The sequence below is a fragment of the Streptomyces sp. NPDC001852 genome (genome assembly GCF_042891825.1).
In the GTDB taxonomy this organism is placed as follows: Bacteria; Actinomycetota; Actinomycetes; order Streptomycetales; family Streptomycetaceae; genus Streptomyces.
Genome location: NZ_JBIATN010000010.1, coordinates 57,672 through 282,808, shown reverse-complemented (window position 1 = coordinate 282,808; position 225,137 = coordinate 57,672). Strand labels below are relative to the sequence as shown.

208 protein-coding genes, 4 tRNA genes and 5 pseudogenes (2 of these 217 cut by a window edge) are annotated in these 225,137 nt (G+C 71.3%); 109 read left to right on the top strand and 108 right to left on the bottom strand.

Annotation, left to right across the window (positions count from 1 at the left end; genetic code table 11):
• The 3 genes and pseudogenes from ACFYZB_RS19860 to ACFYZB_RS19850 all read right to left on the bottom strand — a co-directional run.
• Nucleotides 1-339, bottom strand: a pseudogene (locus ACFYZB_RS19860) (protein spdB) (its annotated part extends 349 nt beyond the left edge of the window); the annotation flags it as partial.
• Nucleotides 336-785, bottom strand: a complete 450-nt coding sequence (locus ACFYZB_RS19855; protein WP_388760057.1) for a Pycsar system effector family protein — start codon at nt 783-785, stop codon at nt 336-338. The gene ACFYZB_RS19855 and the pseudogene ACFYZB_RS19860, both read right to left, overlap by 4 nt.
• Complete coding sequence (locus ACFYZB_RS19850; RefSeq protein WP_388760054.1) at nt 782-1,051, bottom strand: DUF6284 family protein; 270 nt, start codon at nt 1,049-1,051, stop codon at nt 782-784. The genes ACFYZB_RS19855 and ACFYZB_RS19850 overlap by 4 nt, the downstream gene beginning before the upstream one ends.
• A 559-nt stretch (nt 1,052-1,610) precedes the next feature.
• On the opposite strand from ACFYZB_RS19850, the gene ACFYZB_RS19845 reads away from it, so the two are divergent.
• Entirely contained in the window at nt 1,611-2,327 is a 717-nt protein-coding gene (locus ACFYZB_RS19845; RefSeq protein ID WP_388760052.1) for a helix-turn-helix domain-containing protein, read from the top strand.
• Between the two features lie 2 nt (nt 2,328-2,329).
• The gene (locus ACFYZB_RS19840) at nt 2,330-2,803 is read left to right on the top strand and encodes an NUDIX domain-containing protein (protein ID WP_388760050.1); all 474 of its coding nucleotides are present in this window, start codon (nt 2,330-2,332) and stop codon (nt 2,801-2,803) included.
• Here ACFYZB_RS19840 and ACFYZB_RS19835 read toward each other — a convergent pair.
• The 3 genes from ACFYZB_RS19835 to ACFYZB_RS19825 form a co-directional block, all read right to left on the bottom strand.
• Nucleotides 2,791-3,357 (bottom strand): HD domain-containing protein, encoded by a 567-nt coding sequence (locus ACFYZB_RS19835; protein WP_388760048.1) that lies wholly within the window; start codon nt 3,355-3,357, stop codon nt 2,791-2,793. The two genes, ACFYZB_RS19840 and ACFYZB_RS19835, sit on opposite strands and share 13 nt — an antisense overlap.
• Before the next feature lies 1 nt (nt 3,358).
• Nucleotides 3,359-3,820 carry a GntR family transcriptional regulator gene (locus tag ACFYZB_RS19830; RefSeq protein WP_388760045.1) on the bottom strand — a complete coding sequence of 154 codons (462 nt, stop codon included), beginning with the start codon at nt 3,818-3,820 and terminating at the stop codon, nt 3,359-3,361.
• A 369-nt stretch (nt 3,821-4,189) separates the two neighbouring features.
• A complete protein-coding gene (locus ACFYZB_RS19825) occupies nt 4,190-5,347 on the bottom strand; it encodes a pentapeptide repeat-containing protein (RefSeq protein WP_388760042.1) in 1,158 nt (385 codons plus the stop codon).
• Between the two features lie 321 nt (nt 5,348-5,668).
• Between ACFYZB_RS19825 and ACFYZB_RS19820 the strand changes: the two genes are divergently transcribed.
• On the top strand, nt 5,669-6,691 hold the full coding sequence (locus ACFYZB_RS19820) for an MBL fold metallo-hydrolase (RefSeq protein ID WP_388760039.1): 1,023 nt from the start codon (nt 5,669-5,671) through the stop codon (nt 6,689-6,691).
• A 68-nt stretch (nt 6,692-6,759) separates the two neighbouring features.
• The gene (locus ACFYZB_RS19815; protein WP_388760036.1) at nt 6,760-7,242 is read left to right on the top strand and encodes a nuclear transport factor 2 family protein; all 483 of its coding nucleotides are present in this window, start codon (nt 6,760-6,762) and stop codon (nt 7,240-7,242) included.
• Here ACFYZB_RS19815 and ACFYZB_RS19810 read toward each other — a convergent pair.
• Nucleotides 7,220-7,888: a phosphotransferase gene (locus ACFYZB_RS19810; RefSeq protein ID WP_388760033.1), complete on the bottom strand. Its 669-nt coding sequence runs from the start codon at nt 7,886-7,888 to the stop codon at nt 7,220-7,222. The genes ACFYZB_RS19815 and ACFYZB_RS19810 overlap by 23 nt on opposite strands.
• Nucleotides 7,889-8,228: 340 nt before the next feature.
• On the opposite strand from ACFYZB_RS19810, the gene ACFYZB_RS19805 reads away from it, so the two are divergent.
• From ACFYZB_RS19805 to ACFYZB_RS19775, 7 genes are all read left to right on the top strand, one after another.
• Nucleotides 8,229-9,464, top strand: coding sequence for a prenyltransferase/squalene oxidase repeat-containing protein (locus tag ACFYZB_RS19805; RefSeq protein ID WP_388760030.1), 1,236 nt, complete (start codon nt 8,229-8,231; stop codon nt 9,462-9,464).
• On the top strand, nt 9,461-10,108 hold the full coding sequence (locus ACFYZB_RS19800) for an SCO2322 family protein (RefSeq protein ID WP_388760027.1): 648 nt from the start codon (nt 9,461-9,463) through the stop codon (nt 10,106-10,108). Before ACFYZB_RS19805 ends, ACFYZB_RS19800 begins: the two co-directional genes overlap by 4 nt.
• Nucleotides 10,095-11,249, top strand: a complete 1,155-nt coding sequence (locus ACFYZB_RS19795) for a CbiQ family ECF transporter T component (RefSeq protein WP_388760024.1) — start codon at nt 10,095-10,097, stop codon at nt 11,247-11,249. The genes ACFYZB_RS19800 and ACFYZB_RS19795 overlap by 14 nt, the downstream gene beginning before the upstream one ends.
• Nucleotides 11,246-12,973 (top strand): ABC transporter ATP-binding protein, encoded by a 1,728-nt coding sequence (locus ACFYZB_RS19790; RefSeq protein ID WP_388760021.1) that lies wholly within the window; start codon nt 11,246-11,248, stop codon nt 12,971-12,973. The genes ACFYZB_RS19795 and ACFYZB_RS19790 overlap by 4 nt, the downstream gene beginning before the upstream one ends.
• On the top strand, nt 12,970-13,800 hold the full coding sequence (locus tag ACFYZB_RS19785) for an ECF transporter S component (protein ID WP_388760018.1): 831 nt from the start codon (nt 12,970-12,972) through the stop codon (nt 13,798-13,800). The genes ACFYZB_RS19790 and ACFYZB_RS19785 overlap by 4 nt, the downstream gene beginning before the upstream one ends.
• 363 nt (nt 13,801-14,163) lie before the next feature.
• A complete protein-coding gene (locus ACFYZB_RS19780; RefSeq protein WP_351203445.1) occupies nt 14,164-14,577 on the top strand; it encodes a transglycosylase SLT domain-containing protein in 414 nt (137 codons plus the stop codon).
• A gap of 100 nt (nt 14,578-14,677) precedes the next feature.
• The gene (locus ACFYZB_RS19775; protein WP_388760015.1) at nt 14,678-15,376 is read left to right on the top strand and encodes a YoaK family protein; all 699 of its coding nucleotides are present in this window, start codon (nt 14,678-14,680) and stop codon (nt 15,374-15,376) included.
• An 83-nt stretch (nt 15,377-15,459) separates the two neighbouring features.
• Here ACFYZB_RS19775 and ACFYZB_RS19770 read toward each other — a convergent pair whose 3' ends face one another.
• Entirely contained in the window at nt 15,460-16,695 is a 1,236-nt protein-coding gene (locus ACFYZB_RS19770) for a cytochrome P450 (RefSeq protein ID WP_388760013.1), read from the bottom strand.
• 270 nt (nt 16,696-16,965) lie between these two features.
• Here ACFYZB_RS19770 and ACFYZB_RS19765 point away from each other — a divergent pair, with 270 nt between their 5' ends.
• Nucleotides 16,966-18,135, top strand: a complete 1,170-nt coding sequence (locus tag ACFYZB_RS19765; RefSeq protein WP_388760010.1) for a steroid 3-ketoacyl-CoA thiolase — start codon at nt 16,966-16,968, stop codon at nt 18,133-18,135.
• On the opposite strand, the gene ACFYZB_RS19760 is transcribed toward ACFYZB_RS19765, so the two are convergent.
• Complete coding sequence (locus tag ACFYZB_RS19760) at nt 18,119-18,307, bottom strand: DUF397 domain-containing protein (RefSeq protein WP_388760008.1); 189 nt, start codon at nt 18,305-18,307, stop codon at nt 18,119-18,121. The genes ACFYZB_RS19765 and ACFYZB_RS19760 overlap by 17 nt on opposite strands.
• Nucleotides 18,288-19,115 (bottom strand): helix-turn-helix transcriptional regulator, encoded by an 828-nt coding sequence (locus tag ACFYZB_RS19755; protein WP_388760005.1) that lies wholly within the window; start codon nt 19,113-19,115, stop codon nt 18,288-18,290. The genes ACFYZB_RS19760 and ACFYZB_RS19755 overlap by 20 nt, the downstream gene beginning before the upstream one ends.
• Nucleotides 19,116-19,223: 108 nt before the next feature.
• On the opposite strand from ACFYZB_RS19755, the gene ACFYZB_RS19750 reads away from it, so the two are divergent.
• A complete protein-coding gene (locus tag ACFYZB_RS19750; protein WP_388760149.1) occupies nt 19,224-19,592 on the top strand; it encodes an ATP-binding protein in 369 nt (122 codons plus the stop codon).
• Here the strand turns inward: ACFYZB_RS19750 and ACFYZB_RS19745 are convergent.
• On the bottom strand, nt 19,589-19,951 hold the full coding sequence (locus ACFYZB_RS19745; protein ID WP_388760003.1) for a hypothetical protein: 363 nt from the start codon (nt 19,949-19,951) through the stop codon (nt 19,589-19,591). The genes ACFYZB_RS19750 and ACFYZB_RS19745 overlap by 4 nt on opposite strands.
• Nucleotides 19,948-21,990: a bifunctional glycosyltransferase 87/phosphatase PAP2 family protein gene (locus ACFYZB_RS19740; RefSeq protein WP_388760000.1), complete on the bottom strand. Its 2,043-nt coding sequence runs from the start codon at nt 21,988-21,990 to the stop codon at nt 19,948-19,950. The genes ACFYZB_RS19745 and ACFYZB_RS19740 overlap by 4 nt, the downstream gene beginning before the upstream one ends.
• 391 nt (nt 21,991-22,381) lie before the next feature.
• Here ACFYZB_RS19740 and proP point away from each other — a divergent pair, with 391 nt between their 5' ends.
• The 3 genes from proP (at nt 22,382) to ACFYZB_RS19725 (ending at nt 25,702) form a co-directional block, all read left to right on the top strand.
• Nucleotides 22,382-23,758 carry a glycine betaine/L-proline transporter ProP gene (gene proP / locus ACFYZB_RS19735; protein WP_388759997.1) on the top strand — a complete coding sequence of 459 codons (1,377 nt, stop codon included), beginning with the start codon at nt 22,382-22,384 and terminating at the stop codon, nt 23,756-23,758.
• 124 nt (nt 23,759-23,882) lie between these two features.
• Nucleotides 23,883-24,983: a DUF2330 domain-containing protein gene (locus ACFYZB_RS19730; RefSeq protein WP_388759994.1), complete on the top strand. Its 1,101-nt coding sequence runs from the start codon at nt 23,883-23,885 to the stop codon at nt 24,981-24,983.
• A 47-nt stretch (nt 24,984-25,030) separates the two neighbouring features.
• Entirely contained in the window at nt 25,031-25,702 is a 672-nt protein-coding gene (locus tag ACFYZB_RS19725) for an O-methyltransferase (protein ID WP_388759992.1), read from the top strand.
• 25 nt (nt 25,703-25,727) lie between these two features.
• Here the strand turns inward: ACFYZB_RS19725 and ACFYZB_RS19720 are convergent, their stop codons facing one another.
• Entirely contained in the window at nt 25,728-26,120 is a 393-nt protein-coding gene (locus tag ACFYZB_RS19720; RefSeq protein WP_388760146.1) for a hypothetical protein, read from the bottom strand.
• Between the two features lie 115 nt (nt 26,121-26,235).
• On the opposite strand from ACFYZB_RS19720, the gene ACFYZB_RS19715 reads away from it, so the two are divergent.
• A complete protein-coding gene (locus ACFYZB_RS19715) occupies nt 26,236-26,658 on the top strand; it encodes a DUF1992 domain-containing protein (protein ID WP_388759989.1) in 423 nt (140 codons plus the stop codon).
• Here the strand turns inward: ACFYZB_RS19715 and ACFYZB_RS19710 are convergent.
• The 4 genes from ACFYZB_RS19710 to ACFYZB_RS19695 form a co-directional block, all read right to left on the bottom strand.
• The gene (locus ACFYZB_RS19710) at nt 26,647-27,624 is read right to left on the bottom strand and encodes a hypothetical protein (RefSeq protein ID WP_388759986.1); all 978 of its coding nucleotides are present in this window, start codon (nt 27,622-27,624) and stop codon (nt 26,647-26,649) included. The two genes, ACFYZB_RS19715 and ACFYZB_RS19710, sit on opposite strands and share 12 nt — an antisense overlap.
• A gap of 5 nt (nt 27,625-27,629) precedes the next feature.
• A complete protein-coding gene (locus ACFYZB_RS19705; protein WP_388759983.1) occupies nt 27,630-28,244 on the bottom strand; it encodes a hypothetical protein in 615 nt (204 codons plus the stop codon).
• Between the two features lie 76 nt (nt 28,245-28,320).
• A complete protein-coding gene (locus ACFYZB_RS19700; protein WP_388759980.1) occupies nt 28,321-28,731 on the bottom strand; it encodes a nuclear transport factor 2 family protein in 411 nt (136 codons plus the stop codon).
• 59 nt (nt 28,732-28,790) lie between these two features.
• Nucleotides 28,791-29,513: a helix-turn-helix transcriptional regulator gene (locus ACFYZB_RS19695; RefSeq protein WP_388759977.1), complete on the bottom strand. Its 723-nt coding sequence runs from the start codon at nt 29,511-29,513 to the stop codon at nt 28,791-28,793.
• Nucleotides 29,514-29,564: 51 nt separating this feature from the next.
• Between ACFYZB_RS19695 and ACFYZB_RS19690 the strand changes: the two genes are divergently transcribed.
• Entirely contained in the window at nt 29,565-30,071 is a 507-nt protein-coding gene (locus ACFYZB_RS19690; protein ID WP_388759974.1) for a GNAT family N-acetyltransferase, read from the top strand.
• On the opposite strand, the gene ACFYZB_RS19685 is transcribed toward ACFYZB_RS19690, so the two are convergent.
• Nucleotides 30,064-32,103 carry a DHA2 family efflux MFS transporter permease subunit gene (locus ACFYZB_RS19685; protein WP_388759971.1) on the bottom strand — a complete coding sequence of 680 codons (2,040 nt, stop codon included), beginning with the start codon at nt 32,101-32,103 and terminating at the stop codon, nt 30,064-30,066. The genes ACFYZB_RS19690 and ACFYZB_RS19685 overlap by 8 nt on opposite strands.
• Before the next feature lie 616 nt (nt 32,104-32,719).
• On the bottom strand, nt 32,720-32,974 hold the full coding sequence (locus tag ACFYZB_RS19680) for a hypothetical protein (RefSeq protein ID WP_388759968.1): 255 nt from the start codon (nt 32,972-32,974) through the stop codon (nt 32,720-32,722).
• 46 nt (nt 32,975-33,020) lie between these two features.
• On the opposite strand from ACFYZB_RS19680, the gene ACFYZB_RS19675 reads away from it, so the two are divergent.
• Nucleotides 33,021-33,209: a peptidoglycan-binding protein gene (locus ACFYZB_RS19675; protein ID WP_388759965.1), complete on the top strand. Its 189-nt coding sequence runs from the start codon at nt 33,021-33,023 to the stop codon at nt 33,207-33,209.
• A 68-nt stretch (nt 33,210-33,277) separates the two neighbouring features.
• On the opposite strand, the gene ACFYZB_RS19670 is transcribed toward ACFYZB_RS19675, so the two are convergent.
• The 3 genes from ACFYZB_RS19670 to ACFYZB_RS19660 form a co-directional block, all read right to left on the bottom strand.
• The gene (locus ACFYZB_RS19670) at nt 33,278-33,946 is read right to left on the bottom strand and encodes an HAD family hydrolase (protein ID WP_388759962.1); all 669 of its coding nucleotides are present in this window, start codon (nt 33,944-33,946) and stop codon (nt 33,278-33,280) included.
• A 179-nt stretch (nt 33,947-34,125) separates the two neighbouring features.
• Nucleotides 34,126-34,707, bottom strand: coding sequence for a TMEM165/GDT1 family protein (locus tag ACFYZB_RS19665; RefSeq protein WP_351203408.1), 582 nt, complete (start codon nt 34,705-34,707; stop codon nt 34,126-34,128).
• A 403-nt stretch (nt 34,708-35,110) separates the two neighbouring features.
• On the bottom strand, nt 35,111-35,722 hold the full coding sequence (locus tag ACFYZB_RS19660) for a VTT domain-containing protein (RefSeq protein WP_351203921.1): 612 nt from the start codon (nt 35,720-35,722) through the stop codon (nt 35,111-35,113).
• Between the two features lie 247 nt (nt 35,723-35,969).
• Between ACFYZB_RS19660 and ACFYZB_RS19655 the strand changes: the two genes are divergently transcribed.
• Nucleotides 35,970-36,503 (top strand): superoxide dismutase family protein, encoded by a 534-nt coding sequence (locus tag ACFYZB_RS19655; protein WP_388759958.1) that lies wholly within the window; start codon nt 35,970-35,972, stop codon nt 36,501-36,503.
• Between the two features lie 69 nt (nt 36,504-36,572).
• Here ACFYZB_RS19655 and ACFYZB_RS19650 read toward each other — a convergent pair whose 3' ends face one another.
• Nucleotides 36,573-37,028 (bottom strand): DoxX family protein, encoded by a 456-nt coding sequence (locus tag ACFYZB_RS19650; protein ID WP_388759956.1) that lies wholly within the window; start codon nt 37,026-37,028, stop codon nt 36,573-36,575.
• A 394-nt stretch (nt 37,029-37,422) separates the two neighbouring features.
• Nucleotides 37,423-37,668 carry a DUF2277 domain-containing protein gene (locus ACFYZB_RS19645; RefSeq protein ID WP_351203402.1) on the bottom strand — a complete coding sequence of 82 codons (246 nt, stop codon included), beginning with the start codon at nt 37,666-37,668 and terminating at the stop codon, nt 37,423-37,425.
• 93 nt (nt 37,669-37,761) lie between these two features.
• Between ACFYZB_RS19645 and ACFYZB_RS19640 the strand changes: the two genes are divergently transcribed.
• Both ACFYZB_RS19640 and ACFYZB_RS19635 read left to right on the top strand, forming a co-directional pair.
• Nucleotides 37,762-38,673, top strand: a complete 912-nt coding sequence (locus ACFYZB_RS19640) for a ketopantoate reductase family protein (protein ID WP_388759953.1) — start codon at nt 37,762-37,764, stop codon at nt 38,671-38,673.
• A 178-nt stretch (nt 38,674-38,851) separates the two neighbouring features.
• Nucleotides 38,852-39,193, top strand: a complete 342-nt coding sequence (locus ACFYZB_RS19635) for a hypothetical protein (protein ID WP_388759950.1) — start codon at nt 38,852-38,854, stop codon at nt 39,191-39,193.
• A 36-nt stretch (nt 39,194-39,229) separates the two neighbouring features.
• Here the strand turns inward: ACFYZB_RS19635 and ACFYZB_RS19630 are convergent.
• A tRNA-Val gene (locus ACFYZB_RS19630) sits at nt 39,230-39,301 on the bottom strand.
• A 224-nt stretch (nt 39,302-39,525) separates the two neighbouring features.
• Here ACFYZB_RS19630 and ACFYZB_RS19625 point away from each other — a divergent pair.
• The 4 genes from ACFYZB_RS19625 to ACFYZB_RS19610 all read left to right on the top strand — a co-directional run bounded on the left by ACFYZB_RS19625 (nt 39,526) and on the right by ACFYZB_RS19610 (nt 42,691).
• A complete protein-coding gene (locus ACFYZB_RS19625) occupies nt 39,526-40,296 on the top strand; it encodes a DUF4097 family beta strand repeat-containing protein (protein WP_388759947.1) in 771 nt (256 codons plus the stop codon).
• Nucleotides 40,297-40,370: 74 nt separating this feature from the next.
• Nucleotides 40,371-41,765, top strand: a complete 1,395-nt coding sequence (locus ACFYZB_RS19620) for a hypothetical protein (protein WP_388759944.1) — start codon at nt 40,371-40,373, stop codon at nt 41,763-41,765.
• A gap of 98 nt (nt 41,766-41,863) precedes the next feature.
• A complete protein-coding gene (locus tag ACFYZB_RS19615) occupies nt 41,864-42,460 on the top strand; it encodes a DUF4383 domain-containing protein (protein WP_388759941.1) in 597 nt (198 codons plus the stop codon).
• Nucleotides 42,461-42,469: 9 nt separating this feature from the next.
• Nucleotides 42,470-42,691 (top strand): zinc ribbon domain-containing protein, encoded by a 222-nt coding sequence (locus ACFYZB_RS19610; RefSeq protein WP_351203390.1) that lies wholly within the window; start codon nt 42,470-42,472, stop codon nt 42,689-42,691.
• On the opposite strand, the gene ACFYZB_RS19605 is transcribed toward ACFYZB_RS19610, so the two are convergent.
• Genes ACFYZB_RS19605 through ACFYZB_RS19595 form a run of 3 tightly spaced genes read right to left on the bottom strand, consistent with a single transcriptional unit; the run spans nt 42,688 to nt 47,161 of the window.
• Nucleotides 42,688-43,512: an HAD family hydrolase gene (locus ACFYZB_RS19605; protein ID WP_388759937.1), complete on the bottom strand. Its 825-nt coding sequence runs from the start codon at nt 43,510-43,512 to the stop codon at nt 42,688-42,690. The two genes, ACFYZB_RS19610 and ACFYZB_RS19605, sit on opposite strands and share 4 nt — an antisense overlap.
• Complete coding sequence (locus ACFYZB_RS19600) at nt 43,512-45,950, bottom strand: phosphoribosyltransferase (RefSeq protein WP_388759934.1); 2,439 nt, start codon at nt 45,948-45,950, stop codon at nt 43,512-43,514. The genes ACFYZB_RS19605 and ACFYZB_RS19600 overlap by 1 nt, the downstream gene beginning before the upstream one ends.
• A 44-nt stretch (nt 45,951-45,994) precedes the next feature.
• Entirely contained in the window at nt 45,995-47,161 is a 1,167-nt protein-coding gene (locus ACFYZB_RS19595; protein ID WP_388759931.1) for an HpcH/HpaI aldolase/citrate lyase family protein, read from the bottom strand.
• A 185-nt stretch (nt 47,162-47,346) separates the two neighbouring features.
• On the opposite strand from ACFYZB_RS19595, the gene ACFYZB_RS19590 reads away from it, so the two are divergent.
• Nucleotides 47,347-48,078 carry a TerD family protein gene (locus tag ACFYZB_RS19590; RefSeq protein WP_388759929.1) on the top strand — a complete coding sequence of 244 codons (732 nt, stop codon included), beginning with the start codon at nt 47,347-47,349 and terminating at the stop codon, nt 48,076-48,078.
• A 15-nt stretch (nt 48,079-48,093) separates the two neighbouring features.
• On the opposite strand, the gene ACFYZB_RS19585 is transcribed toward ACFYZB_RS19590, so the two are convergent.
• The 6 genes from ACFYZB_RS19585 to ACFYZB_RS19560 all read right to left on the bottom strand — a co-directional run bounded on the left by ACFYZB_RS19585 (nt 48,094) and on the right by ACFYZB_RS19560 (nt 52,693).
• Nucleotides 48,094-48,828 (bottom strand): Tellurium resistance, encoded by a 735-nt coding sequence (locus ACFYZB_RS19585; RefSeq protein WP_351203380.1) that lies wholly within the window; start codon nt 48,826-48,828, stop codon nt 48,094-48,096.
• A 142-nt stretch (nt 48,829-48,970) separates the two neighbouring features.
• Nucleotides 48,971-50,110: a DUF475 domain-containing protein gene (locus ACFYZB_RS19580; protein WP_388759926.1), complete on the bottom strand. Its 1,140-nt coding sequence runs from the start codon at nt 50,108-50,110 to the stop codon at nt 48,971-48,973.
• A 153-nt stretch (nt 50,111-50,263) separates the two neighbouring features.
• A complete protein-coding gene (locus ACFYZB_RS19575; RefSeq protein ID WP_228620119.1) occupies nt 50,264-50,842 on the bottom strand; it encodes a TerD family protein in 579 nt (192 codons plus the stop codon).
• Between the two features lie 106 nt (nt 50,843-50,948).
• On the bottom strand, nt 50,949-51,524 hold the full coding sequence (locus tag ACFYZB_RS19570) for a calcium homeostasis/redox stress adaptation protein (RefSeq protein ID WP_388759923.1): 576 nt from the start codon (nt 51,522-51,524) through the stop codon (nt 50,949-50,951).
• Between the two features lie 138 nt (nt 51,525-51,662).
• A complete protein-coding gene (locus ACFYZB_RS19565) occupies nt 51,663-52,121 on the bottom strand; it encodes a peroxiredoxin (protein ID WP_351203374.1) in 459 nt (152 codons plus the stop codon).
• 134 nt (nt 52,122-52,255) lie between these two features.
• The gene (locus ACFYZB_RS19560; RefSeq protein WP_351203372.1) at nt 52,256-52,693 is read right to left on the bottom strand and encodes a DUF3052 domain-containing protein; all 438 of its coding nucleotides are present in this window, start codon (nt 52,691-52,693) and stop codon (nt 52,256-52,258) included.
• A 416-nt stretch (nt 52,694-53,109) separates the two neighbouring features.
• Between ACFYZB_RS19560 and aceE the strand changes: the two genes are divergently transcribed.
• Nucleotides 53,110-55,857 (top strand): pyruvate dehydrogenase (acetyl-transferring), homodimeric type, encoded by a 2,748-nt coding sequence (gene aceE / locus ACFYZB_RS19555; RefSeq protein WP_388759919.1) that lies wholly within the window; start codon nt 53,110-53,112, stop codon nt 55,855-55,857.
• Nucleotides 55,858-55,939: 82 nt separating this feature from the next.
• Nucleotides 55,940-56,683, top strand: coding sequence for a potassium channel family protein (locus ACFYZB_RS19550; protein ID WP_388759916.1), 744 nt, complete (start codon nt 55,940-55,942; stop codon nt 56,681-56,683).
• A 399-nt stretch (nt 56,684-57,082) separates the two neighbouring features.
• Here the strand turns inward: ACFYZB_RS19550 and ACFYZB_RS19545 are convergent, their stop codons facing one another.
• Nucleotides 57,083-58,702, bottom strand: a complete 1,620-nt coding sequence (locus ACFYZB_RS19545) for an MFS transporter (protein ID WP_388759913.1) — start codon at nt 58,700-58,702, stop codon at nt 57,083-57,085.
• A 66-nt stretch (nt 58,703-58,768) separates the two neighbouring features.
• Between ACFYZB_RS19545 and ACFYZB_RS19540 the strand changes: the two genes are divergently transcribed.
• From ACFYZB_RS19540 to ACFYZB_RS19530, 3 genes are all read left to right on the top strand, one after another.
• The gene (locus ACFYZB_RS19540) at nt 58,769-59,404 is read left to right on the top strand and encodes a TetR/AcrR family transcriptional regulator (RefSeq protein WP_388759910.1); all 636 of its coding nucleotides are present in this window, start codon (nt 58,769-58,771) and stop codon (nt 59,402-59,404) included.
• Nucleotides 59,405-59,487: 83 nt separating this feature from the next.
• Nucleotides 59,488-60,705: an alpha/beta hydrolase gene (locus ACFYZB_RS19535; protein ID WP_388759908.1), complete on the top strand. Its 1,218-nt coding sequence runs from the start codon at nt 59,488-59,490 to the stop codon at nt 60,703-60,705.
• A 66-nt stretch (nt 60,706-60,771) separates the two neighbouring features.
• Nucleotides 60,772-61,617 (top strand): DUF4429 domain-containing protein, encoded by an 846-nt coding sequence (locus ACFYZB_RS19530; protein WP_388759905.1) that lies wholly within the window; start codon nt 60,772-60,774, stop codon nt 61,615-61,617.
• A gap of 1 nt (nt 61,618) precedes the next feature.
• Here the strand turns inward: ACFYZB_RS19530 and ACFYZB_RS19525 are convergent, their stop codons facing one another.
• A complete protein-coding gene (locus ACFYZB_RS19525; protein WP_388759903.1) occupies nt 61,619-62,635 on the bottom strand; it encodes an aldo/keto reductase in 1,017 nt (338 codons plus the stop codon).
• Nucleotides 62,632-63,096 (bottom strand): MerR family transcriptional regulator, encoded by a 465-nt coding sequence (locus ACFYZB_RS19520; protein ID WP_351203356.1) that lies wholly within the window; start codon nt 63,094-63,096, stop codon nt 62,632-62,634. Before ACFYZB_RS19520 ends, ACFYZB_RS19525 begins: the two co-directional genes overlap by 4 nt.
• Nucleotides 63,097-63,192: 96 nt before the next feature.
• On the opposite strand from ACFYZB_RS19520, the gene ACFYZB_RS19515 reads away from it, so the two are divergent.
• A complete protein-coding gene (locus ACFYZB_RS19515) occupies nt 63,193-63,666 on the top strand; it encodes a GNAT family N-acetyltransferase (RefSeq protein ID WP_388759900.1) in 474 nt (157 codons plus the stop codon).
• Between the two features lie 19 nt (nt 63,667-63,685).
• Nucleotides 63,686-64,516: a serine hydrolase domain-containing protein gene (locus ACFYZB_RS19510; RefSeq protein WP_388759897.1), complete on the top strand. Its 831-nt coding sequence runs from the start codon at nt 63,686-63,688 to the stop codon at nt 64,514-64,516.
• Between the two features lie 14 nt (nt 64,517-64,530).
• Here ACFYZB_RS19510 and ACFYZB_RS19505 read toward each other — a convergent pair whose 3' ends face one another.
• Nucleotides 64,531-65,181 (bottom strand): pirin family protein, encoded by a 651-nt coding sequence (locus ACFYZB_RS19505; protein WP_388760144.1) that lies wholly within the window; start codon nt 65,179-65,181, stop codon nt 64,531-64,533.
• A gap of 267 nt (nt 65,182-65,448) precedes the next feature.
• Between ACFYZB_RS19505 and fasR the strand changes: the two genes are divergently transcribed.
• The 5 genes from fasR to fabF all read left to right on the top strand — a co-directional run bounded on the left by fasR (nt 65,449) and on the right by fabF (nt 70,394).
• Entirely contained in the window at nt 65,449-66,666 is a 1,218-nt protein-coding gene (gene fasR / locus ACFYZB_RS19500; protein ID WP_351203350.1) for a fatty acid biosynthesis transcriptional regulator FasR, read from the top strand.
• A gap of 88 nt (nt 66,667-66,754) precedes the next feature.
• Nucleotides 66,755-67,672, top strand: a complete 918-nt coding sequence (locus ACFYZB_RS19495) for an ACP S-malonyltransferase (protein WP_351203348.1) — start codon at nt 66,755-66,757, stop codon at nt 67,670-67,672.
• 11 nt (nt 67,673-67,683) lie between these two features.
• Entirely contained in the window at nt 67,684-68,715 is a 1,032-nt protein-coding gene (locus ACFYZB_RS19490) for a ketoacyl-ACP synthase III (RefSeq protein WP_351203346.1), read from the top strand.
• Between the two features lie 81 nt (nt 68,716-68,796).
• Entirely contained in the window at nt 68,797-69,045 is a 249-nt protein-coding gene (locus ACFYZB_RS19485) for an acyl carrier protein (RefSeq protein WP_018545314.1), read from the top strand.
• A gap of 86 nt (nt 69,046-69,131) precedes the next feature.
• Nucleotides 69,132-70,394: a beta-ketoacyl-ACP synthase II gene (gene fabF / locus ACFYZB_RS19480; RefSeq protein ID WP_351203344.1), complete on the top strand. Its 1,263-nt coding sequence runs from the start codon at nt 69,132-69,134 to the stop codon at nt 70,392-70,394.
• A 76-nt stretch (nt 70,395-70,470) separates the two neighbouring features.
• Here fabF and ACFYZB_RS19475 read toward each other — a convergent pair whose 3' ends face one another.
• The gene (locus ACFYZB_RS19475; RefSeq protein ID WP_388759891.1) at nt 70,471-70,965 is read right to left on the bottom strand and encodes a DUF3145 domain-containing protein; all 495 of its coding nucleotides are present in this window, start codon (nt 70,963-70,965) and stop codon (nt 70,471-70,473) included.
• A 276-nt stretch (nt 70,966-71,241) separates the two neighbouring features.
• Here ACFYZB_RS19475 and ACFYZB_RS19470 point away from each other — a divergent pair, with 276 nt between their 5' ends.
• A complete protein-coding gene (locus ACFYZB_RS19470) occupies nt 71,242-72,135 on the top strand; it encodes an SGNH/GDSL hydrolase family protein (RefSeq protein WP_388759888.1) in 894 nt (297 codons plus the stop codon).
• Between the two features lie 25 nt (nt 72,136-72,160).
• Nucleotides 72,161-73,132 carry an aldose epimerase family protein gene (locus ACFYZB_RS19465; RefSeq protein ID WP_388759885.1) on the top strand — a complete coding sequence of 324 codons (972 nt, stop codon included), beginning with the start codon at nt 72,161-72,163 and terminating at the stop codon, nt 73,130-73,132.
• Here ACFYZB_RS19465 and ACFYZB_RS19460 read toward each other — a convergent pair.
• The 4 genes from ACFYZB_RS19460 to ACFYZB_RS19445 all read right to left on the bottom strand — a co-directional run bounded on the left by ACFYZB_RS19460 (nt 73,129) and on the right by ACFYZB_RS19445 (nt 75,738).
• Nucleotides 73,129-74,034: a hypothetical protein gene (locus ACFYZB_RS19460; RefSeq protein WP_388759882.1), complete on the bottom strand. Its 906-nt coding sequence runs from the start codon at nt 74,032-74,034 to the stop codon at nt 73,129-73,131. The two genes, ACFYZB_RS19465 and ACFYZB_RS19460, sit on opposite strands and share 4 nt — an antisense overlap.
• Before the next feature lie 141 nt (nt 74,035-74,175).
• A complete protein-coding gene (locus tag ACFYZB_RS19455; RefSeq protein ID WP_388759879.1) occupies nt 74,176-74,316 on the bottom strand; it encodes a fibronectin type III-like domain-contianing protein in 141 nt (46 codons plus the stop codon).
• 149 nt (nt 74,317-74,465) lie between these two features.
• Complete coding sequence (locus ACFYZB_RS19450) at nt 74,466-75,257, bottom strand: EI24 domain-containing protein (protein WP_351203334.1); 792 nt, start codon at nt 75,255-75,257, stop codon at nt 74,466-74,468.
• Between the two features lie 43 nt (nt 75,258-75,300).
• Complete coding sequence (locus ACFYZB_RS19445; RefSeq protein WP_388759877.1) at nt 75,301-75,738, bottom strand: MarR family winged helix-turn-helix transcriptional regulator; 438 nt, start codon at nt 75,736-75,738, stop codon at nt 75,301-75,303.
• Nucleotides 75,739-75,826: 88 nt separating this feature from the next.
• Between ACFYZB_RS19445 and ACFYZB_RS19440 the strand changes: the two genes are divergently transcribed.
• Together ACFYZB_RS19440 and ACFYZB_RS19435 are read left to right on the top strand one after the other, a co-directional pair.
• Nucleotides 75,827-76,825, top strand: coding sequence for an NADP-dependent oxidoreductase (locus tag ACFYZB_RS19440; protein WP_388759874.1), 999 nt, complete (start codon nt 75,827-75,829; stop codon nt 76,823-76,825).
• A gap of 108 nt (nt 76,826-76,933) precedes the next feature.
• Nucleotides 76,934-77,353 (top strand): organic hydroperoxide resistance protein, encoded by a 420-nt coding sequence (locus ACFYZB_RS19435; protein ID WP_351203328.1) that lies wholly within the window; start codon nt 76,934-76,936, stop codon nt 77,351-77,353.
• 107 nt (nt 77,354-77,460) lie between these two features.
• On the opposite strand, the gene ACFYZB_RS19430 is transcribed toward ACFYZB_RS19435, so the two are convergent.
• Entirely contained in the window at nt 77,461-78,615 is a 1,155-nt protein-coding gene (locus tag ACFYZB_RS19430; RefSeq protein WP_388759871.1) for a serine hydrolase domain-containing protein, read from the bottom strand.
• Between the two features lie 368 nt (nt 78,616-78,983).
• Nucleotides 78,984-79,958, bottom strand: a complete 975-nt coding sequence (locus ACFYZB_RS19425) for a hypothetical protein (RefSeq protein ID WP_388759869.1) — start codon at nt 79,956-79,958, stop codon at nt 78,984-78,986.
• Between the two features lie 200 nt (nt 79,959-80,158).
• On the opposite strand from ACFYZB_RS19425, the gene ACFYZB_RS19420 reads away from it, so the two are divergent.
• From ACFYZB_RS19420 to ACFYZB_RS19385, 8 genes are all read left to right on the top strand, one after another.
• Nucleotides 80,159-81,316 (top strand): mandelate racemase/muconate lactonizing enzyme family protein, encoded by a 1,158-nt coding sequence (locus tag ACFYZB_RS19420; protein WP_388759866.1) that lies wholly within the window; start codon nt 80,159-80,161, stop codon nt 81,314-81,316.
• Nucleotides 81,313-82,317, top strand: coding sequence for a zinc-binding dehydrogenase (locus tag ACFYZB_RS19415; protein ID WP_388759864.1), 1,005 nt, complete (start codon nt 81,313-81,315; stop codon nt 82,315-82,317). Before ACFYZB_RS19420 ends, ACFYZB_RS19415 begins: the two co-directional genes overlap by 4 nt.
• A gap of 142 nt (nt 82,318-82,459) precedes the next feature.
• Nucleotides 82,460-83,431, top strand: coding sequence for a hypothetical protein (locus ACFYZB_RS19410; protein WP_388759861.1), 972 nt, complete (start codon nt 82,460-82,462; stop codon nt 83,429-83,431).
• A gap of 37 nt (nt 83,432-83,468) precedes the next feature.
• On the top strand, nt 83,469-84,578 hold the full coding sequence (gene chvE / locus ACFYZB_RS19405; protein ID WP_388759858.1) for a multiple monosaccharide ABC transporter substrate-binding protein: 1,110 nt from the start codon (nt 83,469-83,471) through the stop codon (nt 84,576-84,578).
• A 32-nt stretch (nt 84,579-84,610) separates the two neighbouring features.
• The gene (gene mmsA / locus ACFYZB_RS19400) at nt 84,611-86,161 is read left to right on the top strand and encodes a multiple monosaccharide ABC transporter ATP-binding protein (protein WP_388759856.1); all 1,551 of its coding nucleotides are present in this window, start codon (nt 84,611-84,613) and stop codon (nt 86,159-86,161) included.
• A complete protein-coding gene (gene mmsB, locus ACFYZB_RS19395; protein WP_388759853.1) occupies nt 86,158-87,402 on the top strand; it encodes a multiple monosaccharide ABC transporter permease in 1,245 nt (414 codons plus the stop codon). Before mmsA ends, mmsB begins: the two co-directional genes overlap by 4 nt.
• Before the next feature lie 57 nt (nt 87,403-87,459).
• The gene (locus ACFYZB_RS19390) at nt 87,460-88,623 is read left to right on the top strand and encodes an aldose epimerase family protein (protein ID WP_388759851.1); all 1,164 of its coding nucleotides are present in this window, start codon (nt 87,460-87,462) and stop codon (nt 88,621-88,623) included.
• 101 nt (nt 88,624-88,724) lie between these two features.
• A complete protein-coding gene (locus tag ACFYZB_RS19385; RefSeq protein WP_351203300.1) occupies nt 88,725-90,347 on the top strand; it encodes a histidinol-phosphate transaminase in 1,623 nt (540 codons plus the stop codon).
• Between the two features lie 108 nt (nt 90,348-90,455).
• On the opposite strand, the gene ACFYZB_RS19380 is transcribed toward ACFYZB_RS19385, so the two are convergent.
• The 5 genes from ACFYZB_RS19380 to ACFYZB_RS19360 all read right to left on the bottom strand — a co-directional run bounded on the left by ACFYZB_RS19380 (nt 90,456) and on the right by ACFYZB_RS19360 (nt 96,112).
• Nucleotides 90,456-91,802 carry an FAD-dependent oxidoreductase gene (locus ACFYZB_RS19380; RefSeq protein ID WP_388759847.1) on the bottom strand — a complete coding sequence of 449 codons (1,347 nt, stop codon included), beginning with the start codon at nt 91,800-91,802 and terminating at the stop codon, nt 90,456-90,458.
• A 65-nt stretch (nt 91,803-91,867) separates the two neighbouring features.
• Nucleotides 91,868-92,743 (bottom strand): geranyl diphosphate 2-C-methyltransferase, encoded by an 876-nt coding sequence (locus tag ACFYZB_RS19375; protein ID WP_351203296.1) that lies wholly within the window; start codon nt 92,741-92,743, stop codon nt 91,868-91,870.
• Between the two features lie 418 nt (nt 92,744-93,161).
• A complete protein-coding gene (locus ACFYZB_RS19370; protein ID WP_388759843.1) occupies nt 93,162-94,595 on the bottom strand; it encodes a family 2B encapsulin nanocompartment shell protein in 1,434 nt (477 codons plus the stop codon).
• Nucleotides 94,596-94,870: 275 nt separating this feature from the next.
• Nucleotides 94,871-95,524 carry a DUF4360 domain-containing protein gene (locus ACFYZB_RS19365; RefSeq protein ID WP_388759840.1) on the bottom strand — a complete coding sequence of 218 codons (654 nt, stop codon included), beginning with the start codon at nt 95,522-95,524 and terminating at the stop codon, nt 94,871-94,873.
• A 129-nt stretch (nt 95,525-95,653) separates the two neighbouring features.
• Nucleotides 95,654-96,112, bottom strand: a complete 459-nt coding sequence (locus tag ACFYZB_RS19360) for an Rrf2 family transcriptional regulator (RefSeq protein WP_351203290.1) — start codon at nt 96,110-96,112, stop codon at nt 95,654-95,656.
• Nucleotides 96,113-96,189: 77 nt separating this feature from the next.
• Here ACFYZB_RS19360 and ACFYZB_RS19355 point away from each other — a divergent pair, with 77 nt between their 5' ends.
• The gene (locus tag ACFYZB_RS19355; protein ID WP_388759837.1) at nt 96,190-99,144 is read left to right on the top strand and encodes a beta-galactosidase; all 2,955 of its coding nucleotides are present in this window, start codon (nt 96,190-96,192) and stop codon (nt 99,142-99,144) included.
• Here ACFYZB_RS19355 and ACFYZB_RS19350 read toward each other — a convergent pair whose 3' ends face one another.
• A complete protein-coding gene (locus ACFYZB_RS19350) occupies nt 99,145-100,665 on the bottom strand; it encodes an alpha-N-arabinofuranosidase (RefSeq protein WP_388759834.1) in 1,521 nt (506 codons plus the stop codon).
• A 231-nt stretch (nt 100,666-100,896) separates the two neighbouring features.
• On the opposite strand from ACFYZB_RS19350, the gene ACFYZB_RS19345 reads away from it, so the two are divergent.
• The 6 genes from ACFYZB_RS19345 (at nt 100,897) to ACFYZB_RS19320 (ending at nt 107,227) form a co-directional block, all read left to right on the top strand.
• Entirely contained in the window at nt 100,897-101,505 is a 609-nt protein-coding gene (locus tag ACFYZB_RS19345; RefSeq protein WP_388759832.1) for a toxin-antitoxin system, toxin component family protein, read from the top strand.
• A gap of 50 nt (nt 101,506-101,555) precedes the next feature.
• A complete protein-coding gene (locus tag ACFYZB_RS19340; protein ID WP_388760141.1) occupies nt 101,556-102,755 on the top strand; it encodes an MAB_1171c family putative transporter in 1,200 nt (399 codons plus the stop codon).
• A 133-nt stretch (nt 102,756-102,888) separates the two neighbouring features.
• Nucleotides 102,889-103,353, top strand: a complete 465-nt coding sequence (locus tag ACFYZB_RS19335; protein WP_351203915.1) for a toxin — start codon at nt 102,889-102,891, stop codon at nt 103,351-103,353.
• A complete protein-coding gene (locus ACFYZB_RS19330; protein ID WP_388759829.1) occupies nt 103,350-104,531 on the top strand; it encodes an MAB_1171c family putative transporter in 1,182 nt (393 codons plus the stop codon). Before ACFYZB_RS19335 ends, ACFYZB_RS19330 begins: the two co-directional genes overlap by 4 nt.
• A gap of 64 nt (nt 104,532-104,595) precedes the next feature.
• On the top strand, nt 104,596-105,771 hold the full coding sequence (locus ACFYZB_RS19325; protein ID WP_351203280.1) for an MAB_1171c family putative transporter: 1,176 nt from the start codon (nt 104,596-104,598) through the stop codon (nt 105,769-105,771).
• A gap of 58 nt (nt 105,772-105,829) precedes the next feature.
• Complete coding sequence (locus ACFYZB_RS19320; protein WP_388759826.1) at nt 105,830-107,227, top strand: NAD(P)/FAD-dependent oxidoreductase; 1,398 nt, start codon at nt 105,830-105,832, stop codon at nt 107,225-107,227.
• Nucleotides 107,228-107,231: 4 nt separating this feature from the next.
• Here ACFYZB_RS19320 and ACFYZB_RS19315 read toward each other — a convergent pair whose 3' ends face one another.
• A complete protein-coding gene (locus tag ACFYZB_RS19315; protein WP_388759824.1) occupies nt 107,232-108,080 on the bottom strand; it encodes an SMP-30/gluconolactonase/LRE family protein in 849 nt (282 codons plus the stop codon).
• Nucleotides 108,077-108,850, bottom strand: coding sequence for an IclR family transcriptional regulator (locus ACFYZB_RS19310; RefSeq protein ID WP_388759822.1), 774 nt, complete (start codon nt 108,848-108,850; stop codon nt 108,077-108,079). The genes ACFYZB_RS19315 and ACFYZB_RS19310 overlap by 4 nt, the downstream gene beginning before the upstream one ends.
• 127 nt (nt 108,851-108,977) lie before the next feature.
• Here ACFYZB_RS19310 and ACFYZB_RS19305 point away from each other — a divergent pair, with 127 nt between their 5' ends.
• Nucleotides 108,978-109,535 (top strand): hypothetical protein, encoded by a 558-nt coding sequence (locus ACFYZB_RS19305; RefSeq protein WP_388759819.1) that lies wholly within the window; start codon nt 108,978-108,980, stop codon nt 109,533-109,535.
• Nucleotides 109,536-109,556: 21 nt separating this feature from the next.
• Here ACFYZB_RS19305 and ACFYZB_RS19300 read toward each other — a convergent pair whose 3' ends face one another.
• Nucleotides 109,557-110,387: an oxidoreductase gene (locus ACFYZB_RS19300; protein ID WP_388759816.1), complete on the bottom strand. Its 831-nt coding sequence runs from the start codon at nt 110,385-110,387 to the stop codon at nt 109,557-109,559.
• Between the two features lie 93 nt (nt 110,388-110,480).
• Between ACFYZB_RS19300 and ACFYZB_RS19295 the strand changes: the two genes are divergently transcribed.
• Nucleotides 110,481-111,392, top strand: coding sequence for a LysR family transcriptional regulator (locus ACFYZB_RS19295; protein WP_388759813.1), 912 nt, complete (start codon nt 110,481-110,483; stop codon nt 111,390-111,392).
• Here the strand turns inward: ACFYZB_RS19295 and ACFYZB_RS19290 are convergent.
• On the bottom strand, nt 111,347-112,258 hold the full coding sequence (locus tag ACFYZB_RS19290; protein WP_388759811.1) for a RimK family alpha-L-glutamate ligase: 912 nt from the start codon (nt 112,256-112,258) through the stop codon (nt 111,347-111,349). The genes ACFYZB_RS19295 and ACFYZB_RS19290 overlap by 46 nt on opposite strands.
• Before the next feature lie 137 nt (nt 112,259-112,395).
• On the opposite strand from ACFYZB_RS19290, the gene ACFYZB_RS19285 reads away from it, so the two are divergent.
• The 6 genes from ACFYZB_RS19285 (at nt 112,396) to ACFYZB_RS19260 (ending at nt 119,188) form a co-directional block, all read left to right on the top strand.
• Nucleotides 112,396-113,400 (top strand): MerR family transcriptional regulator, encoded by a 1,005-nt coding sequence (locus ACFYZB_RS19285; protein WP_388760139.1) that lies wholly within the window; start codon nt 112,396-112,398, stop codon nt 113,398-113,400.
• Nucleotides 113,401-113,892: 492 nt separating this feature from the next.
• Nucleotides 113,893-115,380 (top strand): acyl-CoA synthetase, encoded by a 1,488-nt coding sequence (locus tag ACFYZB_RS19280; RefSeq protein WP_388759808.1) that lies wholly within the window; start codon nt 113,893-113,895, stop codon nt 115,378-115,380.
• Entirely contained in the window at nt 115,373-116,716 is a 1,344-nt protein-coding gene (locus tag ACFYZB_RS19275) for a carboxyl transferase domain-containing protein (protein WP_388759805.1), read from the top strand. The genes ACFYZB_RS19280 and ACFYZB_RS19275 overlap by 8 nt, the downstream gene beginning before the upstream one ends.
• A gap of 300 nt (nt 116,717-117,016) precedes the next feature.
• On the top strand, nt 117,017-117,409 hold the full coding sequence (locus ACFYZB_RS19270) for a CU044_2847 family protein (RefSeq protein ID WP_388760137.1): 393 nt from the start codon (nt 117,017-117,019) through the stop codon (nt 117,407-117,409).
• A 7-nt stretch (nt 117,410-117,416) separates the two neighbouring features.
• Nucleotides 117,417-117,986, top strand: a complete 570-nt coding sequence (locus ACFYZB_RS19265; protein ID WP_388759803.1) for a hypothetical protein — start codon at nt 117,417-117,419, stop codon at nt 117,984-117,986.
• A gap of 164 nt (nt 117,987-118,150) precedes the next feature.
• A complete protein-coding gene (locus ACFYZB_RS19260; protein ID WP_351203251.1) occupies nt 118,151-119,188 on the top strand; it encodes a rod shape-determining protein in 1,038 nt (345 codons plus the stop codon).
• A gap of 243 nt (nt 119,189-119,431) precedes the next feature.
• Here the strand turns inward: ACFYZB_RS19260 and ACFYZB_RS19255 are convergent, their stop codons facing one another.
• The gene (locus ACFYZB_RS19255) at nt 119,432-120,814 is read right to left on the bottom strand and encodes an MFS transporter (RefSeq protein WP_388759800.1); all 1,383 of its coding nucleotides are present in this window, start codon (nt 120,812-120,814) and stop codon (nt 119,432-119,434) included.
• 92 nt (nt 120,815-120,906) lie between these two features.
• Here ACFYZB_RS19255 and ACFYZB_RS19250 point away from each other — a divergent pair, with 92 nt between their 5' ends.
• A complete protein-coding gene (locus ACFYZB_RS19250) occupies nt 120,907-121,827 on the top strand; it encodes a LysR family transcriptional regulator (protein ID WP_388759798.1) in 921 nt (306 codons plus the stop codon).
• Nucleotides 121,828-122,112: 285 nt separating this feature from the next.
• On the opposite strand, the gene ACFYZB_RS19245 is transcribed toward ACFYZB_RS19250, so the two are convergent.
• Both ACFYZB_RS19245 and ACFYZB_RS19240 read right to left on the bottom strand, forming a co-directional pair.
• A complete protein-coding gene (locus ACFYZB_RS19245; protein ID WP_388759795.1) occupies nt 122,113-123,324 on the bottom strand; it encodes a serine/threonine-protein kinase in 1,212 nt (403 codons plus the stop codon).
• A 54-nt stretch (nt 123,325-123,378) separates the two neighbouring features.
• Entirely contained in the window at nt 123,379-124,773 is a 1,395-nt protein-coding gene (locus tag ACFYZB_RS19240) for a WD40 repeat domain-containing protein (RefSeq protein WP_388759793.1), read from the bottom strand.
• A 26-nt stretch (nt 124,774-124,799) separates the two neighbouring features.
• Between ACFYZB_RS19240 and ACFYZB_RS19235 the strand changes: the two are divergent.
• A pseudogene (locus ACFYZB_RS19235) lies at nt 124,800-124,952 on the top strand (PIN domain-containing protein); the annotation flags it as partial.
• A 47-nt stretch (nt 124,953-124,999) separates the two neighbouring features.
• Here ACFYZB_RS19235 and ACFYZB_RS19230 read toward each other — a convergent pair.
• The 4 genes from ACFYZB_RS19230 to ACFYZB_RS19215 all read right to left on the bottom strand — a co-directional run bounded on the left by ACFYZB_RS19230 (nt 125,000) and on the right by ACFYZB_RS19215 (nt 127,446).
• Nucleotides 125,000-126,682, bottom strand: a complete 1,683-nt coding sequence (locus ACFYZB_RS19230) for an SWIM zinc finger domain-containing protein (RefSeq protein WP_388759791.1) — start codon at nt 126,680-126,682, stop codon at nt 125,000-125,002.
• Nucleotides 126,683-127,040: 358 nt separating this feature from the next.
• Nucleotides 127,041-127,117: transfer RNA gene (locus ACFYZB_RS19225), tRNA-Ile, on the bottom strand.
• A 177-nt stretch (nt 127,118-127,294) separates the two neighbouring features.
• A tRNA-Asn gene (locus ACFYZB_RS19220) sits at nt 127,295-127,367 on the bottom strand.
• 6 nt (nt 127,368-127,373) lie between these two features.
• Nucleotides 127,374-127,446, bottom strand: a tRNA-Asn gene (locus ACFYZB_RS19215).
• A gap of 159 nt (nt 127,447-127,605) precedes the next feature.
• Here ACFYZB_RS19215 and ACFYZB_RS19210 point away from each other — a divergent pair.
• From ACFYZB_RS19210 to ACFYZB_RS19195, 4 genes are all read left to right on the top strand, one after another.
• Nucleotides 127,606-127,911: a YtxH domain-containing protein gene (locus ACFYZB_RS19210; RefSeq protein WP_351203223.1), complete on the top strand. Its 306-nt coding sequence runs from the start codon at nt 127,606-127,608 to the stop codon at nt 127,909-127,911.
• Between the two features lie 61 nt (nt 127,912-127,972).
• On the top strand, nt 127,973-129,412 hold the full coding sequence (locus ACFYZB_RS19205) for an FGGY family carbohydrate kinase (RefSeq protein ID WP_388759789.1): 1,440 nt from the start codon (nt 127,973-127,975) through the stop codon (nt 129,410-129,412).
• 114 nt (nt 129,413-129,526) lie between these two features.
• Nucleotides 129,527-131,260, top strand: a complete 1,734-nt coding sequence (locus ACFYZB_RS19200; protein WP_388759786.1) for an ABC transporter ATP-binding protein — start codon at nt 129,527-129,529, stop codon at nt 131,258-131,260.
• Nucleotides 131,260-133,185, top strand: coding sequence for an ABC transporter ATP-binding protein (locus tag ACFYZB_RS19195; protein ID WP_388759783.1), 1,926 nt, complete (start codon nt 131,260-131,262; stop codon nt 133,183-133,185). Before ACFYZB_RS19200 ends, ACFYZB_RS19195 begins: the two co-directional genes overlap by 1 nt.
• 32 nt (nt 133,186-133,217) lie before the next feature.
• Here ACFYZB_RS19195 and ACFYZB_RS19190 read toward each other — a convergent pair.
• Nucleotides 133,218-134,517, bottom strand: a pseudogene (locus ACFYZB_RS19190) (sigma-70 family RNA polymerase sigma factor).
• Between the two features lie 129 nt (nt 134,518-134,646).
• Here ACFYZB_RS19190 and ACFYZB_RS19185 point away from each other — a divergent pair.
• Nucleotides 134,647-134,874, top strand: coding sequence for a hypothetical protein (locus ACFYZB_RS19185; protein ID WP_388759781.1), 228 nt, complete (start codon nt 134,647-134,649; stop codon nt 134,872-134,874).
• Between the two features lie 19 nt (nt 134,875-134,893).
• Here ACFYZB_RS19185 and dnaG read toward each other — a convergent pair whose 3' ends face one another.
• The 4 genes from dnaG to ACFYZB_RS19165 all read right to left on the bottom strand — a co-directional run bounded on the left by dnaG (nt 134,894) and on the right by ACFYZB_RS19165 (nt 140,435).
• Complete coding sequence (gene dnaG / locus ACFYZB_RS19180) at nt 134,894-136,798, bottom strand: DNA primase (RefSeq protein WP_388759778.1); 1,905 nt, start codon at nt 136,796-136,798, stop codon at nt 134,894-134,896.
• A 38-nt stretch (nt 136,799-136,836) separates the two neighbouring features.
• Nucleotides 136,837-138,102 (bottom strand): NAD(P)/FAD-dependent oxidoreductase, encoded by a 1,266-nt coding sequence (locus ACFYZB_RS19175; RefSeq protein ID WP_388759776.1) that lies wholly within the window; start codon nt 138,100-138,102, stop codon nt 136,837-136,839.
• A gap of 104 nt (nt 138,103-138,206) precedes the next feature.
• Complete coding sequence (locus ACFYZB_RS19170) at nt 138,207-139,481, bottom strand: deoxyguanosinetriphosphate triphosphohydrolase (RefSeq protein WP_388759773.1); 1,275 nt, start codon at nt 139,479-139,481, stop codon at nt 138,207-138,209.
• Nucleotides 139,482-139,574: 93 nt separating this feature from the next.
• The gene (locus ACFYZB_RS19165) at nt 139,575-140,435 is read right to left on the bottom strand and encodes a sirohydrochlorin chelatase (protein ID WP_388759770.1); all 861 of its coding nucleotides are present in this window, start codon (nt 140,433-140,435) and stop codon (nt 139,575-139,577) included.
• 162 nt (nt 140,436-140,597) lie between these two features.
• On the opposite strand from ACFYZB_RS19165, the gene ACFYZB_RS19160 reads away from it, so the two are divergent.
• The 4 genes and pseudogenes from ACFYZB_RS19160 (at nt 140,598) to ACFYZB_RS19145 (ending at nt 146,333) form a co-directional block, all read left to right on the top strand.
• Complete coding sequence (locus tag ACFYZB_RS19160; RefSeq protein WP_388759768.1) at nt 140,598-141,278, top strand: vancomycin high temperature exclusion protein; 681 nt, start codon at nt 140,598-140,600, stop codon at nt 141,276-141,278.
• A gap of 2 nt (nt 141,279-141,280) precedes the next feature.
• Nucleotides 141,281-142,750, top strand: a pseudogene (locus ACFYZB_RS19155) (membrane-associated oxidoreductase).
• A 98-nt stretch (nt 142,751-142,848) separates the two neighbouring features.
• Nucleotides 142,849-144,936, top strand: a complete 2,088-nt coding sequence (locus ACFYZB_RS19150; RefSeq protein WP_388759766.1) for a molybdopterin oxidoreductase family protein — start codon at nt 142,849-142,851, stop codon at nt 144,934-144,936.
• A 107-nt stretch (nt 144,937-145,043) separates the two neighbouring features.
• A complete protein-coding gene (locus ACFYZB_RS19145; RefSeq protein WP_388759764.1) occupies nt 145,044-146,333 on the top strand; it encodes an RNA-guided endonuclease InsQ/TnpB family protein in 1,290 nt (429 codons plus the stop codon).
• 70 nt (nt 146,334-146,403) lie between these two features.
• On the opposite strand, the gene ACFYZB_RS19140 is transcribed toward ACFYZB_RS19145, so the two are convergent.
• Complete coding sequence (locus tag ACFYZB_RS19140; RefSeq protein ID WP_388759762.1) at nt 146,404-146,841, bottom strand: gamma-glutamylcyclotransferase family protein; 438 nt, start codon at nt 146,839-146,841, stop codon at nt 146,404-146,406.
• A 139-nt stretch (nt 146,842-146,980) separates the two neighbouring features.
• Between ACFYZB_RS19140 and ACFYZB_RS19135 the strand changes: the two genes are divergently transcribed.
• Nucleotides 146,981-148,633, top strand: a complete 1,653-nt coding sequence (locus tag ACFYZB_RS19135; RefSeq protein ID WP_388759759.1) for a M4 family metallopeptidase — start codon at nt 146,981-146,983, stop codon at nt 148,631-148,633.
• Nucleotides 148,634-148,725: 92 nt separating this feature from the next.
• Here ACFYZB_RS19135 and ACFYZB_RS19130 read toward each other — a convergent pair whose 3' ends face one another.
• The gene (locus ACFYZB_RS19130; protein ID WP_388759757.1) at nt 148,726-149,253 is read right to left on the bottom strand and encodes a hypothetical protein; all 528 of its coding nucleotides are present in this window, start codon (nt 149,251-149,253) and stop codon (nt 148,726-148,728) included.
• A 325-nt stretch (nt 149,254-149,578) separates the two neighbouring features.
• Here ACFYZB_RS19130 and ACFYZB_RS19125 point away from each other — a divergent pair, with 325 nt between their 5' ends.
• The 5 genes from ACFYZB_RS19125 (at nt 149,579) to nirD (ending at nt 155,574) form a co-directional block, all read left to right on the top strand.
• Nucleotides 149,579-150,085, top strand: a complete 507-nt coding sequence (locus ACFYZB_RS19125) for a hypothetical protein (protein WP_388759755.1) — start codon at nt 149,579-149,581, stop codon at nt 150,083-150,085.
• A 524-nt stretch (nt 150,086-150,609) separates the two neighbouring features.
• Nucleotides 150,610-151,260 carry a class F sortase gene (locus tag ACFYZB_RS19120; protein ID WP_388759752.1) on the top strand — a complete coding sequence of 217 codons (651 nt, stop codon included), beginning with the start codon at nt 150,610-150,612 and terminating at the stop codon, nt 151,258-151,260.
• Nucleotides 151,261-151,400: 140 nt separating this feature from the next.
• Nucleotides 151,401-152,618: an NAD(P)/FAD-dependent oxidoreductase gene (locus tag ACFYZB_RS19115; protein ID WP_388759750.1), complete on the top strand. Its 1,218-nt coding sequence runs from the start codon at nt 151,401-151,403 to the stop codon at nt 152,616-152,618.
• Complete coding sequence (gene nirB / locus ACFYZB_RS19110; RefSeq protein ID WP_388759748.1) at nt 152,618-155,224, top strand: nitrite reductase large subunit NirB; 2,607 nt, start codon at nt 152,618-152,620, stop codon at nt 155,222-155,224. Before ACFYZB_RS19115 ends, nirB begins: the two co-directional genes overlap by 1 nt.
• Nucleotides 155,221-155,574 carry a nitrite reductase small subunit NirD gene (gene nirD / locus ACFYZB_RS19105; RefSeq protein WP_388759745.1) on the top strand — a complete coding sequence of 118 codons (354 nt, stop codon included), beginning with the start codon at nt 155,221-155,223 and terminating at the stop codon, nt 155,572-155,574. Before nirB ends, nirD begins: the two co-directional genes overlap by 4 nt.
• 68 nt (nt 155,575-155,642) lie before the next feature.
• Here nirD and ACFYZB_RS19100 read toward each other — a convergent pair whose 3' ends face one another.
• The 3 genes from ACFYZB_RS19100 to ACFYZB_RS19090 are packed head-to-tail and all read right to left on the bottom strand — an operon-like array spanning nt 155,643 to nt 158,624.
• Nucleotides 155,643-156,476 carry a carbohydrate ABC transporter permease gene (locus tag ACFYZB_RS19100; RefSeq protein WP_388759741.1) on the bottom strand — a complete coding sequence of 278 codons (834 nt, stop codon included), beginning with the start codon at nt 156,474-156,476 and terminating at the stop codon, nt 155,643-155,645.
• Nucleotides 156,469-157,371, bottom strand: a complete 903-nt coding sequence (locus ACFYZB_RS19095) for a carbohydrate ABC transporter permease (protein WP_388759739.1) — start codon at nt 157,369-157,371, stop codon at nt 156,469-156,471. The genes ACFYZB_RS19100 and ACFYZB_RS19095 overlap by 8 nt, the downstream gene beginning before the upstream one ends.
• Nucleotides 157,368-158,624: an ABC transporter substrate-binding protein gene (locus ACFYZB_RS19090; protein WP_388759735.1), complete on the bottom strand. Its 1,257-nt coding sequence runs from the start codon at nt 158,622-158,624 to the stop codon at nt 157,368-157,370. The genes ACFYZB_RS19095 and ACFYZB_RS19090 overlap by 4 nt, the downstream gene beginning before the upstream one ends.
• Nucleotides 158,625-159,009: 385 nt before the next feature.
• Here ACFYZB_RS19090 and ACFYZB_RS19085 point away from each other — a divergent pair, with 385 nt between their 5' ends.
• On the top strand, nt 159,010-159,399 hold the full coding sequence (locus ACFYZB_RS19085; protein WP_388759734.1) for a DUF4232 domain-containing protein: 390 nt from the start codon (nt 159,010-159,012) through the stop codon (nt 159,397-159,399).
• Between the two features lie 61 nt (nt 159,400-159,460).
• Here ACFYZB_RS19085 and ACFYZB_RS19080 read toward each other — a convergent pair whose 3' ends face one another.
• From ACFYZB_RS19080 to ACFYZB_RS19060, 5 genes are all read right to left on the bottom strand, one after another.
• Nucleotides 159,461-161,752 (bottom strand): FtsX-like permease family protein, encoded by a 2,292-nt coding sequence (locus ACFYZB_RS19080; RefSeq protein ID WP_388759731.1) that lies wholly within the window; start codon nt 161,750-161,752, stop codon nt 159,461-159,463.
• The gene (locus ACFYZB_RS19075; protein WP_388759728.1) at nt 161,749-162,372 is read right to left on the bottom strand and encodes an ABC transporter ATP-binding protein; all 624 of its coding nucleotides are present in this window, start codon (nt 162,370-162,372) and stop codon (nt 161,749-161,751) included. Before ACFYZB_RS19075 ends, ACFYZB_RS19080 begins: the two co-directional genes overlap by 4 nt.
• Nucleotides 162,373-162,504: 132 nt before the next feature.
• A complete protein-coding gene (locus tag ACFYZB_RS19070) occupies nt 162,505-162,918 on the bottom strand; it encodes a hypothetical protein (protein ID WP_388759725.1) in 414 nt (137 codons plus the stop codon).
• A gap of 316 nt (nt 162,919-163,234) precedes the next feature.
• A complete protein-coding gene (ppdK, locus tag ACFYZB_RS19065; protein ID WP_351203167.1) occupies nt 163,235-165,955 on the bottom strand; it encodes a pyruvate, phosphate dikinase in 2,721 nt (906 codons plus the stop codon).
• Nucleotides 165,956-166,409: 454 nt separating this feature from the next.
• The gene (locus tag ACFYZB_RS19060) at nt 166,410-167,630 is read right to left on the bottom strand and encodes an ROK family protein (RefSeq protein WP_388759721.1); all 1,221 of its coding nucleotides are present in this window, start codon (nt 167,628-167,630) and stop codon (nt 166,410-166,412) included.
• A gap of 131 nt (nt 167,631-167,761) precedes the next feature.
• Between ACFYZB_RS19060 and ACFYZB_RS19055 the strand changes: the two genes are divergently transcribed.
• The 3 genes from ACFYZB_RS19055 (at nt 167,762) to ACFYZB_RS19045 (ending at nt 173,199) form a co-directional block, all read left to right on the top strand.
• Nucleotides 167,762-169,378, top strand: a complete 1,617-nt coding sequence (locus tag ACFYZB_RS19055; protein WP_388759718.1) for a hypothetical protein — start codon at nt 167,762-167,764, stop codon at nt 169,376-169,378.
• Complete coding sequence (locus ACFYZB_RS19050) at nt 169,375-171,312, top strand: glycogen debranching N-terminal domain-containing protein (protein WP_388759716.1); 1,938 nt, start codon at nt 169,375-169,377, stop codon at nt 171,310-171,312. Before ACFYZB_RS19055 ends, ACFYZB_RS19050 begins: the two co-directional genes overlap by 4 nt.
• A 111-nt stretch (nt 171,313-171,423) precedes the next feature.
• Nucleotides 171,424-173,199 (top strand): CDP-alcohol phosphatidyltransferase, encoded by a 1,776-nt coding sequence (locus tag ACFYZB_RS19045; protein WP_388759713.1) that lies wholly within the window; start codon nt 171,424-171,426, stop codon nt 173,197-173,199.
• Here the strand turns inward: ACFYZB_RS19045 and dusB are convergent, their stop codons facing one another.
• On the bottom strand, nt 173,200-174,330 hold the full coding sequence (gene dusB, locus ACFYZB_RS19040) for a tRNA dihydrouridine synthase DusB (RefSeq protein ID WP_388759711.1): 1,131 nt from the start codon (nt 174,328-174,330) through the stop codon (nt 173,200-173,202).
• Between the two features lie 50 nt (nt 174,331-174,380).
• A pseudogene (locus ACFYZB_RS19035) lies at nt 174,381-175,255 on the bottom strand (helix-turn-helix transcriptional regulator).
• A gap of 255 nt (nt 175,256-175,510) precedes the next feature.
• Here ACFYZB_RS19035 and ACFYZB_RS19030 point away from each other — a divergent pair.
• On the top strand, nt 175,511-176,962 hold the full coding sequence (locus ACFYZB_RS19030; RefSeq protein ID WP_351203159.1) for an MFS transporter: 1,452 nt from the start codon (nt 175,511-175,513) through the stop codon (nt 176,960-176,962).
• Between the two features lie 5 nt (nt 176,963-176,967).
• Here the strand turns inward: ACFYZB_RS19030 and ACFYZB_RS19025 are convergent, their stop codons facing one another.
• Nucleotides 176,968-177,867, bottom strand: coding sequence for a helix-turn-helix transcriptional regulator (locus tag ACFYZB_RS19025; protein ID WP_351203157.1), 900 nt, complete (start codon nt 177,865-177,867; stop codon nt 176,968-176,970).
• Nucleotides 177,868-177,968: 101 nt separating this feature from the next.
• On the opposite strand from ACFYZB_RS19025, the gene ACFYZB_RS19020 reads away from it, so the two are divergent.
• From ACFYZB_RS19020 to ACFYZB_RS19010, 3 genes are all read left to right on the top strand, one after another.
• Nucleotides 177,969-179,396, top strand: a complete 1,428-nt coding sequence (locus ACFYZB_RS19020) for an MFS transporter (RefSeq protein ID WP_351203155.1) — start codon at nt 177,969-177,971, stop codon at nt 179,394-179,396.
• Nucleotides 179,397-179,521: 125 nt separating this feature from the next.
• Nucleotides 179,522-179,746, top strand: coding sequence for a hypothetical protein (locus tag ACFYZB_RS19015; RefSeq protein ID WP_388759708.1), 225 nt, complete (start codon nt 179,522-179,524; stop codon nt 179,744-179,746).
• A 150-nt stretch (nt 179,747-179,896) separates the two neighbouring features.
• Nucleotides 179,897-180,415 carry a hypothetical protein gene (locus ACFYZB_RS19010; protein WP_388759705.1) on the top strand — a complete coding sequence of 173 codons (519 nt, stop codon included), beginning with the start codon at nt 179,897-179,899 and terminating at the stop codon, nt 180,413-180,415.
• Here the strand turns inward: ACFYZB_RS19010 and ACFYZB_RS19005 are convergent.
• Both ACFYZB_RS19005 and ACFYZB_RS19000 read right to left on the bottom strand, forming a co-directional pair.
• Entirely contained in the window at nt 180,396-180,992 is a 597-nt protein-coding gene (locus ACFYZB_RS19005) for a TetR family transcriptional regulator (RefSeq protein ID WP_388759703.1), read from the bottom strand. The genes ACFYZB_RS19010 and ACFYZB_RS19005 overlap by 20 nt on opposite strands.
• 26 nt (nt 180,993-181,018) lie before the next feature.
• Entirely contained in the window at nt 181,019-182,029 is a 1,011-nt protein-coding gene (locus ACFYZB_RS19000; RefSeq protein WP_388759700.1) for an aldo/keto reductase, read from the bottom strand.
• Nucleotides 182,030-182,176: 147 nt separating this feature from the next.
• On the opposite strand from ACFYZB_RS19000, the gene ACFYZB_RS18995 reads away from it, so the two are divergent.
• A complete protein-coding gene (locus ACFYZB_RS18995) occupies nt 182,177-183,220 on the top strand; it encodes a chitinase (protein WP_388759698.1) in 1,044 nt (347 codons plus the stop codon).
• 12 nt (nt 183,221-183,232) lie between these two features.
• On the opposite strand, the gene ACFYZB_RS18990 is transcribed toward ACFYZB_RS18995, so the two are convergent.
• Nucleotides 183,233-183,799 carry a TetR family transcriptional regulator gene (locus ACFYZB_RS18990; RefSeq protein WP_388759696.1) on the bottom strand — a complete coding sequence of 189 codons (567 nt, stop codon included), beginning with the start codon at nt 183,797-183,799 and terminating at the stop codon, nt 183,233-183,235.
• 84 nt (nt 183,800-183,883) lie between these two features.
• Here ACFYZB_RS18990 and ACFYZB_RS18985 point away from each other — a divergent pair, with 84 nt between their 5' ends.
• Nucleotides 183,884-184,309: a nuclear transport factor 2 family protein gene (locus tag ACFYZB_RS18985; protein WP_388759693.1), complete on the top strand. Its 426-nt coding sequence runs from the start codon at nt 183,884-183,886 to the stop codon at nt 184,307-184,309.
• A gap of 117 nt (nt 184,310-184,426) precedes the next feature.
• On the opposite strand, the gene ACFYZB_RS18980 is transcribed toward ACFYZB_RS18985, so the two are convergent.
• Entirely contained in the window at nt 184,427-185,809 is a 1,383-nt protein-coding gene (locus ACFYZB_RS18980; RefSeq protein WP_351203141.1) for a glycine--tRNA ligase, read from the bottom strand.
• 184 nt (nt 185,810-185,993) lie between these two features.
• On the opposite strand from ACFYZB_RS18980, the gene ACFYZB_RS18975 reads away from it, so the two are divergent.
• From ACFYZB_RS18975 to ACFYZB_RS18960, 4 genes are all read left to right on the top strand, one after another.
• Nucleotides 185,994-186,953 (top strand): metal ABC transporter substrate-binding protein, encoded by a 960-nt coding sequence (locus ACFYZB_RS18975; protein WP_388759690.1) that lies wholly within the window; start codon nt 185,994-185,996, stop codon nt 186,951-186,953.
• An 11-nt stretch (nt 186,954-186,964) separates the two neighbouring features.
• On the top strand, nt 186,965-187,735 hold the full coding sequence (locus ACFYZB_RS18970) for a metal ABC transporter ATP-binding protein (protein WP_388759687.1): 771 nt from the start codon (nt 186,965-186,967) through the stop codon (nt 187,733-187,735).
• Nucleotides 187,735-188,637, top strand: a complete 903-nt coding sequence (locus tag ACFYZB_RS18965) for a metal ABC transporter permease (RefSeq protein WP_388759683.1) — start codon at nt 187,735-187,737, stop codon at nt 188,635-188,637. The genes ACFYZB_RS18970 and ACFYZB_RS18965 overlap by 1 nt, the downstream gene beginning before the upstream one ends.
• 63 nt (nt 188,638-188,700) lie before the next feature.
• Nucleotides 188,701-189,117 (top strand): Fur family transcriptional regulator, encoded by a 417-nt coding sequence (locus ACFYZB_RS18960; RefSeq protein ID WP_388759680.1) that lies wholly within the window; start codon nt 188,701-188,703, stop codon nt 189,115-189,117.
• Between the two features lie 5 nt (nt 189,118-189,122).
• On the opposite strand, the gene ACFYZB_RS18955 is transcribed toward ACFYZB_RS18960, so the two are convergent.
• The 6 genes from ACFYZB_RS18955 to ACFYZB_RS18930 all read right to left on the bottom strand — a co-directional run bounded on the left by ACFYZB_RS18955 (nt 189,123) and on the right by ACFYZB_RS18930 (nt 192,350).
• On the bottom strand, nt 189,123-189,656 hold the full coding sequence (locus tag ACFYZB_RS18955; RefSeq protein ID WP_388759678.1) for a YcxB family protein: 534 nt from the start codon (nt 189,654-189,656) through the stop codon (nt 189,123-189,125).
• Between the two features lie 195 nt (nt 189,657-189,851).
• A complete protein-coding gene (locus ACFYZB_RS18950) occupies nt 189,852-190,145 on the bottom strand; it encodes a histidine-type phosphatase (RefSeq protein WP_388760134.1) in 294 nt (97 codons plus the stop codon).
• Between the two features lie 102 nt (nt 190,146-190,247).
• Nucleotides 190,248-190,388, bottom strand: a complete 141-nt coding sequence (locus ACFYZB_RS18945; protein WP_388759675.1) for a hypothetical protein — start codon at nt 190,386-190,388, stop codon at nt 190,248-190,250.
• Nucleotides 190,389-190,427: 39 nt separating this feature from the next.
• Entirely contained in the window at nt 190,428-191,276 is an 849-nt protein-coding gene (locus ACFYZB_RS18940) for an isoprenyl transferase (RefSeq protein WP_351203127.1), read from the bottom strand.
• Nucleotides 191,277-191,294: 18 nt separating this feature from the next.
• On the bottom strand, nt 191,295-192,041 hold the full coding sequence (gene recO / locus ACFYZB_RS18935) for a DNA repair protein RecO (protein WP_351203125.1): 747 nt from the start codon (nt 192,039-192,041) through the stop codon (nt 191,295-191,297).
• Nucleotides 192,042-192,161: 120 nt separating this feature from the next.
• Entirely contained in the window at nt 192,162-192,350 is a 189-nt protein-coding gene (locus ACFYZB_RS18930; protein ID WP_351203123.1) for a hypothetical protein, read from the bottom strand.
• Nucleotides 192,351-192,739: 389 nt separating this feature from the next.
• Here ACFYZB_RS18930 and ACFYZB_RS18925 point away from each other — a divergent pair, with 389 nt between their 5' ends.
• The 5 genes from ACFYZB_RS18925 to ACFYZB_RS18905 are packed head-to-tail and all read left to right on the top strand — an operon-like array spanning nt 192,740 to nt 199,252.
• Nucleotides 192,740-194,380 (top strand): ABC transporter substrate-binding protein, encoded by a 1,641-nt coding sequence (locus ACFYZB_RS18925; RefSeq protein WP_388759672.1) that lies wholly within the window; start codon nt 192,740-192,742, stop codon nt 194,378-194,380.
• A gap of 4 nt (nt 194,381-194,384) precedes the next feature.
• The gene (locus ACFYZB_RS18920; RefSeq protein WP_388759670.1) at nt 194,385-195,341 is read left to right on the top strand and encodes an ABC transporter permease; all 957 of its coding nucleotides are present in this window, start codon (nt 194,385-194,387) and stop codon (nt 195,339-195,341) included.
• Nucleotides 195,341-197,305, top strand: coding sequence for a dipeptide/oligopeptide/nickel ABC transporter permease/ATP-binding protein (locus ACFYZB_RS18915; RefSeq protein WP_388759668.1), 1,965 nt, complete (start codon nt 195,341-195,343; stop codon nt 197,303-197,305). Before ACFYZB_RS18920 ends, ACFYZB_RS18915 begins: the two co-directional genes overlap by 1 nt.
• A complete protein-coding gene (locus tag ACFYZB_RS18910) occupies nt 197,302-198,324 on the top strand; it encodes an oligopeptide/dipeptide ABC transporter ATP-binding protein (protein WP_388759665.1) in 1,023 nt (340 codons plus the stop codon). The genes ACFYZB_RS18915 and ACFYZB_RS18910 overlap by 4 nt, the downstream gene beginning before the upstream one ends.
• 1 nt (nt 198,325) lies before the next feature.
• Nucleotides 198,326-199,252, top strand: coding sequence for a dihydrodipicolinate synthase family protein (locus ACFYZB_RS18905; RefSeq protein WP_388759662.1), 927 nt, complete (start codon nt 198,326-198,328; stop codon nt 199,250-199,252).
• 225 nt (nt 199,253-199,477) lie between these two features.
• On the opposite strand, the gene ACFYZB_RS18900 is transcribed toward ACFYZB_RS18905, so the two are convergent.
• The 6 genes from ACFYZB_RS18900 to leuA all read right to left on the bottom strand — a co-directional run bounded on the left by ACFYZB_RS18900 (nt 199,478) and on the right by leuA (nt 207,377).
• A complete protein-coding gene (locus ACFYZB_RS18900) occupies nt 199,478-200,656 on the bottom strand; it encodes an exo-alpha-sialidase (RefSeq protein ID WP_388759659.1) in 1,179 nt (392 codons plus the stop codon).
• Nucleotides 200,653-201,318: a response regulator transcription factor gene (locus ACFYZB_RS18895; protein WP_351203109.1), complete on the bottom strand. Its 666-nt coding sequence runs from the start codon at nt 201,316-201,318 to the stop codon at nt 200,653-200,655. The genes ACFYZB_RS18900 and ACFYZB_RS18895 overlap by 4 nt, the downstream gene beginning before the upstream one ends.
• Nucleotides 201,315-202,538 (bottom strand): sensor histidine kinase, encoded by a 1,224-nt coding sequence (locus ACFYZB_RS18890; protein ID WP_388759655.1) that lies wholly within the window; start codon nt 202,536-202,538, stop codon nt 201,315-201,317. Before ACFYZB_RS18890 ends, ACFYZB_RS18895 begins: the two co-directional genes overlap by 4 nt.
• 15 nt (nt 202,539-202,553) lie before the next feature.
• Nucleotides 202,554-204,632 (bottom strand): MMPL family transporter, encoded by a 2,079-nt coding sequence (locus ACFYZB_RS18885; RefSeq protein ID WP_388759652.1) that lies wholly within the window; start codon nt 204,630-204,632, stop codon nt 202,554-202,556.
• 142 nt (nt 204,633-204,774) lie between these two features.
• Nucleotides 204,775-205,470: a TerB family tellurite resistance protein gene (locus tag ACFYZB_RS18880; protein ID WP_351203105.1), complete on the bottom strand. Its 696-nt coding sequence runs from the start codon at nt 205,468-205,470 to the stop codon at nt 204,775-204,777.
• A 185-nt stretch (nt 205,471-205,655) separates the two neighbouring features.
• Nucleotides 205,656-207,377, bottom strand: coding sequence for a 2-isopropylmalate synthase (leuA, locus tag ACFYZB_RS18875; RefSeq protein ID WP_351203103.1), 1,722 nt, complete (start codon nt 207,375-207,377; stop codon nt 205,656-205,658).
• A gap of 355 nt (nt 207,378-207,732) precedes the next feature.
• Between leuA and ACFYZB_RS18870 the strand changes: the two genes are divergently transcribed.
• Genes ACFYZB_RS18870 through ACFYZB_RS18855 form a run of 4 tightly spaced genes read left to right on the top strand, consistent with a single transcriptional unit; the run spans nt 207,733 to nt 211,726 of the window.
• Nucleotides 207,733-208,803, top strand: a complete 1,071-nt coding sequence (locus ACFYZB_RS18870) for a M4 family metallopeptidase (protein WP_388759648.1) — start codon at nt 207,733-207,735, stop codon at nt 208,801-208,803.
• A gap of 20 nt (nt 208,804-208,823) precedes the next feature.
• Entirely contained in the window at nt 208,824-209,090 is a 267-nt protein-coding gene (locus tag ACFYZB_RS18865) for a protealysin inhibitor emfourin (protein WP_388759645.1), read from the top strand.
• A gap of 57 nt (nt 209,091-209,147) precedes the next feature.
• Nucleotides 209,148-210,473: a GH1 family beta-glucosidase gene (locus ACFYZB_RS18860; RefSeq protein WP_388759643.1), complete on the top strand. Its 1,326-nt coding sequence runs from the start codon at nt 209,148-209,150 to the stop codon at nt 210,471-210,473.
• The gene (locus ACFYZB_RS18855) at nt 210,470-211,726 is read left to right on the top strand and encodes an MFS transporter (RefSeq protein WP_388759640.1); all 1,257 of its coding nucleotides are present in this window, start codon (nt 210,470-210,472) and stop codon (nt 211,724-211,726) included. Before ACFYZB_RS18860 ends, ACFYZB_RS18855 begins: the two co-directional genes overlap by 4 nt.
• An 18-nt stretch (nt 211,727-211,744) precedes the next feature.
• Here ACFYZB_RS18855 and era read toward each other — a convergent pair whose 3' ends face one another.
• A complete protein-coding gene (era, locus tag ACFYZB_RS18850) occupies nt 211,745-212,698 on the bottom strand; it encodes a GTPase Era (RefSeq protein ID WP_351203093.1) in 954 nt (317 codons plus the stop codon).
• 152 nt (nt 212,699-212,850) lie between these two features.
• Here era and ACFYZB_RS18845 point away from each other — a divergent pair, with 152 nt between their 5' ends.
• Together ACFYZB_RS18845 and ACFYZB_RS18840 are read left to right on the top strand one after the other, a co-directional pair.
• The gene (locus ACFYZB_RS18845) at nt 212,851-214,167 is read left to right on the top strand and encodes an ammonium transporter (protein WP_388759636.1); all 1,317 of its coding nucleotides are present in this window, start codon (nt 212,851-212,853) and stop codon (nt 214,165-214,167) included.
• Nucleotides 214,164-214,502 carry a P-II family nitrogen regulator gene (locus tag ACFYZB_RS18840; protein WP_228620382.1) on the top strand — a complete coding sequence of 113 codons (339 nt, stop codon included), beginning with the start codon at nt 214,164-214,166 and terminating at the stop codon, nt 214,500-214,502. The genes ACFYZB_RS18845 and ACFYZB_RS18840 overlap by 4 nt, the downstream gene beginning before the upstream one ends.
• Here ACFYZB_RS18840 and ACFYZB_RS18835 read toward each other — a convergent pair.
• The 5 genes from ACFYZB_RS18835 to ACFYZB_RS18815 form a co-directional block, all read right to left on the bottom strand.
• On the bottom strand, nt 214,396-215,406 hold the full coding sequence (locus ACFYZB_RS18835) for a WxL protein peptidoglycan domain-containing protein (RefSeq protein ID WP_388759633.1): 1,011 nt from the start codon (nt 215,404-215,406) through the stop codon (nt 214,396-214,398). The two genes, ACFYZB_RS18840 and ACFYZB_RS18835, sit on opposite strands and share 107 nt — an antisense overlap.
• Nucleotides 215,407-215,474: 68 nt before the next feature.
• Entirely contained in the window at nt 215,475-216,812 is a 1,338-nt protein-coding gene (locus ACFYZB_RS18830) for a beta-xylosidase (protein WP_388759631.1), read from the bottom strand.
• A 175-nt stretch (nt 216,813-216,987) separates the two neighbouring features.
• Nucleotides 216,988-217,464 carry a hypothetical protein gene (locus ACFYZB_RS18825; RefSeq protein ID WP_388759628.1) on the bottom strand — a complete coding sequence of 159 codons (477 nt, stop codon included), beginning with the start codon at nt 217,462-217,464 and terminating at the stop codon, nt 216,988-216,990.
• Between the two features lie 176 nt (nt 217,465-217,640).
• Nucleotides 217,641-217,994 (bottom strand): cytidine deaminase, encoded by a 354-nt coding sequence (locus ACFYZB_RS18820; RefSeq protein ID WP_388759625.1) that lies wholly within the window; start codon nt 217,992-217,994, stop codon nt 217,641-217,643.
• A gap of 51 nt (nt 217,995-218,045) precedes the next feature.
• Nucleotides 218,046-218,867: a helix-turn-helix transcriptional regulator gene (locus ACFYZB_RS18815; protein WP_351203901.1), complete on the bottom strand. Its 822-nt coding sequence runs from the start codon at nt 218,865-218,867 to the stop codon at nt 218,046-218,048.
• A gap of 160 nt (nt 218,868-219,027) precedes the next feature.
• Between ACFYZB_RS18815 and ACFYZB_RS18810 the strand changes: the two genes are divergently transcribed.
• Nucleotides 219,028-220,458, top strand: coding sequence for an MFS transporter (locus ACFYZB_RS18810; protein WP_388759622.1), 1,431 nt, complete (start codon nt 219,028-219,030; stop codon nt 220,456-220,458).
• On the opposite strand, the gene ACFYZB_RS18805 is transcribed toward ACFYZB_RS18810, so the two are convergent.
• The 6 genes from ACFYZB_RS18805 to ACFYZB_RS18780 all read right to left on the bottom strand — a co-directional run.
• Nucleotides 220,443-221,462 (bottom strand): S66 peptidase family protein, encoded by a 1,020-nt coding sequence (locus ACFYZB_RS18805; RefSeq protein ID WP_388759619.1) that lies wholly within the window; start codon nt 221,460-221,462, stop codon nt 220,443-220,445. The genes ACFYZB_RS18810 and ACFYZB_RS18805 overlap by 16 nt on opposite strands.
• Before the next feature lie 42 nt (nt 221,463-221,504).
• On the bottom strand, nt 221,505-221,864 hold the full coding sequence (locus tag ACFYZB_RS18800; protein WP_351203075.1) for an MmcQ/YjbR family DNA-binding protein: 360 nt from the start codon (nt 221,862-221,864) through the stop codon (nt 221,505-221,507).
• A complete protein-coding gene (locus ACFYZB_RS18795; RefSeq protein ID WP_388759617.1) occupies nt 221,861-223,162 on the bottom strand; it encodes a hemolysin family protein in 1,302 nt (433 codons plus the stop codon). Before ACFYZB_RS18795 ends, ACFYZB_RS18800 begins: the two co-directional genes overlap by 4 nt.
• Nucleotides 223,163-223,171: 9 nt before the next feature.
• Nucleotides 223,172-223,669: an rRNA maturation RNase YbeY gene (gene ybeY / locus ACFYZB_RS18790; protein ID WP_030657030.1), complete on the bottom strand. Its 498-nt coding sequence runs from the start codon at nt 223,667-223,669 to the stop codon at nt 223,172-223,174.
• A gap of 12 nt (nt 223,670-223,681) precedes the next feature.
• Nucleotides 223,682-224,764, bottom strand: coding sequence for a PhoH family protein (locus ACFYZB_RS18785; protein WP_388759614.1), 1,083 nt, complete (start codon nt 224,762-224,764; stop codon nt 223,682-223,684).
• 184 nt (nt 224,765-224,948) lie between these two features.
• Nucleotides 224,949-225,137 carry the 3' end of a carbohydrate kinase family protein gene (locus ACFYZB_RS18780; RefSeq protein WP_388759611.1) on the bottom strand. 969 nt of this gene lie beyond the right edge of the window, so only the last 189 of its 1,158 coding nucleotides appear in the window; its start codon lies beyond the right edge, outside the window; the stop codon is at nt 224,949-224,951.

The following is a 225,137-nucleotide window of genomic DNA, read 5'->3' as shown; positions in this document are numbered from 1 at the left end:
CAGCCACAGCGCCTTCGCCGCAACGGGCAGCCAGGCCACAGCCAGCCACGCGGCCGTAGAGCCGTCGGCGATCAGCAGCGCGTGCGCCACCAGGACGCCGGCCGCGATGAGACCAAAGGCCCAGCCGACACCGGTCACGACGTTGCTGTGGTCGCCCTGCGCGGCCAGACGGCGCTCATAGGCGAGGGTGGCCAGCCAGCCGCCGTCGATCCCGAGACCGACGACCAGCGCGACCAGCCACGGCACCAACTGCCCGAGCCACATCACGACCACGGCCAGAGTGAGGACCATGGACACCGCCGTCATCGCAACGGCGGGCAACGCGGTCTTGGCCCTCATGCCGCACCCCCGAACGCCAGCACAGCGGCCAGGACCAGCAGGGCGCCGCCGGTCAGAGTCAGGTCGACAGCGCGGCGCAGGCAGGTGAACTTGGCGACCGCCAGACGGGACAGCCCTGCTATGTCGGCAGCCAGATCCTGCGAGAGAGCATCGGTGATCTGCTGCGGGGTGAGGGTGGCCCACAGCGGGAAGCCGTGCCGGCCACCCAGGTTCGGCCGGACCGACCGCAGCAGCAGCCCGGCCGCCACCAGCAGCAGCCACATGCCGGCGCCGCCGACGATGAGGGCGGGGCGGGTGAGCGTCATGCCGTGGCCGACGCTCCACGCACCGGCCAACACCGCACCGACGAACGCCAGCAGAAGACTCGTCTTGCTGTCGGTCCGCGCGATCTCCGCCTTCACCTCGGCGTGCGCGGCCGTCAGGCTCTGTCCGGTAGTAGTGCTCATGCCGCACCGCCCGGCAGGCTCACCGTGGCCGTGCGGTTCGCCAGCGCCGCCCGCTCCGCCAGCACCCGGCGGCGGGCCCGCCGGATCCGGCGAGCGTCCAGCTCACTCGGCGTGCGGTCCAAGGTGATGATCTGCGCATCCAACAGGTCAACGTCCGCGAGGATCAGCGGCATCTCCTGCTCGATCGCGTCCAGCTCCGCATCCGTCGGCTCCATGAAGTCGGCGAACGCGGTAACAGCGTCCTGAACAGTGACGATGTGCTCCATTGGGTCGTGTTCCTCTCAGGGTGAGCGGCCCGAATGCACCCCCGGAGTTGCCCCTCCGGGGGTGCGTGCCGTTACGGGAGAAAGTCACGCGTCATGCGTGGTGCGGCCCTTGTACTCAGCGGGCCGTAGCGCCCCGGACCGGACTTGAACCGGTCGGGTTGCCGTACGGGGCACGCCGGTCTTCTCCGCCTTGTTTCCGACCCCTTCGGGCAGGCGGACCACGGGTTACCGGCAGTTCCCTGTGTGAAGTTCTCAAAGATCACTCGCTTCCTTCGAGCCCGTTTCGCGGGGCCCTCCGGGCGTCATGCAGTACCTGTTTTACAGGTACTGCATGGGGGTCCGTCAAGTACCGGCACGGACCGTCTTGGCTTTGGCGCCGGGGCTTCTTGGCGCACCATCAGTCGCCGCAGGTCAGGGGAGTTGGTCACCCCCTACGTGGACAGCGCAGGGAGTTGTGGTTACCGTCAAGAGCTCCCTGCTGCCGTCAAGAGCTCCCTAGATGTCCCTTGGGGGATGGATGCCCAACGAGCGTTTGCGGTCCGCCATGTTGGCCCGGAACATGACTGTTCAGGACTTGGCAGAGGCCATCCAGGTCAACCCGAAGACGGTCGAGCGCTGGATCACACAGGGGAAGGTGCCGTACCGGCGCCATCAGTACGCGACTGCCTCCGTACTGAAGGTCGATGTCACGGCGCTGTGGGACGACGGCCGCAATGTCGACAGCGCAACGGACATGACGAAAGCCGAGATAGTCGCTGTCTATCCCCACCGGCACACCGTGCCGCCGGGTCTCTGGCGTGAGCTGTACGAGAGGGCGGAAAGGAACCTCGATGTTCTCGTCTACTCGGGGCTCTTCCTGTCCGAAGACCCCTTGTTCCTGGACCTCGTGAAGAAGAAGGTCGAGGGATCCACCCAGGTGCGGATCCTGCTCGGGGATCCGGACTGTGAGGCCGTCCGGCAGCGTGGCATCGATGAGGGACACCGGATCATGGACGGCAAGATTCGGAACGCGCTGGTGAACTACCGGCCTCTCATGGAGAGTCACCCCGAAGTCGGGTTCCGGCTTCACGCGACGACGCTCTACAACTCGATCTACCGGTCCGATGACGAGATGCTCGTGAACCCACACGTCTACGGCATCGGCGCCTACATGGCACCGGTCTTCCACCTGCGACGCATGCCGGGCGGCGGTCTGTTCGACACCTACGCGAATAGCATCGAACAGACCTGGGGAGGCGCTCGCCAGGTCACGGACCAAGACATCACGGGAGCCTGAGCATGGGACGCATTGACTACCTTCACGACCCCGACGCCCCGCCGGCCAACTCGGTCGTACCGTCGGTCGTTGCGTTCGTGCAGAACGATGCGGGACAGGTGCTCATGATTCAGCGCTCCGACAACGGGCGTTGGGCACTGCCGGGCGGTGGCCACGACGTCGGGGAGTCCATCAGTGACACCGTGGTGCGTGAGGTCTGGGAAGAGACCGGCATCAAGGCCGAGGTCATCGGCATGTCCGGGATCTACACCGACCCCGGCCACGTCATGAAGTACGACGACGGGGAAGTGCGCCAGCAGTTCAGCATCTGCTTCCGCGCGCGGCCGGTCGGCGGTGAGCTGCGTACGAGCAACGAGACGACTCAGGTCCGCTGGGTAGACCCGGCGGACCTGCGTGACCTGGACGTCCACCCCACCATGCGACTCCGCATCGAGCACGCCATGGACCGGACGCGTACGACCCCCTACATCGGCTGACGCTTGGCGGCGGCGACACGTTCGAGCACGCGCGATGTGCTCGCAAGAATCTCCGGTTCCGCACGGCGGATGAACGTGCCGATGAGGCTGTCCGGGCCGTAGCGCCCTGCGATCTCGTTGACTCGGTCGATCGGGTTCGTGGGCGTTCCATCCGGCGTGGTGTTCATGTCGCAGTAGCAGAGCGCGTCGTTCAAGTGCGCGCTCTCACGAGGGAACTCACCCACCAGCTCGTCATGCAGGCCGCGGGCTTCTGCCTCCATCCACGCGCACGAGTGGTGGGCTACGAGGTTCACGACCCGTTCGTCGGCATCGGCGATGTCGCGAAGGTAGCGAGCGCCGTCGAGCGGGTGAAAGCCGGTCTTGGCAAGGTTGGGGGCGTACCCGATGTCGTGGAGGACTGCCGCCGCTTCAAGCAGATCGGCATCCTCACCCAGGACGGGAGCGATCGTACGGGCCCGCTCGGCGACCCCCAAGCAGTGTTGCCAGCGCCGGGGCAGCGGCTCGGCAAGCAGCGACTCGGCGAGGGGGTAGGCCCACTCCGTCAGCTTCGACAAGCTACGAACGCTCCTCTCGAATCGGCGCGGCGCGGACCGTCCGCACCCTGCCTTGCCCACCACCGGCCAGCACGCCGGCCGCCTCCAACTTGTCGAGAGCCTTGGTCACGGTGGGCCGTGACACCCCGAACCGGGCGGCCAGGACGGAAGCGCTGGGGAAGGCTGCCCCCGCTTCGAGCCCTTCATCCGTGATGATCGCCGCGATCCGTTCGTCCAACGGGCGCCGGTCGGCCGACTCGCCCGCTCGCACGACACGCCACCGCCCACCGGGCACCGATTCAGCGACGCCATCGCGCTGGAGTACGCCGAAGGCGCGCAGGGCGACTCCCCGCGAGATCTTGTAGTCGCGCACGAGATCAGCAGCAGACGGGAGCTCCGTCATGCCCGGGTCTGCCTCGATGCGGGCCTTCAGCGCATCGGCGATCTTCAGGTAGGTACCCCGGGGGCTGGCCTGTTCTGCCACGCGCTCTCCCTCTCGGTCAGCCAATCGTCCTACCCCAGCTTCCCATGGTGCCCCGTCAGCTTGATGGGACCTTCTCCGCCTCATCAAGGCCCGCGCACGGCGCGGGCGCGCGCCGCCTTGTCGGCGGGGCCGCCGCCCTGTCTTCGCCAGCGGCGTCCGCCCGGCGGCGCGCTGCGTGCATGCGGGCGAAGGTAGGAAAACCCCCGCTGTGGCTGGGGCGGTCGGCTCCACGGCTAGGCAGGGGTCCGTTGCGACCTCCAGCAAACAAGACCATCGTGCCAGCGAGCGCATACCGCTTCGCCGCTCTGACATCGGCCGGACCTGTAGGAACCCGAGACCCCCTCACGGATCTTTTGCACATCGGCCGCATCACTCAGGCTTGGCGGCTTTCGCGCGATCCGCTTCGCATTTCTCAATGACCTCTTGCACGCGCGGATCAGAGGCCAGATGTGCCGGAAGTTCTGTGCTGCGATAGACAAATGCGTCGGCAAGTTGCTCTACAGTCAACCCGTGCGCTTCGGGGAGGTCCTTGTCTTTGGCGGTGTCCGACGAGGGTGTCCAGTACCCAAACCGCTCGTGCGTGAAGTCTGCGGCTGTGAGATCGGCGAACATAAGATTCGCTCCCGTCAGACCAGCTCCTAGGAACGTAGCGTTTTTGAGATCAGCACCAGAGAGATTTGCTCCCGTCAGGTTGGCTCCTGTGAAGTCGGCATCAGCCAGAAGGGCTGTACTCAAGTTCGCGCCTTGCAGATTAGCCCTTCTGAAGCTGACTTTGGCGCATTTCGCGCCCAACAGTTCAATGCCTCGCAAATCTGCTTCGTTGAAATTGGCAAGCGTTAGGTTCGCATATGAGAGGCGTGCGCCGCTCAAGTGTGCTCCGGCTAGCTCCACCCTGTGTAGCATCGCTCCGTGAAAACGATTGTTAAGGACTCGGCGCACATCTAGATTGAGAATTGATCCCTTATCGAAGTGTGGACGGCGTCCGAGAACTGAAATGGCAGCTTGAACGTCCTCGCTGAGGTAGGGCACGGGCTTGCTAAAAATATTGTCCTCTGTGGGCTCTGACCTCTGTCGAATGAAAGCTGCCAGCACCTCCACAACTGTCGAGTGATCCTTCTCACTATCCCGCATGATGCGTTCAAGCGAGTAGATTCCTCCAAGTCGTTCCGTCAGGCTTTCAGAACCGAGGAGCTTAATAGCCTGCACGTATCTCTCTGTGACTTGACCCTCTCGGGCTATTTCCGACTGCTCCCTATCTTTCGCTCGCGTATGCTGAAACATCATTTCGGTGTGTCGGTGATTCTTGTGCGTGTAGTAAAGGCCGCACGCTGCCACGGCACCTGCCCCGAGCGCGACCAGCATCGTGCGAAATCCTGTAATGACGACGCCGTCTGCTGGTTCGAGATTCTTCCGGCGAAGATGCGAACCATCGATCCACCATGGACCGTGCCAGAGGAGCAGCCCGTAGCCCACCACCAACAGGGTGAGGCAGCCTGTGAGCGCGATGCGCTTGGTCTTCGGCGTCATGCTCAGCAGCATGTCCTCGGGTTGGTCGCCGGAAGGGCTGGTAGCCGCTTTGCAGAGCAAGATTTGAGGCTCCGAATAGTCAGCTGCCCCGCCCTGAGACGAGCCCCGAACCGTTGCTTCTAGGGTGCCAGTTCGCGCGGCTCGGGCCGTCTCTGGGCCGTCCGGCAGTGACCAACGTCGACAAGCAACGACAGGTAGCACGCACATCAGTGCAGGTCAGCCCAACGGCCAACCGCGTCAGATGACGTGGACACCCATTGAAACCAGTTCTAGTTATAGTGGGCAATGGCCACAGGCCGGCGGGTGGAGGGGTGGAGGGTGATGGTGAGGACGTTCGAGCACGGTGGGGGCGTATGGTCCGTGGCGGTGCCCATTCCGGACAACCCCCTCGGTCACACGCTGGTCTACGTCGTGGCGACCGACCGCGGCCCGGTGCTGGTCGACACCGGGTGGGACGACCCGGCGTCCTGGGACACGCTCGTGGCGGGACTGGCCGCGTGCGGTACGGCGGTGGCGGAGGTGTACGGCGTCGTCGTCACGCATCACCACCCGGACCACCACGGCCTGTCGGCCAGGGTGCGCGAGGCCTCCGGCGCCTGGGTCGCGATGCACGCCGCCGACACCGCGGTCGTGCGGCGCACCCAGGAGGCCCGGCCGGAGCGCTGGTTCACCTACATGAGCGCCAAACTCGCGGCCGCGGGCGCCCCGGAGGAGCACCTGGCGCCGCTGCGCAGCCCCCGCGCCCTGCCCGGCCTCTCCCCCGCCCTCCCGGACCGGGAGATCGTCCCCGGCGAGCTCCTCGACCTGCCCGGACGCAGACTGCGCGCGATCTGGACCCCGGGCCACACACCCGGCCACGTCTGCCTGCACCTGGAGGAGCAGCACCCCGACCGGCAACTTCCCGGTCATGGGCGGCTGTTCAGCGGCGACCACCTCCTCCCGCGGATCACCCCGCACATCGGCCTGTACGAGGACCCCGACGACGCGACGGTCACCGACCCGCTCGGCGACTACCTCGACTCCCTGGAGCGGATCGGCCGCCTCGCACCCGCCGAGGTGCTCCCCGCACACCAGCACGCCTTCACCGACGCTCCGGGCCGGGTACGGGAGTTGCTCGCCCACCACGAGGAGCGGCTGGCCGGCCTGCTCGCGCTGCTCGCCGAGCCGCTCACGCCGTGGCAGCTGGCCGAGCGCATGGAGTGGAACCGCCCTTGGGCCGAGATCCCCTACGGCTCCCGGAACATCGCCGTCTCGGAGGCCGAGTCCCATCTGCGCCGCCTGGTGAAGCAGGGCCGGGCGGAGCCGGTGGCGGGGAGCGAGCCGGTGGCCTACGTGGCGGTGTGAAGCGGTCCAGCGGTGTGAAGCGGTCCGAACGAGTCGCCTTGTGCGCAGCGCCTCTGTTACACAGACTCATGGACCTCGTCGAGGCACTTCTCGCCCAGCACGCCTGTGAACACGTCATCCTGCACTTCGTCCGCCGCCTCGACCTCGGTGAACCGGCCGACGTGGCCGACCTGTTCACCGAGGACGGCGTCTGGGAGTGGCCTCCGCCGGGGGACGGGCGCCGGATCGAGGGCCGGGAGGCGCTGCGCGCGTACTTCGGCTCCCGCCCCGCCGACCGGCTCTCCCGCCGTCTGATGTCCAATGTGCTGGTCACCGTCACCGGCCCGGACTCGGCGAGCGCCACCTCGTACTTCACGACGTACCGCGTCGACGGGTACGAGGGAGGCGGCGCCCCCGTTCCCGCCGGACCGCCCGTCCAGGTGGGGCACTACGAGGACACCTTCCGCCGGGTCGACGGCACGTGGCTGATCGCCTCCCGCACCCTGCACCTGCCCTTCGGCGGCCCGACCCCGACGGCCGGCGGCGGACTCAACGGAAGGCCAGCTTCCTGATCAACTCCTCCGCCGGGCCCAGCAGTTCGATCTCCCGCCGGCTCATCGTCGGGTTGGCCGCCCGGCGCCTGCGGGCCTCGGCCAGGCCGGACTCGGTCAGTTCGCAGGGGTCGGCCAGCAGCGCGGAGAGCAGGGCGTGGGCCGGACCGGCGAGGGGCGCGTCATCCACGGCGACCTGGGCGAGGATCACCGCCGACATGCCCCAGTCCAGCCCGGGATGGCCGTCCTCGGTGTTGGACCAGTCGATCACCCTGGGCCCGTCCGGGGTCAGCATCACGTTGTCCGGATGCAGATCCAGGTGCAGCACCCGGTCCTCCGGCCGCGCCGCGTCCCGGCCGGGCACGGCGTGCAGCCGGCGCAGCAGGTCGGCGAGCAGAGCGCCCGCCTCCTGCACGCCGACCCGCCCGTCCCCGAGGGCGCCGAGCAGGGTGGGCCCGGACAGCCGCTCCAGCACCAGCTCGGTGCGTGAGCCGGTGGGCCGTACCCGGGGTGCCGGATAGCCGTGCTGCCGGACGTACGCCATCACGGCGCCCTCGGCGGCCGCGTCCCCCCAGCCGTCCCGGTCCCGGCGCAACACCCAGGCGTCGTCGATCTCGTACACGTCGGCCGAGCGGCCGGAGCCCAGCAGTCTCCCCGTCTCTGTCATGATCGTGACCCTAGTCACCGCAACCGCGTGTGCACATCCACTCCTCAGGCCGCTCAGGGCGGCCGGTAAAGTGGCGGGGTCGTCATCACACCCGTACGGGGGGAAGCCGGTGCAATTCCGGCGCCGACCCTCCCCCAACTCTCGGCTTCGCTCGAGCCGGGGGACCCCCATCCGTAAACCGCCTTGCTGCGGTGAGCCGGACTGCCCCGCACGGGACGTTGACCGGCTCGCGTGCGTCGGCGGTCCGCCGCGCACGGCACCGTCGAGGTTTACGGAACCGAGCCGCCCGGGGTGTCTCCCGTGCGCTGCCGGTTCCCCGCAGGAGAGGCAGTCGCCGACCATGAACGTCCGCCGCAGTGCCGCGGCTCTCGCCGCCGTAGGCGTGCTGGCCGCCGCCGCGCCCGCCACGGCCGCCGGCCAGTCCCCGTCCCCCTCGCCGAAGGTCGCGATCCCGTCCGGGCTGTACGGCACCTCCGACCCGACCTACGACGGCGTGTGGCGCCAGTCGCTGACGCTCATCGCCCAGCGGACCCTCGGCTACCGGCCGGCGGCGAAGGCCGTGGACTGGCTCGCCGGCCAGCAGTGCGCGAACGGCGCCTTCGCCGCGTTCCGCGCCGTCCCCGCCAAGGCCTGCGACGGCAAGGTGATGGTGGACACCAACAGCACCGCGGCCGCGGTGCAGGCCCTGAAGGCGGCCGGCGGGCACGACGACGCCGTCGAAAAGGCGGTGACCTGGCTGAAGTCCGTGCAGAACAAGGACGGCGGCTGGGGATACTCGCCCGGTGGGGCGAGCGACACCAACTCCACCTCGGTCGTCATCGGCGCGCTGACGGCGGTGGGCACGGACCCCGCGTCCGTGCGGAAGGCGGGCAAGTCCCCCTACGACCTGCTGGCCGCCCTGTCCCTCCCCTGCGGCCAGGACGGCGGCGGTGCCCTCGCCTACCAGCCGGACAAGAAGGGCACGTTGGCCGCCAACGCGGACGCCACGGCGGCCGGGGTGCTCGGCGCCCTCGGCAAGGGGTTCGTGGCCGAGGCCGGCCAGGCGCCCGCCAAGGACACGTGCACCAGGGCCGACCGTCCGGCGCAGGTCGCGGACAACGCCGGGGCCTACCTCGCGGCAGCCGTCGGCAGGACCGGGCACCTGCAGTCCGCGCTGCCCGGCGCCAAGGACCAGCCGGACTTCGGCAACACCGCCGACACGGTGGTCGCGCTGGCCGCGGACGGCCGGACCGAGCAGGCGAAGAAGGCGTACGGCTGGCTGGAGAAGAACGCCGGGCACTGGGCGGCGCAGAGCGGTCCTGCGGCGTACGCCCAGCTGATCCTCGCCGCGCACGCGGTCGGCGCCGAGCCCGGCGACTTCGGCGGCACCAGCCTGGTCCGGTCCCTCAACGAGCTCGGCCCGGCGCCGGCCATGGACTCCTCCGCGCACGAGAGCACGAAGGCCGCGACGCCCGAGAAGTCCGAGAAGTCCGAGAGTGGTTCGGTCTTCGGCGTCTGGTGGTTCGTCGGGGTCTGCCTCGTCGCGGGCATCGGCGTCGGCTTCCTGCTCAGCGGCCGGAAGAAGCGCCGGCCGTGAGGGCCGTCCGCCGCACCGCGGGCCTGCTGTGCGCCGCGCTCGTCCTGCTGGCCGGGGCGGGCCAGGCGCAGGCCGCCGGGTATCGCTACTGGTCCTTCTGGGAGCGGTCGGGCGGGCGCTGGACGTACGCCACGCAGGGCCCGTCGACCGCCCGTCCCGGCGACGGCGCGGTGGAGGGCTTCCGCTTCGCGGTGAGCGAGGACTCGGCGGACGCGAGCCGGCCGCGCGGGGCGGCGGACTTCGGCACGATCTGTTCGGGCACGCCCGCCAGGTCCGGTACCGAGCGGGTGGCCGTCGTCCTCGACTTCGGCACCCCCGCGGACGCGCCGTCCGGCGAGACGCCGCCGGCCCGCCGCACGGCCTGCGCGCGGATCCCGGCCGGCGCGACGACCGCCGACGCCCTGGCGGCCGTCGCCCCACCTCTGCGCTACGACACCAACGCCCTGCTGTGCGCGATCGCCGGGTATCCGAAGCAGGGGTGCGGGGAGCAGGTTTCGGGGTCTGCGCCCAGGAAATCGCCGGGAAAGAGCGGTAGTTCGGGGAGCGGACCATCCCTGGACCTGCCGATCGGCGCGGGAGTGGTGGCCGTGCTGGCGGGCGCGGCGGTGTGGCAGTCCCGACGGCGACGCAATGAATCCGTCTGACGCCGCGCCCGCTGCGGGCAGTCGTGCCGCTGGGGGCCCCGCCCAGCCCCGGCGCCGGGCCACTGTTCACCCCGGTGCCTGGTGGCTCTGGGCCTTGAGCCTCGGCACCGCCGCCACCCGCACCACCAACCCCCTCCTCCTCGCCCTCCTCATATCGGCCTCCGCCTACGTCGTGGCGACGCACCGCACCGACACCCCCACCGCCCGCGCCTACCCCGCCTTCGCCAGGCTCGCCCTCGCCGTCCTCCTCATCCGCCTCCTCTTCGCGGTGGCGCTGGGCTCCCCCATCCCCGGCACCCACGCCCTCCTCACGCTCCCCGAGGTCCCCCTCCCCCACTGGGCGCAGGGCATCCGCCTGGGCGGAAAGGTCACGGCGGAGGCGCTCGTCTTCGCCGTCTACGACGGGCTCAAGCTGGCCACCCTCCTGATCTGTGTCGGCGCGGCCAACGCGCTCGCGGCCCCCACCCGCCTCCTCAAGTCCCTCCCCGGCGCCCTGTACGAGACCGGTGTCGCCGTGGTCGTCGCGCTCACCTTCGCGCCGCACCTGATCGCCGACGTCCAGCGGCTGCGCGCCGCCCGCCGGCTGCGCGGCCGCCCGGACCGGGGCCTGCGGGGCCTGCTGCAGGTCGGACTGCCGGTGCTGGAGGGTGCGCTGGAGCGCTCGGTCGCGCTCGCCGCCGCGATGGAGGCCCGTGGCTACGGCCGCACCGTCGAGGTTCCCGACCGCATCCGCCGTACGACGGCCGCGCTCACCCTCGGCGGCCTGCTCGGCGTGTGCGCGGGAACGTACGGGCTGCTCACCGCGGAGGGCGGCACCTACGGCATCCCGCTGCTGCTCGCCGGTGTCGTCGCCGCCGTCGCGGGGCTGCGCCTCGGCGGCCGGCGTTCGCTGCGCACCCGGTACCGGCCGGACCGGTGGGACGTACGGGCCTGGCTGGTCACCGGCTCCGGCGCCGCGGTCGCCGCGCTGCTCGGTCTGGCCTCTGCCCACGACCCGGACGGGCTGCACCCGGGCGTCGTCCCCCTCGTCGCCCCCACCCTCCCCCTGTGGCCCGCCGCGGCGATCCTCCTCGCCCTCCTGCCCGCCTTCGTCGTCCCCAAGGACCCCAAGGACCCCATGGACCCCAAGGAGCCGTCGTGATCCGCTTCGAGGATGTCAGCGTGACGTACGACGGTGCGGCCGAACCGGCCGTCCAGGGCGTCGACTTCGAGGTGCCGGAGGGTGAACTCGTGCTGCTCGTCGGCCCGTCCGGGGTCGGCAAGTCCACCGTGCTCGGCGCGGTGAGCGGTCTCGTGCCGCACTTCACCGGCGGCACCCTGCGCGGCCGTGTCACGGTGGATGGCCGGGACACCCGCACCCACAAGCCGCGCGAACTCGCCGACGTGGTCGGCACGGTGGGCCAGGATCCGCTCGCCCACTTCGTGACCGACACCGTGGAGGACGAACTCGCCTACGGCATGGAGTCGTTGGGGCTTCCGCCGGAGGTGATGCGGCGCCGGGTCGAGGAGACCCTCGACCTGCTGGGCCTGGCAGGACTGCGCGACCGTCCGATCGCCACGCTCTCCGGTGGCCAGCGGCAGCGGGTCGCGATCGGCTCGGTCCTCACCCCGCACCCGCGGGTACTGGTCCTGGACGAGCCGACCTCGGCCCTGGACCCGGCCGCGGCGGAGGAGGTCCTGGCGGTGCTCCAGCGCCTGGTGCACGACCTCGGCACGACGATCCTGATGGCCGAGCACCGTCTGGAACGCGTGATCCACTACGCCGACCGCATGGTCCTGCTGCCCGGCCCCGCCGCACTCCCGGTCGTCGGCACCCCGCCCGAGGTGATGGCGGTGTCCCCCGTCCACCCTCCGGTGGTCGCCCTGGGCCGCCTGGCCGGCTGGTCCCCTCTTCCCCTGACGGTACGAGACGCCCGCCGCACGGCAGGCGACCTGCGAGAACGCCTGGCCGCCGCAGCTGCGGGCAGTCGTGCCACCGGGGCGGCACGGGCGGACGCAGCAGCGCCCGGCCGGCGCCGGCAAGCGGCCCGGCCCCCCGCCGACACCGGCACCGGGCGCCGTCTCCGGTTCCGTCGCCGTTCCTCCGCCACCCACCACACGCAAGCCCCGCAACCGCACATCGCCGAAGTCCACTCCCTCTCCGTCCGCCGCGACCGCGTCACCGCCCTGCGCCACATGGACCTGACCGTCACCCCCGGCGAGACCATCGCCCTCATGGGCCGCAACGGCGCCGGGAAGTCCACCCTGCTCGGCTCCCTGGTCGGACTGGTGACCCCCACCACAGGAACCGTCACCGTCGGCGGAGTCGAACCCCACCGCACCGCACCCCCCGGCCTCGTGCGCCGCGTCGGCCTCGTCCCCCAGGAACCGCGGGACCTCCTCTACGCCGACACGGTCGCCGACGAGTGCGCGGCGGCCGACCGGGACGCGGGAGCCGAGCCGGGGACCTGCCGGGCGCTGGTCTCCGAGCTGTTGCCGGGGATCACGGACGACACCCACCCCCGTGACCTGTCCGAGGGGCAGTGTCTGGCGCTCGCCCTGGCCGTCGTACTGACCGCCCGGCCACCCCTGCTGTTGCTGGACGAGCCGACGCGCGGCCTGGACTACGCGGCCAAGGCCCGCCTGGTGACCGTGCTGCGCGGCCTCGCCGCGGAGGGGCACGCGATCGTGCTGGCCACGCATGACGTGGAGCTGGCGGCCGAGATCGCGCACCGCGTGGTGCTGCTGGCCGAGGGGGAGGTCATCGCCGACGGGCCGACCGCGCACGTCGTCGTCTCCTCGCCGTCCTTCGCGCCGCAGGTGACGAAGATCCTCGCCCCGCAGCAGTGGCTCACCGTCGCCCAGGTGCGCGAGGCCCTCGCATGAGGCCCCCGAGCGCCGCCCGGCTGCACGCCGTCCGGCTCGGCCCCCGCTCGCTCGCCGCGCTGGCCCTGGCCGGCGCGGTCGGTGTCGTCGCCTTCGGCTGGCCCTTCCTCGCTCCGCCCGCCTCCCAGCTGAGCGCTCACGCCCAGGACGCGCCCTGGCTCTTCGCGGGCCTGCTCGTCCTCCTGGTCGCGGTCGTGGCGGCGACGATCTCGGAGTCCGACCTCGGCCCGAAGGCCGTGGCCATGCTGGGCGTGCTCGCCGCGACGGGGGCCGCGCTGCGTCCGATCGGCGCGGGCACGGCGGGGATCGAGCCGATGTTCTTCCTGATGGTGCTCAGCGGGCGGGTGCTGGGCCCCGGCTTCGGCTTCGCCCTGGGCTCGGTGACGATGTTCGCCTCCGCCCTGCTCACGGGCGGGGTGGGGCCGTGGCTGCCGTTCCAGATGCTGTCGATGGGCTGGTTCACGATGGGCGCCGGGCTGCTCCCGGGCCCGGTCCGGCTGCGCGGCCGGACCGAACTGCTGCTCCTCGCGGTCTACGGCTTCCTCGCCGCCTTCGCCTACGGCACGGTCATGAACCTGGCCGGCTGGCCGTTCATGGGAGCCGCCGCCTCGAACATCTCCTTCGACGCCCATGCCTCCGTCCCCGCCAACCTGGCCCGTTTCGTCGCCTACTGCCTGGCGACCTCGCTGGGCTGGGACCTCGGCCGGGCGCTGTGCACGGTGGTGCTGACCCTCTTCCTCGGCCCTGCCGTGCTGCGCGCGCTGCGCCGGGCCACGCGGCGGGCCGCTTTCGAGACCGCGGTCACATTCGACGACCCCGCCACGTGACGGGCGGCACAGCGAACGGTCCCGCTGGGTGAGGTGTCGTATCCGGTACGTGAGCGGGACGGTGAAGCACCCCACATGACGCAGGTCACCTACGACGCGAGACCGTAGTGCGAAATGTCCGATACGCCCTTAAGTGCACTCACGCTGACCTGCGGTTTGCGACCCAGGTCACAGAGTCGGCGAATCCCGCGCATCCGGCCACAACTAGTAAAAGGGGTCATTGCGGACGGCTTTCCGGGCTGCTTCTCTGGACGACGTCGCCAGGCACCACGAGCCCCCGGGCCGCGGTGCCGACGCATGAGGCCACAGCGCGTGGCCCGTCCCATGCGGGCGATCCCCTGTCCCCGACGCAAGAGGTACTCCGTGTCCGTCTCCTTCATCCGCCGCATCGCTTCCCCGAAGAAGGCCCTCACCACCGCCGCCGTGGCCGCCGCCACCGCCGGCCTGGCCCTGACCGCGGCGCCCGCCCAGGCCGCCCCCGCGTCGGCCTCCTCCGCTCAGGCGATCGCGCACAAGATGATCCCGGACGCCGCGCAGTTCAACGCGTTCAGCAAGATCGTCTCCCACGAGAGTGGCTGGAACCCGTCCGCCACCAACAGCTCCACCGGCGCCTATGGCCTGGTCCAGGCCCTGCCGGCCTCCAAGATGGCCTCCGCCGGTGGCGACTGGAAGACCAACCCCGCCACCCAGATCAAGTGGGGCCTGGACTACATGAAGTCCCGCTACGGCAGCCCGGCGAAGGCCTGGACCTTCTGGCAGGCCAACGGCTGGTACTGAGCCGTCCGCACCGCGCCCCGAAGCCGCTGAAGGCGGCGGCCCCCGATCCCCGGGCCGCCGCCTTCGGCGTTCCCTTCTCCCCACGTGGTCCACTGGGGCGGTGAGCGCAGCGGAAGAGGCATCGGCGCAGGAGACGTACGACCGCGAGGCGCGCGGGCTGCGGCTGGTGGTCGTGCTGCTGGCCCTGACGGTGGTCAGCGGGCTGATCGACGCCGTCAGCTATCTGGGCCTCGGCCGCGTCTTCACCGCGAACATGACCGGCAACGTGGTCGTCCTCGGCTTCGCGGCGGCCGGCGCGCCCGGTTTCTCCGTGCCGCACACGGCGACCTCTCTGGGGTGTTTCCTGCTGGGCGCGGTGACCGGCGGCCGGCTGGCGGCCCGCGTCGGCAAGGGCTCGCGCCGCACCTGGACCCGCCTCACCCTGACCGCCGAAGCGGCCTTGGTGGCCCTGTCGGCCGCGATCGCCTTCGCCTGGCCGCACGCCACCGGCACGGTCTACGCCCTGATCGCCCTCACCGGGTATGCGATGGGCCTGCGCAACGCGACGGTCCGCAAGCTGGGCGTGGCCGACCTGACGACCACCGTGCTGACCATGACCCTGACCGGCCTGGCCTCCGAGTCCCGCCTCGGCGACGCCACCGGCCACCGCTCACCGCGCCGTACGGCCTCGGTGATCGCCATGCTCGTCGGCGCCTGTCTGGGCGCGTGGCTGGTCCTGCACCACGGGCTGGGCATCCCGCTGCTGATCGCGGCGGTGACGTCGGGCGTGCTGGCGGCCCTGACATCCGGCCGCGAGTAAGGGGCATGACCTCGGGGGAGGCAGGAACGGGGCGTTGGGGTAGGGGTGCTCCTGCCTCCCTCGGGGTGGGCCGACCCGCCGGGTCAGCCGGTGGTGACCTGGAGTTCCTTGACCCCGTTGATCCAGGCCGAGCGCAGCCGCCGGGGGGCCTCGGCCAGCCGCAGCTCCGGCATCGCGTCGGCGAGCGCGTTGAAGATCAGGTCGATCTCCAGGATCGCCAGGGACTTGCCGAGGCAGTAGTGCGGCCCGCCACCGCCGAAGCCGAGGTGGGGGTTGGGGTCGCGGGTGATGTCGAAGGCGTCGGGGTCGGTGAAGACCTCGGGGTCGTGGTTGGCGGAGGCGTAGAACAGCCCGACGCGATCGCCCTTCCTGATCCGGGCCCCGCCCAGTTCCGTGTCCCGGGTGGCCGTCCGCTGGAAGGCGTTGACCGGGGTCGCCCAGCGCACGATCTCCTCGGCCGTCGTCCCCGGCCGCTCCCGCTTGAACAGCTCCCACTGCCCGGGGTGGGTGAGGAACGCGTGCATGCCGTGGGTGATGGCATTACGGGTGGTCTCGTTCCCGGCGACCGCCAGCATCAGCACGAAGAAGCCGAACTCGTCGGAGTTCAGGTTGCCCTCGTCCTCCGCCGCGACGAGCGTGGTGACGATGTCGTGGGCGGGGCACTGTTTCCGCTCGGCGGCCATGTTCATCGCGTAGGCGATGATCTCGGCGGCCGACTCGGCACCCACCTCCTCGGTGATGGCGTACTCGGGATCGTCGTAGGCGATCATCCTGTTGGACCAGTCGAAGATCTTGGCCCGGTCCTCCTGCGGGACGCCGATCAGCTCGGCTACGGCCTGCAGGGGCAGTTCGCAGGCGACCTCGGTGACGAAGTCGAACGCACCCGAGCGGGCCCTGGCTCCCGCGACGATCGCCTCGGCGCGCGCCCGGAGCCGCTCCTCCAGGGCGCGGATGGAACGTGGCGTGAAGCCGCGCTGCACGATCTGCCGCACCCGCGTATGTTCCGGAGGATCCATGTTGAGCAGGATCAGCCGCTGTGCGTCGATCGCGTCGCGCTCGATGTGCTCGTTGAAGCGGATGATCGCGGTGTTGAGGGTGGAGGAGAAGAGTTCCGGGTGCGTGGAGACGTACCTGACGTCCGCGTGCCGGGTCACGGCCCAGTAGCCGGTGTCGGCGAAACCCGCGAGGCCGTGCGGCTGCGGGATCCAGCGGACCGGCTCGGTGCGGCGCAGCTCGGCGAACTCCGGGAGGGGTACACGGTGGTGCAGCAAGTCGGGGTCGGTGAAGTCGAACCCGTCGGGCAGCGCGGGGCAGTGCATCGGAGAGCTCCCGTCGTCCGTTCTGCGTCCGTTCCTGAGTCGGTTCTGAGTCCGTCCTGACGGCCCATCAGCGAGTGCCGTGAACGTAGTAACGGGTTCTACAAGTCGCAAGAGGTACGGCACCCCCAATCCGTGCGGAATTCGTGCAGATCGCGACTCAGGCACCTGCAAGACTCTTGCGGTGATGGACATCACGTCAGCAGACTGCTGGGCAGAACTAGAACGCGTACTAGTTCTGGAGGAGAGCCCTCTCGGAGAGGACCCGCACCCATGGCCGCCGAACCCGTGATCGTCGAAGCCGTACGGACCCCCATCGGCAAGCGCGGCGGCGCGCTAGCCAATCTGCACCCCGCCTACCTCCTGGGCGAGACCTACCGTGAACTCCTGGGCCGCACCGGCATCCCCGCCGACGCGGTCGAGCAGATCGTCGGCGGCACGGTCACCCACGCCGGCGAACAGTCCATGAACCCCGCGCGCACGGCCTGGCTGACCATGGGGCTGCCGTACGAGACGGCGGCCACGACCGTCGACTGCCAGTGCGGCTCCTCCCAGCAGGCCTCGCACATGGTGGCCAACATGGTCGCCGGGGGCGTGATCGACGTCGGGATCAGCTGCGGCGTCGAGGCGATGAGCCGGGTCCCGCTGGGCTCGGGGTCGAAGCACGGACCGGGCAAGCCGTTCCCCGACGAGTGGAACGTCGACCTGCCGAACCAGTTCGAGGCCGCGGAGCGGATCGCCCGGCACCGGGGGCTGACGAGGGAGGACGTGGACGCACTGGGGCTGCGCTCGCAGGAACGGGCGGCGCTGGCCTGGGCGGAGGAACGTTTCAAGCGCGAGACCTTCGCGGTCCAGGTCCCGACCACCGAGGAGGAGCAGTACGCCGGTCAGGGCATGTGGCGGCTGGTCGACAAGGACGAGGGCCTGCGGGACACGTCCATGGAGGCCCTGGCGGGGCTGAAGCCGGTGATGCCGACGGCGGTCCATACGGCGGGCAACTCGTCCCAGATCTCGGACGGGGCCGCGGCGATCATGTGGGCGTCGAAGCGGATGGCGCGGGCGCTGAAACTGAAGCCCCGGGCGCGGATCGTCGCCCAGGCGCTGGTGGGCGCCGACCCGCACTACCACCTGGACGGCCCGATCGACGCGACCCGCGCGGTGCTGGGCAAGGCGGGGATGTCCCTGAAGGACATCGACCTCGTGGAGATCAACGAGGCCTTCGCGTCCGTGGTGCTGAGCTGGGCCCAGGTCTTCGAACAGGACCTGGACAAGGTCAACGTGAACGGTGGTGGGATTGCGCTGGGTCACCCGGTGGGGGCGACCGGCGCCCGCCTGATCACCACCGCCCTGCACGAACTGGAGCGCGTGGACAAGGAGTTCGCGCTGATCACCATGTGCGCGGGCGGTGGGCTGGCCACGGGGACCATCATTCAGCGGCTTTAGCCGACGTCCAGTTCACAAAGGTGGTGAAGGCGGCGGGATCGACGGTGAGGATCGGTCCCGCAGGGGTCTTTGAGTCGCGGATGGCGACAGTGGCTTCCGCCAGTTCTGCGACCTCGACACATTCGCCGCCCTGGTCTCCGCTGTAGCTGGACTTACGCCAGTTGCGCTCCATAGCGGTCCTCCATCACCCGTCGGATCAGCCCCGCCGAGTCCTTGATAGAGAGCGCGGCGGCTCGAAGATGATCGTAACGGAGCGAGCAGTCCTTGACGGTGTCCGGGTTGGCGGTCGTTTGCCCGCAGCCGTACCCCTCGGTGTAGACGATGCTCGGGTCGCCGACGAAGCGGAAGACGGTGAACGAGCCTTGGAGTCCGGGGTGCTCCCCGACCGAATACGGCAGGATCTGTACGTTGATCCGGGGGTCGTCCTCGAAAGTCAGCAGGTGGGCCAGTTGCTCGCGCATGACCTCCTGACGGCCGATCTCCTGGTGCAGCGCGGCCTCGCTGAGAACCATCCAGAAGACCGGCGGCTCCTCCTTTTCGAAAATGCGCTGGCGAGCGAGCCGAACGGCTGCCCGATCCGCGAGTTTGTCCCGATCCAGCACTCCGAGCACCGCGCGTACATAGGACGGAGACTGAAGCAGACCGTGAATCAGGTGGATCTGAAACGTACAGATCTCCGCCGCCCGCACCTCCAACTCCGCCACCTGCTGAAACCACGCCGGAAGCTGACTCCGCATCACCAGCGGATGCAGCCGTGTCAGTAACCCGCCCGTGCACAGCGCCGCGTCCGCCCGCTGGCTGAAGTCGAGCGTCGGCAGCTTCCGTGCCGTCTCCACCTGGCCCACCATCGACCCCGTGTAGTTGATGATGTCCCCGAGCTGCTTCTGCGTGAGTCCCGCCGCCTCCCGGTACCGGCGCAACTCGAAGCCGTAGTAGTCGAGCGGTGAGGCGCTCGGGTCGAGGGTGTTGATGTTCACCACGGCAAGTCCCCTCTCGGACCTGTTGTGTTCAACCTGTAGCCGAGCGTAGTGATCCGAGGTCAGCCTCGTCCTGTGAACCTCAACTTTCCCCACACCCCCCAGTACCGCATGAACCTCACCGTCGGAGAGCACTCGGTCCGCCACATCCGCCGTATCGTCCGCTCGCTGCTCCAGGAATGGGAGCTGCCGGAGCTGATGTTCGCCGTGGAGCTGGGCATGAGCGAGCTGGTCACCAATGTCGTACGGCACGTACCGGATCGTCGTTGCACCGTGCTGCTCGCCCGGCAGACGGTCGGCGTACGGGCCGAGGTGACCGACGGCTTCGCGCAACTCCCCTCGGCTGGGGACGGCTTGGACCACGAGTCGGAGAGCGGACGCGGCCTCGCGCTGCTGGACGCCGTGGTCGACAAGTGGGGCGTCTCGTCGGCCGGACGCGGAGGCAAGACGGTCTGGTTCGAGTGCGGGGTCACCGCCTAGGCGGGTGCCGCGCGCAGCGCGATGCTTCTGCCGGCCATCTGCGCGAGCGACTTCGCGCGGGCGACGAAGAGGTCGGGGTCGTCCATCCGAGCGGTCACCGCGGGGGGATAGATCTCGGCGTCGACATGGCGGGGAAAGGCGTCGCGTAGGGCGGTCAGGACGTTCGTCCGATCGGGTTCGGGAAGGTCCCCGACGAACACGTAGCCCGATACCGCGCCCGCGGTGACATCGCGCCGGGCCTGATCGTCCGTCACGTGACGGAGGATGAACGCGGCCACGTCGTCGAAGAGGGCCGACGTCGCGAACCAGGCGAGGTTCTCGCCCGACCCGCCGGAGGGCAGGGACACCAGCTTGGTCACAGCTGCCCCTCCGGCACGGCGAGCGGGGCGGGGGACTCCTGGCGTGCCGCCGTCGTCGTCACGAGCCGGGCTCGCGGGCCCTGGAAGACGTACGACAGGCCGAAGCCGGCGCTCACCACCACTGCGCCGCCCACCGCGTCCAGCACCCAGTGGTTGCCGGTGGCGATGATGGCCGAGACGGTGAAGAGGGGGTGCAGGAGGCCCAGTGCCTTCATCCACCACCTCGGGGCGATGACCGCGATGACCAGGCCGCACCACAGGGCCCAGCCGAAGTGCAGCGACGGCATCGCCGCGTACTGGTTGGTGAGCGCGGTCAGGGTGCCGTAGTCCGGCTTGGAGAAGTCCTGGACGCCGTGGACGGTGTCGATCATGCCCAGCCCCGGCATCAGGCGCGGCGGGGCCAGCGGGAAGAGCCAGAAGCCGATCAGGGCGAGGAAGGTGGCGAAGCCGAGGGAGGCGCGCGCCCAGCGGTAGTCGACGGGGCGGCGCCAGTAGAGGACGGCGAGGACCGTCAGGGGCACCACGAAGTGGAAGGACTCGTAGTAGAAGTCGAAGAAGTGCCGGAGCCAGCCGGTCTTCGCCACCGTGTGGTTGGCCCAGTGCTCGATGTCGATGTGCAGGAAGCGTTCGATGTCGAGGACGGTGTGGCCGTGGCGCTCGGCGCGGGCCCGGCCGCCGGAGGCGGTGCCGCCGGTCGCGGCGAGCCGCACCTGCGAGTAGGCGGCGTAGACGACCCGGATGAGCAGCAGTTCCAGGAGGAGGTTCGGGCGGGTGAGGACGCGGCGGAGGAAGGGGAGCAGGGGGACCCGGCGGAAGCGGGCGGGGACCGGCTGCGCGTACTCCGCCGGGATCGGGGTCTGGTAGTGGAGGGAGGTGCGGGACAGGAAGGGGACGGCCGTGGCGGCGGCCAGCGCCGCGAGCAGGACGAGGTTGTCGCGCAGCGGGTGCATCACCGTCATGTTCGGCAGCATCATCTTCGCCGGCAGGGCGGTCACCAGGATCATCGCGACCGGCCAGACGTACCGGTCGGAGGCCCGCCTGCCGACCCGGCCGACCATGGCGAGCAGCACCCACAGCAGCTGGTGCTGCCAGGCGGTGGGAGAGACGGCGACGACGGCGCAGCCGGTGATGGCCACGGCGAGCAGCAGCTGGCCGTCGTGGGCGTAGCGGACGGCGCGGCGCAGGGCGAGCGCGGCGACGCCGGCGCTCAGCAGAAGGAAGAGGGTGATCTCCAGTGGGCCGGTCAGGCCCAGCCGGAGCAGGCCGCCGTGCAGGGACTGGTTGCCGAGGGCATCGGCCTTGCCGCCGAGGCCGACCCCGGCCATGTGGTGCACCCAGTAGGTGTACGAGTCGTGCGGCAGCGCCGCCCAGGCGAGCGCGGTGCAGGCGGCGAAGGTGCCGGCCGTGGCGGCGGCGGCCCGGCGGCGGCCGGTGAACCACAGCAGCGGGGCGAACAGCAGCATGGTCGGCTGCAGCGCGGCAGCCAGGCCTATGCACAGGCCGCTGCCCCGCTGTCCGCGTACGGCGAAGCAGCCGAGCAGGACGAGCAGGACCGGGATGATGCTGGTCTGGCCGAGCCACAGGGCGTTGCGGACCGGCAGCGACAGCATGAGCAGGCTGATCGCGACCGGCGCGGCCAGCAGGGAGGTGCGGCGGCCGACCGGCTGGGGCAGCGCGCGGGCGGCCACCAGGCCGAGGGCGACGACCAGCAGCAGGGTGCCGAAGGTCCAGCCCCAGCCGAGGGCGGCCTGTGCGGACTTGGTGAGCGGTTTGAGGACCAGGCCGGCGAAGGGGGTGCCGGTGAACCGGGTGGAGTCGTAGAGCGAGCCCTTCACGTGCAGCACGCCGTGGGGGCCGACCCAGGTCTCCAGGTCGGTCAGCCGCTCACCGCTCGGCGTGCTGAGGACGACGGTCAGCTGCCGTACCGCGAGGATCGCGGCCACCGCCCACAGGGCGAGCCGCGCCGCGCGCAGCCGGGTCCCGGCCGGGGCCGTGCCGAGTGTGTCCGCCGCTCCCCCGCTGTGCTCCACGTTCGCCACGCCTCGTCGGCCTCCCGCCCCGTCCGGCCCCGGCGCCGGTCACGCCGGATTCCCCTGAGAACCCTATGAGGGTCCCAGCCCCCCGAAGAAGGACGCGGGAAACCCCGGATTCACCTGCCGTCCGCTCTCCTTTTGTCCGGAAGACGACAGTCGGCGGCAGGGCCGGTTGCCCGGTGCAGGCGCGAGAAGGATCACAGCGCGGGACCGGAATGGCTGGTCATGAGTGGGCAGACGTACCTGCGTACCCAGCCTTTGGCTGCACTGTGCAGTTGAGTGCGTGCGTGACGTAAGGGGCCGAAGTCCCCCTATGGTCGGTTTTCGGCCCGTTCCCCGGCAGCGCCGCCGTACGGACCGCGTCCCTGTCCCCGTCGAAAGGTAGGCGAGCCCCGTTTTGGCGACCGCCGCAGCCGTCTCCCCGTCCCTCCCGAAGACCCGGCGGGCCACCCAGGCCCATGACGTCACCGTCACCGACCCCGCGCTCGTCAAGCGCGCCGTGAAGGCGGCCGCGCTCGGCAACGCGATGGAGTGGTTCGACTTCGGTGTCTACAGCTACATCGCGGTCACCCTGGGCAAGGTCTTCTTCCCGTCCGGCAACCCGACCGCGCAGCTGCTGTCGACCTTCGGCGCCTTCGCGGCGGCCTTCCTGGTCCGGCCGCTCGGTGGCATGGTCTTCGGTCCGCTGGGCGACCGCGTGGGCCGCCAGAAGGTCCTCGCCCTCACGATGATCATGATGGCAGCGGGCACGTTCGCGATCGGCCTGATCCCGTCGTACGCGTCGATCGGCGTGGGCGCGCCGCTTCTGCTGCTGGCCGCCCGGCTGGTGCAGGGCTTCTCGACCGGTGGTGAGTACGCCGGCGCGTCCACCTTCATCGCCGAGTACGCCCCCGACAAGAGGCGCGGCTTCTTCGGCAGCTGGCTGGAGTTCGGCACGCTGGCGGGCTACATCGGCGGCGCGGGTCTCGTCACCCTGATGACCGCGCTGCTGTCCTCGGCGGACCTGGTGTCCTGGGGCTGGCGCGTGCCGTTCCTGATCGCGGGCCCGATGGGCATCATCGGCCTGTACCTGCGGATGCGGCTGGAGGAGACCCCGGCGTTCGCCGCGGAGGTGGAGAAGGCGGAGGCCGCCCGGCCCAAGGTGCCCCTGCGCGAGATGGTCGCGGGCCAGTGGAGGGCGCTGCTGCTGTGCATGGGCCTGGTGCTGGTCTTCAACGTCACCGACTACATGCTGCTGTCGTACATGCCGAGCTACCTCACGAGTGAGCTGAAGTACGACGAGACGCACGGGCTGCTGGTCGTGCTCGGCGTGATGGCCCTGATGATGATCGTCCAGCCGTTCGCGGGCGCGCTGACCGACCGTGTCGGCCGCCGCCCGGTGATCGCGGCGGGCTGCGCGGGCTTCCTGTTCCTCTCCGTCCCGGCCGTGCTGCTGATCCGGCAGGGCAGCCTGCTCGCGGTGGGGCTGGGCATGGGTGCGCTGGGCCTTCTCCTGGTCTGCTTCACGGCGGCCATGCCGGCCGCGCTGCCCGCTCTCTTCCCGACGCGGGTGCGGTACGGGTCCCTGTCCATCGGCTTCAACGTCTCGGTGTCCCTGTTCGGCGGGACGACGCCGCTGGTCGTGACCGCGCTGATCGGGGCGACGGGGAACATGATGATGCCCGCGTACTACATGATGGCGGCGGCTGTCGTGGGCGGGTTCGCGGTGTGGCGGATGTCCGAGTGCGCGGGGCGGCCGTTGCCGGGTTCCGCCCCGGCGGTGGAAGGCCGCTGAGCGCCGCAGGGGTACGGGTCGCCGAAGTGCCGCCGACCGCACGGCACCTCCCGGCGGGCAGCGCCCCGACGTGACCGGCACCGGCGCCGGAACCGTTCACGGATCCGGCGCCGTCTGTTGCCCCGTGAAACGCAGCCGCATACTCACCCTGGTCCTCGCCCTGCTCGGTATTCAGCTGAGCTGGCTCGTCGCCCCCGCCTACGCCTGTGGGTGCGGGGCGATGGTGCCGGATCCGGCGACGGAGATCGCCGTCGCCCAGGAGCAGTCCGTGCTGCGCTGGGACGGCCGCGAGGAGCAGATCGTGATGCGGCTGACGGTGAACGGCGACGCGCGACACGCCGCCTGGATCATGCCCGTCCCGCACCGGGCGACCGTCCGCCTCGGCGACCCGGCCCTCTTCGACCAGCTCGCCGAGGCCATCCAGCCCGTCCACCGCACCCGGTACTACTTCTGGCCGAAGAACGGCGACTGGCCCTTCGACAACGGCGATGCGGAAGACGCCGCCGCACCCCCCGGGGCCGTCGGCGGCGTGGGCGTGGTCGGCCGCCAGCGGCTCGGCCCCTTCGACGTGGCCCGGCTGACCGCCACCGACCCCGCGGCCCTCGGCGACTGGCTGCACGCCCACGGCTTCTCCCTGACCGCCCGCCTGCGGACGGCCCTGCAGCCGTACGTCGACCGGCGCTGGGAGTACGTGGCCGTCCGCCTCGCCCCAAACGCCCCGGGCAGCGCCCTGCACGGCGCGCTGGACCCCCTCCACCTCACCTTCTCCGCCGACCGCCCGGTGTACCCGATGCGGCTCTCCCGCCTGGCCCGCACCCCGCAGTCGCTCGGCCTGTACGTCCTGGCCGCGCACCGCATGCAGACCCGCACCGACATCGGTGGCCTGCGGCCCAGCGTGGTCTTCGCGGGCCGTCTCCGCACGCACGCCGGCACCCTCGGCACGCTGGCCGCCGGCACGCCGTACCTGACCGCGCTCACCCAGCAGTTCCCCGAGCCCGCCCGCATCTCCGGCGACCACGAGCTGCGCCGGGCCGCCGCCGACACCCCGGTCCAGCAGGTGGTCTACGACTACCGGATGCGTGCGGTCGCCGGGGTCCCGGCCTGGCTGCTCACCGCGGGCGGAGCACTCCTGCTGGTCGCGGCCGCCGTCGCCGTGATCGTCGTACGGTACTGCCGGCGGCCGGTGAATCCATCGATGATCACGCCGTCGGCGCCCGTCGGCTGAGACGATGTCGGCGGGAAGGGCAGGCACTCGGGAAAGGCAGCAGGAGCATGAGCGACTCCCAGCTCTGGGACGACGTCGACGACTACTTCACCAGCCGGCTCGCCTCCGATGACGAGGCGTTGCGGGCGGCCCTGCGGGAGAACGACGCAGCCGGGTTGCCGCAGATCGCCGTCACGGCGGCGCAGGGCAAGTTCCTCCAGTTGCTCGCCCAGGTGCAGGGCGCGCGGCACATCCTGGAGATCGGCACACTCGGCGGTTACAGCACGATCTGGCTGGCGCGGGCCCTGCCCGAGGACGGCAGGCTGGTGTCGCTGGAGTACAACGCCCGGCACGCGGAGGTGGCCACCCGGAACCTCGCCCGGGCCGGCCTGGACCGGGTCGCGGAGGTGCGGGTGGGCCCGGCCCTGGAGTCGCTGCCCAAGCTCGCCGACGAGAACCCGGCCCCGTTCGACCTGGTGTTCATCGACGCCGACAAGGCCAACAACGCGCACTACGTGGAGTGGGCGCTGCGGCTCACCCGCACCGGCAGCCTGATCGTCGTGGACAACGTGGTGCGCGGCGGCCGGGTCGTCGACGCGAGGAGCACCGAGCCGGACGTCGTGGGCACGCGCGCCGCGATCGAGCTGATCGCCACCCATCCGAGGCTGACCGGCACGGCGATCCAGACGGTCGGCAGCAAGGGATACGACGGCTTCGCGCTGGCCCGGGTACTGGACTGAGCCGGTCCGGCGCCCCGTCGGGAGCTCACACCTCGTGGTAGAAGCCGACGTTGACGCTGCGCGGCGCGGTGCGGTCCTGGACGACGATCTCGCCGGACCCGCCGCGCGGCAGCGGTACGGTCGCGCCGTAGCCGACGGGCTGTGCGTACTCCCCGACCAGCAGCCGCACTTCGGCCGACGGCTCGGCCTGTGAGCCGCGCAGCCAGGTGAGTTGCCAGCCACCGTCGGGGCCGCACAGGAACTCCAGATGGACCCGGGAGACGAACAGCCAGTCGTCGGGGGTGACCAGCCGGCACAGGGAGGCGTCCCGGCCGACCCGGAGCACGGCGCCCGGCTCGCTCGGCGCGTCGGCCATCGTCATGCCGGCCGTGGCACCCGCGTCGGCCCCGGAGACGGTGGCCATGGTGAGTTCGAGCACGCGCGTTTCCCCCTGTACGACCAGCTGCACGACCATCGTTGCACGGCGGCCGGATTGCGGTGCCGCCGCCGCATGATAAAACGCCCGGCGGAGCCGCGTCCGGCACAATGGGTTCATGACCGAGCGAAAGCCACCGGGTGTGCCGTTCGAGTCCTGGGTCGACAAGCAGATCCGCGACGCGCAGGGACGGGGTGAGTTCGAGCGGCTGCCGGGCGCGGGTGAGCCGCTGCCCGCCGAGGTCGACTCCACCTACGACGAACTGTGGTGGGTCAAGCGGAAGATGGCGCGCGAGGGCCTGTCCGTGCTGCCGCCCGCCCTCGCCCTGCGCAAGGAGGCCGAGGACGCGCTCGCGGCGGCCTACGCGGCGCCCTCCGAACGGATCGCGCGAAAGATCATCGAGGACGTCAAGATCAAGGACATGATGTTCAAGCCGCCGCCCGGTCCTCCGCTGGGCAGGAAGCCGTACGACGTCGAGGAGGTCGTACGCGAGTGGCGGCAGCGCAGGGCTGCCGCCGGACCTGGTCCCTCACAGGTGTAGCAGGCGCCCGGCCAGCTCCTGGTAGTCACGCAGAGCCAGCCGGAGCTGCTCGGTGTCGGTGTCCGAGCCCGGTCCGCGGTCCTCGGACGCCTCCCAGGAGCGCCGCAGCGTACGCCGCCGCCGCTCCACGGCCTCTTCGAACCGCCCCGCGATCTCCTCCAGCACGTGATCGGCCTGCTCGACCGCGCCCCGGGGCTCGTCCACGAACCCGGCGGCCAGCTGCCGCATCGCCTGCTCCCAGTGGTCGGTCTCCTCGTGGGGCAGCAGCGGGGCACCGGCGCCGGAGGGCGCGGGAGCCGCCTCGCCGACGGCGGAGTCACCGCGGGAGACACCGGCGGCCGGTCCGGCTCCGGCTGCGGTCGCGGGCCCGTGCGTGCCGGTGCCGGCCGGCGCCGCCGGCCACGCGTCCGGCTCCCTGGAGTCGGTGGTGTGCGCGTCGCGCGCGCTCACATCACCGGGGGACGGAACCCCCAGCCCGTCGTCCGGCATCGGACTCTCATACCCGCCACCCCCCTCACCGGACATCCGGCCCGCGCGCCCCGCCCCGGGCTCGCCCGGCAACCCGCCCCCGGCGGGCATCCGCCCCTCGCCCACGGGCATACCCCGCGGGCCCCCGTACGGCATCCCGGGTTCGATCGGCATCCCGGGTTCGATCGGCATCCCGCCCTCGCCGGGGGTCAGGGCCTCGGTGGGAGGTCGGTCGGTCGTGGGGTCCGGTCGGTGTATGGGGGTGTCCTCCGGGGTGAGGTCGTCGGCGGTCAGGCCGTTTCTGCCGGGGCCGATCGAGCCGGGGAGGTGGTACGTGGCGCCTGGCGGGGGTTCGCCGGGGAGGCGCTCCTCGGGCAGGGGGTCTCTTGGAGTGTGCCGGCCCACGGGCATGTCCTCGGGGGTCCAGTCCTCGTCCGGCGGCCGGCGGAAGCGGCCGGTGGAACGCTCGTCGCCGGTGCCGCCCGTCCTGTCCGACATGATGCTCAACTCCCCTTCGAGTGGCTCGCGTGGGTCGCACGGTGGCGGCCGTGTTCCCGGGAGGGGTGGGTCAGGTCGTCGAAGAGGGCGCGGGCGCCGACGAGCGCCGTACGCATCTCCTCGGTCCCGGAGCCGGCCTCGGTCAGCCCGTCGCGCGCACCGGCACGGGCCACCCGGTGCACCTGCCGGTAGCCGTCGACGTGGTCGGCGTGGTGCACGGACAGCGCGGCGAACTGCTCGTCGTAGCGCCCGCCGTCCGGGTAGCCGCGCGCGGCCGCGAGGTCCGCGAGCAGCCGGTCGGCCTCGGCCACCGCCTGCCGCGGCGACTGCACGAAGTGTTCCTGTACGGCCGTCCAGCGGGCCGCGTAGTGCTCCGGCCCGGCCGGGTCCAGCGGCCGTTCCCGCAGGTCGCCGTGGCGTTCGACGCGCTCGGCCAGCTCCCGTTCGGCGGCCGTGGTGTCCCCGTCGTACAGGGCGACGGTCCGCTCGTACTCGGGGCCGAAGCGCCGCTTCAGGCGGGGCCCGCCGTACCGTCCGCGCCCGCGCAGGATCGGAGCGGTGGCGGCGGCGATGATCACGACCGCCACGATCACGGTCAACACGATCATGCCTGTGGACATGGCTGCCTCCGGTCGGACCGGCCCCACTGGCCGGCTCCCCCTCCGGGTGACCCGGAAGGGGAGCGGCAAACGGTGGTCAGTCCGCGAAGCGGCGCAGTCCGGTCACCGACCACACGGCCGAGATGCGCCCGTCCACCACCTCCAGCAGATCGATCCCGCTCTTCTGGGTGCCGTCCGCCAGGGTCACGTACCAGGAGCAGGCGACCCGGCCCAGCTCGCCGTCCACCGTCGGCGGGCCGTCGACGGTGAAGCTCAGCCCGGGCCGCTCCTCGCGGAAGGCGGAGACCAGGCCGACCATCCCGGCGGGGCCGTGCACCTCGTCGGTGACGGCACCCCGGTCGGGGTCGTTCGCGAAGCGGATGCGGAAGCCGGGTGCGAGGAAGGCCTCCGGGTCGCCGAAGTCGCCGTTCCACAGCGCGGTCCAGCGGTCACAGAGGGCGGTACCGGCGGCAGGGGTGAGGGCGCTTGTCTGCTGTGTCGTTGTCATGGGCATCAGCCTCCGCCTCCTCCGCGACACCCCCCTGTCGGTGATTGCCGTCACATCCGTCAGACCACCGCCGCCGCGTCGAGCGGTACGACGTCGGAGCCGAGCGTGTCGAGGGCGGCGAGGTCGACGGTGCGCTGCGGGGCCCGTTCGTCCAGGGCCGTGGCCGCGCGGACCCGGTCCAGCCGGAAGCCGCGCGGGGCGTCGCGCAGCCGGCACCACCCCGCCAGATACCAGTGCTCCTCCCCACCGAGGAAGCCGAGCGGTTCCACGTCCCGGGCGGTGACCCGGCCGGCGGCGTCGGCGTACTCCAGCCGCAGCACCCGGCCCGCGGTCAGCGCCTCCCGCAGCGGGCCGGGCACCACGGGGCCGGCGGGCCGCTCCGGGCGGGCGGCCGGCACGAGCAGCCGTACCCGCTCGGTCAGCTCGGCCGCGGCCCTGCGCTCCCGTTCCGGCATCACGGCCAGCACCTTGTGCAGCGCGCTGCGCGCGTCCGCCGCGAACGGCGTCCCGGCCAGGGCGTGCAGCCCGACGGCGAGGGCGGTCGCCTCGGCCGGGGTGATGGTCAGCGGCGGCAGCGTCCGCTCCTTGTCGAGCACGTACCCGCCGCTGCGGCCCGGCTCGGCGTGGATGGGCACACCGGACTGCTGCAACGCGGCCAGGTCCCGCTCGACGGTGCGGACGCTGACCTCGAAGCGCCGGGCGAGCGCACGGGCGCTGCGGGGCCGGGGAGCGGCGGCGCGCAGCTCCTCGACGAGGGCGTAGAGGCGGTCGGTGCGGTTCACGCACCCAGTCTCGGGGAAATTCGCTCGGGGGTGTGGCGCCGGCCGCCGACAATGGCCGGCATGACGTGGACGATCACCCCGGAACCGTACGACTCCCCGGTCGCCGCCGCGCTGTGGCGGGCGTACTACACGGAGGTCAGCGACCGCTGGTACCTGCTGCACGAGGGCCGTCGTACCGACCCGGACGAACTGGAGCGGGAGATCACCGCCGGCAGCGGGGCCGAACTCGTGCCTCCCACCGGCCAGTTGCTCGTCGGGCGGTACGACGGCGAACCGGCCGGTTCGGCGGGGGTACGGCTGCTGGAGCCGGACACGGCGGAACTGACCCGGGTGTTCGTGTACGAGCACCTGCGGGGCAGGGGCGGGGCCCCGTTGCTGGTGGCCGCCGCCGAGCGGGCAGCCCGCGGCCTGGGCGCCCGGCGGCTGGTCCTGGACACCCGCAGCGACCTGGTGGAGGCCCGCGCCCTGTACGCCCGCCTCGGCTACACGGAGACCGACCCGCACAACGACGACGTCTACGCCGAGCACTGGTTCCGCAAGGAGCTGGTGGTCAACTGACCTTGGCACCGGTCGCGTTGTGCGGTCGTTCGCGATCGGTTCCGCACAGTTCGCCGGTGAGTTCCCTGACGAGCTGGGTCAGGTCGGTGGAACGGCCGGGCTCCCACCAGTCGCCGAGGAGCTCGGCGAGCGACTCCTCGCGTGCCTTGGCGAGCCGTTCGGCGACCTGGCGGCCGGACTCGGTCAAGTACAGGTCCAGGCCCTGGCGTTCGGCCAGACGCCGTTCCTCGACCTGGCGGGCGGCGGCGAGGACGGCCTCCAGCGGGACGGGGCTGCGCTCGGCGAGCACGCCCGGCTCGACGGAGCCGTACTTGCGGATGCGCAGCAGCATCCAGCTGGCGGCGGGCAGCAGGTCGTACCCGGCACGTTCGGTGATCTTCCGGTAGACCTCGCGGCGGCCCTCGCGGGTGCCGAGCAGGGACAGGGCCCGGCTGCACTCGTCGTAGGAGGACCTCTCGACCGGGTTGGGCGGGATGGTCTCGGAGGCGTCCGGCGCGGTGACCGAGCCGCGCAGCGGGTCCTCCTTCAGGAACCAGGCCAGCAGGAAGCCGAGGAGGGCGACGGGGGCGGCGTAGAGGAAGACGTCGGTGATGGCGGACGCGTACGCGTGCAGGGCCGCCGGGCGCAGGGCGGGCGGCAGGCCGGCGATGCCGCGCGGGTCGGACTTGAGGGCGTTCGCGGACATGCCCGGCGGCAGGCTCACGCCCCGGAGGGCGGCGGCGAGCTTGTCGCCGAGGCGGCTCGCGAAGACCGTGCCGAAGATCGCCACGCCGAAGGAGGCGCCGATGGAGCGGAAGAAGGTCGCGCCGGAGGTGGCGACGCCCAGGTCCTCGTACGACACGGCGTTCTGCACGATGAGGACGAGCACCTGCATGACCAGGCCGAGTCCGAGGCCGAAGACGAAGAAGTAGACGCTCATCACGGCGGTGGAGCTGTGCTCGTCGAGCCGGTGCAGCAGGAGCAGGCCGATGGTGGTGACGGCGGTGCCGGCGAGCGGGAAGACCTTCCAGCGGCCGGTGCGGCTGACGATCTGCCCGGAGATCGTGGACGACAGCAGCAGACCGACGACCATGGGCAGCATGTGCACGCCGGACAGGGTCGGCGAAATGCCGTGCACGACCTGGAGGAAGGTCGGCAGATAGGTCATCGCCCCGAACATGGCGAAGCCGACGATGAAGCTGATGACGGCGGCCAGGGTGAAGGTGCGAATGCCGAACAGCTTCAGCGGCAGCACGGGTTCGGCGGCCCGGCGCTCGACGGCCACGAACGCCACGGCCAGCAGCACGCCCAGCCCGGCGAGCCCGGTGATCGGCGTCGACCCCCAGGCCCAGGTCGTACCGCCGAGGGAGGCGACGAGGACCAGGCAGGTGGCGACGGAGGCGATGAGGACCGTGCCCAGGTAGTCGATGACGTGGTGGGCGGTGCGGCGCGGGATCTGCAGGGCGGTGGCGATCACGGCGAGCGCGACGACACCGACGGGCAGGTTGACGTAGAACACCCAGCGCCAGCTCAACTGCTCGGTGAGCAGCCCGCCGAGCAGCGGGCCCAGCACGCTGGTCGCCCCGAACACGGCCCCGAACAAACCCTGGTAGCGCCCGCGTTCACGCGGCGGCACGATGTCGCCGACGATCGCCATGGACAGCACCATCAGCCCGCCGCCGCCGAGGCCCTGCAGCGCGCGGAAACCGATCAGCTCGGGCATGTTCTGCGCCATGCCGCACAGCGCGGAGCCGACGAGGAAGATGACGATGGCGGCCTGGAAGAGCCGCTTGCGGCCGTACTGGTCGCCGAGCTTGCCCCACAGCGGGGTCGCGGCGGTCGAGGCCAGCAGGTAGGCGGTGACCACCCACGACAGGTGCTCGAGACCCCCGAGATCGCTGACGATGGTGGGCAGCGCGGTCGCCACGATCGTCTGGTCGAGCGCGGCGAGCAGCAGTCCGAGGAGCAGGGCGCCGATCGAGACGAACACGTTGCCGGAGACGTGCTCGGCGGCCTTGATCTCCTTCTCCGTGCCGTGCGTGTCCAGGGCCATGGAGACCTCCCGGGGCTCGGATGCGCTTCTTCCATCGTGGTCGGTGTCACCGTTTATGGCCTGTCGAGTCCCGCGTTTTCGGCGGCGGATGCGAAGAAGATGCGCATAGGGTCTGTAGTTCGTGGGGGGAGGGCGAACACGTGAGTGAATCCGATGGACCCGAGGGCCGCGGCTGCCCGGAGTGCGGCGCGCCGAGGGGCCCGGACCTGAGCCCGTCCTGCGACTGCACCGAGCGCGCGGCCGAGGCCCTGCACGAGACCCGCACGGCCGAGGCGGCAGCGGCGGAGGACTTCGATCCGCTGCGGATACGACCGTATGTGCAGGTCGAGCCGGCCGAGACGACGCTGCCGTCACAGCGCCCCGCAGGGGGGCGGGGCCGTGTTCGACATGCGGCTACCGCCGCGATGGGGGTCCCCCCGGGTTCGAGCGAAGCCGAGAACCTGGGGGAGCGACCGGCCCCAACGGCGCCGCAGCCGAAAGACGAACCGTCACGGCCGTACGACGACCCGCCACAGCCGAACCGGCGAAGCGCCCGCCGCGCCCTCCTGTTGTCCGTCATGGCCGCCGGCATGGCGACCGTGGGGGCGGCCGGGTTCGCGGGCGGGCTGCTCTCGTATCACACGCCGTCGCGGGACAGGGCGGCCCAGGAGGTCAGACCGAGCGTCCCGGAGGTGAGCACACCCGGACCGACGGCACCGGCGTCCTCCCCCACCCCGCCCCGCTCGCCCCTGCCCTCGCCTCGCGTTCCGGCGAGCCGTCCGAGCCGGTCGGCCACGCCGTCCACGTCCCCCGACCCGACCCCGTCCGCCACGCCGTCCCGTCCGGCCTCCCCCAGCGCCTCCACGGCGACCTTCGCCGCCCCGCGGAACACCCCGGCCGTCGCTCCGGTGCTGCAACGCGGCGACCAGGGTCCGCAGGTGACCGAACTCCAGGAGCGGTTGCGGCAGTTGAATCTCTACGGCGACGAGATCGACGGCGTCTTCACCCGCCCGGTCGAGGACGCCGTGCGCAACTACCAACTGGCCCGGGGCATCCAGGGCGACGCCCTGGGGGTGTACGGGCCGGCGACGAGGAAGAGCCTGGAGGCGGAGACGGCCGAGCCATGAGGGCGGGCGACGCGATGCGGCGGCCGGCCACGATGGCCGTCGGCCGACGTGCAGCCGCGGCCCCCGCCTCAGCCGATGTGCAGCCGGACCGATCCGTCGCCCGTCGCCTCGACCCGCACGCGCGTCAGGTCGGGCACGGTCACGTCGGGGCCGTGCAGACCCGCACGCGGCCCGACCCCCACCACCGTCATTCCCGCGGAGCGCCCCGCCGCGATCCCCGCGCCGGAGTCCTCGAAGACGACGCAGTCCGCCGGGTCCACGCCGAGTTCGGCGGCGCCCTTCAGAAACCCCTCCGGATCGGGCTTGCTCGCGCCCACCGACTCGGCGGTGACGCGGACCTCCGGCAGCGGCAGCCCGGCGGCGTTCATGCGCGCGGTGGACAGCGGCACGTCGGCGGAGGTCACCAGCGCGTGCGGAAGACCGCGCAGGGAGGCGAGGAAGGCCGAAGCGCCGGGGATCTCGACCACACCGTCGATGTCGGCGGTCTCCTCGGCCAGCATGCGCGCGTTGTCGGCGAGGTTCTGCTCCATGGGCCGGTCGGGCAGCAGTACGGCCATGGAGGCGTGCCCCTGGCGGCCGTGGACGACCTTCATCACCTCGTCGCCGTCCAGCCCGTGCCGCTCGGCCCAGCGGCGCCAGATGCGCTCGACGACGGCGTCCGAGTTGACGAGGGTGCCGTCCATGTCGAGCAGGAGGGCGCGGGCGGTCAGGACGGTGGGCGCGGTGGTGGCCGTCATCGGCAGCTCCAGGAGGCTCCGGGAAGGAAAATCCCCCGAGGAAAGCCCTCAGGGGAGGGACAAGGCGGCCCCGCCCGCCGGTCAGGGAAAACGGGCGGGAGCCACTTTGTTTCTCCACGGTACAAAACCCGGGGCGGATCCCGCCACCACCCCGGGCGAGGGTTCACCCACCGTTCAGCTCAGCCGGCCACGGCTTCGTACAGACTGAACACGCCGAGCGCGAGCATCAGCAGCGCCGCGATCTGCGTGATCAGCCGCAGCGGCACCCTCTTCATCAGGGCCTTTCCGCCGACGATGCCGAGTGCGGCAACGGCCCACAGGCCGAGCACGGCACCGAGGCCGACGGAGACCGGGTCGTCGTAGCGGGCGGCGAGGTTGGCGGTCATGATCTGGGTGAGATCGCCGAACTCGGCGACGAGGATCAGCATGAAGCCCGTACCCGCGACCCTCCAGAAGGACTGGTCGGCGGGCTTCTTGATCTCCTCTTCGTCCTCGTCCTTCTTCAGCAGCAGCATCGCGGCACCGCCGAGGAAGAGGACGCCGGTGAGGGCGTGCACGATCTGCTGGGGCAGCAGGGTCAGCACACTGCCGGCCGCGACGGCCAGCACGACGTGTAGCAGGAAGGCGGCGGCGACGCCCGCGAAGACGTAGCTCGCGCGGTAGCGGGTGCCGAGGACGAGGCCGGCGAGCGCGGTCTTGTCCGGCAGTTCGGCGAGGAAGATGACGCCGAAGACGAGCGCCGTCACGGTGATGCTGATCAAGGGTCCTCAATCGGTCGGGGCTGCCCCACCGAGAGTGCGGTACGTCATGCGATGACACCTCGGCACGGCAGCACACTCGGCGTCCGTGCCACGGGGACACGGACGTGCACTGCTTGCCGAAGGTCTCGCTGGCGGTCCTCGAAAACCCGAGGGCCCGCCTCCGGGCGCCGGCTCAGGCTAGCTGAGCAGTATGTCGACGGTCCGGCGAAGAGCTACTCCCCTTCTGCGCTCCCCATCGTAAGGGATGTGAAGGTTGCACGGGAAAACTTGTTGTGACATGCCCCTGCTCGACTCCCCCAGCGCCTCCGACGTCGACATCGACCAGACTCCAGCGAGGAGACCGCACTGACGAACCACCTGGCCGGCTGCTGACCGACCCGGTCGACCGCGAAGCGGCCCGGGCCTACACCGCCCGGCGTCGCATGAGATAGCCCGCCGCCGCGCCCGCGGCGAAAAGTGCCGCGAAGGAGACGGCCGTGGCCAGCCAGGTCGCGCCGAGCCACTGGGCGCCGTAGTAGCCGAGGGCGACGCTGTACGCGGCCCAGGAGAGGCCGGCCAGCGCGGACCAGGGAACGAAGTCGCGGGCCCGGCGGTGGGCGGCGCCGGCGCACAGGGAGACGACCGAGCGGCCCGCCGGGGCGAACCGGGCGAGCACGACCAGCGCGCCGCCGCCCCGGGCCAGGGCATCGCCGAGACGTTCCTGCGCGGTGGTCAGCCGCCGGGAGCGGGCGATCGCCCGGTCCAGCCGCGCACCGCCCCGCCAGGCCAGGCGGTACGCCACCAGATCGCCGAGGACCGAGGCGGTCGCCGCGGAGAGGATCAGGACCAGGAGGTCCGGCACGTCGTGCGGGACCCGGCCGGCCGCCGCGCCCGAGCCCGCCGCCGCTGCCGTACCCGCCGTGATGACGAGCACGCCGCTCGGCAGCACTGGCACGAACACGTCAAGCAGAACGGACACGGCCACCGCGGCATAGATCCACGGTCCGGCGGCCAGTGACCCCACATCCTCGAACACCACGACTCCCGTTGCTCCCCCGTCGACAGCCACACAGCGTACGCCCGGGGTGTGACAGAAGGGGCCTCGGGGGCGAACGAGGACTCAGGCGGGTGTGACGGACTTCCGGCGCGCCCCCGCTCACCCGAACAGCGCACGCTGTGCGGCGGAGCTCTTCCGCGTCCGTAGCAATGGAGACAGGCCTGTCCCGAACATCAGGCACACATCCGAACGAAACGGCGCGTAAGCGCAGAAAAAGGTGCACATCATGGTGGCAGCCATATACGCGGGCACCCTAGCCGCAGCCCTGTTCGCGACCGGGAGCGGAAGTACCGCCCATGGCTCCTGGCTGGAGACCTCGGGCGTGTTCTCCGTGCCGTCCACGTCCAGCACGTCGAAGGCGGTGGCGTACGACCGGGACCTCGTCCCGGCGGGCGCCCGGATCAAGGTCCGCCAGTTCACCAGCGCGAACGGTGCCACGACCGTCGAGCTGCGGGTGACCGGCGTCAAACCCAACCATCTCTTCGGGGTCCACGTCCATCAGAAGGCCTGCGCCGCCGACCCCAAGGCCGCCGGCATGCACTACCAGAACGCGCCCGGCACGGACGCCGCCCACACCACCAAGGACAACGAGATCTGGCTGGACTTCAAGTCCAGCGCGCGCGGCACGGGCAGCTCCGTCGCCAAGCACAGCTGGGCCTTCCGCAAGGGTGAGGCGGGCTCGGTGGTGATCCACAGCGAGCCCGGCACCAAGGGGGCCCGGGTGGCCTGCTTCACCGTGCCGTTCCGCGGAACGTCGTAAGCAGGGCCCGGCAGGAGACGGAACGGCGCCCTTCCCTCCCTCGTGGCGGGGGAAGGGCGCCGTCCCGGGTCAGGCGGCTATCGGGGTCTGTCCCGTGGCGGCCCTGTCGTTCGCGGCGGTGCGGCGGACGAACAGCCGGTCGAGGCCGAAGGCGCCGGACCCGGTGAAGACCAGCAGGAAGAAGGACCAGCAGAACAGGACCGACAGCTCGCCGCCGTTCTGTATGGGCCACAGGGCGGCCTGCTGGTGCACGTCGAAGTAGGCGTACGCCATCGAGCCCGAGGCGATCAGCGCGGCCCCGCGGGTGCCGAGGCCGAGGAGCACCAGGGCGCCGGCGACCAGCTGGATCACGGCCGCGTACCAGCCGGGCCAGGTGCCGGCCGGGATCGTGCCGCCCTGGGTGCCGGCGGCACCGCCGAGGACGCCGAAGAGCGACGCGGCGCCGTGCACGGCGAAGAGCAGGCCCACGACGATGCGGAAGAGCCCGAGGACATAGGGCTGAGCGGAGTTGAGACGTGCGGTCATGAGGGGGGTTCTCCTCTTCGGTGTCGGTCGGACCGGCTGGGGACGTCCAGGTGGCCGGTCATGGGGGCGGCGGTACCGAATCGAGGACCCAGGTTAGGGCTGCCTAATCAGTGCTTGCAAGTTCAACATTTGGCCATCGCTCCGGCCCCGGCAACGGCTCGGCCCGGAAAAGGCCGCAAGCAGGGCGGCCCGCGCGACCGCACCGGCGTCCGCAAACGTGACCGAATCCACACCCGGCCCGGCCCCCGCCGCGGTCACCCGGCGCATCCCTTCCGCAGGCACCGGGGAGACGAACTTCCTTGCGTGGACGGCTCTCTGACGGCCCATCAGGTGGTCGTCGGAGGGCGCGCTTCGTCATCGCCGCGCTGCCCAACCCCGTTGCCAGGCAGCCCAGTCATCCGTCATGCCGGACCGCGGCGGGCCGTACCGACTGCCCCCGCACCTCCAACCCCCCGAGCAGCTCCGCCGTGGCCTCGGCGATCGCGGCCACCGCGCGGTCGAAGACCTCGCGGTTGTGCGCGGCGGGGGCCCGGAACCCCGAGACCTTCCGCACGTACTGCAGCGCGGCGGCGTGGATGTCCTCCTCCGTGGCCTCACTGGGCAGCACGGGCGGACGCAGTGTCTTGATACTCCGGCACATGAACCCAGTCTCACGCACACCGCGTTCCGGTGGGATGATCGCGGCGAAGGCGGCCACCGACTCCCGGGGCCGACCGTCGAAAGGAACAGCCTCATGGCGAACCCCTTGGCGAAGAGGAACACCGTGGCCGTGCTCGGCCCCGGCGGCACCGGCGGGCTCCTCGCCGCCCTGCTCTCCCGCTCCGGCCACCGCGTCGTCTGCCTGGCCCAGGACCGCACGGCCGACACCCTGCGCCGTACCGGAATCACGGTCCGCAGCGCGCAGTTCGGCGAGTTCACCGCCCCCGTCGAGGCGGACACCGAGCTGCGCGAACCGGTGGACGCCTGCCTGGTCGCCGTCAAACACACCGCGCTGGACGCCGCCCTCACCCGGGTGCCGCCGGAGGCTCTGGGTGACGCCCTCGTCGTACCGCTCCTGAACGGCGTCGAACACCCCGGCCGGCTCCGCGCCCGCTACCGCCCCGACCGCGTCGCCCCGGCGGTGATCCGTGTGGAGTCCACCCGGGTCGCCCCCGGCGTGATCGAACACGGCAGCCCGTTCACGGAGCTCGACCTGGCAGGGGACGCCGTACCCCGCCCCCGGCTCGACGACCTGGCGGCCGCCCTCTTGTCGGCCGGCACGACAGCCCGGGTGGTCGAGGACGAGACGGCCGCCCTGTGGGCCAAGATGGCGTTCCTCGCCCCGTTCGCCCTGCTCACCACCCGGTACGGCCTTCCGCTCGGCGAGGCCCGCACCCGGCACCGCGAGGAGCTGCAGTCGCTGGTCGCCGAGACCGCCGAGGTCAGCCGCGCCTGCGGGGCCCCCGCCGACCCGGCCCAGGCCCTCGCCCGGTACGACGCCTTTCCGCCCGGCGCCAAGTCGTCCATGCAGCGCGACGCCGAGGCGGGCCGCCCGCTCGAACTCGACGCCATCGGTGGCGCGCTGCTCCGCGCGGCGGACCGGCACGGCGTCCCGGTGCCGGTGACGGCGCGCCTGGTCGGCGAACTGCGGTCCGCCGGCCACTGAGCCATGCGTTCCTGACGGGCCGCGTTCCTGACGGCCGCGTTCCTGAGGGGCCGTGTTCCTGGCGGGCCGGCTGGTGCACCATGCGCTCCGGGCCGGCCCGCCACCCGTTCGGCTGAACCTCCCCCGAACCCCAGGAACGAACTCGCCACTCAAAATCGAACAGGCGTAGCATTGCCGTGTGGCAACGACCTATGAATTCCCCAGTGACCTCCGCGCCGGTCAGGAGGAGCTGCATCAGGTCCGGGCCGAGTTGTCGGCCCTGCTCAAGCGCCTGCCCTGGTCGGTCGAGCCGATGGACGGCTTCAGTGACGACACCGGCTGGCGGAAGGTTGAGCGGCCCGCGTCCCCGGGCTGGACGGCGGACGAGCAGGCCGAGGTGGAGAAGCTGCGCCGCCGCGAGCACGAACTCGCGGTGTTCGTGAGCACCCACCGGTTCTGGGCCGAGGTCGCGGCGGCGGACCGCATGGACGCCCGCACCAGGCTGAAGCACGCGCACGAGCAGGGCAGCGAGGAGGAATGACAGAGCCCCCGGCCGCACGGGCCGGGGGCTCGACTGTGGGCGCGGACGGTTTCGAACCGCCGACATCCTGCTTGTAAGGCAGGCGCTCTACCCCTGAGCTACGCACCCGGACACCCGGGCTGCGCGCCCAGGACGAGTCGACAGCCTACCTTGCCCGGACCGGTCCACCGCAAACCCGTAACGCCGGGCCACGGGCCGTTCACGGGGGTTAACCCCACCCCTGGTTCGGGAGCCTTCCCGATTACCGGCCGGAGCTTGATCACTTACGGTCGTCGTACACCGACACACTCCGGCCGCCGCACCCGGCGAACCGGTACAGGGGGAGATTCCGCATGGCCCGTTCCGTTGCTGTCCGCGCCGCCGCCATGGCCGCCGTCACGGCAGTGCTCGTCGCGGGGGTGAGCGCCTGCGGCGCCTCCGCCGGTGACGACAAGCACCCCGACCACCGGTCCTTCGCGCTGCACGGCCACACGCTCACCGTCGACTCCGACGACGCGGCACTGGAGATCGTCGCGGCGCAGGGCGACAAGGCGGGAACGGTCCAGGTCACCCGGTGGTTCAAGGGAAGGGTCGTCGTGGGTGGCGACCCCAAGGTGAGCTGGTCCTTCCAGGACGACCGGCTGAAGCTGCGCATGCACTGCGACGGGTTCATCGCCGACTGCTCGGCCAAGTACCGGATCGAGGTCCCGCGCGGGATCGGGGTCACCGTCGACGACGGGAACGGCAGCGTGCAGGCGCGCGGGTTCGCCGATCCGCTCCGCCTCCGCACCAGCAACGGCTCCGTGCACGTCACCGACTCCACCGGACCGCTGGACCTGCGCTCCGACAACGGCCCGCTCCGCGCGGAGGCCTCCGCACCCCGGGTGCACGCCGAGACCAGCAACGGCTCGGTGGACCTCACCCTCGGCCGGGTGCCGGACCACGTCGACGTCACCTCCGACAACGGCCCGGTGACGGTCGCACTGCCGCGCGCCGCCTACCACGTGACGGCGGAGTCGGACAACGGAGGGGTGTCGGTGTCCGCGCCCCGGGACGACAGCAGCCCGCACACCGTGTCCGCGCACTCCGCGAACGGGAAGGTCACGGTCCGTACCGCGAACTGACCGGCCCGTGTGTTCGTCTTCTACGGGTGGGAGAATGACACCACCCACGGCGGACCACAACACGGGAGAGGGATGTGACGGCGACACCGGGCACGCCAGCGACGCGGTCGCACCCTCCGTCGACCCCACGGGCCCGGTCCGGGTCCACGGCCCTGCGCGACACCCTCACCCTGCTGAGCCTGCCGGTGCTGGTCGCGCTCGCCATGCCGGCCGCGTTCGCCGGCGGCGGCACCCGGCGCTGGTTCGGCGGCCGGGCGGAGAGCCAGCGGGCCGAGGCGCAGGCCGCGAAGGACGCCGCGGCGGCCGCGTTCTACGAACTCGACACGGCCCAGCGCGACCTGCGGATATCCATCGAGACGATCACGGCCGTGGACGACTCCCCCGCCGCCCGGCGTGCCGTCGGCGACTTCGCGGCGCTCGGGCAGCGGATCGACGAGGCCAGCCAGCGCTACATCCAGGCCGTGGACGCCCATGACCTGGACCGGGACGATCTGGAGGCCGCCGCGGCCTCCCGGGCGCGTGCGGAGCTGACGTCCGCCAAGGACGAACTGGTCCGGGTCAAGCAGGAGCTGGACCGTTTCGGCAGCTCGCTCGGCCCGCTGCTCGGCAAGGCCGAGACCCAGCTGGCCCGGCTGGCGCCCGCCGTGGAGCGGGCCCGGCAGGCACTGCTGGGCGCGAGCAACGCCCTGGACGCCGTGCGGGAGAAGGGCCTGCGGGCCGATGACCTCGCCGGGCGGCTCGCCGCCCTCTCCCCCGAGCTGACCAAGCTGAACCAGGGCGCCGGGCAGCACGGGGTGCAGCAGACCGTGGAGCGGGCCGAGCGGGTGCAGCGGGAGGCCGGGGCGATCCGGGCCGAGGCCGAGCGGCTGCCGGAGAAGGCCGCCGAGATCGACCACCGGCTGGTCAGCCTGCGCACCCGGGCCCAGGCGCTGACCACCAGGGCCGGGCAGGTGGACCCGGTGCTGAGCGAGCTGCGGCGCCGGTTCGCCGCCGCCTGCTGGCAGGACCTGCAGCAGGTCCCCGCGCAGGCCGCGGAGAACGTGCGGCAGGCCGAGCTCAAGCTCCGCGAGGCCCAGGCGGCCCGGGACGCCCAGCGCTGGCCGGACGCCACCTCTCTGCTGTCGACGGTACGGGCCCTGCTGAACACCACCGACGAGGCCGTGTCGGCCGCGGGTGAGCGGCTGCGGCGACTGAACGAGGTGCAGAAGGATCCGCAGGCGGAGATCGAGCGGACGCGCTTCGCGATCCGGGACGCCCAGCGGCTGGCCATGACGGGCCGTTCGACCCCCGACCCCCGGCACGCCCGGCCGCTGGACGACGCGGTGGGGCGGCTGGAGCGGGCGATCGCTTCGCTGGAGGGCGGGCGGCATCCTGACTTCTGGCACTTCCTGACCGAAACGGATGCGGTACGGCTGGCCGCCGCTCGGGTGGTGGCTCAGATCCGCGAGGAGCGGGGCGGGGGCCACTGAGCTTCGCCGCCTTGCCGTCCCGTCGGTTGCAGGGCGCCCCGCGGTCGGCGGATATTGGATGGACGGATGGCCTCCGCTAGCGCCCGAGGGAGGCGGACATGGCCACACACGCAGTGCACACGAGGCCGCGGCGGCGGATCGAGTTCGACAAGCATCTGCCCGTCGACCACCGGCTGAACACGATCTACCGGATCGGAGCGGGTCTGATCGGCCTGTTCCTCATCGCCTTCGGCATCCTCGGTGTGATCGACCAGATCGGCTTCTTCAACACCGGTGGTGACACGGTCGCCGGGCTGAACACCAACGGCGCGCTGAGCGTGCTGTCGATCGTCGTCGGCGGGATCCTGCTGGTCGGCATGGTGATCGGCGGGAACGTGGCGTCCACGCTGAACATGGTGTTCGGGGTGCTGTTCCTGCTGAACGGCTTCCTGAACCTCGGTCTGCTGGACACCGAGTACAACTTCCTGGCGTTCCGGATCCAGAACGTGTTCTTCAGCTTCATCGTGGGCCTGCTGCTGATGACCTTCGGGATGTACGGCCGGGTCGGCTCGACCCTGCCGCACGACAACCCGTACTGGCGGGCACGGCACCCCGATCCGGGCACCGAGCCTCCGGGGCGCGAGCACGAGACCGGGATGCCGCCGGTGACGATGCCGACGCCCGGCGAGGAGAAGGGGCCGGGCGGCGCCCGTTAATCTGTGCCCATGCCTCGCTACGAGTACCGGTGCCGCACCTGCGGTGACACCTTCGAACTGAGCCGCCCGATGGCCGAGTCCGCCGCCCCTGCGAGCTGCCCCGCGGGGCACGAGGACACGGTGAAGCTGTTGTCGACGGTGGCGGTGGGCGGGAAGGCCGGGGCGTCGTCCGCCCCGGCGCCCGCTGCGGGCGGGGGCGGCGGTTGTTGCGGTGGGGGCTGCTGCGGTTAGCCGCCCAGAGGGGCTGCCGTGCGGGTCTCCTCCAAGAACTCCCGCACGATCCTCTCCCCCGCCAGCACCCCCCGCTCCGGCAGCGCGCCGACGTGTGGCGCCGCCCAGCCCGTGTCGGCCAGTTCGCCATGTCCCGGGCGCCAGCCCCGGTCGGCCGCGAGGAGCAGGTCGGCGTCCAGCAGGGAGTCACCCGCCGCCAGTGTCAGCTCCGCGCCGGTGCGGCGGGCGATCTCCCGTACCGCCGCGCTCTTGGTGAGCGGCTTGGGGACGGCGTAGATCTTGCGGCCCTGCAGCGAGACGGTCCAGCCGCGGTTCTCCGCCCACACCGCAAGCTCCTTCACCCAGTCCTCGGGCAGCAGCTCGCGCTCGACGACGAGGTAGGCGAACAGGTCCTCGGCGATGCGGTGCTTGCGGACCCAGACGGGGTCGGCGGAGCACCGCAGATGCTCGCTGACCTCGGCCAGGGGCGCGCATTCGTCGGCGAGACGGGCCTGCACGCCCGCGTGCCAGTCGGTGTCCGTCGCCCCGTCGACCAGCAGATGGCCGCCGTTGGCGCAGATCGCGTACTTCGGGGGCGGGCCGGGGAGGTTGATCCGCTGGTACTGCTTGCGCGTCCGGGTCGTCGTCGGCACGAAGACGGCCGTGTCGCCGAGGCGGGTCAGCAGCTGGGCCGCCGTCTCGGTCATGTAGGAGAGCGGTCTGCTCTCGTGGACCTCGACGCACAGCAGCCGGGGCGCCCGCGCGTCCGGCATGGTCAGCGCGAGGGCCGCCGAGGAGTAGATCAGCGTACGGTCGAGGTCGCTCGCCACCAGCACCGGCATCAGGCGTTCACCGCCCTGCCGTCGGCGCCCGTCGCACCGCGCGTGTACTGGGGGTGGATCAACCCCACGCAGGTGTACGGCAGTTCACCGACCTCCTCGACGGGGACGCCCCGCTGTTCTGCGAGCAGGCGTACGTGGTCGAGGTCCGCGCCCGCTCCTTCGCGGGCCAGGATCTTCCAGGGCACCCGGCGCAGCAGCACCCGGGTGGTCTCGCCGACGCCGGGCTTGACGAGGTTGACGTCGTGGATGCCGTACTCCTCGCTGATCCGCTCGACGGCCCGCCAGCCGGCCCAGGTCGGGGCGCGGTCCTCGGCCATCAGCTCCTTGACCGCGGTGTCGACGGCGTCGGCGACCTCCGGGAAGCGGGCGGCGACGGCGTCCAGGAAGGCCACCGAGACGTCGGCGCCGGCAAGTTCGCGGTAGAACTTCGCGCCGTGGAAGTCGTCCGGACCGACCAGGTCCGCGCGCAGCACCGTACGGGAGATCAGGCCGGAGACGGTGGAGTTGAGGCACGCCGAGGGTATGAGGAAGTCCTCGCGGGTGCCGTAGGTGCGCACGCAGGATCCCGGGTCGGCGAGCACGGCGATCTCCGGTTCGAAACCGGTGATGCCCTCCTTCGCCTCGAACACCTCAATGGCCTGGGCGAGTTCACGGGTGATGGCGCCCTTGCCGGTCCAGCCGTCGACGAACACGACGTCCCGCGGGTCGTGGTGGGCGGCGAGCCAGCGCAGCGCGTTGGCGTCGATGCCCCGGCCGCGCACGATCGACACCGCGTAGTGCGGCAGGTCGAGGCCGTGGCGGAACCGGGCCCAGCGGCGCATCAGGATGCCGACCGGGGTGCCCGCACGGGCCAGCGAGACCAGCACCGGCCGAGGTGACCGTTCGGCGATGACGGCCTCGGTCACCGCGCCGACCGCCTGGGCGATCCGGGCGGCGGAGGCGTCGAGCGCCGCGTGGAACAGCTCCTGGTACTGCTCGCTCGGCTGGTACTCCACCGGCAGCGACTCGGCGTAGTGCGCGCCGCCGCTCTGGATGGCCTCCTCCCGCTCCTCGGTGGGCGCCTCCAGCGTGACGTCGGAGAGGTCCTGGAGCAGCCAGCCGACCTCGTCCGGGGCGTACGAGGAGAATGCGGGGCCGCGGAGGGGCTCGGGCAGCATGGCCGGCCTTTCGGAAGCGTGCGGGACGTACGACGGGACGACCGCGAGCAGGACGCGGGGGGTGTGGGCGGCGAGGCGGGCCAGCAGGCCGTCGGGGGCGTGCAGGGCGGGGGTGTCGGCGACCGAGTCGACCACGGCGACGACGGCGTCGAAGCCGCCGCCCGCGACGTTGTAGGCGTACCTCTCGCCGGGGCCGTCGGCCGGGTCGTCGTGGGCGGGGAAGACCAGGCGGGTACGGATCGCGTACCCGGGGTCGTCCAGCGCGAGGACGGGCGAGCGGGTGGTGGTGGAGAACCGCACCTCGACGCCCGTGACCTGCTCCAGCTCCCGGGCGAGCCGCAGCGGGGCGTACATCAGCTCCTCGAAGCCGAGGACGAGGACGCGACGGGCGCCGGCGGGCAGGGCGTCGCCCACTCGGGCCGCCATCCCGGGAAGCGCGGCCTCCAGCCGGGCTCGGTGGGCGGGCGTGAAGCCGTGCCGGCCACCGTCGGGAAGGCCGGGGGGCCAGTGGAGCCCTACGCGGGTGATACGGCCGTACGACGGTTCGGGCGAGCGTGGCGGCCGGTCGTGCTCGGCGACCAGCCTCTGTCCCTTCTCCAGCACGCCCCTCGGCAGCCGTACGGTCCCGGAGGCGGTGGCGATCAAGTCCACGCGGGCGCCGATCTCGATGGCGAATCGTTCCATCCGGTCGGCGTCCTCAGGCGAGCGCATGTCGACCAGAGCGACCACGACGTAGCGCTTGCGCGGACAGCGTTCGTGCAGCTCACGGATGGTGTTCAGGACCGTGTTCCCGGTGGAGAACTCGTCGTCGACCAGGACCAGCGGACCGTCCCCGGTCAGCAGGCCGGGATCCTCGGGCAGCAGCAGGTGAGAGGTGGCGTGGGAGTGGCTCTCCTCGAAACCGCCCGCCCGGGCGACCCCGGCCACCGGCCGACGCGTGGAGTGCAGGTACGGCGCCGCACCGAGGCCGTCGGCGACGGCGTGGCCCAGCCCGGTCGCGGTCTCCGCGTATCCCAGGACCAGCGCATTCCGCGCCTCGGCCTCGGAGAGCAGCTCGGCGACCCGGCGACCGAGCCGGAAGCCATGGCCGTACACCACCGCCGGCGACTGCGGAACGTGCTTGCCGAGCACGTTCGAGACCAGCAGATGCGCCCGCTTGGGATTGCGGCGCAGGGCGAGGCCGAGCAGGGCCCGCAGGCCGTCGTCCCCCACGAGTTCGACCCCGAGCCGCTCGGCGACCCAGCTGCCGGACCAGACCCCGTCGTTCACTGCGTTCTTCATGCGTTCCTTGGACGATATGGGAAGGATCAGCCGGACATCCCGGCTCAGCCGGGTACCCCGGCGGCGAGCAGCTCCACGAAGCCGACGTCCTCGTGGGCCACGCCGAAGGCCTCGGCGCGCAGCAGGGTCCGCTCGGCCCAGGCGCGGTGCGGCTTCACCTCGTTCATCTTGTTCGTGTAGGCCGACCGGAGTACACCCCCGCCGCCGCGTTCCGGCCGCAGGATGTCCTGGGCGTCGCTGTACTCCTCGTGGCTGACCACGGACAGCGCGTGGACGGGCAGCACGTGGGAGGGGTGGATGCAGGTCTTGCCGAGCAGGCCGTTGGCCTGGTCGAGGGAGATCTCCCGCAGCAGTCCGTCCATGGCGTGCTCGATCAGCCTCTCGCGCAGTTCGACGGCCTGCACCTCCAGGAAGGGGCTCTGCCTCAGCTGCGGCTTGAACATGCGCTCGGAGACCCGGAAGTACTCCCACACGGGCCCGGTCACGGTGAATCCGGTGCCGTCGGCCCGGCCCAGCATGTTCACGACGTCGGCGATCACCGAGGCGACGACCTGGACGTCGTAGGCGGTCATGTCGGGGGCGCGGCGCAGGCCGTAGGAGGAGCAGAAGTCGGTCACGCCGAGGCGCAGGGCGAGGACCCGGTCGCGGTACTTGTCGACCGCGCGGGCGATGCCCTCCAGGGTCTCCACGCGGGACTCGCGGTAGAGCAGCTCGGGGGACTCCAGGACGGGCATGGCGAACAGCCGGCGGCCGCTGACCGCCTCGGCGGCCGTCAGGGCCTCCAGGAAGGGGATGCCGCGCTCCTCGGTGAACTTCGGCAGCACGAATCCGGACAGCAGCCGCACGGACGGGCCGAGGCGCCGTACCAGGTCGGGTATCTGCTCGGGGGCCCGCACCCGGACGAAGAGCAGCGGCGGCTCGACGCCGGGCCGCGCGGCCAGGTCGGCGAACTGGCGGACCAGGTTCTCCTCGCCGGCCACCACGTCCGCGTCGTCGATCGAGTCCTCCAGGCACAGCACCATCGAGACCACGCCGTTTCCGGTCTGCTTGACGATGTCGTCGGCGAGCCGCGGCCGGGTGGCCGGGCTGTACAGGGTGGCGCCGAGGGCGGCGGCGAGCAGCCGGGCCGGAGAGTCGGCGGTGAACGCGCACGGCTCCCGGTGGAAGAGGCGCTGCCGCACCTCGGGGGCGATGTGCCCGAAATGACGCATAGGACTCCCTCAGGGCGCGGGCCCGAGTCTCAGTGTTCGGTAAAGGGTGGCCGGTAATAGTACGTAGGGATCCATGTCAGGGGTTCCCTGCGGGCATGAATTTCCGGTAACTCGCCCGTGTCGGCGCGCACGGGGACACCACCCCCGCATTGTCGTGGCCAGGACCGAGAAGGCAGGATGACCGCATGACGCACGCGATGCTGAAGGGGTCCAACGTCCCGCTGGAAGCCGACACGGTCCGCGCCGTGCTGCGCTGGGCGCCCGGGCAGGAGGTCCCGGACGTGGACGCCTCGGCGCTGCTGCTGGGTCCCGACGGCCGTGTGCGCTCCGACGAGGACTTCGTCTTCTACAACCAGCCCCGGCACCCCTCGGGAAAGGTGTGGCGGCTGGGCAAGAAGCGCGTCACCGAGGGGCTGACCGACACGATCCAGACGGACCTGCCCGGTGTCGAGCCGGACGTCGGCCGGATCCTGCTGGTCGCGTCCGCGGACGGGGTGACCTTCGACCGGGTGCCGGGACTGTGCATCCTGCTGTACGACGCCGCGGTCGCCGACGCCGAGCCGCTGGCCCGGTTCGAGATCAAGCCGGAGACGGGTGCGGAGACGGCGCTGATCTGCGGTGAGCTGTACCGGCGCGGGGAGGTCTGGAAGTTCCGCGCGCTGGGCGAGGGGTATTCGAACGGGCTGAAGGGGCTCGCCACGGACTTCGGGATCTCGGTGGACGAGGGGGAGCCTCCGGCGGCCGCGCCCGAGCAGCCGACGCCCGCCGTGCCGCAGCAGCCGCCCGCGTACGGCTATCCGCAGCCGGCCTCGGCGCCGCCGGCGTACGGGTATCCGCAGCCGGTGCCGGTGGCTGTGGGGCCGGTGGACCCGAACTTCCGGTTGCCTCCGCAGGGGCCGCAGTTCATCGGGCGGTGAGCGCGGCTTCCCGCCTCACCTGTCGACCTTGGTCTTGTAGCCCCGCCCCCACTGCAGTCCCCACCCGTACAGCCGGTCCAGCTCCCCCTGGAAGCCGTAGACGAACTTGACCTCGCGGCGGACGACCAGTTCGCCCTTGACGTTCTCGATCAGCACCACCGCGCAGGAGCGGGCCTGGGGATGGCGTTCGTCGAGGCCTATCTCGATGCGGGGGCCGTTGCTGGGGTACAGGGTGACGATGGCGTGGGTGCGGTCGAAGGCCGGGGTCTGGTCGTAGATGTAGACGAAGACCAGCAGGCGCTTGATGGCGTCGCGGTGGTCGAGGTTGATGTACATCGTCTCGCCGGACGCGGAGCCGAACCGGTCGTCGCCGCTGAGCTTGATGTACGGCGGTGCGTTGACGTCGCCGAGGTAGTTGCCGAGCGGCTGGACGACGCCCTTGGTGCCGTCGGTCAGTTCGTAGAGGCAGCCCAGGTCGAGGTCGACGTTGACCATGCTCTGGCCGTGGCCGAGGACCTCCGGTGGCCTGAGGGCCTTGAAGGGGTGCCTCAGGAGGCTCGTGCGCTGGTTGCCGTCGAAGTCGGAGGTGCGCATCCGCCAGGTGAGGTTGATGCGCAGGTGGCCGGTGGCCGCGTCCTGCTTGTTCAGGGACACCGTCTGGTGCCGCCTGGTGAGTTCGATGGTGTTCGTCGAGTTGCCCGCGTCGAAGTCGGCCGCGTTGGCGCCCCGCAGTCCGTCGAAGAATCCCATTCCCGCCCCCAGGTGCTCACGTACTCGTCCACAACGCCGTCGGGGCGGCCGACCGCGTCGGCCGCCCCGGTTCAGAGCGTTCCTCGCCGGGCGGGGTGTCACACCCCGTCACGACCCCGATCTGTCCCGTAGGGGACCGGAGCTACACCCCTGAGGAGACCTCGGCCCTCTCGTCGGTGCCCTCGCCCTCGGCCGCGAGGGCGCGGTTGCGGCGGACGGAGGACCAGAAGGACAGGGCGATCAGGACGACGCCGACGAGGCCGGTGATGACCTCGTTGATCTCGTACTGGATGGTGACCATGAGGATCACGGCCAGCGCGCCGATGGCGTAGTGGGCGCCGTGCTCCAGGAAGACGTAGTCGTCGAGGGTGCCCTGGCGGACCAGGTAGACCGTGAGCGAGCGGACGTACATGGCGCCGATACCGAGACCGAGGGCCATCATCACGATGTCGTTGGTGATGGCGAAGGCGCCGATCACGCCGTCGAAGGAGAAGGACGCGTCCAGGACCTCCAGGTAGAGGAACATGAAGAACGCGGCCTGGCCGGCCAGCAGCACCGCCGACTTCTTCTTGCCGGTGCGGGCGGCCTCTTCCTCCTCCTCGTGCTCGCGCTCCTCCTCTTCCTCCAGCCGGTCCTCGAAGTAGCCGGACAGGCCGCCGACGATCATGTAGGTGATCAGGCCGGCGATGCCGGCGATCAGGACCGTCTGGGCCTTGTCGACATGGGCGCCGCCGTGCTGGTGGGCGTGGGTGGCGAAGGTGAAGGAGGTGATCAGCAGGACGATCAGGGCGATGCAGACCGCCAGCATGTCGACCTTGCCGAGCTTGGCCAGCGGCCGCTCGATCCAGCGCAGCCACTGGATGTCCCGGTCCTCGAAGATGAAGTCCAGGAAGATCATCAGAAGGAACATTCCGCCGAACGCGGCGATCGCCGGGTGGGCGTCGGTGACCAGCTGCTGGTAGCGGTCCTTGTCGGCGAAGGCCAGGTGGACCGCGTCGACGGGGCTGAGCTTGGCGGTGAGGGCGACGATCACGACGGGGAAGACCAGCCGCATGCCGAACACCGCGATGAGAACGCCGACCGTGAGGAAGATCTTCTGCCAGAAGGCGTTCATCTTCTTCAGGATGCCGGCGTTGACCACCGCGTTGTCGAACGACAGCGAGATCTCGAGGATGGCCAGGATCGCCACGACGCCGAAGGCCTCCCACCCCCCGTAGAAGACCGCGGCGACCAGGCCGAGCGCGGTGACCGCGAACGACCAGCCGAAGGTTTTCAGAAGCACTGGCTACCCAATCGTGTCAGTACGGGGCTCCCCCGCGCCGTACTCGGCTTTGCTAAACGTTGACCCAGTGTAGAGGGACACGCGGTCGGCGGTACCGTCGAGGGCGACCCTCACCGAAAAGCCACAGCACAGGCCTGGCGGGAAAACGCCTCGCTACGAGACGTTCACGCCGAAGTCGAGGGCGATGCCGCGCAGGCCCGACGCATAGCCCTGCCCGACGGCGCGGAACTTCCATTCGCCCTGGTAGCGGTACAGCTCGCCGAAGATCATGGCCGTCTCGGTGGAGGCGTCCTCGCTCAGGTCGTAGCGGGCCAGTTCCTGTCCGTCGGCCTGGTTCACGACCCGGATGAAGGCGTTGGAGACCTGGCCGAAGGTCTGGCCGCGCTCGTCGGCCATGTGGATGGAGACCGGGAAGACGATCTTCTCGCAGTGCGCCGGCACCTTGCCCAGGTCCACCAGGATCGACTCGTCGTCTCCCTCGCCCTCACCGGTGAGGTTGTCGCCGGTGTGCTCGACCGAGCCGTCGGGGCTCTTGAGCTGGTTGTAGAAGACGAACCACTCGTCGCCCAGGACGCGGTTGCCGGCACCGCACAGCAGCGCGCTGGCGTCCAGGTCGAAGGGGGCGCCGGTGGTGGACCGCGCGTCCCAGCCGAGCCCGATCATGACGTTCGTGAGGTTCGGTGCGGCCTTGGAGAGGGAGACGTTGCCTCCCTTGGCGAGCGTGACGCCCATGATGCTGGTCCTCCCCTAGTGGTGCTTTCCCTGGTGTCCTGCGCGTCCGGCGCCGCCCGTAAACGGTGCGGCGCCGGACGGTGCAGGTGTCGTGACCCTGCCGGGATCAGACGTTGACGCCGAAGTCCTGCGCGATGCCGCGCAGACCCGAGGCGTAGCCCTGGCCGATGGCGCGGAACTTCCACTCCGCGCCGTGCCGGTACAGCTCGCCGAAGACCATGGCGGTCTCGGTGGAGGCGTCCTCGCTCAGGTCGTAGCGGGCGATCTCCTGCTCGCCCGCCTGGTTCACGACGCGGATGAACGCGTTGCGGACCTGGCCGAAGGACTGCTGGCGGTTCTCGGCGTCGTAGATCGACACCGGGAAGACGATCTTCTCGATGTCGGCCGGGACGGCGGCCAGGTTGATCTTGATCTGTTCGTCGTCGCCCTCGCCCTCACCGGTGATGTTGTCACCGGTGTGCTCGACCGAGCCGTCGGGGCTCTTGAGGTTGTTGAAGAAGACGAAGTGCTGGTCGCTGGCGACCTTGCCGGTGTTGTTCAGCAGCAGTGCGCTCGCGTCGAGGTCGAAGTCGGTGCCGGTCGTGGTGCGCACGTCCCACCCCAGACCGACGATGACCGCGGTCAGGCCCGGGGCCTCCTTCGTCAGCGATACGTTGCCGCCCTTGCTGAGGCTGACTCCCACGGGTCCTCCATGTGGTGTCCAGGGGCGGGGAGCCCCGTCGTGCTTCGGATATGGGATCAACGAACCGATCCTAGTGACGGGTTCCCGCCCCCCGCAGACCCTGGAGCCGGAGAATCCCAGGTGTCGGCCACCATCGGCCTACAGGGTGTCGAGCGCCTTCACGTAGTCGTTCAGGTCGCGCGCGTCCGGCAGGCCGTTGACCACGGTCCACCGCACGACGCCCTCCTTGTCGATGACGAAGGTGCCCCGGACGGCGCATCCCTTGTCCTCGTCGAAGACGCCGTACGCGCGCGAGACGTTGCCGTGCGGCCAGAAGTCGCTGAGCAGCGGGTACTCCAGGCCCTCCTGCTCGGCGAAGACGCGCAGGGTGTGGATGGAGTCGTTGGAGACGGCGAGCAGCTGGGTGTCGCGGCCTTCGAACTTCGGCAGGTTGTCACGCAGCTCGCACAGCTCGCCGGTGCACACGCCGGTGAAGGCGAAGGGGTAGAAGAGCAGGACCACGTTCTTCTCGCCGCGGAAGTCCGAGAGCTTCACGGTCCGGCCGTGGTTGTCCTTGAGCTCGAAGTCGGGCGCTTTGTCGCCGACCTGGATCGCCATCGTCGTGCATCCCTTCGGTGGGCCGTTCGGGTCGAGCGCACAGCACAGCGCTCGGATCCACCCTACGCAGCGATCACCGGAGGCTTCCGGACGGGCCGGGGCGAAGCCGGCCCGTCCGGTGGACGACCCTCAGGTCACTTCTTGGACTTGGCCGCCTTCGGCGTGGCCAGCCGGCTGCCGCTCCAGTCCTTGCCCACACTGACGCTCTTCGACGCCGTCAGGCCGGCCGTCGTGGCGGCGTCCTGGATGTCGCTCGGCTCCACGTACCCCGAACGGCCGGTCTTCGGCGTCAGGAGCAGGATCGCGCCGCCCTCTTCGATGTACGTGGTGGCATCCACCAGCGCATCCGTCAGGTCGCCGTCGTCGTCACGGAACCACAGCACAACGGCGTCGGCCACGTCGTCGTAGTCCTCGTCCATGAGGTCGCCTTCGATGGTTTCCTCGATGGCCTCGCGGAGCTCCTGATCGACGTCGTCGTCGTAGCCGATCTCCTGGACCACCTGCCCGGGCTGGAACCCCAGCCTGGCGGCAGGGTTCGTCCGCTCCTCCGCGTGGTCCGCGGTCGCGCTCACGGGTTGCCTCCTGATCATGTCTTGGTGAATATCTCAGCCACGCGCGTGCGCGAAGCATTGGCCGTAGTCCACACGGGCGGGACGGATCGCGCAAGTACCCGGCCGTCCGGACCGCCGAAACGGTGACGATCCGGGCCGTGTCGCCGCAACTCCTGGCACCGTATCCCGATTCCGAGTGACCCACATCACACCGATGTGCCCGGTTTGCGCCGTTCGAAATCATCTCAGAATCATCCGGTGATACGCCCCTCGAACGCCTTTGCCAAGCACGTCACACCCCGGGCGTATCGTTGCGTTTTGACCGATGGAGACCGAGCGGAGACAGCGAGGAGATGACGTACACCGTCCCGAGGTACACGATGGGGGGCGGTGCAGGCACGTGCAGAAAATCGGCCCTATGACAGGTAAGGAACAGCGTGGCTTCCGGATCCGATCGCAATCCGATCATCATTGGCGGCCTTCCGAGTCAGGTTCCTGACTTCGATCCCGAGGAAACCCAGGAGTGGCTCGACTCCCTCGACGCCGCCGTGGACGAGCGCGGCCGGGAGCGGGCCCGCTACCTCATGCTCCGGCTGATCGAGCGGGCCCGCGAGCGGCGCGTGGCCGTGCCCGAGATGCGCAGCACGGACTACGTCAACACGATCCCGACCAAGAGTGAGCCGTTCTTCCCCGGCAACGAGGAGATCGAGCGCAGGATCCTCAACGCCACCCGCTGGAACGCGGCCGTGATGGTCTCGCGCGCGCAGCGCCCCGGCATCGGCGTCGGCGGCCACATCGCCACCTTCGCCTCCTCCGCCTCGCTGTACGACGTCGGCTTCAACCACTTCTTCCGCGGCAAGGACGAGGGCGACGGCGGCGACCAGGTCTTCTTCCAGGGCCACGCCTCCCCCGGCATCTACGCGCGCGCGTACCTCCTCGACCGGCTCACCGCGGACCAGCTGGACGGCTTCCGCCAGGAGAAGTCGAAGTACCCGAGCGGCCTGTCCAGCTACCCGCACCCGCGCTCGATGCCGGACTTCTGGGAGTTCCCGACGGTCTCCATGGGCCTCGGCCCGCTCGGCGCGATCTACCAGGCGCGGATGAACCGCTACATGGAGGCGCGCGGCATCGCCGACACCTCCAGGTCGCACGTGTGGGCGTTCCTCGGCGACGGCGAGATGGACGAGCCGGAGTCGCTCGGCCAGCTGTCCATCGCGGCCCGGGAGGGCCTGGACAACCTGACCTTCGTCGTCAACTGCAACCTGCAGCGGCTCGACGGCCCGGTGCGCGGCAACGGCAAGATCATCCAGGAGCTGGAGTCGATCTTCCGGGGCGCCGGCTGGAACGTGATCAAGCTGATCTGGGACCGCTCCTGGGACCCGCTGCTCGCGCAGGACCGGGACGGTGTCCTGGTCAACAAGATGAACACGACCCCGGACGGGCAGTTCCAGACCTACGCGACCGAGTCCGGTTCCTACATCCGCGAGCACTTCTTCGGCGACGACCAACGGCTGCGCGCGATGGTCGAGAACATGACCGACCACCAGATCCTGATGCTGGGCCGCGGCGGTCACGACCACCGGAAGATCTACGCGGCGTACAAGGCGGCCCTGGAGCACAAGGGCCAGCCGACGGTCATCCTGGCCAAGACCGTCAAGGGCTGGACTCTGGGCCCGAACTTCGAGGGCCGCAACGCCACGCACCAGATGAAGAAGCTGACGGTCGACGACCTCAAGCGCTTCCGGGACCGGCTGCACCTGCCGATCTCCGACAAGGAGCTGGAGTCCGGCCTGCCGCCGTACTACCACCCGGGCCGGAACACGGACGAGATCCAGTACATGCACGACATGCGCAAGCAGTGCGGCGGGTACGTCCCGACGCGCGTCGTGCGCTCCCAGCCGCTGCCGCTGCCGGACGACAAGGCGTACGCGACGGTGAAGAAGGGCACGGGCCAGCAGTCCATCGCCACGACGATGGCCTTCGTCCGTCTCCTGAAGGACCTGATGCGGGACAAGGAGATCGGCAAGCGGTTCGTGCTGATCGCGCCGGACGAGTACCGCACGTTCGGCATGGACTCCTTCTTCCCGAGTGCGAAGATCTACAACCCGCTGGGCCAGCAGTACGAGTCGGTGGACCGGGAGCTGCTCCTGGCCTACAAGGAGTCGCCGACCGGCCAGATGCTGCACGACGGCATCTCCGAGGCGGGCTGTACGGCCTCCCTGATCGCGGCGGGCTCGGCCTACGCCACGCACGGCGAGCCGCTGATCCCGGTCTACGTCTTCTACTCGATGTTCGGCTTCCAGCGCACCGGCGACCAGTTCTGGCAGATGGCCGACCAGCTGGCGCGCGGATTCGTACTGGGTGCGACCGCCGGCCGTACGACCCTGACCGGTGAGGGCCTGCAGCACGCGGACGGCCACTCGCAGCTGCTCGCCTCGACGAACCCGGCGTGCGTGGCCTACGACCCGGCGTACGCCTACGAGATCGCGCACATCGTCCAGGACGGCCTGCGCCGCATGTACGGCGCCGACGCGGACCACCCCCACGGGGAGGACGTCTTCTACTACCTGACCGTCTACAACGAGCCCATCCAGCACCCGGCCGAGCCGGCGAACGTGGACGTCGAGGGCATCCTCAAGGGCATCCACAGGCTCAGCGAGGGGACGAACGGATCGATCCCGGCGCAGATCATGGCGTCGGGCGTGGCGGTCCCGTGGGCGCTGGAGGCACAGCAGATCCTCGCCCGGGACTGGAACGTGAAGGCGGACGTCTGGTCGGCCACCTCCTGGAACGAGCTGCGCCGCGAGGCGGTGGCGTGCGAGGAGCACAATCTGCTGCACCCGGAGGAGGAGCAGCGGGTGCCGTATGTGACGCGCAAGCTCAGCGGCGCGGAGGGTCCGTTCGTGGCTGTGTCCGACTGGATGCGATCGGTTCCGGACCAGATCGCGCGGTGGGTGCCGGGCACGTACCAGTCGCTGGGCGCGGACGGCTTCGGCTTCGCCGACACCCGGGGTGCGGCGCGGCGCTTCTTCCACATCGACGCCCAGTCGGTCGTCGTCGCGGTGCTGACCGAACTGGCCCGGGAGGGCAAGGTGGACCGGTCGGTGCTGAAGCAGGCCATCGACCGGTACCAGCTGCTGGACGTGTCGGCGGCGCATCCGGGGGCGGCGGGTGGTGACGCGTAGGCGTTGCCCGACCCACTGAACGGGGGCGGCGCCCGGAGTGCCCGGGCGCCGCCCTCGTTGCTTCTTCTTTACCATTGCGGGCATGAACGATCAGTCGGCACAGGCGCGTTGGGAACGGCATACCCAACGGCCCCTGCTGGCGCTTGCGGTGGCGTTCGCCGTCGCCTATGCCGTGCCGATCGTGGACAACCCCGCGAGCCGGCCCCTGACGACCGTCTGCACCACGACCGAGTGGGTGGTGTGGGCGGCCTTCGCGGTGGACTACCTGATACGGCTGGCGCTCACCCCGCGGCGCCGGGAGTTCGTCCGGACGCACTGGATGGACCTGTGTGCGGTGGTGCTGCCGCTGCTGCAGCCGCTGCGCCTGCTGCGGATGGTGTCGACGCTGCTGCTGGTGGGGCGGCGGGCGCGGATGGCCTCGCAGATCCGGCTCACCACGTATGTCGGCGGGGCGGTGATCGGGCTGCTGATGTTCGGGTCGCTGGCGGTGCTGTCCGTGGAGCGGGACTCGCCGAACGGGAACATCCGGACGCTGGGTGACGCGGTGTGGTGGTCGTTCACGACGATGACGACCGTGGGGTACGGGGACCACGCGCCGACGACCGGGCTGGGGCGGATGATCGCCGTCGGGCTGATGCTCTCCGGGATCGCGTTGCTCGGTGTGGTGACCGCGAACATCGCGGCGTGGTTCATCGCGCGGTTCGAGATGGACGACGTGGAGGAACGGCGCCAGACGGAGGCTATCGCCGATCTGGCCGAGGAGGTTCGCCGGCTGCGGGCGGAGGTGGCTCGGTTGGTGGACGAGCGCTCGGAGCAACGGAGTTGACGGGCGCCCGGCGCTGCGGCTGAGCGGAGGTCGGGTCGCTCACTGACGCCGGCAGGGCGCCGTCACAGCGGGCGGCACCGCAACTCCCCAGGGGCGCGGGGCTGTATCGATGTGCGGCTCCGCCGCGTGGGCGCGACCGGCCACGACGGACCCGCACCCGGCAATGGCGAGAAGACCCGCCCCGGTTGCCGGAACCGCCAAGGCGCCGCAGGCTCTCGCGCCGCAGGCCAGAGCGCGCACCGCCCCCTCCACGGTGCGCGCCCCGCGGCCCGGCGTCCTCCCATGCCCTGCGGAGGACTTGACCCACTGTGACCCGCGAGGCGCGCCCGGTGCGAGCGATCTTTAGCGAAGTCATCCTGATAGGGGAAATCCGCCCGGAAGACGCCCGGGCGGAGAGCCTCAGATGTGGCCCACGCCCGCACCCGACTCCGCGTTCGCGCCCCGCTTGGTGAGCAGCGCGACGAGGACGGCGACCGCCGCCACGCCCGCGGCGACCAGGGAGGCGAGGCTCATGCCGGAGATGAAGGTGTGGTGGGCGACCTCGGTGATCTTCGCGGCGACCTGGTCCGGCACGCCCTTCGGCACCGGGGCGACACCGACCTGCACCGCCTCCGAGGCCTTGCCGAGCTGATCCGGGGTCAGCTGCGGCAGTCCGGCGCCGGTCCAGTTGCCCGGCAGGTCGCCGTCGACCTTGGAGGCCATCACGGCGCCCAGCACGGCCGTACCGAGGCTGCCGCCGATCTGCATGGCAGCCTGCTGGAGGCCGCCCGCCACGCCCGAGAGCTCCATCGGGGCGTTGCCGACGATGACCTCCGTCGCGCCGACCATGACCGGCGCGAGGCCCAGGCCGAGCAGCGCGAACCACACCGACATCGCACCACTGCCGGTGTCGGCCTTGAGCGTCGACATGCCGTACATGGCGATCGCGGTCGCGGCCATGCCGCCGGCCAGCGGGATGCGCGGGCCGAGCTTGGTGATCGCGGCACCGGCGAGCGGCGAGCCGACGATCATCATGCCGGTGAGCGGCAGCAGGTGCAGGCCCGCGTCGATCGGCTTCATCCCATGGACGTTCTGGAGGTAGAACGTCACGAAGAAGAGCCCGCCCATGAACGCGATGGCCATGAGGACCATCAGGACGACGCCGGCCGAGAGCGGTATCGAGCGGAAGAGGCCGAGCGGGATCAGCGGCTCCGCGACCCTCGTCTCCCAGACGGAGAACAGGGCGAAGAGCACCACGGACGCGGCGATGAAGAGCCACGTCCGGCCGTCGCCCCAGCCCCAGCTCGGCGCCTTGATCAGGGCCCAGACCAGGCAGAACATCGCGCCGGAGAGCAGGGCGATGCCGAGGACGTCGAAGGAGCGCGGGGCGTTCTCGGCACGGTGGTCGCGCAGGATCAGCGTGCCCAGGACCAGGGCGAGCGCGCCGACGGGCACGTTGATGAAGAACACCGACTGCCAGCTGACGTGTTCGACGAGGACTCCGCCGAGGATCGGGCCGCCCGCGGTGGACGCGCCGATGACCATGCCCCAGATGCCGATGGCCATGTTGAGCTTCTCGGCCGGGAAGGTGGCCCGCAGCAGGCCGAGGGCGGCCGGCATGAGCAGTGCGCCGAACAGGCCCTGGAAGACACGGAAGGTGACGACCGCGGCGATGCTGTGGGACAGGCCGATGGCGCCGGAGGCGGCGGCGAAGCCGGTCACGCCGATGAGGAAGGTCTGCCGGTGGCCGAAGCGGTCACCGAGCTTGCCGGCGGTGATCAGGGAGACCGCGAGGGCGAGGAAGTAGCCGTTGGTGATCCACTGCACCTGGGCGAAGGTGGCCCCCAGGTCCTTCTGGATCGCCGGGTTGGCGATCGCCACGATGGTGCCGTCGAGGGCCACCATCATGACGCCCACGGCGACGGTGATGAGGGTGAGCCAGGGATGGCCGCGCAGCCCCGCGGCCGGAGCCGACTCGAGCGGGGCGTCCGGTGCTGTGTCCCCCGGCCCCGTCGCGTCGATGGTGGTCTGACTAGTCATGCGTTCGAGCCTAGTGACAGCCTCTGACAATTGACAAACAGTTTCATCAGTCAGTAACTGACACATATGGAAACACTGCGCGAACGCAAGAAACAGCGCACCCGGGAGGCGCTGCTACGGGCCGCTCTGGAGCTGTTCACGACCCAGGGGTACGAGCACACGACCGTCGACGAGATCGCCGAGGCCGTCGACGTCTCGCAGCGCACCTTCTTCCGTTACTTCGGGGGCAAGGAGGACGTGGCCTTCGCGGTCCAGGCGATGACGGAGGAGCGCTTCGTGGAGGCCGTACGCGCGCGTCCGCCGCACGAGGCGCCGCTGAAGGCGCTGCGGCAGGCGGTGCTGGAGGGCTGGGACGGGATACGGGAGACCGTCGAGACGGCCGTCCCGGTGGAGCTGTACCTGCGCATGTACCGGACGATCGAGTCGACGCCCGCGCTGCTCGCCGCCCATCTGCGCCGCTCGGCGACCACGGAGGAGACGATCGCGCGGCTGCTGGCCGAGCGCGAGGGCGTGGACGTGGAGGCCGACCCCAGGCCGCGGCTGGCCGTGGCCGTCTTCGGCGGAGTGATAAGGGTCACCGAACGGCAGTGGTGCACCGGCGACGACTTCAGCCTGGAGGCCATCCGTCAACTCACCGCCTCCTACCTCGATCTGGTGGATTCGGCACTCATCGGGAACTGGCGCTCAAATCAAGATCGTTGACACCGCGTTCGACGCCTGACGAAACGTGATACCTGTCACTCGGTTACCCCGAGACCCTCCCGTTCTCCTAGTGTGTCCTCCCAGTGACTTCCTTCGACACCTCCCCGCAACTGAACGTCTGGCGCGCCCTGCTGGCGCTGGCCGTGGTCTTCGTGATGCTCGCGACCACCGGTTGGACCGCCCTGCACAGCCACAGGGAGGCGACCGCGCTGCAGGCCTCGCTCGCCAAGTGGCGGCGCGGCAGCATCCGCGGCCTCCATCTGCCGGACCCCCAGGCCGCCCCGGCCCGGCTCGGCCGTTTCCTCGCCGCCCTCTCGCCCGAGGACCAGGACCGTCTCGCCCGCCGCTACCCGCTCGCGGTCGGCAACATGAACGGCGCCCCGGTCTCCCTGCGCTACCGCGCCAACCACATCGCCATGGAGCAGCAGCGCGAGGTCGAGAAGGAGCGCATGCACGACAGCCGGCTCAGCGCGGCCGGACAGCAGGACGCGGGCCGTCGTATGCACCGCTACGAGGACCTGTTGAGCCCCGGCCGGCAGATCCTGGCCTTCGACCCCGAGGGCTCGGGCCGTATCGCCGAGGTGTTCGGGGATCTGGACAAGGCGCAGCGGATCTCGGTCATCGTCCCCGGTGTCGACACCGATCTGCTCACCTTCCAGCGGACCAGCCGCGAGTACACCGCGCCGGTCGGCATGGCCAAGGCGCTGTACGCGGCGGAGCGCGCGCAGAGCCCCGCGACCCGTACGGCCGTGATCGCCTGGGCCGACTACACCGCCCCCGACGGACTCGGCGTGGACGCGGCCACGGGGCTGCGCGCGGAGGAGGGCGCCCTGCGGCTGAACGCGCTGCTGGACGGCCTGCCCGGCCGCGCCCCGGTGGCGATGGTCTGCCACAGCTACGGCTCCGTGGTCTGCGGGGTGGCCGCGCACGCCATGCCGCGCCGGGTGACCGACATAGCGGTGGCCGCGAGCCCCGGCATGCGGGTCTCCAGCTCCTCCCACCTGGACACCGCGGCCCGGGTGTGGGCCATGCGGGACGCCACCGACTGGATCCAGGACGTGCCGTATCTGGAGCTCGGCGGGCTCGGGCACGGAGCGGATCCGGTGTCCTCGGCGTTCGGTGCGCGGGTGCTGTCCGCCCGGGACGCGCAGGGTCACGCCGGCTATTTCCAGCCGGGCACGGACAGTCTGCGCAACCTCGCCGACGTCGGCGTCGGGGCGTACGACGAGGTGACGTGCGCTCGCGAGAACGACCTGTGCCAGGCCGGTGTGTCCGGCACTACCACGGCCGGACGCGCGTAGAAACAGCAGGAAGTGCGGTCTGCGCGGGTGGCGACGGAGGAGCACGTGCCGCATACGATGAGCCGCATGGGTGACGTACTGGCGGGATTTCATGCCGTCTGGGAGTTCGAGTCCGACTCCGTGCTCATCCGTTACGAACGGGGGATTCGGACACCGAAGCTGTTCCAGGCACTCGGGGAACGGCGGATTCCGCTGTCCGCGGTCGAGGGCGTGACGCTCTCCCCGGGCAGGCGCGGCACCGTCGTCCTGCGGCTGCTGCCGCGCGCCGGTGCGGATCCGCTGCTGGAGGCGGCGGCCGGGCAGCTGAAGGAGGGCTCCGATCCGTACCGGCTGGTGCTGCCGGCCGAGCGGGAGACGCTCGCCGAGTACTACGCCGACGAACTGAAGGGCCTGTTGACCGAGTCCGGGTCCACCGACCGCCATCTGGTGCCGGCGCCCGGGGCGCCGCTGTCGTTCAAGGCGTACGACGGGAAGGCGAGCTTCGACGGCACGGCCGTGCAGTTCCGCTGGTCCTGGACGGGGGCGTCCTCGGCGAAGTGGAAGGCCGGCGACCAGAGCTTTCCGGTCACGGAGCTGAGCGGGGTGGAGTGGCGGTCGCCGGAGGTGTTCGAGGGACACCTGCGGCTGGTGCGGCGCTCGGCCGAGTCGGCCGCCGTACCGCCCGATCAGGACCCGGGGGCCGTGGTCTTCGGGCTGGGGTACGGCCCGGTGCACGAGTCGCTGCCGTTCGCCGCGGCCGTCCTGGCCGCCGTACGCACGCGGGGGCCGGTGCCCGTGGCACCGGCCCCCTCCCGGCGCGACCCCGCCGACATCGCCGAACGGATCCGCCATCTCGGGGAGTTGCACCAGGCCGGGTTGGTCACCGACGAGGAGTTCTCCTCCAAGAAGGCGGAGTTGCTGGCGGAACTCTGAGTCATTCCCTCCCGGCGGAAGTGAACGTCATGTCCGCGTAGCGCTCTCCGGCCACCTTGGCCGCGATCGGCTCCAGCCGGGCGAGCTCCTCGTCCGACAGGACGATGGCCGTCGCCGCCGCGTTCTCCTCCACCCGGTGCGGCTTGCGGGTGCCCGGGATCGGGACGACGGGGAGGGCGTCGAGCGTGGCGCGCTGCTGCACCCAGGCCAGGGCGATCTGGCCGGGGGTGGCGTCGTGGGCCTCGGCAATGGCACGGACCGGCTCCAGCAGAGCCGCGTTGGCGCTCGCGTTGGCGCCGGTGAAGCGGGGCTGCTGCCGGCGGAAGTCGTCGGCCGTGAGCTCCTGTTCGGCGTTGGTGAAGGAACCGGTGAGGAAGCCGCGGCCGAGCGGCGAGTACGGCACCAGGGCCACGCCCAGGTCCCGCGCGGCCGGTACGACCTTCGCCTCGATGTCCCGGCTGAACAGGGACCACTCCGACTGCACGGCCGCGATCGGGTGCACGGCGTGTGCGGCGCGCAGCTCGTCGGCGGTGACCTCGCTCAGCCCGAGGTGCTTGACCTTGCCCTCGCGGACCAGCTCCGCCATCGTGCCGACGGTCTCCTCGATGGGGACGTTCACATCGCGGCGGTGCATGTAGTACAGGTCGATCACGTCGACGCCGAGCCGGTTCAGGCTGGCCTCGACGGCCTCGCGGATGTACGGCGCGTCGTTGCGGATGATCCGCCTGGTCGGGTCGTCCTTCGGGATCGACAGGGCGAACTTGGTGGCGATGACCACCTCGTCGCGGTGCGCCGCGAAGAACGGGGACAGGAACCGCTCGTTCTCCCCGGCGCCGTACGCGTCCGCCGTGTCGTACAGCGTCACGCCGAGCTCCAGCGCCCGCTCCAGCGCGGCGCGCGCCTGGCCGGCGTCGGTGGGGCCGTACGCGAAGCTCATGCCCATGCAGCCGAGGCCCTGGACGCCGACCTCCGGTCCGCCCTCGCCCAGCCGTACCGTCGGAATCCTGGCGTCGCTCATCGCGTGGTCCCCTCCATCGCGTAGAAACTGATCTTGCGGTCGAGTACGGCGAGCGTGTCCCGCAGCTCGGCGATCCTGTTCAGGACGTCCCGGCGGGTCGACTCCAGCAGCTCCCGCCGTTCCCCGTAGGTGCTCTCGCCCTCCCGGACCAGCTCCGCGTAGCGGACCATGTCCGCCACCGGCATGCCGGTCAGCCGCAGCTTGGTCACGAAGTCCAGCCAGTCCAGGTCGCGGTTGCTGTAGCGCCGCTGGCCGGTGTGCGAGCGGTCCACGTGCGGCATCAGGCCGATCCGCTCGTACCAGCGCAGGGTGTGCGCGGTCAGGCCGGTGAACGCGACGACCTCGCTGATCGTGTAGCGGTCCTGGCCGTCCGGGCGCGGATGGCGTCTGGGCGGGGCGGCACAGATGTCTGCGGGGGCCGTGCTCGCGGTGTCCGCCGGCGTGGTCTGCATCACCGTCATGGCCACAACGCTATGGGGTTGGAGTGCACTCCAAGCAAGTGGATTCGGTAAGAAATCGGCGGACGCGGACCGGCGCTCCTGGTTACCGTGCGGGGCATGAGTCCTGTACGCCGGGCCGTGCCCGAGGATGCCCCAGAGGTGCTGCGACTGCGCCAGGTGATGATCGACTCTCTGCGCGCGGGAGGCGGCCGCCCGACGGACTGGCACGCCGAGTCGCTGCCGACGCTGCGCGGGCGACTGGCCGAGCCGGACGGTGACTTCGCCGCCTTCGTCGTGGACCATCCGGACCGGCCGGGGGCGCTCGCCGCGCTGGTGGTGGGGACGCTGGAGTACCGCATCGGCAAGCCCGGCAACCCGCACGGGCGGGTGGGGTACGTGTTCAGCGTGGCGACCGACCCGGACGCCCGCCGCCGCGGGTACGCGCGCGCGTGCATGGAGGAGCTGCTGGCCTGGTTCCGGGAGCGGGGCGCGGGACACGTGCTGCTGACCGCCTCCGCGGAGGCCGAGCCGCTGTACGCCTCCCTCGGCTTCGCACGGGACCCGGACCCGTCCATGCGGCTGCTGCTGTGAGCCGCATAGGCTCGGACCCATGTCGTTGAACAGCTTGCGGAGCCTCGCGTCGATCGAGAAGTGGCCCGTCCCCACCGCCGCGGCGGGTGTCGTACGGGCAGACGGGACCGTCCTCGGGACGCACGGCCCGGTCGGCCACCGCCTTCCGCTCGCCTCGGTCACCAAGCCGTTGGCCGCGTACGCGGCGCTGGTCGCGTACGAGGAGGGCGCGATCGAGCTGGACGAGCCGGCCGGGCCGCCCGGCTCGACCGTCCGCCACCTCCTCGCGCACACCTCCGGGCTGGCCTTCGACGAGCACCGGGTGACGGCGCCTCCCGGTGAGCGGCGCCTCTACTCCAACGCCGGGTTCGAGCAGCTCGGGGACCACATCGCCAAGGCGACGGAGATTCCGTTCGCCGAGTATCTGCGGCAGGCGGTGCTGGAGCCGCTGGGCATGACGTCCACCTCCCTGGAGGGCTCCCCGGCGAAGGACGGCGTGTCCACGGTGACCGACCTCCTGCGGTTCGCGGCGGAGGTGCAGGCGCCGCGGCTGCTGGATCCGCGGACGGTGGCGGAGGCGATGAGCGTGCAGTACCCGGGGACGAAGGGGGTGCTGCCGGGGTACGGCCACCAGAACCCGAACGACTGGGGGCTGGGCTTCGAGATCCGCGACTCCAAGTCGCCCCACTGGACGGGGAGTTCCTCGTCGCCGCGCACTTTTGGGCATTTCGGGCAGTCCGGTACGTTCCTGTGGATCGACCCGGACGCGGGAGTGGCGTGCGCCGCACTGACCGACAGGGCGTTCGGGCCCTGGGCGATCGAGGTGTGGCCGGTCTTCACGGATGCGGTGCTCGGGGAGCTGCGGGGCTGAGGCACCTCCCGCGGCTACGACATCTCCCACATCAGCAGTTCCGCCGAGCTCGCCCCCACCGCCTCCAGGCCCCTCGCGTCGGTGATCCGCGCCGAGTCGCCCGCGCCCAGTTCCTCCTCCCCCAGCCGGACGGCACCCCGTACCACATGCACGTACACGAACGCCCCGTCCGGCACCGCCGTCCGCTCCCCCGGTGACAGGCGGCGTATGTGAAGCATCGCGCCGGCCTCCGGGACGGCGTAGGGCGTGGAGTCGGCGATGCCCGGGATGATCTCGTACGACGGCTCACCGCCCGGCTCCCGTGGGGCCAGCCACATCTGGATGAAGGTGAGCGGCGACGAGCCGTCGTTGCGTTCCACGTGCCGGACGCCCGCCGCCGCGCTGAGGTGCTGGACGTCGCCGGGGCGGACCTTCGTCTCGCGGCCGGTGGAGTCGCGGTGGGTCAGCTCGCCCTCGACGACCCAGGTGACGATCTCGGTGTGGCTGTGCGGGTGTTCACCGAAGCCGGCACCGGGCGCGAGCCGCTCCTCGTTGCAGGCGATGACCGCGCCGAAGCGGAGGTTGCCGGGGTCGTAGTGGGGGCCGAAGGAAAAGGCGTGCCAGGACTCGATCCCGGCCTCCGGCTCGCCCCCCGGGTAGCGCTCGTCGGCGCGCCGTACGTCCATCACGGGCACCACGGTAGCCCTGCCGGGCACGTGGCAAGCGCCGACCGCAACACGGCAGGGGCCCACCGAGGCCCACTGTCCCTACGACCCCGGCCGCGAGGGAGCCGGAGGGGGCGCGCCGGTGTCGAGGGGGCGAACGCGCGGAGGCGCGAAGCGCTGAGCACGATCGCCGCCTCGACACCGGCTGAGGCGTCCCCGGAGGCGACCGAGCCATCAAGCACAGCCCCGGCGGCACACGGTCCCGTCCCGATAAGGCAGTCTTGTCCCGTGCCCGAACCCGAATCCCGCAGCCACGAACCTCACGCCGATCACCGCGCACTCGACGTCCACCCGCACGCCGCGACCCTGAAGCGGCTGGAGAAGTCCTCCGGGTCTCTCGCCGCGCAGGCCATCGCGCGGATGGACGAGACCCTGCCGTGGTACCGGGCCATGCCCCCGGAGAACCGTTCCTGGATCGGGCTCGTGGCCCAGGCGGGCATCGCGGCCTTCACCGAGTGGTTCCGGCACCCGGACGCCCCCCAGGCGATCTCGACCGATGTCTTCGGTACCGCGCCGCGCGAGCTGACCCGGGCCATCACGCTGCGGCAGACCGTGGAGATGGTGCGGACCACCATCGAGGTCATGGAGTCGGCGATCGACGAGGTGGCCGCGCCGGGCGACGAGAGCGTGCTGCGGGAGGCGCTGCTCGTGTACGCCCGGGAGATCGCTTTCGCCACCGCGCAGGTCTACGCCCAGGCCGCCGAGGCACGCGGTGCCTGGGACGCGCGGCTGGAGTCGCTGGTCGTCAACGCCGTGCTGAGCGGGGAGGCCGACGAGGGGGCGGTGAGCCGGGCCGCCGCGCTCGGCTGGAACTCGCCGGAGCACGTGTGTGTCGTGCTGGGAACGGCGCCGGACGGAGACAGTGAGCTGACCGTCGAGGCCATCCGGCGGGCTGCCCGGCATGCCAAGCTCCAGGTGCTCACGGGGGTGCTCGGGGATCGGCTCGTCGTCATCGCCGGAGGCAGCAGCAACCCGCTCGCCGTCGCCAAGTCGCTGATCGGGCCCTTTGCCGCCGGACCGGTGGTCGCGGGGCCCGTCGTACCCGATCTGCTGGCCGCCACGCGGTCCGCGCAGGCCGCCGCCGCGGGCCTGAAGGCGTGTTCGGCCTGGCAGGACGCGCCGCGGCCGGTGCTGGCGGACGATCTGCTGCCGGAGCGCGCGATCGCGGGCGATCCGAGCGCCCGAGAGCAGTTGGTGGAGGAGATCTACAGACCTCTCGAAGAGGCCGGTTCGGCGCTGCTGGAGACTCTGAGTGTGTATCTGGAGCAGGCGAGCAGCCTGGAGGGCGCGGCCCGGATGCTCTTCGTTCACCCGAACACCGTGCGCTACCGGCTCAGACGTGTGACTGACGTCACCGGCTGGTCGCCATCGGATGTACGATCCGCGTTCACGCTGCGGATCGCGCTCATCCTCGGGCGTCTGGCCGACGGCGAGACTCCGGCATAAGTTTTGTCGGGGGCCCACAAAAGCCCTTCGTGTTCTTCGTCCCTGTCCCCACGGGCGGCCGTGGCCGTCCCCAAGAGAGAGTGTGAGAGTGCTCGTACTCGTCGCTCCCGGCCAGGGCGCCCAGACGCCCGGCTTCCTGACTCCCTGGCTCGAACTGCCCGGCGCCGCCGACCGCGTGGCCGCCTGGTCGGACGCCATCGGACTGGACCTGGTGCACTACGGCACCCAGGCCGACGCCGACGCCATCCGTGACACCGCGGTGGCCCAGCCGCTGCTGGTCGCCGCCGGGATCCTGTCCGCCGCGGCACTGGGTGACAGTGCCCCGGACACCGTCGCCGGCCACAGTGTGGGCGAGATCACCGCCGCCGTCTTCGCGGGCGTCCTGGACGAGACCTCCGCGCTGGGCCTGGTCCGCAAGCGGGGCCTGGCGATGGCGGACGCCGCCGCGGTCACCGAGACGGGCATGTCGGCGCTGCTCGGCGGCGACCCCGAGACCTCCGTCGCCCACCTGGAGAAGCTGGGACTGACCCCGGCGAACGTCAACGGGGCGGGCCAGATCGTCGCCGCGGGCACGCTGGAGCAGCTGGCGGCGCTGAACGAGGACAAGCCCGAGGGCGTCCGCAAGGTCGTCCCGCTGAAGGTCGCCGGCGCCTTCCACACCCACCACATGGCACCCGCCGTCGAGACGCTGGCCAAGGCCGCCGCGGAGCTGATCCCGGCCGACCCGAAGGTCCGTTACGTCTCCAACAAGGACGGCCGGGCCGTCACGACCGGCGCCGAGGTGCTGGAGCGGCTGGTCGGCCAGGTCGCCAACCCCGTGCGCTGGGACCTGTGCATGGAGACCTTCAAGGAGCTGGGCGTCACCGCGCTCATCGAGGTGTGCCCGGGCGGCACACTGACCGGCCTGGCCAAGCGGGCGCTGCCCGGCGTCACGACGCTGGCCCTGAAGACCCCCGACGATCTCGACGCGGCTCGCGCGCTCATCGCTGAGCACGCCGGCGCCTAAGGAGCCCGTACATGGCGAAGATCAAGCCCAGCAAGGGCGCCCCGTATGCGCGCATCCTCGGGGTCGGCGGCTACCGGCCGACGCGGGTGGTGCCCAACGAGGTGATCCTCGAGAAGATCGACTCCTCCGACGAGTGGATCCGCTCGCGCTCCGGCATCGAGACCCGGCACTGGGCCGGCCCCGAGGAGACCGTGGCCGCGATGTCGATCGAGGCGGCCGGCAAGGCGATCGCGGACGCCGGCATCGGCGCGGAGCAGATCGGTGCCGTGGTCGTCTCGACCGTCTCGCACTTCAGCCAGACCCCGGCCGTCGCCACCGAGATCGCCGACAAGCTGGGCACGAACAAGGCCGCCGCCTTCGACATCTCGGCCGGCTGCGCGGGCTTCGGCTACGGCCTGACCCTCGCCAAGGGCATGGTGGCGGAAGGTTCCGCCGAGTACGTGCTCGTCATCGGCGTGGAGCGGCTCAGCGACCTGACCGACCTGGAGGACCGGGCCACGGCCTTCCTGTTCGGCGACGGCGCCGGCGCGGTCGTCGTCGGCCCCTCGCAGGAGCCGGCGATCGGCCCGACCGTGTGGGGCTCCGAGGGCGACAAGGCCGAGACCATCAAGCAGACCGTCCCCTGGGACCGGTTCCGGCTCGGCGACCTGTCCGAGCTGCCGCTCGACAGCGACGGCAACGTCAAGTTCCCCGCCATCACGCAGGAGGGCCAGGCGGTCTTCCGCTGGGCCGTGTTCGAGATGGCGAAGGTCGCCCAGCAGGCGCTGGACGCGGCCGGCATCAGCCCGGAAGAGCTGGACGTCTTCATCCCGCACCAGGCCAACGTGCGGATCATCGACTCGATGGTGAAGACCCTCAAACTGCCGGAGCATGTCACGGTCGCCCGTGACATCCGCACCACCGGCAACACCTCGGCCGCCTCGATTCCGCTCGCGATGGAGCGGCTCCTGGCGACCGGGGAGGCGAAGAGCGGCGACACCGCGCTCGTCATCGGCTTCGGGGCGGGTCTCGTCTACGCCGCCACGGTCGTTACTCTCCCCTAGGCACTCCGTGCCGGATCGTGCGTCCGGCAAGGGGACCAACTGCCACAAACCGTCTGGAACATCGAAGAAGGAGCGCCTGACATGGCCGCCACTCAGGAAGAGATCGTCGCCGGTCTCGCCGAGATCGTGAACGAGATCGCCGGGATCCCCACCGAGGACGTCCAGCTGGACAAGTCCTTCACCGACGACCTGGACGTCGACTCGCTGTCCATGGTCGAGGTCGTCGTCGCCGCCGAGGAGCGCTTCGACGTGAAGATCCCGGACGAGGACGTCAAGAACCTCAAGACGGTCGGTGACGCGACCGACTACATCCTCAAGCACCAGGCCTGAGTCACCTTTTAGGCCCTGAGGCTGCAAGGCCCCGCCACCCGGCGGTGGCGCCGTCGAATCCCGCATCCGTTGGAGAAAGAATTCCCGTGAGCCCGACCAATCGCACCGTGGTCGTCACCGGTATCGGCGCAACCACACCGCTGGGTGGCGACGCAGCTTCGTTCTGGGAGGCACTCGTCGCCGGCACGTCCGGTGTCAGCCTTCTGGAGCAGGAGTGGGCGGCCGACCTGCCGGTCCGCATCGCAGCGCAGATCGCCGTCGAGCCCGGCGAGATCATCCCCCGGCCGCAGGCCCGCAAGCTGGACCGCTCGGCGCAGTTCGCGCTGATCGCCGCTCAGGAGGCCTGGAAGGACGCCGGTTTCACCGCGAGGGCCGGTGAGGACTCGTCCGTGAACCCGGACCGTCTCGGTGCGGTCATCGCCTCCGGCATCGGTGGCGTGACGACGCTCCTGGACCAGTACGACGTCCTCAAGGAGAAGGGCGTACGCCGTGTCTCCCCGCACACCGTGCCGATGCTGATGCCCAACTCCCCGGCGGCCAACGTCGGCATCGAGCTGGGTGCCCGCGCCGGTGTGCACACCCCGGTCTCGGCCTGCGCCTCGGGCGCGGAGGCCATCGGGTACGCGATCGAGATGATCCGCACCGGGCGTGCGGACGTGGTCGTGGCCGGTGGTACCGAGGCCGCCATCCACCCGCTGCCGATCGCCGCGTTCGGCAACATGATGGCGATGTCCAAGAACAACGACGACCCGCAGGGCGCCTCCCGTCCCTACGACGCCGGCCGTGACGGCTTCGTGCTCGGTGAGGGCGCCGGCGTGATCGTCCTGGAGTCCGAGGAGCACGCCAAGGCCCGCGGCGCCCGGATCTACGTCGAGGCCGTCGGCCAGGGCGTCTCCGCCGACGCCCACCACATCACGCAGCCCGAGCCGTCCGGCGACGGCATCGCGCACGCGCTGCAGAACCTGCTGGACAACACGGATCTGAAGCCGGCCGAGGTCGTGCACGTGAACGCGCACGCCACGTCCACGCCGCAGGGTGACGTGGCCGAGATCAAGGCGCTGCGCAAGGTGTTCGGCGACGAGGTCGACCACATGGCGATCTCCGCGACGAAGTCGATGACCGGTCACCTGCTGGGCGGTGCCGGTGGCATCGAGACCGTGGCGTCGGTCCTGGCGCTGGTCAACCGCACGGCTCCGCCGACCATCAACCTCGACGACGTCGACCCCGAGGTCAACGCGGACATCGTGCGGGGCGAGGCCCGTCAGCTGCCCGAGGGCCGCATCGCCGCGCTGAACGACTCGTTCGGGTTCGGCGGGCACAACGTGGTCCTGGCGTTCCGGACGCTCTGAGGTACGTGACCGAAGGGGCCCCCACCGGCTGGTGGGGGCCCCTTTCGTGCGCCTGTCCGGATTTCGTGCGGCCTGCTCAGACCACCTGGTGCAGCCAGCGGACCGGTGCTCCCTCTCCCGCGTACCTGAACGGCTCCAGTTCGTCGTCCCACGGCTTGCCCAGGAGCTTGGCGATCTCGGCCTCCAGGTCGGTCTCTCCCCGCCGGGACCGCGTCAGCGCCGCGCGCAGGCGGTCCTCGGGGATGAGGATGTCGCCGTGGAGACCGGTGACGGCGTGGAAGATGCCGAGGTCGGGGGTGCAGCTGTAGCGCTCGCCCTCGGCGGTCGGGCAGGGCTCGGCGGTCACCTCGAAGCGGAGCAGGTGCCAGCCGCGCAGGGCCGAGGCCAGCTTGGAGGCCGTGCCCGCCTCGCCCTGCCAGGAGAACTCCGAGCGCCAGGTGCCGGGGGCCGCGGGCTGCCGGATCCAGTCGAGGTTGACGCGCGTGCCGAGCACCCCGGCGACGGCCCACTCGACGTGCGGGCACAGCGCGCGCGGCGCGGAGTGCACGTACAGAACTCCACGTGTCGTCACCGGAACCTCCGGGCAGAGCGGGACATCTTGCGGACTGGCTGGCGGCAGTGGCACGACGGCCGCGTTGATGGCGAGGCTACCCTGCGTCGGTGCAAGGAGTGTGACGTACCGTCGGTCCCGGTGCCAGGAAACCTCCGCCATTCACCCAGGGGGACGCTTGTACGGGGGTGCTCCGTTCCCGGGCGCCCGGTCGGGAACCCTCGCGCGTTGTTATGAGAGGGAGCACATACGAAGACCCGGTGGTACCGGGTTCGACGACGAGGGGATCAGCAGGGGATGCGGAAGCCGAGCAGCCGTACGCGAGCCGCGCTCAGCCTCGTGGCGGCCGTGGTGCTGGGCGTCGCCGGGTGTGACGCGGGCGGCGGGAACGCACCCGCGCCGAAGGGCACCGGGGCGCGTACGGCCAGACCGGCGCGGGTGTGGAACCGCAGCCCCGACTCGATCGCCGCGGTCGGCGACTCCATCACCCGCGGCTTCGACGCGTGCACGGTGCTGTCGGACTGCCCCGAGGTGTCCTGGGCGACCGGCAGTGACACGCAGGTGGACAGCCTGGCGGTGCGGCTGCTCGGGGCCGCGGGCGCGGCGGAGCGCAGCTGGAACTACGCGGTGACCGGCGCCCGCATGGCGGACCTGCCCGCGCAGATGGACCAGGCGGCGGCGCACACCCCGGGGCTGGTGACGGTGATGGTGGGCGCGAACGACGCCTGCCGGTCCTCGGCGCGGGCGATGACCTCGGTGGCCGCCTTCCGCACGGACTTCGAGGAGGCGCTGCGCACCCTGCGCGAGGCGTCGCCGAAGACCCAGGTCTACGTGGCCAGCGTGCCGAACCTGAAGCGGCTGTGGTCCGAGGGGCGGGCCGATCCGCTGGGCAAGGAGGTGTGGAAGCTCGGCATCTGCCCGTCGATGCTGTCCGGCGCGGACGATCTGACCAGCGCGGCCGTGCTGCGCCGGGACCGCGTGCAGCAGCGGGTGGTGGAGTACAACAAGGTGCTGAAGGAGGTCTGTGCCAAGGACAGCCGCTGCCGCTTCGACAACGACGCGGTCTACGACTACCGCTTCGGGACCGACCAGCTCAGCCACTGGGACTGGTTCCACCCCAGCAGGGACGGGCAGGCGCGGCTCGCGGCGATCGCGTACCGGACGATCACCGCGGACAATCCGGTTGCCTAGGACACTCATCGCCTACTGTTTTCACATGAGCGAACTTTTCGGCACACTTTCCGACGGCACCGAGGTCCACCGCTGGACGCTGGAGCGCGCCGGGACACGCGTGGAGGTCCTGACGTACGGCGGTGTCGTGCGGTCGGTCCAGGTGCCGGACCGGGAGGGCCGGGCGGCGAACGTGGTGCTGGGCTTCGCGGACCTGGACGGTTACCTCGCGCATCCGGAGCCGTACTTCGGCGCCCTGATCGGACGGTACGCCAACCGGATCGCGCACGCACGCTTCCCGCTGGACGGCGTGGTCTACGCCCTGGAGCCGAACAACGCCCCGAACTCCCTGCACGGCGGTGCCGCCGGCTTCGACAAGCGGGTGTGGGCCGCGCAGCCCGTGGCGGACGGGGTGCGGCTGAGCCGGGTGAGCCCGCACGGCGAGGAGGGCTTCCCGGGCCGTCTGGAGGTGTCGGCGACCTACACCCTGGACGCGTCCGGCGCGCTGCGGATCGCCTACGAGGCGGTCACGGACGCGGCGACCGTGATCAACCTCACCAACCACAGCTACTTCAACCTGGCCGGCTCGGGCCACGCGGGCGGGCACGAACTGCGGCTCGCCGCAGCCCGTTTCACCCCGGTCGACGCGGACCTGATCCCGACGGGCGCCCTCGAGGACGTCACCGGCTCCCGGTTCGACTTCCGTTCCCCCCGCAAGGTCGGCTCGGGCTACGACCACAACTTCGTCCTGGACAAGGGGGTGACCGACGTCCCGGAGGAGGTCGCCGAGCTGCACGACCCGGCCTCCGGGCGCACCCTGACCGTGGCGACGACCGAGCCGGGCCTCCAGCTGTACACCGCCGACCACCTGGGCGAACCCTTCGCCCCGGGAGACGGCATCGCGCTGGAGACCCAGCACTTCCCGGACTCCCCGAACCGGGGGGAGTTCCCGAGCACGGTGCTGCGGCCAGGGCGGGTGTTCCGTTCGGAAACGGTGTACGGGTTCGGGGTCCGCTAGTCGGTCTCGCCCCGCATCCGTTTGGCCGCCTTGCCCAGCAGGGACATCGCGCCGCCGCAGATCAGCAGGGTCACGCCGCCGGCCACGACCGCGCCGACGTCGTGGCCCTTGATGCCCTCGCCGGTCACCGTCGTGGCCAGCACGAAGATGATCGAGTACAGGCTCCGGCCGACCTTCGCGCCGGCCGGGATCACCTGGAGCAACTGCGGAACGGTGGTCGCGGCGGCCAGCGCCAGCCCGAAGGGCAGGGCGGCGGCGGTCATCAGGGCGCCGAAGCCGAGGGAGTTGCCGTACGCGCCCCAGCCGGCGCCCTTGTAGAGCAGGTAGCCGGTCGCGGCGAGGGACAGCAGGACCAGCAGGCCGTTGAGATAGGCGGCCTGTGTGGCGGCCTTGCGGGCGCCGGGCAGATGCGCGGCCGGGGAACGCCAGGCGTCCGCCGTGATGAGCCGCAGCTGCCGCTTGAGGGCCTGCATCTGCATCAGCGAGAAGACACCGAAGGCCAGCAGGCCCAGTCCGGCGAGCGCCGCGACGAATCCGAGGGGCTTCTGCGTGATGCCGTAGTGGAGCCCGCCGAAGGTGAGCGGGATGCCGAGCACCATGCCGTAGGCCATGGGCTTGGACTTCTCCTGGATCTTCAGCGCCAGGTCCCGCTGGGCCGGGGTGAGGTTGGGATCCAGCCGCATCCGCCCCTCGCCGACGTGCTGGGCGGGCGGTTGGGCGGACTGCTGGGGCGGGTACGGCTGCTGAACCTGGTACGGCTGCTGCGGGTAGCCCTGTGGCGGATACGGCTGCTGCGGCGCGTAGGGCTGCTGCGGATACGGCTGTTGGTACTGCTGCGGCTGCCCGTACGGCCCCGTCGGCTGCTGCTGGCCGTACGGCCCCGGCTGCTGGCCTGGATACACGATGTCTGTCTCTCCCCCGTGCCGTGCCCGGTGTCTTCCGGTGTTCGCGGGCCGGGAGTCTATACGCACCCGGAGGCACCGAGCCCCGGTCCGGAGGTCAGGTCCCGGACCGGGGCTGCTCGTGAGGGGACTTGTCCCGGATCAGACGTTAATCGGCGCGGTGAGCCTGCGGTCCGCGATCGAGCGTCCGGCGGCGATCTCGTACGAACCCTTCACACACGCCCACGCCTTCGCCGTCTCGTCCCAGCTCTCGAAGGCGCGGCGCGGCAGCGCGACGGTCACCTCGACGCTCTCGCCGGGACCGGCCTCGGCGGAGGCGAAGCCGGCGGGCCGGGCGCCCGGGATCGGGCTCGGCGGGACGGACGTGGACCCGGGAGCGTTCCGGGACTTCCTGCGGCTGCTGGGCGAGCCGGTGGCCCGAGGGCGCCCGCTCAGCCGGGCGAGCCGCAGTCGACGTCGGCCGAGGAGTCCCGCTCGCTCTCCTCCCCCAGCAGCTCCCGCGCGAGCAGCGTCGCGCCCGCGACCGCGCCCGGCATCAGGAACACCGCGGCGAACGGGACCAGGAAGGCCAGGCCGAGGGGTGTGCCGAAGCCCCACACCAGGGTCTTGCGGGAGCGGAGCAGGGCGAGCCGGGCGCGCAGGTCCACGCCCCGCCGCTGCAGGGCGACGGCGGTGAGTTCCTCGGTGAGGAAGAAGCCGGTGACGAAGAAGCCGAGCACCGGGACGGCCGTCTGGCCGACGAACGGCAGGAGGCCGAGGGCGAAGAGCAGCACGCCCCACAGCGCGGCCCGCACCAGGACACGCAGGCTGTCGCGGGCCGAGATCCACAGTTCGCGCCAGAGCGGCAGGTCCGGCCGCGGGGCGGTGCCGTCGGGCGAGACGTCGGCGTCGACCTGCTCCGACAGGTTCTCGTAGAAGGGCTGGCCGACCAGCAGGGTGACGGCCGTGAACGTCAGCACGGCCAGCAGCAGTCCGAGCGCGAACAGGACGGCGGTGAGGAAGCCGCGGAACAGGCCCTGCCAGGGGCTGGACCAGTGGTCGGCGAACGGCGTCGCCCAGGTGACCGCGTCCTCGCCCCACGCCGCGAGCGCGACCAGCGCCGCGGTGTAGAGCACCAGGGTGATCAGCCCGGGCAGCAGCCCGAAGCCGTAACTCCGGCCGTGCCGGGCCATCCAGCGCTGGCCCTTCAGCAGATGACCGAACCCCACCCCGAGATCGCGCATGGCGGAGACTCTACCGATTCCCCGGCGGCCGGCACGGGCCCTCTCAGCCGTCCAGCATCCGGCGCAGCAGATCGCGCAGGGAGCGGCGCTCCTCCTCCGACAGCCCGGCGAGGGGCTCGCGGGCGAAGCGGAGGCCCTCCCGCAGGTCCTTGGCCATGCGCATGCCCTCGTCCGTGGCGACGGCCAGCTTCACGCGGCGGTCGGCGGGGTCCGGGCGGCGCTCGACCAGCCCCCGGGACTCCAGGCGGTCCACGATCCCGGTCACGTTGGACGGCTCGCACTTCAGCTTCTGCGCCAGCTTGCGCATGGGCAGCGGCTCCAGCGAGAGCAGGCTGAGCAGCCGGGCCTGCGGTCCGGTCAGCGTGTGCTCGCCCGCCGCCTTCTCGTAGTCCGCGTAGAAGCGGGCGACGACGTCACCGATCAGTTCGACGACCTCCATGGTCAGGGCGTCGGGGCGGCGGGTCTTCGATGGGGTGGACATGGGCTCCAGGATAGCCGGTTACTTGACATCCTGAAATATTCAGGAGCATGGTTGTTTCAGGTTCTGAAGTATTTGAGAAAGGCCCGTCATGATCAACCGTGAGTGGCACCTGGTCAGCCGTCCCGTCGGCTGGCCGAAGCCCGAGGACTTCGCCCTCGTGGAGGCGCCCGTACCCACCCCCGGCGAGGGCCAGGTGCTGGTGCGGAACAAGTACCTCTCCGTGGACCCGTACATGCGCGGCCGAATGAGTGCCGCGAAGTCGTACGCCGCCCCGTTCGAGCTGGGCAAGGTCATGCAGGGCGGCGCGGTCGGCGAGGTGATCGCCTCCAACGCCGAGGGCATCGCGACCGGCGACCACGTCCTGCACTTCTTCGGCTGGCGCGAGTACGCGGTCATGGACGCGCAGCACGCCGTCAAGGTCGACCCCGCGGCCGCGCCCCTGTCGACGTACCTCGGCGTGCTCGGCATGACCGGCCTGACCGCCTACGCCGGCCTGCTGCGCACCGCCTCCTTCAAGGAGGGCGACATCGTCTTCGTGTCCGGCGCGGCGGGCGCCGTCGGCAGCCAGGTGGGCCAGCTCGCCAAGCTCATGGGCGCCTCGCGGGTCATCGGCTCCGCCGGGTCCGACGACAAGGTCAAGCTGCTGGTCGAGGAGTACGGCTTCGACGCGGCGTTCAACTACAAGAACGGCCCGGTCGCCGAGCAGCTGCGCGAGGCCGCGCCGGACGGCATCGACGTGTACTTCGACAACGTCGGCGGAGAGCACCTGGAAGCCGCGATCGGTTCGCTGAACCAGGGTGGCCGCATCGCCGTCTGCGGCATGATCTCCGTCTACAACAACACCGAGCCCGCGCCGGGTCCGAGGAACCTCGCCCGTCTCATCCAGACCCGGGGCCGCATCGAGGGCTTCCTGGTCGGCGACCACTACGACCTGCAGCCGGAGTTCGTCCAGAAGGTCGGGCCCTGGGTCGCCTCGGGCGAGCTGAAGTACCGCGAGACGGTCGTCGAGGGCATCGAGAACAACCTGGAGGCGTTCCTCGGGGTGCTGCGCGGCGACAACGTCGGCAAGATGATCGTCAAGCTCTGAGACCTCGCCCGGCCTTCCCCACAGTTTCCGGCATGCGGTAAATTCTTTCCGAAATCCGCCGTCGATCGTGGGCGCGAGTCGCGGCGGACCGAGGAGGAGGACAACCGCATGCCCATCACGCAGTCCGATGTCCTGTACACCGCCGTCGCCACCGCCGAGAACGGGCGGGACGGCCGGGTCGCCACGGACGACGGCCGACTCGACGTCGTCGTCAACCCGCCCAAGGAGATGGGCGGCAGCGGCGCCGGGACCAACCCGGAGCAGTTGTTCGCCGCGGGATACTCCGCCTGCTTCCAGGGGGCACTGGGCGTCGTCGCCCGGGCCGAGGGGGCCGATGTCTCCGGGTCGACCGTCACCGCGAAGGTCGGCATCGGCAAGAACGACGACGGGTTCGGGATCATCGTGGAGATCTCGGCGAGCATTCCCAACGTTTCCGCCGAGGCGGCCCGGGAACTGGTCGAGAAGGCCCACCAGGTGTGCCCGTACTCGAAGGCGACTCGGGGGAACATCACCGTGACGCTGGCCTGAGGACCGTCGTTTCAGACAGCGGAGGCCGCACCCTTGGACGTGGGGTGCGGCCTCTTTTCCGGCGGGGGCGTCTGCCGGGTGCGCCGCCCCTTTTCGAGCAGCGGCCGTCAGACACCCTTCAACGCCGCCCGGTGTACCGCGCGCACGAACCCGTCGTTCTCCGGCGCCGCCCCTCCCGGGAACGCCATCCGGCGGCGGGTGTAGCCGTAGGCGATGCCGCTGCGCGGGTCGGCGAAGGCCTGGCTGCCGCCTGCGCCGCTGTGGCCGAAGGCGCCGGCGCCCAGGACCGGGTGCCAGGTGTCGGCGGTGGCCTGGAAGCCCAGGCCGTACGACTTGTGGGCGCGGGCCACCAGGTCGTAGCCGACGGAGTGGATCTGGCCGACCTCGGCGACGGTGTCCGGCTTGAGCAGCGGGGGCCGGTCGTCCAGCTCGCTGATCGCCGCCGCGTACATCGTGGCGAGCCCCCGCGCGGAGGCGACGCCGCCCGCCGACGCCGGTCCCTTGGCGCGTACGAGGCGGGAGTTGGGGTGGTCCGCCAGGGTGCCCGGCTCGGGGACGTGCGCGTTGAAGGCGATGGAGGTCAGGGTGTGCGGGCCCGTCGGGTGGGCGTCCAGCAGCGCCTGCTGCTCCGGGGTCGGGAGCATCGGCTGGACCGGGCGGAAGCGGGGCTCCTCGGACTCGGGCAGGCCCAGGAAGAAGTCCGTGCCGTACGGGGCGCGCACCCGCTCCTCGTACACCTCCTGGAGCGTGTGGCCCGTGGCCCGGCGGACCACCTCGCCGGTGAGCGCGCCGATCACCAGCGCGTGGTAGCCGAACGCCGTGCCCGGTCGCCAGAACGGCTTCTGGTCGGCGAGCCGTTCGGCCATCGCCCGGTCGTCGGCCATCTCCTCGGCGGAGAACCCGGCGTCGATGCCGACCAGCCCCGCGCGGTGCGCCAGCAGGTCCCTCAGCGTCACCGCGCCCTTGCCCTCGGCGCCGAACTCGGGCCAGTAGTAAGTGACTTTGCGGTCCAGCTCCAGCGTGCCGTCCTGTACCAGGAGGGCCACCACCAGGTGGGCGGCGCCCTTGGTGGACGAGAACACACCGTACAGCGAGTCCGCCTCCGCGCCCGCCCACAGGTCGACGACCCGCCGCCCGTGCACGTAGGCGCTCAACTGGCCCTCGTAGTCGTCCCGTTCACCGGCGACGAAGGCGGCGAACGCCTCGCGCACCGCCTCGAAGCCCTCGGCGACCGTGCCGTGGACGGTGATCTGCTGCGTCATCCGCTCTCCTCAACCGAGCCGCTGCTCGCTGCTCCCTCTCGGCACAACGCCCGTTCCCGCTCCGGACGTTCCCGAGACCGGTACGGCGCGATGTACCTGTTCGACTCAACCGCCGCGGAGCCCCGTGGGTGTCACCCCGGTGTCATAGCCACCCCGGATGGCGGATGGCGCGGGGGTGGCGCACAGACACACACCGGCACGCACGCGCACCCCGGCAGGCCGGTCAGGCGACCTGCCGGGCGGACGCGACGGAGGAGCAGGGCCACCACCTCCCCCGCACGGCACCGACCGGCCCGACCACCCGCGGGCACACGGGCGCCCCCGGGCGCCGGATACCTGCGAGGTGGCCAGGGATGCGCGGCGAGGACTCAGGTGCACCACCACAGGAAGCGGTTGCAGGTCTTGGTGGGGGACGGGGTGGGGGACGGGGCCGACGTCGTGGGGGCGCTGGTGGGGGTGGCGGTGGGGTGGGAGGTGGCGGTGGGCGCGGGGGCCCTGGGGGTGGTGCCGGCGCCCGCTGCGGCGGTCTGCTGCGCCTTGCCCGTGTCCTTGGCGTCGGGCGACTTGGAGTGTTTGTCCTTGGGGGACTTGGAGGCGGACGCGGAGGCGTCCGGGGAGGCCGGGCCGGCCGCGCCCGGGGTCGCGCCGGAGGTGTCGGAGGCGGGGTCGGCCGTGGGGGACGCGGAGGAGGTGCCGCCGTCGGCCGCCGCGTTCCCGGCCGGGTCCGGCTGTCCGCTGGAGAAGGGCGAGAAGGGCGCGTCCTTGCCGAGTTCGGCGAGGCCGAGACTGCCCGCGGCCAGCACGAACCCCGCGGCGATCAGCACCGTACGGCGGCGCCGGCGCCGGTGTGCGGCGGCCTTGCGGTCGCGGCGGCTGGCGTCGGCGTCGGCGGGGCCCACCGCGGCACCGCCGCGCGCCCGGCGCCGCGCGGCCCGGCCACCGGGCTCCGGGTCGGTGTCGTGGTCCGTGGTGGGGTCGGCCGAGGTCTCCGGTCCGTGGTCGCCGTCGGCTGCGGCACCGGAACCGGGCTCGGAACCGGGCTCGGGATCGGACTCTGCCTTGGCTGCCCAGTCCGCGTGCGGCTGCTGCTCCCCCGGCCACGCCGCCTGTTCCGGACCGGCCGGCTCGTACTGCTGGGGGATGCGGTACTCCGGGGACCCGTACTGCTGGGGCTCGTACTGCTGCGATCCGTACTGCGGTGGGACGCCGTACTCCGGCGTCCCACCCGTGCCCGCGCGCGCGTACGCGGCCGACGCTTCGGCGGCGGCGCGCGCCGGAGTTCCGCACCCGGGACAGGCCAGGGCGCCGTTGAGGTGCCGTTGGCACGGGTGGCAGTAGTCCATGACGCCGGAAGACTAGATTCCCCATCGGTCGTCTTCCTAGGCAGGGCTGTGAAAGTTTCGTAGAAAGCGAAAGAATTCTCGAAAGGCTTGTCGAAACCGTTACCTGTTCGACCCATTGACACTCCGACCGCCCCGTCCTTACTGTCACGCCAGCATTTCGAACGTGTGACGAAATCTCGAACAGCTGAGGGGCAACTGCCGTGCGCATCACCGGAATCAGCACCCACGTGGTCGGCACGCCGTGGCGCAACCTGACCTACGTCCAGGTGCACACCGACGAGGGGATCACGGGAGTCGGCGAGACCCGGATGCTCGGTCACACCGACGCGCTGATCGGCTACTTGCGGGAGGCGGAGGCCAACCACATTCTCGGCTCGGATCCGTTCGCGGTCGAGGACCTGGTACGCCGGATGAAGTACGGCGACTACGGCCGCGCGGGTGAGATCGTGATGTCCGGCATCGCGGTCGTGGAGATGGCCTGCTGGGACATCAAGGGCAAGGCGCTGGGCGTGCCGGTGTGGCAGCTGCTCGGCGGGAAGGTGACGGACCGGGTCAAGGCGTACGCCAACGGGTGGTACACGACCGAGCGGACGCCGGAGGCGTACCACAAGGCCGCCCAGGGGGTGATGGAGCGCGGGTACCAGGCGCTGAAGATCGACCCGTTCGGCACCGGGCACTTCGAGCTGGACCACCAGCAGACCCTGTACGCCGTCTCGCTGATCGAGGCCGTGCGGGACGCGATCGGGCCGGACGCCGAGCTGATGCTGGAGATGCACGGCCGCTTCTCCCCCGCCACCGCCGTCCGGCTGGCCAAGGAGCTGGCGCCCTACCGGCCGGCCTGGCTGGAGGAGCCGGTGCCGCCGGAGAACCTGAAGGCGCTGGAGAAGGTCGCGGCCAAGGTGGACATCCCGGTCGCCACCGGTGAGCGGATCCACGACCGGATCGAGTTCCGCGAGCTGTTCGACAGCCAGGCCGTGGACATCATCCAGCCCGACGTCGGCCACATCGGGGGCATCTGGGAGACGCGCAAGCTCGCCGCCACCGCCGAGACGCACTACATGCTGGTCGCGCCGCACAACGTCGGCGGCCCGGTGCTGACCGCCGCCTCCCTCCAGGTCGGCTTCACCTCGCCGAACTTCAAGATCCTGGAGCACTTCAACGACTTCGCGGACGCGGAGATCAAGAAGGTGGTCAAGGGGGCGCCGCAGGTCGTGGACGGGTACTTCCACCTCTCCGACGCGCCCGGTCTCGGCGTCGAGCTGGACGTCGACGCGGCCGCGGAGTTCCCGCAGCAGCAGGCCCGGTTCGACCTGTGGGCCGAGGGCTGGGAGCAGCGCAAGCCGAAGGGGACCAAGTGAGCACCGCCGTCGTCGTCGAGGCCCCTGGCCGGCACCGGCTCGTGCCGCACACGCCGCGCGAGCCCGGCCCCGGCGAGGCGCTGGTGGCCGTGCACGCGGTCGGCATCTGCGGCAGCGACCGCGAGGTGTACCAGGGCAACCGGCCCGAGGGGTACGTCCGTTACCCGCTCACGCCCGGCCACGAGTGGTCGGGGACGGTGTCGAAGGTGGGCCCCGGGGTGCCGGCGGGGCTCGTCGGGCGCAAGGTCGTCGGCGAGGGCTTCCGCAACTGCCAGGTCTGCGACCGCTGCCACGCCGGTGAGACCACCCTGTGCACCGACGGCTACGAGGAGACCGGGTTCACCCAGCCGGGCGCCATGGCCGGCACACTGACCCTCCCGGCGCGGCTGCTGCACGTCCTGCCGGACGACGCCGACCTCACCGCCGCCGCCCTGCTGGAGCCGGCCGCCTGCATCGCGGCCGCCGCGCTGAAGGCCCGCGCCCTGCCCGGCGAACGGGTCGCGGTGGTCGGCACGGGCACGCTCGGGATGTTCGCCGTGCAGTTCCTGAAGGCCCTCTCGCCGGTGGAGCTGCTGGTGGTGGGCACCGGACGGGACCGGGAGGCGTTGTCCCGGAGTTACGGCGCGAGCGACTTCCGCACCAAGGACCAGCAACTCCCCGACGACATCGACGTGGTGATCGAGACCGCCGGGTCCGCGTCCGCCGCACGCACCGCCGCCTCGCTGCTCAGGCGCGGCGGACGGCTGGTGCTGACCGGGATCCCGGCGCCGGGCGCGGAGGGGCTCGACCCGACCGATCTCGTCGTACGGCAGCTGGAGGTGCACACCGTCTTCGGGGCGCCGCCGGACGCCTGGGCGCACACCGTGCGGGTCTTCGGCGCCGGGCTGCTCGACCCGCTGCCGCTGGTCACGCACGAGCTGCCGCTGACCGAGTTCCCGCAGGCCATCGAGCTGGTCGGGGCGGGCGATCCGAAGGTGGGCAAGGTGCTGCTCCGTCCCTGAATACGTACGCCGGTCAGGGCGTGACCTGACGGCGCCCTGACCGGCGTACCACCACGGCCGCTTTTTTTCGCAGCACCACCCGGGCCGTGCTCCGCTCCGAGCCGCGAACCTCGTCCGATATATCGAACACGAAGGACAGCTTGTGACGACCGACGCTTCCGCCACGGCGGCCCGCCGACCCGGTGAGCAGGCGCTCTCCGCCCTCGGCCTGGGCGCGCCCGCCCTCGACCCCGCCGACGCCTCCGCGCACGGCTTCCCCGGCGGCGGCCGCTGGCGCACCGAGATCCCCTCGTGCGAGGGTCCCGAAGCGCTGACGGTCGTCCTGAAGGAGGCCTCGCGCCTCGATGTGCCGATCCACCGGATCAGCCAGGGCAGCGGCGTGTGGATGCTCACCGACGCCGAGATCACCGAGATGGTCGAGGCCACCGCCGCACGCGACATCGAACTCTGCCTGTTCACCGGCCCGCGCGGCACGTGGGACATCGGTGGCTCGGTGCGCTCCGACTCGCGGGGGGCCGGACTGCGCGCACGGGGCCACGACGCCGTCGCCGGCTGCGTCGAAGATGCCGTCCGGGCAACGGAGTTGGGCGTCAAGTGCCTGCTCGTCGCCGACGAGGGCGTGCTGTGGACCCTGCACCGGGCCCGCGAGACCGGGATCATCCCGGCCGACACGACCCTGAAGGTCTCGGCGCTCATCGGTCCCGTCAACCCGGCCTCCTACGCCGTCTACGAGCGGCTCGGCGCCGACTCCGTCAACGTGCCCAGCGATCTGACGCTGGACCACCTCACCGAGATCCGCCGGGTCTCCGCCGCCCCGATGGACATGTACATCGAGGCCCCCGACGACCTGGGCGGCTATGTGCGGATGTACGAGGTCGCCGAGCTGATCCGACGCGGCGCCCCGCTGTATCTGAAGTTCGGTCTGTCCAGGGCACCCGGCATCTACCCGTGGGGCACCCACCTCCGGGACGTGACCCTGGACACCGCCCGGGAGCGGGTGCGGCGCGGCCGGCTCGCCCTGGACCTGCTCGCCCGGCACGGCGCGGACGGCGACATGGCGCCGCTCGGCTCCCGACTGCCAGGGGCTCTCAACCGTTTCCCCAGCCACGCGTGAACCCTCTCAACGACGAGAAGAACAAGGACTGATCACCATGCGCAACCGCAGAGCCGCCCTCGCCGCCATAGCCGGAGCCGCCTCGCTCGCCCTCACCCTGACCGCCTGCGGGCAGAGCAGCTCGGGCGGCAGCAAGGAGAAGACGGGAGACGTCAAGGGCGCCACCATCGGCATCGCGATGCCGACCAAGTCCTCCGAGCGGTGGATCAACGACGGGAACAACGTCGTGAAGAACCTCCAGTCCATGGGCTACAAGACCAAGCTGGTCTACGGCGAGGACGACCCCAGCACCCAGGTCTCGCAGATCGAGAACCTCATCACGCAGGGCGTGAAGGGCCTGATCGTCGCGGCGATCGACAACAAGTCGCTGAACAACGTGCTCCAGGAGGCGCACCAGGCGAACATCCCGGTGATCGCCTACGACCGGCTGATCCTCGGCACCCCGAACGTCGACTACTACGCCTCCTTCGACAACGAGAAGGTCGGCGTCCTCCAGGGCACCTACATCGCGCACAAGCTCGGCCTGGACGCCGGCAAGAAGGGCCCGTTCAACATCGAGCTGTTCGCCGGCTCGAACGACGACAACAACACCCAGTACTTCTTCAACGGCGCGATGAGCGTGCTCCAGCCCTACATCGACAAGAAGGAGCTGGTGGTCAAGTCCGGGCAGACCAAGCTCAACCAGGTCACCACCCTGCGCTGGGACGGCACGACGGCCCAGCACCGCATGGAGGACATCCTCACCTCCGCCTACAAGAGCGGCCGGGTCGACGCGGTGCTCTCGCCGTACGACGGCATCTCCATCGGCATCCTGTCCGCGCTGAAGTCGGACGGCTACGGCTCGGGCAGCAACCCGCTGCCGGTCATCACCGGTCAGGACGCCGAGCTGGCCTCGGTGAAGTCGATCATCGCCGGTCAGCAGACGCAGACCGTCTACAAGGACACCCGGCAGCTCGCCAAGGTCGCCTCGACCATGGTGGACGACGCCCTGAAGGGCAAGAAGCCGCAGGTCAACGACACCAAGACGTACAACAACGGCAGCAAGGTCGTGCCCGCCTACCTGCTCCAGCCGGTCAGCGTCGACAAGACCAACTACCAGCAGGTGCTGGTGGACGGCGGTTACTACACCGCGTCCGAGCTCAAGTAAGCGCCCGCCCCTACGGATTGGAAGGCACGACCATGGCGGGACCCGTCCTGGAAATGCGCTCGATCGTCAAGACCTTTCCCGGTGTCAAGGCGCTGTCGGACGTCACTCTGACCGTCCGGCAGGGCGAGGTCCACGCCATCTGCGGGGAGAACGGCGCCGGAAAGTCGACCCTGATGAAGGTGCTCTCCGGCGTCCATCCGCACGGCACCTACGAGGGCGAGATCCTCTTCGAGTCGGAGGTCTGTCAGTTCAGGGACATCCGGGCGAGCGAGCAGCGCGGCATCGTCATCATCCACCAGGAGCTGGCGCTGGTGCCGTACCTCTCCATCGCGGAGAACATCTTCCTCGGCAACGAACACGCCACGCGCGGGTTCATCAACTGGAACGACACCCTCAGGCACGCCACCGACCTGCTGCGCCGGGTCGGGCTCGACGAGCACCCGGAGACCCGCGTCGCCGACATCGGCGTGGGCAAGCAGCAGCTCGTGGAGATCGCCAAGGCCCTGTCGAAGGAGGTGAAGCTGCTCATCCTCGACGAGCCGACGGCGGCCCTGAACGACGAGGACAGCGGCAAGCTCCTCAACCTGATCCTGGAGCTGAAGAACCAGGGCATCACCTCGATCATCATCTCGCACAAGCTCAACGAGATCCGCAAGGTCGCCGACTCGGTGACGATCATCCGCGACGGGCGGTCCATCGAGACGCTCGACGTGAAGGCGGAGGAGACGACCGAGGACCGGATCATCAGCGGCATGGTGGGCCGGGACCTCGACCACCGCTTCCCCGAGCGCACCCCGCACGAGCCGGAGGAGGGCGCGGCGCCCGCGCTGGAGATCCGCAACTGGACCGTGCTGCACCCGATCGACCAGCAGCGCAAGGTCGTGGACGACGTGTCGCTCAGCGTCCGCCGGGGCGAGATCGTCGGCATCGCGGGCCTGATGGGCGCCGGCCGCACCGAGCTCGCGATGAGCGTCTTCGGGCGCACCTACGGCCGCTACGCGGGCGGCACGGTCCTCAAGGACGGCACGGAGATCCGTACGAAGACCGTCGCGGAGGCGGTGGAGCACGGCATCGCGTACGTCACCGAGGACCGCAAGCACTACGGCCTCAACCTGATCGACACCATCAACCGGAACATCTCGCTGACCGCGCTCAGGAAGGTCGCGAGGCGGGGTGTGGTGGACGAGCAGGCGGAGCGCCAGGTCTCCGAGGGCTTCCGCACGTCCATGAACATCAAGGCGCCGACGGTCTTCGAGCTGGTCGGCAAGCTGTCCGGCGGCAACCAGCAGAAGGTCGTCCTCAGCAAGTGGATCTTCGCCGGTCCGGACGTGCTGATCCTGGACGAGCCCACGCGCGGCATCGACGTGGGCGCCAAGTACGAGATCTACACGGTCATCGACCAACTGGCCGCCCAGGGCAAGGCGGTCGTCTTCATCTCCTCCGAGCTGCCCGAACTGCTCGGCATGTGCGACCGCATCTACACGATGGCCGCCGGGCGGCTGACCGGTGAGGTGCCGCGGGCCGAGGCCACGCAGGAAGTGCTGATGCGCCAGATGACGAAGGACAAAGAGGTAACGCGATGAGCACGGACGTCACCGACAAGAGCCCGGCCGCCGCGCCGCCGGGCAAGGGCGGACCGGCAGCCGGCGAGGGTCTGCTGCAGCTGGTGCTCGGCGGCCTGCGCCGCAACATGCGCCAGTACGGCATGCTGATCGCGCTCGGCCTGATCGTCGTCCTCTTCCAGGTCTGGACCGGCGGAGACCTGCTGCTGCCGCGCAACGTCTCCAACCTGGTGCTGCAGAACAGCTACATCCTGATCCTCGCGATCGGCATGATGCTGGTGATCATCGCCGGGCACATCGACCTCTCGGTCGGCTCGATCACGGCGTTCGTGGGCGCGTTCGCGGCCGTGCTCACGGTGCAGCACCATGTGGCGTGGCCCCTCGCGCTGGTGCTGTGCCTGCTGGTGGGCGCGGTGGCGGGCTCCGTACAGGGCTTCCTGATCGCGTATTTCGGCATACCGTCGTTCATCGTCACCCTCGCCGGGATGCTGCTCTTCCGCGGTCTGACGGAGATCCTCCTCAAGGGCCAGACCCTCGGCCCCTTCCCGAACGGCCTGCAGAAGATCGGCAACGGCTTCCTGCCGGAGGTCGGCCCCAACACCAACTACCACAACCTCACCCTGCTCCTCGGCATCGTGCTGATCGCCGCCGTGGTGTGGCAGGAGGTGCGCGACCGGCGCCGCCAGCAGGAGTTCTCCCTCGACGTGGTGCCGAGGAACCTCTTCCTGCTCAAGCTCGTCGCCCTGGTCGCCGCGATCGTCGCCCTCACCATGCTGCTCGCCAGCTACGACGGCGCGCCGATCGTGCTGATCATCCTCGGTGTCCTGGTGGGCGGGTACGGCTACGTCATGCGCAACTCGGTGTTCGGCCGGCACATCTACGCCATCGGCGGCAACCTGCCGGCGGCCAAGCTGTCCGGTGTGAAGGACAAGCGCATCACCTTCCAGGTGTTCCTGAACATGGGCGTGCTCGCGGCCCTGGCGGGTCTGGTGGTCGCCGCCCGTCTGAACGCGGCCTCGCCGAAGGCGGGCGACGGCTTCGAACTGGAGGCCATCGCCTCCTCGTTCATCGGCGGCGCCTCCATGAGCGGCGGTGTCGGCACCGTCCTCGGCGCCATCATCGGCGGTCTCGTCCTCGGTGTGCTGAACAACGGCATGAACCTCCTCAGCGTCGGCACCGACTGGCAGCAGGTCATCAAGGGCCTGGCCCTGTTGGCGGCGGTCGGCTTCGACGTGTGGAACAAGCGCAAGTCCGGTTCGTAAGTCAGATCGGGCCCCGTCCCCCGTGGCGGGGCCCCTCCTCTTTCGGGAGCCGCATCCATGGAACTGAACAGACGCACAGTCATCGCAGGCGCCGCGGCGGCGGGTATCGCCGCCACCACCCTCGGCTCGGGCACTGCCCAGGCCGCGTCCGCTTCGTCAGGGGGCCGCAAGCCGGTGAAGGAGTACTTCGGCACGCTCGCCGACGGCACGAAGGTCCACCGCTGGTCGCTGGAGAACGGCGGCACCCGCCTGAAGGTCCTCTCCTACGGCGGCATCATCCAGTCCCTGGAGATACCGGACCGGCACGGCCGGTACGCCAACGTCTCCCTCGGCTACGACGACCTCGACTCGTACGTGAAGGGCACGACGTACTTCGGCGCCACCATCGGCCGGTACGGCAACCGCATCGCCAAGGGCCAGTTCACCCTGGACGGCACGAAGTACCAGCTGTCCGTCAACGACGGGGTGAACAGCCTGCACGGCGGCAAGCAGGGCTTCAACACCAAGGTGTGGCACATCGAGCCCTTCGCCTCCGGCCCGGACGTCGGCCTGCACCTGTACTACACCAGCGTCGACGGCGAGATGGGCTACCCCGGCACGCTGAAGACGAAGGTCACCTTCACCCTGAACCGGCACGGCGACTGGCGGATCGACTACCGGGCCACCACCGACAGGCCGACGATCGTCAACCTCACCAACCACACCTACTACAACCTCGCGGGCGAGGGCAGCGGCAGCATCTACGACCACGAACTCTGGCTCGCCGCAGGCCGGTTCACCCCCACCGACGCGGGCCTGATCCCCACGGGGGAGCTGGCGAAGGTCAAGGGCACCCCCTTCGACTTCACCCACCCCAAGCCGATCGGCCGGGACATCCGCATCGGCCACCCGCAGCTGGTCACCGCCAAGGGCTACGACCACAACTTCGTGCTCGACAAGGGCGTGACCGCGCGGCCCGAGCACGTGGTGACCCTGCGCGACCCCGGTTCCGGCCGCACCCTGAAGATCCTCACCGACCAGCCCGGTGTGCAGTTCTACTCGGGCAACTTCCTCGACGGCACCCTCGTCGGCCAGTCCGGCCACACCTACCGGCAGGGCGACGGCCTGGCCCTGGAGACCCAGCACTTCCCGGACTCGCCGAACGAGCCGAAGTTCCCGTCCACGGTGCTTCGGCCGGGCCAGACGTACCGGACGACGACGATCCACCGGTTCTCGGCGTGAACCGGCTCACACGACAGGTGAGTTGAACGCCACTGGCGTCACCTCCGTATCCATGGGTGGCCCGTGCTCCCCCGCGCGGGCCACCCGAAACGGAGGTCCCTTTGACCGGCAACGTCACCTCGTTGTTCCGCGGCGGCACCGCCCACAGCCCTTCGATGGCGGCGCTGACACGGGAGAGCGGCGACGGTACCGGCCCGGTGGACTTCTGCATCCCGTGCAACCCGTACTTCCCCACCCCGGCCATGTACGACGAGCTGGCGGCCCGGCTGCGCGAGATCATCACGTACTACCCGAGCAGCGCCGACACCGTCACCGGTGAGCTGTGCAGCCTCCTCCAGCTCCCCCCGCAGTGCGTGGCGATGGGCAACGGCTCCACCGAACTGATCACCTGGATCGACCACCTCCTGGTCCGCGAGTCCCTGGCGATCCCCGTCCCGGCCTTCGGCCGCTGGACCGACCAGCCGATGGAGACCGGAAAGCGGGTCGACATGTTCCCGCTCCAGGAGGCGAGCGGCTTCGCGCTGGACCTCGCCCAGTACGCCGAGTTCATCCGCCGGCGCGGCACCCGGGTGGCGGTGATCTGCAACCCCAACAACCCCGACGGCGGCTATCTGCGCAAGCAGCAGGTCGTCCAGTTCATGGACGCGATGACGGACCTGGACCTGGTGATCGTCGACGAGTCCTTCCTGGAGTTCGCCGACGCGGAGGCCGATCCGAGCGTCGTCCAGGAGGCCATGCTCCGCCCCAACGTCATCGTGCTGCGCAGCCTCGGCAAGAACTTCGGCCTGCACGGCGTGCGCTTCGGCTACCTGGTCGCCAACCCTGCGCTCGCGGCCAAGGTGCGGGGGATGCTCCCGAAGTGGAACCTCAACTCCTTCGCCGAGCACGTGGTGTTCATGCTGCGGGAGCACGGCGCCGAGTACGCCCAGAGCCTGCAGCAGATCCGCCGTGACCGCCTGGAGATGGCCAGCCATCTGTCGGCGCTCCCCGGTCTGACGGTGTACCCCTCCCAGGGGAACTTCCTCTTCGCACGCCTTCCCGTGGGCGCCGAGGGCACGGTGGTCCGGGACCGGATGCTCACCGAGCACCGGATCCTGGTCCGCGAGTGCGGCAACAAGATCGGCTCCTCCAGCCGCTTCCTGAGACTCGTGGTGCGCCCCCAGGTCGACGTGCGTCGCCTGGTGTCCGGCCTGGAGCAGGTGCTCTACGGGTCCAGGAGGGGAGCCGCCGTACCCGAGCTGGGCACCGGGACCAGCTACAGCTCGGGTACGGCGGCGGTGGACCGGCTGGTGAGCGAGACCAACGGGGGCGGATTCCGGGGCCTGGCCGCGCAGGCGCAGGCGCTGGGCGCCGCCACCCCGGCCGCCCCGGCCCCGGCCGTCGGCACCGGCATGCCGCTCCCCGCCGCCGTACCGCAACCCGGCGGCGGGATGCCGGTGCCTGCGGCGCCCCAGCAAGTGCCTGCGGCGCCTCAGCCGACACCCGTGCCTGCGGCGCCCCAGCCGATGGCGCCTCCGGTCCAGCCCTTGCCCGCGGCGCCTCAGCCGACGCCGGTGCCCGCGCCCGCGGCCGTTGTCGCGCCCACGCCGCCCGGGGTGCCGGCCCGAGGTGGGCTCACGGCGGCCCAGGTGCGGGGGATGACGGCGCCGGCCACGGACCTGACTCCGGCGCCGGCCACGGGGTGGCCCAACGCGCAGAGCTGGCCGAACGCGGCGGGGGCGTAGCCGACCTGGGGAGCCGACACGCCTACTCGCCGTTGGTGGTGATGTCAGGCGGCGGCTGCGGGTCCGTTGTGGCTTGTCGCGCAGTTCCCCGCGCCCCTTTGGGGCGCCTCACGTGCGCCGGTGAGTGACCCTCAGGACCTTCAGGGCCACCAGGGGGTGGAACAGCAGGGCCGGTGAGGCCACCATGTTGACCACGCGTACGAACCTCTTCCACACGGCCGCGTCGTTCACCGCCACGTGGAAGAGACGCATGTTGTACCAGTGGGCGATGCGTGCGGCGAGGGACCGGCCGCCCGGGGTCCACATCAGGTCGGAGTTGGTGGACACCGTCCACGGAAGCAGCAGCAGACGGCCCACCTTCCGCTGGAATCCGCGGGCGAGGCCGTCCAGTCGCCCCGTCGTGCCGTGTCGCTTCAGCATGCGCTGCAGCAGCTCCGCCTCCATCGCGGCGACCGTCATGCCCTGCCCGTAGACGGGGTTGAAGACGCACACGGAATCGCCGACGGCGAGGAGGCGGTCCGGCCAGTCCCGGACCGTGTGGAAGGGCCGCCACTGGTTGTCGACGTTGGTGTAGCGGCGGGTGGGCTCCTGGACGGAGCGCCGGGCGATGTGTTCGGCCAGGTGCGGCGTGTTCAGGGTCTTGGCGAACGCCAGGTAGCCCTCGTCGTCGGTCGGCGGCTGGTCGTGGAACCCGAACAGCATGCACGTCCACCGGCTGCGCTCCACGGCCAGCAGGACCCCGGCCCGGCGCACACTGGGAGCGAACAGCATCTGATAGGCGACGTAGTAGTCGGGATGGTCGGGGTGGCTCTCCGCCGGCCGGTCGAAGTTCATCGACGTGTAGGTGACCTTCGCCTTCACGGTCCGCTTGGGTGGCACGCTGATCCCCAGCTCGTTCAGCCAGTCCACCAGGGAGCTGGACCGTCCGGAGGCGTCGACGACCAGGTCGGCGGTCAGCTGGAAGGGCTTGGCGCTCTCCGACTGGCATCTCACGCCGTTCACACGGCCCGCGAAGTCCCGGGTCAGGCCCGTACACCTGGTGGACGCCACCAGTGTGACCTGCGGAAGTGCGAGCACTTTGCGGCGCAGGCGGCGTTCCAGCTCGTCGCGGGTGAAGCTCTGGACCGGGACGCCCGTGCGCTGCCGTGGCGCGCGTCCGACGGGCAGCAGGAAGTCGATGCCCTCCCCGTAGTCGAACACCGGCGCGCCCGCGTCTCTCAGCTCTTCGCGCAGTCCCGGGAACAGCCGTTCCAGGATCTCCCCGCCCCTGGCCAGCATCGCGTGCCCCTGGTAGCCATGCGGAGCACCCGGATGGGCGCCGGTGTCCTCGTCGACGGCATCCCGTTCCACGAGGACGACCTCGCGGAAGAAGTCGGCCAGTACGCGTGCGGTCACGAGTCCCGCATAGCTGCCGCCGATGACAACGGCCTTGCCCCAAAGGCAGTGTGCTCTCATGTCTACTCCCGCCGGGCGTGGTGCCGCACGTCGCGCGCATGCGGCACCACGCGTGCGCCCTGGTCTCAGATGCGGTCGGCCGCGATGAGGAGGTAGTGGAAGCTGCCCTCCTTGTAGGCGGTGAGGAAGGGGTCCTCGATGCCGGTGGCGACGGAGGACTTGGCGCGCAGCTCCCAGTAGGGGATGGTGTCCGGGGTCAGGTCGATGACCTGCATCGGCACCAGGTCGTTCGCCGCCAGCGCCCTGAAGTACTCGCTGCGCGGGTGGATGTTGCAGGTGTAGTGCTCGTCGATCCTGCTGACCGCCTTGGAACGCATGCCGGTGACGTCGTTGGAGCAGCCGGTGATGCAGACGTAGCGCCCGCCGTACTCCAGCAGGCGGGAGAACTCGGCGAAGAGGTCGAACAGGTCGACGTACATCGTCGTCTCGTTGGTCCAGATCGCCCGGCGCGATCCGGTCTCCAGACGGGTGTCGAGCATGTTGCGGAAGTGGAAGCGGACCCGGTCCGTGACCCCGCGCTGCTTGGCCTGGTCGTTGGCGAAGCCGACCTGCTGCTCGGAGATGCTGACGCCGTCGACGTGGCAGCCGAAGCGCTCGTTGGCCATGAAGCTGGTGCCGCCCCGGCCGGAACCGGCGTCCAGCAGGTGGTCGTCGGGGGTGATGTCGCCGAGGTGGTCGAGGAGGACGTCGGCCTGGGCGGTCTCCAGGCGGTGCAGTTCCTCGATGATGCGCTGGTCACGGGTCTCGGACGGGCCGACGAGGACCGAGGGGTCCCACTCGCCGAGGCCGTAGTGGTGGTGGTAGAGGCCGTCGACCTCGCCGAGCTTGATGTTGACGGGGTCCTTCTCCTTGTTCCAGTACTCCGCGACCGACTTCTGGTAGTCGGTGCGCAGCACATCGCCCATGGCGATGCTTTCCATCTGGGTGGAGATCTTGGACATGGGGATCCTCACGAGGGACGGGGTCGGGGGTGTGCGGGACACGCGGCAGGCGGGCAGGGCTCGGGCGTGGCGGCGCGGGAGGTGGCTGCCGGGGCACCGGGAACCGTGGGGGCGAGCGCGGCCACCGAGGCGTCCGGTCCAGCGGGTCCGGCGGGCAGCCCGCCCGGGGACACACCCGCACCCGCCACCGCCTGACCGGCCGCCGCCGACTGCCGTGCCTCCCCCGTGAAGGGGATGCGGATTCCCGATGTGCCGAGGCCGGTGGGGCCGGAGGGAAGGGTCGGGACCCGGGGTGCCGGAGTGGCCGAAGGCGGGCTGGGCGGCGGTGGGGTGCCGGCCGACAGCAGGGCCCGTGCCAGGCCCGTCATGTCGTGGGGTACGGCGGGTGCCGTGAACCGGGAGAACAACGACACCCTCGTCAGCTCCCGTTCGTGCGGGCGATCTCGACGTTCTCCAGGATGCCGAGGGCGTCGGGCACCAGGACGGCGGCCGAGTAGTAGGTGCTGACGAGGTAGGAGATGACGGCCTGTTCGTTGATGCCCATGAAGCGGACGTTCAGGCCGGGCTCGACCTCGTCCGGGATGCCGGTCTGGTGCAGGCCGATGACGCCCTGGTCGTCCTCGCCGGTGCGCATGGCGATGATCGACGTCGTGCCGTCGTCGCTGATCGGGATCTTGCCGCACGGCAGCAGCGGAACGCCGCGCCACGCGGGCAGCTGGTTGCCGTGCAGTTCGATGCTGCCGAAGTAGATGCCCCGCTTGTTGCACTGGCGGCCGAAGGCGGCGATGGCCTTGGGGTGGGCGAGGAAGCACCGGGTCTTGCGCCGCATGCTGAGCAGCTCGTCCATGTCGTCCGGGCTCGGCGGGCCCGAGTAGGTGGAGATCCGCTGGTCGAAGTCGGCGTTGTGCAGCAGGCCGAACTCCTTGTTGTTGATCAGCTCGTGCTCCTGCCGCTCGCGCAGTGCCTCGATGGTCAGCCGCAGCTGCTGCTGGGTCTGGTTCATCGGCTCGTTGTAGAGGTCGGCGACCCGGCTGTGCACCCGCAGCACGGTCTGCGCCACACTCAACTCGTACTCGCGCGGCTCGAGTTCGTAGTCGGCGAAGGTCTGCGGCAGCGTCTCCTCGCCCGCGTGTCCCGCACTGAGCTCGATCTCCGCCTCGCCCGAGCGGTTCACCTTGCGCTGCCCGTTGCCGCTGATGTGCTGCACGTGCCGGCGCAGCGTCTGGTGGCGTTCGGCGACCGCCTTGTACGCCGTCATCGGCAGCGCGAGCACCGTGGTGGCGGTCATGGCGCGGGCCGTGAAGTCCCACTTCTGGTTCTGGCCGGCGAGCACCTGGCCGCCGAAGGAGTCCCCGTCGGCCATCAGGCCGATCACGGCCTCCCCGTCGTACGGGCCCTCGCTGAGCTTCTCGACCTTGCCGTGCGCGATCAGGTACACCTGGTCGGCCTTGCGGCCCTCCTGCACGATGACCTGGCCGGGGGCGAACTCCTTCTGCACGAACTTGTCGGCCAGCGCGCCGAGCACGTCCTTGTCGGTGAAGCCGCGCAGCAGCGGCAGTTCGCCCAGTTCGGCGGGGACCACCTGGACCTTGGAGCCGTTCTTGACGAAGGTGACGCGGCCGTCACCGACGGTGTAGGAGAGGCGGCGGTTGACCCGGTAGGTGGCGCCCGGCACGTTCACCCAGGGCAGGATGCGGGTGGCCCAGCGGGAGCTGATGGCCTGCATCTGCGGTTCGGACTTGGTCGTGGTGGCGAGATTGCGCGCCGCCGCGGTGCTCAGGCTCTGCTGTTCCCGCTGCTCCTGCTCCGACTCCGCTCCCGCCGGTGCTGTGGTCGCTGTGTCGAGGGGCATGGCTCTACCTCGTCTTCCCTGGCACGTCGATCCGCGACGACCCGCTGTCGTCACGCTGCGTGCACAGGAGTAGCAGAGCCGCGCTCACGTTGAGTAATCACTGCAGACGGCGCGCGAGGGCAATGAACCGGCGCGTACTGCGCCCCTCGCGCGCCCCTTGCGAGGATCACTCCTTGTCGAACGATTCTGCGGGTCAACCCATGGATGACCGCTCACCGGTGCGAAACGTCAACGGCCACCACATACTCACAGTGACCGGCGTGGCGTCCGTCCGCCTAGGTGCTGGGGCACTCCTTCCACGCCAGGTGGTACACCGTGCTGATGTCCCCATCCGTGGAGTCCATGGTCATGAAGCTGACCTTGCCCGGGTTCTGGGTGCCCGCGTTCACCCGCAGCTCGGTGTTGATGTTGAAGTTGCGCAGCACCCCGCACGGCGCCCAGACCAGCTGGGCCCAGTCCGTGCTGTCGGTGGCCTGCCAGTTGTCGTCGTAGGAGCCGGAGAACGGGTGGGACTTGGGGACGGTCTGCGGGGAGCCCTGGAAGTAGTACGAGGCCTTCTGCGTGGCGCTCGCGCCGGGCTGCAGGGACAGAAAACCCCGGTAGTCGGCGCTGGCGATCGCGTAGGTGAAGCCCTGGGGCACGTGGACCACCAGGTTGAGCTGGCAGTTCTTGCGGAAGGCCGTGGGGTCGGAGTTGCCGCCGGCCTGGGCCAGGTAGCTGCTGTAGGTCACCGTGAAGGCGGTGTTGTCCGGTGAGACGGCGACCGCGGCGGTGCCCTCGGGGCAGCCGGAGCCGTTCACCGTCGCCACGTCGATGACGATCTTGTCCGGGGGCGGGTTGTCGATCGGGCCGCCCGCGGGTCTCTGGGTGGGTATCGCGGTGGCGAGCAGCGCCGCCACGGCACCGCTCAGGAGGAGTCCACCAGCCATGGTTTCTCCCATAGTCGGATGTGGGGGGTCTGTGTGGAGCCTGTGAAGCGTTCCGCATCGTAGAAAGCCCCGCTCACACCCGGGAGATACAACTCCGGCCATTCACATCCGGTCGTTCACACCGCACCCCTACGGGTTCTCCCAGGCCGCCGGTTCCGCCGCCAGCGCCCGGACGGGCTCCGGCAGCGCGTCCGCCGCGAGGTCGGCGAGGGTGACACCCTCCAGGATCCGGCGGACGTTCGCGCGGAGCGCGATCCACAGGGGCAGCAGGGGCTCGGCGCTGCCGGTGTAGGCGAGGCCCGTCGGGCGTTCGCCGCGGACCGAGACGATCGGGCCGTCCACCGCGCGGATCACATCGGCGACCGTGACCTCGGCCGCCTCCCGCGCCAGCCGGTAGCCGCCGCCTCCGCCGCGCCTGCTCTCGACGATCCCGCCACGCCTCAGGTCGCCCAGGATCCCTTCCAGGAACTTGTGCGGGATGCCCTGCGCGGCGGCGATTTCCTCCGCTTTCACCGGGCCGTTACCCTGCCGTACGGCCAGCTCCAGTACCGCCCGTACCGCGTAGTCCGCCCGAGCCGAGATCCTCATGGGTCCATTGTGGGGCGTCGCCGCATGGAGAATGGCCTGCACCCGCGCCCCGTAAGATCGCCCGCGGAGGATCCACCTTGGCGCTCAGCAGACGTACCTTCAGTGCCCTCGCGGGCTCGACCGCGCTCGGGCTCGCCCTGGGCGGCAGCGGCGGCCCCGGGGCACCCTCGGCGTACGCGGCGCGCAGCGTGCCGACCGGCCCGGCGCCCGCCCCGCCGAGCGCCGACGGCTGCCGGCACACCATCGGCTACGACCAGTACTCGCTGCTCGTGGACGGCAGGCGGCTGGTGGTGTGGTCCGGCGAGCTGCACCCCTTCCGGCTGCCGAGCCCCTCCCTGTGGCGGGACGTGCTGCAGAAGATGCGGGCCCACGGCTACAACGCCGTGAGTATCTATGTGGCCTGGAACTACCACTCCGCCGCGCCGGGCCGGTACGACTTCACCGGCGTCCGGGACCTGGACCTGTTCCTGCGCATGGCCGCGGAGACCGGCCTGTACGTCATCCTGCGGCCCGGCCCGTACATCAACGCCGAGGTGGACGGCGGCGGCTTCCCGGGCTGGCTGTCGGCGACGAAGGGCACGGCCCGGAGCGACGACCCGACGTATCTGGGGCACGTCGACGAGTGGCTGACCCAGGTGAACCGGATCGCCCGCCGGCATCTGTTCACCCAGGGCACCGGCACGATCCTGCTGTACCAGATCGAGAACGAGTACGACGCCCACGTCGACGCGGCCGGCCGGGCGTACATGTCCCACCTGTACAAGAAGGTGCGGGCGGACGGCATCGACGTCCCGCTGTTCCACAACGACAAGGGCAGGAACGGGTACTGGGTGCCCGGGTCCTTCGACACCGGCGGTGAGAAGGGCGGCTGGCTGTACGGCTTCGACGGGTACCCGTCGCCCGCACAGACCCCGCCCGACTGGGGCCACTACGGTCCCGGCGGGACGGGGGGCGGGGCCAGTGCCTCGCCGTCCACGCCCGGGTTCGTGCCCGAGTTCGGCGGTGGCTGGTTCGACCCGTGGGGCGGGGCGTTCTTCGACGGCAAGGGGTACGCCGAGTCGCGGCGCACCCGGGACGCCGCCTATGAACGCCGGTTCTACCTGACGAACCTGGCCAACGGGATCACCCTGCACAACGTCTACATGACCTTCGGCGGCACCTCCTGGGGCTGGCTGCCCGCGCCGGTCGTCTACACGTCGTACGACTACGGTGCCGCCATCGACGAGGCCCGCAACGTCACGGACAAGATCGCGCCGATGCACCAGCTGGGCCATCTGCTCCAGCGCGTGCCCGACTTCGCCAAGCTGGACCGGGCACCGGACGTGCACGCCGAGGGCCTGAAGGTCTACCACCTGACCAACCCGGACACCGGCGCGCACGTCTATGTCGCCCGCAACGACGGCACCGAGGCGGTCACCACCGATCTGCCGACCGACGCGGGCCGGGTGCGGATCACCGTGCCCGGCAAGGACGCCCGGCTGCTCACGACCGGGCTGAAGCTGGGCAGGCGGACACTGAAGTACTCCACCGCCGAGCCCGTGCTGTGCGTGACGGCGGGGCGGCAGGACATCGCCGCGTTCTCGGGGCGGCAGGAGGACATGGCCGAGCTGGTGCTGAAGTGCCCCGTCGAGCCGAACGTCATGCGCCTCGACCCCGAGGCCGCCTGGGCCTTCGACGTCAACGACGACCTGCATGTGAACGCCCCGCTCGGCGAGGGCGGGCTGACCCGGGTGCTGGTGCAGAAGGGCGAGACCGACACCCCGCTGCTGCTGCTCTTCTCCGACGACGCCACCGCCGTACGCCTCTTCCCGTACGACACCCCGTCCGGGACCCTCCTGGTGTACGGCCCGGCGCTGCTGCGCCACGTCGAACTGCGCGGGTCCGAGGTCCACCTGACGGGTGACCTCACCGAGACGACCAGCATCGAGGTGTGGGGGCCGCGCGGGATCGACACCCTGGTGTGGAACGGCCGCACCCTGCCCACCCGGGTCACCCTGTCCGGCAGCCTGATGACCACCGGCCTGCTGCCGGCCGTCCCGGAGGTGAAGCTGCCCGAGCTGGGCGGCTGGCGGATGCGCAGGGAGAACCCGGAGGCCGGTCCCGGCTTCGACGACTCGGACTGGACGGTCGCGGACAAGAGGACGACGTTCAGCACCACGCCGGTCCCCGACGGTCAGCCGGTCCTCTTCGCCGACGACTACGGCTTCCACTACGGGGACGTCTGGTACCGCGGCTCCTTCACCGACTCCACCGGCCTCCAGGAGGTCTCCCTCTCCTACAGCACGGGCACCCAGGGCCTGTTGATGGCCTGGCTGGACGGCGAGCCGCTGGGCACCCACCGGATGCCGGTGCCGGACAAGGACACGACCATCCGGAAGGGCAGCTGGGCGGACACGGCCGTCTTCCCCGTCCGCGAGCAGCTGCGCTCGCCGGGCCGGCATGTGCTCTCGGTCCTCGTCCGGCGCATGCAGCGCGACCAGGACGGCAAGGGACTCGACACCCACAAGGTGGCGCGGGGACTGACGGCGGCCGCCTTCAAGGGCGCGTCTCCGAAGGTGAGCTGGCGGATCCAGGGCACGGCGGCCCCCGACCCGGTGCGCGGCCCGCTGAACACCGGCGGCCTCCACGGCGAGCGGGAGGGCTGGCATCTGCCCGGCTTCCGGGACCACGACTGGGAGCGGACGGCCTTCCCCCGGGCCGCCCGGTACCAGGGCGTGACCTGGTACCGGACCACCTTCCGCCTCGCGGTCCCGGCCGACATCGACGCCTCGATCGGCCTGACCCTTCAGGACGACCCCTACCGCGCCTACCGCGCACAGATCTTCCTCAACGGCTGGAACATGGGCCAGTACGTGAACAACGTGGGCCCGCAGCACACCTTCGTCCTGCCGAACGGCGTCCTGCGCACCCGGGGCACGAACACCCTCGCGCTGGCGGTCCTTTCGGAGTTCACCACGCTGTCGGGGCCGGGCCGGGTGAGCCTGACGCTGCTCGGCAGGGCGAGCGGCGGACTGCCGGTCACACCGGTCTGATCACGCGAGCCTGATCACGTTCCAGGACAGCGGTTCCAGTACGGCGGTGAGGGTGCCGTCCGCCAGGGCGGTGCCCTCCACCGGGTGCGGGACGACCCGCCCGGGGTCGTCGAGGGTGTTGCGGGCGTCGGGGTCGGCGTCCGCGAGGGCGCTGTGCTCGGTGACGGCCGTCAGGCAAAGCCCGTTGAGGGCGACCTCCAGCGGAAGCGGCTGCGTCCGGCTGCGGTTCACGGCGAACACGGTGACCGTGCCGTCGGCCGCGCGGACGGCCGTGGCGTGCAGCAGGTCCGTCTCGCCGTACTTCTTCGTCTCGTACGTCGGTGAGTCCACGCGCACGTCGAGGACCTGACCGCGGCCGTACTTCGAGGCCTGCGCGAACGGGAAGAACGTCGTCTGCCGCCATGCCGGGCCGCCCGGCTCGGTCATGATCGGGGCGATCACATTGACCAGCTGGGCGAGGCAGGCGACGGTGACACGGTCCGCGTGCCGCAGCAGGGCGATGAGGAGCGAGCCGAAGACGACGGCGTCCGTGACGCTGTAGTTGTCCTCCAGGAGGCGGGGCGCCTCGGGCCAGTCCGTCTGCTCGAAGGTCTTCGCGTGCTCCTCCCACTTCGACAGGTACCAGACGTTCCACTCGTCGAAGGAGAGGTTGATCCGCTTCTTGGACTTGAGCTTCGCGCCGATGTGGTCGGCGGTGGCGACCACGTTCTCGATGAAGGACTCCATGTCGACGGCCGAGGCGAGGAAGGAGTCGACGTCGCCGTCGACGGGCTCGTAGTAGGCGTGCAGGGAGATGTGGTCGACCAGGTCGTACGCCTCCTGGAGCACCGTCGCCTCCCACTCCGCGAAGGTGGGCATGGCCTGGCTGGAGGAACCGCACGCGACCAGTTCGACTCCGGGGTCCGCCTGGCGCATGGCCCGCGCGGTCTCGGCGGCGAGCCGGCCGTACTCCTGCGCCGTCTTGTGCCCGGTCTGCCAGGGGCCGTCCATCTCGTTGCCCAGGCACCAGAGCCGGATGCCGAAGGGCTCCTTGTCGCCGTGGGCCGCGCGGAGGTCGGAGAGCGCGGTGCCGGAGGGGTGGTTGGCGTACTCCTGGAGTTCGAGGGCTTCGGCGACGCCTCTCGTCCCGAGGTTCACGGCCATCATCGGCTCGGCCTCGGGTCCGAGCTTCTTCAGGAAGGCGATGAACTCCGACAGACCGAAGCGGTTAGTCTCCGTGGAGTGCCAGGCGAGGTCGAGGCGGCGGGGGCGGTCCTCCACGGGGCCCACCGAGTCCTCCCACTTGTATCCGGAGACGAAGTTGCCGCCGGGGTAGCGGACGGCGGTGACGCCGAGTTCGCGGACGAGGTCGAGGACGTCGGTTCGGAGGCCCGCTTCGTCCGCCGTCGGGTGGTCCGGCTCGTAGACACCGGTGTAGACGCAGCGGCCCAGGTGTTCCACGAAGGATCCGAAGACACGGGCGTTGACCTGGCCCACCGTGAAGGCCGGGTCGAGGGTGAAGCGGGCGGTGCTCTTGCTCATGGGGTCCTTTCGCATCACTTCGGAACCGGTCCCATACCCTGCCCCCACCGTCCTGTTCGAAATACCGGATATCAACCGCAACTTCGAACGGGACCGTAGATTCGAAGCGCTTCCGGCGTCAATGGGTCGGACACAAGCTCATAGGTGGTCTCCTCTTTGCCGAAGGTCGCCCGGACCTCATGACGCGGACACGCCCAGACGCGTACGCTCGGACCGGCAGAGAGGGGACCGATGAGCATCGCGGGCGCGCGGAGAAGTGCGGCCCGGCTTGCCGGGAGCCTGCGACGGCGCTCGCCGGCCGGCCTGACGATGCGCCGGCTGACGGCGCACCTCGCCGCCGCGGTCCGGGACCGTCCCCGCCCTCCCGCCGACGCGCGTGAGCTGTGCCGCGCGCTGTGCGCCACGATGGGCGCCCTGCGTGGCGGACGCCCCGTTCAGCTGCGCTTCGAGCGGTTCCCCGACGAACTCGCGGTGACGGGCCTGTGGGTGGAGTTCCACGACTTCGACCTCGTCATCGTCGAGGAGCGGGCCGAAGGAGTGCAGCAACTGGTCATCCTCGGCCATGAGTTGTGGCACATGCACGCCGGTCACCGCCACCACCCCGGCGCCGGCGCGGCCGCGTCACGCCTGCTGGCCGAGGAGCCCGACCTGCGTGAGACCGCGCTCGCCGTCGCCGCCCGCGACGGCTCCCGGGAGCGGGACGAGGCCGACGCCGACGCGTTCGGGCACCTGCTCGCCACCGCCTTCCGGCACCGGCTGTCCCGGAGCACGGACCGCCCGCTCGACCCCGTCCAACGCTCCCTCGGCCACCGGGGGCGGCGCGCGGGAGGCCCGCGGTGACGTGCGCCGGCCCGGCCGCCACCCTGGCCGACCACCTGGGCCCGGCGGGCATGCTCAGCGAGTCCTCCACCGCGTTCTGGGTCGCGACCGCGGTGCTGGCCACCGCACTGGCGATCAAGCTGCCCACGATCATCCGGCTGTGGAAGGACCCGCTGCTGCGCGCGGTGGGCGGTCTGCTGCTGCTCGCCTGCGCGGTGTTCGTGTTCGTGACGCCGGCCACGATCGCCTGGACCAACCGGGTCACCGGCGTCCCCAACATCGCGGCCCCGCTGGTCTATTCACTGCTCACCGCGTTCTGCGCGGCCTGTCTGCTGCTGATCACCGCCTGGCGCCACGGACTGTCCGACCGCTCGGCCGTCACCCGCCGCGCACAGCGCTGGGTGATCGCCGTGTACTCCGGGGTGATCATCGCACTGTGGGTGTTGTTCGCGCTCGCGAACGTGCCCGTCGAGCGGCGCATCGACCTGGACACGTACTACGCCACCACCCCGTACATGGGCGAGGAGATCCTGCTCTACCTGCTCGCGCACTGCACCACGGCGCTCATCACGTCCCGGCTCATCTGGAACTGGGTGCGGACCGACGGGCTGCTCGACTCCTGGCTGCGCTGGGGACTGGTGTCGCTGGGCGCGGGGTACGGCATGAACCTGGTGTTCGACGCCGTCAAGCTCACCGCGGTCACGGCCCGCTGGAGCGGACACGACCTGGACTGGCTGAGCACCGACGTCGCGCCGCCGGTCGCCTGTCTGTCGGCCATCCTGATCGCCGTCGGCTTCATCCTGCCGCACCTCGGCCAGTACCTGCACGACCGCTGGCGGGTCCGGCTCGCCCACAACCAACTGCGCCCGCTGTACCTGCTGATGCGCAGCGTCAAGGGAGAAGGGGTGCCCCTGCTGCTGCGGGCCCGCCCGGAGTTGCGGCTGACGCACCGCGAGACGTTCATCCGGGACATGCTGCTGCCCCTCGGCCGCCACATCGACGAGGACCTGCGCCGCCGGTCGTACGATGCCGCGCTCGCCCTCGGTCACCCGCCGGACAAGGCCAAGGCGCTGGCGGCGGCGGTGACGATCCTGGACGCCGTGGAACAGCGCGCACGGCCGCGGTCCGACGGGGGCCTGGGGGACACCGACGCGACGGACCTGCTCCGGGAGATCGGCCCGGTCTCCTGCGCGCTGCGCCACCGGGACGCCCTCGAGGCCGTGCGCGCCCGCGCGGACGCCACGACGGCCGGCACACCGGCCCCCGGGTGACGGGCGGCCCGGCCGACGCGCAGACGTACGGGCGGATTTCCGGCACGGGGTGGCCGAGACCAGCCGAGTCTTGGCATATTGCACAGGTGACAGCGTCGAGATGACGGAGAACAGGGTGCGTACGACCAGGGAGATGCGTCGGCTCGCCGACACCCTCATCGGTCCCATCCGAGTCCCGGTCCCGGCGGACCCGGAGGCTCTCTTCGACGCCCTGGTCGCCTCCGTCAGCGCCTGGCGCGGCCGCGAGGTCGTCGTCCACAAGGAGGTCTTCCCGCCGCACACCGCCAGCGGACTGTGGCTGGAGCGGGAGACGCACGACGACGTGGTCGTCGACCGGCGGGCGGCCGTGTGGCACCAGATCGTCATCTTCTGCCACGAGGTGTGGCACATGAACCAGGGTGACGCCGGCGCGGCGCGCACCGACTTCAGCCTGGTCGAGGAGCAGGCGGCGGACCGGTTCGGCATGCTGATGGGCCGGCGGCTGCGCCCGCTGCTGGAGGCCCCCGCGGACTCGGTGTTCGCCGAACCCGGCGACGGCGCCCAGGGCCTGGCCGGCCGTATCGCCGCCGCCCTCAACTACCGCGGGACCGAGCGGTGAGCGGCCTGATCAACTACCTCAGCTGTACGGCGCTGTGGCTCGGGCTCGCGGTGAAGTCGCCGGACCTCGCCCGCCACTGGCGGGACCCGTACCTGCGGGCGATCTGCGCCGTGCTGGCCCTGGCCGGGCTGTGCTTCCTCCTCGGGGCCCCGCCGACGGTGGGCGCCGTCAACCGGCTCAGCGGCGTCCCCAACCTCGCCGCCCCGCTGACCTATGCCGCGATCACGGCGTACAGCGCCGCCTCGCAGCTCCTCGTGGTCCACTGGCGGGGCGGGCCGCGGGTGCGGCGGACCGCCCGCCGGTGGATCGCCGCCTACGCACTCGTCCTCCTCGGCATCGCCGTCATGTTCGCGCTGGGCGACGCGCCGGTGGAACGCCGTACCGACCTGGACACCTACTACGCGACGACGCCGTTCCTCGCCGAGATGATCGTGCTGTACCTGGCCGGGCACCTCGCCGCCGCCGGTGTCACCACGGTGTCGTCCCTGCGCTGGGCGCGTCAGGTCGACGGCCGGCTGCGGGTGGGGCTGATCATGCTGGGCACGGGTGCGCTGTGCAGCGCCGGGTACAGCATCACCAAGTTCACCGCCGTGATCGCCCGCTGGTGCGGGGCCGACTGGTCGCGGCTCGGGACGACGGCCTCCCCGGTGGCCGCCGGGCTGGGCGCGCTCCTCACCGTCACGGGCATCCTGATCCCGCTGGCCTGGCCCCGCGTGACGGAGTGGCAGCGGTCCCGGCGGACGTACGCGCGCCTGAAGCCCCTGGAGCGCGAACTGGACGAACTGCTCACCCGCCGCTCGCTCCGGCTGCCGCGGCCCCGCTGGGCCACGCCGGCCACGCGGCTGGTGTGGCTGCAGACCAGCATCCACAACGCGCTGGGCCACCTGGACGCCTACTTCGACCGGGACCTGTACGAGCAGGTCCGCGCGAGCGCCCTGCGGGAGACGGGCGACGCGGGACGAGCCGAGTCGGTCGCGTGGGCGGCGGTGGTCACGGCGGCGGTCGAGGCGGAACGCCACCGGGAGCGGCCCCTGGAACCGTGTGACGAGACCGACCTGCTGTCGGTGCACGCACCCGGTCCCGCGGCGCTCCTCGGCATCGCCGACGCCCTGGCCACCTCGACGCTGGTCGCGTCCGCCCGCGTCCACGGCACGACGACACCGACGGGCACCGCATGAGGCGGGTCCCGGCGACACGCGCGTCCCACGCGGCCGCGCACCGAGCGGATGGGAGGGCGCGGCCGTGAATCTCGTCGTGTACGTGGCGGCCGGGGCTCTCGTGCTGTCCGCCGCCCTCCTCTTCCGCCGGCCCCGCAGCGCCCCGTGGAACCCGCTGACCGTGTCGACGTGCGCCGCGATCGTGCTGGGCGGTCTCGTCTTCGTGTGCTCGGCCCCGCTGACCCTGGCCACCGTCAACGAGCTCACCGGCATACCGAACTTCGGTGCGCCGCTCACCTACGGCATGCTCTCCGCGTACAGCTGCTCCCTGCTCGTCCTGCTGATCCACTGGCGGGGCGGGCCGCGCGAGCGGCGACGGCGGGCCTCGCTGCACTGTGTGGCCGCCTACGGAGCACTGATCGCCGCCATCGTCGCGCTGTTCGCGCTCGCGGACGCGCACACGGAGCGGCTGCGCGACCTCGACACGTACTACGCGAACACCCCCGGCATGCGGGAGATGATCCTGCTCTACCTGCTCGGGCACAGCGCGGCGATCCTGGTGATGTGCACGATGTGCGTGAAGTGGGGGCGCGAGGTCACCGGGCTGCTGCGGACCGGGCTGCGGCTGATCCTCGTCGGCGCGCTGCTGGACGCGGCCGGCTTCCAGCTCACCAAGTACACGGCGGTCGTGGCCCGTTGGACCGGTCACGACCTGGACTTCCTGTCCACCACCCTCGCCCCGCCGGCGGCGTCGCTCGCCGCCCTGCTGTGTTCCGCGGGCTTCGCCCTGCCCCGGCTGCTGCCCGCGGTCCGCACCCAGTGGCACAGCCTCGGCGACTACCGCCGGCTCGGACCGCTGTGGTCACAGCTGCGGTTCGCGTCCCTCGCCCCCAAGCCCCCCAGCGCGTGGTGGCAGCTGCCGCAGGACCGGCTGCACTGGCGCGAGGTGTCCATCCACGACGCCCTGCTGGCGCTCGCCCCGTACTTCGACGACCGCGTCCGCGAGAAGGCCCGCGAGGACGCACGGAGGGCGGGACGCGGGCCGCACGAGGCGCGGGTCGCGGCGGAGGCCGCCATGGTCGCGGACGCCGCCCGGTGCGCCGCCGTCGGCGAGGAGCCGCCCCGGGTACCGAGCGGCAGCCGCCTGTACGCGACGGAGGTGTCCGGGCCGAGCGGTCTGGTGGAGCTCGCGCGGGCCCTGGAGACCGTGCGTGACGCGGGAGGCGTGGGTGAAGGTACGGTGAGGACCTCCCATGGCTGAACCTTCGTGGCCCGCCCCCAAGTTGGCCGGTTCGGTCCCGGATGATTCGAGGAGCCCCATGCCGCGCAGAGCCGTCGTCATCGGTGCCGGACTGGCCGGCATGCTGGCCGCCGCGGCGCTGTCCGCCTCCGTGGAGGAGGTGGTCGTGCTGGAGCGCGACGACCTGCCCGACGGTCCCGAGCACCGCCGTGGGCTCCCGCAGGGGCGCCATGCCCATCTCCTCATGGCCGGTGGCCTGGCCGCCATGGACGAACTGGTGCCCGGCACGTGCATGCGCGAGCGGCTGCTCGCCGCCGGTGCCCACGAAGTCTCCCTCGGCCAGGGCCTGGTGGCCCTCACTCCGGAGGGCTGGTTCCGCCGCTGGCGGCACGAAGGGCCCCGCATGCTCACCTGCAGCCGGGCGCTGCTGGACTGGGTCGTACGGGCCACGGTGCTGGCCGGCACCGACGTGCGGATACAGAAGGCGCAGGCGCTCGGGCTGGCCGGGGACGCCGGCCGGGTCCGGGGCGTCCGCGTGGCGACGCCCGACGGCGAGCGGGAACTCGAGGCCGACTTCGTGACCGACGCGAGCGGACGCGGCTCCCGGGTCCTGAAGTGGCTGGCGGAACTCGGTGTTTCGGACATCCGCGAGACGACCGTGGACGCCGGTCTCGTCAACGCCACCCGCATCTACCGCAGGCCCGCCGGGGCCGAGCAGTTTCCGGTGACGCTCATACAGGCCGACCCCTACGGCGGACGGCCGGGGCGCAGCGGGATGGTCCTGCCCATCGAGGGCGACCGCTGGATGGTGAGCCTCGCCGGCACCCGCGGCGGCGAACCGCCCGCCGACCCCGAGGGCTTCCTGCGGTACACGTTCGACCTGCCCGACCCCCTCGTGGGCCGGCTGATCTCCGGCGCCGAGCCCCTCACCGAGGTGCGCATCAGCCGCAGCACCAGCAACGTACGGCGCTACCTGGAGAAGGCCCGCCACTGGCCCGACGGGTTCGTCGCCCTCGGTGACGCGGTGGCCACCTTCAACCCGGCCTACGGACAGGGCATGTCGGTGGCCGCGCTCGGCGCCGGGGTGCTGGGCGCGGAGCTGCGGCGCGGCGGTGCCGGCGCGCCCGGGCTGGCCCGGCGGGTGCAGCGGGGGGTCGCCAGGTCGGTCGCGGCGGCCTGGGCGATGGCCGTGGGCCAGGACGTCTGGTTCCCCCAGGTGCGGGGCGCGCGGCCGGGCGTCGCGGATCACCTCGTCGCCCGGTACTCGCGCCGCATGACGAAGGCGGCCACCGGCTCCTACCGAGCGGCCGCCGCCGTCTGGGACGTGACGAGCCTCGCGGCGGGACCGTCGCGTCTGCTGCGCCCGGACGCCATGCTCGCGGCCCTGACCGGCCCGAGCCTCCCGCCGCTGCCCCAGCCTCCGCTGACGGCACAGGAGTGGAAGATCGTGCGGGAGCTGGACCGGGCCCGCGGGTGAGGGGTCAGCCCGCGAACGCCGGCTGGGCGACGCCCTGGCCCGCGCCCGGTACCACCAGCAGCGAGCCCGCCACCGGGTGCGGCGCCGGGAGCCCCGTGCGGGCCGTCGTGACATACAGGTCGGTCAGGCCGGCGCCGCCGAACGCGCACGCGGTCGTACGAGGCGTGGGCAGGCCGATCACCCGGTCCAGCTCACCGCGGGGCGTGTAACGCCGCACCGCTCCCCCGTCCCACAACGCCACCCACACGCAGCCGTCCGCGTCGACCGTCAGACCGTCCGGGAATCCCGCGCCCTCCTCGATCTCCACGAACGGGCGTCGGTCGTGGACCCGTCCGCCGTCGTGGTCGAAGACGTCCACCCGGCGGGTCGGGGTGTCCACGTAGTACATGAGGCGCCCGTCGGGGCTCCAGCCCGTGCCGTTGCTGACCGTGACGTCGGGCAGGACCGTCTCCACCGCCCCGGCACCGGTCAGCCGGGTCAGCGTGCCGCCGCCCGGCGCCTCGTCGTACCGCATGGTGCCCGCCCAGAGCGAGCCGTCGGGCGCCACCGCGGCGTCGTTCGCGCGGCGGCCCGGGACCGGCTCGTGGTGCAGCCAGCGGAAGCTGTCGTCGGGGTCCAGCAGGCCCACGCCGTCCCGCAGGTTGAGCACCAGACCGCCGCCCGTGCGGGGCTTGACCGCGCCCACGTGCTGCTCGGTCCTCCGCACCGTGCGCCGGCCGGTGGCCGGGTCGTACGTGTGGACGCGCATGCCCAGGATGTCCAGCCATATCAGCCGGCCCGTCACCGGGTCCCAGGTCGGCCCCTCGCCCAGCTCCGCCTCGGCCCGTACGGCGACCTCGTACCCGCCGCTCACACCGCGCTCCGGTGGCCCAGCAGCTCGGACAGCTCCGCCGCGCCCTTCACCGCCAGCTGCTCCAGCTCGGTCCGGCGCTCGTCGCTCCAGCGGATCATGGGAACCGAGATCGACAGGGCCGCGACCACCTGGCCCGTGCGGTCGCGCACGGGCGCGGCCACACAGCTCACGTCCGGGTTGGACTCGCGGCTCTCCACCGCGATGCCCCGCTGCCGGATCTCCGCGAGGGCCTCGCGCAGGGCGGCCGGGTCGGTGATGCTGTTGGGGGTCATCGCGGTCAGCTCGGCGTCGTCCGGGATCCGTGCCGCGAGCTCCTGCTCCGGCAGCGAGGCCAGCAGCATCTTGCCGACGGAGGTGCAGTGGGCGGGGAGCCGGCGGCCGGCCGCGGAGACCATGCGGACGGCGTGCGTGGAGTCGACCTTGGCGATGTAGATGACGTCGGTGCCCTCGAGGATCGCCACGTGGACCGTCTCGTCGCAGGTCTCGGCGACCGAGCGGGCCACCTGCTGGCCCTCGGCGGCGAGGTCGAGCTGCTCGGCGTAGCGGCTGCCGAGCTGGTACGGGCGTACGCCGAGCCGGTAGCGTCCGGGCTGTCCCGGCACGGGCACGATGTACGACCGTGCGGAGAGCGTGGTGACCAGCTCGTGCACGGTGGTGCGCGGCAGCTGGAGCTTGCGCACGATGTCGGGTGCGGAGAGCGTCCCGTCCCCGTCGAGGAACAGCTCAAGAATGTCGAGAGCCCGGGTCACGGCAGGCACGAGGCGTCCCACGTCCGGCCCCCTCCCTTGAATAAGCGCCTGTTCGAGATTTCAACAGACGATCGGCATGACGAACACAGGCTAGTCATGGACAGTTGCGCGGGCAATGGGCAGGACCGGTCCGGGCACCATGGGGGCCATGTATGTCGACTTCCAGCTGGTGCTGCTGCGCCGCATGGCCGACCACAACCCGGACCTGGTGGAGGACGCCCGCCGGCAACTGGGGGCCTCGATCGCGGACATGCGGGAGGCGAACAAGCGCTGGCAGGCCATGGTCCGCTCGCCGCGGTCCCGGTCCGCCGCCGCCCGGTACCGCTCGGTCCTCGGCGAGCCCGAGTCCGTCCTCCCGCGCCGCCTCGGCGACGTCGACTGCGAGGCCCGGCGCTGGGCCCTGCCCCTCTGGCCCGACCTGCGCTTCGAGGTGCTCGTCGGGCCGGACGGGGCGGTGTGGAACGAGTGGCTGGTGCGCGCGCCCGGCGCCCCGGCGCCCCGGCTCAAGACCCTGGCCGACCTCGCCCCCTGGTCCTGCACGGTCGACGAGGCCGCCCGCGCCTTCGCCCCGGCCCGCCCCCTGGAGGGCACGGCCCCCACCCGGTGGGGGCTCGCGTTCACCGCACCCGGCCCGGACGGCACACGGCACGAGGTGGTCGCCGAGTTCACCTGGGGGCTGCTGCAGAGGTGGGCGGTCCTCACCTAGAAGGGTCTGGCGTCGACCGGGTCAGGCGTCGAAGGCCGTCGCCCGGGTGCGCTTCTCCCAGACCGTGACCTCCTCGCGGACCTGGTCGAGGTGGCCCAGGACGGCGCCGACCCCGTCGTCGCCGAGCGGCAGCCGCAGCGGGGTGTCCTCCGCCTCCAGCGCGGCCAGGATCAGGGCCGCCGCCTTGGCCGGGTCGCCGGGCTGGCTGCCGTGGCCGCCGCTCACCGCGCCACGGGTCTCGCCGACCCTGGCGTACACCCCGCTGTCGGAGCTGACCCCGGCCCGGCCGGCCTCGAACAGCGAGGTCCGGAACGCGCCCGGCTCGACGATCAGCACCTTGACGCCGTACTCCCGTACCTCGTCCGCGAGCGCCTCGGACAGGCCCTCCAGGGCGAACTTCGTCGCGCTGTACGCCCCGAAGCCCGCGAAGGACATCTGGCCGCCCATGCTGCTCATCTGCACGATCGCGCCCGAGCGCCGCTCCCGCAGGTGCGGCAGCACCGCCCGGACCAGCGCCGCCGGGCCGAAGAAGTGCAGGTCGAACAGGTCGCGCAGCTCACCGTCGGTGGTCTCCTCGACGGCGCCGACGTGGGTGCGGCCCGCGTTGTTGACCAGAACGTCGATCCGCCCGTGCCGGGCCACGACATCCCCGACCGCCGCCTCGACCGCGGCAAGGTCGGTGACGTCCAGCCGCAGCGCCTCCACCTGGTCGGGATGCGCGGCCACCAGGTCGTCCAGGGCTTCGGGGCGCCGGACCGCACCCACCACCACGTCACCGGCCGCGACGGCCGCCTCGGTGATCGCCCGCCCGAAACCGCTGCTCGCCCCGGTCACCAGCCAGACCTTGTTCATCACAACTCCCCGTATCTCTCGATTGGTTCGACACGAACAGACTGTCGCCGGATGCCGTTGCCCGTCCAAGACCGAGGGTGATAGCCAACGGCTATGACCACGGACGTCCACGCCCGCGATCTGCGCTACTTCGTCGCGGTCGCCGAGGAACTGCACTTCACCCGAGCCGCGGAGCGGCTGTACGTCTCACAGCCGGCGCTGAGCAAGCAGATCCGGGCGCTGGAGCGGCAGTTGGGGGCGGAACTGTTCCGCCGCGACCGGCACGGCGTGGCGTTGACGGGCGCGGGCGAGGCACTGCTGCCGCACGCGCGCACGGTCCTGGCCGCGTGGGAGGCGGGCGCGGCGGCCGTGGAGGCGGCCAAGGCGGTCCAGCGCAGCACGCTGGTCGTGGGCATGAGCACCAGTCCGGGCCGGGGCGGGCTGCTGCCGGCCATCCGCTCCCGCTTCACCGCCACGCACCCGGAGACGAAGGTCCGGCTGCGCCAGGTGAGCTGGGACGATCCGACGGCGGGCCTGGCGGACGGCACCGCGGACGTCGCCTTCGTCTGGCTGCCGCTGCCCGACGAGGAGCGCTACGCCTGGACGGTGGTCGCCGAGGAACCCCGGCTGCTCGCCCTGCCCGAGTCCCACCCGCTCGCCACCCGTCGCGAGATCGACTTCGCCGACCTGCTGGACGAGCCGTTCCTGGCCCTCCCCGAGAGCGCGGGCCCGCTGCGGGACCACTGGCTGGCCCTGGACGCACGCTCCGGCCGGCCGGCCCGGATCGGCGCGGAGATCTCCGGCGCGGAGGAGACGTACGAGGCCCTGGTCGCGGGCCTCGGCATCTGCCTGGTCGCCGAGGGCAACGCGCCGCTGCTCACCCGGGGTGGCGTCACCGTCCGCCCGGTGCGGGGGCTCGGACCGAGCCGCTATGTGCTGGCGTGGCGGAGAGAGGAGGGGCACCGGCCACTGGTACGGGCCTATGCCGAGGCCTGCAAAGACCCCGCACCCCTGCGGGGCGCCTGATCCGCGGCCTGAAGAATCGCCTCCGTCACCCGCTCCAGCGAACCCGGATGCAACCACAGGAACAGGTTCGGCTCCACCAGCTCCAGCTCCATCAGCCGCGGCTCACCGTCCTCCCCGTCCACGAGGTCCACCCGCGCGTACAGCAACTCGGAACCACCGGGCACCGCACCCAACGCCTTGTCGGCGACGGCCATTTCCGCGTCGGTGGGCTCCCAGCGCTGCAGATCCGGGTGGGCCACCTTGTCCGCGTCGTACGGCGTGTCCGGCGCGAGGACCGCGCCCTTGCGGCTGGCGTGCAGCAGCCGCCCGCCGAAGAACTGCAGCGCCCGCTCCCCGCTGACGTCGATGCCGCGCACGTACGGCTGGACCATCGCGGTGAAACCCTCGGCGTGCATCCGGGCGAGCTGCCGTACCGCCGTCTCGTGCTGGTCCGGGGTGTACCGCGCGGCGAACCGGGCACCGGCGCCCGAGGTCGGCTTGATCACGTACTCGTGGTCGTCGGGCAGGTCGGCCGGCTCGCCCGGTGCGAGGTAGCGGGTGGGAACCGTGGGTACGCCGGCCGCCGCCAGCTCGCCGAGGTAGCGCTTGTCGGTGTTCCAGCGCACCACGGGCGCCGGGTTGGCGAGCCGGGTCAGCGCGCCGACCCGGTCCACCCAGGCCCCGAACTCCGCGGCCCGCCAGCTGTAGTCCCAGGTGGAGCGGATGACGACGAGGTCGTAGCCGGCCCAGTCGGCGTCCGGGTCGTCCCAGTACCGGGCCTCCGCCTCGGCGCCCGCGTCCGTGAGCGCCCGCACCAGCTCCGGCAGGTCGGTGTCCTTGCCGGGCTCGGCGCCGGGGTCGTAGGTGGCGAGGGCTATGCGGGGCACGGCGGACTCCCTGTCGCACGAGGGTCGGGACTCCGGCGAGGCTAGCAATCACGGCCGGAACCGGAACAGCGCGGTTGACCTTCCCCTTCGGTGAAGCCCCAGCATCGGTGGCGGAGGACGAGGAGCGCGAGGTGCCCATGGAGCTGCTGACGATCGGCGCCTTCGCGAGGGCGAGCCGGCTCTCGCCGAAGGCGTTGCGGCTGTACGACGAGCTGGAGTTGCTGCGGCCCGCCCGGGTGGACCCGGGCACCGGATACCGCTACTACGCCGTCGGGCAGCTCGGGCAGGCCCGGCTCGTGGCCCGGCTACGGCGGCTGGGCATGCCGCTGGCCGAGATCCGCGCGGTGTGCGCCCTGGATCCGGCAGGCGCGGCACGGGAGATCCGGGCGTACTGGGCGCGGGTCGAGGCGGAGACGGCCGTACGGCGGGACCTCGCCGCGTTCCTCGTGGACCAGCTGACCGACACGTCGAGAAGGGACCCCACCACCATGCTGGAACTGCGCCATTGCGCCCACTCCGACCGGGGGCTCGTCCGCCCCGCCAACCAGGACACCGTGTACGCGGGACGCAGGCTGCTGGCCGTGGCCGACGGTTTCGGCCCGGCGGGGGCGCCCGCGAGCAGCGCGGCGGTGGCGGCGCTGCGGTTCCTGGACGAGGCCGGGGAACCGCCCGCGGACGGGGTGCTGAGCGCGCTGGAGGACGCGGTGCGCTCGGCGGGTGAGGCGGTGTGCGAGGTGGCCGAGGGCGCCGCGGAGGTGGGCACGACGCTGACGGCACTGCTGTGGACGGGGACGCGGCTCGCCCTGGCCCACATCGGGGACTCGCGGGCGTATCTGCTGCGGGACGGGGAGTTGATCCGGATGACCCGGGACCACCGGGTGGAGCCGCGGTCGTTGCTGCTGCTCAAGGCGCTGGCCGGCGGGATGGATCCGGTACCGGACGTGCGGTTGCAGGAGGCACGGGAGGGGGACCGTTATCTGCTGTGCTCCGACGGGCTCACCGAGGTGGTGCCGGAGGAGCGGATCCGGGAGCTGCTCGCGGCGGAGGATGCGGTGCATGTGCTGATCGGCGAGGCCAATGCGGCGGGCGGCCCCGACAACGTCAGCTGCGTCGTGGCGGACGTCGTGGAGGCGGCCGCCTGAGACAGGGCAGGATGCGGGGCATGGCACCGACCGGTACTGCCGCGTAACCGGAGTCGGCGGGCTCCCGGCCCTCGTCTCCGACGCCCTCGCCGCCGCCCGCGCCCACGACTTCCCCCCACTCCTGCCGCCCCGAACAGGGCCGCCTGCTGCACGCGCTCGCGGGCGGGGCCCGGCTGCGGATCGGGGAGACCGGGACCGGGCTCGGGGTGGGGCTGGCCTGGCTGGCCTCGGGTGCGGCGCCGGGGGTGCGGCTGTACAGCGTGGAGCGGGATCCGGAGCGGCAGGCCGGTGCGCCCCGTAAGGGGCGCGGGGAACTGCGCGACCAGCCCACCACGCACCCGCAGTCGCAAGCGGTCAGGACTGGCAGACGAGTGGGCGCCCGCTGCACGCGACCGAGCTGCCGCTCGCGGCGGGCTTGAGCACGGTCGTCGGGACCAGGCTGCTGGTGTAGGAAGGGTGGCGACGGTCCACCGACAGACAGGAGTACGCCGCGTGTCCTCCCTCTTCCCCGCTCTGACGGACGGTTCGGGCGAGCGCAGCGACATGGGGGTCCCCCCGGACGAAGTCCGGGGGAGGATCGCCCTGCGGTTCGGTGAGCGGTCGTTGACGTACGGCGAGCTGGCCGGGGCCGCCGGTGCGCTCGCCGCCCGGCTGCGCGGGGCCGGCCGGGTGGCCGTGTGGGCCACGCCGGAGCTGGAGACCGCCGTCGCCGTGACGGGCGTGCTGCTCGCCGGGGCGGCCGCGGTGCCGCTGAACCCGAAGTCGGGTGGGAAGGAACTCGCGCACATCGTCTCCGACAGCGCGCCGAAGCTGGTGCTGGCCGCGCCGGGTGCCCAACTCCCGGATGTGCTGCGGGAATTGAAAAGGATCGACGTCGACGCGTCCGCCGGATCCGGTGCCGTACCGGAGGAGACGGCCGGCGACGGGGACCCGGCGCTGATCGTCTACACCTCCGGCACCACCGGCCCGCCCAAGGGTGCCGTCCTGCCCCGCCGGGCCCTGGCCACCACCCTGGACGCGCTCGCCGACGCCTGGCAGTGGACGGCGGACGACGTGCTGGTCCACGGGCTGCCGCTGTTCCATGTGCACGGGCTCGTGCTGGGCGTCCTCGGTCCGCTGCGCCGGGGCGGCACCGTCCGGCACCTGGGGCGGTTCTCCACCGAGGGCGTGGCGCGGGAGCTGAACGCCGGCGCGACCATGCTGTTCGGGGTGCCGACGATGTACCACCGCATCGCCGAGGCCCTGCCCGAGGACCCCGAGCTGGCCAAGGCGCTCACCCGGGCCCGGCTGCTGGTCTCCGGCTCGGCCGCGCTGCCCGTGCACGACCACGAGCGGATCGCGGCGGCGACCGGACGCCGGGTCGTCGAGCGGTACGGCATGACGGAGACGCTGATGAACACCAGCGTGCGGGCCGACGGCGAACCGCGCGCGGGCACGGTGGGCGTGCCGCTGCCCGGTGTCGAGCTGCGGCTCGTGGAGGAGGACGGGACGCCGATCACCGCGTACGACGGGGAGAGCGTCGGGGAGATCCAGGTGCGCGGGCCGAACCTGTTCACCGAGTACCTGAACCGGCCCGATGCCACGGCCGCAGCGTTCACCGCCGACGGGTTCTTCCGCACCGGGGACATGGCCGTCCGCGAACCCGACGGCTATGTGCGGATCGTCGGGCGCAAGGCCACCGACCTGATCAAGAGCGGCGGGTACAAGATCGGGGCCGGTGAGATCGAGAACGCGCTGCTGGAGCACCCGGGAGTGCGGGAGGCCGCCGTCACCGGGGAGCCCGACGCGGACCTGGGTGAGCGGATCGTCGCCTGGATCGTCCCGGCGGACCCGCAGGCGCCGCCCACCGCCGAGGAGTTGGCGGACCACGTGGCCCGTCGCCTCGCCCCGCACAAGCGCCCCCGCGTCGTCCGTTACCTGGACGCGCTCCCCCGCAACGACATGGGGAAGATCATGAAGCGGGCGCTGTCCGATGCCTGAGCGCCGTTCGGCCCGGGAGATGCTGACCCTGGTCGCGGACCAGGACACCTTCGGGGAATTCACCTCGTCCCGCAGTGAGTTGAAGCCCGACGGCCCGCTCGGCTGGCAGGGTTACGACGCCTCCCGCGCCCGTGCCGCCGAACGTACCGGCGAGGAGGAGTCGGTCGTCTGCGGCACCGCGCGCGTCGACGGCACCCCGGCCGTACTGATCGCCTTCGAGTTCGGCTTCCTGGGCGGTTCCCTGGGCGAGCGCACCGGAGACCGGCTGGAGGCGGCGTACACCCACGCCCGCGCCCACCGGCTGCCGGTCGTGCCGTTGATCGCGACCGGGGGCAGCCGGATGCAGGAGGGCATGCTCGCGCTGAGCCAACTCCAGCGCGTGGCCCGGCAGTCGGCGCTCACCCGGGAGGCCGGCCTGCCGCAGATCGCGGTCCTGCGGGACCCGACGACCGGTGGCGGCTGGGCCACGCTCGGCGCCGGAGCGGACGTCGTCCTGGCCCTTCCGGGCGCCCAGGTCGGCTTCGCCGGCTCCCGGGTCCGCCCGGCCGACGCCGACCCGTCCGCGTACACGGCGGAGTCCCAGCTGGCCGTGGGCTCGGTGGACGCGGTGGTGGATCCCGGCGAGCTGAAGGGGGTACTGGGGTCCTGGCTCCGCCTGCTCATGACTCCGGCCACCGATGTGTCCCCGCCGCGGGCGCTGGGCCGGGCCGGTCTCCCCGCCACCGGCTGGGACGCCGTCCAGCGCGCCCGTGCCGCCGAACGGCCCCGGGCACAGGCCTACTTGGACGCCTTCTTCGCCCACCGCCGTGACATCGGCGGAGACCGGTGCGGGGGGACGGATCCCGGCGGCATGCTGTGCGGGTTCGGCGAGCGGGACGGCCGTACGGTCGCCTACGCGGCGCAGACCGGGGCGGCGACCCGGCCCGCCGGCTACCGGACGGCGGCCCGGCTGATCCGGCTCGCGGACCGGCTCGACATCCCCGTGCTGACGCTGGTGGACACTCCGGGGGCGGCCAATGACGCCGAGGCGGAGCGGCAGGGGGCCGGCGCGGCGATCGCGGAGGTCTTCGGGGCGGTGGCCTCCGCCCGGGTCCCGGTCACCACGCTCGTCATCGGCGAGGGCGGCTCCGGCGGCGCCCTGGCGCTGGCCGCACCGGGCAACACCTGGGCCACGCCCGACAGTTACTTCTCGGTGATCGCCCCGGAGCTGGCGGCGGCCATCCTCAAACGACCGGGGGAAGCCGTGGAGGCGACCGCCGGGCAGCTGCGGATCCGGCCACAGGATCTGGTGGCGCTGGGGGTGATCAGGGGGATCGTGGACCACCCCCAGCCGTAGGCCACTTCACCGCCACCACCCGGATGATCTCCTGCGTCACCTTGCCGGCCGTGACGGCGGCCCCGCGCAGACCGGGCAGGTTCCGCTTCCGCTCGGTCCCGGCCGGGGTCGCCGGACGAGTGGTCATGTGCCGCTCGTCGCAGGGGCGTTGGGCGTCGACGGCGGGAACGCACCCTGGCGGCTTTCCGCCAGGGGGTGACAGGGCGGTGATCCGTCCCGGGCACACCCCGAGACACCGTCAGGGACCGTCCGTCACAATGGACTTGACGACGGACCGAGCACACGGGGGCGATGAACACCATGGGCAGACTGCTGGAGTTCACCACGGACGACGGCGCCGTGGTCGTGGTGGAGAGCGTGGAGCCCGGGACCGGGACCCGCCTGGTCGGCCGCGGCGACGGTGGCCCGGTGGCCCAGGCGTCCAGCACCTTCGCGGGCGCCCTGGACGGGGTGCGCTCGGCGGCCCAGTCCGCGCTGCGCGTGTTCCGCGACGGCAGCCTGTGTCCCGACTCGGTGGAGCTGGAGTTCGGCGTGAAGCTGACCGCGGAGGCCGGTGCGGTCATCGCCAAGGGAGCCGCGGAGGGGCAGCTGGTGGTACGCCTGGGGTGGTCGTCGCGGCGTCCGGGTGCCGGGCCGGCCGAGGCGGCGCCCCCGACGGTGGCGAGCGTCCCGGAGCCGACGTCCCGGTCATGAGGGGCGCTTGCTGGCATGCCCGGATCGAGTGCGGCGGCATGGTGGTGGGGGCGGGATTCCTCGTCGCCCCCCGCACGGTGCCGACGCGGGCTGGTACCGGCCGTGCCGGCTGGCCCGCCTGCTCTTCGACGGCACGCACGCGCTGCCGCCCGTCATCGGCCCTCACCCGCTGCCGTCCGGCGACGTCTTCCCCGAGGGGACCGGCGAGACCAGGACCGTCGTCTACCGGACCGACGCGGGCGGGCTCAGTCGCACCCGGCGCCCGGGTGTGACGGAGTACTTCGAGGTCGACCTCACCGAGCGGCGCCTGGAGCTGGACGAGACGGAGTCGTCCCTCCGGGCCACCGGCACGGCGGTCTGGCGCGTCAGCGACCCGCTCCAGGCCGTGGCACAGCCGGGCGCCGAGTCGTTCCCCGAGCTCATCAGGGAGGCCGTGCGCGGGCGGCTGCGGCACCTGGCGAGCACCTACCCGGACGCCGTGGCGGGGTCTCGCGCCTCACTCGCACCCCTCCGGCCCGAGGACGTTCCCGGTTGCACGGTCCGCTGCGAGCTGCGCATCATGCGGGCCCGGGCCTGACCAGGCGACACACCGCGCCGCCGCCGGAAACCCCCGTTCGGCGGCACCCCGCCCGGCCCCCTCCAGAAGGCGCCCGGCACCGGCCCCCGCGCAGGATGCAGGGAGAGGAGGACACCCGCCGACCGGGCGGGCGCCCAAGGCCTGCGCACTCGGGAGGATCCGCCGTGACCGTCAGCCTGGAGCAGTTGCGCCGCTGCCACTTCGCCGTCGATCTGGGGGCGGCCCGCACCCGCGTGTATGTGAAGGGCGCCGGACTCGTCGTCGACCAGCCGTCGGTCGCCGCCGTGAACACCCGTACCGGGGCGCTCATAGCGGTGGGTGAGTTCGCGGAGCAGATGACCGGACGGACGCCGGGGTACATCCGGGTCGTCCGGCCCATCTCCGGCGGCACCGTGGTCGACATCGAGATGGCCCAGCGCATGCTGCGGCAGCTGCTCGGCGACAAGATGCGCCGCAACCTGCGCCGCAACCTCCGGCTGCGCGCCGCGGCCTGCACCCCGCACGACGCCGATCCGCTGGCCCAGCGGGCGACCATCGAGACGCTGGTCGGGCTGGGCGCACGCAGGGTCGAGCTGGTGGACACGCTGATCGCCGCCGCCGTGGGGTGCGGGCTGCCCGTGGAACTCCCCGAGGCCTCGATGATCATGGTGTGCGGGGCCGCCGCCACCCAGGTGGCCGTCCTCTCGCTCGGCTCCATCGTCACCGCCGAGCGGATACCGGTGGGCGGCGAGGCCGTGGACCACGCGATCGTGCAGCATCTGCGGCACGCGCACGCGCTGATCCTGCCCAGCCAGTCGGTACGTCCGCTGCAACTGGCCCTGTCCGGCAACGGGCTGACCCCGCACGGCCCGGCCTCCACGGTGATCCACGGCCGGGACGTGGCCACCGGGCTCGCCCGCAGCGCGCGCGTCGACACCGCCGCCGTGCGGGACGCGATCCAGACCCCGCTGACCGCCGTCCTCGACGGCATCGGCAAGGTGCTGCGCGACTGCCCGCCCGACCTGGTCGCCGACCTCGCCGACCGCGGGATCACGATGGTCGGCGGCTCGGCCCTGCTGCCCGGCTTCGACCAGATGCTGCGGCAGGCCACCGGGATGCCGGTGCACATCGCCGAGCGGCCCGACATCTGCGCGGCCCAGGGCATCGGCGCCATGCTGGAGGGCCGGATCGAGCCACTCGTCCTGAACCCGCTGGCCGCCTAGGCCCTGTCGTCGAACTCCCTCCCCCAGCCTTCGGCCGGGAGGTGCCCCCAGCCCCGCCACGCCATGCACGCACTCTCGCCGCACCGGGCCCGGGCCCGAGTACGTCCAGTACGAGGGCCAGGGCCCGGCACTCCCCCAGAGCACGCACCTGACGCCGCAGAGCCCGCCCTTCGGGCGGACGACGGGAGTTTGACGACAGGGCCTGGCCGCGCACGGCGCCGGAGGCGAGGGACGATCCGTCGCTCACTCACCCGTGCGGGAGACCAGCAGCACCGCGATCACCCCGACCCCCATGAGCAGGTAGCCAGAGCCGGCGAGCGCGCCCGACGTGCCCAGCACCGCCACCCCCAGGGCGGAGCCGGCCTGCCGTATCCCGTTGAGGGCGCCCTGACTCGTCGCCGCGTACTCCCCAGGCGCCGCGACGGCCACCGCCGCGGCCGCACCCGGAATGGACAGCGTGCCGGTCGCGGCGAGCGCCAGCTCCGCGGCCACGATCAGCGGCAGCGGCGGGTGCCCGCCCGCCGCGCAGGCCAGCAGCGCCCCGGCGACGACGGTGGCGGCCATGCCGGTCAGCAGCACCGGGCGGGCGCCGTGGCGGGCCACGAGCCGGCCGGTGAAGAACGGCATCACGCACACCGGGAAGGTCAGCGGCAGGGCGGCGAGGCCGGCGTCGAACGGGGTCAGGCGGTAGGTGTGCTGGAGCCACACGGCGAGCTGGTACAGGCCGCCGAAGTAGGCGAAGCAGGACACCGCGGCGGCCACCAGCGCCGCCCGCACCCTCGGCAGGGCGAGCAGCGCGGGCGGCAGGACCGGGGCGGCGGCCCGGCGCTCCACGGCGGCCACCGCGGCGAAGCAGCCGAGCGCGGCGGCGAGCGGGAGCAGCGCCGCCGCCGCGCCCCAGCCCTCGGTGCCGGCCTCGACCAGACCGAAGGTGAGCAGACCGAGACCGGCGGTGGACAGCACCAGGCCCGCGCGGTCCAGGGCACGGCCGGTCCGTGCGGGCGGCGTGGGCAGGCGGCGGGCGAGGAGCAGAGCGGCCAGCGCGAGGGGCGGGTTGACCAGGAACACCAGCCGCCAGCCGCCGAGTTCGACGAGCGCCCCGCCCAGCACGGGTCCGGCGGCGGCACCCAGCCCGCTGAGCGCCGCCCAGGCACCGATGGCACGGGTACGGCGGGCGGGATCCGGGTGCTGGTGGATGAGGAGGGCCAGGGAGGCGGGCACCAGACCGGCGCCCGCGGCGCCGAGTGCGGCGCGTCCGGCGATCAGGGCACCGGAGCCGGGCGCGAGGGCGCAGGCCGCGGACAGCGCGGCGAACAGGCCGAGCGCCAGGGTGAAGACCCGGCGGGCGCCCCAGCGGTCGGCGATGACCCCGCCGGCCAGGAGCAGCCCGGCGAAGACGACCGTGTAGGCGTCCACGGTCCAGGGCAGCGCGGCGGCGGCCGGGTGCAGCGAGGCCTGGATGTCGGGGACGGCGACGTTGAGGATCGAGGTGTCCAGCAGGACGAGCAGGTTGCCGGTGGCGATGGCGGCGAAGGCCGGTCGGGACGACGTGCTTCGGCCGGTACCGCGCGAGGCGGGACCGGCGGTCGGCGGGGCCGGCCGGCAGGCGGGTTCGGATGTGGTCATGCGGGCAGCGTGTCCCGGACGGCGTGGTGCCCGCGACGCCGCACTTCCGATGGGGGCATCGGAAAGTCCGATGGACCGGTTACCCTTGCGCCGTGGACTCCCGCTGTCTGCGTGCCTTCGTCGCGGTCGCCGAGCACGGCGGCATCTCCGCCGCCGCCCAGGCCCTGGGCTACGCACAGTCCAGCGTGAGCGCCCAACTCCAGCGGCTGGAGGCCGACTTGGGCGTGAGTGTCCTGGTGCGGACGGGCACGGGCGCGGTGCTCACCGAGGCGGGCGCCCGGCTGCTGCCGCACGCGCGCGAGTCCTTGGAGCTGGAGGAGCGGATGCGCCGGGCTGCCCGCGGCGACCGGACCCGGCTGCGGATCGGGGCGCAGGAGTCACTGGCCCACGTGTGGCTGCCCGAGGTGCTGGCCGCCCTGGAGTACGGCGCGGGCGGCACCGGCACCGGCGCGGACATCGAGCTGACGGTGGCCCCGCGCGAGGCACTGGAACGCGCCTTCGACGCGGGCGAGTCGGACCTGGTGTTCCGGTACGACAACGGAGCCCGCCCGGTCCGTCCGCACGCGGTCGTGGGGCACGACCGTACGGTGCTGGTGGCGGCCCCCAGCCACCCACTGGCCCGGCGCGAGACGGTGACGCCCGAGCAACTGCTGTGCCACGACTTCCTGGTGGCCGAGCGCGGCTGCACCTCGGAGATGCTGGTGGACCGCTTCGGCCGTGACCTGCTGGCCGGCGCCCAACAGACCCTGCTCCAGGGCTCGATGGCGGCCCTGCTCCGCCTCCTCGGCCACGGCCACGGCATCACCCTGCTCCCGCACCTGACGGTCGCCCGGGAGCTGGACGAGGGCGAACTGGTCGAACTGCCCCTGACCGAGCCCATCCGCCCGGTCGGCATCACGGCCCAGTGGCACCCCCGCCTGGGCGAGGCCGAACGCACCGTTCGGACCCTTCTGGACCTGGCCCACCGCGCGGATCCGCTGCCGGAGGTGACACGGGCGCCGCGCGCGTCCTGACGCACGGGCGGCTTCCCGCGTCCCCCGGGGTGCGAGAACCCGCTCGGTCAGTACGGCAGGACGCGCCCCGACGGCGTCCGGCGGTCGATCTCCCGGTCGCGTGGGGCGGCGGGGCGTCGGATGACGCGTACCCGGATGCGACGGTCCATGACGCCCTCCCTCTGCCGAAGTGGCCCGGCGATCGACGCCGGTAGGAGGTGGGTGCCCAGGATGCCGACGGTTCAAGCATGTACGGGTCAAACAGCTGGTCGAATACAGCTGTCGGCGAACAGCGTGGCCAGGGCGCTACCGGGGGGCGTACCGGCCGAGGGCGTGGTCGAGCCGGGCCAGCCACTCACCGAGCCGGGCCGACCGCCGGGCGTTCAGCTCGCAGTCGTACACGCCGCCGTCCCACAGCCGTACGAACACCGTGAGATGGTGGCCGCCGCGCCTGAAGCGTCCGGCCTGCGCGATCTCCGCCCACGCGAAGTCCGCGGCGACGCCCGCCACTTCGAGGACGATCCCGGTGGCGTTCACGACGACACGTGACTCCCCGTCGGCGAGTTCGACCTCCGGCACGACGTGCGGGACCGGCGGACCGAACCCCGGGCCGGCCTGGTGCGGGGGCGTGGCCGGGTAGGGCGGGAGCGGGGCCGGAACGGGCACGGACTGCGGCGGCGTGGGCGGCCGCGGGGGTGCGGTCGGGGTCGGGGCGTACGGCGTCTGCGCCGGGACCGGCCCGGGGTCGCCCTCGGTCAGCAGGTCCAGCAGCTCGGTGGCGGTCGGCCGGGCCGCCGGGTCCTTCGCCAGGCAGCGCGCGACCAGGCCGGCGAGCGGGGCGGGTACGGCGGCCAGGTCCGGCGGTTCGTGCACGGACCGGTACATCAGCCCCATCGGCGTGCCCTCGCCCCAGGCGCTGCCGCCCGCCGCCGCGACCAGCACCGCGCCGAGGGCGAACACGTCGGCGGCGCCGGTCACATCGTGGCCCAGGGCCTGTTCGGGCGCGAGGAAGCCGGGCGTGCCGAAAGCGGTGCCGGTGGCGGTGAGCCGGGTGGACTCGACGGCCCGGGCGATGCCGAAGTCCAGGACGCGCGGGCCGTCAGCGGCCATGATGATGTTGCCGGGCTTGAGATCGCGGTGCACCAGACCGCAGGAGTGGATGGACTCCAGCGCCTCGGCGAGCGCGGCGGCCAGCGCCCGCAGCCGCGGCTCGTCCATGGCGCCCTCGGTGGCGAGCCGCGCCGCGAGGGTGGGTCCGGGTATGTAGGCGGTGGCCAGCCACAGCGGGTCGCCGTCGAGGCCCGCGTCCACGACCGGCGCGGTGTGGAAGCCGCCGACCGCGCGGGCCGCCTCGACCTCGCCGCGGAACCGCTCGCGGAAGACCGGGTCGGCGGCCAGCTCCGCCTTGGCGACCTTCACCGCGACGGCCCGCCCGCCGCGCGTCCGCGCGAGATACACGGTGCCCATCCCACCCTCCCCGAGCCGCCGCTCGACGAGGTACCCCCCGATGCGTTCCATGCGGCACAGTATGGCGGACCGGTTGACCGGGCTGACGTGGCCGCAGGTGTGCGGTCAGAGCGCCTTGTTCACCCTCAGTGCCTGCAGCCCGTGGTCGAGCCCGACGACGAGACGCCTGCCCGCGCAAGCGACCGCCAGTCCCGGGTGTTGGACGGGGATCTCCATGACCGTCGCGAGGGCGTCCGGATCCCACAGACGTACGGTTCGGTCGCTGCTCGCGGTGACCAGGAGCCCACGGCCACCTGGGTCGAAGACGCTCAACGCGTTGACCGCGCTCGCATGGCCTTCGAGAGTGCCCACGACCTTCCCTGTTGCGCCATCCCACAACCTGACCGTGCCGCAACCGCCCGCTGTGACCAGGACCGTGCGGCGGTTCGTCTGCCATACGCACATGGCGTAGACGTCCTCGACGACTTCCGTGAACGTCCTCTCGGCCTCCCCCGTGACGGGATCCCACAGCCGCCCGCCGCCACCGTCGGCGGCGGTGGCGAGGAGGGTACGACCACCGAGGTCCACGGGACACACCGTGTAGACCCCGTGGTCATGCTGCAGAGTCCAGACGGTGGACCCCAGTTCGGGGTCCCACAGCCGCACCGTGTGGTCAGCGCTCGCGGTGGCGAGCAGGGTACGGTCGCCGATCCGCACGGAGCACACCGCGTATACGGCTTTGAAGTGCCCCGTGAAGGTGCGGACGAGGTCTCCCGTGCGTGCGTCCCACAACCTCACCATGCCCTCGTCGCTCCCACTGGCGACCAGCGTGCGGCCGTCGATGGACAGGGAACAGAGCGCGCGAACCCAGTCCGCGTGCCCGGCGAGGGTATGGGTGACTTCTCCCGTGGCGGGATCCCAGAGCCGCACCGAGCAGTCGTCACCGCCGCTGGCAAGCAGTGTGCGGCCGTGGGTGGTGAAGGCACACATGGCAGGGATCTCGTCGGCCTGGCCCGAGGCGAGTGGCGCGACAGGCTCGCCGGTCGCCGGATCCAGCAGCCAGATGACGTCGTCGCTCCTGCTCGCGAGAAGGGGACGGCCGTCGGCATCCACGGCGCACAGCTCGTACGACGCGGCCACGGAGCCGTGGATGGTACGGACGTTGTCCCCGGTCATGGGGTCCCAGAGCCGGATGGTCTGGTCCGCACCACTGCTGGCCAGGAGCACGCTGTCACCGACGCGTACGGAACATACGGAGTTGACCCCTTCCCGGTGGCCACGGAACGTGGTCATCAGCTCCCCTGTGACGGGGTCCCAGAGGCGCACGGTGCCGTCCACCGAGGAGGATGCCAGCAGGACGCTGCCATCCCCGACGCGCACGGAACACACCCCGTTGACCCAGTCGCTGTGGCCCTCAAGCACATGAAGAGCGCGCCCTGTGACCGGGTCCCACAAGAGGACCGTCTCGTCGGCACTGGCGCTGGCCAGCAGCGTGCGGTCACCGACGTCGACCGTGCACATCGCGAACACCCCGTCGGCATGGCGTCAAGGGCGAGCACCGCAATGCCGGCCCCGTCGACCTGCTGGTCGCCGCTGCCGCGGAAGAGGCGGGGCTGACACTGCTCCACTACGACCGCGACTTCGAGACGATCGCCCGTGCGACCGGACAGCCGGTAAGGACGATCGATCTCAAGGACTGACAGACGCCATCCAGCACGCAGTGAGCGGGCGCCGGGCCCGCCCGCCTTCACAGCCCATGCCGGTCGAGGATGCTCATCAACTTCCGCCTGCGTTTCAGTTCTGTCCGCAGTCCGGCGAGATACACGCCGAACACCTCCTCGGTGCCCAGCACACGATGGCACTCACGTGCACCCAGCAGCAGCCGTGCCAGGTGCTCGTAGGCGCGGTCCCCGGTCGGCTCCTTCGATCGATCGACCAACCGCAGGTACACGCCGAGCGCCTCGGCCGGACGTGTCTGGCGCGACAGGTCGGCGAGCTGCTCCCACTGCCGGTCGCCGGCGCGGCCGGCGGCCTCCCGCCAGGCGGCGTCCAGGTCGCCGTCGTCGAGCAACGCGTCGATCAGCACGGGCCCGCCGTACCGGCCGCCGTGCTCACGACGGGCGTCCTCCTCCAAGGCGGCCAGCGCCGCCGCGCGCTCGACCTCCCAGCAGTCCGCAGCCCGGGCGGCGGAGCGCAACTGCCGGTAGGCGGCCAGAGACCGCTCGAGACGGAACCGGTCCCGCCGCACCGCCACCGCCTCGGCTGCCCGTCCCGCCTTCGTGTACCGCACGCACACGTAGTCGACCAGACGGCCGTCGATGTACGTCTCGGCGGCGCAGTCCCGCAGTCCCCGCTCCGCCCAGGCGAGTGCCTCGTCCCCCCGTCCCGCCGATTCCAGTTCCTCTGCGATGAGCAGATGGGAGGCACCGGACGGGTCGAGGTCCTGCGCGTGCAGGGCGACCAGCGCGTCGGCATCGCCCTCCGCCTTGAGCAGGCGTTCCATCAGGTACCGCGCCGCCCAGCCGGACGGCCCGCGCCGGAATGCCTCGGTCGCCAGCTGCCGCATGCGGGCCAGTCCGCTCTGCCCCAGCACATCGGCGTAGTCGAGCGGATCCAGGTCCGTCACGTCGGTACTGTCATCGAGCACCGAGTCGGCCAGCCACTCGGCCAGCCGCTTCCGATCAGGGCGGGCGACTCGGCAGGCCTCCAGATGGGCCTCGGCCACCGCGGCAGCGGCCTGCCCGACCACCCCGTCGGAGTCGTCGATCTCCCCGTACGCCTCCCCCAGCACCCGGAGCGCCTCCTCTGCCAGACCGACCGCCTGCGCCGCCTGCCCGTCGGCGGTCAGAGCGCGCAGCGCGGCCGCCGCCTCGTCCACCCGTCGCCCATACCCCGCGGCATCCGCGTACCCGACGTACCCGTACCGGGCGAACGGCCGAGGATCGATGAGCGCGATGATCCGGCCCCGGACCGCACCGAGGTCGGAACGAGCAGCGGCGGCTCGCAGCTCCAAGCGCCGACGCAGTTCCCGGTCCTCGGCGATCTGCTCCCGCACCAGCGCCAGGAGTTCGTCACGTGACAGCGCCGAAAGCCACGCCTCCAAGCCGGAAGCTCGTGCCCGCGCTTCGGCCCGCCGGCTTGGAATCACCGTCGCCCGCTGCAGCACGGTCAGCCCGACCGCGACACAGTGCTTGCAGAAGTTGCTCTCCTGCCCGTACGGGCAGTCGCACCACCCAGAGATCCCCTCGTCCCCGCCGAAGTTGAGCTCCACCTCGTAGACATCCGTACCGTGCACCACGGCGGTGACCGAACTCTCCCCCACCTCAAGACCGTTCACCGCGTCCAGGTAACCCAGCCCCCGCTCGAACGACCGAGCCCCGGCCAGCGCCCGCAGATCGTCCTCGCCGAACCCCGCAACGTTCCGTGCCACACCGGCTATTCAACCGCGGAGCGGCACATCAGGGAGCCCAAAGACCCCGGTCGCCCCGGATCGGCGGGACACCACCGTCGCCGGCTTGCCTCGGTGACGCTCTCCCGCCCCGTCGATCCCGACACGCGGGCGCCTCGCACTCCGGCTCTGAAACCCCGCGTCCCCTGGCCCCGCTTCCGCGGCGACCCGCTGCCTCTGCAGCCACTGCATCACCGCAGGTCACAGTCCCAGCAGCAACTGCTGACCCAGACGTACGCCGAAGTAACACCCAACGGGGTCACTCCGTCGCGTCAGAATCCCGAATCCGGCAGCCCCAAAGTGCATTTCTGCAGGTCAGAACGTTTCTCTGACCTGCGCTTGGTGGGGCGGGTGGGACTCGAACCCACGGCCGACGGATTATGAGTCCGCTGCTCTAACCGGCTGAGCTACCGCCCCATAGCGGCGTGTCGCGTACAAGTGTGCGCGCCGTCTGCCGCAGCATAGCCGCTCATACGATCTCCTGCTCTCGGATGGTCGGCTTCTGCGCTGCTCGTGACCTTGAGGACATCGGCGCAGGCACGGCGGTTCCCGCGGGCATGAAAAAGGACCCCCAAGGGGTCCTCGTTCATCGCGCTCCCCCGACTGGACTCGAACCAGTAACCTGCCGGTTAACAGCCGGCTGCTCTGCCAATTGAGCTACGGAGGACCGAAGCTCCCCCGACTGGACTCGAACCAGTAACCTGCCGGTTAACAGCCGGCTGCTCTGCCAATTGAGCTACGGAGGATCGCCTCGATTGCATCGATCGTACCTACCTGGGTATTCGCCAGGGGGCGGGCGCTCGCTGCGACACATACATTAGCGCAAGCAGGGGGGTGCTCCGCCAATCGGTTCCCCCCGGCGCCCACGTCGCACCAGCAGACCAGGCAAGGGAAGGGTGGCAGCCATGCGCTACCGGCTCACGTTCGTCGCCGGACTGGCCCTCGGTTACGTACTCGGCACGAGGGCCGGACGCGAGCGCTACGAGCAGCTGAAGAAGTCCGCCCAGCGGATCGCGCAGAACCCGGCCGTGCGCAACACGGCCGAGACCGCCGCCCAGCAGGGCCGCCAGTACGCCGGCAAGGCCTTCCACACGGTCAGCCACAAGGTCGGCGACCGGGTTCCCGAGACGGTCGCCCAGCGGGTGCGCTCCCTCCGCGAGCGGAACCTGAACGGCACGCCCGAGGACGACTGGGGCACGAGCAACACGTGAGAAGCACCCCCTTGGACGCCCTCGGACACCGCACTCGCAGGAATGCTGCAAAATTCGGTGCATGGGGATAGTCGCCGGCTTGGACAGCTCGCCTGATTTCACTCGCATCGTGGTCTGCGACGCGGACACCGGTGCCGTACTGCGGCAGGGATACGCCCCGCATCCGATAGAGGGGCGTCCCAGCGACGTGGATCCGCAGGCCTGGCTGCTCTCCCTCGGCGAGGCCGCGGGGGGCGGCCTGCTGGAGGGCGTGCAGGCGATCGGCGTCTCCGCGCAGCAGAACGCACTGGTCCCGCTGGACGCCCAGGGCAACACCGTGCGTCCGGCGCTGGTCGGCGGCGACAAGCGGGCGCAGGTCGCGGCGGCGGACCTCGTCGACGCGCTCGGCGGACGCGAGGCCTGGGCACAGGCCGTGGGGTGCGTCCCGTCGGCCGCCCAGCCGGTCACCAAGCTGCGCTGGCTCGCCAAGACCGAGCCCGAGAACGCCCGCCGGACGGCCGTACTGCTCCAGGCGCACGACTGGCTGGTCTGGCAGCTGCTCGGACGGCCCGTGCGCAGGACCACCGATCGCGGCGGGGCGTCCGGGACCGGGTACTGGTCGGCTGCGACCGGCGCCTACCGGCCCGACCTGGTCGAGCTGGCGCTCGGTCACCAGGCGATGCTGCCGGAGGTGATCGGCCCGTCGGACGCGGCCGGTACGACTCCCGAGGGGCTGCTGATCTCCGCGGGGACCGGGGAGACCATGGCCGCCGCGTTCGGGCTGGGGATCGGGCTGGGGGACGCGGTCGTGTCCCTCGGTGCCTCCGGGTCCGTGATGGCCGTGCATCCCGAGGCGCTCGCCGACCAGTCCGGGATGATCACCTCGCTCGCCGACGCCACCGGCATGCACCTGCCGGTCGTGACCACCCTGAACGCCGTACGGACCCTGCGCGGGGCCGCCGAACTCCTCGGGCTGCCGGACCTGGAGAGCCTGTCCGAGCTGGCGACGAAGTCCACGCCGGGCTCCCACGGGCTGGTCCTGCTGCCGTACCTGGAGGGTGAACGGACGCCCAACCTGCCGCACACCGCGGGCACCCTCGCCGGCCTCAGACGCGAGTCGATGAAGCCGGAGCATCTGGCGCGGGCCGCGTTCGAGGGCATGCTGTGCGGGCTCGGCGACGCGCTGGACGTGCTGCGCGGGCGGGGCGTGGACGTGCGGCGGATCTTCCTGCTCGGCCCGGCCGCCGAGCTGCCCGCCGTGCAGGCCTCGGCGCCCTCGCTGTTCGGCGTGCAGGTCGTCGTTCCGCAGCCCGCGGACTACGCGGCGATCGGCGCGGCCCGGCAGGCGGCCTGGGCGCTCGGTGTGTCGCAGGGCACACTCGATCCGCGCACCCCGCCGGCCTGGCAGGGCGCGGCCGCACAGGTGCTGGAGCCGGGCGACGAGCTGGCCGTGGGGCAGGCGGTGCGGCAGCAGTTCACGGCGGTGCGGGAGCAGACCCACCCGGGAGCGTTCCGCTCTTAGCCCAAGGAGCCCGGCGGCCGGGTTAATCGGTTGAGGTAACGCGGGTGGAGTGTCCGACGATAGGGGCCAGGGGCAACCGACCAGCCCCCACCCGCCGACTCCGAGAGACCCAGCGTGCTCATACGACTCCTGCGGACCTATCTCAGGCCCTACAAGAAACCCATAGCCCTGCTGGTGCTGCTGCAGTTCCTGCAGACCTGCGCCACCCTCTACCTGCCCACACTGAACGCGCACATCATCGACAACGGTGTCGTGAAGGGTGACACGGACTACATCCTGTCCTTCGGCGCGCTGATGATCGGCATCTCGCTCGCGCAGGTCGTGTGCAACATCGGCGCCGTGTACTTCGGTGCGCGGACCGCCTCCGCGCTCGGCCGGGACGTGCGCGGTGCCGTCTTCGACCGGGTGCAGTCCTTCTCCGCGCGTGAGGTGGGTCACTTCGGGGCGCCCTCCCTCATCACGCGTACGACGAACGACGTACAGCAGGTCCAGATGCTGGCCCTGATGACGTTCACCCTGATGGTGTCGGCGCCCATCATGTGCGTGGGCGGCATCGTGCTGGCGCTCGGCCTGGACGTGCCGCTGTCCGGGGTGCTCGTCGCCGTGGTACCGGTGCTGGCGATCTGCGTCACGCTCATCGTGCGCCGGCTGCGCCCGCTGTTCCGGTCGATGCAGGTCCGGCTGGACACGGTGAACCGGGTGCTGCGCGAGCAGATCACCGGCAACCGGGTGATCCGCGCCTTCGTGCGCGACGAGTACGAGCAGGGCCGGTTCGGGAAGGCCAACGGCGAGCTGACCGAGATGCAGTTGGCCACCGGCCGGATGCTCGCGCTGATGTTCCCGATCGTCATGACGGTGGTGAACCTGTCGTCGATCGCGGTCGTGTGGTTCGGCGCGCACCGCATCGACAGCGGCGGGATGCGGATCGGCGACCTGACCGCGTTCCTCGCCTATCTGATGCAGATCGTCATGTCCGTGATGATGGCCACCTTCATGTTCATGATGGTGCCGCGCGCGGAGGTGTGCGCCGAGCGCATCGAGGAGGTCCTCGGGACCGACTCCAGCGTGGTGCCGCCGGCCGCGCCCGTCACCGAGCTGCGCCGGCACGGGTATCTGGAGATCCGGGGCGCGGGCTTCCGCTATCCGGGTGCCGAGGAGCCGGTGCTGAAGTCCATCGACCTGGTCGCCCGGCCCGGTGAGGTGACGGCCGTGATCGGCTCCACCGGCAGCGGCAAGTCGACCCTGCTCGGGCTGGTCCCGCGGCTGTTCGACGCCACCGAGGGCGAGGTCCTGGTCGACGGCGTGGACGTGCAGGAGGTCGAACCCCTGCTGCTCGCGCGGACGGTCGGGCTGGTGCCGCAGAAGCCGTACCTGTTCGCGGGGACGGTCGCCACCAACCTGCGCTACGGCAACCCGGAGGCCACCGACGAGGAACTGTGGCACGCGCTGGAGGTGGCGCAGGCCAAGGACTTCGTGAGCAAGCTGGAGGGCGGCCTCGACGCGCCGATCGCCCAGGGCGGCACGAACGTCTCCGGGGGCCAGCGCCAGCGTCTCGCCATCGCGCGCACCCTGGTCCAGCGGCCGGAGATCTACCTCTTCGACGACTCCTTCTCCGCGCTCGACTACGCCACCGACGCGGCCCTGCGCACCGCGCTCGCCCGCGAGACCGCCGAGGCGACCGTCGTCATCGTCGCCCAGCGGGTGGCGACCATCCGGGAGGCGGACCGGATCATCGTGCTGGACGAGGGCCGGGTGGTCGGCTCCGGCCGGCACCGGGAGCTGATGGCGGGCAACGAGACCTACCGGGAGATCGTGCTCTCCCAGCTGACGGAAGCGGAGGCTGCCTGATGGCCGGGCCCATGCGCATGATGGCCGGGGGCGGCCCCGACCAGCGCTCGATGGACTTCAAGGGGTCGGGCAAACGGCTCGTCTCCCAGTTCAGACCGGAACGGCTCACGATCTACGGCCTGCTGCTCTGCGTGGTCGTCAGCGTGACCCTCAGCGTCATCGGCCCGAAGATCCTCGGCAGGGCCACCGACCTGGTCTTCTCCGGCATCATCGGCCGGCAGATGCCGGCCGGGGCCACCAAGCAGCAGGTCCTCGACCAGATGCGGGCCCACGGACAGGGCTCCATCGCGGACATGCTGAAGAGCACCGACTTCACGCCCGGCAAGGGCATCGACTTCGGCGCCGTCGGGAACGTCCTGCTGCTCGCGCTCTGTACGTTCCTGGTCGCCGGCCTGCTGATGGCGGTGGCGACCAGGCTCGTCAACCGGGCCGTGAACCGCACGATGTACCGCATGCGCGAGTCCGTGCAGACGAAGCTGTCGCGGCTGCCGCTGTCGTACTTCGACAAGCGCCAGCGCGGCGAGGTGCTCTCCCGCGCGACCAACGACATCGACAACATCGGGCAGACGCTGCAGCAGTCGATGGGCCAGCTGATCAACTCGCTGCTGACCATCATCGGCGTCCTCGCGATGATGTTCTACGTCTCCTGGATCCTGGCGCTGGTCGCGCTGGTCACCGTGCCGCTGTCGTTCGTCGTCGCCACCCGGGTCGGCAAGCGCTCCCAGCCGCACTTCGTGCAGCAGTGGCGCTCCACCGGCAAGCTGAACGCGCACATCGAGGAGATGTACACCGGGCACACCCTGGTGAAGGTGTTCGGCCGGCAGGAGGAGTCGGCGAAGCAGTTCGCCGAGCAGAACGAGGCGCTGTACGACGCCGCGTTCAAGGCGCAGTTCAACAGCGGTGTCATGCAGCCGCTGATGATGTTCGTGTCGAACCTGAACTACGTGCTGGTGGCGGTCGTCGGCGGTCTGCGGGTCGCGTCCGGCGCGTTGTCGATCGGCGACGTCCAGGCGTTCATCCAGTACTCGCGGCAGTTCTCGATGCCGCTGACGCAGGTCGCGTCGATGGCGAACCTGGTGCAGTCCGGTGTCGCCTCGGCCGAGCGGATCTTCGAACTCCTGGACGCGGAGGAGCAGGAGGCGGATCCGGTGCCGGGCGAACGGCCGGCGGAGCTGCGCGGCCGGGTCGGGCTGGAGCACGTGTCCTTCCGGTACGACCCGGAGAAGCCGCTGATCGAGGACCTCTCGCTCGCGGTGGACCCCGGTCACACGGTGGCGATCGTCGGTCCGACGGGTGCGGGCAAGACCACGCTGGTCAACCTGCTGATGCGGTTCTACGACGTGTCGGGCGGCCGGATCACCCTCGACGGGGTCGACATCCGCAGGATGTCCCGGGACGAACTGCGGTCCGGGATCGGCATGGTGCTGCAGGACACCTGGCTGTTCGGCGGCACGATCGCGGAGAACATCGCGTACGGGGCGTCCAGGGAGGTCACCCGCGGGGAGATCGAGGAGGCGGCACGGGCGGCCCACGCCGACCGCTTCATCCGCACCCTGCCCGACGGGTACGACACCGTGATCGACGACGAGGGCACGGGCGTCAGCGCGGGTGAGAAGCAGCTCATCACCATCGCGCGGGCGTTCCTGTCCGACCCGACGATCCTGGTCCTGGACGAGGCGACCTCTTCGGTCGACACCCGGACCGAGGTGCTGATCCAGAAGGCGATGGCGAAGCTGGCCGCGGGGCGGACGTCGTTCGTGATCGCGCACCGGCTGTCGACGATCCGGGACGCGGACACGATCCTGGTCATGGAGAACGGGTCGATCGTGGAACAGGGCGCGCACGCGGAGCTGTTGGCGGCCGACGGTGCGTACGCCCGGCTGTACAAGGCCCAGTTCGCGCAGGCTGTGGCCGAGGTGGACTAGCCGCGCGGGGGCCGCCGGCCGGCGGCCCCCGTTCAGTCCAGGTAGCCCCTCAACTGATCCGCGAAGGCGTGGTCCCGGAGTTTGTTGAGGGTCTTGGACTCGATCTGCCGTATCCGCTCCCGGGTCACCCCGAAGAGCCGGCCTATCTCCTCCAGCGTGCGGGGCCGGCCGTCGATGAGGCCGTAGCGGAGCTGGACGACCTTCCGCTCCCGCTCGCCCAACGTGGACAGCACGGCCTCCAGATGCTCCCGGAGCAGCAGGAAGGCCGCCGACTCCACCGGGCTCGCCGCGTCGCCGTCCTCGATCAGGTCGCCGAGGGCCACGTCCTCCTCCTCGCCGACCGGGGCGTGCAGCGAGACCGGTTCCTGGGCCAGCCGCAGCACCTCGGAGACCCGCTCGGGCGGCAGTTCGAGGTGGGCGGCGACCTCCTCGGGCGTCGGCTCGTAGCCCCGCTCCTGCAGCATGCGCCGCTGGATCCGGACGACCCGGTTGATCAGCTCGACCACGTGCACCGGGACGCGGATGGTGCGGGCCTGGTCGGCCAGGGCCCGGGACATGGCCTGGCGGATCCACCAGGTGGCGTACGTCGAGAACTTGTAGCCGCGGGCGTAGTCGAACTTCTCCACCGCCCGGATCAGCCCGAGGTTGCCCTCCTGGACCAGGTCGAGCATGGTCAGGCCGCGGCCGACGTACCGCTTGGCGACGGACACGACGAGCCGCAGATTGGCCTCGATCAGCCGCCGCTTGGCCATCCGCCCCATGACGACCAGCCGGTCCAGGTCGAGGGTCAACTGGCTGTCCAGATCAGGGGCGTTGCCCAGCTTCTCCTCGGCGAACAGGCCGGCCTCGACGCGGCGGGCGAGTTCGACCTCCTCGGCGGCGGTGAGCAGCGGGATACGGCCGATCTCGCGCAGGTACTGGCGGAACAGATCGGCCGAGGGTCCGCCGGTGTCGGCCCGGGCCGAGACGGGCGTCTCGACGCGCTCGGCGGCCTCCAGCGGCTCGTCGGGCTCCTCGGACTCCTCCACGAGGGCCTCCGCCGGTGGTTCCGTGGGCTCGGCGGGCACCGCCTCCGGGTGGCGGGCGGCACGGCTCTGCGGGGGCACGGCCACGAGGACGTCCAGCTCCGCGTCCGGCTCGTCCGCGGTCGTACCGGTGTTACTGGTGGCACTGGTGGCGCTGTCGGTCTGGGTGAGGGTCTGGGTCTGCACGGGGGCGACCTCCAGGATGATCGCTGCTGAAGGTGTGCGGCAGCGGTTCTTCGGGAGCGGAGAGTCGACGGCCTGCGCTCCGAGGACTCGGGCACCGCACCCAGTGTGGGGTAAGACACATCCCCGCCACGAGGGGCTTGCGGTGACTTTTTGCGTCCGGTCCGTGACCGGGCGGTTATGCAGCTGGTTGGACTATGCGATTGGCAACTGCGGGCCACTGAACCGCGTGGCCTTGGGGAGGATGGAAGGCATGAGCGAGATCGAGGAGCTGCGGCGGGCGGACGTTCAGCTCATGCAGGCTCTGCGGCAGACACAGCTGGAGCACAGCAAGGTGCTGGAGGCGCACAGCAAGCTGCTCGGGGCCCTGGTATCGGGACAGGTGGCGATGATGGAGCAGCTCGGATCGCTCAGCGCGCATGTCGGAGCGATCACGAACCACCTCGGCATCGCTGCGCCCGACCAGTCCCCCGAGGACTGACAGCCCCGCGGAGGCGCCCCTACAGCGCCTCCGCGCCCCGCTCCCGCAGCGCCTGGTCGTACTGCTGCAGCACCCACATCTCGTTCTGTACGGCGGCCAGCTGGGCGGGGTCTCCGCCGGTGGCGAGGCGGGTCAGCTGGGACTGGATGTCGTGGATGCGGCGTTCGACGGCGCGGCGGCGGATCTGGACCAGGACCGTGCCGGCGTAGGTCTCGTCGACCGTGCGGCGCAGGATCGGCTCCACGGCCAGCTCGGTGACCATCGCGCGGACGGTGTCGTCGGGCGCGGCCTCGCGGACCCGGACCAGGTACTCCTGCGGGTCCTGGACGCCGTACTCCGCGCCGCCCGCCTCCGCGACCGCCTGGCGCACGGCCGCGTACGGCGGCGCGGTGAACTCGTCCACGCCGTAGGCGTCGAAGGCCGGGGAGACCAGTTCGGGGCGCTGGAGGGCGAGTTTGAGCAGTTCGCGTTCGGCGGCGTGGACCGGGTTGCGCAGGGTGAGGGCGGGGCCGGAGGCCGCCGGGCGCGGAGCCGTCGCCCACTGCTGGTCGGCAGCGCGTGGGCGGCCCTGCTGCTGCGCACCCTTGCCCTCCCGGGCCCAGCGGGCCAGCTGGGCCACCCGCCGGACCACGAACTGGGTGTCGAGGATGCCGAGCAGGCCGGCCAGTTCGACGGCGACCTCGTGCTGGGCACCGCTGTTCTTGATGCGGGCGACGATCGGCGCCGCCTCGTCCAGGGCGGCGGCCCGGCCCGCCGGGGTGTCCAGGTCGTAGCGGCTCACGACCTGCCGCAACGCGAACTCGAAGAGCGGGGTGCGGGGTTCGGCCAGGTCGGCAACCGCCTCGTCGCCCTTGGCGAGGCGCAGCTCGCAGGGGTCCATGCCGTCGGGCGCGATGGCGATGTAGGTCTCGGCGGCGAACTTCTGGTCGTCCTCGAAGGCGCGCAGAGCGGCCTTCTGTCCGGCCGCGTCGCCGTCGAAGGTGAAGATCACGCGAGCCGAGCCGTTGTCCATCAGCAGCCGGCGCAGGATCTTGATGTGCTCGCCGCCGAAGGCCGTACCGCAGGTCGCGATCGCGGTCGTCACACCGGCGAGGTGGCAGGCCATGACGTCGGTGTAGCCCTCGACCACGACCGCCCGGCTGGTCTTGGCGATGTGCTGCTTCGCCAGGTCGATGCCGTACAGGACCTGCGACTTCTTGTAGATCGCCGTCTCGGGCGTGTTCAGGTACTTCGGGCCGTTGTCCGACTCGTACAGCTTGCGGGCGCCGAAGCCGACGACCTCGCCGCCGATGTCCCGGATCGGCCACATCAGACGGCCCCGGAAGCGGTCGATGGGCCCGCGCCGGCCCTCCTGGGCGAGGCCGGAGAGGATCAGCTCCTTGTCGCTGAACCCCTTGCCGCGCAGGTAGCGGGTGAGGTGGTCCCAGCCCTGGGGGCTGTAGCCGACGCCGAAGTGGACGGCGGCGGCCTGGTCGAAGCCGCGCTCGGCGAGGAAGATCCGGCCGGTCTCGGCCTCGGAGCCGGTGGCGAGCTGCTCGGCGTACCACTGCGCGGCGATCTTGTGCGCCTCGACCAGGCGGATGCGCTCGCCGCGCTGGTGGGCCGGGTTGTACCCGCCCTCCTCGTAGCGCAGCGTGATGCCGGCCTGGGCGGCGAGGCGCTCCACCGCTTCCGAGAAGGAGAGGTGGTCCACCTTCATCACGAAGGTGATGGTGTCGCCGCCCTCCTGGCAGCCGAAGCAGTGGAAGAGTCCCTTGCTGGGGCTGACCTGGAAGGACGGCGACTTCTCGTCGTGGAACGGGCACAGGCCCTTGAGGTTGCCGCCGCCCGCGCTGCGCAGCTGGAGGTACTCGGAGACCACGGCGTCGATCGGGACCGCGTCCCGTACCGCCTTCACGTCCTCGTCGTTGATCCGTCCTGCCACGCGTGAATTCTACGGGGGTGGTGTGACAGTCCCGGTCGTCAGGAAGCCAGGCTGTCCAGCGGGACGTGCGGGTCGGCCAGGGCCTCCGTGTCCACCTGGGCCTTGGAACGGATCAGTTTCTGGATCTGCTCTGTGACATCCCACACGTTCACGTTCATCCCGGCCAGCACGCGTCCCTCCCTCACCCAGAACGCGATGAACTCCCGCTTCCCGGCGTCGCCCCGGATCACCACCTGGTCGTACGACCCGGCCGGGGCCCATCCGCTGTACTCCATGCCCAGGTCGTACTGGTCGGTGAAGAAGTAGGGCACACGGTCGTACGTCACGTCCTGGCCGAGCATCGATCGTGCCGCCGCCGGTCCGCCGTTCAGGGCGTTCGCCCAGTGCTCCACCCGGACGCTCGTCCCGAAGAGGTCGAACGGGAAGGACGCCACGTCACCTGCCGCGTAGATGTCCGGGTCGGACGTCCGCAGCCGCTCGTCGACGACGATCCCGCCGCCGTGCGCCCGGTCGGCGATCTCCAGGCCCGCCGCCTCCGCGAGACCGACGCGGGGCGCGGCGCCGATCGCGGCGAGGACGTCGTGCGCCGGGTGCTCCTCGCCGTCGTCGGTGCGGACCGCGAGGACCATGCCGTCCTGGCCGACGATCTCGGTGAGCTCCCGCCCGAAGTGGAAGCGGACGCCGTGCTCGCGGTGCAGCTCCGCGAAGACCCCGCCCAGCTCGGGGCCGAGGACGCCGTGCAGCGGGGTCGGCCCGTGCTCGATCACGGTGACCTCCGCGCCGTACTCGCGGGCCGCCGCCGCGACCTCCAGGCCGATCCAGCCGGCGCCCGCGATCACCAGGTGCCCGTTGTCCCGGCCGAGGGCGGTGAGGACGCCTTTGAGCCGCTCGGCGTGCGCGAGCCGGCGCAGATGGTGCACGCCCGCCAGGCCGGTGCCCGGGATGTCCAGCCGGCGCGGCTCGGCGCCGGTGACGAGCAGCAGCTTGTCGTAGCGGACGAGGGTGCCGTCGTCGCCGAAGCGGACCGTCTTCGCACTGCGGTCGACGCGGTCCACGAACTGGCCGAGGTGCAGCTCGATGTCGTTCTGCGCGTACCAGGCCGGTTCGTGCACGAAGACGCTGTCGCGCTCCTCCTTGCCGAGCAGATAGCCCTTGGACAGCGGCGGTCGCTCGTAGGGGTGGTCGCGCTCGTCACTGATCAGTATCACCCGGCCGGTGAAGCCCTCCGCCCGGAGCGTCTCGGCCGCCTTCGCGCCGGCGAGACCGCCCCCCACGATGACGAATGTCTGATCCGCGTCGACCACTTGATGCCTCCTCGTAAGGGTGCCGCCACATGCGAGCGTCCCGCACACGCCGTGCTGCGGGAAGAGGGAGTGACCCGATCAGGCCACGGACGGTCATGTTCCACTCACATATGCCCCGTAAGTCTCGCGTGCAGCGAGCGCGCGGAGGCGTCGGTGAGCGAGGCGATCTGGTCGACGATCACCCGCTTGCGTGCGTGGTCGTCGCCTGCCCCGTCGAACAGTGCCCGAAACTGGGGATCCAGCCCGTCCGGCGCGCGGGCGGTCAGCGCCTCCGCCAGCTCCGCCACGACGACCCGCTGGTCCGCGCGCAGCCGCTCCTGCTCGGCGCGCTGCATCACATACCGGTCCGCGACCGCCTTGAGCACCGCGCACTCCATGCGGGCCTCGCGGGGTACGACGAGTTCGGCGTCGTAGCGGGTGAGCCGGCCGGTGCCGTACGCGGCGCGGGTGGCGCCCTCGGCGGCCAGGCAGAACCGGCCGATGAGCTGGCTGGTGGCGTCCTTCAGCCGGGCCTGGGCGACCGCGGTGCCGTCGTAGCCGTGCGGCCACCACTCCTCGTCCTGGAGCCGGTCGAGGGCGGCGGAGAGTTCTTCCGGATCGGTTGCGGCGGGGACGTACCGGCCGACGGCGACCTCGAACACCGCCTGCCGCTCGGGTTCGGCGTGCAGGCAGTTGGGGTCGATGTGTCCGGCGTGCAGGCCGTCCTCGACGTCGTGCACCGAGTACGCCACGTCGTCCGACCAGTCCATGACCTGGGCCTCGAAGCAGGTGCGGGTCCCGGGGGCGTGTGCTCTGACCCAGTCGAACACCGGGCGGTCGTCCTCGTACACGCCGAACTTCCTCGACGCCGGGTCGGTGGGGTGGGCGCCGCGGGGCCAGGGGTACTTCGTGGCGGCGTCCAGGGTGGCGCGGGTGAGGTTGAGGCCGACCGAGCCCTCCGGGGTGAACCGCTTGGGCTCGATGCGGGTGAGGAGTCTGAGTGACTGGGCGTTGCCCTCGAAACCGCCGATGTCGTCCGCGAAGGCGTTCAGGGCCTGTTCGCCGTTGTGCCCGAAGGGCGGGTGACCGAGGTCGTGGGCCAGACAGGCGGCCTCCACCAGGTCGGGGTCACAGCCGAGGGCCGCGCCCAGCTCCCGGCCCACCTGGGCGCATTCGAGCGAGTGGGTGAGCCTGGTTCTGGGGCTGGCGTCCCACACCTGGCTGTGGGCTCCCGGGGTGACGACCTGGGTCTTGCCGGCGAGGCGTCGCAGGGCGGCGGAGTGGAGGATGCGGGCGCGGTCGCGTTGGAAGGCGGTGCGGCCGGGGCGTTTGTCGGGTTCGGGGGCGTAACGCTCCGCTGAGGTCGGGTCGTACGTTCCGTTGGGTGCGGTGCCTTCCATGATTCGACAGTAAGCGTCGGCACTGACAAAAGGGCGGTGCCGGGCGCCTGCTCGTCCGCCGGGTTGCCTCTCAGGCCGAGACCAGTTCCGCTTTCAGGCCGAGACCAGTTCCGCCTGCCGCGTCACCCGTGCCTCGTCGTACCGGTGCAGGACCAACCGGGCCATGGCCGGGTGCGCGCCCAGTGGGGCCGAGGCCATCCACGGTGCCGCCTGCGCGCACTGCGTCGCGAAACGCCCCGGAGCCGTGAAGTACGACGCGATCGCCACCCGGTGCCGGCCCCTCGCCGTCAGGGCCCGTATCGCCGTCGGGACCGTCGGGGTCGCCGCCGAGGCGTAGGCCGGGACGACCGGCACGCCCAGCCGGTCCGCCAGGAGCCGGGCCGTGCGGCGGGTGTCGGTGGCCGAGTCGGGGTCGCGGGAGCCGGCCGCGGCCAGCACGACCGCGCTCGCACGGCGGGTGGCCGGGTCCATGACCGTGGGCCAGCCGGCCTCGAGCAGCCGGTCGAGGAGGGTCTCCACCAGGAGCGGGTGCGGGCCGAGCGGAGCGGCGAGGCGGGTGGGGGCCGGTGCGGCGGCAGCCATCTCGGGGATGTCCTGCTTGACGTGGTAGCCGCGGGAGAGGAGCAGCGGCACCAGGACGGCGGGGGTGTCGCCGAGCGCGGCGAGGGTGTCCGGGAGCAGGGGGGCGTTCAGCTCGATGTGGCCCAGGTGGACGGGGAGGCCGGGGCGCAGCTCGCGTACCCGGTCCGCCAGCGTCCGTACGGTCTCCAGCGCGCGCGGGTCGCGGCTGCCGTGGGCGACCAGGACGAGGGCGGGCGGGGCGGTGCGACGGTGGCCGAGCGGGGAGACCAGCCGGAGCCGGCCGGCGAGCTGGCTGCCGATGCTGTTCATGAGGTGCGCCGTGCTGTCGAGGTCGACGCGGGGCTCGGAGCGGGGAGGATGCGACGCCGTCATGCAAGGATCCTGACGGCGCCAGGTTGCGTGGCCGTTGCCGGGCCGTCACGAGCGTTTTCCGCTGCTTCACCTCGTACGGACGCTCGATGTGAGGCGAACCGGACGGCCGCCGGTGGCGTCCTCCATGGTCGGAACCGGTCGGAACCGATCCCTGGGGGCCCTATGAAGATCCGTCGACCGCGGCTGCCGCGCACCCGCACGGGCCGGCGGCGGCTGGTGCAGGCCGTGATGGCCGGGTGTGTGCTGGCGCTGCTGCCGGTGACCTGGCTGTTCGTGTCCACGGCGGACCGGCTGCGTACGACGGCGGACGCCCCGCGGACGCAGGTCGCCATGGTGTTCGGGGCCGGACTGTGGAACGGGGAGCCGTCGCCGTACCTCGCGCACCGGCTGGACGCGGCGGCGGAACTGTACCGGGCGGGGCGGGTCAAGGTCGTCCTGGTCACCGGGGACAACAGCCGCACGGACTACGACGAGCCCGACGCCATGCGTGCCTACCTCACGGAACACGGGGTGCCGGGCGACCGGATCGTCAGGGACTACGCCGGGTTCGACACCTGGGACTCCTGTGTGCGGGCCAGGAAGATCTTCGGCGTGGACCGGGCGGTGCTGATCAGCCAGGGCTTCCACATCCGGCGCGCGGTGGCGCTGTGCGAGTCGGCGGGCATCGACTCCTACGGCGTCGGGGTGGCCGACAAGCACGACGTGACCTGGTACTACGGCGGGACGCGCGAGGTGTTCGCGGCGGGCAAGGCGGTGCTGGACGCGGTGTTCCACCCGGATCCCACGTTCCTCGGGCCACGGGAGAACGGGGTCACCAAGGCGCTGGCGGGAGCGCGGGACTGAGCATGGAGATCACGGACCTGACGCCCGCCGAGCGCCGGGTGTGGGACGCCTTCCCGCTCGGCGAGGGGGTCGACTTCCGCTAGGGCGAGGACGAGGACCCCGCGCAGGGCGACTCATGGGGTCCCGAGCGGACGCTGCGGGCGGACGTGCTGCGGGAGCTGCTGCTGGACGGCCCGGTGCGGGAGGGCCGGATCGCCGGTCTGAAGGTGTGGGGCGCGCGCATCACCGGGCGGCTGGAACTCAGGTACGGCACCGTCGGCCATCCGGTCCGGCTGCGTTTCTGCCACTTCGAGGAGGCGCCCGAGCTGTACGCGGCGAAGGTCGTCGCACTGGTCCTGAGCGACTCGGTGCTGCCGGGGCTGACGGCCGCGAACCTGCGCGCCGAAGGGGTCGTGCGGATCACCTGCTGCCGGATCACGGGGCCGGTACGGCTTCAGGGCGCGAAGCTCTCCGGGGCGCTCTTCGCGAACGGTGCGCACCTCGGCAGGCCCGGCGAGGTCCCCGAGGAGGCCGTGCTCCAGCTCGGCCACACCGAGGTGGGCACGGACGTGTGGGCCCCGGGGCTGGTCGCACATGGCGAGGTGCACTTGAACGGGGCGGTCGTCCGCAATCAGGTGAACCTCAACGACGCGGAGCTGAACGCCCCCGGAGGGACCGCTCTGCACGCCGAGGTGCTGGCGGTCGGCACCGATCTGCACGCCATGCGGCTGCGGGCGCGTGGCCGGATCAACCTGGGCGGTGCCCGGATCCCCCGCTCGCTCAACCTCGCCCACGCCCGGCTGTCCAACCCCGGCGGCCGGGCCCTGCGCGCGAGCAGCGGTGTCATCGGCGAGCTGTGGCTTCGCGACGCCGCGCCCATCGAGGGATCCGTCAATCTGCGCCGCGCCCAACTCGACCTGTTGCATGTGCCTCCCGAGGTGTGGCCCGGGCAGGTCCAGCTCGACGGGCTCGGCTACCGCGTCCTGACCCCGCACCTCCCGGCCGAGCAGCGTCTTCCCCTGCTGGAACGCGAGCCGGACGGCTACCTCCCCCAGCCCTACGAGCAGCTCACCACGGCCTACCGCACGGTCGGCGACGAGGCCGCCGCGCGCACCGTGCAGCTGGCCAAGCTCCGCCGCCACCGCCGTACCCTGCCGCCGTACGCCCGGCTGTGGGGGTGGCTCCAGGACACGGCCGTCGGCTACGGCTTCCGCCCGATGCGGGCCGCGGGCTGGCTGCTGCTCCTGCTGTGCACCGGCACGCTCGCCTTCGCACTGCACCATCCGCCCGCGCTCAAGCCGTCCGAGGCGCCCGCGTTCAACCCGCTCTTCTACACGCTCGACCTGCTGCTGCCGATCATCGACTTCGGCCAGGAGGCGGCGTACGCGCCGCGCGGGTGGTACCAGTGGCTGTCGTATCTGCTGATCGTCACCGGCTGGGTGCTGGCGACGACGATCGCGGCGGGTGTCAGCCGCTCGCTGAGCCGGCAGTAGGGACCTCACGGCGTCACCGGCCCGGCGGGGAGGTCGCCGTGCCGGGCGTGTAACGGGAAGCGGTCGGGGCCGTAACACGCCCGCCGCACGCTGGCGGCATGGAACCGATCGCCTCGACGCCCACCCACTGCCCGTACTGCGCCCTGCAGTGCGGGATGAACGTCACGCCCCTGCCGCAGGGGGGCGCCCGGGTGACCGAACGGACGGACTTCCCGGTGAACCGGGGCGCGCTGTGCGGCAAGGGCCGTACGGCGGCCGAGGTGCTGTCGCCGGGGGTGCGGCTGACCTCGCCGCTGGTGCGGTCCGGGGGCCGGCTGGTCGAGGCGGGCTGGGCGCAGGCGCTGGACCTGATCGCCGAGCGGCTCGGGAGCACGCGGCAGGAATACGGCGCGGACGCGCTGGGCGTGTTCGGCGGGGGCGGGCTGACGAACGAGAAGGCGTACGCGCTCGGGAAGTTCGCCCGGGTGGTGCTCGGCACCTCGCAGATCGACTACAACGGCCGGTTCTGCATGTCGTCGGCCGCGGCGGCGGGCACGAAGGCGTTCGGTCTGGACCGCGGCCTGCCCTTCCCCCTGGAGGACATACCGAAGAGCGGGTGCGTGATCCTCGTCGGTTCGAACCTGGCGGAGACCATGCCGCCGTCGCTCCGCTTCTTCACCGAACTGCGGGAGAACGGCGGCACGTTGATCGTCGTGGACCCCCGCCGGACGAGGACGGCCGAGCAGGCGGACCTGCACCTGGCCCCCCGCCCCGGCACCGATCTCGCCCTGGCCCTCGGCCTGCTGCACCTGGTGGTGGCGGAGGGGCGGACGGACGAGGAGTACATCCGGGACCGGACCACCGGCTGGGAGCAGGCGCGGGCGGTGGCGATGGCGCACTGGCCGGAGCACGTGGAGCGGATCACGGGGGTGTCCGTTCCGCAACTCCGGGAGGCCGTACGGCTGTTCTGCGAGCCGGACAGCGCGATGGTGCTCACGGCCCGCGGGCCGGAGCAGCAGTCCAAGGGCACGGACACGGTGGGCGCGTGGATCAACCTGTGCCTGGCGACCGGCCGGGCGGGCCGCCCGCTGTCCGGGTACGGCTGCCTCACCGGGCAGGGCAACGGGCAGGGCGGCCGCGAACACGGCCAGAAGGCGGACCAGTTGCCCGGCTACCGCAAGCTGGACGACCCGGCGGCGCGGGCGCACGTGGCGGGCGTGTGGGGCGTGGACCCGGACACCCTGCCCGGTCCCGGACGCAGCGCGTACGAGCTCCTCGACGCCCTCGGCACGGACATCCGGGCGCTGCTGCTGATGGGTTCCAACCCGGTGGTGTCGGCGCCGCGCGCGGCGCACATCGAGGAGCGGGTCAGGTCCCTCGATTTCCTGGCCGTCTGTGACGTCGTCCGGTCGGAGACCGCCGAGCTGGCGGACGTGGTCCTGCCGGTGACGCAGTGGGCGGAGGAGACGGGCACGACGACCAGCCTGGAGGGCAGGGTCCTGCTGCGCCGCCAGGCCGTCACCCCGCCGCCCGGGGTCCGCAGCGACCTGTACGTCCTGCACGAGCTGGCGGCCCGGCTGGGGGCGGAGAAGGGCTTCCCGACCGACGCCGAGGAGGTCTTCGACGAACTCCGCCGGGCGAGCGCGGGCGGCCCGGCGGACTACTCCGGGATCACCTACCGGCGCCTGGCGCAGGAGAGCGGGGTGTTCTGGCCGTGCCCGCAGGGCACGGACGGGGAGATCCACCCCGGCACCCCCCGCCTCTTCCAGGACCGCTTCGCCACTCCCGACGGCCGGGCCCGGTTCGTGGCCGTGGCGCACCGGGCGACGGCGGAGGAGCCCGACACCGAGTACCCGCTGCTGCTGACCACCGGCCGGGTGGTGTCCCAGTACCAGTCGGGGGCGCAGACCCGGCGTGTGGCGGAACTGAACGCGGCCGCGCCCGGCCCGTTCGTGGAGCTGCATCCGCGCCTCGCGGCCCGTATCGGCGCCGCCGAGGGCGATCCGGTGGCCGTGACCTCCCGCCGGGGCCGGGCCACCGCGCCCGCCCGGATCACCTCCGCCATCCGCCCGGACACCGTCTTCATGCCGTTCCACTGGCCGGGCGAGGGTCGCGCCAACACCCTCACCAACCCGGCCCTCGACCCCACCTCCCGGATGCCGGAGTTCAAGTCGTGCGCGGTGCGGGTGGAGGTCGTGGGGAATTAGGAAATCGGCAGACCGTTACGATCTCTCCCCGTAAGAGAAATACACGCCACCTTCCAGTTCCGATCACTCGTCACCAGCCACAACCCCGCTGTCCTAAGGTGATCAGCGTGAAGCTCCGGTACAACTTCCGCGTGTACCCGAGCGCCTCCCAGCGCGAGCAATTGGCGAGGGCGTTCGGGTGCGCCCGTGCCGTATGGAACGATGCGCTGCGCCTGAGTCGCGACGCCTATGACAAGGGGCTGCCGCGTCCAAGTACGACCGAGCTGTCCAGGCAGGTCATCACACAGGCCAAGAGGACTCCACAACGAGCCTGGCTCAGCGAGGTGTCAGCAGTGGTACTCCAGCAATCTCTGCGGGACCTCGACATGGCGTACGGTAACTTCTTCGCCTCCAAGAGCGGCACCCGTAAGGGCCCATCGGTGGGCCCGCCGAAGATGAAGAAGAAGACGGCCCGGCAAGCCATTCGGTTCACCGCGAACGCCCGTTGGTCCATCACTAAGAGCGGCACACTTCGGCTTCCGAAGGTAGGTGAGATCAAGCTGCGCTGGTCCCGCAAGCTGCCCTCCGAGCCGTCATCGGTGACGATCATCAAAGACCCGGCCGGCCGGTACTTCGCCTCCTTCGTGGTCGAGGTCGCGGCCGAGCCTCTACCAGAACTGAACACGGAGGAGACGGACACCGGGATCGACCTAGGCCTGTCCTCCTACGCAGTGCTACGCGGCCGGAAGATCACCTCCCCGAAGTTCTTCCGTCGCCAAGAACGCAAACTCAAGCGCGCACAACGCAAGGTGTCCCGCCGAAAGAAAGGATCGAACAACCGGCGCAAGGCCCTGCGCACGGTGGCGAAGATTCATGCCCGCATCGCCGACCAGCGACGCGACTTCATCGAGCAGGAAACCACCCGCATCGTCCGCGAGAGCCAAGCGGTCTCTGCGGAGGACCTGAACGTGAAGGGCATGGCCACCCGGCACGGCAGGCTCGGCAAGAGCGTACAAGATCAATCCCTCGGCAGGTTCGTCCGTACGCTGGAGGCCAAGTGCGAACGGTATGGACGGACCTTCCTCAAGGTTGACCGATGGTTCCCTTCCACCCAACTGCGCTCGAACCCGAGATGCGGGTGCCTCACAGGACCCAAGGGACGGAAGGCGCTTCACGTCCGCGTCTGGACCTGCACGGAGTGCGGTACCAGACACGACCGCGACGAGAATGCCGAGGCCAACCTACGCGCCGCTGGACGGAAACGTGTCGCTGAGACGCGGCACGAGGCGGAGCGTCAAAATGCCTGTGGAGAGCACGTCAGACCTCGCAAGCCGAGGCAGCGCTCGAAGAAGCAGGAACCCACCCGAAGCCACACCGCAGCACGCGGCGGGGCAGGCGGGAATCACCCACACCTGTAGGGGTGAGGACGTCAAGAGCACAACACGCTGCTTGGCATCAACGCGCCTGATGCCCACATTGCTGGACTGATCAGCGCCTGCCCCAGTCCCCGCCCTCGATCGGCCTGCCCTGGTCCCGCAGCCGGGCTACCACGCGCGGTGCGGCCAGGTACACCCAACCCCGGGACGTGGTGCCGTCGGTGCGTACGACGTCCCGGGCGACGCGCTCATACAGGTTGCGCAGATCGCCCGGCGTGTACTCCTCCAGCCGGTCGAGGACGGCGACTAGCTCCTCGTACGCCTCCGGCTGGCAGGTCACCAGCTCGCCGCGCACCTCTCCCCCAGGCTCGTCGACGGCATAGGGGTAGCCAGGTCCGTCGTACAGCACGGCACCAGGGAGTCGGGCCGGTTCCTCCGACGCGGTGCGGCCCCGCAGGAACAGGTCGTGGTTGGCCTCGCCGGGGCGGAGGGTGCCGTAGACGAAGAAGGGCAGGGGGGTGCCGGGCCCCCGGGGCTCCTCGGTGATCACGGGAACGATTCTCCACCCCCTTCGGCTCCTCACACATCTCCATGAAGGAACTATGGACATGACATGTCATGGCTCCTTAAATCTCTGGGGACATCAGCGCCGCCCCCACGCCTGGCCGGGCGCTTCCCCGAGGAGACCGATGAGCCGGATACGCCAGCACGTCCGAGGATCCCGTCGTCTCACCACCACCGCCGGCGTCGCCGTCACCACCGCGACCCTGCTGACCATGGCCCTCTCCCCCGCCGCCCACGCCGACGCCGGACCGACCCGGGCCACCGCGGTCCAGAACGCGGCGTCGGCGCTCCTGGCCCACGCCGCGAGCCTGGGCCTGACCTCCGCCGAGGGCACCAGCGTCCGCGACGTGATCGTGGACAAGGACGGCACCCAGCACGTCCGCTACGACCGCACCTACCACGGACTGCCCGTGCTGGGCGGCGACTTCGTGGTCCACATGGCCCCGGACGGCGCCTACCGCAGCGCGAACCGCGCGACCCGCAGCACCATATCCCTCGCCTCGATCCTCCCCGAGATACCGGCCCCCAAGGCCGCCGACCTCGCCGTGAACGCCCTGCGCGCCGTCCACCTCGGCAACACGCTGAAGCAGGTCAAGGCCAAGCCCGAGCTGATCGTCGACGCCCTGCACGGCACGCCGAAGCTCGCCTGGCGCACCAACGCGGCCGGCCTGGACTCGCTCGGCAACCCGGTCGCCCGGACCGTGCTGACCGACGCCCGCACCGGCCACCAGATCGACGCCTGGGACAGCATCGAGACCGCCGCCGGCGACGGCACGTCGCTGTACAGCGGGACGGTGCCGCTGGAGACGACCCAGTCGGGATCGTCGTACCAGCTCAAGGACCCGACGCGCGGCAACACCTACACCGGTGACGCCGAGGGCAAGACGGACCTGTGCTTCTTCGGCATCTGCTTCAGCCGGGCGCCCGCCGACCTGTTCACCGACGCCGACAACCACTGGGGCAGCGGCACCACCTCCGACCGCGCCTCGGCCGCCGTCGACGCCCAGTACGGCACCAACATGACCTGGGACTACTACAAGAACGTCCAGGGCCGCAACGGCATCGCGGGCGACGGCAAGGGGTCGTACAACCGCGTCCACTACGGCAGCAGCTACAACAACGCCTTCTGGGACGACAGCTGCTTCTGCATGACGTACGGCGACGGCGACGGAACCACCTTCGGGCCGCTGGTGGCGCTGGACGTGGCAGGCCACGAGATGACGCACGGCGTGACGTCCAAGACCGCCGCGCTGACCTACTCCGGCGAGTCCGGCGGGCTCAACGAGGCCACCTCGGACATCCTCGGCACGATGGTGGAGTGGTACGCGAACAACCCGTCCGACCCCGGTGACTACCTCATCGGCGAGAAGATCGTGAAGCCCGGCTTCGGCCACACCGCCCTGCGCTACATGGACAAGCCGTCGAAGGACGGCAACTCGGCGGACTACTGGAGCAGTTCGGTCGGCAACCTCGACGTCCACTACTCCTCCGGCGTCGCCAACCACTTCGCCTATCTGCTGGCGGAGGGCAGCGGCCCGAAGACCATCAACGGCGTCAGCTACGACTCCCCCACGTACAACGGCTCCACGGTCACCGGCATCGGCCGGGACAAGGTCGGCAAGATCTGGTACCGGGCGCTGACGGTCTACATGACCTCCTCGACGAACTACGCGGGGGCCCGCACGGCGACCCTGAACGCCGCCAAGGACCTGTACGGCGCGGGCAGCACGGAGTACAACGCGGTGGCGGCGGCGTGGAGCGCGGTCAACGTGAACTGACTGAACCTGCTGTCAGGCAGGTTGCGCGGCCGCCCTGGTCATCGGTCCGGGGCGGCCGCACCGGCGGTTGGGGCCTGTCCGGGAGCGCCCCCCTAGGGCGTCGGCAGGCTCCATTCCCCCGAATGGCCGGGCGGGAGTGCGAGATCACGCCGGACAGCCGCGTAGTACCCCTCCCGCGCGGCGCGCTGCTGGGCAAGCATGACCGACCAGGTCTCGGGGCTGTGGGTCCGGTCCCGCACGAACTGTTCCATGGCCATGACCGTGACGACCCATTCGCGCGCCTTCCCCACCACGTCGGGGCTGCCGAGCATGAGCAGCGCCTCGCCGGCCGGGTCCCGGGCGTCTGCCGCACCGGCCATGTGGGGAGCGGCCTCCTCGGGCGACAAGGGATGCGGGTGAGGATCATTACCCAGGTGGGCCGCGATCCGATAGGTCAGGGTGACGGACTGCTTGAGCAGTCTCGCGTAGTCGGCGTAGACCGTCAGCCGGCGCTCCTCCCAACGAGCCGCCTGCTCGCGACGGAAGCGCGCCTGATCGCCACGAGTGATCGCCAAGTAGGAGCCGATGGCGCCGATGACGACCCCGACCAGCGCAGGCAGTTGTTGTATGAACGCGGACATGGCGACAAGCTATCGGCCGGACGGCGGCGCGGTGGCGGAGGTGCCGCTGTCGGCGGCGGCCGTCGAGCCGTGCCCCGCTGCGGCTGACGTACCGTCACCCGTTCATCGCCTCACATCGCTCCATTCGTGTGCTTTTCACACCCGCTCTTTCTGTGCTCCCGGGGCACGCCTGTGACCTGCCCGAACCCGGCGGGAGCTAGGCCGTGTGGGGGCCCGGAGCGACACCCGTTCACCGTATTCCTGACGGGATCTCAAGGAGCGGAACGCCCCGACTGCGACTTACCTCGGTAACGAACAGGCCGAGACACGAGCCCCGGGAGGCACCATGCGACGCACCGGCCGTCTGCTGACCGGTACCGCGCTCGTCGTGGTGGCCGCGGCACCCGCCTGGGCCGGCACCGGCAGCCTGGACGTGTACCCCTCCAGCGTGGCGCCGGGCGGCCAGGTCACGGTGAACACCGGCGCGTGCGGCGACAGGGGCTCGGCGGCCGGGGACGCGAGCGCGGTCGGCTCCGGAGTCTTCACGCTGGCGCCCAGCTCGCACAACGGCGAGGCGATCGGGCAGTTCCAGGTGCCGGAGAGCGCGCAGCCGGGGACGTACGAGATCGTCGCCAAGTGTGCCGAGGGCGGCCGGCAGGTGACCGGCGACCTGGTGGTGGCGTTGAGCGCGGCGCACGAGCAGGTGCAGCCGCGGGGAAGTGTGAAGACGGGGGTCGGCGGCGCACTCGGCGCCGACCCCGTGCGGACCGCGGCGGGTGTGGCGGCGCTGGCCGTCGCCGCCGCGGGCGGTACCTGGCTCCTGCATCGCCGGGCGAGAGGCGACGGGATCTGACGGACACCCTCCGCTGTCCGTCACTCGGTACCGCCACATCCCGCCCCCTCCGGGTCCGATGCCCCTCGCGGCCCGGAGGGGGAGGGGATCGACGAGGCCGGCCTTCGGGGACCCGCCCCGGGCCGTCGGGGATCCGCCCCGGGTCTCCGGGGATCTGTCCCCGGTGTTCCGGGTACGCCCCCGGCGACCGGGGGTTCGCCCCCGGCTCAGGGGGTCCGGCTCCGGCTCACGGGGCCGGCCTCCGGCTTTACGGGGTCGCCCCCGGCTCACGGGGCCGGCCTCCGGCTTTACGGGGTCGCCCCCGGCTCACGGGGTCCGACTCCGGCTTTACGGGAACGGCCCCCGGCACACGGGGTCCGACTCCGGCATTACGGGGAACGGCCCCCGGCACACGGGGTCCGACTCCGGCATTACGGGGAACGGCCCCCGGCACACGGGGTCCGACTCCGGCATTACGGGGTACGGCCCCGGCTGTACGGGGTACGGCCTCCGGTCTTCGGGGTCCGCCCCGGGAGAGGCTTCGCATGCGCACCAGAACCAGGCGCGACGGGCGCGCCAGGCTCGGCGACACCGCGATAGCCGCGGTCACCGTCGTGGCCCTCGGCTCCGGGGTGTGGCTGCTCGGCGGCGGCGCCGGGACGCACACGCCGCCACAGCCCGCCGTGGCCGAGGGACGCCCGGACCAGCGGGACGAGCGGCTCGCGGCGCCCGCCCTCGTCCCCTCCACCCCCACCCGTATCCGCATCCCCGCGATCCGCGTGGACGCCCCGCTGATGGGCCTGGCCCTCACCCGCTCCGGCAGCCTGGACGTACCCCCGGCCCAGAACAAGAACCTGGCCGGCTGGTACGAGGCAGGCACCATACCCGGCGAGACGGGCACCGCGATCGTCGCCGGCCATGTCGACAACGCCGAGGGTCCCGCGGTCTTCTACGACCTGGGCGCACTGAAACGGGGCGCCCGCATCGAGGTGGACCGCCGGGACGGCTCCGTGGCCTTGTTCACCGTGGACGCGGTGGAGGTGTACGCGGCGCACGACTTCCCCGACGAGAAGGTCTACGGCGCGGCGCCCCGCCCCGAGCTCCGCGTCATCACCTGCGGCGGCGGCTACTCGAAGGCCACCGGCTACCAGGGCAACGTGGTGGTGTTCGCGCATCTGACCGGCAGCCGCGGCTGAGCCCCGGCCCGGCCTCACAGCCCGCCCCCGCCCCCGCACGGACCCCTCACACGCCCTGCACGGTGTCGCTGAGGGCAGCGTTCCTCACGGGAAACAGATGTGATGCGGCCGGGTAACGTCCACGCCGCACGCTCAGGGGCATGACCTCGAATACGCGTGTGGTGGTGATCGGCGCCGGCCTCGCGGGCGTACGGCTCGCCCGGCGGCTCGGCGAGCTGGGCATGCCCGCACTGCTCGTCGGCGAGGAGGAGCACCCGCCGTACAACCGGGTGCTGCTCGCCGAGGTGCTGGCCGGGCGGTACGCCCCCGAGGTGATCGGCCTGCCGGCGCCCGAGAGCCTGCTGCGCGCCCGGGTCACCGGCATCGACCGGGGCGCCCGGACCCTCGAGTGCGCCGACGGCTCCTCGATCGCATACGACACGCTGGTGCTCGCCACCGGGTCCAATCCCGTGCTGCCGCCGCTGCGCGGTCTGTTCACCGCGGACCACCAACTCCCCGAGGGCGTCCACGCGTTCCGCACGATGGACGACTGTCTGGGGCTGGCCAAGGCGGTCCGGCCGGGGGTGCGCGCGGTCGTCGTCGGCGGCGGGCTGCTCGGCGTCTCCGCCGCCCGCGCGCTCGCCGTGCGCGGTGCCCAGGTAGTCCTCGCCCAGCAGTCCGAGCGGCTCATGGAACGCCAGCTCGACCCGGACGCCTCGCGGCTGGTGCTGCGGCACCTCACCGACCTGGGCGTCGAGGTGCACACCGAGTGCCGGGTGCGGGACGTGCGCTCGGTCGCGGGCGCGGTCCGCTCGGTGGAGATGGCCGACGGGTACGCCCTCGACGCCGATCTCGTCGCCCTCGCCTGCGGGGTACGGCCGCGCACCAAACTCGCCGAACAGGCCGGTCTCGCCGTGCACAAGGGCATCCTCGTCGACGACGAACTGCGCACCTCCGACCCGCACATCCACGCCGTCGGCGACTGCGTCCAGCACGACGGCACGGTCTACGGCCTGGCCGTACCGGCGCTCGAACAGGCCGACGCGCTCGCCGAACTGCTCGCGGGCGACCCCGCGGCCCGGTACTGCGGCACCCGTTCCCTGACCCGGCTGACCCTCAACGGCCCGGGTTCCCCCCTCGACCTGGCCGCGTTCGGCGAGACCGAGGCGCGCCCCGGCGACGACGTCGTACGGCTCGCCGACGCCACCCGCGGCACCTACCGCAAGGTCGTCGTCCGTGACGACCGCCTGGTCGGCGGGGTCCTCGTCGGCGAACTCGGCACCGTCGGCGCGCTCGCTCGCGCCTGGGAGGGAGCAGAGCCGCTGCCCTCCGACGGCGGGCCCCTGCTCCACCTGCTCACCAATGATGGAGGCTCCTGATGACCACCGCCCTGGGGGCCACCCCCACGATCGTGCTCGTCGGCCACGGCATGGTCGGCCAGCGCTTCCTCGAAGCGCTGGCCGAGCGCGGCCTGACCGCCACGCACCGTGTGGTCGTGCTGTGCGAGGAGCCGCGTCCCGCGTACGACCGCGTCGCCCTCACCTCGTACTTCTCGGGCAAGACCCCTGAAGACCTCTCCATGACGGACATGGAGTTCATCGACACGCACGGCATCGAGCTGTACGTCGGAGACCCCGCGGAGACGGTCGACCGGGAGGCGAAGAAGGTCACGGCCAGGTCCGGCCGGGTCTTCGCGTACGACACCCTCGTCCTCGCCACCGGCTCCTACCCCTTCGTGCCGCCGGTCCCGAACAAGGACGCCGAGGGCTGTTTCGTCTACCGCACGATCGAGGACCTCCTCGCCATCGAGGAGTACGCGAGGACGAGGGCGACGACCGGCGCCGTCGTCGGCGGCGGTCTGCTCGGCCTGGAGGCCGCCGGTGCCCTGAAGGGGCTCGGACTGACCGCGCACATCGTGGAGTTCGCGCCGCGCCTGATGCCGGTGCAGGTGGACGAGGGCGGTGGCGCGGCGCTGCTGCGGACCATCGAGGGCATGGGCCTGAGCGTGCACACGGGCGTGGGCACGCAGGAGATCGTCACGGACGCCTCCGGCGCGGTCACCGGCATGAAGCTGTCCGACGGCTCCGAACTCCCCACCGACATGGTGGTGTTCAGCGCCGGTGTCCGCCCCCGCGACCAGCTGGCCCGCGACTGCGGCCTCGCGGTCGGCGAGCGCGGCGGCATCACCGTCGACGAGCAGTGCCGTACGGTCACCGACCCGCACGTGTTCGCGATCGGCGAGTGCGCGCTGGCGGCGGACGGCCGGGTGTACGGCCTGGTCGCGCCCGGCTACGAGCAGGCGGAGACGGCCGCTGCCACCATCGCCTCCGACGAGGCCTCCTTCACCGGCGCCGACCTGTCCACCAAGCTGAAGCTGCTCGGCGTCGACGTGGCGTCCTTCGGCGACGCGCACGGCACCACCGAGGACTGCCTGGACGTCGTCTACTCCGACTCCCGCGCCGGCCTGTACAAGAAGCTCGTCATCGGCCCGGACGGCACGCTGCTCGGCGGCGTCCTGGTCGGCGACGCGGAGGCGTACGGCACCCTGCGCGCCCTGACCGGTTCGGTGCCGCCCGTCTCCCCCGAGTCGCTCGTCCTGCCCGCCGGAGCCGGCTCGGGGGCCCAGCTCGGCCCGTCCGCCCTGCCGGACGAGGCGGTCGTCTGCTCCTGCCACAACGTCAGCAAGGGCACGATCCGCGGCGCGGTGACGGAGCACAAGTGCACCACCGTGCCCGAGGTGAAGAAGTGCACCAAGGCCGGCACCGGCTGCGGCTCCTGCGTCAAGGTGCTCGGCCAGCTCGTCAACGCCGAGCTGGAGGCGTCCGGCGTCGAGGTCGACAAGGGCCTGTGCGGCTGCTTCGGCCGGACCCGCGAGGAGCTGTACGAGATCGTCCTCGCCCTGCGCATCACGTCGTACCGGGACCTGCTGGACCGGTACGGCCGCGAGGGCGCCCGGGGCGGCGACGGCTGCGAGGTCTGCAAGCCCGCCGTCGGCTCGATCATCGCCTCGCTCGCCCCGGCGATCGGCGCGAGCGGCTACGTCCTGGACGGCGAGCAGGCGGCCCTGCAGGACACCAACGACCACTTCCTGGCCAACCTGCAGAAGAACGGCTCGTACTCGGTCGTGCCGCGCATCCCCGGCGGCGAGATCACCCCCGAGGGCCTCATCACGATCGGTGAGATCGCCCGCGACTTCGGCCTCTACACGAAGATCACCGGCGGTCAGCGGATCGACATGTTCGGCGCGCGCGTCGAACAACTCCCGCTGATCTGGGCCAGGTTGGTGGACGCCGGCTTCGAGTCGGGCCACGCCTACGGCAAGTCGCTGCGCACGGTGAAGTCCTGTGTGGGCTCCACCTGGTGCCGCTACGGCGTCCAGGACTCGGTCAGGATGGCGATCGACCTGGAGCTGCGCTACCGCGGACTGCGCTCCCCGCACAAGCTGAAGTCGGCGGTCTCCGGCTGCCAGCGCGAGTGCGCCGAGGCCCAGTCGAAGGACTTCGGCGTGATCGCCACCGCCAACGGCTGGAACCTGTACGTCGGCGGCAACGGCGGCGCCACCCCGCGCCACGCGGACCTGCTGGCCCAGGACCTGTCCGACGCCGAACTGGTCCGCCTCATCGACCGGTTCCTGATGTTCTACATCCGCACCGCCGACCGCCTGGAGCGCACGAGCGTGTGGCTGGAGCGGATCCCGGGCGGCCTGGACCACGTACGGGACGTGGTGGTGCACGACTCGCTCGGCATCTGCGACGAGCTGGAGCAGCTCATGCGAGCCCACATCACGAACTACCGCGACGAGTGGGCGGAGACCGTCAACGACCCCGAGAAGCTCGCCCGGTTCGTGTCCTTCGTGAACGCCCCGGACACCCCGGACCCGGTCGTCGCGTTCGTCCCCGAGCGCGACCAGATCAAGCCCGACCTGCCGCTGCTGTCCATCGGCCTGCGGCCCGCCGACGACGTCCTGGAAGGAAGCGCCCGATGACCCTGGCTGTCGAGACCACCGACCTGAAGGTCCAGCTCCGGCTCACCGACGACGACTGGTTCACGGCCTGCGACCTGAGCGCGCTCACCCCGGGCCGCGGGGTGGCCGCCCTGCTGCCGGACGGCCGCCAGGTGGCCCTGTTCCGGGACCGCGCCGACCGCCTGTACGCCGTCGACAACCGCGATCCCTTCACCGGCGCGGCCGTCCTCTCCCGCGGCCTGACCGGCACCCACGCCGGCCGCCCGTTCGTCGCCTCGCCCCTGCTGAAGCAGCGTTTCGACCTGGTCAGCGGGGAGTGCCTGGACGATGCGGAGGTACGGGTGGCCGCGTACGAGGTGCGCGCTGCCTGACACGGGCAGGCACTGGGCCACCTGGGCGAGCCGAGTGCGCCGCCCGGCCGGCCGCGACCGGCCGGAGGTCAGTCGATCCCCGACCGCTCCACCCCGGCGACGATCCACCGCTGGAAGCACAGGAAAACCACGAGCAGCGGCAGGATCGACACGGCCGCGGCGACGAACAGCTCGTGCAGCCGCACGACCTGCGACGTCGTGAACGACGACAGGGCCACCTGCACCGTCCAGGCGTTCTGGTCCTGCCCGATCACCAACGGCCACAGAAAGGAGTTCCACGCGCCGAGGAACACGATCGTCCCGACCGCCGCGAACACCGGCCGCGCGTTCGGCACCACCACCAGCCAGTACGTCCGCCAGTACCCGAGCCCGTCGACCTGTGCGGCATCCTCCAACTCCCGCGGGAAGCCGAGGAAGTACTGCCGGAACACGAAACAGGCGAACGCGGAGAACAGCGTCGGGACGATCAGCCCCCGGTAGGTGGAGATCCAGCCCAGCGACGACACCAGCACGAAGCTGGGCACGAAGGTGACGGCGGCCGGGACCATGAGCGTGCCGAGGATGCCGTAGAAGACCTTGTTCGCGTGCCGGTAGGGAATGCGGGCGAGGCCGTAGCCCGCGAGGGACGCCAGGAGCAGGGTGCCCAGCGTGGTCGCGACGGCGATCAGCGCGGAGTTCAGCAGCGAGCGGGCGAACGGCACGGAGGGATCGTCGAACAGTTCGCGGACGTTTCCCCACCTCACCTCGCCCGGAAAGAAGGTCCATCCGGGCGAGGTGATGTCCTGCTCGCTCGACAGCCCGTTGCGCACCAGCAGATAGAAGGGGATCAAGAAGACCAGCGCGAGCGCGATCAGCAGCACCAGCCGGAGCGCCCGCCCGGCCCGTACCAGGGCGTCATCCATCGGCGTCCGTCCTTCCCAGCCGCAGCCACCGCGCCTGCCCCATCGTGACGACCGCGATGATCAGCGCGAGGATCACCGCGCCCGCACTGCCGAGCCCGAGGTTCTGCCCCTGCCCGAGGGCGGTGTAGTAGAGGTAGACCAGCGGCGGCCGGGCGTACGGCGGGTAACCCCTGGCATCGGACAGCAGGTTGTAGAACTCGTCGAAGGCCTGGAAGGCGTTGATGACGAGCAGCAGCACCACCGCGACCGAGGTGGCCCGCAACTGGGGCAGGGTGATGTGCCGCAGCACCGTCCAGCCCGGCCGGGCCCCGTCCACGGCGGCCGCCTCGTACAGCACCGGGTCGATCCGCTGCAGCCCGGCCAGGAACAGGATCATGTAGAAACCGGCCTGCAGCCACAGCCGTACGGTCACGATGACCAGCCAGTACCAGGGCGGATCGGTGCCGGCCAGCCAGGCGACGGGATCCTGGCCGACCCATCCGAGGACGGTGTTGGCGAGCCCGAACCGCACCCCGTTGAAGATCGACATCTTCCACACCAGCGCGGCGACGACGTAACTGCACGCGGCCGGAAGGAAGAAGACCGACCGGAAGAAGGCGCGTGCGCGTTCGAGACGGTTCACCATCAGGGCGAGCGAGAGGGAGAGGACATAGGTCACCGGCACGATGAAGGCGGTGAAGAGAAGAAAGGTCCTCAGGCTGTCGACGAACGCGCCGTCCCCCAGCATCGCCGTGTAGTTGTCCAGCCCGACGAAGTGCGTGGGCGTGACGGTGTTGTGCGCGTCGAAGAAGCTCAGGCCCACGCTCCACAGCAGCGGAACATAGGTGAACAGCGCGAGCCCGAACGCGAACGGCCCCACGAACACCCAGAACCAGAGGGTCCTGCGGCGCCTCACGAGACCTTCTTCACCCGAGCGAGTTCCGCACGCACCTTCCGTACGACGGCCCGCAGTTCGCCCTCCGGACCCGCCCCGCTCGTGATGATCCGGCTGAGCGCGTCCTGGTAGGCGGTCTGGGCGGCCGGCGTCCACAGCAGGGGCTGGGCGTAGCCGTGGTCGGTGGTGAAGCGCACGGCGTCGGCGGCGGCGCCGGACCGCAGCGCGGTGGCCTTCCTGGCGAGGGAGATCCGCGCCGGGATGTGAAAGCCGTACGACAACGCGAAGTCCTCCTGGTAGTCGGTGCGTTCGACCCACAGCCAGCGCACGAACTCCTTCGCGGCCTCCTTGTACCTGCTGCGCGCGCTCACGGCGGCGCCGTACGCCCCGACGGGCACGGAGGGCTTCCCCTGACCGCCGTCCTTCGGGAACGGCAGGACACCGAAGTCGTCCCCCAGCTCCTTCTTGATCTGCGGCAGCGCCCAGAGCCCGGACCACTGCATCGCGGTCAGCCCCTGGATGAAGGCGGACGGGTCGGACCAGTCGGCGGGCGCGCCGAGGAGGAGGGACTTGTCGGCGTAGAGCCGGTGCAGCTTGCCGAGGGTGCGGGCGGCGCCGGGATCGTCGAAGCCGACCTTGCCGTCCTCGGTGACGAGCTGCAGCCCGGCGGCGTACAGGGGCGTGCCGCCGAGCACACCGGCTCCCCCGTCGTTCCCCAGGAACAGGCCCTTGACCTTGCTGCTGGTGAGCCTCTTCGCCGCGTCCACGAGGGCGTCCAGCGTGTCCGGCGGCTGAACCCCGGCGTCCCGCAGCAGGCTCCTGCGGTAGTAGAGCATCTGCATGTCGATGACCTGCGGAATGCCCCAGACCCGGCCGTCGTACGTCTTGGGTGCGAGCACGGCCGGATTGAAGTCGCCCCGGACGCCCTCGAGCACATCCGTGAGATCGACGACCTGCCCGCCCTGGATCTGGTCCAGCGTCGGCCCGTTGACCTCGAAGACGTCCGGCCCGGAGTCGGTGAGCAGGGCGGCCGCGGTCTGCTGGTCGTAGTTCCCCGGCCGCCACTGCACCCTGACGCGCGCCTTGCGGTAGGCGCCCGCATAGCGCTCCACGGCCTGCTCGGTACCGGCCTCACCGTACTGGTGGTACCACTGCGACAGCTCCGCCCCCTTGCCGTCCCCGCGCCCGGTGTTGGATCCGCAGCCGGCGAGTAACCCGGCCCCTGCCACCGCCCCGGCCCCCGCGGCCAGCAGTCCCCTACGGCTCATCGTCATCGTCGGCGCCCCCTGACGTCGGTCGTCTTCGTCATCGATGCACGGCCCAACGATCAACCATGCGCGTCGATTACGAAAGAGGCGTTGCGGCCGTGTGTCCGGCTGTGGATCAGGCCGTGGATCAGGGGATGCGCCAAGAAATACGCACAACTTTTCCGCCCCGGGCTGCATCCAACACAGTGACCTTCATCCACCTATTCGCCCCGATGGAGGCGGATGTGCCATGTTCAAGTACCCGTGTCCTCCGAGATTCCTGCGGGCACTCACCGGTCGCGGCCCGGCCGCCGTACTGACCGCCACGCTCCTCGGCCTCACGACCGCGGGAGCCGCGTGGAGCGCGACCCCGGCAACGGCACGGGCGTCGGCCACTGTCCGGACCTGCGGCGTGAGCGACCTGTACCTCTCCATGGGCCGCAAGGAAGGCGCGGCGGGTTCGCTGTACTGGTCGATCCGCTTCACCAACACCAGCACGACCGGCTGTGCCCTGCGCGGCTACCCGGGCGTCAGCGTCCTGGACACCGCCCACCACCAGATAGGCCCGGCCGCCACCCGCAGCGGCCGGTCCTACGGCACGGTCGTACTCGCCCCCGCCCATACGGCGTCGGCGGTCGTCCGCACCACCAACGGCCCGGTGGGCGGCCCCTGCCTCGGCACCGGCACCTACCTGCGGATCTACCCGCCGGCTTCCCGCACCGCGACCCTGGTCCCGGCGCCGTGGACGATCTGCTCGGGCCTCTTCCAGGTCGGGCCGGTGAACGTGCAGGGCGCCTTCTGAAGGTGACCAGCACATCGGGGCGGCACCCCACCGGGTACCGCCCCACCAACGCCGTGTCCTCTCAGTCCCGCCGAATCAGCTCCGGGTCGATCCGCCGCCCGACGAGGGGAAGCGATCCGAGGGCGGCAACGGCTACCGCCCCGACCGCACAGGCGAGCAGCAACGGCACACCCTTCCCGTCCCAGAAGATCGCACCGCCCCCCGTGACGAGGTAGCTCGACTCGGCGGCCTTGCCGGTGACGACGGCCAACACCAGCCCCACGGCCAACGGCACCACGACCTGCGCAACCTGCGCGGCCCGCAGGGTGCGGGGCCGCGCACCGAGCAAGGCCAAAGCCGTGACCTGCGACTTCCGCTCCATGGCCCGGTCCGTGGCCGCGACCAGATAGGCGGCCACACCGATGATCAGGCCGAGCACCATGCCGATGGCAAGCAGCGTCTTGACGACGGCGATCTGCTGGAGGGCGGTGACGTTGATGCCGTAGGGATCCACGGCGATCGTGGGATCGACGCCGCCGATTCCGTCCAGCACGTTTCGGACGGTTGCGGGGTCAGAACTACTGAGCAGGACGAGAGAGGCATTCTCGGGCCGATAGCCCTTGGGGAGGACCGACGGCGGAATGAGAACCTCGGCATCGAGCGCTGAGATGCCGTCCCAGTCGCGGTACCGAAGGGTCTTTTCCGGAACCCTCAGGTGCATGAAACGGCCATGTCCCGCCCCCCTCAGGTGGAAGGCAAAGGCGTTCCCCGGTTTGCTGTCCCCGCCGACGTCTTGGGCTCGGTCCAGGAGCCGAACGGGACCGTCGTCCACGCATCCGTCGACAATCGGCACCAACTCGCGCAATTGGCCACACGTGGCGATCACCGCGTCAATGGTGGGCTCGAATGCGTCGGTATGGGGATCCATCCATGAACGCATTTGGACAGCGTGCCCCCGGATTCCCGCAATGTGCTCCAAAACGTGCTGCTGTTCGGCCGTCACATCATCGAGTCCGATGCTGTAGCCCTGCACAGGTGATTCATGCTTGGACACCTGGTCGAGTTCAATCAGAACGCCTTGGACGAGCGAAGCCGCGTACACCAACAGGACAAGGCCCGTCGCCACGCGCAGGGCACCGCCCGGTTCCGCCTCATTGCGACGCATGGCGAGGCCCAGGAACAGCGGGCCGCTCCAGCGAGCCACCCTGCGGGCGATGGCTCGTGAGAGAAGTGGAAGCGCTAGTACGAGACCGACGCCGACGAAGACGACGGCGAGTGGCATGAGGACAGCGGAGAGTCGAGTGTCCCTCGGTGCATGGCCCGTCGCGCCCACCACGCAGTACCCGGCGACGACGCCCAGTCCCGGGACCAAGGGGAGCAACCCCCATTTCGCGGGTGGTTTCTGAGCGGCACTGCGACGCACGGCCAGCGGGTTGGCAGCCGCCCTCCGAGCACTCACCCGGCCCACGAACCATGCGAGAGCAGGGCAGCCGACCAGGCAGATGAGGATCGTCGAGAAGCTGAGAGCGCCGTCACTCGGATACCACTTGAAGCCGGGGAGGCCTGCGCGGCTGATCAGTTGGTTGACCAAGGCGTAGATGCCCAGGCCGAGTACGGCACCGAGCGCGGCGGCGGCCACCGTTTCGGCCGCATTGACCCGTTGAACAGCCTTCGTACTCAAGCCCAGAAGTCGCAGCGCAGCCAACCGCCGTACTCGGACGGCCGCGGAGAGCCTGGCACAGACAGAGAGGAAGACGGCCAGCGGCAACAGTACGACACCAGCGAGGGTGAACCGCACGATGTCGAGCGTCGAGTTCTCCACTGTGGGGCTCGGCGGGTAGGGCATCCCGAAGAACGTTACGACGTCGGCGTTTTTGAGTGTGGCCGGGAGGACGCCGACGTACGCGTACAGCTCGTCGGGGTGTGCGAGACCCTGGGCGCCGATGAGTCCTCGCTCCCGTCCGGGGAGAAGTTTGGCCAGCCCTGGTTCCGCATGGAGCACCTCATGCAGCCGCGGAGACAGGATGATCTCACCCGGGCGCGGGAGTTCCACCAGCCCCGGTGGCGGTTCGATGTGTTTTGTACCAGGTGTGATGAAAACGCGAGTCATGGGCCGGGAGCCGAGCGGGTCCGTCCTGGTCAGTTCCCGTGGAGCCCCCTTGGTGCCGATGCAGTGCCCCTGCGAGTCCCTGGCGCAGGACGGCTGGCGCGCGGCCATTCGGGAGTCCTGGGCTGCCAGGATCCCCGGGATGGTCAGGACCACGGCGAGGCAGCTCACACCGATCGCAGTGCCCAAGGCCATGAGGAGGAACCTCACTCGACTCCCTCGCCCGCTGCCCAGGAGCAGGCGCAGCCCCAGGAGAAGCTCCCTCACGTCGCCTCCCGGGCCTGGGCGGCCAGAACTCCGTCGCGCATCATGTAATGACTGTCCGCGCGGGCTGCCACCTGCTCGTCGTGCGTGACGAGCACCACGGCTGTCCCCTGAGACCTGGCCAGGCTCAAGAACTCCTCTAGTACTGCCGTGGCGTTGGCACTGTCGAGGGAGCCTGTGGGCTCGTCGGCGAACACAACGGCCGGCTGATGGACCAGCGCGCGTGCGACGGCGACGCGCTGGCTCTGACCGCCCGACACTTGGGAGGGCCGACGTTGCCGCAGATCCGCGAGGCCGAGGCGGCCGAGCACCTCGCCCGCGGCAGCGAGCGCAGGGGCCTTACGCTGACCGGCCAGGCGAAGAGGCAGGGCGGTGTTCTCCTCGATGGTCAGTTCCGGCAGCAGTTCACCGTACTGGAAGACGAATCCAAATCGCTCGCGGCGGACGGTGCTGAGTTCCTCGTCGCTCAGCTCAGCGAAAGCGCGCCCTTCGAAGCGGACCTCGCCTCGGGCGACGGGCAGCACTCCGGCCAGGCAGTACAGCAGCGACGACTTACCCGAGCCGCTCTGCCCGGTGATCGCCGCAACTTCGCCGCGGCACAGAGCGAGCTCCGCGTTTCGCACCGCCGGGGTATCACCGTAGAAGAGGTCGACACCCGCGGCTGACAGGACTTCTGACGTATTGATGGTGTCCCCCTAGGGAGAGCGCGAGCCCGGATACAGGGATCCGGGCCCGCCCTGGTTGTCGGGTGAGTCCTAGCGGTTGGCGAAGTGTTGCGCGGGAGAGCAGTTGTCCGGGCGGAGGCTTCCCCGGTCACGGCACGCACGCATATAGGCGTTGATGGTGTAGCGCTGAGCACCGTCCCAGTTGGAGTGGTGCATCCACACCGACTGCTTCTGCTTGCCGTTGTACCGGGCCCAGTCGTGGCCCTCGACGCGGACCTGCAAGTAGACGTTGTGGCCATCGCTCGGGTCGAAGTCGGAGAGCCGCCCCTGCCACTCGAAAGCCCCGTGATTGGTCTCCGCCGGATTGAACTTGTATTGCCCCTCCGTCAACCTGACACCCTCCGACTTGAGCTTCGGGATCGGCGAGCCCCACGCCGCAGCCGCCGTCCCCCCAGCCGTAAGGATCAGACCGGCCGCCGCCAAGCCGGTCAAGGCCTTCTTCATCCTCATACCTCCGTCATCACCGGCAGCTCCGACAGCCACCGCGCGATCACGGACTGTAACGCTATGAAAACGCAAAGAAACGATCTGCCCTCCCCATCACCACCACATCAGGTGATCGACAACCAGACAGCGGCCGAAAGCCGCCGCTCCCCCACGCGGAAGGCACGACACTGACGTGCGAACCCGTGCCGGAAACGCCGGAGAGGCGGCACCCCCGCACAGGGTGTCGCCTCTCCTCTTCGTGCGCCGGAGCCGTCGCCGATCGGTGAGGGTCGGGGACCGGCGGCGGCTCCGGGGTTGAAGGGGCCCGGAGGGCCTAGCGGTGGTCGCTGCCCTCCGACTGGGTTGCCGCGCGGCCTGCCTCCAGGCGGGCCACCGGGATGCGGAAGGGGGAGCAGGAGACGTAGTCCAGGCCGACCTCGTGGAAGAAGTGGACGGACTCGGGGTCACCGCCGTGCTCGCCGCAGACGCCGAGCTTGAGGTCGGGGCGGGTACGCCGGCCCGCCTCCGCCGCCGACTTCACCAGGGAGCCGACGCCGTCCTTGTCGATCGTCTCGAAGGGGCTGACGCCGAAGATGCCCTTTTCCAGGTATGCGGTGAAGAAGCTCGCTTCGACGTCGTCGCGGCTGAAGCCCCAGACCGTCTGCGTCAGGTCGTTCGTGCCGAAGGAGAAGAACTCGGCCGCCTCCGCGATCTGGCCCGCCGTCAGGGCGGCTCGCGGGAGTTCGATCATCGTGCCGATCGCCAGCTTGAGCGCCGTACCGGTCGCGGCCTCGACCTCCGCGATGACCTTGTCGGCCTCCTCGCGGACGATCTCCAGCTCCTGGACCGTGCCGACGAGCGGGATCATGATCTCCGCGCGCGGGTCGCCCTTCGCCGACTTGCGGGACGCGGCCGCCTCGGCGATCGCGCGGACCTGCATCGTGAAGAGGCCGGGGATGACCAGGCCCAGGCGCACGCCGCGCAGGCCCAGCATCGGGTTCTGCTCGTGCAGGCGGTGCACCGCCTGGAGGAGGCGGAGCTCGTTCTCGTGCGGCTCCTGGCGGGACTCGGCCAGGGCCACGCGGACCGACAGCTCGGTGATGTCGGGGAGGAACTCGTGCAGCGGGGGGTCCAGGAGACGGATCGTCACCGGAAGGCCGTCCATCGCCTCGAAGAGCTCTACGAAGTCCTTCTTCTGGAGGGGGAGGAGCTCCGCCAGGGCGGCCTCGCGCTCACTCTCGGTGTCCGCCAGGATCAGCTTCTCGACCATCTCGCGGCGCTCGCCGAGGAACATGTGCTCCGTACGGCAGAGACCGATGCCCTGGGCGCCGAAGCGACGGGCGCGCAGCGCGTCCTCCGCGTTGTCGGCGTTGGCGCGCACCCGCAGGCGGCGCTTGCGGTCGGCGAAGGCCATCATGCGGTGGACCGCCTCGACCAGCTCGTCCGCGTCGTCGGCGCCCGGGTGCATCCGGCCCTCGAAGTACTCCACCACGGGGGACGGGACCACCGGGACCTCGCCCAGGTAGACCTTGCCCGACGAGCCGTCGATCGAGATCACGTCGCCTTCCTCGACGACCTGACCGCCAGGCACCGTCATCCTGCGGCGCTTGGTGTCGACCTCCAGCTCCTCCGCGCCGCAGACACAGGTCTTGCCCATGCCGCGGGCGACCACGGCCGCGTGGGACGTCTTGCCGCCGCGCGAGGTCAGGATGCCCTCGGCCGCGATCATGCCGTCCAGGTCGTCGGGGTTCGTCTCACGGCGGACCAGGATGACCTTCTCGCCCGAGCGGGACCACTTGACGGCCGTGTAGGAGTCGAAGACCGCCCTGCCCACCGCGGCGCCGGGGGATGCGGCGATGCCGCGCGCGACCTTCTCGACCTTCGCGTCCTCGTCGAAGCGCGGGAACATCAGCTGGGCCAGCTGGGCGCCGGTGACGCGCTGGAGCGCCTCCGTCTCGTCGATCAGGCCCTGGTCGACCAGCTGGGTCGCGATGCGGAAGGCGGCGCCCGCGGTGCGCTTGCCCACGCGGGTCTGGAGCATCCACAGCTGACCGCGCTCGATCGTGAACTCGATGTCGCACAGGTCCTTGTAGTGGTTCTCCAGCGTCTCCATGATCTGCATGAGCTGGTCGTACGACTTCTTGTCGATCGACTCCAGCTCCGCCAGCGGGACGGTGTTGCGGATGCCCGCCACCACGTCCTCGCCCTGGGCGTTCTGCAGGTAGTCGCCGTAGACGCCCTGGTGGCCGGAGGCGGGGTCACGGGTGAAGGCGACGCCCGTGCCGGAGTCGGGGCCGAGGTTGCCGAAGACCATCGAACAGACGTTGACGGCCGTACCGAGGTCGTGCGGGATGCGCTCCTGGCGGCGGTACAGCTTGGCCCGGTCGCCGTTCCACGAGTCGAAGACCGCCTTGATGGCGAGGTCCATCTGCTCGCGCGGGTCCTGCGGGAAGTCCCGGCCGGCCTCCTTCTTGACGATCTTCTTGAAGGTGGTGACCAGCTTCTTCAGGTCGGCGGCCTCCAGGTCGGTGTCGACCGTGACCTTCTTGGCCTCCTTGGCCGCCTCGAGGGCCTCCTCGAAGAGGTCGCCGTCGACGCCGAGGACGGTCTTGCCGAACATCTGGATCAGGCGGCGGTAGGAGTCCCAGGCGAACCGGTCGTCGCCGGCCTGCTTGGCCAGGCCCTGCACCGACTTGTCGGAGAGGCCGATGTTGAGGACCGTGTCCATCATGCCGGGCATGGAGAACTTGGCGCCGGAGCGGACGGACACGAGGAGAGGGTTGTCGGGCTGGCCGAGCTTCTTGCCCATGCGGGACTCGAGGGCGTCGAGGTGCGCACTCACCTCGTCACGCAGTGCCGCCGGCTCCTCGCCGCTCTCCAGGTAGACCTTGCAGGCCTCGGTGGTGATCGTGAAGCCGGGAGGGACCGGCAGACCGAGGTTGGTCATCTCGGCGAGGTTGGCGCCCTTGCCGCCGAGGAGGTCCTTGAGGTCCTTGTTGCCCTCGGTGAAGTCGTAAACGAACTTCACTACGTGGGGTTCTTTGTTTTCCGACACGGGTCTCGACTCCTTGAGGCCACGGTGGCTGCCCTGACGGCGAGGAACATACCCAGATCGAAGGCGCATGGGTACGTCCACTTGTGCGTCATGAGCCCGTAACCAGTCGTCCGCCAGCGGATCGAAAGTCAAGGCTTGGCAAGCCAGCGCCACCAGATGTATTCACTTCTTGAACGCAAGAACCTTCAAAGCCCGGGGTTTTTGCTCAGATGAGCGGCCATCCCGCACGTCTGATTTCGATCGATGAACGATCAAGGGGTGGCACCCAGTGCCACCCCTTGGAGAAGTGCAGTCGCCCATGATCCGCTCATCTGAGCGCAACCCTTATCAAGGGTGGCGAGAATCACGCTGCCACAGCCCGCCGGATTTCACCATGCGGACCGCTTCCCGGTACCCGGAAACACCCACGTCACACGCCCGGAACGGCCCCGTCGGACCCCTGTCACCGGCCCGGTCAGACGCCCAGCGCCCGCAGCCGCTCCTCGGCCCGCTCCGGCGCGTAGAGGTGTTCCACGACCAGCGCCCCCGCTCCTATGAGCGCGGCCCGCTCCCCCAACCGGGAGGTCACGACGTCGAGGTGGGCCGTGGAGCGCGGCAGCGCCCGCTGGTAGAGGAGTTCCCGGACGCCGGTGAGGAAGGGGGTTCCGGCCAGATCGCCCGCGATCATCAGCACCCCGGGGTTCAACAGGGTCACCACCGTCGCCAGCACGTCACCGACCCGCCGCCCGGCCTCCCGGGCCAGCGCCGCCGCCTGCGGATGCCCGGCGGCCAGCAGATCCCGTACGTCCGCGCCGGAGGCGGCCGGCACCCCGCTCTCCGCCAGCCGCCGGGCCACGGCGCCCCCGCTCGCGACGGCGGCGAGACAGCCGTGCGAACCACAGCGGCACAGCGCGTCCGCACCGACCCGGATGTGCCCGATGTCGCCGGCGCCGCCGTCGATGCCCCGGTAGACCGAGCCGTCCACGACCACCCCGGCGCCGATGCCCGTGGACACCTTGACCAGCACGAAGGCCGCGCAGTCGGGGTGTCCGGCGCGCTGTTCGCCGTACGCCATCAGGTTCGCGTCGTTGTCGACCAGGACGGGGACGGCCGGGGCGCCCGTGTGCTCGGTGAAGGCGCGGGAGAGGCGGCCGGTTATGTCGTAGCCGTCCCAGCCCGGCATCATCGGCGGCTGCACCACGCGTCCGGTCCCGGTGTCCACCGGGCCGGGCACGGCGAGCCCGATGCCGCAGACCTCCGCCGCCGGACGCCCGGCCTTCACCAGCAACTCGCCGAGCCAGCGCCCCAGTTCGGACAGTACGGCCTCCGGGCCGTCCCCGATCACCAGGGTCCCCGAGTGCTCGGCGAGGATCTCGCCGGTCAGCGTCAGGACGGCCGCGCGGGCATGCCGGGTGTCGAGGTCGGCGGCGAGGACGACGGCGTGGGAGTCGTCGAACTCCAGGGTGATGGAGGGGCGGCCGCCGAGCGGTGAGCCGACCGGGCCGCCGGCGCCCTCGCGCAGCCAGCCGGCCCGGAAGAGGCGGTCCAGGCGCTGGCCGACGGTCGCCCGGGACAGTCCGGTCGCCTGCTGCAGCGCACCACGCGTCACCGCCCGCCCGCTGCGGACCAGTTCGAGGAGCTCTCCGGCACCGGCCGGACCGCCGGCCCTCCCGACTCTTGCCGGATGTTCGGTCATGCGCACCCCCTTGTGTTCCTCAAGCCTGCATTACATATTGGGTTTTGCGTGTTAAATAGACGTAACTCTACGACGGTTACCACCAAACCCGGTCGGCCCGGCCGGGCGTCTTCGTCTTCGGGGAGTCCCGAGTGGATCGCAGCAGCACGCAGCTCACCGTCCGTCCCGCGGAGTCCGCGAAGCCCTCGCCGTACGAGACCGCGGGTGATCCGCCGGTCTCCGGCACGTCCCTGCACCTCCGGGCGGCCCAGGTGCTCGACGCGAACTGGACGGGCGGCTCGACGGTCCCCTCCCGGAGCCTGTATCCGCACCAGTGGTCCTGGGACTCGGCGTTCATCGCGATCGGCCTCAGGCACGTCTCGCCGCTGCGGGCCCAGACCGAGCTGGAGACGCTGCTGGCCGCCCAGTGGGCCGACGGGCGCGTCCCGCACATCGTCTTCAACCCCTCCGTGCCCCTCGACGCCTACTTCCCCAGCCCCGACTTCTGGCGCTCCTCCACCGCCGGTCGCAGGGCGGGCGCCCCGCGCACGGTACAGACGTCGGGGATCGTGCAGCCACCGGTACACGCGCTCGCGGCCTGGCTGGTGCACCTCGCCGACCCGGGGCTGTCGCACGCCCGCGGCTTCCTGGCCCGGGTGTACCCGCGGCTGGCCGCCTGGCACCGCTATCTGCTGCACCGCCGGGACCTGGGCGGCGCGGGGCTGGTGTCCGTGGTCCACCCCTGGGAGCAGGGGATGGACAACAGCCCCTGCTGGGACGCCCCGCTGGCCCGGATCAACCCGGCCCCGGCCCGCTCCTTCCGCCGCGCCGACCTCGCCCACGGGGCGCCGGAGGACCGGCCGACGGATCTGGACTACGGACGGTACGTGCGGCTGGCCGCCGACTACCGGGACGCGGGCTATGCCGACGGCGGCGGGGAGTTCGCCGTGGAGGACCCGGCGTTCAACGCCCTGCTCATCGCCTCCGAACACGCGCTGGCCCGGATCGCCCAGGAACTGGGCGCGGCCGGCACCGCACGGCACACCCGCGCCGAACGGCTGACCCAGGTGCTGGTGGAGCGGCTGTGGGACCCGTCGTACGGGATGTTCCTGTGCCGGGACCTGCGGGACGCTGCGCCGGGCGGGAGGCAGATCCACGAGCGGGCTGCGTCCGGCCCGGACCGCGAGCGGGGCAGCTCCGGTCCGGTCCCGGAGCGCAGCACCGCCGGCCCGACACCCGCACAGGCCGGCCCCGGTCTCATCCCCGAGCGCGGTGTTTCCGGACTCGTTCCGCTCATCCTCCCCGAGTTGCCCCGCGAGATCGCCGCCGCGCTCGTGCGGACGCTGAGCGGGCCGCACTTCGGGCTCGGCGGGCGCACCCGGCTCGTGCCCAGCTACGACCTCCTCGGCGAGGCCTTCGACCCGCACCGGTACTGGCGCGGCCCGGCCTGGTTCAACACGAGCTGGCTGCTGGAGCGGGGCCTGCGGGCGCACGGCGAGCGGGAGCGGGCCGACGCGCTGCGCGCGGCCGTGCTGCAGCTCGCCGAAGCCACCGGTTTCGCGGAGTACGTCGACCCGTACACCGGCGAGGCCTGCGGCGCGACCGGCTTCGGCTGGACCGCCGCGCTCGCCCTCGACCTGCACCACGAGCTGCACCAAGGCCTGCACAAAGGCCTGCACAAAGAGCTTTCCAAGCCCCCCGGGCACACCGTGTCCCGCACGGGCGGCGGCACGTTCGACAGGAGTGACGAAGGAGGGCACCGGCGATGACGGACCGGCATCATCTGCTCGTGCACGGGGCGACGTTCGCCGCCGTGGGCGACCGGGGCGACATCAGCGGGGTCCGGGGCAGCGGCTCCCCGGACGGGTTGTTCGTACGGGACGCCCGGCACCTCAGCCGCTGGCAGCTCACCGTCGACGGCGCGGTGCCCGAGGTGCTCACCCCGGTCACGGACGGCGACGCGGCCTGCTGTGTGCTGGTCCCGCGCGGCGGCCGGCAGGAGCCTCCGGCCCACACCCTCTTCCGCCAACAGGCCGTCGGCGACAGCTCGTTCGCCGAATCGCTCCGGGTGACCAGCAACCGCCCGGTGCCGACCACGGTCCGGCTCGCCATCACCGCCGACGCCGACTTCACCGACCAGTTCGAACTCCGCTGCGACCACCGCACCTACGCCAAGCCCGGCGCCGTACGCTCCCGTGAAGTCCTCGACGACGGCATCGAGTTCACCTACCGGCGCGCCGAATGGCAGTCCCGTACGACCATCACCGCCGACCCGCCGCCCGATGCCGTGGAGGAGACCGGCACGGGTGCCCGCCGCCTGGTGTGGACCCTCGACCTGGCGCCGCACGGCACGACCGAGCTGGTGCTCCGGGTGATGGCCCGGCCGCACGGCGAGAAGCGCGCCCTGCGCGTGCCGCGCGACCCGGCGGCCGTGCACGAACAACTCCGCGCACGCGAAGGGGAGTTCGCGGAAGGTGTGGCCTTCCCGACCGGCTGGCCGGAACTGGCGGCGGCCTGTGAGCGGGGCCTGGCCGACCTGGCCGTGCTCCAGGTGCCGGCGCGCGGGCCCGACGGCGAGGCACTGCGCGTCCCGGCCGGCGGCGCCCCCTGGTTCCTCGCCCTCCTCGCCCGGGACGCCCTGCTCACGTCCCTGTTCGCGCTGCCCTACCGCCCGGAACTGGCCGCCGCCACGCTCCCCGCGCTCGCCGCGACCCAGGCGACCGGCAGCAGCCCGTCCCCGCTGGCCCAGCCCGGCAAGATCGTGCACGAGGTACGCCACGGCGAGCTGGCGCACTTCGGGCAGGTGCCGTTCCGGCGGTACTACGGCTCGGTCGACGCGACCCCGCTGTTCCTCATCCTGCTCGGCGCGTACGTCGAGCAGACCGGGGACACCGGCCCGGCGGCGCGCCTGGAGCCGCACGCGCGTGCCGCCGTCGGCTGGATGCTGGACCACGGCGGCCTGACCACGCGCGGCTACCTCGTCTACCGCGCCGACGAGGGCGGCCTCGCCAACCAGAACTGGAAGGACTCCCCCGGCGCGATCTGCTGCGCCGACGGCACCCGGCCCACCGGCGCGGTGATGGCGGCGGGTGCGCAGGGGTACGCGTACGACGCGCTGCGCCGCACGGCGTGGCTGGCGCGGACGGTGTGGGGCGACGAGACGTACGGCGCGCTGCTGGAGCAGGCCGCCGCCGATCTCCGGGACCGGTTCCAGCGGGACTTCTGGATGCCGGAGCACTCCTTCCCGGCGCTCGCGCTGGACGGCGAGGGCCGCCGGATCGACGCGCTGGCCTCCGACGCCGGGCATCTGCTGTGGTCGGGACTGCTGGACAAGGAGTACGGCGAGGTGGTGGGCCGGCGGCTGCTGGAGCCGGACTTCTTCTCCGGGTGGGGCGTGCGGACGCTGGCCGCGGGGCAGGCGGCGTACCATCCGCTCTCCTATCACCGGGGTTCCGTGTGGCCGCACGACAACGCGCTGATCACGTTGGGTCTTGCGCGGTACGGGCTGCATGACGAGGCCCGTGCGGTGGCGCGTTCGCTGGTCGACGCGGCGACGGTGGCGGGGTGCCGGCTGCCGGAGGTCCTCGCCGGGTACGGGAGGGACACGCATCCGGAGCCGGTTCCCTGTCCGCATGCGTGTGTGCGGGAGGCTCGGTCGGCTGCGGCGCCGCTCGCTCTGCTGACGGCGGTGGGCGGGGCTTAGGTGCTGTATTTGCCCGGTGTTTGCTCAGTGCCCTGAACCGCTGCCTGCGCGGGACCGTACTCGACTGCGATACGGGTCTCGCACGGAAGGACCTTCGGGTTGTCTCAGGACATGAGTACGCGGCAGGCGACGAGCACGGTCGAGGGCGGCGAAGAGGAGATCCCCGCGCCCGTGCTCGCGTCCCGGTCCTTCCCCCGGCCCTGGGCCATGACGGCTGGGTGGATACGGCGGTGGCGGGTGGCGCATCCGACCGGTGCGCAGGCGCTGTCCGTCACCGTCACCGTGCTCGCCGCCATGCTCGTCGTCGCCGCGCTGGTGACGCCCAACTCCATGACCGAGCTGCACCCTTCAAGGTTTGTGCGGATACCGGCGGAGGCCGTGATCGGGGCCGCCGTGATGATCGCGCTGCCGCGTCGGCCACGGGTGGCGCTGGCCGTGGTGTCCGGGGTCGCGCTGGCCGCGATGACCCTGCTGAACCTGCTCGACGCGGGGTTCAACCAGTACCTCGGCCGTGGCTTCAACGTCGTGCTCGACTGGAGTCTGTTCGGCGACGCGGAGTCGTATCTGGAGGACTCCTACGGCCGTGCGACCACCCTCGTCGCCGTGGCGGGTGTGATCGTCCTCGTGCTGCTGCTCTTCACGCTGATGGCGCTGTCCATGGTCCGGCTGAGCAATCTGCTCGCCCGGTACCCCGCTGCCGCGACCCGGGGCACGCTGGTCGCCGGGGTCGTGTGGATCACCTGCTCCTCGCTCGGCCTGCAACTGTCCGGTGTGCCGCTCGCCGCCGACAGCACCGCGAACGCCCTGAAGGACCAGGCGCACCGGATCTCCGACACGCTCAAGGACGAGGCGGAGTTCCGGAAGGTGGCCAGGGTCGACGCCTTCGGGAACACACCGGGCAGCCAGCTGGTCCCGGATCTGCGGGGCAAGGACATGGTCTTCACGTTCATCGAGAGCTACGGCCGCAGCGCCGTCGAGGACCCGATCATGGCGCCGGGGGTCGACGCCACCCTCGACGCCCGCACCAAGGCGCTGGCCAAGGCCGGCTTCCACGCCAGGAGCGGCTGGCTGACCTCGGCGACCTACGGCGGCAGCAGCTGGCTCGGGCACTCCACCACCATGTCGGGCCTGTGGATCAGCAACCAGCAGCGCTACCGCACGGTCATGGCGAGCGACCACATGAGCCTGACCGACGCGTTCAAGAAGACGGGCGCCTTCGACACGGTCGGGGTCATGCCGGGCGTGCAGAAGGCGTGGCCGGAGCAGAAGTGGTACGGCCTGGACAAGGTGTACAACGCCTTCGAACTCGGCTACAAGGGACCGAAGTTCAGCTGGTCGACCATGCCGGACCAGTACACGCTCCAGCAGTTCCAGGACCGGGTGCACCGCACGAAGCCCGCCGACGGCAAGTCACGGATGTCGTTGCTCATCCTGACCTCCAGCCACACGCCCTGGGCGCCGATCCCGAAGATGGTGGGCTGGGACCAGCTGGGAGACGGCTCGGTCTTCGACTCCATCGAGAAGGCCGGCCACCCCTCCTCCTACACGCTCACCGACGACACGCACACCAAGGAGGAGTACGGCAAGTCCGTCCAGTACACGGTGACGGCGCTGACCGAATGGCTGGAGCGGTACGGCACCAAGGACACCGTGCTGGTCTTCCTCGGCGACCACCAGCCGAACGCCCACGCCAGTGGCAACCACGCCAGCCGTGACGTACCCGTCTCGATCGTCGCCAAGGACCCGAAAGTCCTCGACAGGATCGCGAGCTGGAACTGGACCGACGGCCTGCGCCCCGCCCACAACGCCCCCGTGTGGAAGATGAGTGCCTTCCGCGACCGCTTCCTGACGGCGTTCGGCTCGACACCGCACCCGAAGACGAACTGATCAGCCGCCCGAGGTGTCCAGCTCCGCGTCCTCGCTGACCCCCGCGCAGTCGTACGGGTCCTTCAGCCAGCCGTCCGGCAGCACCACCCGGTTGTTGCCGGACGTACGGCCGCGCGGACCGTCCGCGCCGGCCGGCCACGGCTGGTCGAGGTCCAGCTCGTCCAGCCCGGCCCGCAGCTCGGCCAGCGACGAGGTGATCGCGAGCCGCTTGCGCATCTCGGAGCCGACCGCGAAGCCCTTCAGGTACCAGGCGACGTGCTTGCGGAAGTCCACCACGCCCTTGGACTCGTCGCCGATCCACTCGCCGAGCAGGGTCGCGTGCCGGACCATGACGTCGGCCACCTCGCGCAGCGCCGGGCGCGCGAAGGACGTACGCCCCTCGAAGGCCGCCACGAGGTCCGCGAACAGCCACGGGCGGCCGAGGCAGCCGCGGCCCACGACCACCCCGTCGCAGCCGGTCTCCCGCACCATCCGCAGCGCGTCATCGGCCGACCAGATGTCGCCGTTGCCGAGCACCGGGATCTCCGGGACGTGCTCCTTGAGGCGGGCGATGGCGTCCCAGTCCGCCGTACCGCCGTAGTGCTGGGCCGCCGTACGGCCGTGCAGGGCGATGGCCGTGACGCCCTCCTCGACGGCGATGCGGCCGGCGTCGAGGTAGGTGATGTGGTCGTCGTCGATGCCCTTGCGCATCTTCATGGTGACGGGGAGGTCACCGGCACCGGTCACGGCCTCCTTCAGGATCGCCCGCAGCAGGTTCCGCTTGTAGGGAAGGGCGGAGCCGCCGCCCTTCCGGGTCACCTTGGGGACGGGGCAGCCGAAGTTCAGGTCGATGTGGTCGGCCAGGTCCTCCTCCGCGATCATGCGGACGGCCTTGCCGACGGTCGCCGGGTCGACGCCGTACAGCTGGATCGAACGCGGCTGCTCGCTCGCGTCGAACCTGATCAGCTGCATGGTCTTGTCGTTGCGCTCGACCAGCGCCCGGGTCGTGATCATCTCGCTGACGAACAGCCCCTTGCCCCCGCTGAACTCACGGCACAGCGTGCGGAAGGGCGCGTTGGTGATCCCCGCCATGGGTGCGAGCACGACGGGCGGCGTCACGGCGTGCGGGCCGATGGACAGCGGGTGGGTCATCAGACGACTCCGGGACGGACGTACAGCACAGGGCAGGCACCCATTGTCCCTCACTCCGCCGACAGCTCGGCCGGCCGCTCCAGCCGCTCCTCGCTCTCCTCGTCGGCGGGGACGTACGCGACCACCCGGTGGACCGGGGACCGCGGGGCCGGCCACATGGTGCGGTGCTCCAGGCGGACCAGGCCGACCACCGGGTGCCGGTACCGCTTGACGTGCGGGGACATCGGCGCGACCTCGTGCCGTTCCCACAGCTCGCGGAACTCCTCGGAGGCCGCCAGCAGCCGGTCCCGCTGCTCCTTCCACGCGGGCTCGGCCACATGCTCGGCCATGCCGCCCGGTACTTGGCGATCAGGTCGCGCAGCATCTCGTCCCGGTCGAGGAAGTCCCGCCTCCAGCGCCGGCTGGTGGCCAGCAGCCACAGACAGTTGCGGTCGGCCGGGGGCAGGTCGAGGGGGTCGCCGAAGAGCTGGGCGTAGGGGCGGTTGGCGGCGAGGACGTCGTAGCGGGCGTTCTGCAGCGAGGCCGGGTAGGGCGCGAGCCGTTCGACGATCTTCCGCGCGGACTGGGAGGCGACCGGGCACTCGGGGTCGGTGCGCGGGTCGGTGGTCCCGGCCAGGGCGAAGAGGTGGGCGCGCTCGGCGGGGTCCATGAGCAGGGCGCGGGCGACGGCGTCCAGCACCTGCGCGGAGACTTGGGTGGCGCGGGCCTGCTCGATCCAGGTGTACCAGGTGACGCCGACCGCGGAGAGCTGCGCGACCTCCTCCCGGCGCAGGCCCGGGGTGCGGCGGCGCGGGCCGCGCGGCAGGCCGACCTGTTCCGGGGCGACGCGCTCGCGGCGGCTGCGCAGGAAGGCGGCCGGTTCCCGGCGGCGTACGTGCTGCTCCCCCGTCCGCTCCGGTGCCGCGATGGTCGCTGCGGTGCTCATGGATCAAGGGTGCCGTGCCGTCGTATGCCGGTTCCAGTTGGTGCCGGTACCTGGATGAGCACCGTCTGGTACCCGGCTGGGCACCGCTCGAGAGTCGGTGGCGTGACCGGGTGCTTGGCCTCCGGCCGCCCCGGGTACTGGGATGACCGCCGGCCAGCGGCGACCACGATGATCGTGTATCGCACATCATTTAGGAACCCTATTTAGGAACACTATTAGTTAGACGCACTATCGAAGTAAGCGTACGATGAAGTCATGCCCGAGCTGAGCCACCGCCGTCGTCTCCTCGTGCTCGCGATCTGCTGCATGAGCCTGCTGATCGTGAGCCTGGACAACACCGTGCTGAACGTGGCGCTGCCGTCCCTGCAGCGCGATCTGCACGCCTCCACCTCAGGCCTGCAGTGGACCATCGACGCCTACACGCTCGTCCTCGCCTCGCTGCTGATGCTGGCCGGCTCGACCGCCGACCGGATCGGCCGCAAGCGGGTGTTCCTGACCGGCCTGACGGTGTTCACCATCGGCTCCGTCCTCTGCTCCGTGGCTCCGAGCCTGACCCTGCTCGTGGTGTTCCGCATGGTGCAGGCGGTCGGCGGCTCGATGCTCAACCCGGTCGCCATGTCGATCATCACCAACACCTTCACCGACGCCCGGGAGCGGGCCCGCGCGATCGGCGTCTGGGGTGCGGTGGTCGGCATATCGATGGCGGCCGGTCCGCTGGTCGGCGGCCTGCTGGTGCAGTCGGTGAGCTGGCGCTCGATCTTCTGGGTCAACCTCCCGGTCGGTCTCGCGGCCCTCCTGCTCACCCTCCGCTTCGTCCCCGAGTCCCGCGCACCGAAGGCCCGCCGCCCCGACCCCGTCGGCCAGCTCCTGGTCATCGCCCTGTTCGGCTCGCTGACGTACGCGATCATCGAGGCGCCGGACTCCGGCCCGGCCGCGGTGGCCCCCTTCTTCGCGATCGCCTTCGCGGCCCTCCTCGCCCTGCTCGCGTACGAGCCCCGCCGCGCCGAACCCCTCATCGACCTGCGCTTCTTCCGCTCGGCTCCGTTCAGCGGCGCCACGGTGATCGCGATCAGCGCGTTCGCGGCGCTGGGCGGCTTCCTCTTCCTGTCCACGCTGTACCTGCAGAACGTCCGCGGTCTCAACGCCCTGCACGCGGGCCTGTGGATGCTCCCGATGGCCGCGCCGACCTTCCTGTGCGCCCCGCTGTCCGGCCGCCTGGTGGGCAGCCGCGGCCCCCGCCTCCCGCTCCTGGTCGCCGGTACGGCGATGACGGCGAGCGGCGTCCTCTTCGCGGCCTTCGAGGCGGAGACGTCGAACGCCGGCCTGCTCGTCGGTTACGTCCTGTTCGGCATCGGCTTCGGCTTCGTGAACGCGCCGATCACCAACACGGCGGTCTCCGGCATGCCGCGCGCCCAGGCCGGGGTCGCCGCCGCGGTCGCCTCCACGAGCCGGCAACTGGGCCAGACGCTCGGCGTGGCGGTGGTCGGCGCTGTCCTGGCCTCCGGGATCGGCTCGTCGCCCATGAAGCAGGCCTTCGTCTCCGCGGCCCGCCCCGGCTGGTGGATCCTCACCGTCTGCGGCCTGGCCGTCCTCCTCCTCGGCATCCTCACCAGCGGCCGCTGGGCCCACCGCACCGCGGAGCGCACGGCCGAGACCCTGGAGTCCGCTGAGATCCGCCAGACCGTGGGAACCTCGGGCCGCGGCTGAGCGGGTCAGCCCCCGGCAACGGCCCCGCGGGCGATGTCGTACAGCCTCTCCAGGCGTTCGCGGGTCTGTTCGTCGGCCGGGGTGTACGTCACCATGCGGGCGCCCTGTTCGGGGCTCAGCCACAGGTCCGTGTGCTCCAGCTTGAGGTGGCCGACATGGGCGTTGAGGAACTCCTTGGTCTTGGTGCGGGCCGCGACCACCTCGTAACGCTCCCAGTTCTCCCGGAACTTGGGGGATTCCGCCGTCAGCCGCTTCAGGAGCATCTTCCAGGCCGGCTCGCCGAGGTGGCCGGCCATGGAGGCGCGCAGGCGGGCGGCCATCAGGCGCTGGGTCTGCTCCAGGTGGACGACCGAGGACTGCCAGTCCTCGTTCGTGTACGTGAGGAGGATGCAGTTGCGGTCCTCCGCCGGTACGGCGGCCAGGTCGCCGAGGAGGCGGCCGTAGGTGAGGTTGTAGGCGAGGATGTCGTACCGGCTGTTCTGGATGCAGGCCGGGATCGGCTCCAGCTGGCGCAGCATCGCGCGCAGGGCAGGGGTGACGCTCGCGCAGCTCGCGGCGGGGGTCGGGTCGGTGGTGCCGGCCAGCTGGAAGAGGTGGGCGCGTTCGCTCGCGTCCAGCATCAGGGTGCGGGCCAGGGCGTCCAGCACCTGCACGGAGACCTGGATGTCGCGGGCCTGTTCGAGCCACGTGTACCAGGTGACGCCGACCGCGGACAGCTGCGCCACCTCCTCCCGGCGCAGTCCGGGCGTACGGCGCCGGGACCCGCGCGGCAGGCCCACCTGCTCGGGGCTGATGCGCTCGCGGCGGCTGCGCAGGAACGCGGCCAGCTCGTGCCGCCGGATCTCCGAGCCCCGGCGCGTGGGCTGCGGGGCGGTCGTCTTGCGGTCCGTGGCCATGGTGGTCATGGTTCCAGGGTGCCTGTCCCGTCATCCTGTTGCCAGGTAGTTCCGGTACCAGGATCAGGACACTCTGGTACCAGTCTGTGCGGTCGCGCAGGCTCGGGGACATGAGTGAAACCGTCACCACCCCGGCCGTCCGCACGACGGCCGCACCGCCCGCACTCGGCGGGCCAGGGCTGTTCACCGTACTGCTGGCCGCGGCGCTGCCGCTCGTCGACTTCTTCATCGTCAACGTCGCCCTGCCGGCCATCGGCTCCGACCTCGCCGCGAGCGAGTCCGTGCTGGAGCTGGTCGTGGCCGGCTACGGGGTCGCGTACGCCGTGCTGCTGGTGCTCGGCGGGCGGCTCGGGGACCTGTTCGGACGGCGCCGGCTGTTCCTCGGCGGGATGGCCGCGTTCGGGCTGACCTCGCTGGCCTGCGGGCTGGCGCCCGGCGCCTGGAGCCTGGTCGCGGCACGGGTCGCGCAGGGCGCCTCGGCCGCCGCGATGCTGCCGCAGGTGCTCGCCACCATCCAGGCCACCACCCGCGGCGCGCGCCGCGCGAAGGCCATGAGCCTGTACGGCGCGACCGCCGGACTGTCCATGGTCGCCGGGCAGATACTCGGCGGGGTGCTCGTCGCCGCCGATGTCGCCGGAACCGGCTGGCGCGCGGTGTTCCTCGTCAACGTGCCCGTGGTCGTGCTGGGGTTGGTCCTCGCCGTGCGGGTCGTGCCCGAGACCCGGTCGCAGCACCCCGAGCCCGTCGACGGGCCCGGCACGGTCCTGCTCGCGGTGTCCCTGCTGACGCTGCTCGCCCCGCTCACCGAGGGCCGGGCCGCGGGCTGGCCGCTGTGGACCTGGCTGTCGCTGGCGGCGTTCCCGTTCGCCGCCGGCGCCTTCTGGACCGTGGAGCGGCGGGCCGACCGGGCGGGGCGGACCCCGCTGGTGCCGCCGAGCCTGCTGGCGCTGGCCTCGCTGCGGCGCGGTCTGACACTGATCCTGCCGTTCTCCATCGGCTTCAGCGGGTTCATGTTCGTCATCGCGCTGGCGCTGCAGCAGGGCGCCGGGCTCGGTCCGGTCGCGGCCGGGCTCGCGCTCGCGCCGATGGCCGTGGTGTTCCTGTTCACCTCCCTCGCCGGGCCCCGGCTGACCGCCCGTCACGGCACCCGGGTCGTCACCGCCGGCTCGGTGGTGCAGGGCGTGGGCGTGCTGCTGATCGTGCTGGCCGCCTGGCGCGACTGGCCGCACCTGGACTTCGGCTCGCTGCTCCCCGGCGCCGCCGTGGCCGGTGCCGGGCAGGCGCTCCAACTGCCCAATGTCTTCCGGATCGTGATGTCCGAGGTGCCGCCCGCCCGGGCCGGGGTCGGCAGCGGTGTGATGGTCACCACCCAGCAGTCGGCACTCGCCCTCGGTGTGGCCACGCTCGGCACCCTGTTCCTCACCCTCGTGCCGCGCATGGGCATGCGGGACGCGCTGGTCACCACGCTGCTGGTGCAGTTGGCCGGGGTGGTGCTGACCGGGCTGCTCAGCCTGCGGCTGCCGCGCGAGGTCGGGTGAGGCGACCGGGGCCGGGCCACGGCTTGGACAACTCCGCGTGAAGCTCCCCCTGTTGATGTTCGTCTTGCTGCACACTCCTGTCCCGGCCTGTATGTGCCACAGGAGCCGAGGAGGCGCGAGGCGTGATGGCGCAGGACAACAGCACGAGCAAGGTCAGCCGCTGGGACCAGCACGGCCGGGAGCACGTCGTCCGGGTCCAGCGCACGGGGGTGCAGCGCACGATCAGATGCGACACGTGCGGCTGGCGCAGAGGCGCCCAGTTCCTGCCGTGGCTGAAGGCGGAGGAGCATCTGGCCGAGGCCCATCAGGCGACGGTCGATCCGGCGGCGGCCCGGCAGCCCTCCCGTTGATCGCACGGGCCCGCAAAAGGCCCGGACACCCCCGCTGACCTGCGAGGTTGCCTGAGTGGGACGATGGTTACCGAGCGTCTCGAGTGGCCGACGGAGCGAAGTCGGGTCAGCCTGGAAGGCGTCCGATCGAGCGATCGACAGGAGATGAACATGAACTCCGAACTCCGCCACCACCGCTACGGCCGCACGCTCGGTGCCGGCGTCCTCTCCGTGGTGCTGCTCTCCGGCGGTACGACCGGAGCCTTCGCAGCGACCAGCACTCAGACCCCCACCCCCTCGCCCACCCGCACCGGCAGGCCGACGCCCACTCGCACCGGCATGCCGACGGCCAGGCCCTCGGTGACCCGCACCGGCAGGCCGACCATGAAACCGTCGCGGACGCCGGCCGCGATGGGCTCGATCACCGTCGCGGCCAACCGCACGGCCATCAAGGTCGGGAACACGGTGGTGTTCACCGGCCGGGTCACGGGCCTGAGACGCGGCTCCACGCTGGTGCTCCAGCACCAGGAGAACGGCAAGTGGACCACGCTCAACTACAGGACGGTGGTCGGCAACAACGGCCGCTACACGATCAAGCGGACCTTCACCACCAGCGGCACCCATCACGTGCGGGTGGCGACCAGGTCCGGCTCGCTGCACTCCTCGCCGGTCACCGTGACGGTGAGCTGAGACCCCGTACCAGCAGGTCCACCACAGCCGTGAACTCCTCGTCGACACCGGGGGTGGTCCACTCCCGGGCGTAGCAGGGGTCGTGGAAGCGGCCGGTGGCCTGGAAGACGGCTCGGGCCGCGGCGGCCGGGTCGGGCACCGGGAAGGTGCCCGACCCGGCCCCGTCCGCGATGATCCGGGTCAACTGGCCGGTCAGGTCGGCGATGTGCTCGCCGACCGCCGTGCCGTTCTCGTCGGTCAGCACCGTGTAGGTGGCGAAGAGTTCGGGATCGTCGCCCGCCTTGTGCCGCTTGGCCTCGAACAGCGCCGCCAGCCAGGTCCGCAGCCGCTCCTCGGCAGTGCCGTCCGCCACGACGATCCCGGCGAGCTTCTCCGACGTCCGGTCCAGCCAGCGTTTGGTGACCGCCTCGCGCAGGGCCGCCTTGGTGCGGAAGTGCCGGTAGACACTGCCGTGGCTGACGCCGAGCGCGCGGGCCACGTCGACCACGGTGGCCTTGGCCGGGCCGTGGCGGCGCAGCACCTCCTCGGTGGCTTCGAGGATGCGCTCGGCGGTCAGGGTCTCAGAGGGCGGTGCCATGCCTTAGACCGTACCCGCAGCCATGGTCAGCGCTCGCTGTCGAGGTGTGCCATCTGCGCGGTCGGGTAGCGGTCGCCGGCCGCCGCGTCCGCCGGCACGGCCTCCTCGATCGCCGCCAGGTCGGCCGCCTCCAGGGTGACGTCCAGCGCGCCCAGCGACTCGCCCAGCCGCTCCCGGGTACGGGCCCCCACGAGTGGAACGATGTCGTCCCCGCGGGAGAGCACCCAGGCGATGGCGATCTGCGCGACGCTCACGCCCTTCTGCTCGGCGATTTTGCGCAGGGCCTCGACGAGGTTCAGGTTGTGCTGGAGGTTCTCGCCCTGGAAGCGGGGCGAGTGGGCGCGGAAGTCGTTCGCGGCCAGCTGCCGGTCGCGGGAGAAGTGGCCGGAGATCAGGCCGCGGGACAGCACGCCGTACGCCGTGACGCCGATGCCCAGCTCGCGGGTGGTCGGCAGGATGTCCTGCTCGATGCCCCGGCTGATCAGCGAGTACTCGATCTGGAGGTCGGAGACGGGGGCGGTGGCGGCGGCCCGGCGGATGGTCTCGGCGCCGACCTCGCTCAGGCCGACGTGCCGGACGTACCCCTTCTCGATCAGTTCGGCGATCGCGCCGACGGTCTCCTCGATCGGCACGTCCGGGTCGAGGCGGGCGATCCGGTAGACGTCGATGTGGTCGACGCCGAGGCGCTGCAGGGAGTAGGCGGCGAAGTTCTTCACGGCGGCGGGGCGGCCGTCGTAGCCGCTCCAGTTGCCCTCCGGGTCGCGCAGGGCGCCGAACTTCACGCTGGTCAGGGCCCGCTCGCGGAGGGCGGCCGGGGCGGTGCGCAGGGCCTCGCCGATGAGCATCTCGTTGTGCCCCATGGCGTAGAAGTCGCCGGTGTCCAGCAGGGTCACGCCCGCTTCCAGGGCGGCGTGGATGGTCGCGACGGACTCGGCGCGGTCGGCGTCGCCGTAGAGGGCGGACATGCCCATGCAGCCGAGGCCGAGTGCGGAGGTGAGGGGGCCGGTGGTTCCGAGGGTTCGGGTTCGCATCGTCATGGCTCCACCCTGTCATGACAGATGACAGATTTCAATATCTGTCATTCCATAGATGTCAGTTTGGTCCAGACCTATTGACGAAAGGTCTGGACCTCTTCACTGTCATGGCTACGACACCTCACCGCACCCCCACCGGGAGGGCCTCGCATGATCAGACGCCTGCTCGCCACCGCGCTCACCACGGCCGTCCTCATCCCCCTGGGCATCGCCACCGCCCCCACCGCCTCCGCCGCCGACACCTGCGCGGTGAAGTCGCGACCGGCCGGAAAGGTGCTCCAGGGCTACTGGGAGAACTGGGACGGCTCCGCCAACGGCGTCCACCCGCCGTTCGGCTGGACCCCGATCACCGACTCCCGTATCCCCGCGCACGGTTACAACGTGATCAACGCGGCATTCCCCGTCATCCGCTCCGACGGCACGGCCCTGTGGGAGGACGGCATGGACACGGGCGTGAAGGTGGCGACGCCCGCGGAGATGTGCGCGGCGAAGGCGGCGGGCCGGACGATCCTGCTCTCCATCGGCGGCGCGGCGGCCGGCATCGACCTGAACTCGACCGCCGTGGCCGACCGTTTCGTCTCGACGATCGTCCCGATCCTGAAGAAGTACAACTTCGACGGCATCGACATCGACATCGAGACCGGCCTGACGAACAGCGGGAACATCAGCCAACTGTCCACTTCCCAGGCCAACTTGATCCGCATCATCGACGGCGTTCTGGCGCAGATGCCGTCGGACTTCGGCCTGACGATGGCCCCGGAGACCGCGTACGTCACAGGCGGCAGCATCACCTACGGCTCGATCTGGGGCGCCTACCTGCCGATCATCAAGAAGTACGCCGACAACGGCAGACTGTGGTGGCTGAACATGCAGTACTACAACGGCAGCATGTACGGCTGCTCGGGCGACTCGTACTCGGCCGGCACGGTCGAGGGCTTCACCGCCCAGACGGACTGCCTGAACAAGGGCCTGGTGGTCCAGGGCACGACCGTCAGGGTGCCGTACGACAAGCAGGTCCCGGGCCTGCCGGCCCAGCCCGGCGCGGGCGGCGGCTACCTGTCGCCGTCCCTCGTCGCCCAGGCCTGGAACCACTACGGCACGTCCCTCAAGGGCCTGATGACCTGGTCGATCAACTGGGACGGGTCGAAGAACTGGACCTTCGGCGACAACGTGAAGGCCCTGCAGCACCGTTGACCGGCACCGCCGTCAGCCCGCCGGTTCCGTCAGCGCCTCGATCGCCGGTCGCAGCAGGGCGGCCACGCGGTCGGCGGGTGCGTCACGCAGCGGGGCCAGGCCGAGCAGCTGGTGGCCGATCGTGACGCCCAGCAGGGTGGTGACGACCAGCGCGGCGCGCAGCTCACGGTCCTCGGCCCCGGGCAGCGCGCCGCCGACGCCGTCGATCTGCCGGCCCAGGGTCTCGCGGGCGTGCTCGGCGGCCGCCGGGTCGGTGAGCATGGAGCGCATCATGGCCAGCGCGCTCTCGGGGAGGCCGCCCAGCTTGAGGCCGAGCGTGGCCAGCAACTGATCGACGAGCGCGTCGGCGTCGGTGGCCGCCGGCGGCGCGGGAACGGCCTGCACGGCACGGGTGAACAGCTCGCGCTTGGCACCGAAGTACTGCATGACCAGCGCCGGATCGACGCCCGCCGCGCTCGCCACGGCGCGGATGGTGGTGCGGTCGAACCCCTTCTCGGCGAACAGTTCCCGCGCCCGGTCCAGGATGCGCGCCTCGGTGGCCCGGCGGCGCTCGGCACGGCTCTGGTGAGGGGTGGGCACGGGTTCACTCTACAGTCGTTGACCGAGCGCCCGGCGGAGGCCTAGGTTGTCTCACTCAACACCTGTTGAGCGAATGGAGTGATCGTGCCGGAGCCTCAGTCACCCGCCGTACGCACCCCGCGCGAGGTGCTGGACCGCTATTACCGGGCCATGCTCGACAAGTCCGCCGACGACCTCGCCGACCTGTACACCGTGGACGCGGTGCACGAGTTCCCCTTCGCCTCCCCCGGCTTCCCCCCGCGCTTCGAGGGGCGCGAGGCGGTGCGCGCGGGGTACCGGGCGGCCTGGGGAGCGAGTCCCGCCCGGGTGGAGGAGATCAGGAGGATCGCGACCTACGAGACCACCGAGCCGGGAGTGATCGTCGCGGAGCAGGTGGTGGTGGGCGCCCTGCCGGCTACCGGCGCCTCCTTCAGCGTCCCCGGCCTCCTGGTCCTCCACGTCCACGACGGCCTGCTCACGCGGGTCCGGGACTACATGGACAGCGCGGGGGTGGCGGCGGCCAGGTCATGACGCGGGGGGTCCCCCAACCCAGAACGCCCACCCTCCGGCCGACCGAGTCGGGTGGTGGGTGGGCGCAGGCCGGGGGTCCGGGGGCCAGAGCCCCCGGGACCTCGGGGACAGCGGGGGTCAGCAGCCGAGCAGGCGGCCGGCCAGGTACCCCTCGATCTGGTCGAGAGACACCCGCTCCTGCTTCATCGAGTCACGCTCGCGCACCGTGACGGCGTTGTCCTCGAGCGTGTCGAAGTCGACGGTCACGCAGTACGGCGTGCCGATCTCGTCCTGACGGCGGTAGCGGCGGCCGATGGCGCCCGCGTCGTCGAACTCGATGTTCCAGTGCTGCCGCAGCGCCTGGGCGAGGCCCTTGGCCTTCGGGGACAGCTCGGGGTTGCGGGACAGGGGCAGCACGGCCACCTTCACCGGGGCCAGACGGTGGTCCAGGCGGAGCACGGTCCGCTTCTCCATCTTGCCCTTGGCGTTCGGCGCCTCGTCCTCGACGTAGGCGTCGAGCAGGAAGGCCAGCATGGTGCGGCCCACACCCGCCGCCGGCTCGATGACGTACGGCGTCCAGCGCTCGCCGGCCTCCTGGTCGAAGTAGGAGAGGTCCTGGCCGGAGGCCTTGGAGTGGGCGCCGAGGTCGTAGTCGGTCCGGTTGGCGACACCCTCCAGCTCGCCCCACTCCGAGCCGCCGAACTGGAAGCGGTACTCGATGTCGGCGGTGCGCTTGGAGTAGTGGGAGAGCTTCTCCTTCGGGTGCTCGTACCAGCGCATGTTCTCAGTGCGCAGACCCAGGCCGGTGTACCAGTTCCAGCGCTGCTCCATCCAGTACTCGTGCCACTTCTCGTCCTCGCCCGGCTTGACGAAGAACTCCATCTCCATCTGCTCGAACTCGCGGGTGCGGAAGATGAAGTTGCCCGGCGTGATCTCGTTGCGGAACGACTTGCCCATCTGGGCGATGCCGAACGGCGGCTTGCGGCGCGAGGTGGTCTGCACCTGGGCGAAGTTGGTGAAGATGCCCTGGGCGGTCTCGGGGCGCAGGTAGGCGACGGAGCCGCTGTCCTGGGTCGGGCCGAGGTGCGTCGAGAGCAGACCGGAGAACTGCTTGGGCTCGGTGAACTGGCCCTTGTTGCCGCAGTTCGGGCAGTTGATGTCGGCCAGGCCGTTCGCCGGGGCGTGGCCCTTCTTCTCCTCGTACGCCTCTTCCAGGTGGTCGGCGCGGAACCGCTTGTGACACGCGGTGCACTCGGTCAGCGGATCCGTGAAGGTGGCGACGTGGCCGGAGGCGACCCAGACCTCGGAGGCCAGGATGACGGACGAGTCGATACCGACCACGTCCTCGCGCGACGTCACCATGTAGCGCCACCACTGACGCTTGATGTTCTCCTTGAGCTCGACACCCAGCGGTCCGTAGTCCCAGGCGGCACGCTGTCCGCCGTAGATCTCACTGCACGGGAAAACGAAGCCACGGCGCTTGCTCAGGCTGACGATGGTGTCGATCTTGTCGGCGGCCACGGTGCTCTCTTCATTACGACGACGGGCGTTGAAGCGAGATGCTTCCAGCGAATGATTCAGGTTACCGGCGCAGGCTCCCCCCGGACCAAATCGGCCCCCTCCCCGGACCCGCCTCCCGGGCTCTCACCGGGCGCCTACCGGCCTTTTTTGACAACGGTTTCCATGTTAGATGAAAATGACTGTCATGAACGTACGACGACGCCTCATACCCACCGCCGCGCTCACCGCCGTGACCGCCCTCGGCCTCGGCACCCTCACGGCCTGCTCCGGCGACAGGGCGGAGGCGGCGAACACCGGCAAGTTCGACGTCGTCGCGTCCTTCTACCCCATGGCCTTCCTCGCCGAGCGGATCGGCGGGGACCACGTCCACGTCACCAGTCTCACCTCCCCCGGCCAGGAGCCGCACGACCTGGAGATCAGCCCCCGGCAGATCGCCTCGCTCCAGGACTCCGACGCGGTCCTCTACCTGAAGAACCTCCAGCCCTCCGTGGACGACGCGGTGGCCCAGTCCCCGGTGAAGACGAAGGTCGACGCGGCCTCCCTCACCACGCTGGAGCAGCACGGCAACGAGGTCGGCGGCCACGCGGCCGCGCACGACACCCACAAGAACGAGGAGTCCGCGGGCAAGGACCCGCACATCTGGCTCGACCCGGTGCGCTACGCCGAGGTCGCCGAGGGCGTCGGCAAGGCCTTCGAGAAGGCCGACCCGAAGCACGCCGCCGGCTACCGGAAGAACACCGCGGCCCTGGTCAAGCAGCTCGACGACCTGAACGCGCGGTTCAGGAACGGCCTGGCGCACACGAGGACCAAGGTCTTCATCACCACCCACGCCGCCTTCGGCTACCTCGCCGAGCGCTACGGCCTGACCGAGGAGGCCATCGCCGGCCTCGACCCCGAGTCCGAGCCCAGCGCCGCGCGCGTGAAGGACCTGGAGACCATGGCCAGGGCCGACGGCGTCTCCACCGTCTTCTACGAGACGCTCGTCAGCGACAAGACCGCGAAGACCATCGCGAACGACGCCGGCCTGACGACGGACGTCCTCGACCCGATCGAGGGCATCACCGCCAAGTCCCGCGGCAGGGACTACTTCTCCGTCCAGGAGGCCAACCTCAAGGCGCTCCGGCAGGCGCTGGGCGCCAAGTGAGGGGACACGAGATGACCAGCGAACCCGTCATATCCCTGCGCGGGGTCACCGCCGAACTCGGCGCGCGTCCCGTGCTCCGGGGCATCGACCTCACCGTCGGCCGCGGCGAGGTCGTCGCGCTGCTCGGCGCCAACGGCTCCGGCAAGTCCACGGCGATCCGCACGATCATCGGCCAGGTCCCGGTCAGCGGCGGCACGATCGAGCTGTTCGGCACCGAGCGCCGCGCCTTCCGCGACTGGGCGCGCGTGGGGTACGTGCCGCAGCGCACGACGGCGGCGGGCGGCGTGCCCGCGACGGTCACCGAGATCGTGTCGTCCGGGCGCCTGTCCCGCACCCGCTTCGGCGTCTTCCGCCGGGCCGACCGGGAAGCCGTGCACCGGGCCCTGGAGCTGGTCGGGATGGCCGACCGCGCCAAGGACTCGGTGAACGCCCTGTCCGGCGGCCAGCACCAGCGCGTGCTGATCGCCCGCGCCCTTGTCGCCGAGCCCGAACTGCTGATCATGGACGAGCCGATGGCCGGCGTCGATCTGGCCAGCCAGGAGGTGCTCGCCCGCACGCTGAAGCAGCAGGTCGACTCCGGTACGACGGTCCTGCTCGTGCTGCACGAACTGGGCCCCCTGGAGCCCCTGATCGACCGGGCGGTCGTCCTGCGCGACGGCTGTGTCCTGCACGACGGCCCGCCCCCGCACGCCGTCGGCCAGCACGCACTCCCCGGCCACGACCACGTACACCCGCACGCACCCGCGGGTTCCGAACCTCTGCGGACGGGACTGCTCAGCTGATGGACTTCCTCAACTACGCCTTCATGCAACGGGCGCTGCTCGCCGCCGTCCTGGTCGGCATCACGGCGCCCGCGGTCGGCATCTACCTGGTCCAGCGCCGCCAGGCCCTGATGGGTGACGGCATCGGCCACGTGGCGATGACGGGTGTCGGCCTCGGTTTCCTGCTGTCGACGTCCCCCGTGTGGATGGCGACGGCCGTCTCGGTCCTCGGCGCGGTCCTGATGGAACTGATCCGCTGGTACGGCAGGACCCGCGGCGACATCGCCCTCGCGATGCTCTTCTACGGCGGTATGGCCGGCGGCGTGATGTTCATCAACCTCGCGCCGACGGGCTCCAACGCGAACCTGGCGACGTACCTGTTCGGCTCGCTGTCGACGGTGTCGCAGTCCGACGTCGTGTCGATCTGCCTGCTCGCCGCGTTCGTGGTGCTGGTCACCCTCGGTCTGCGCCGCCAGTTGTTCGCGGTCAGCCAGGACGAGGAGTTCGCCCGGGTCACGGGCCTGCCCGTGCGCGCGCTCAACCTCCTGACGGCGGTCACGGCGGCGGTCACGGTCACGGTCGCGATGCGCGTGGTCGGCCTGCTGCTGGTGTCCGCGCTCATGGTCGTACCCGTGGCGGCGGCGCAGCAGCTCACCCGCAGCTTCACGGCGACCTTCGTGATCGCGGTCGCGATCGGGGTGGCCGTGACCGTCAGCGGCACGATCACCTCGTACTACCAGGACGTGCCGCCCGGCGCGACGATCGTCCTGCTGACCATCGCCGCGTTCGTCGCGCTGACCGCCCTCGCCACGCCGCTCGCCCGCCGACGCGCCCGCACGGCGGCCGCGGCCGGGCCCGCCGGGGATCCGGCGGAGTGCTCGATTCCGGCCACACGAGAGGCCGAGAGCAAGATCGGCGTCTGACTGCTGACAGTCCGGGCTGGCACAATGGCCGCCCGGGCAGAAGCAAGACGTGAGGAGGCAACGGTGACGACCGCTGGACCGCCCGTGAAGGGCCGCGCGACCCGCCAGCGGGCCGCCGTGGCGGCGGCCCTGGACGAGGTCGACGAGTTCCGCAGCGCGCAGGAGCTCCACGACATGCTCAAGCACAAGGGCGATTCGGTCGGCCTGACCACGGTCTACCGCACCCTCCAGTCCCTCGCCGACGCCGGCGAGGTCGACGTCCTGCGCACGTCCGACGGCGAGTCCGTCTACCGCCGTTGCAGCACCGGTGAACACCACCACCACCTCGTGTGCCGTGCCTGCGGCAAGGCGGTGGAGGTGGAGGGCCCGGCCGTGGAGAAGTGGGCGGAGGCCATCGCGGCGGAGCACGGGTACGTCAACGTGGCCCACACGGTGGAGATCTTCGGCACGTGTGCGGACTGCGCCACGCAGGCCGGCTGAGCTTCCTATACCCGCCGGATGTTCCGGTCCAGGATCGCCCTCAGCCGGTCGATGTCCGCCGGGTCGGTCAGGCCGCTCTTGGGGAGCATGGTGAAGGTGATGGCGTTCTTGTCGTCGCTGAGGAGCACGAACACGCGCCGCGTCTCCCGGTAACGCGGCTGTGCGGCCCAGGTGCCCGACGCCGTGGTGTGGTCGGTCGTCACCGACACGCCCTGCCCCGTCACCGTCACTCGGAACAGGCCCCGCCGCACGGCGACCCGCTGGAAAGCACGCGCCTGCAACCAGGGAGACAGCGCCAGCGCCAGGGTGGCGACAACCATCGACGCCAGCACGCCGGGCGAGAAGTGCTTGCCTTGGATCGCCCGCACGATCTCCGTCAGGGCGGCGAACCCCGTCACGAAGGGCGTCCACCGGTAGATCCACCCCACCCGGCTCACCCGCTGCCGCGCCCGCAGCGCCGAGGTGAGGTCCGCGGCCTCCGGCCGGTATCTCAGTTCCACGACGTCCTGCACCGCGTCCCGCCCCATGTCCATGACCATGAGGCGGGATCGTACAGAAGCCGATCATCCGGCGCCCGCGCTCATGCCCGCCCGAAGCAGCGCTCCAGCTCGTCCAGGTCGTAGAACGCGCTGCCCTCGGCGATCGGACGGCAGCCCGCCCTGAACGGCGTCTCCGGCCATCTTGCCGCGCGCACAGCAGGTCCTTGTCGGTGCGGGTCGGCCCGCTCAGCGGCTTCAGCGCGGGTCGGCGGCGGCGAGGGCGCCGGTGTACTCGTTCGCGCTGTCCACGGCCCGCCCCTGCTCAGAGCTGACGACGTCGATCTTCTCGCCCTCGTCGGCGATCCGCGCGAACAGCGTGGGCAGCCGCTGTTCCGTGCGCGTCGCGGTGTCCCGCATCTCCTGCCGGCCGCGCCCGCTGAGGTTGCCGTACCCGACCTGCTGCATGGCGGCCGTCAGCGCCCGCACGGTGGGCCCGAACTCCTCGCCCTTCCCGGTGAGTTGGTCCTCCGCCTGCGCCTTGTCCCACAGCGCGAGGACCAGGTCGCCGTCCTCGCCGCCGGTCGCCGCACGGGAGCCGTGCCGGGAGACGTTCTCGGTGAAGACGGGGGTGTAACCGGCCGGGGGGCGCTGCTAGCTGCGTGCGCTCTGCTCGGGCTCGTACGGCGCCTTGGTGCCGTAACTCCCGCGGCGCGCGGGGCTGTGGGCGGCGTGCGCGGGCAGCGCGGTGAGCAGCAGGGCGCCGAGGGCGAGGACGGGCGTGAGACGTCTCATGCCCCCGCATCCTCGGCAGCCCGGGTGAATCGGGGGTGGCTAGGCGGTGGAATCGCCCTTCATGGCGGCCTCCATGGCGAGGAGTTCCTCGTTCGGGACGGCGCCGCCGAACCGCCGGTCGCGGGAGGCGAATTCGACGCAGGCCCGCCACAGGTCGCGGCGGTCGAAGTCGGGCCACAGCACGTCCTGGAAGACCATCTCGGCGTACGCGCTCTGCCAGAGCAGGTAGTTGGAGGTGCGCTGCTCCCCGCTGGGCCGCAGGAAGAGGTCCACGTCCGGCATGTCGGGGTAGTAGAGGTACTTCTGGATGGTCTTCTCGCTGACCTTCGACGGGTCCAGGCGCCCCGCCGCCACGTCCTCGGCCAGCGCCTTCGCCGCGTCGGCGAGCTCGGCCCGGCCGCCGTAGTTCATGCAGAAGTACAGCGTGAGCAGGTCGTTGCCCTTGGTCTGCTCCTGGGCGACCTGCAGTTCCTTGGCGACCGACTTCCACAGCCTGGGCATACGGCCCACCCAGCGCACCCGGATGCCGAGTTCGTCGAGCTGGTCCCGCGTCTTGCGGATGAAGTCGCGGTTGAAGTTCATCAGGAAGCGGACCTCGTCGGGCGAGCGCTTCCAGTTCTCGGTGGAGAAGGCGTAGAGGGAGATGTTGCGGACGCCGATCTCGATCGACCCCTGGAGCACATCCAGCACCCGCTCGGCGCCGACCTTGTGCCCCTCGGTCCGCGGCAGCCCCCGCTCCTTCGCCCACCTGCCGTTGCCGTCCATGACGATGGCCACGTGGTTCGGGACCAGCTCGCCGGGGAGCTTGGGCGCGCGGGCACCGGACGGGTGCGGCTCCGGCGCCTTGTACTCGCGCCGCTGGCGCCCCAGGATCCCGCGTACGACCATGTGCTTCTCGTCTCCCTCTTACTTCTCGACGTACCTGAGCGAACGCAGCCCGCGCTCCAGATGCCAGTGCAGGTAGGCGGACACCAGCCCGCTGCCCTCGCGGACGTACCGCGCCTCGCACGCGTCCGCCGTCTCCCAGTCTCCCGTAAGCAGCGCCGCGAGGAGCACCAGGGTCTGCGGCGACGGTACGACACTGCCGGGCACCCGGCAGTCGACGCAGACGGAGCCGCCGGAGGCCACGGAGAAGAACCGGTTCGGTCCGGGCATGCCGCACTTCGCGCAGTCGGTGAAACTCGGGGCGTACCCGTTGACGGCGAGGGAGCGGAGCAGGAAGGCGTCGAGGACGAGATGGGGCGCGTGCTCGCCCCGGGCGAGGGTCCGCAGCGCCCCGACGAGCAGCAGGTACTGCTGCACCGCCGGCTCCCCCTCGTGGTCCGTGAACCGCTCGGCGGTCTCCAGCATGGCCGTCCCGGCGGTGTACCGCGCGTAGTCGGTCACGATCCCGCCACCGTACGGCGCGATGGTCTCACTCTGCGTGCACAACGGCAGCCCGCGCCCGACCAGTTCGCTCCCGCGCGCGAAGAACTGCACGTCGACGTGGGAGAAGGGCTCCAGCCGGGCCCCGAACTTCGACTTCGTCCGCCGCACCCCGCGGGCCACGGCCCGTACCCGTCCGTGACCGCGCGTGAGCAGCGTGATGATCCGGTCCGCCTCACCCAGCTTCTGGGTGCGCAGCACGATGCCGTCGTCGCGGAACAGAGTCATGGGCCCATTCTCACCCACGCCCTCCCCCGCGAACGCCGTTGAACAATATGTTGAAGAAGGTCGACGAACACGAGGCCCGATGTTGGCGTCGCACGGCAGACGGGAAGTGCCAGACAGACCCTAGGGCACCTCGCCGCGGCTGCGGGCGTTGGCGTAGGCGTTCGCCGCGCTCAGCCGCTCGGCGGGGCTGGCGGGCCGCACGGCCGCGGGGTCGGCGTCCCACTCCCTGCCGCCGCCATAGGGTCTCAGCTGGACATACGGCCCCTCGTGCCCCATGACGATCCCCACCCGCCCGCTCCGGGTGTCCATGGCATGGCTGCCGACAGGGCACGCGACGGGACGTACGCCTGCCCTGTCCGGAGCCGGCCGAAATTCATCCAAGGTCTCCTCCCGCCTCTTAGGTCCCGGCCATGTCGCTCCCCTCTCTTTCGGGTTTTCACTCTTCGCACATCAAGAGTGACGCTCCGCCACTACACTGCCGGTGAGGCTCCCGGAGCGACGGGGCCCTTCTGTGTCCCTTCCGGCAGCCGGTGCGGGGGTCCGACGCCCGCCATTGGTGCCGACCTCTGGCGGCTGACCCGTTCGTGTGCGCCGTCTTGACCACCCCCACGCCCCCTCCTATGGTCGCGCTACCGACCGGACGTAGGACGTAGGACGTCGTATCTCCCCCTCCCACCCATCCACTCGTTGGAGGACCCGTGCGCGACGACGTGACACCCGGCCCCGACGTACCGGCACCGCGCCGCCGGCAGTTCCTGAGCTCCACCGGTGTGCTCGGCGCGCTCGCGCTGCTGCCACCTGCGCTGACCGCCTGCTCCACCGGGCCGCAGTCCACCAACGACACCGGGGGCGGCGGCACCGGCAAGGACCGGACCCTGACCGCCGTGATCGGCTACGGCAACGACGGCAGCTGGGATCCGACGCAGACGGCGTCGGCGTTCTGCATGGCGGCCAACAACCACATCTACGAGGGGCTGCTGGACACCGACCCGATCACCCGGGTGCCGTATCCGGCGCTCGCCACCGAGGTGCCCAAGGACCCGAACGCCACCACCTGGCGGTTCACCCTGCGCTCGGGCGCGACCTTCCACGACGGCAGGCCCGTCACCGCCGACGACGTCGTGTTCGTCTTCGACCGGATCCTCGACCCCGGCACCCAGACCCTCGCCAAGGGGTTCTTCGCCAGTTGGCTCGGCAGCGTCAGGAAGGCCGACTCGCGCACCGTCGAGCTCGTGCTCAAGTTCCCCTTCCCGGACGGGCTCTCCCGGCTCACCCTGGCCAAGATCATGCCGAAGCACGTCTTCTCCAGGCCCGGCGCCTGGGACGACGCCATCAAGGGGCTGGCCGTCGGCTCAGGGCCGTACCGGCAGACCGCGCACCACCCGAAGTCCAACACCACCTTCGAGGCGTACGCCGGCTACAACGGACCGCGCCCACCCGCGTTCAAGCGCATGAACTGGCTGACCATCGTGGATGCCGCGCCGCGTGTCGCGAAGATCTCCGGTTCCGACGCCGGGGCGCAGATCGCCGACAACATCCCCTACGCCAACATCGCGCGGCTGGAGCAGGGCGGGCTCGAGGTCGCCGGTGGCGCCGGGATGAACAACCTCTTCCTGATGTTCAACACCCGGCACAAGCCCTTCGACGACGTGCGGGTGCGGCAGGCGCTGCACTACGCCATCGACACCGAGAAGATGGTGCACGTCGCCCTCAAGGGGCACGGGAAGCCCGCGTCCTCGTTCCTCGACGAGGGCAACCCCGCCTACCGGCGGGCCAAGACCGTGTACGACTACGACCCCGACAAGGCGAAGGCCCTGCTGAAGGCCGCCGGGGTCAGCAATCTCAAGGTCAACGTCCTTGCCGTGAACGTCAGTTGGATCGTGGACTGCCTGCCCACCATCAAGGCCTCCTGGGACGCGATCGGCGTGGAGACCACCCTCGCGCCGCAGGAGACCACGGCCGTGTTCACCAAGATGGACCAGAAGCAGGACTACCAGGTTGTCGCCGCGGCTTCCAATCCGAACCAGTTCGGGCTCGACGCCGATCTGATCATGCACTACAACTACGGGCCGCAGAACCTGTGGATGGGGTACACCCGGTGGGCCGGCGACCCCGTCGCCAAACAGCTGTTCAAGGACATGGACCGGGCCACCCGGGAGCCGGATCCGCAGAAGAAGAAGGCGATCGTCCAGGACTACATCGACGTCGTCGCCGAGCAGGCCGTGCTCTACCCGGTGGTGCACAACGAGCTGATGACCGCCTGGGACCCCCGGAAACTCACGGGTATAAGGGCGCAGCCCTACCCCGGTATCAACCTGCTCCAGGCCAAGTGGGTCTGACGGTATGACGGCCGTCGTACGGATCCTGCTCCGCCGGGTCGCACTGCTCGTGCCGCTGATGCTCGGGATCGTGCTGTTCGTGTTCCTGGTGATGCGGTTCTCGGACGTCGATCCCGCGTCCGCGTTCTTCCAGGGCGCCAGCCCGACGCCGCAGCAGCTCCATGACTTCCGGGAGCGGAACGGTCTGCTCGATCCGCTCCCCGTCCGGTACGTCCACTTCGTCGGCGACCTGCTCCACGGGAACCTCGGCACCAGCGCCCTGACCCGGGCCCCGGTGGCCGACCAGGTCACCACCGCACTACCGCTCACCCTCCAGCTGACCTTCCTCGGCCTCGCCGTCGCGGTCGTACTGGCGCTGGCGGGCGGGGTCACGGCGGCCGTGTACCGGGACCGGGTCCCGGACCAGGTCATCCGGGTGCTCTCGCTCGTCGGCGTGGCCGCCCCCGGGTTCTGGCTGGCGCTGTTGATGATCCAGTACCTGGCGGTGGACCGGGGCTGGTTCCCGACCGGCGGCTACATCAACCCGGCCGACTCGGTCACCGGCTGGCTGAAGACCATGGCGCTGCCCGCCTTCGCCCTCTCCCTGCCGGTCGCCGCGCAGCTGACGCGGATCGTCCGCACCTCGGTCGTGGAGGAGCTGGACAAGGACTACGTGCGGACCGCGATCGGCAGCGGGCTGCCGCCCCGCGTCGTCGTCGGCCGGAACGTGCTCAGGAACGCCCTGGTCAATCCCCTGACCGTGCTCGGGCTGCGGGTCGGCTACCTGCTCGGCGGAGCCGTCGTCATCGAGACGATCTTCTCGCTGCCCGGCATGGGCAAGCTGATGATCGACGCCGTGCAGAACGGCGATCCGGCCGTGGTGCAGGGGGTGGTGCTGACGACCGCCACCGGGTTCGTCGTCGTCAATCTCGTCATCGACATCCTGTATCTGCTGGTCAACCCACGTCTGAGGGCAAGCTGATGGTCACGCGCGCGCGTCTTGCCGAGCGGTTCTCGCGGCCCGGCGGCGTGCGGCTGCGGGGCCGGCACCGGCTGCCCCTGCTGTCGAAGATCGCCGTCTGCTTCCTGGCCTTCGTCCTCCTCGTCGCCGTACTCGCCCCGCTCCTGGCCCCGGACGATCCGCTCGACCAGCAGGACCCGGTCGGCGGCACCGGGCATCCGTCCGCCGCGCACTGGCTCGGGCAGGACAGCCTCGGCCGGGACATCCTGAGCCGGCTGATGTACGGCGCCCGGTGGTCGCTCGCGATCGGGCTGGGGGCGACGGCGCTCGCCCTGGTCGTGGGTGCCGTCACCGGCGCGGTGGCCGCCACCTCCCGCAAGGCGGTCGACGAGACGCTGATGCGCTGCCTGGACGTGGTGATGGCGTTTCCCGGTATCGCCCTCGCGGCCGTCCTGGTCGCGGTCTTCGGCGGGGGCATCGGCGTGCTGATCTGTGCCATCGCCTTCCTGTTCACGCCGCCCGTCGCCCGGGTCGTCCGGGCCAACGTCCTCGACCAGTACGGCGAGGACTACGTCACCGCGGAACGGGTGATCGGCGCCCGTACGCCCCACATCGTGGGCCGGCACGTGGCCGTCAACTGCGCGGCCCCGGTGCTGGTGTTCTGCACGGTGCAGGTCGCCGAGGCGATCGTGTTCGAGGCGTCGCTGTCCTTCATCGGCGCCGGTGTGCGGCCCCCTGACCCCTCCTGGGGCAGTGTCATCGCCGACGGCAAGAACATGGTGCTGACCGGCGGCTGGTGGGCGACCGTCTTCCCCGGGCTGCTGATCCTGCTCACCGTGCTGTCGCTGAACATCCTCTCCGAGGGCGTGTCCGACGCGTGGGCGGCGCCGGCGCCCAGGGAGGTGGAGACGCCACCGGACCGGCTTCAGGCGCCGGAGCCCGGCAGCGGCGAGGTGCTCCAGCTGCCCGGCCTCACCGAAGCGGCCCGGCGGCTGCGCTCCCGGGCCCGGCCCCGCCCCGACTCCTCCGGTCAGCCGGTGCTCGCCGTGCAGAACCTCACCATCGGCTTCCCGGACCGGCACCGGGGCGTGGACGTCGTCGCCGGTGTCAGCTTCGAGGTGCACCCCGGTGAAGTGCTCGGTCTGGTGGGCGAGTCGGGCTGCGGGAAGTCGCTGACCGCGCTCACCGTGATGGGGCTCCAGCCGGGGGACGCCCGCATCGGCGGCCAGGTGCGATTCCGGCAGCGGGACCTGCTCGCCGAGCCGATGCGGGTGCGGCGGCGGCTGCTCGGGCACGAGATGGCGATGGTCCACCAGGACGCCCTGTCCGCGCTGAACCCGGCGATGACCGTCCGCGCCCAGCTGAAGCAGCTCGTCCGGCGCGGGGGCAGGCGCAGTCCGCGCGAGCTCATGGAGCTGGTCGGGCTCGATCCCGAGCGCACCCTGCGCAGCTATCCGCACGAGCTGTCCGGCGGGCAGCGCCAGCGCGTGCTCATCGCCATGGCGCTCTCCCGCGACCCACGGCTGATCGTGGCCGACGAGCCGACGACCGCCCTGGACGTCACCGTGCAGGCCCAGGTGATGGAGCTGCTGCTGCGGCTGCGCGAGGAGCTGGGGTTCGCGCTGATCCTGGTCTCGCACGATCTGGCGCTGGTCGCCGACGTCACCGACCGGGTGGCGGTGATGTACGGCGGGCAGATCGTGGAGAGCGGGGTGACCGCCGACCTGGTGGCGGCGCCGGCCCACCACTACACGCGCGGTCTGCTCGGCAGCGTGCTGTCGCTGGAGTCGGCCGAGCAACGGATGACGCAGATCAAGGGGGCCGTACCGGCCCCGGCCGACTTCCCGGCGGGCTGCCGCTTCGCCGACCGCTGCCCGCTGGCGAGCGAGGTGTGCCACGCCCGGACGCCCGTCCTCGCCGGTACGGCCACCCACACGGCCGCCTGCCACCATCCGGCCGTACCCGTTCAGGAGGCACTGCAGTGAGCGCTGTGGTCGAGGTCCGGGACGCCCATGTCGTGCACAGGGCGCGCAGCGGCGGGCTGCTGCGCCGGGACCGGGTGTACGCCCTGACCGGCGCCGACCTCACCGTGGCCGCCGGGGAGACGGTGGGCGTGGTCGGCGAGTCGGGGTGCGGGAAGTCGACGCTGGCGCGGGTGCTGGTGGGCGTCCAGCGGCCGGTCTCGGGGTCGGTGGCGTTCCAGGGCCGGGACCTGTGGACGATGCCGCCCGCCGAGCGCCGGGCCACGGTCGGCGCGGGCGTCGGGATGGTCTTCCAGGACCCGTCGACGGCGCTCAACCGGCGGCTGACCGTACGGCGGATCCTGCGCGACCCGCTGGACGTCCACGACCGCGGAACCAGGGCCGAACGGGAGGACCGGGTACGGGAGTTGATGGCCCTGGTCGGCCTCCCCCGGGCCCTGTCCGACGCGTTGCCCGGACAGCTCTCCGGCGGGCAGCGGCAGCGCGTGGCCATCGCCCGTGCGCTCGCCCTCGACCCGGCGCTGGTCGTCGCCGACGAGCCGACCAGTGCCCTGGACGTGTCGGTCCGCGCCCAGGTCCTGAACCTCCTGCTGGACCTCAGGGAACGCCTCGGCCTGGCCCTGGTGTTCGTCTCGCACGACATCCAGACGGTACGGCGGATGAGCGACCGGGTGATCACCATGTACCTGGGCCGGATCGTGGAGGAGACCCCGGCCGACCGGGTCACCGGCGCCGCCCGGCACCCGTACACCCGTGCCCTGTTCTCCGCCACGCCCGGACTGCTGGACCCCATCGACCCGATCCCGCTGACCGGCCCGGTGCCGTCCGCGACCCGGCCGCCGAGCGGCTGCCCCTTCCGCACCCGGTGCCGGCGGGCGGACGGGGTGTGCGCCGAGGTGATGCCGGACTTCTCGGCCGCGTCGCGGCCCGGACACCGCTACCGGTGCCACCATCCTGTTGAGGAGGAGGATTCGACCCGAGACCCGGCAGACCTCGCAGACCCAGCACGCCAGGAGCCCTGACATGTCCTTCCCCGCCCCGCTCACCGGTGTCGTCCCGCCCGTCTGCACGCCCCTGACGCCGGAGCGCGAGGTGGACGTGCCCTCGCTGCTCCGGCTGGTCGACCATCTGGTGGAGGGCGGGGTGCACGGGCTGTTCCTGCTCGGGTCCACGTCCGAGGCCGCGTTCCTCACGGACCGGCAGCGCAGGCAGGTGGTGGCGGCGGTCGTGGCCCATGTGGGCGGTCAGCTGCCGGTCCTGGCCGGCGCCATCGACATGACCACGCCGCGCGTCCTGGACCACGTCACGGCCGTGACGGCGGCCGGAGCGCAGGCGGTGGTCGTCACCGCGCCCTTCTACGCCCGCACCCACCGCTCCGAGATCGTCCACCACTACCGCAGGATCGCCGCCGCGTCGCCGGTGCCGGTCATCGCCTACGACATTCCCGTGGCCGTGCACACCAAGCTCCCCGCCGACGTGGTGCTGGGCCTGGCCGCCGACGACGTGCTGGCCGGGATCAAGGACTCCAGCGGGGACCTGGGCGCCTTCCGTGAGATCGTCACCGGCGCCCGCGCGCACCCCGGGTTCAGCGTGCTGACCGGCTCCGAGCTGGTCGTCGACTCCGCGCTGGCGCTGGGCGCCGACGGGGCGGTGCCGGGGCTGGCCAACGTCGACCCGCACGGGTACGTCCGGCTGTACCGGATGTGCCGGGCCGGCGACTGGGAGGGGGCGCGGGTGGAGCAGGAGCGGCTGTGCGCGCTGTTCGGGATGGTCACGGCCGGGGACCCGGCACGGATGGGTGGCAGCTCGTCGGCGCTGGGGGCGTTCAAGGCCGCGCTGCATCTGCGGGGGGTCATCGAGTGCGCGGTGACGGCGGAGCCGCAGGTGCCGTTGTCCGGGGAGGAGACGGAGAGGGTCGGGAAGTTCCTGGCGGCGGCGGGACTGCTCTAGGCCCTGTCGTCAAACTCCCGTCGTCCGCCCGAAGGGCGGGCCCTGCGGCGTCAGGTGCGTGCTCTGGGGGTCCCCCCGGCCGAAGGCTGGGGGAGTGCCGGGCCCTGGCCCTCGTACTGGACGTACTTGGGCCCGGGCCCGGTGCGGCGAGAGTGCGTGCATGGCGTCGCGGGGCTGGGGGCACCTCCCGGCCGAAGGCTGGGGGAGGGAGTTTGACGACAGGGCCTAGTCCCCTGACAGGGTCAGTCTGCGGAACTCCACGGTGTCGTACGCCTGCTCGCTCCCCGTCTCGTACAGGACGCCGATCGTGTCGTGGCCGAGCTGGACCAGGTCGGAGTAGGCGGCCGGGCGGTCGGAGAGGGTGCGCAGCCTGGTGAAGGTGCGGCCGCAGTCCGTGCTGGACCAGATCGCCAGGGCGCGGCGGGCGGTCGGTACGGAGGGGGCGGAGAACAGCAACGGGGCCTGGCGACCGCGGAGTTGGAGGACGCTGCCCTGGACGACCGGGACGTCGTTCAGGGTGGGCTGGACGGCGTAGGGGCGGTCGAGGGTGGTGCCGCCGTCGCCGGAGTAGGTGTCGAGGCGGTTGCCGGGGGCGGTGCCGTACTGGTCGCGGGCGTTGAAGTAGAGCCTGCCGTCCGGGAGCTGGGCGGCGGTGGTTTCGTTGACGTTGGTCAGGCCGGCGTGGGATCCGGTCACGAAGCCGAGGTGCCAGGTGCGGCCGCCGTCGTCGCTGTAGAGCGCGTGCCCGCCGTCGTACCGGGAGGCGGGGCCGGGAGAGCCTTCGGGCGGGGCGACGGAGTGGTTGGCGGGGACGAGCAGGCGGCCGGTGTGCGGGCCCCGGGTGAGGGCGACGGCGTGGCCGGGGCCGGTGGCGTACCAGCGCCAGCCGGGCCGCTCCACCTGGGCCGTGATGTCCACCGGGGGCGTGAAGTGCCGGCCGTCGTCCCGGCTGCGCTGCACGAACACCCGGCGCTGTGCCGCACCGCGCCGGATCTGGTCCTCCGTCGCCTTCCCGCTGTTGGCGCAGGTCACCAGGACGACGTCACCGGTGCGCGGGTCCACGACCGGCGCCGGGTTGCCCCGGGTGTCCCCGTGTCCGTCGGCCACGACCGTCAGCGGGCCCCAGGTGCAGCCGCCGTCGGTGGAGCGGCGCAGCACGACATCGATGTCACCGGTGTCGCCGACGCCGTCCCGCCGCCCCTCGGCGAAGGCCAGCAAGGTGCCGTACCCCGTCTTCACGACCGCGGGGATGCGGTAGGCGGCATAGCCGCCCTGACCGGAGACGTACGGCACGGACGAGACGCAGCCGGGACCCGCCTGGGCGGAGGCTGCCGTGGGCGGGCGGACGGTGAGCGAGGTGAGGAGCGCGAGGGCGGTGAGCAGGGTGCGGCTCTTCGGTGTCACCCACCCATGCTCCCAGGAGTCACCAGCCCCGACTCGTAGCCGACGATCACCAGCTGGGCCCGGTCGCGGGCGCCGAGCTTGCCCATGATCCGGCTGACGTGGGTCTTGGCGGTGAGCGGGCTCAGCCCCAACGCCTCGGCGATCTCGGCGTTGTTGAGGCCGCGCGCGACCAGGGTCAGCACCTGGCGCTCCCGGTCCGACAGGCACTCGGGGCCGCCCGTCACGGGCGCCGAGGGGCTGCGCAGGAACCGCTCGATCAGGTGTGCCGTGGGGCCCGGTGAGAGCAGTGCCTCGCCCGCCGCGACCGTGCGGATCGCGTCGAGGAGGTCGGCCGGACGGGTGTCCTTCACCAGGAATCCGGAGGCTCCGGCCCGCAGCGCCTCCACCACGTGCTCGTCGGTGTCGTAGGTGGTGAGCACCAGGACCCTGACCCCGGCGAGGTCCTCGTCGGCGGCGATCAGCCGGGTCGCCTCGATGCCGTCCAGGCCGGGCATGCGGATGTCCATGAGGACGACGTCGGCGCGCTCGGCGCGGGCCAGGTCGACGGCCTCGCGGCCGGTGCCGGCCTGCCCGACGACCTCCATGTCCGGCGCCGACTCCACGAGCATCGCGAACGCGGCCCGCACCAGGGTCTGGTCGTCGGCGAGCAGCACCCGGATCATCTCTGGTCCCCGGGCTTCTCCCCCAGCGGCAGTACGGCGCTCACCTCGAAGCCCGGTCCGTCGGCGCGCGGTCCGGCCTCGACCGTGCCGCCGACGCTGCGGGCGCGCTCCCGCATCCCGACCAGCCCGAATCCCGGCGGGCCGGCACCGGCTCCGGCCGCGCCGCCCACCCCGTCGTCGGTGACCCGGACGCGCAGGCCGCCATGCTCCTCGTACACGCCGACGCGCACGGTCAGGTCGGCCCGGCCGCCGTGCCGTACCGCGTTGGTGAGCGCCTCCTGCACGATCCGGTAGGCGGCGGCGCCGACGGCCGGCGGCACCCCGTCGGCCCGCACGGCCAGGTCCACCCGGGCGCCCGCCGACTTCGCCAGCTCGGCCAGGCCCGCGAGGCCGGGCAGCGGGCCGCGGGCGTCCGGGGTGCCGGGGTCGCGCAGCACCTCCAGGGTCGTGCGGAGTTCACCGCGGGCCGTGCGGCAGGTCTCGGCGATGTCGTCGAGGGCCTTCGCGACGGCCGTGCGGTCCAGCCGCTCGGGGTCGGCCTCCAGGACGTGCGCGGCGACCGAGGTCTGCACGCCGATGAGGGTGATGGTGTGGGCGAGCAGGTCGTGCAGGTCGCGGGCGACGCGCAGGCGTTCCTCGGCGACCCGGCGCCGGGCCTCCTCCTCGCGGGTGCGTTCGGCGCGTTCGGCGCGTTCCACGGCCGCGGCGGCATTCTCGCGGTGGACGCGGATGTACCCGCCGAGGACGAGCATGGAGACGATCCAGCCGGTGATCTGGAAGCTCACCTGGACCCCGGCCATGCCGTGACGGATCTTCAGGAGCAGCATCAGCGTGACGACGGCGGCGCCGATGAAGGCCGTGCGCCGGGGGCCGTGGGTCACCGCCACCGTGTAGAGGACGACCATCGAGGCGGCGGTGGGCGCCGAGTGGTTGTAGTCCAGCTGGTGGTAGGTCGCGATCAGCGTGATCATGACCGCGAGCACGGTGAGCGGGGCCCGCCGCCGCCACACCAGCGGCACGTGCAGCCCGAGCAGCAGGGCCCAGCCGAGCGCGTCGGGGTGCCGGCCGCTGCCGACGGTGACGGCGATGCCGGAGGCGAGCGCCGCGAGCGCGGCGGCCAGGAGCGCGTCCTGCCGCAGGGGATCCAGGGACGCGAGGGTCCGGCCGGGCCGGAACGCGGCGATGGTCGCCTGCACGGGGTTCGTGACGGTTGCCTGCACGGGGTTCATCTTCCGCTATGCGCCCACGGGCTCCGGTGTGCGGTCGGCGTCCGGCGCCGGTCGGGACAGCCGGCCCGGCCACCACACCCGGTGCCCGAGCGCGACGCTCGCGCTGGTCACGAGGTAGGTGCGGACGAGGAAGGTGTCCAGCAGGACACCGACGGCGATGACGAAGCCCAGCTCGACCAGCGGCACCAGGCCCATGTTCGTCAGCACCGCGAAGGTGGCCGCGAGCACCAGCCCGGCGGAGGCGATGACCCCGCCGGTGGTGCGCAGCGCGATCAGCGCGGCCGCCGCCGGTTCGGCGCCCCTGACCGACTCCTCCCGCATCCGGTGCATCAGGAAGATGCCGTAGTCGACGCCGAGCGCGACCAGGAAGACGAAGGACAGCAGGCCGAGGCCGGGGTCGGTGCCGGGGAAGCCGAACAGCGGTCCGAAGGCGAGCCCGCCGAGGCCGAGCGCGGCGCCCCACACGGCGACGACGGCGGCGACCAGGAGCAGCGGGGCGACCAGGGAGCGCAGCAGGACGACCAGGATCAGCAGCACGGAGACCAGGACGATCGGGACGACCACCAGGCGGTCGCGGGCGCCGGTGTCCTTCAGGTCGAGCTGCTGGGCGCTGGGCCCGCCGACGTGGGAGCCGGGCAGCCGGTGCCGCAGGGCCTCGATGGTGGCGGTCTCGGCGGCGGACTGGGGCGGCGCTGAGGCGGTCACGGTGATCTCGGTCCAGCCACCGCCGGTACGGCCTTCCCGGGCGTCCGCCACGCCCCGGGTGCCCTCGACCACGGCGAGGGTGGCGTCGGCACGCCCGGCCGGGGTCATGATCCCGATGGGCTGCGCGGACCGCTCCGGGTAGGCCCTGGCCACCGTCTCCATGGCGGTCACGGACTCGGGCCGGTGCACGAAGGTGTCCAGCTGCTTGATCGCGCCGGGCAGGTTCAGGGTGCCCAGCGCGAGCGCGCCGAGCAGGGCGGCGCCGACGGCGAGGACGGTCAGCGGGCGGCGCCCGGCCGAGGAGCCCATCGCCGCGAACAGGGACCGGCGGGCCCTGGGCGTGCTGCCGTGGGCGGGCACGAGCGGCCAGAACACCCGGCGGCCCAGCAGCACCAGGAGGGCCGGGAGCAGGGTCAGCATCGCGGCGAGCGCGCACAGCACGCCGACCGTGCCGAGCGGGCCCATGCCCCGGCTGGAGCTGAGGTCGGCGGCGAGCAGGCAGAGCAGTCCGGCGGCGACCGTGCCGGAGGAGGCGAGGACGGCGGGGCCGCAGCCGCGCAGGGCGGCGCGCATAGCGTCGTACGGGCGCTCGTGCCGGCGCAGTTCCTCGCGGTAGCGGGAGACGAGGAGCAGGGCGTAGTCGGTGCCGGCGCCGAAGACGAGGATGGTCATGATGCCGGCGCTCTGGCCGGAGACGGTGGTGCCGAAGGCCTGGTTGAGGCCGTAGGCGGCGGCGCGGGCGAGGAAGTCGGAGAGGCCGGCGACGACGAGCGGGACGAGCCACAGCAGGGGGCTGCGGTAGATGAGGACGAGCAGGAGCGCGACGACGGCGACGGTGGTGTAGAGCAGGGGGCCGCCGAGCGAGGCGTAGACGCCGGAGGCGTCGGTGGCGAGGGCGGCCGGACCGCCGACCTGGACGCTCAACCCGCCCTGGTCATGGGCCACTTGGCGGACGTCGTCGACGAGGGCGTTCCGCTTCTTCTCGTCGGTGCCGGGCTCGTTGCTGGTGACGGGGTACATGAGGGTGGTGCCGTCGGCGGACGGGATGCCGTGCGGGGTGCCGGCCGTCAGGGTGTGGCGGTGGGCGACCCGGCTCAGCTGCCGTGCGGCCGTGGTCCGGTCGGCGGCGGTGAGCCCGGTCGCCCGGTGGTAGACGAGGACCAGTTCGGTGGTCTCGCCGCCGGGCAGCCGGTCCTGCAGTTTCGCGGCCCGGGTGGAGTCGGCGGACGCCGGCAGATAGTCGGTGGCCCGGTCGTGCTGCACGTCGGCCAGCTTGGCGGCGAACGGCGCGGCGACGGCCAGCAGCACCGCCCACAGCCCGACGACCAGCCAGGGCAGGCCCCGGCTTCCCTGTGTTCTCCCGGCCCCCACGGATCCCATGGCGCGGGCCTCCCTTCCCCTGCGGATGTCTGGATACGGCTTCCAGACTTCCGGCGAAAGGGACGCCGTTCGTCGGGCGTGAAGGCGAGTTCGGCGCTACTGCCGGGGGTGACCGGGGCGCGCCGTTACTCCCGGGGGAGTATCAGGACGGCGTCCGTGCCGCCGCCAGCAGGCGGGTCACGTCGTCGGCGCAGATGGTCAGGGCCGCGCCGACCGTGGTGAGGGCGTCGCGTTCGGCGGGGGTGTAGGGGCCGTCGGCGAGGGCGATGCGGGCGGCCTGGAGGAGGAGGGACTCGCGGCCGGCCGGGGCGAGGTGCGGGGCGAGCGGGTCCAGGGCCTCGTGCAGCTCTATGGTCAGGCTGGTGCCGCACTCGGCCCCGAGGACCCGGCCGGTGTCGGCGGCGAGGGCCTCGACCAGGGCGGCCAGCTGTTCCTCGGTGCAGCCGTCGAAGCCGGCCGCGCGGACCGCGGTGGCGGCCGTCTCCAGGGTCGTACGGGAGGAGGTGCCGCCGGCGGCGAGCACGGCGAGGGCGACGGTGTGCACGGCGTCGCGGAGCATCGCGGAGAAGCGGCGGGTGGTGGGATGGTCGAGGACGTCGGTGCCGTACTGGTGGCGGCAGGCGGCGCACTCCACGACCGGGCCCGCGGTGCCGCGCGGCAGCAGGGGGACGCCGAGCAGGGTGAGCCTGCGGCGGCCGGTGAGCCGCTGGTAGTTGCGGTCGCCTCCGCAGCCGGGGCAGTAGAACTCGCCGTCCCCCACGGGTGTCCACGCGGTGCGGACGCGCAGGATGTGCGCAGCCCTGGTGGCACGGCCGTCTCGTCCCCGTACTGGCAGCACGTCGCACCTCCGTAACGACGCCGCAACATCGCGGCGCTGGCGTGATGTTAGCCACATCACCAAGGCTGAGTCAGTACCCCGTAAGAGACCTTTCTGTGACCTGACCGGCCCCGTGGCCGATAACAGGCGGGGCCCCGGCCGCCGTATACAGCGGTCGGGACCCCGAAACTCCCGGTCAGGAGTGGTCAGCGGGCCGCGCGGTTGACGGCCGAGACGACCGCCTTCAGCGACGCACGCGTCGTGTTCGCGTCGATGCCGATCCCCCACAGGACCTTGCCGTCGATCGCGCATTCGATGTAGGAGGCGGCCTGCGCGGAGGCGCCCTCGCTCATCGTGTGCTCCTGGTAGTCCAGCAGGCGTACGTCGATGCCGATGGACTCCAGGGCGTCGAAGAAGGCCGAGATCGGACCGTTGCCGGAGCCGGTCAGGACGGTGTCCTCGCCGTCGACGGTCGCCTCGACGGTCAGGGTGTCCACGCCGTCGGTGTCGGTGGTCGACTGGCCGGTCCTGACCTGGATGCGGCCCCAGGGGTTGTCCGGGTTCGGCAGGTACTCGTCCTGGAAGACCGACCAGATCTCCTTCGCCGTGATCTCGCCGCCCTCGGCGTCGGTCTTGGCCTGGATGAGCCTGGAGAACTCGATCTGCATCCGGCGCGGCAGGTCCAGCTTGTGGTCGTTCTTCAGGACGTAGGAGATGCCGCCCTTGCCGGACTGGGAGTTGACGCGGATGACGGCCTCGTAGGAGCGGCCGACGTCCTTGGGGTCGATCGGCAGGTACGGCACGGCCCACTCGATGTCGTCGACGGTGACGCCCTTCGCGGCCGCGTCGGCCTCCATGGCGTCGAAGCCCTTCTTGATGGCGTCCTGGTGGGAGCCGGAGAAGGACGTGTAGACCAGGTCGCCCACGTACGGGTGGCGCGGGTGGACCTCCATCTGGTTGCAGTACTCCCACGTACGACGGATCTCGTCGATGTCGGAGAAGTCGATCTGCGGGTCGACGCCCTGGGAGAACAGGTTCATGCCCAGGGTGACCAGGTCGACGTTGCCGGTGCGCTCGCCCTGTCCGAACAGACAGCCCTCGACGCGGTCGGCGCCGGCCATCAGGGCCAGCTCGGCCGCCGCCACGGCCGTACCGCGGTCGTTGTGCGGGTGGACGGACAGGCAGACGTGCTCGCGGCGGGTCAGGTTGCGGTGCATCCACTCGAAGCGGTCCGCGTGCGTGGACGGGGTCGAACGCTCCACGGTGGCGGGCAGGTTGAGGATGATCTCGCGGCCGGGGCCGGGCTGCCAGACGTCCATGACCGCCTCGCAGACCTCCAGCGCGAAGTCCAGCTCGGTGTCGGTGAAGATCTCCGGGCTGTACTGGTACCCGAACTCGGTCTCCGGGCCCAGCAGCTTCTCGGCGTACTCCATCACCAGGCGGGTGCCGTCGACGGCGATCTGCTTGATGTCGTCCTTGGAGCCGCGGAACACCACCCGGCGGAAGACCGGGGCGGTGGCGTTGTACAGGTGGACGGTGGCCCGCTTGGCGCCCTTCAGGGACTCCACGGTCCGCTCGATCAGGTCCTCGCGGGCCTGGGTCAGTACGGAGATCGTGACGTCGTCGGGGATCGCGCCCTCTTCCTCGATGATCGAGCGCACGAAGTCGAAGTCGGTCTGGCCGGAGGCGGGGAAGCCGACCTCGATCTCCTTGTAGCCCATCTTCACCAGCTGGTCGAACATCCGGCGCTTGCGCTCGGGCGACATGGGGTCGATCAGGGCCTGGTTGCCGTCGCGCAGGTCGGTGGAGAGCCAGCGGGGGGCGGCGGTGATCCGCTGCTCCGGCCAGGTGCGGTCCGGGATGTCCACCTGTTCGTAGCGGCCGTACTTGTGGATCGGCATGGAACTGGGCTGCTGGCGGTTGGCCATGGTGCGTGGGCTCCTCAGGGTGTCCGGATGTGCATCCGGATGTCCGGGTGGACGGCCGACGAGGCAACGCCAGAGCTCCGCGGGGAGGGAGTCGGCCTTGTGACTACAGGCCCTCGCCGCGGCAGCTAAGAAGAAGCAGCCCGAAACGCATGATGCGTCGCAGCCTAGCCGAGCCGCCCCGGACTCGGGGGACGCGTATCAGTATGCGGGACCGCCGCCACAAAAGGGACAAAAAGTGCGCAGCACCACATCGCCCTAGCACACCGTCACGGAGCGTCGCGGTCCTGTCCCGGTATTTCACCAATCATGGTGGCCTCTAGTGACACCGACATCACGGAGTGCGATGGTGCGGGGCATGACGACCAACGGGGGCTTCGAGCCCGTCTTCTGCACGATCGTGCCACCGCACGTCCTCGACCGGCTCGCGCAGGCCGAGGACTCCGCGCTCTCCGGCCCGGCCCGCCGCTCCCTGGAGCACGACGCCTACCAGCGCACCAAGCGCCGCCTGACCACGGTCATCGGCGCGCCCTCCGTCACCGCGCCCCGGGGCACCGCCGCCGACCAGCCGCACCGCACGATCTACGACGCCCACCACACCCAGGACCTGCCCGGCACCCAGGTCCGCGCGGAGGGCTCCGACCCGGTCGCGGACGCCACCGTCAACCGCGCCTACGCGGGACTCGGCGCCACCTTCGAGCTGTACCTGAAGGCGTACGGCCGGCACTCCATCGACGGCAACGGGCTGCCGCTGGACGCCAGCGTCCACTACGACCAGAACTACGACAACGCGTTCTGGAACGGCGAGCAGATGGTGTTCGGCGACGGCGACGGCCAGATCTTCCTCGACTTCACCATCCCGGTCGACGTCATCGGCCACGAGCTGACCCACGGCGTCACCCAGCACACCGCGAACCTGGAGTACTTCGGGCAGTCCGGCGCGCTCAACGAGTCGGTCTCCGATGTCTTCGGCTCGCTGATCAAGCAGTACACCCTCGGCCAGACCGCCGCCGAGGCCGACTGGCTGATCGGCGCGGGCCTGCTCGCCCCGCACGTCCACGGCACCGCGCTGCGCTCGATGAAGGCCCCGGGCACGGCCTACGACGACCCCAACCTGGGCAAGGACCCGCAGCCGGCGAGCATGGACCACTATGTCCGCACCGGCCGCGACAACGGCGGCGTGCACATCAACTCGGGCATCCCCAACCACGCCTTCTACCTGGTCGCCAGTGCCATCGGCGGGCACGCCTGGGAGAAGGCCGGGCAGATCTGGTACGACGTGCTGACCGGCGGCGCGCTGAAACAGAGCGCCCAGTTCGCCGACTTCGCCACGCTGACCGTGAAGGCGGCGCGGGAGCGGTACGGCGCCGGCGACGAGCTCCAGGCCGTGCAGAAGGCGTGGGAACAGGTCGGGGTGCGGACGCTGTAGTTCCGTACTAGACAGTTCCCATGCGTATCCGAGTACGGCGCACGGGCGGCTTCGCGGGCATCGAGCGCCGGGCCGAGGTGGACACCGCGGCCCGGCCCGACGCCGACGCCTGGCACACCCTGGCCGAACGCGTCCTGGCGTCCGGCCACGGCACCCCGCCGCCCGGCGTCCCCGACGGCTTCCGCTACGAGATCACCGTGGACGGCCGCACGGTGTACGCGGCCGATCCCCGACTCACCGAGGAACAGCGGGAGTTGGTGTCCCGGGTGCTGAAGGAGGGGGCGTGAGCGCCGGTTCCCGCCGGGGCGTTGACTTACGTTACCGTGGGTAAGGATGATCCCGGCATGGCGACTGACGCAGGCAATCCGATACCTCGGTTCCCGGCCGGCTTCCTGTGGGGTGTGTCGACCTCCGCCCATCAGATCGAGGGGGCGGCGGACGAGCGCGAGGCGTCCGTGTGGGACGTGTTCACCGCCGAGCCGGGCCGGGTGAAGGACGGTACGACGGCGGCGGTGGCCTGTGACCACTACCACCGCTACCGGGAGGACGTGGCCCTCCTCACCGGCCTCGGCGTGGACGCGTACCGCTTCTCCGTCTCCTGGCCCCGCGCCGGCTCGCCCGGCGGCCTGGACTTCTACGACCGCCTGGTGGACGAGCTGTGCGCGGCGGGCGTACGGCCCGTGCCCACCCTCTTCCACTGGGACCTGCCCGCCTCCCTGGAGGAGACCGGCGGCTGGCTCCGGCGGGACACGGCGGCCCGGTTCGCCGACCACGTGGCGGTGGTGGCCGAGCGGCTCGGCGACCGGGTGGAGAAGTGGATCACCCTCAACGAGCCGGCGGAACACACCCTCCTGGGCCACGCCATCGGCGCCCACGCCCCCGGCCGGCGGCTCCTCTTCGACGCCCTCCCGGTCGCCCATCACCAGCTCCTCGCCCACGGTCTCGCGGTACGGGCCCTGCGCGCGGCCGGGGCGACGGACATCGGCATCGCCAACTCCCACGGCCCCACCTGGCCGGCCTCCGCCGAACCGGCCGACGCCGAGGCGGCCGGCTTCTACGACGTCCTGCTCAACCGCCTGTTCGCCGAGCCGGTCATCCTCGGTCAATACCCGGACGGCATCGGCGAGTTGATGCCGGGCGACGTGCAGGAGGACCTGAAGGTCGTCGCCGGGCCCGTCGACTGGTACGGCATCAACTACTACGCACCCACGCGGGTCGGTGCACCCGGCGGCACCGACAGCGAGTACGGCGGCCTGGCGCTCCCCGCCGAACTGCCCTTCTCGGTGCGGGAGATCGAGGGCCGTCCGGTGACCGACTTCGGCTGGCCGATCGTGCCCGAAGGCCTCACCGAGCTGCTGTGCGGCTTCCGCGAGACCTACGGCGACAAGCTGCCGCCGATCGTCATCACCGAGAACGGCTGCTCCTACGACGGCCTCGACGACCGGGACCGCATCGCCTACCTGGACGCCCACATCCGCGCCCTGCACACCGCGATGGAGGCCGGCGTGGACGTGCGCGGCTACTTCGTGTGGTCCCTGATGGACAACTTCGAGTGGGCCGAGGGGTACGCCCGCCGCTTCGGCCTGGTGCACGTGGACTACGCGACGCTGCGGCGCACCCCGAAGGCCTCTTACCACTGGTTCCGGGACGTGCTCCGGGCGCAGAGATGACCACGGTCGGTCGTTCGGCCGCCGCCCTCGCCGAGCCCGTCGAACCCGTCGGCCGCGGCTGGACGACCGCCCTGTCGCTGGCCAACGGGGCGATCTGGGTCGGCTGGTTCGGCCCGCTGCAGATCCTGCTCGCCGCCCAGGCGAAGGACTTCGCGCCCGGCTCCGGGATGTCCAAGGAGACCATGCTGGCCTGGGTGACCGGCGCCGGCGCGGTGGTCTCCCTGCTCGCCAACCCGCTCTTCGGCGCCCTGTCCGACCGTACGACCGCCCGCCCCGGCCGCCGTACGCCGTGGATCGTGGCCGGGGCGGCGGGCGGCGCGCTGTCGCTGCTGCTGCTCGCGCGGGCGGGCGGGGCGTGGTCCATGGCGCTGGGCTGGTGCCTGGTACAGCTCACGCTGAACGCGGCGTTCGCGGCGGTGACGGCGGCCGTGCCGGACCGGGTGCCCCGGCGCCAGCGCGGCGCGGTGGGCGGCTGGCTGGGCGCGGCGCAGATCCTGGGCGTGGTCGGCGGGACCGGACTCGCGACCCTGGCGGGTGGGACCGGGGCCGGGTACACGGCGTGCGCGGTGTTCACGGCGGCGGGCGTGCTGCCGTACGTCCTGCGCTACGACGACCTGCGGCTGCCGCCGGAGGACCGCCCGCGCTGGTCCTGGCGCGGCTTCCTCGCGGGCTTCTGGCTGAGCCCGCGCCGCCACCCCGACCTCGGCTGGGCCTGGCTGACCCGGTTCCTGATCAACCTCAGCAACTCGCTGGTGCTGTTGTACCTGCTGTACTACCTCCGCGACCGCCTGCACCGCCCGGACCCCGGGCAGGGCGTGCTCGTGCTGACGGCGGTCAACAGCCTGACGCTGATGGCGACCGTCGTGGCGGGCGGCGTCTGGTCGGACCGCGTGGGCCGGCGCAAGCCCTTCGTCGTCTGGTCGGGCGTGCTGATGGCGGTGGCGACGGCGGCCCTGGCCGGCTGGCAGACCTGGCCCGGCGCGATCGTGGCGGCGGCCGTCCTCGGCGTCGGCTTCGGCGTGTTCACCTCGGTCGACTTCGCGCTGATGACGGACGTCCTGCCGAGGGCGCTGGACCGGGGCAAGGACCTGGGCGTCATCAACGTGGCCAACGCCCTGCCCCAGGTGGCCGCCCCCGCGCTGGCGGCGCCGATCGTCACCTACCTGGGCGGCTACCGGGTCCTGTACCTGGTGGCGGCGGTGATCGGGCTGGCGGGGGCGGTGCTGGTGGGGCGGATACGGGGCGTGGAATGAGCCACGGGACGCCGCCGGTCAGAAGCCGAGCTTCCGCAGCTGCTTGGGATCCCGCTGCCAGTCCTTGGCCACCTTGACGTGCAGGTCCAGGAAGACCGGCGTGCCGAGGAGCGCCTCGATGTGCTTGCGGGACTTGATGCCGACCTCTTTCAGGCGCTTGCCCTTGGGGCCGATGATGATGCCCTTCTGGCTGGGGCGCTCGATGTAGACGTTGGCGTGGATGTCCAGGAGGGGACGGTCCGCGGGACGGTCCTCGCGCGGGAGCATCTCCTCCACGACCACGGCGATGGAGTGCGGCAGTTCGTCGCGGACGCCCTCCAGCGCGGCCTCGCGGATCAGTTCCGCGATCATGACCTGCTCGGGCTCGTCGGTGAGGTCACCCTCGGGGTAGAGGGCCGGGCCCTCGGGGAGGAGGGGGATGAGGAGGTCGGCCAGGAGGTCCACCTGCTTGGCGCCCACCGCCGACACCGGCACGATCTCCGCCCACTCGATGCCCAGGTCCTTGCCGAGCTGGTCGATGGCGATCAGCTGCTCGGCGAGCGTCTTGGAGTCGACCAGGTCGGTCTTGGTGACGATCGCGACCTTCGGGGTCTTCCGGATCCCGGCCAGCTCCTTGGCGATGAAGCGGTCGCCGGGACCGATCTTCTCGTTCGCCGGGAGGCAGAAGCCGATCACGTCGACCTCGGCCCACGTGGTCCGCACGACGTCGTTGAGCCGCTCGCCGAGCAGCGTGCGCGGCTTGTGGAGCCCCGGCGTGTCCACCAGGATCAGCTGGGCGTCCGGACGGTGCACGATCCCGCGCACCGTGTGCCGGGTCGTCTGCGGCTGGTTGGCGGTGATCGCCACCTTCTGCCCGACCAGAGCGTTCGTGAGGGTGGACTTGCCCGCGTTGGGACGGCCCACGAAGCAGGCGAAACCGGCGCGGTGGACGGCCTCGGCCGACTGCTCGGATGACTGGGTACGAACGCTCATGCCGTTCATTGTCCCTGATCCACGAGGCCCCGCCGTACCGTGAGGTTTCGGTAACCCCGGCGCAACGAAACGTCACGGAAACACACCTGTGCGCAACCGGAAACGCTCACCGGTGACGCTCTGACGAGCCCGCACACCCGTTGGAGACGCCCGTGACCCTCGCCGCCGCGCACGTCGACACAGGCGACACCGCCTGGCTGCTCGCCGCGACCGCCCTCGTCCTGCTGATGACCCCGGGCCTGGCCCTGTTCTACGGCGGCATGGTCCGCACGAAGAGCGTCCTCAACATGCTGATGATGAGCTTCGTGTCGATCGCCCTGGTCACGGTGGTCTGGCTGGCGGCCGGCTACTCCCTCGCCTTCGGCGACGACGCGTTCGGCGGGCTCATCGGCGGGCTCCAGCACGCCGGGATGGCGCACCTCGGCCCCGGCAGCGTGCACGGCACCGTCCCCACGCTCCTCTTCGCCACCTTCCAGCTCACCTTCGCGATCATCACGGCCGCGCTGATCAGCGGCGCGGTCGCCGACCGGACCAGGTTCTCGGCGTGGCTGGTCTTCGTCCCCCTCTGGACGCTCCTCGTATACGTTCCGATCAGCCACTGGGTGTGGGGGCCGGGCGGCTGGATCGCGAACGCGCTCGGCGCACTCGACTTCGCGGGCGGTATGCCCGTCGAGATCGCCTCCGGCGCCTCCGGTCTCGCCCTGTGCCTGGTCCTCGGCCCGCGGCTCGGCTTCAAGAAGGACGCCATGCGCCCGCACAACCTGCCCATGGTGATCCTCGGCGCCGGTCTGCTCTGGTTCGGCTGGTTCGGCTTCAACGCGGGCTCCGCGCTCGGCGCGAACGGCCTCGCTGCCGCCGCCTTCCTCAACACCCTCGCCGCCGGCTGCACCGGCCTGCTCGGCTGGCTCTTCGTGGAGCAGAAGAGGGACGGCCACCCCACCACCCTGGGCGCCGCCTCCGGCGCGGTCGCCGGTCTCGTCGCGATCACCCCGTCCTGCGGCACTGTCTCGCTGCTCGGCGCGCTGGTCGTCGGCCTCGCCGCCGGTGTCGTCTGCTCGTACGCGGTGAGCTGGAAGTTCAGGCTCAACTACGACGACTCGCTGGACGTCGTCGGCGTCCACCTGGTCGGCGGCGTCATCGGCACCCTGCTGATCGGGCTGTTCGCCGAGAAGGCGATGACCGGCGGCACGGAAGGCCTCTTCTACGGCGGCGGGCTCGCCCCGCTCGGCAGGCAGGCGCTCGCCGTGGTGGCCGTCGCGCTGTACGCCTTCGCGGTGACGTACGGTCTGGGCAAGCTGCTCGACAAGGCGATGGGCCTGCGCGCGAGCGAGGAGCAGGAGCACACCGGCCTGGACCTTACGGTGCACGCCGAGACGGCTTACGATCACGGGGTCCTGGGGCACGGCGCCCCGGTCTCCCACTCCCTCCTCACCGGCATCAGCACGCAGAAGGTCGACACCCAGGCATGAAGCTCATCACCGCGATCGTCAAGCCGTACCGTCTGGACGCGGTCAAGACCGCCCTGCAGGAGCTGGGCGTGCACGGTCTGACCGTGACCGAGGCGAGCGGCTACGGCCGGCAGCGCGGCCACACCGAGGTGTACCGGGGTGCCGAGTACCGGGTCGACCTGGTGCCGAAGGTGCGGATCGAGGTCGTGGTGGAGGACGCGGACGCCGAGCCCGTGATCGACGCGATCGTCAGGGCCGCGCAGACGGGGAAGATCGGGGACGGGAAGGTGTGGGCCGTGCCCGTGGAGACGGTCGTCCGCGTGCGGACCGGCGAACGCGGCCCCGACGCGCTCTGACCAGCAGCGTCGCGACCGTCGCGCCCGCGACGAACACCAGCGCCCCGACCAGCCACGGCAGCGCGAGGAAGGAGGCACTCGCCGACTGCCGGGTGCCGGGCGCGCTCGCGGTCAGCGTCACGTCCGCCCGGTCGAGCTGCGGCGCCCCGGACCAGGTCTCGGTGAGCCGTACCGACTGACCCGGCAGCAGCTCGGACGGCACCCGGGTCAGCTCGCGGTCGAGCAGGGTACGGCCGAACAGCCCGTGCGCCTTCAGCTCCACCTCGGGGTCGAGGGTGACGTTCCCGGTGTTGCGCAGGGTGTAGGAGACGGTCGCCGTGCCGGTGCCGAGCCACGGGAGCAGGGGCTGGTGGTGGCTGATGTGCAGCTGTCCGACGGAGAGCGCGGGCAGGGTGGGCCCGCTGACCCGGAGGTAGATCCGGGCGCCGACGGCCCGCTGCACCCCGAGCGCCAGTGAGCCGCCGCCGGGGTCGATCCGCTCGTCCAGGGCGACGACGGCACCCGGATGGTCGCCGGGCTCGGCGCCGTCCGGAACGTGCAGGGTGAAGGGCACGGTGGCGGTGCTGTGCCCGGGGACGGTGATGCGCCCCTTCGCGAGCCGCGCCCAGGCGCCCACGCCGAGCATGCGCTCCTTCAGGGTGCGTACGGCGAAACCGCCGTCCCTGGCGGTGTTGTAGGCGTCGGCCGCGTAGAGCCGGAAGGTGAGTGGCCCGCCGGTCTTGTTCTGTACGGCGACCTTGTCGGTGAGCGTCTGTCCGGGATCGGCGGAGAGGTAGAAGTAGGGCCGCGCGGCGATCTTCGAGGCGACCGGGTAGACGGACCAGCCGCCGTTGTCGGCGGCGTGGGCGGGTGCGGCCTGCCATGCCAGCATCAGGCCCAGGAGGAGGACGTACAGCTTGCGCATGGGTGCGGACCCCCACGGACGGGAGACGGGAGCGGGCGGAGAACGGGCGGGTGCGGACGCCCGCACGCTCAGGTGAGCGTCAGCGTGAGCACGCCGGAGTACGCGCCCGGAGGCGTGAACGCCGGGACGTCCAGGGAGAGTCCGGCGTCGACGGTGAACTCACCGCCGGTGAGCGTGCCGTCGGAGGTCGACGCCAGGGTCGCGCCCGAGGCACCCACACGGCCCGCCGACCCCGCCTTGCAGGTGCTGGGGCTGCCCGCCTTGGTCGCGCACGCGGGCGTCCAGCCCAGCTTTCCGGCGTCGATCCTGCCGCCGGGACCGGTGAAGTCGGTGACCTTGCCGGTCAGGGACCAGCCCGCGGGTCCGCCGCGGAAGTCCTGGACCGTCACCGTCTGCAGCTTGCCGGTCGAGGCCCCGCCCTTGCCGAAGTCGACCGCCGACAGCGCGACGGAGTCCCCGGCCTGGGACATGGACAGCGTGCCCGCCTTGACGGTGGTGGTCAGCTTCTGACTGCCGGGCGGGACGGGGGTGTTGTCGTTGACGACGTAGGCCGCGGGTCCGGCGCCCTTGTCCGCGCTCCAGGAGCCGCCCTCGTAGGCCACGATCCCGGTCGTCGTCCTGTCGTTGACGACGAGGGAACCGCTGAAGGAGCCCTGGGCGTTCGCGGTGGCGGTCGCCGTGTCGGCCGTCTGCCGGTCCCCGGACCGCCCGGCCAGGGTGACCGTGGCGCCCGGCGTGAAGTTGGTGCCGTTGACCGTGACACCGGCACCGGGGTCACCGGAGGCCGAACTCAGCGAGATGGCCCGGGTGTTGGCCGGGGTGCCGTCGGTCGCGGTGACGGTCTGCGACACCGGTGCGGGCGGGTTGGTGACCGTGCACGGGGTGTCCAGCTCCAGGATGTAGCTGGTGTGGATGTTGTAGTCGCCGGGCGAGAGGGTGATCTGCCCGGCCTTGGTGACGGTGAACGTGCCGGTCATGGAGAAGGACGGGAAGGCGGCCTTCCCCGGCACCGGCGGGTTCTTCTTCGGCCCGGCGACGGTCACGTCCCCGGTCTGGGCGCCGCCGAGGGTCACCTTCCCGGTCGGGGTCATGATGTCGGCGGGCAGGGCGAGGTCGGTGGGGTTGCTCGCGGCGGCGGTGACCACGGTGTAGGTCACGGTGACGGTGTCGCCGACCTTGGGGCTGGCGTTGTCCACGGTCACGTCGGCGGTCGTGGTGCCGTCGATCGGCGGGATGCCCGCGACGGCGGGCGGTATGCAGTGCGTGGCGAAGTCCACGTTCGTGCCGGCGGCACCGGCCGGACCGGCCAGCGCGCCGCCGGCGGTGACCGCGAGCGCGGTCGCCCCGAACAGGGACGCCCAGCGCCACCGTCGGGATCTTCGTGGTCTTGGGGGTGTCGAACCCATGGGGCCCCCTCCTGAGGGTTGCGGGCGCAGCGGCTCATCTGCGCCGACAGGGGGCATTGATGTGGAGCCGGGGTGAGAAGTCAATGGAGATGCCGCAGAAATCTGACGGATCATCAGTTCTCGTCGGTTTCTGCGGCATCCGGAACAGATCGCTCAGTTCGGTCGGCGGGCGGGATCAGTCGAAGACGAAGGGGCCGGGCGACTGCGGGCCGTTCGCCGTGCAGGTCACGGTGACTCCGAAGATCACCATCTTCAGCGAGCCGCCGTAGGCGTCCAGGCTGTCACCGGAGGCGACGGTGCCGGGGAGCGGGCCGACGCTGACGGCGTCGCCGGTGTTCATGGCGGGGTTCCTGGTCCCGCTGAACACCACGGAGCCGCCGCCGGCCTTGGCCAGGGTGAGGGTGGAGGAGATGGAGTCCTGCGCGACCGCGACCGGCGCGGTGATCGCGGAGGAGGTGAGGGTGATGGTGGCCGAGGTGCCGCTCTGGGTGGCGGTGAGCGTGGCCGCGCCGCCGCCGAAGATGCCGCAGCTCGCGGTGATGGTCGCCGACTGTGGGGTGACGGCGGCCGCGGTGGGTGCGAAGGCGAGTCCGGTGACCGCGAGGGCCCCGGCGGCCAGTGCCGCACCGGTTGCCGTGCGCTTGCCTCTCATGGGGATCCGCTTCCCTTCCCTGTGGGGAGTGCGCTGTGGGGGGACGCCGACGGGCGGGTGCGGATCTGACGACCCGTCGGGTGTACGGCTTCATTGATGCGCAGGGGCAGGAACCCAACAAGGTTGAATTCCAGCCGACCTTTCGTTCGGCCGGTACGGGCGCGCCCCCCGGTACGTCAGCCGGCGGAAACGGTCACCCGTACAACGCCGTCGAGCCCGGCCAGCAACACCGGCGTCCCCGCACCCCCGAGATCGGCCACCGCGGCCAGGTCCTCCCCCGGCACCGACTCCACGTCACTCACGACCGCCGCCGCCTCCAACGACGTAGCCCCGGAAGCCACCGCCATGGCGACGGCGGTCCGCAGCGCGCTCAGCCTCAGCGAGGGCAGCGAGACCGACCCGGCGGCATACGTACGCCCGGTGTCGTCCCGTACGGCCGCCCCCTCCGGCACACCGTTGCGGACCCGCACGGAACGGGCCAGGGTCACGATCTTGCGGTCCTCGGGGTCAAGCGCGTTGCTCTCGGTCATGCCCAGAGCATACGAACCCGCAGCCCGCGCACCCCGCCAAGGGGTGGCTCGTCACCCCGCCACGGGGTACATCGCACCCCGCCGCCCCTCCGGAGAGGCCAGCCACTCCAGCTTCGCCGCGGTGTTCGCCTCGTCCAGCGGAGTGTGCAGCACGATCATCAGATCGGGCCGGGCCGGCACCTTCATCACCGTCGACTCCACGACCAGCAGCCCGACCAGCGGATGCTCCAGCTCCTTGCGGATCTGCCCCTGGTCCTCGATGTCCCGCTCCGCCCACATCGCCCGGAACTCGGCGCTGGCCTCGTTCAGCTCGGCCAGCACCGCCTGGAACCCCTCGTCGTCCGGCCGCGCCGCGCACGCCGCCCGGAACTGCGCCACGACCGTGCGCGCGTTCCGCTCCCAGCTGTGGCTGCGCGACCGGTACAGCGGGTCGACGAAGAAGTCGATGAGACAGTTCTGCGTGATGTCCGGCCGCATGCCGAGCACGATCGCGGCCGCGTCGTTGTACATCACGCAGTTGTAGTACAGGTCCATGATGTGCGCCGGATACGGCATCCAGGTGTCGATCAGCCGCCGCAGCCCGTCGCACATGTCCCGCTTCTCCGGCGCCACTTCGGGCGCCGGCGGGTTCATCCCGGCCAGCAGGTACAGATGACGGCGCTCGGCGTCGCTCAGCCGCAGCACCCGGGCGACGGCGTCGAGCACCTGCGGGGAGACGGAGATCTCCCGCCCCTGCTCCAGCCACTGGTACCAGGAGGCGCCCACCCCGGCCAGCACCGCGACCTCCTCCCGGCGCAGTCCGGGCGTACGGCGCCGGCCGCCGCCGACGGGCAGTCCGGCCTCCTCGGGGCTGACCCGGGCCCGTCGGCTCATCAGGAACTCGCGCAGTTCTTCGCGCCGGTGACTCCTCGTCGCCTCAGCAGCAGGCACGTACCGCTCCTCCCCCGTCGTGATGGGCCCCGTGTCTGGTGGTGCCACCACCACCATAAGTTCCGACTCCCCACCGGTATTCCGTTCGCCCGAAGCTCTTGCCATGGCGATCGACACCACCACCCAGACCACCACCTCCACGGGCACACCGCTCGACACCCCCCGGCCGCCCCGGTTGTCGACGCGCGACAAGCTCGTCCTGTTCGTCCTGTGCGCCGCCCAGTTCATGGTCGCGCTGGACTTCTCCGTCCTGAACGTGGCCCTGCCGGAACTCGGCACCGACCTCGGCATGAGCCGCTCGGCCCTGCAGTGGGCGGTCACCGCGTTCGCGCTCCCGTCCGGCGGCTTCCTGCTCCTCTTCGGCCGCATCGGCGACCTGTACGGCCGCCGCAAGCTGTTCCTGACCGGCCTGGCCCTGTTCGGCGCGGCCTCGCTGCTGGCCACCCTCGCCTGGGACCCGGCGTCCTTCCTGACCGGGCGCGCGCTGCAGGGCCTCGGCGCCGCGGCGATCGTCCCGACCGCCATGTCCCTGCTGACCACCACCTTCCCGGAGGGCCCGGCCCGCGACCGCGCCCTCGGTATCGCCGGCACGGTGATGTCGCTCGGCTACACGGTCGGCATGGTCGCGGGCGGGATGCTGACCGACACGCTCGGCTGGCGCTCCACGATGGCCCTGCTCACCGTGTCCGCGCTGGTCGTGCTGCCGCTGTCCCCGGGCCTGCTGCCGGAGTCGCGCACCCCGGACCGTCCGCGCCTGGACGTGCCCGGCGCGGTCACCGTCACCGCCGGCCTGCTGTCCCTGATCTACGCCCTGTCCACGGCCGCCGACCAGGGCTTCGGCCGCGCGGACGTCATCACGGCGCTGGTCGCCGGCGTGCTCCTGCTGACCGCGTTCACGGTCGTGGAGTCCCGTACGGCCGCTCCCCTCGTCTCGCTCCCCATGCTGCGCCGCCGCACGGTGGCGTGGGGCAACGTGGGCGGTCTGGTCACCTTCTCGATGATGTCGACGGTGATCTTCGTCCTGACCCTGTACCTCCAGGAGATCCTGCGCCTGTCGGCCTTCGAGACCGGTCTGGTCTTCGGCGTCCAGGGCGTGCTGTCGGCCGTCGCCGGCACCCTCGCCCCGAAGGTGATCGGCCGCTTCGGCGCCCGCCGCACCCTGGTCGGCTCGCTGACCGGCCAGGGCGCGCTGATCGCGGCGCTGCTCCTGCTGAACTCCCACGTCTGGTCGGTGTGGCTCGCCACCGCGGCCGTGTCCCTGGCCAGCATGTTCCATCTGGGCGCGATCATCTCGTACGGCCTGACCGTCACCTCCGGTGTCCCGGACGAGGAGCAGGGCCTGGCCACCGGCCTGGTGACCTCGACGCAGCAGGTCGGCATCACGGTCGGCATCCCGCTGCTGGGCGTCCTGGCCACCACGTCCCACGACCTGCTGACCGGTGTCCACACGGTCCTCGCCCTGGACTCGGCGATCGTGCTCGCGGCCGCCGTCCTGGTCGGGCTGGGCCTGCGCCGACGTCAGACCAGGGTCTGAACGATCTCGCTCCGCGCGGCCGTGTGCACCACACGGCCGCGCGCGCCGTTGACCAGGGGGAGGTGGGGCGCGACATGTCCGCACTCGACATCGGCGACGATCGGCACCCCGAGTGGCCCGAGCGCGTCGAGCACGGCCTCGTGCTGGGTGAGGGTGGGGCTGTCGGGGGCGTGGGTGCGGCCGACGAGGACGGCGGCGGCACGGTCGAAGAAGCCGGCGAGGCGCATGCCGTGCAGGTTGCGGCAGATGGTGAACGCGTTGTCCTCACAGGCCTCTACGTAGAGGAGCAGCGGCTCGTCCCCGGCGAACCGAGAGGTGTCGAGGTACGGCGTCCCCGCGAGGTTGACGAGGGTCTCGATGCAGCCGCCGATCAGCCGGCCCTCGACGTCCACGTCCCCGGCCCCGTCGAGCCGGGTCCACCTGCCCTCGGCGTCCAGGGTGAGGTCGCGGACCTCCGGGTTCGCGGCCCAGTCGTCCCGGCCGCCGGACCGGTACCGTCCGGGCGGGGTCTGGCCGAACGGCTCACCCTGCGGCGCGGCGACGACGTCGAGCCAGGACAGCAGCCCTTCCGGCGTCCGGTAGGGCGTGTCCATGAGGTTGTTCCCGTGGACGGTGGCGACCCCCGTCAGCAGGGTCAGCGGGGTGATGACGGTCGACATGTCGGAGTACCCGACGACCCAGGTCGGCTCGGCGCGCCGGATCGCCCCGAAGTCGAGCAGCGGCAGCAGATCGATCGCGGTCTCCCCGCCCCACGGAGGCACCACGGCGCGGATCGCCGGATCGGTCAGCATCTCCGTCAACTCGGCCGCGCGCCCGGTGGCCGGGGCGCTCAGGTGCGTCGATCCGTCCATGCACCGGCCGACGACCACCTCGTACCCACGTGACTCGATCTCCCGGACCGCGGCGTCGAGCCGCCCCCGGAGTTCCTTGGCCACTCCGGAGGAGGGAGAGGTCACACCGATACGGTCACCGGGGCGCAGCGGGCGCGGACATCTGATCGTCATGGGCGACATCCGACCCCGCGCCGCCCGCCCCCGGCAACGGAATTACGGCCGGTCCAGCCGCAGCCGCTCCGCCCTGGGCAGCCCCGCGACCACGAGGTCGTACGAGTCCTCGATCAGCTCGCGCACCAGCCGCTCGGGGAGCGCCCCGTCGACCGTCACGGTGTTCCAGTGGCGTTTGTTCATGTGATACCCGGGGATGATCAGCCCCTCGTGCTCCCCGCGCAGCCGGACCGCGTCCTCCGGGTCGCACTTGAGGTTGACCGTCAGGGGCCGCGCGCCCAGGTTCGTCAGAGCGAACATCTTGCCCAGCACCTTGAAGACCGAGGTCTCGGGATTGAACGGGAAGTCCTCCACCACCGCGTTGAAGGACAGGCAGAAGGCGCGCAGTTGCTCGGGCGTCACTCGGCGTTCGCCTCCTCGGCGGCCGGCACGGGGACGGGTTCGACCAGGACCGTCACGATCTTGTTCCGGCGTCCGGAGGCGGCCTCCGCGGTCAGCTTCAGACGGCGCTCGTCGGGCAGCTCGACCTCGGCGGACGCGCCCGCGATGGGCACCCGGCCCAGCGCCTTGGCGAGCAGTCCGCCGACGGTCTCCACGTCCTCGTCGTCGTACTCCTCCAAGCCGTACAGCTCGCCGAGGTCGGTGATGTCCAGGCGGGCGGTGACCCGGAAGCGGTCGTCGCCGAGTTCGACGACCGGGGGGAGTTCGCGGTCGTACTCGTCGGTGATCTCGCCGACGATCTCCTCGAGGATGTCCTCGATGGTGACGATGCCGGCGGTGCCGCCGTACTCGTCGATGACGACGGCGACGTGGTTGCGTTCCTTCTGCATCTCGCGCAGCAGGTCGCCGGCGTTCTTGGTGTCCGGCACGAAGGCGGCGGGCCGCATGGCCGTCGAGACCAGGTCGCTCTCCGCCTCCCGGCTGATGTGCGTCTTGCGGACCAGGTCCTTCAGGTACACGATCCCGACGATGTCGTCCTCGCTCTCCCCGGTGACCGGGATCCGGGAGAACCCGGAGCGCAGGGCGAGGGTGAGGGCCTGCCGGATGGTCTTGAAGCGCTCGATGGTGACCAGGTCGGTGCGCGGCACCATGACCTCGCGGACGAGCGTGTCACCGAGCTCGAAGACCGAGTGCACCATGCGGCGCTCCTCGTCCTCGATCAGCGACTCCTTCTCGGCGAGGTCGACCAACGCCCGCAGCTCGGCCTCGGAGGCGAACGGGCCACGCCGGAAGCCCTTGCCGGGCGTCAGCGCGTTACCGATGAGGATCAGCAGCGAGGGGATCGGGCCCATGATCCGGGCCAGCGGCAGCAGCACGTACGCCGCCACCGTGGCGGTGTTCAGCGGGTGCTGACGGCCGATGGTGCGCGGGGACACCCCCACGGCGACGTACGACACCAGGACCATGACCCCGATGGCGATCAGCAGGGCCTGCCAGGTGGCGCTGAACTCCTCCAGGCAGGCGTAGGTCACCAGGGCCGCGGCCGCCATCTCGCAGGCGACGCGGACCAGCAGGGCCACGTTCAGATAGCGGGTGGGGTCGGCGGCGACCTGGGCCAGCTTCGCGCTGCCGCGGCGGCCGGACTTGACGGCCTCCTCGGCGCGGAAGCTCGAGATCCGGGCGAGGCCCGCCTCCGCGCAGGCGGCGAGCCAGGCGACGACGACCAGCGCGATCGCGCCGATCACGATCTGCGGAGACATACGGCCCGCTTATGAGACGGTCGGCGCCGGGGACGGCCCGGTCAGCCCGCGCTCGGCACGCCAGCCGTCCACGATGGCGGCCTGGAGCCCGAACATCTCCGCCTTCTCGTCCGGCTCCTCGTGGTCATAGCCGAGCAGGTGCAGCACCCCGTGGACGGTGAGCAGCTGGAGCTCCTCGTCCATGGAGTGCTGCGTCGGGGCTTCCGCCCCTTGCTTGGCGGCGACCTCCGGGCACAGCACGATGTCGCCGAGCAGCCCCTGCGGCGGCTCGTCGTCGTCCTTGGACGGCGGCCTGAGCTCGTCCATCGGGAACGACATGACATCGGTGGGACCCGGCAGGTCCATCCACTGGATGTGCAGCTGCTCCATGGCGTCGGCGTCCACGACGATCACCGAGAGCTCGGAGAGCGGGTGGATGCGCATCCGCGCGAGCGCGTAGCGGGCGATGTCGAGGATCGCCTGCTCGTCGACCTCGGTGCCGGACTCGTTGTTGACGTCGATCGACATGGTCGTGCTGGTCTACTTCCCCTTGGAGCCCTTGGCGCCGGACTTGCCACGGCCGCCCTTGTGGGTGCCGTTCTCGGTGCCGTGCTTGCTGTCGTACAACTCGTACGCGTCGACGATACGGCCCACCAGCTTGTGCCGTACGACATCGTGGGACGACAGCCGGGAGAAGTGGACGTCCTCGACGCCCTCCAGGATCTCCTGCACCTGCCGCAGACCGCTCTTGGTGCCGTTCGGCAGGTCGACCTGGGTCACGTCACCGGTGATCACGATCTTCGAGTCGAAGCCGAGGCGGGTGAGGAACATCTTCATCTGTTCGGGGCTCGTGTTCTGGGCCTCGTCCAGGATGATGAAGGCGTCGTTGAGGGTACGGCCACGCATGTAGGCGAGCGGGGCGACCTCGATCGTCCCGGCCGCCATCAGCCGCGGGATGGAGTCCGGGTCGAGCATGTCGTGCAGCGCGTCGTACAGCGGGCGCAGGTAGGGGTCGATCTTCTCGTAGAGCGTGCCCGGCAGGAAGCCGAGCCGCTCCCCCGCCTCGACCGCGGGCCGGGTCAGGATGATCCGGTTGACCTGCTTGGACTGCAGGGCCTGTACGGCCTTGGCCATGGCCAGGTAGGTCTTGCCGGTACCGGCGGGGCCGATGCCGAAGACGATCGTGTGCTTGTCGATCGCGTCGACGTACCGCTTCTGGTTGAGGGTCTTCGGGCGGATCGTCCGGCCCCGCGAGGACAGGATGTTCTGCGTCAGCACCTGAGCCGGGGTCTCCGGGCCGTCGCTCGTCCCGTTCTCGCTCGCCTTGAGCATGGCGATCGAGCGTTCCACTGCGTCCTCCGTCATCGGCTGCCCGGTGCGGAGCACCAGCATCATCTCGTCGAACACGCGCGAAATGAGGGCGACGTCGGCGGGGGCGCCGGCCGCGCTGATCTCATTGCCCCGGACGTGTATGTCGGCCGCCGGGAAGGCCCTCTCGATCACACGCAGGAGGGAGTCGCCGGAACCCAGCACGGTCACCATGGGGTGCTGGGCGGGGACGGTGAACTGCGCTCTCGCCTGCTCCTGCGCGGGGGTGGTGTGAGCTGTGGGTGTCTGTGTCATGGGCCGGCGCTGAAGGCCTGCGCTTCCTCCTCGTCACGGCCGCGTAGCTGAGGGCGGCCTCGCGATTCCAGGGTACGACGGGGCACGGACAAGCCCGTAGGGCTTTTCATACGGCCACTTCTCAGCGGGCGGCTTGGAGTGGGTGGGCGGGAAACGGGGGACCAGGGGGCGGAGCCCCGGTACGTCAGGTGGAGCGACGGAACCCGACAGTCGGCACCGCACGCCGCAGCGGCCACGCCTGATCCAGCTCCTCCGGCACCAGCCCCTCCAGGAACGCGTACCTCTGCAACGCCGCCGGATCCTGACCGGGAAGGGCCTGCACCCTCCGCCACCACGCGCCGATCTCCGACCACCCCGGCGCCGAAAGGGACCC

Excerpts from the sequence above, each read along its gene's own strand:
- ACFYZB_RS19855 (WP_388760057.1), bottom strand. The coding sequence starts at position 785 with ATGAGCACTACTACCGGACAGAGCCTGACGGCCGCGCACGCCGAGGTG.
- ACFYZB_RS19850 (WP_388760054.1), bottom strand. The coding sequence starts at position 1,051 with ATGGAGCACATCGTCACTGTTCAGGACGCTGTTACCGCGTTCGCCGAC.
- ACFYZB_RS19845 (WP_388760052.1), top strand. The coding sequence starts at position 1,611 with ATGACTGTTCAGGACTTGGCAGAGGCCATCCAGGTCAACCCGAAGACG.
- ACFYZB_RS19840 (WP_388760050.1), top strand. The coding sequence starts at position 2,330 with ATGGGACGCATTGACTACCTTCACGACCCCGACGCCCCGCCGGCCAAC.
- ACFYZB_RS19825 (WP_388760042.1), bottom strand. The coding sequence starts at position 5,347 with ATGACGCCGAAGACCAAGCGCATCGCGCTCACAGGCTGCCTCACCCTG.
- ACFYZB_RS19820 (WP_388760039.1), top strand. The coding sequence starts at position 5,669 with ATGGTGAGGACGTTCGAGCACGGTGGGGGCGTATGGTCCGTGGCGGTG.
- ACFYZB_RS19815 (WP_388760036.1), top strand. The coding sequence starts at position 6,760 with ATGGACCTCGTCGAGGCACTTCTCGCCCAGCACGCCTGTGAACACGTC.
- ACFYZB_RS19810 (WP_388760033.1), bottom strand. The coding sequence starts at position 7,888 with ATGACAGAGACGGGGAGACTGCTGGGCTCCGGCCGCTCGGCCGACGTG.
- ACFYZB_RS19805 (WP_388760030.1), top strand. The coding sequence starts at position 8,229 with ATGAACGTCCGCCGCAGTGCCGCGGCTCTCGCCGCCGTAGGCGTGCTG.
- ACFYZB_RS19795 (WP_388760024.1), top strand. The coding sequence starts at position 10,095 with ATGAATCCGTCTGACGCCGCGCCCGCTGCGGGCAGTCGTGCCGCTGGG.
- ACFYZB_RS19785 (WP_388760018.1), top strand. The coding sequence starts at position 12,970 with ATGAGGCCCCCGAGCGCCGCCCGGCTGCACGCCGTCCGGCTCGGCCCC.
- ACFYZB_RS19770 (WP_388760013.1), bottom strand. The coding sequence starts at position 16,695 with ATGCACTGCCCCGCGCTGCCCGACGGGTTCGACTTCACCGACCCCGAC.
- ACFYZB_RS19765 (WP_388760010.1), top strand. The coding sequence starts at position 16,966 with ATGGCCGCCGAACCCGTGATCGTCGAAGCCGTACGGACCCCCATCGGC.
- ACFYZB_RS19760 (WP_388760008.1), bottom strand. The coding sequence starts at position 18,307 with ATGGAGCGCAACTGGCGTAAGTCCAGCTACAGCGGAGACCAGGGCGGC.
- ACFYZB_RS19750 (WP_388760149.1), top strand. The coding sequence starts at position 19,224 with ATGAACCTCACCGTCGGAGAGCACTCGGTCCGCCACATCCGCCGTATC.
- ACFYZB_RS19725 (WP_388759992.1), top strand. The coding sequence starts at position 25,031 with ATGAGCGACTCCCAGCTCTGGGACGACGTCGACGACTACTTCACCAGC.
- ACFYZB_RS19715 (WP_388759989.1), top strand. The coding sequence starts at position 26,236 with ATGACCGAGCGAAAGCCACCGGGTGTGCCGTTCGAGTCCTGGGTCGAC.
- ACFYZB_RS19710 (WP_388759986.1), bottom strand. The coding sequence starts at position 27,624 with ATGTCGGACAGGACGGGCGGCACCGGCGACGAGCGTTCCACCGGCCGC.
- ACFYZB_RS19705 (WP_388759983.1), bottom strand. The coding sequence starts at position 28,244 with ATGTCCACAGGCATGATCGTGTTGACCGTGATCGTGGCGGTCGTGATC.
- ACFYZB_RS19700 (WP_388759980.1), bottom strand. The coding sequence starts at position 28,731 with ATGACAACGACACAGCAGACAAGCGCCCTCACCCCTGCCGCCGGTACC.
- ACFYZB_RS19690 (WP_388759974.1), top strand. The coding sequence starts at position 29,565 with ATGGCCGGCATGACGTGGACGATCACCCCGGAACCGTACGACTCCCCG.
- ACFYZB_RS19685 (WP_388759971.1), bottom strand. The coding sequence starts at position 32,103 with ATGGCCCTGGACACGCACGGCACGGAGAAGGAGATCAAGGCCGCCGAG.
- ACFYZB_RS19670 (WP_388759962.1), bottom strand. The coding sequence starts at position 33,946 with ATGACGGCCACCACCGCGCCCACCGTCCTGACCGCCCGCGCCCTCCTG.
- ACFYZB_RS19655 (WP_388759958.1), top strand. The coding sequence starts at position 35,970 with ATGGTGGCAGCCATATACGCGGGCACCCTAGCCGCAGCCCTGTTCGCG.
- ACFYZB_RS19650 (WP_388759956.1), bottom strand. The coding sequence starts at position 37,028 with ATGACCGCACGTCTCAACTCCGCTCAGCCCTATGTCCTCGGGCTCTTC.
- ACFYZB_RS19645 (WP_351203402.1), bottom strand. The coding sequence starts at position 37,668 with ATGTGCCGGAGTATCAAGACACTGCGTCCGCCCGTGCTGCCCAGTGAG.
- ACFYZB_RS19640 (WP_388759953.1), top strand. The coding sequence starts at position 37,762 with ATGGCGAACCCCTTGGCGAAGAGGAACACCGTGGCCGTGCTCGGCCCC.
- ACFYZB_RS19625 (WP_388759947.1), top strand. The coding sequence starts at position 39,526 with ATGGCCCGTTCCGTTGCTGTCCGCGCCGCCGCCATGGCCGCCGTCACG.
- ACFYZB_RS19615 (WP_388759941.1), top strand. The coding sequence starts at position 41,864 with ATGGCCACACACGCAGTGCACACGAGGCCGCGGCGGCGGATCGAGTTC.
- ACFYZB_RS19610 (WP_351203390.1), top strand. The coding sequence starts at position 42,470 with ATGCCTCGCTACGAGTACCGGTGCCGCACCTGCGGTGACACCTTCGAA.
- ACFYZB_RS19605 (WP_388759937.1), bottom strand. The coding sequence starts at position 43,512 with ATGCCGGTGCTGGTGGCGAGCGACCTCGACCGTACGCTGATCTACTCC.
- ACFYZB_RS19600 (WP_388759934.1), bottom strand. The coding sequence starts at position 45,950 with ATGAAGAACGCAGTGAACGACGGGGTCTGGTCCGGCAGCTGGGTCGCC.
- ACFYZB_RS19595 (WP_388759931.1), bottom strand. The coding sequence starts at position 47,161 with ATGCGTCATTTCGGGCACATCGCCCCCGAGGTGCGGCAGCGCCTCTTC.
- ACFYZB_RS19590 (WP_388759929.1), top strand. The coding sequence starts at position 47,347 with ATGACGCACGCGATGCTGAAGGGGTCCAACGTCCCGCTGGAAGCCGAC.
- ACFYZB_RS19585 (WP_351203380.1), bottom strand. The coding sequence starts at position 48,828 with ATGGGATTCTTCGACGGACTGCGGGGCGCCAACGCGGCCGACTTCGAC.
- ACFYZB_RS19575 (WP_228620119.1), bottom strand. The coding sequence starts at position 50,842 with ATGGGCGTCACGCTCGCCAAGGGAGGCAACGTCTCCCTCTCCAAGGCC.
- ACFYZB_RS19565 (WP_351203374.1), bottom strand. The coding sequence starts at position 52,121 with ATGGCGATCCAGGTCGGCGACAAAGCGCCCGACTTCGAGCTCAAGGAC.
- ACFYZB_RS19550 (WP_388759916.1), top strand. The coding sequence starts at position 55,940 with ATGAACGATCAGTCGGCACAGGCGCGTTGGGAACGGCATACCCAACGG.
- ACFYZB_RS19545 (WP_388759913.1), bottom strand. The coding sequence starts at position 58,702 with ATGACTAGTCAGACCACCATCGACGCGACGGGGCCGGGGGACACAGCA.
- ACFYZB_RS19540 (WP_388759910.1), top strand. The coding sequence starts at position 58,769 with ATGGAAACACTGCGCGAACGCAAGAAACAGCGCACCCGGGAGGCGCTG.
- ACFYZB_RS19530 (WP_388759905.1), top strand. The coding sequence starts at position 60,772 with ATGGGTGACGTACTGGCGGGATTTCATGCCGTCTGGGAGTTCGAGTCC.
- ACFYZB_RS19525 (WP_388759903.1), bottom strand. The coding sequence starts at position 62,635 with ATGAGCGACGCCAGGATTCCGACGGTACGGCTGGGCGAGGGCGGACCG.
- ACFYZB_RS19520 (WP_351203356.1), bottom strand. The coding sequence starts at position 63,096 with ATGACGGTGATGCAGACCACGCCGGCGGACACCGCGAGCACGGCCCCC.
- ACFYZB_RS19515 (WP_388759900.1), top strand. The coding sequence starts at position 63,193 with ATGAGTCCTGTACGCCGGGCCGTGCCCGAGGATGCCCCAGAGGTGCTG.
- ACFYZB_RS19510 (WP_388759897.1), top strand. The coding sequence starts at position 63,686 with ATGTCGTTGAACAGCTTGCGGAGCCTCGCGTCGATCGAGAAGTGGCCC.
- ACFYZB_RS19505 (WP_388760144.1), bottom strand. The coding sequence starts at position 65,181 with ATGGACGTACGGCGCGCCGACGAGCGCTACCCGGGGGGCGAGCCGGAG.
- ACFYZB_RS19490 (WP_351203346.1), top strand. The coding sequence starts at position 67,684 with ATGGCGAAGATCAAGCCCAGCAAGGGCGCCCCGTATGCGCGCATCCTC.
- ACFYZB_RS19485 (WP_018545314.1), top strand. The coding sequence starts at position 68,797 with ATGGCCGCCACTCAGGAAGAGATCGTCGCCGGTCTCGCCGAGATCGTG.
- ACFYZB_RS19470 (WP_388759888.1), top strand. The coding sequence starts at position 71,242 with ATGCGGAAGCCGAGCAGCCGTACGCGAGCCGCGCTCAGCCTCGTGGCG.
- ACFYZB_RS19465 (WP_388759885.1), top strand. The coding sequence starts at position 72,161 with ATGAGCGAACTTTTCGGCACACTTTCCGACGGCACCGAGGTCCACCGC.
- ACFYZB_RS19450 (WP_351203334.1), bottom strand. The coding sequence starts at position 75,257 with ATGCGCGATCTCGGGGTGGGGTTCGGTCATCTGCTGAAGGGCCAGCGC.
- ACFYZB_RS19445 (WP_388759877.1), bottom strand. The coding sequence starts at position 75,738 with ATGTCCACCCCATCGAAGACCCGCCGCCCCGACGCCCTGACCATGGAG.
- ACFYZB_RS19440 (WP_388759874.1), top strand. The coding sequence starts at position 75,827 with ATGATCAACCGTGAGTGGCACCTGGTCAGCCGTCCCGTCGGCTGGCCG.
- ACFYZB_RS19435 (WP_351203328.1), top strand. The coding sequence starts at position 76,934 with ATGCCCATCACGCAGTCCGATGTCCTGTACACCGCCGTCGCCACCGCC.
- ACFYZB_RS19430 (WP_388759871.1), bottom strand. The coding sequence starts at position 78,615 with ATGACGCAGCAGATCACCGTCCACGGCACGGTCGCCGAGGGCTTCGAG.
- ACFYZB_RS19425 (WP_388759869.1), bottom strand. The coding sequence starts at position 79,958 with ATGGACTACTGCCACCCGTGCCAACGGCACCTCAACGGCGCCCTGGCC.
- chvE (WP_388759858.1), top strand. The coding sequence starts at position 83,469 with ATGCGCAACCGCAGAGCCGCCCTCGCCGCCATAGCCGGAGCCGCCTCG.
- mmsA (WP_388759856.1), top strand. The coding sequence starts at position 84,611 with ATGGCGGGACCCGTCCTGGAAATGCGCTCGATCGTCAAGACCTTTCCC.
- mmsB (WP_388759853.1), top strand. The coding sequence starts at position 86,158 with ATGAGCACGGACGTCACCGACAAGAGCCCGGCCGCCGCGCCGCCGGGC.
- ACFYZB_RS19390 (WP_388759851.1), top strand. The coding sequence starts at position 87,460 with ATGGAACTGAACAGACGCACAGTCATCGCAGGCGCCGCGGCGGCGGGT.
- ACFYZB_RS19380 (WP_388759847.1), bottom strand. The coding sequence starts at position 91,802 with ATGAGAGCACACTGCCTTTGGGGCAAGGCCGTTGTCATCGGCGGCAGC.
- ACFYZB_RS19375 (WP_351203296.1), bottom strand. The coding sequence starts at position 92,743 with ATGTCCAAGATCTCCACCCAGATGGAAAGCATCGCCATGGGCGATGTG.
- ACFYZB_RS19370 (WP_388759843.1), bottom strand. The coding sequence starts at position 94,595 with ATGCCCCTCGACACAGCGACCACAGCACCGGCGGGAGCGGAGTCGGAG.
- ACFYZB_RS19365 (WP_388759840.1), bottom strand. The coding sequence starts at position 95,524 with ATGGCTGGTGGACTCCTCCTGAGCGGTGCCGTGGCGGCGCTGCTCGCC.
- ACFYZB_RS19360 (WP_351203290.1), bottom strand. The coding sequence starts at position 96,112 with ATGAGGATCTCGGCTCGGGCGGACTACGCGGTACGGGCGGTACTGGAG.
- ACFYZB_RS19350 (WP_388759834.1), bottom strand. The coding sequence starts at position 100,665 with ATGAGCAAGAGCACCGCCCGCTTCACCCTCGACCCGGCCTTCACGGTG.
- ACFYZB_RS19345 (WP_388759832.1), top strand. The coding sequence starts at position 100,897 with ATGAGCATCGCGGGCGCGCGGAGAAGTGCGGCCCGGCTTGCCGGGAGC.
- ACFYZB_RS19340 (WP_388760141.1), top strand. The coding sequence starts at position 101,556 with ATGCTCAGCGAGTCCTCCACCGCGTTCTGGGTCGCGACCGCGGTGCTG.
- ACFYZB_RS19335 (WP_351203915.1), top strand. The coding sequence starts at position 102,889 with ATGCGTCGGCTCGCCGACACCCTCATCGGTCCCATCCGAGTCCCGGTC.
- ACFYZB_RS19320 (WP_388759826.1), top strand. The coding sequence starts at position 105,830 with ATGCCGCGCAGAGCCGTCGTCATCGGTGCCGGACTGGCCGGCATGCTG.
- ACFYZB_RS19305 (WP_388759819.1), top strand. The coding sequence starts at position 108,978 with ATGTATGTCGACTTCCAGCTGGTGCTGCTGCGCCGCATGGCCGACCAC.
- ACFYZB_RS19300 (WP_388759816.1), bottom strand. The coding sequence starts at position 110,387 with ATGAACAAGGTCTGGCTGGTGACCGGGGCGAGCAGCGGTTTCGGGCGG.
- ACFYZB_RS19295 (WP_388759813.1), top strand. The coding sequence starts at position 110,481 with ATGACCACGGACGTCCACGCCCGCGATCTGCGCTACTTCGTCGCGGTC.
- ACFYZB_RS19285 (WP_388760139.1), top strand. The coding sequence starts at position 112,396 with ATGGAGCTGCTGACGATCGGCGCCTTCGCGAGGGCGAGCCGGCTCTCG.
- ACFYZB_RS19275 (WP_388759805.1), top strand. The coding sequence starts at position 115,373 with ATGCCTGAGCGCCGTTCGGCCCGGGAGATGCTGACCCTGGTCGCGGAC.
- ACFYZB_RS19270 (WP_388760137.1), top strand. The coding sequence starts at position 117,017 with ATGGGCAGACTGCTGGAGTTCACCACGGACGACGGCGCCGTGGTCGTG.
- ACFYZB_RS19255 (WP_388759800.1), bottom strand. The coding sequence starts at position 120,814 with ATGACCACATCCGAACCCGCCTGCCGGCCGGCCCCGCCGACCGCCGGT.
- ACFYZB_RS19245 (WP_388759795.1), bottom strand. The coding sequence starts at position 123,324 with ATGGAACGCATCGGGGGGTACCTCGTCGAGCGGCGGCTCGGGGAGGGT.
- ACFYZB_RS19240 (WP_388759793.1), bottom strand. The coding sequence starts at position 124,773 with ATGTGCACGGTCGACGTCGGTGACCGCACGCTGCTGGCCAGCGCCAGT.
- ACFYZB_RS19210 (WP_351203223.1), top strand. The coding sequence starts at position 127,606 with ATGCGCTACCGGCTCACGTTCGTCGCCGGACTGGCCCTCGGTTACGTA.
- ACFYZB_RS19205 (WP_388759789.1), top strand. The coding sequence starts at position 127,973 with ATGGGGATAGTCGCCGGCTTGGACAGCTCGCCTGATTTCACTCGCATC.
- ACFYZB_RS19195 (WP_388759783.1), top strand. The coding sequence starts at position 131,260 with ATGGCCGGGCCCATGCGCATGATGGCCGGGGGCGGCCCCGACCAGCGC.
- ACFYZB_RS19185 (WP_388759781.1), top strand. The coding sequence starts at position 134,647 with ATGAGCGAGATCGAGGAGCTGCGGCGGGCGGACGTTCAGCTCATGCAG.
- ACFYZB_RS19170 (WP_388759773.1), bottom strand. The coding sequence starts at position 139,481 with ATGGAAGGCACCGCACCCAACGGAACGTACGACCCGACCTCAGCGGAG.
- ACFYZB_RS19165 (WP_388759770.1), bottom strand. The coding sequence starts at position 140,435 with ATGACGGCGTCGCATCCTCCCCGCTCCGAGCCCCGCGTCGACCTCGAC.
- ACFYZB_RS19160 (WP_388759768.1), top strand. The coding sequence starts at position 140,598 with ATGAAGATCCGTCGACCGCGGCTGCCGCGCACCCGCACGGGCCGGCGG.
- ACFYZB_RS19150 (WP_388759766.1), top strand. The coding sequence starts at position 142,849 with ATGGAACCGATCGCCTCGACGCCCACCCACTGCCCGTACTGCGCCCTG.
- ACFYZB_RS19135 (WP_388759759.1), top strand. The coding sequence starts at position 146,981 with ATGAGCCGGATACGCCAGCACGTCCGAGGATCCCGTCGTCTCACCACC.
- ACFYZB_RS19130 (WP_388759757.1), bottom strand. The coding sequence starts at position 149,253 with ATGTCCGCGTTCATACAACAACTGCCTGCGCTGGTCGGGGTCGTCATC.
- ACFYZB_RS19125 (WP_388759755.1), top strand. The coding sequence starts at position 149,579 with ATGCGACGCACCGGCCGTCTGCTGACCGGTACCGCGCTCGTCGTGGTG.
- ACFYZB_RS19120 (WP_388759752.1), top strand. The coding sequence starts at position 150,610 with ATGCGCACCAGAACCAGGCGCGACGGGCGCGCCAGGCTCGGCGACACC.
- ACFYZB_RS19115 (WP_388759750.1), top strand. The coding sequence starts at position 151,401 with ATGACCTCGAATACGCGTGTGGTGGTGATCGGCGCCGGCCTCGCGGGC.
- nirB (WP_388759748.1), top strand. The coding sequence starts at position 152,618 with ATGACCACCGCCCTGGGGGCCACCCCCACGATCGTGCTCGTCGGCCAC.
- nirD (WP_388759745.1), top strand. The coding sequence starts at position 155,221 with ATGACCCTGGCTGTCGAGACCACCGACCTGAAGGTCCAGCTCCGGCTC.
- ACFYZB_RS19100 (WP_388759741.1), bottom strand. The coding sequence starts at position 156,476 with ATGGATGACGCCCTGGTACGGGCCGGGCGGGCGCTCCGGCTGGTGCTG.
- ACFYZB_RS19090 (WP_388759735.1), bottom strand. The coding sequence starts at position 158,624 with ATGACGATGAGCCGTAGGGGACTGCTGGCCGCGGGGGCCGGGGCGGTG.
- ACFYZB_RS19070 (WP_388759725.1), bottom strand. The coding sequence starts at position 162,918 with ATGAAGAAGGCCTTGACCGGCTTGGCGGCGGCCGGTCTGATCCTTACG.
- ACFYZB_RS19060 (WP_388759721.1), bottom strand. The coding sequence starts at position 167,630 with ATGACCGAACATCCGGCAAGAGTCGGGAGGGCCGGCGGTCCGGCCGGT.
- ACFYZB_RS19050 (WP_388759716.1), top strand. The coding sequence starts at position 169,375 with ATGACGGACCGGCATCATCTGCTCGTGCACGGGGCGACGTTCGCCGCC.
- ACFYZB_RS19045 (WP_388759713.1), top strand. The coding sequence starts at position 171,424 with ATGAGTACGCGGCAGGCGACGAGCACGGTCGAGGGCGGCGAAGAGGAG.
- dusB (WP_388759711.1), bottom strand. The coding sequence starts at position 174,330 with ATGACCCACCCGCTGTCCATCGGCCCGCACGCCGTGACGCCGCCCGTC.
- ACFYZB_RS19030 (WP_351203159.1), top strand. The coding sequence starts at position 175,511 with ATGCCCGAGCTGAGCCACCGCCGTCGTCTCCTCGTGCTCGCGATCTGC.
- ACFYZB_RS19025 (WP_351203157.1), bottom strand. The coding sequence starts at position 177,867 with ATGACCACCATGGCCACGGACCGCAAGACGACCGCCCCGCAGCCCACG.
- ACFYZB_RS19020 (WP_351203155.1), top strand. The coding sequence starts at position 177,969 with ATGAGTGAAACCGTCACCACCCCGGCCGTCCGCACGACGGCCGCACCG.
- ACFYZB_RS19015 (WP_388759708.1), top strand. The coding sequence starts at position 179,522 with ATGGCGCAGGACAACAGCACGAGCAAGGTCAGCCGCTGGGACCAGCAC.
- ACFYZB_RS19010 (WP_388759705.1), top strand. The coding sequence starts at position 179,897 with ATGAACTCCGAACTCCGCCACCACCGCTACGGCCGCACGCTCGGTGCC.
- ACFYZB_RS19005 (WP_388759703.1), bottom strand. The coding sequence starts at position 180,992 with ATGGCACCGCCCTCTGAGACCCTGACCGCCGAGCGCATCCTCGAAGCC.
- ACFYZB_RS19000 (WP_388759700.1), bottom strand. The coding sequence starts at position 182,029 with ATGACGATGCGAACCCGAACCCTCGGAACCACCGGCCCCCTCACCTCC.
- ACFYZB_RS18995 (WP_388759698.1), top strand. The coding sequence starts at position 182,177 with ATGATCAGACGCCTGCTCGCCACCGCGCTCACCACGGCCGTCCTCATC.
- ACFYZB_RS18975 (WP_388759690.1), top strand. The coding sequence starts at position 185,994 with ATGAACGTACGACGACGCCTCATACCCACCGCCGCGCTCACCGCCGTG.
- ACFYZB_RS18970 (WP_388759687.1), top strand. The coding sequence starts at position 186,965 with ATGACCAGCGAACCCGTCATATCCCTGCGCGGGGTCACCGCCGAACTC.
- ACFYZB_RS18965 (WP_388759683.1), top strand. The coding sequence starts at position 187,735 with ATGGACTTCCTCAACTACGCCTTCATGCAACGGGCGCTGCTCGCCGCC.
- ACFYZB_RS18955 (WP_388759678.1), bottom strand. The coding sequence starts at position 189,656 with ATGGTCATGGACATGGGGCGGGACGCGGTGCAGGACGTCGTGGAACTG.
- ACFYZB_RS18945 (WP_388759675.1), bottom strand. The coding sequence starts at position 190,388 with ATGAGACGTCTCACGCCCGTCCTCGCCCTCGGCGCCCTGCTGCTCACC.
- ACFYZB_RS18940 (WP_351203127.1), bottom strand. The coding sequence starts at position 191,276 with ATGGTCGTACGCGGGATCCTGGGGCGCCAGCGGCGCGAGTACAAGGCG.
- recO (WP_351203125.1), bottom strand. The coding sequence starts at position 192,041 with ATGACTCTGTTCCGCGACGACGGCATCGTGCTGCGCACCCAGAAGCTG.
- ACFYZB_RS18930 (WP_351203123.1), bottom strand. The coding sequence starts at position 192,350 with ATGGACACCCGGAGCGGGCGGGTGGGGATCGTCATGGGGCACGAGGGG.
- ACFYZB_RS18920 (WP_388759670.1), top strand. The coding sequence starts at position 194,385 with ATGACGGCCGTCGTACGGATCCTGCTCCGCCGGGTCGCACTGCTCGTG.
- ACFYZB_RS18915 (WP_388759668.1), top strand. The coding sequence starts at position 195,341 with ATGGTCACGCGCGCGCGTCTTGCCGAGCGGTTCTCGCGGCCCGGCGGC.
- ACFYZB_RS18905 (WP_388759662.1), top strand. The coding sequence starts at position 198,326 with ATGTCCTTCCCCGCCCCGCTCACCGGTGTCGTCCCGCCCGTCTGCACG.
- ACFYZB_RS18895 (WP_351203109.1), bottom strand. The coding sequence starts at position 201,318 with ATGATCCGGGTGCTGCTCGCCGACGACCAGACCCTGGTGCGGGCCGCG.
- ACFYZB_RS18885 (WP_388759652.1), bottom strand. The coding sequence starts at position 204,632 with ATGGGATCCGTGGGGGCCGGGAGAACACAGGGAAGCCGGGGCCTGCCC.
- leuA (WP_351203103.1), bottom strand. The coding sequence starts at position 207,377 with ATGGCCAACCGCCAGCAGCCCAGTTCCATGCCGATCCACAAGTACGGC.
- ACFYZB_RS18870 (WP_388759648.1), top strand. The coding sequence starts at position 207,733 with ATGACGACCAACGGGGGCTTCGAGCCCGTCTTCTGCACGATCGTGCCA.
- ACFYZB_RS18865 (WP_388759645.1), top strand. The coding sequence starts at position 208,824 with ATGCGTATCCGAGTACGGCGCACGGGCGGCTTCGCGGGCATCGAGCGC.
- ACFYZB_RS18860 (WP_388759643.1), top strand. The coding sequence starts at position 209,148 with ATGGCGACTGACGCAGGCAATCCGATACCTCGGTTCCCGGCCGGCTTC.
- ACFYZB_RS18855 (WP_388759640.1), top strand. The coding sequence starts at position 210,470 with ATGACCACGGTCGGTCGTTCGGCCGCCGCCCTCGCCGAGCCCGTCGAA.
- era (WP_351203093.1), bottom strand. The coding sequence starts at position 212,698 with ATGAGCGTTCGTACCCAGTCATCCGAGCAGTCGGCCGAGGCCGTCCAC.
- ACFYZB_RS18840 (WP_228620382.1), top strand. The coding sequence starts at position 214,164 with ATGAAGCTCATCACCGCGATCGTCAAGCCGTACCGTCTGGACGCGGTC.
- ACFYZB_RS18835 (WP_388759633.1), bottom strand. The coding sequence starts at position 215,406 with ATGCGCAAGCTGTACGTCCTCCTCCTGGGCCTGATGCTGGCATGGCAG.
- ACFYZB_RS18830 (WP_388759631.1), bottom strand. The coding sequence starts at position 216,812 with ATGGGTTCGACACCCCCAAGACCACGAAGATCCCGACGGTGGCGCTGG.
- ACFYZB_RS18825 (WP_388759628.1), bottom strand. The coding sequence starts at position 217,464 with ATGAGAGGCAAGCGCACGGCAACCGGTGCGGCACTGGCCGCCGGGGCC.
- ACFYZB_RS18820 (WP_388759625.1), bottom strand. The coding sequence starts at position 217,994 with ATGACCGAGAGCAACGCGCTTGACCCCGAGGACCGCAAGATCGTGACC.
- ACFYZB_RS18815 (WP_351203901.1), bottom strand. The coding sequence starts at position 218,867 with ATGAGCCGACGGGCCCGGGTCAGCCCCGAGGAGGCCGGACTGCCCGTC.
- ACFYZB_RS18810 (WP_388759622.1), top strand. The coding sequence starts at position 219,028 with ATGGCGATCGACACCACCACCCAGACCACCACCTCCACGGGCACACCG.
- ACFYZB_RS18805 (WP_388759619.1), bottom strand. The coding sequence starts at position 221,462 with ATGACGATCAGATGTCCGCGCCCGCTGCGCCCCGGTGACCGTATCGGT.
- ACFYZB_RS18795 (WP_388759617.1), bottom strand. The coding sequence starts at position 223,162 with ATGTCTCCGCAGATCGTGATCGGCGCGATCGCGCTGGTCGTCGTCGCC.
- ybeY (WP_030657030.1), bottom strand. The coding sequence starts at position 223,669 with ATGTCGATCGACGTCAACAACGAGTCCGGCACCGAGGTCGACGAGCAG.
- ACFYZB_RS18785 (WP_388759614.1), bottom strand. The coding sequence starts at position 224,764 with ATGACACAGACACCCACAGCTCACACCACCCCCGCGCAGGAGCAGGCG.